This is a genomic window from Leifsonia sp. 2TAF2, assembly GCF_052115085.1.
Lineage (GTDB): Bacteria > Actinomycetota > Actinomycetes > Actinomycetales > Microbacteriaceae > Leifsonia.
In genome coordinates this window covers 904,729-1,100,594 of sequence record NZ_JBFRFY010000002.1, presented here as the reverse complement: position 1 = coordinate 1,100,594, position 195,866 = coordinate 904,729, and the positions used below count along the sequence as shown (strand labels likewise).

181 protein-coding genes, 1 tRNA gene and 2 pseudogenes (1 of these 184 running past the window's edge) are annotated in these 195,866 nt (G+C 69.1%); 74 read left to right on the top strand and 110 right to left on the bottom strand.

The window, feature by feature from the left end:
- The 8 genes from AB4Z18_RS17430 to AB4Z18_RS17395 form a co-directional block, all read right to left on the bottom strand.
- The coding region (locus AB4Z18_RS17430) for an alpha-hydroxy acid oxidase (RefSeq protein ID WP_441783995.1) at positions 1–608 on the bottom strand (608 nt) is incomplete at its 3' end.
- An 8-nt stretch (positions 609–616) separates the two neighbouring features.
- Positions 617–2,065: a rhamnulokinase gene (locus AB4Z18_RS17425; protein WP_441783994.1), complete on the bottom strand. Its 1,449-nt coding sequence runs from the start codon at positions 2,063–2,065 to the stop codon at positions 617–619.
- Entirely contained in the window at positions 2,062–4,113 is a 2,052-nt protein-coding gene (locus AB4Z18_RS17420) for a bifunctional aldolase/short-chain dehydrogenase (RefSeq protein ID WP_441783993.1), read from the bottom strand. Before AB4Z18_RS17420 ends, AB4Z18_RS17425 begins: the two co-directional genes overlap by 4 nt.
- 5 nt (positions 4,114–4,118) lie before the next feature.
- Positions 4,119–5,282, bottom strand: coding sequence for an L-rhamnose isomerase (rhaI, locus tag AB4Z18_RS17415; protein WP_441783992.1), 1,164 nt, complete (start codon positions 5,280–5,282; stop codon positions 4,119–4,121).
- A 67-nt stretch (positions 5,283–5,349) separates the two neighbouring features.
- Positions 5,350–7,620, bottom strand: a complete 2,271-nt coding sequence (locus AB4Z18_RS17410; protein WP_441783991.1) for a family 78 glycoside hydrolase catalytic domain — start codon at positions 7,618–7,620, stop codon at positions 5,350–5,352.
- A gap of 62 nt (positions 7,621–7,682) precedes the next feature.
- Positions 7,683–8,516: a carbohydrate ABC transporter permease gene (locus AB4Z18_RS17405; RefSeq protein WP_441783990.1), complete on the bottom strand. Its 834-nt coding sequence runs from the start codon at positions 8,514–8,516 to the stop codon at positions 7,683–7,685.
- Positions 8,513–9,460: a carbohydrate ABC transporter permease gene (locus AB4Z18_RS17400; RefSeq protein ID WP_441783989.1), complete on the bottom strand. Its 948-nt coding sequence runs from the start codon at positions 9,458–9,460 to the stop codon at positions 8,513–8,515. Before AB4Z18_RS17400 ends, AB4Z18_RS17405 begins: the two co-directional genes overlap by 4 nt.
- A gap of 88 nt (positions 9,461–9,548) precedes the next feature.
- Positions 9,549–10,865: an ABC transporter substrate-binding protein gene (locus AB4Z18_RS17395; RefSeq protein ID WP_441783988.1), complete on the bottom strand. Its 1,317-nt coding sequence runs from the start codon at positions 10,863–10,865 to the stop codon at positions 9,549–9,551.
- Positions 10,866–11,063: 198 nt separating this feature from the next.
- Between AB4Z18_RS17395 and AB4Z18_RS17390 the strand changes: the two genes are divergently transcribed.
- Positions 11,064–12,104 (top strand): LacI family DNA-binding transcriptional regulator, encoded by a 1,041-nt coding sequence (locus AB4Z18_RS17390; RefSeq protein ID WP_441783987.1) that lies wholly within the window; start codon positions 11,064–11,066, stop codon positions 12,102–12,104.
- 33 nt (positions 12,105–12,137) lie between these two features.
- Complete coding sequence (locus AB4Z18_RS17385) at positions 12,138–12,437, top strand: hypothetical protein (RefSeq protein ID WP_441783986.1); 300 nt, start codon at positions 12,138–12,140, stop codon at positions 12,435–12,437.
- A gap of 34 nt (positions 12,438–12,471) precedes the next feature.
- Here the strand turns inward: AB4Z18_RS17385 and trxA are convergent, their stop codons facing one another.
- From trxA to AB4Z18_RS17370, 3 genes are read right to left on the bottom strand one after another with little or no spacing between them, the layout of a single operon-like run.
- Positions 12,472–12,855 (bottom strand): thioredoxin, encoded by a 384-nt coding sequence (trxA, locus tag AB4Z18_RS17380; protein ID WP_441783985.1) that lies wholly within the window; start codon positions 12,853–12,855, stop codon positions 12,472–12,474.
- Positions 12,856–12,893: 38 nt separating this feature from the next.
- Positions 12,894–14,615, bottom strand: coding sequence for an ABC1 kinase family protein (locus tag AB4Z18_RS17375; protein WP_441783984.1), 1,722 nt, complete (start codon positions 14,613–14,615; stop codon positions 12,894–12,896).
- Positions 14,616–14,620: 5 nt separating this feature from the next.
- The gene (locus AB4Z18_RS17370; protein WP_441783983.1) at positions 14,621–15,193 is read right to left on the bottom strand and encodes a PadR family transcriptional regulator; all 573 of its coding nucleotides are present in this window, start codon (positions 15,191–15,193) and stop codon (positions 14,621–14,623) included.
- Between the two features lie 173 nt (positions 15,194–15,366).
- Between AB4Z18_RS17370 and AB4Z18_RS17365 the strand changes: the two genes are divergently transcribed.
- Both AB4Z18_RS17365 and AB4Z18_RS17360 read left to right on the top strand, forming a co-directional pair.
- Positions 15,367–16,491, top strand: a complete 1,125-nt coding sequence (locus tag AB4Z18_RS17365; protein WP_441783982.1) for a GmrSD restriction endonuclease domain-containing protein — start codon at positions 15,367–15,369, stop codon at positions 16,489–16,491.
- 46 nt (positions 16,492–16,537) lie between these two features.
- Positions 16,538–16,756 carry a hypothetical protein gene (locus tag AB4Z18_RS17360; protein WP_441783981.1) on the top strand — a complete coding sequence of 73 codons (219 nt, stop codon included), beginning with the start codon at positions 16,538–16,540 and terminating at the stop codon, positions 16,754–16,756.
- A gap of 12 nt (positions 16,757–16,768) precedes the next feature.
- Here the strand turns inward: AB4Z18_RS17360 and AB4Z18_RS17355 are convergent, their stop codons facing one another.
- Positions 16,769–17,392, bottom strand: coding sequence for a putative glycolipid-binding domain-containing protein (locus tag AB4Z18_RS17355; protein WP_441783980.1), 624 nt, complete (start codon positions 17,390–17,392; stop codon positions 16,769–16,771).
- Between the two features lie 301 nt (positions 17,393–17,693).
- Here AB4Z18_RS17355 and AB4Z18_RS17350 point away from each other — a divergent pair, with 301 nt between their 5' ends.
- The 4 genes from AB4Z18_RS17350 to AB4Z18_RS17335 all read left to right on the top strand — a co-directional run bounded on the left by AB4Z18_RS17350 (position 17,694) and on the right by AB4Z18_RS17335 (position 19,821).
- Positions 17,694–17,933 carry a hypothetical protein gene (locus AB4Z18_RS17350; RefSeq protein ID WP_441783979.1) on the top strand — a complete coding sequence of 80 codons (240 nt, stop codon included), beginning with the start codon at positions 17,694–17,696 and terminating at the stop codon, positions 17,931–17,933.
- Positions 17,934–18,292: 359 nt separating this feature from the next.
- Entirely contained in the window at positions 18,293–19,219 is a 927-nt protein-coding gene (locus tag AB4Z18_RS17345) for a hypothetical protein (RefSeq protein WP_441783978.1), read from the top strand.
- Positions 19,220–19,225: 6 nt separating this feature from the next.
- Positions 19,226–19,516, top strand: coding sequence for a hypothetical protein (locus AB4Z18_RS17340; protein ID WP_441783977.1), 291 nt, complete (start codon positions 19,226–19,228; stop codon positions 19,514–19,516).
- Positions 19,517–19,653: 137 nt separating this feature from the next.
- The gene (locus tag AB4Z18_RS17335; RefSeq protein ID WP_441784028.1) at positions 19,654–19,821 is read left to right on the top strand and encodes a hypothetical protein; all 168 of its coding nucleotides are present in this window, start codon (positions 19,654–19,656) and stop codon (positions 19,819–19,821) included.
- 41 nt (positions 19,822–19,862) lie between these two features.
- Here AB4Z18_RS17335 and AB4Z18_RS17330 read toward each other — a convergent pair.
- Positions 19,863–19,928: pseudogene (locus AB4Z18_RS17330) on the bottom strand (hypothetical protein); the annotation flags it as partial.
- 597 nt (positions 19,929–20,525) lie between these two features.
- On the bottom strand, positions 20,526–21,047 hold the full coding sequence (locus AB4Z18_RS17325) for an AAA family ATPase (protein WP_441783976.1): 522 nt from the start codon (positions 21,045–21,047) through the stop codon (positions 20,526–20,528).
- A 723-nt stretch (positions 21,048–21,770) separates the two neighbouring features.
- Between AB4Z18_RS17325 and AB4Z18_RS17320 the strand changes: the two genes are divergently transcribed.
- Positions 21,771–22,616, top strand: a complete 846-nt coding sequence (locus tag AB4Z18_RS17320) for a hypothetical protein (RefSeq protein ID WP_441783975.1) — start codon at positions 21,771–21,773, stop codon at positions 22,614–22,616.
- Positions 22,617–22,820: 204 nt separating this feature from the next.
- Here AB4Z18_RS17320 and AB4Z18_RS17315 read toward each other — a convergent pair whose 3' ends face one another.
- From AB4Z18_RS17315 to AB4Z18_RS17295, 5 genes are all read right to left on the bottom strand, one after another.
- Positions 22,821–23,951, bottom strand: a complete 1,131-nt coding sequence (locus AB4Z18_RS17315; protein ID WP_441783974.1) for an SIR2 family protein — start codon at positions 23,949–23,951, stop codon at positions 22,821–22,823.
- 440 nt (positions 23,952–24,391) lie between these two features.
- Positions 24,392–24,465 (bottom strand) — tRNA-Pro (locus tag AB4Z18_RS17310).
- Between the two features lie 83 nt (positions 24,466–24,548).
- The gene (locus AB4Z18_RS17305) at positions 24,549–24,686 is read right to left on the bottom strand and encodes a hypothetical protein (RefSeq protein ID WP_441783973.1); all 138 of its coding nucleotides are present in this window, start codon (positions 24,684–24,686) and stop codon (positions 24,549–24,551) included.
- A 308-nt stretch (positions 24,687–24,994) separates the two neighbouring features.
- On the bottom strand, positions 24,995–26,599 hold the full coding sequence (locus AB4Z18_RS17300) for a chitinase (RefSeq protein WP_441783972.1): 1,605 nt from the start codon (positions 26,597–26,599) through the stop codon (positions 24,995–24,997).
- Positions 26,599–28,962 (bottom strand): glycosyltransferase family 2 protein, encoded by a 2,364-nt coding sequence (locus AB4Z18_RS17295; RefSeq protein ID WP_441783971.1) that lies wholly within the window; start codon positions 28,960–28,962, stop codon positions 26,599–26,601. The genes AB4Z18_RS17300 and AB4Z18_RS17295 overlap by 1 nt, the downstream gene beginning before the upstream one ends.
- Before the next feature lie 252 nt (positions 28,963–29,214).
- On the opposite strand from AB4Z18_RS17295, the gene AB4Z18_RS17290 reads away from it, so the two are divergent.
- Positions 29,215–31,176 (top strand): hypothetical protein, encoded by a 1,962-nt coding sequence (locus tag AB4Z18_RS17290; protein WP_441783970.1) that lies wholly within the window; start codon positions 29,215–29,217, stop codon positions 31,174–31,176.
- Positions 31,177–31,185: 9 nt separating this feature from the next.
- Here AB4Z18_RS17290 and der read toward each other — a convergent pair whose 3' ends face one another.
- The 7 genes from der to AB4Z18_RS17255 form a co-directional block, all read right to left on the bottom strand.
- Positions 31,186–32,691, bottom strand: coding sequence for a ribosome biogenesis GTPase Der (gene der / locus AB4Z18_RS17285; protein ID WP_441783969.1), 1,506 nt, complete (start codon positions 32,689–32,691; stop codon positions 31,186–31,188).
- The gene (gene cmk / locus AB4Z18_RS17280; RefSeq protein ID WP_441783968.1) at positions 32,684–33,355 is read right to left on the bottom strand and encodes a (d)CMP kinase; all 672 of its coding nucleotides are present in this window, start codon (positions 33,353–33,355) and stop codon (positions 32,684–32,686) included. The genes der and cmk overlap by 8 nt, the downstream gene beginning before the upstream one ends.
- Entirely contained in the window at positions 33,352–34,440 is a 1,089-nt protein-coding gene (locus AB4Z18_RS17275; RefSeq protein ID WP_441783967.1) for a prephenate dehydrogenase, read from the bottom strand. Before AB4Z18_RS17275 ends, cmk begins: the two co-directional genes overlap by 4 nt.
- An 80-nt stretch (positions 34,441–34,520) precedes the next feature.
- Positions 34,521–35,285: a pseudouridine synthase gene (locus tag AB4Z18_RS17270; RefSeq protein ID WP_441783966.1), complete on the bottom strand. Its 765-nt coding sequence runs from the start codon at positions 35,283–35,285 to the stop codon at positions 34,521–34,523.
- Entirely contained in the window at positions 35,275–35,919 is a 645-nt protein-coding gene (gene scpB / locus AB4Z18_RS17265; RefSeq protein ID WP_441783965.1) for an SMC-Scp complex subunit ScpB, read from the bottom strand. Before scpB ends, AB4Z18_RS17270 begins: the two co-directional genes overlap by 11 nt.
- Positions 35,909–36,745 (bottom strand): segregation and condensation protein A, encoded by an 837-nt coding sequence (locus AB4Z18_RS17260; protein WP_441783964.1) that lies wholly within the window; start codon positions 36,743–36,745, stop codon positions 35,909–35,911. The genes scpB and AB4Z18_RS17260 overlap by 11 nt, the downstream gene beginning before the upstream one ends.
- On the bottom strand, positions 36,729–37,589 hold the full coding sequence (locus AB4Z18_RS17255; protein WP_441784026.1) for a ParA family protein: 861 nt from the start codon (positions 37,587–37,589) through the stop codon (positions 36,729–36,731). The genes AB4Z18_RS17260 and AB4Z18_RS17255 overlap by 17 nt, the downstream gene beginning before the upstream one ends.
- Before the next feature lie 154 nt (positions 37,590–37,743).
- On the opposite strand from AB4Z18_RS17255, the gene AB4Z18_RS17250 reads away from it, so the two are divergent.
- Positions 37,744–38,265 carry a GNAT family N-acetyltransferase gene (locus tag AB4Z18_RS17250; protein ID WP_441784025.1) on the top strand — a complete coding sequence of 174 codons (522 nt, stop codon included), beginning with the start codon at positions 37,744–37,746 and terminating at the stop codon, positions 38,263–38,265.
- 7 nt (positions 38,266–38,272) lie between these two features.
- Here the strand turns inward: AB4Z18_RS17250 and xerD are convergent, their stop codons facing one another.
- From xerD to AB4Z18_RS17225, 5 genes are all read right to left on the bottom strand, one after another.
- Complete coding sequence (gene xerD / locus AB4Z18_RS17245; RefSeq protein WP_441783963.1) at positions 38,273–39,178, bottom strand: site-specific tyrosine recombinase XerD; 906 nt, start codon at positions 39,176–39,178, stop codon at positions 38,273–38,275.
- Complete coding sequence (locus AB4Z18_RS17240; RefSeq protein ID WP_441783962.1) at positions 39,175–39,858, bottom strand: NUDIX domain-containing protein; 684 nt, start codon at positions 39,856–39,858, stop codon at positions 39,175–39,177. The genes xerD and AB4Z18_RS17240 overlap by 4 nt, the downstream gene beginning before the upstream one ends.
- On the bottom strand, positions 39,858–41,600 hold the full coding sequence (locus AB4Z18_RS17235) for a CTP synthase (protein ID WP_441784024.1): 1,743 nt from the start codon (positions 41,598–41,600) through the stop codon (positions 39,858–39,860). The genes AB4Z18_RS17240 and AB4Z18_RS17235 overlap by 1 nt, the downstream gene beginning before the upstream one ends.
- 73 nt (positions 41,601–41,673) lie before the next feature.
- A complete protein-coding gene (gene recN / locus AB4Z18_RS17230) occupies positions 41,674–43,416 on the bottom strand; it encodes a DNA repair protein RecN (RefSeq protein ID WP_441783961.1) in 1,743 nt (580 codons plus the stop codon).
- Entirely contained in the window at positions 43,409–44,326 is a 918-nt protein-coding gene (locus tag AB4Z18_RS17225) for an NAD kinase (RefSeq protein WP_441784023.1), read from the bottom strand. Before AB4Z18_RS17225 ends, recN begins: the two co-directional genes overlap by 8 nt.
- 238 nt (positions 44,327–44,564) lie before the next feature.
- Between AB4Z18_RS17225 and AB4Z18_RS17220 the strand changes: the two genes are divergently transcribed.
- The 4 genes from AB4Z18_RS17220 (at position 44,565) to AB4Z18_RS17205 (ending at position 48,055) form a co-directional block, all read left to right on the top strand.
- On the top strand, positions 44,565–44,855 hold the full coding sequence (locus tag AB4Z18_RS17220) for a hypothetical protein (protein WP_441783960.1): 291 nt from the start codon (positions 44,565–44,567) through the stop codon (positions 44,853–44,855).
- 91 nt (positions 44,856–44,946) lie between these two features.
- Positions 44,947–46,857: an alpha/beta hydrolase gene (locus tag AB4Z18_RS17215; RefSeq protein ID WP_441783959.1), complete on the top strand. Its 1,911-nt coding sequence runs from the start codon at positions 44,947–44,949 to the stop codon at positions 46,855–46,857.
- A complete protein-coding gene (locus tag AB4Z18_RS17210) occupies positions 46,858–47,412 on the top strand; it encodes a hypothetical protein (protein WP_441783958.1) in 555 nt (184 codons plus the stop codon). It abuts the gene before it with no gap.
- Between the two features lie 94 nt (positions 47,413–47,506).
- Positions 47,507–48,055 carry a hypothetical protein gene (locus AB4Z18_RS17205; protein ID WP_441783957.1) on the top strand — a complete coding sequence of 183 codons (549 nt, stop codon included), beginning with the start codon at positions 47,507–47,509 and terminating at the stop codon, positions 48,053–48,055.
- 464 nt (positions 48,056–48,519) lie between these two features.
- Here AB4Z18_RS17205 and AB4Z18_RS17200 read toward each other — a convergent pair whose 3' ends face one another.
- From AB4Z18_RS17200 to tyrS, 3 genes are read right to left on the bottom strand one after another with little or no spacing between them, the layout of a single operon-like run.
- Positions 48,520–49,320, bottom strand: a complete 801-nt coding sequence (locus tag AB4Z18_RS17200; protein WP_441783956.1) for a TlyA family RNA methyltransferase — start codon at positions 49,318–49,320, stop codon at positions 48,520–48,522.
- Positions 49,307–49,468, bottom strand: coding sequence for a hypothetical protein (locus AB4Z18_RS17195; protein ID WP_441783955.1), 162 nt, complete (start codon positions 49,466–49,468; stop codon positions 49,307–49,309). Before AB4Z18_RS17195 ends, AB4Z18_RS17200 begins: the two co-directional genes overlap by 14 nt.
- A 22-nt stretch (positions 49,469–49,490) precedes the next feature.
- Positions 49,491–50,828, bottom strand: a complete 1,338-nt coding sequence (gene tyrS / locus AB4Z18_RS17190) for a tyrosine--tRNA ligase (protein ID WP_441783954.1) — start codon at positions 50,826–50,828, stop codon at positions 49,491–49,493.
- Between the two features lie 133 nt (positions 50,829–50,961).
- Here tyrS and AB4Z18_RS17185 point away from each other — a divergent pair, with 133 nt between their 5' ends.
- Complete coding sequence (locus AB4Z18_RS17185; RefSeq protein ID WP_441783953.1) at positions 50,962–51,618, top strand: DNA-binding protein; 657 nt, start codon at positions 50,962–50,964, stop codon at positions 51,616–51,618.
- The gene (locus tag AB4Z18_RS17180; protein WP_441783952.1) at positions 51,615–52,220 is read left to right on the top strand and encodes a hypothetical protein; all 606 of its coding nucleotides are present in this window, start codon (positions 51,615–51,617) and stop codon (positions 52,218–52,220) included. The genes AB4Z18_RS17185 and AB4Z18_RS17180 overlap by 4 nt, the downstream gene beginning before the upstream one ends.
- Positions 52,221–52,264: 44 nt before the next feature.
- Here AB4Z18_RS17180 and AB4Z18_RS17175 read toward each other — a convergent pair whose 3' ends face one another.
- The 11 genes from AB4Z18_RS17175 to AB4Z18_RS17125 all read right to left on the bottom strand — a co-directional run bounded on the left by AB4Z18_RS17175 (position 52,265) and on the right by AB4Z18_RS17125 (position 64,623).
- A complete protein-coding gene (locus AB4Z18_RS17175) occupies positions 52,265–52,894 on the bottom strand; it encodes a DNA-3-methyladenine glycosylase (RefSeq protein WP_441783951.1) in 630 nt (209 codons plus the stop codon).
- Between the two features lies 1 nt (position 52,895).
- Positions 52,896–53,018, bottom strand: coding sequence for a hypothetical protein (locus tag AB4Z18_RS17170; protein ID WP_441783950.1), 123 nt, complete (start codon positions 53,016–53,018; stop codon positions 52,896–52,898).
- Entirely contained in the window at positions 53,018–54,478 is a 1,461-nt protein-coding gene (gene argH, locus AB4Z18_RS17165; protein WP_441783949.1) for an argininosuccinate lyase, read from the bottom strand. The genes AB4Z18_RS17170 and argH overlap by 1 nt, the downstream gene beginning before the upstream one ends.
- On the bottom strand, positions 54,475–55,413 hold the full coding sequence (gene argF / locus AB4Z18_RS17160; protein WP_441783948.1) for an ornithine carbamoyltransferase: 939 nt from the start codon (positions 55,411–55,413) through the stop codon (positions 54,475–54,477). The genes argH and argF overlap by 4 nt, the downstream gene beginning before the upstream one ends.
- A 45-nt stretch (positions 55,414–55,458) precedes the next feature.
- On the bottom strand, positions 55,459–56,679 hold the full coding sequence (locus AB4Z18_RS17155) for an acetylornithine transaminase (protein WP_441783947.1): 1,221 nt from the start codon (positions 56,677–56,679) through the stop codon (positions 55,459–55,461).
- Positions 56,680–56,702: 23 nt separating this feature from the next.
- Positions 56,703–57,605, bottom strand: coding sequence for an acetylglutamate kinase (argB, locus tag AB4Z18_RS17150; RefSeq protein WP_441783946.1), 903 nt, complete (start codon positions 57,603–57,605; stop codon positions 56,703–56,705).
- The gene (argJ, locus tag AB4Z18_RS17145; RefSeq protein ID WP_441783945.1) at positions 57,605–58,759 is read right to left on the bottom strand and encodes a bifunctional glutamate N-acetyltransferase/amino-acid acetyltransferase ArgJ; all 1,155 of its coding nucleotides are present in this window, start codon (positions 58,757–58,759) and stop codon (positions 57,605–57,607) included. The genes argB and argJ overlap by 1 nt, the downstream gene beginning before the upstream one ends.
- Positions 58,760–58,799: 40 nt before the next feature.
- Positions 58,800–59,861 (bottom strand): N-acetyl-gamma-glutamyl-phosphate reductase, encoded by a 1,062-nt coding sequence (gene argC / locus AB4Z18_RS17140; protein ID WP_441783944.1) that lies wholly within the window; start codon positions 59,859–59,861, stop codon positions 58,800–58,802.
- Between the two features lie 292 nt (positions 59,862–60,153).
- Positions 60,154–62,697 carry a phenylalanine--tRNA ligase subunit beta gene (gene pheT, locus AB4Z18_RS17135; RefSeq protein WP_441783943.1) on the bottom strand — a complete coding sequence of 848 codons (2,544 nt, stop codon included), beginning with the start codon at positions 62,695–62,697 and terminating at the stop codon, positions 60,154–60,156.
- Complete coding sequence (gene pheS, locus AB4Z18_RS17130; protein ID WP_441783942.1) at positions 62,697–63,737, bottom strand: phenylalanine--tRNA ligase subunit alpha; 1,041 nt, start codon at positions 63,735–63,737, stop codon at positions 62,697–62,699. The genes pheT and pheS overlap by 1 nt, the downstream gene beginning before the upstream one ends.
- An 85-nt stretch (positions 63,738–63,822) precedes the next feature.
- The gene (locus AB4Z18_RS17125) at positions 63,823–64,623 is read right to left on the bottom strand and encodes a TrmH family RNA methyltransferase (protein ID WP_441783941.1); all 801 of its coding nucleotides are present in this window, start codon (positions 64,621–64,623) and stop codon (positions 63,823–63,825) included.
- A gap of 75 nt (positions 64,624–64,698) precedes the next feature.
- Here AB4Z18_RS17125 and AB4Z18_RS17120 point away from each other — a divergent pair, with 75 nt between their 5' ends.
- Entirely contained in the window at positions 64,699–64,992 is a 294-nt protein-coding gene (locus AB4Z18_RS17120; protein ID WP_441783940.1) for a hypothetical protein, read from the top strand.
- 67 nt (positions 64,993–65,059) lie between these two features.
- On the opposite strand, the gene rplT is transcribed toward AB4Z18_RS17120, so the two are convergent.
- From rplT to infC, 3 genes are read right to left on the bottom strand one after another with little or no spacing between them, the layout of a single operon-like run.
- Entirely contained in the window at positions 65,060–65,452 is a 393-nt protein-coding gene (gene rplT, locus AB4Z18_RS17115; protein WP_410780949.1) for a 50S ribosomal protein L20, read from the bottom strand.
- A gap of 38 nt (positions 65,453–65,490) precedes the next feature.
- Positions 65,491–65,685 (bottom strand): 50S ribosomal protein L35, encoded by a 195-nt coding sequence (gene rpmI / locus AB4Z18_RS17110; protein WP_441783939.1) that lies wholly within the window; start codon positions 65,683–65,685, stop codon positions 65,491–65,493.
- The gene (gene infC, locus AB4Z18_RS17105; RefSeq protein ID WP_441784022.1) at positions 65,685–66,341 is read right to left on the bottom strand and encodes a translation initiation factor IF-3; all 657 of its coding nucleotides are present in this window, start codon (positions 66,339–66,341) and stop codon (positions 65,685–65,687) included. The genes rpmI and infC overlap by 1 nt, the downstream gene beginning before the upstream one ends.
- A gap of 268 nt (positions 66,342–66,609) precedes the next feature.
- On the opposite strand from infC, the gene AB4Z18_RS17100 reads away from it, so the two are divergent.
- Together AB4Z18_RS17100 and AB4Z18_RS17095 are read left to right on the top strand one after the other, a co-directional pair.
- A complete protein-coding gene (locus AB4Z18_RS17100) occupies positions 66,610–66,984 on the top strand; it encodes a DUF1844 domain-containing protein (RefSeq protein ID WP_441783938.1) in 375 nt (124 codons plus the stop codon).
- 2 nt (positions 66,985–66,986) lie between these two features.
- Positions 66,987–68,783: a gamma-glutamyltransferase family protein gene (locus AB4Z18_RS17095; RefSeq protein WP_441783937.1), complete on the top strand. Its 1,797-nt coding sequence runs from the start codon at positions 66,987–66,989 to the stop codon at positions 68,781–68,783.
- Positions 68,784–68,797: 14 nt separating this feature from the next.
- Here the strand turns inward: AB4Z18_RS17095 and AB4Z18_RS17090 are convergent, their stop codons facing one another.
- The 3 genes from AB4Z18_RS17090 to AB4Z18_RS17080 form a co-directional block, all read right to left on the bottom strand.
- Positions 68,798–70,177 carry a pyridoxal phosphate-dependent decarboxylase family protein gene (locus AB4Z18_RS17090; RefSeq protein WP_441783936.1) on the bottom strand — a complete coding sequence of 460 codons (1,380 nt, stop codon included), beginning with the start codon at positions 70,175–70,177 and terminating at the stop codon, positions 68,798–68,800.
- A 63-nt stretch (positions 70,178–70,240) separates the two neighbouring features.
- Positions 70,241–71,668 (bottom strand): amidase, encoded by a 1,428-nt coding sequence (locus AB4Z18_RS17085; RefSeq protein WP_441783935.1) that lies wholly within the window; start codon positions 71,666–71,668, stop codon positions 70,241–70,243.
- 9 nt (positions 71,669–71,677) lie between these two features.
- Entirely contained in the window at positions 71,678–72,850 is a 1,173-nt protein-coding gene (locus AB4Z18_RS17080) for an alpha/beta hydrolase family protein (protein WP_441783934.1), read from the bottom strand.
- A 111-nt stretch (positions 72,851–72,961) separates the two neighbouring features.
- On the opposite strand from AB4Z18_RS17080, the gene AB4Z18_RS17075 reads away from it, so the two are divergent.
- From AB4Z18_RS17075 to AB4Z18_RS17060, 4 genes and pseudogenes are all read left to right on the top strand, one after another.
- The gene (locus tag AB4Z18_RS17075; RefSeq protein ID WP_441783933.1) at positions 72,962–73,369 is read left to right on the top strand and encodes a GntR family transcriptional regulator; all 408 of its coding nucleotides are present in this window, start codon (positions 72,962–72,964) and stop codon (positions 73,367–73,369) included.
- A pseudogene (locus AB4Z18_RS17070) lies at positions 73,366–74,282 on the top strand (ABC transporter ATP-binding protein). Before AB4Z18_RS17075 ends, AB4Z18_RS17070 begins: the two are co-directional and overlap by 4 nt.
- Complete coding sequence (locus tag AB4Z18_RS17065; protein ID WP_441783932.1) at positions 74,279–75,052, top strand: hypothetical protein; 774 nt, start codon at positions 74,279–74,281, stop codon at positions 75,050–75,052. Before AB4Z18_RS17070 ends, AB4Z18_RS17065 begins: the two are co-directional and overlap by 4 nt.
- Before the next feature lie 200 nt (positions 75,053–75,252).
- Complete coding sequence (locus AB4Z18_RS17060) at positions 75,253–75,585, top strand: DMT family transporter (protein ID WP_441783931.1); 333 nt, start codon at positions 75,253–75,255, stop codon at positions 75,583–75,585.
- Between the two features lie 16 nt (positions 75,586–75,601).
- On the opposite strand, the gene AB4Z18_RS17055 is transcribed toward AB4Z18_RS17060, so the two are convergent.
- The 5 genes from AB4Z18_RS17055 to AB4Z18_RS17035 are packed head-to-tail and all read right to left on the bottom strand — an operon-like array spanning position 75,602 to position 78,275.
- The gene (locus AB4Z18_RS17055) at positions 75,602–75,832 is read right to left on the bottom strand and encodes a hypothetical protein (RefSeq protein ID WP_441783930.1); all 231 of its coding nucleotides are present in this window, start codon (positions 75,830–75,832) and stop codon (positions 75,602–75,604) included.
- A 1-nt stretch (position 75,833) separates the two neighbouring features.
- Positions 75,834–76,382: a DUF2781 domain-containing protein gene (locus AB4Z18_RS17050; protein WP_441783929.1), complete on the bottom strand. Its 549-nt coding sequence runs from the start codon at positions 76,380–76,382 to the stop codon at positions 75,834–75,836.
- Between the two features lie 56 nt (positions 76,383–76,438).
- Complete coding sequence (locus AB4Z18_RS17045) at positions 76,439–77,017, bottom strand: GNAT family N-acetyltransferase (protein ID WP_441783928.1); 579 nt, start codon at positions 77,015–77,017, stop codon at positions 76,439–76,441.
- Between the two features lie 35 nt (positions 77,018–77,052).
- Positions 77,053–77,745, bottom strand: a complete 693-nt coding sequence (locus AB4Z18_RS17040; protein WP_441783927.1) for a uracil-DNA glycosylase — start codon at positions 77,743–77,745, stop codon at positions 77,053–77,055.
- An 8-nt stretch (positions 77,746–77,753) separates the two neighbouring features.
- On the bottom strand, positions 77,754–78,275 hold the full coding sequence (locus AB4Z18_RS17035; protein ID WP_441783926.1) for a phosphoribosyltransferase: 522 nt from the start codon (positions 78,273–78,275) through the stop codon (positions 77,754–77,756).
- Between the two features lie 42 nt (positions 78,276–78,317).
- Here AB4Z18_RS17035 and AB4Z18_RS17030 point away from each other — a divergent pair, with 42 nt between their 5' ends.
- A complete protein-coding gene (locus AB4Z18_RS17030; protein ID WP_441783925.1) occupies positions 78,318–79,805 on the top strand; it encodes an MFS transporter in 1,488 nt (495 codons plus the stop codon).
- A 1-nt stretch (position 79,806) separates the two neighbouring features.
- On the top strand, positions 79,807–80,598 hold the full coding sequence (locus AB4Z18_RS17025; protein ID WP_441783924.1) for a nucleotidyltransferase domain-containing protein: 792 nt from the start codon (positions 79,807–79,809) through the stop codon (positions 80,596–80,598).
- Between the two features lie 9 nt (positions 80,599–80,607).
- Here AB4Z18_RS17025 and AB4Z18_RS17020 read toward each other — a convergent pair whose 3' ends face one another.
- Together AB4Z18_RS17020 and AB4Z18_RS17015 are read right to left on the bottom strand one after the other, a co-directional pair.
- On the bottom strand, positions 80,608–81,300 hold the full coding sequence (locus AB4Z18_RS17020; protein ID WP_441783923.1) for a potassium channel family protein: 693 nt from the start codon (positions 81,298–81,300) through the stop codon (positions 80,608–80,610).
- Between the two features lies 1 nt (position 81,301).
- Positions 81,302–82,075, bottom strand: coding sequence for an SDR family oxidoreductase (locus tag AB4Z18_RS17015; RefSeq protein ID WP_441783922.1), 774 nt, complete (start codon positions 82,073–82,075; stop codon positions 81,302–81,304).
- A gap of 131 nt (positions 82,076–82,206) precedes the next feature.
- Here AB4Z18_RS17015 and AB4Z18_RS17010 point away from each other — a divergent pair, with 131 nt between their 5' ends.
- The 5 genes from AB4Z18_RS17010 to AB4Z18_RS16990 all read left to right on the top strand — a co-directional run bounded on the left by AB4Z18_RS17010 (position 82,207) and on the right by AB4Z18_RS16990 (position 87,980).
- Complete coding sequence (locus AB4Z18_RS17010; RefSeq protein WP_441783921.1) at positions 82,207–83,529, top strand: bifunctional o-acetylhomoserine/o-acetylserine sulfhydrylase; 1,323 nt, start codon at positions 82,207–82,209, stop codon at positions 83,527–83,529.
- A 161-nt stretch (positions 83,530–83,690) separates the two neighbouring features.
- The gene (gene metX / locus AB4Z18_RS17005) at positions 83,691–84,896 is read left to right on the top strand and encodes a homoserine O-acetyltransferase MetX (protein ID WP_441783920.1); all 1,206 of its coding nucleotides are present in this window, start codon (positions 83,691–83,693) and stop codon (positions 84,894–84,896) included.
- Between the two features lie 16 nt (positions 84,897–84,912).
- Positions 84,913–86,079, top strand: coding sequence for a sensor histidine kinase (locus tag AB4Z18_RS17000; protein ID WP_441783919.1), 1,167 nt, complete (start codon positions 84,913–84,915; stop codon positions 86,077–86,079).
- Positions 86,076–87,293 carry a hypothetical protein gene (locus tag AB4Z18_RS16995; protein WP_441783918.1) on the top strand — a complete coding sequence of 406 codons (1,218 nt, stop codon included), beginning with the start codon at positions 86,076–86,078 and terminating at the stop codon, positions 87,291–87,293. The genes AB4Z18_RS17000 and AB4Z18_RS16995 overlap by 4 nt, the downstream gene beginning before the upstream one ends.
- A gap of 33 nt (positions 87,294–87,326) precedes the next feature.
- Positions 87,327–87,980, top strand: a complete 654-nt coding sequence (locus tag AB4Z18_RS16990; protein WP_441783917.1) for a response regulator — start codon at positions 87,327–87,329, stop codon at positions 87,978–87,980.
- 136 nt (positions 87,981–88,116) lie between these two features.
- Here the strand turns inward: AB4Z18_RS16990 and AB4Z18_RS16985 are convergent, their stop codons facing one another.
- Positions 88,117–89,397 carry an MFS transporter gene (locus tag AB4Z18_RS16985; RefSeq protein WP_441783916.1) on the bottom strand — a complete coding sequence of 427 codons (1,281 nt, stop codon included), beginning with the start codon at positions 89,395–89,397 and terminating at the stop codon, positions 88,117–88,119.
- Positions 89,398–89,458: 61 nt separating this feature from the next.
- On the opposite strand from AB4Z18_RS16985, the gene AB4Z18_RS16980 reads away from it, so the two are divergent.
- A complete protein-coding gene (locus AB4Z18_RS16980) occupies positions 89,459–90,634 on the top strand; it encodes a low temperature requirement protein A (RefSeq protein WP_441783915.1) in 1,176 nt (391 codons plus the stop codon).
- Here AB4Z18_RS16980 and AB4Z18_RS16975 read toward each other — a convergent pair.
- The 4 genes from AB4Z18_RS16975 to AB4Z18_RS16960 are packed head-to-tail and all read right to left on the bottom strand — an operon-like array spanning position 90,631 to position 93,452.
- Positions 90,631–90,879 carry a hypothetical protein gene (locus tag AB4Z18_RS16975; RefSeq protein ID WP_441783914.1) on the bottom strand — a complete coding sequence of 83 codons (249 nt, stop codon included), beginning with the start codon at positions 90,877–90,879 and terminating at the stop codon, positions 90,631–90,633. The genes AB4Z18_RS16980 and AB4Z18_RS16975 overlap by 4 nt on opposite strands.
- A gap of 1 nt (position 90,880) precedes the next feature.
- The gene (locus AB4Z18_RS16970; protein ID WP_441783913.1) at positions 90,881–91,189 is read right to left on the bottom strand and encodes a thiamine-binding protein; all 309 of its coding nucleotides are present in this window, start codon (positions 91,187–91,189) and stop codon (positions 90,881–90,883) included.
- Between the two features lie 15 nt (positions 91,190–91,204).
- Positions 91,205–92,539, bottom strand: a complete 1,335-nt coding sequence (locus AB4Z18_RS16965; RefSeq protein WP_441783912.1) for a hypothetical protein — start codon at positions 92,537–92,539, stop codon at positions 91,205–91,207.
- A gap of 52 nt (positions 92,540–92,591) precedes the next feature.
- Positions 92,592–93,452: an ADP-dependent NAD(P)H-hydrate dehydratase gene (locus AB4Z18_RS16960; RefSeq protein WP_441783911.1), complete on the bottom strand. Its 861-nt coding sequence runs from the start codon at positions 93,450–93,452 to the stop codon at positions 92,592–92,594.
- A gap of 88 nt (positions 93,453–93,540) precedes the next feature.
- On the opposite strand from AB4Z18_RS16960, the gene AB4Z18_RS16955 reads away from it, so the two are divergent.
- Positions 93,541–94,158 carry an HAD family hydrolase gene (locus tag AB4Z18_RS16955; protein ID WP_441783910.1) on the top strand — a complete coding sequence of 206 codons (618 nt, stop codon included), beginning with the start codon at positions 93,541–93,543 and terminating at the stop codon, positions 94,156–94,158.
- A gap of 8 nt (positions 94,159–94,166) precedes the next feature.
- Positions 94,167–95,240, top strand: a complete 1,074-nt coding sequence (locus AB4Z18_RS16950) for an NADH:flavin oxidoreductase/NADH oxidase (RefSeq protein ID WP_441783909.1) — start codon at positions 94,167–94,169, stop codon at positions 95,238–95,240.
- 23 nt (positions 95,241–95,263) lie between these two features.
- Here AB4Z18_RS16950 and AB4Z18_RS16945 read toward each other — a convergent pair whose 3' ends face one another.
- The gene (locus AB4Z18_RS16945; RefSeq protein ID WP_441783908.1) at positions 95,264–95,641 is read right to left on the bottom strand and encodes a VOC family protein; all 378 of its coding nucleotides are present in this window, start codon (positions 95,639–95,641) and stop codon (positions 95,264–95,266) included.
- 213 nt (positions 95,642–95,854) lie between these two features.
- Between AB4Z18_RS16945 and AB4Z18_RS16940 the strand changes: the two genes are divergently transcribed.
- The 4 genes from AB4Z18_RS16940 to AB4Z18_RS16925 all read left to right on the top strand — a co-directional run bounded on the left by AB4Z18_RS16940 (position 95,855) and on the right by AB4Z18_RS16925 (position 100,373).
- Positions 95,855–97,207, top strand: a complete 1,353-nt coding sequence (locus tag AB4Z18_RS16940; protein WP_441783907.1) for a hemolysin family protein — start codon at positions 95,855–95,857, stop codon at positions 97,205–97,207.
- Positions 97,200–98,237 carry a hemolysin family protein gene (locus AB4Z18_RS16935; RefSeq protein WP_441783906.1) on the top strand — a complete coding sequence of 346 codons (1,038 nt, stop codon included), beginning with the start codon at positions 97,200–97,202 and terminating at the stop codon, positions 98,235–98,237. The genes AB4Z18_RS16940 and AB4Z18_RS16935 overlap by 8 nt, the downstream gene beginning before the upstream one ends.
- 58 nt (positions 98,238–98,295) lie before the next feature.
- Positions 98,296–98,847, top strand: a complete 552-nt coding sequence (locus AB4Z18_RS16930; protein WP_441783905.1) for a TetR/AcrR family transcriptional regulator — start codon at positions 98,296–98,298, stop codon at positions 98,845–98,847.
- A gap of 77 nt (positions 98,848–98,924) precedes the next feature.
- Entirely contained in the window at positions 98,925–100,373 is a 1,449-nt protein-coding gene (locus AB4Z18_RS16925) for a DHA2 family efflux MFS transporter permease subunit (RefSeq protein ID WP_441783904.1), read from the top strand.
- A gap of 260 nt (positions 100,374–100,633) precedes the next feature.
- On the opposite strand, the gene AB4Z18_RS16920 is transcribed toward AB4Z18_RS16925, so the two are convergent.
- Positions 100,634–102,073 (bottom strand): GuaB1 family IMP dehydrogenase-related protein, encoded by a 1,440-nt coding sequence (locus AB4Z18_RS16920; protein WP_441783903.1) that lies wholly within the window; start codon positions 102,071–102,073, stop codon positions 100,634–100,636.
- Positions 102,074–102,208: 135 nt separating this feature from the next.
- On the opposite strand from AB4Z18_RS16920, the gene AB4Z18_RS16915 reads away from it, so the two are divergent.
- Together AB4Z18_RS16915 and AB4Z18_RS16910 are read left to right on the top strand one after the other, a co-directional pair.
- Positions 102,209–106,096 (top strand): multifunctional oxoglutarate decarboxylase/oxoglutarate dehydrogenase thiamine pyrophosphate-binding subunit/dihydrolipoyllysine-residue succinyltransferase subunit, encoded by a 3,888-nt coding sequence (locus AB4Z18_RS16915; RefSeq protein WP_441783902.1) that lies wholly within the window; start codon positions 102,209–102,211, stop codon positions 106,094–106,096.
- Positions 106,097–106,198: 102 nt separating this feature from the next.
- Positions 106,199–106,981, top strand: coding sequence for a VOC family protein (locus AB4Z18_RS16910; RefSeq protein WP_441783901.1), 783 nt, complete (start codon positions 106,199–106,201; stop codon positions 106,979–106,981).
- A gap of 57 nt (positions 106,982–107,038) precedes the next feature.
- On the opposite strand, the gene AB4Z18_RS16905 is transcribed toward AB4Z18_RS16910, so the two are convergent.
- The gene (locus AB4Z18_RS16905; RefSeq protein WP_441783900.1) at positions 107,039–107,284 is read right to left on the bottom strand and encodes a zf-HC2 domain-containing protein; all 246 of its coding nucleotides are present in this window, start codon (positions 107,282–107,284) and stop codon (positions 107,039–107,041) included.
- Positions 107,281–108,009, bottom strand: a complete 729-nt coding sequence (locus AB4Z18_RS16900; protein WP_441783899.1) for a sigma-70 family RNA polymerase sigma factor — start codon at positions 108,007–108,009, stop codon at positions 107,281–107,283. Before AB4Z18_RS16900 ends, AB4Z18_RS16905 begins: the two co-directional genes overlap by 4 nt.
- Before the next feature lie 46 nt (positions 108,010–108,055).
- On the opposite strand from AB4Z18_RS16900, the gene aroA reads away from it, so the two are divergent.
- From aroA to bcp, 3 genes are read left to right on the top strand one after another with little or no spacing between them, the layout of a single operon-like run.
- A complete protein-coding gene (gene aroA, locus AB4Z18_RS16895) occupies positions 108,056–109,426 on the top strand; it encodes a 3-phosphoshikimate 1-carboxyvinyltransferase (RefSeq protein WP_441783898.1) in 1,371 nt (456 codons plus the stop codon).
- On the top strand, positions 109,419–110,483 hold the full coding sequence (gene rsgA, locus AB4Z18_RS16890; RefSeq protein ID WP_441783897.1) for a ribosome small subunit-dependent GTPase A: 1,065 nt from the start codon (positions 109,419–109,421) through the stop codon (positions 110,481–110,483). The genes aroA and rsgA overlap by 8 nt, the downstream gene beginning before the upstream one ends.
- Before the next feature lie 49 nt (positions 110,484–110,532).
- Positions 110,533–111,009: a thioredoxin-dependent thiol peroxidase gene (bcp, locus tag AB4Z18_RS16885; protein ID WP_441783896.1), complete on the top strand. Its 477-nt coding sequence runs from the start codon at positions 110,533–110,535 to the stop codon at positions 111,007–111,009.
- Positions 111,010–111,061: 52 nt separating this feature from the next.
- Here bcp and AB4Z18_RS16880 read toward each other — a convergent pair whose 3' ends face one another.
- The 7 genes from AB4Z18_RS16880 to AB4Z18_RS16850 form a co-directional block, all read right to left on the bottom strand.
- Positions 111,062–111,826 carry an ABC transporter ATP-binding protein gene (locus tag AB4Z18_RS16880; protein ID WP_441783895.1) on the bottom strand — a complete coding sequence of 255 codons (765 nt, stop codon included), beginning with the start codon at positions 111,824–111,826 and terminating at the stop codon, positions 111,062–111,064.
- Positions 111,823–112,635, bottom strand: a complete 813-nt coding sequence (locus tag AB4Z18_RS16875) for an ATP-binding cassette domain-containing protein (protein ID WP_441783894.1) — start codon at positions 112,633–112,635, stop codon at positions 111,823–111,825. The genes AB4Z18_RS16880 and AB4Z18_RS16875 overlap by 4 nt, the downstream gene beginning before the upstream one ends.
- The gene (locus AB4Z18_RS16870) at positions 112,632–113,516 is read right to left on the bottom strand and encodes an ABC transporter permease (protein ID WP_441783893.1); all 885 of its coding nucleotides are present in this window, start codon (positions 113,514–113,516) and stop codon (positions 112,632–112,634) included. The genes AB4Z18_RS16875 and AB4Z18_RS16870 overlap by 4 nt, the downstream gene beginning before the upstream one ends.
- Positions 113,513–114,475 carry an ABC transporter permease gene (locus AB4Z18_RS16865; RefSeq protein ID WP_441783892.1) on the bottom strand — a complete coding sequence of 321 codons (963 nt, stop codon included), beginning with the start codon at positions 114,473–114,475 and terminating at the stop codon, positions 113,513–113,515. The genes AB4Z18_RS16870 and AB4Z18_RS16865 overlap by 4 nt, the downstream gene beginning before the upstream one ends.
- 85 nt (positions 114,476–114,560) lie before the next feature.
- Positions 114,561–116,060, bottom strand: coding sequence for an ABC transporter substrate-binding protein (locus tag AB4Z18_RS16860; RefSeq protein ID WP_441783891.1), 1,500 nt, complete (start codon positions 116,058–116,060; stop codon positions 114,561–114,563).
- 59 nt (positions 116,061–116,119) lie between these two features.
- Positions 116,120–116,884: a DUF1684 domain-containing protein gene (locus AB4Z18_RS16855; protein ID WP_441783890.1), complete on the bottom strand. Its 765-nt coding sequence runs from the start codon at positions 116,882–116,884 to the stop codon at positions 116,120–116,122.
- Between the two features lie 36 nt (positions 116,885–116,920).
- Positions 116,921–117,385: a hypothetical protein gene (locus tag AB4Z18_RS16850; RefSeq protein WP_441783889.1), complete on the bottom strand. Its 465-nt coding sequence runs from the start codon at positions 117,383–117,385 to the stop codon at positions 116,921–116,923.
- Between the two features lie 225 nt (positions 117,386–117,610).
- Here AB4Z18_RS16850 and AB4Z18_RS16845 point away from each other — a divergent pair, with 225 nt between their 5' ends.
- The gene (locus AB4Z18_RS16845) at positions 117,611–117,859 is read left to right on the top strand and encodes a WhiB family transcriptional regulator (protein ID WP_018190103.1); all 249 of its coding nucleotides are present in this window, start codon (positions 117,611–117,613) and stop codon (positions 117,857–117,859) included.
- Positions 117,860–117,976: 117 nt separating this feature from the next.
- Here the strand turns inward: AB4Z18_RS16845 and AB4Z18_RS16840 are convergent, their stop codons facing one another.
- Positions 117,977–119,470: a sensor histidine kinase gene (locus AB4Z18_RS16840; protein WP_441783888.1), complete on the bottom strand. Its 1,494-nt coding sequence runs from the start codon at positions 119,468–119,470 to the stop codon at positions 117,977–117,979.
- Positions 119,471–119,627: 157 nt separating this feature from the next.
- Here AB4Z18_RS16840 and AB4Z18_RS16835 point away from each other — a divergent pair, with 157 nt between their 5' ends.
- Positions 119,628–120,107, top strand: coding sequence for an Rv3235 family protein (locus tag AB4Z18_RS16835; protein ID WP_441783887.1), 480 nt, complete (start codon positions 119,628–119,630; stop codon positions 120,105–120,107).
- 84 nt (positions 120,108–120,191) lie between these two features.
- Here the strand turns inward: AB4Z18_RS16835 and secA are convergent, their stop codons facing one another.
- The 6 genes from secA to mtrA all read right to left on the bottom strand — a co-directional run bounded on the left by secA (position 120,192) and on the right by mtrA (position 128,948).
- A complete protein-coding gene (gene secA / locus AB4Z18_RS16830; protein ID WP_441783886.1) occupies positions 120,192–123,005 on the bottom strand; it encodes a preprotein translocase subunit SecA in 2,814 nt (937 codons plus the stop codon).
- Between the two features lie 229 nt (positions 123,006–123,234).
- Positions 123,235–123,936: a ribosome hibernation-promoting factor, HPF/YfiA family gene (gene hpf / locus AB4Z18_RS16825; protein WP_441783885.1), complete on the bottom strand. Its 702-nt coding sequence runs from the start codon at positions 123,934–123,936 to the stop codon at positions 123,235–123,237.
- Positions 123,937–124,026: 90 nt separating this feature from the next.
- Positions 124,027–124,803, bottom strand: a complete 777-nt coding sequence (locus tag AB4Z18_RS16820) for a ComF family protein (protein ID WP_441783884.1) — start codon at positions 124,801–124,803, stop codon at positions 124,027–124,029.
- 87 nt (positions 124,804–124,890) lie between these two features.
- On the bottom strand, positions 124,891–126,621 hold the full coding sequence (locus AB4Z18_RS16815; RefSeq protein ID WP_441783883.1) for an LpqB family beta-propeller domain-containing protein: 1,731 nt from the start codon (positions 126,619–126,621) through the stop codon (positions 124,891–124,893).
- Entirely contained in the window at positions 126,618–128,249 is a 1,632-nt protein-coding gene (gene mtrB / locus AB4Z18_RS16810) for an MtrAB system histidine kinase MtrB (RefSeq protein WP_441783882.1), read from the bottom strand. Before mtrB ends, AB4Z18_RS16815 begins: the two co-directional genes overlap by 4 nt.
- Positions 128,250–128,264: 15 nt before the next feature.
- Entirely contained in the window at positions 128,265–128,948 is a 684-nt protein-coding gene (gene mtrA, locus AB4Z18_RS16805) for an MtrAB system response regulator MtrA (RefSeq protein WP_441783881.1), read from the bottom strand.
- Between the two features lie 187 nt (positions 128,949–129,135).
- Here mtrA and AB4Z18_RS16800 point away from each other — a divergent pair, with 187 nt between their 5' ends.
- The 5 genes from AB4Z18_RS16800 to AB4Z18_RS16780 are packed head-to-tail and all read left to right on the top strand — an operon-like array spanning position 129,136 to position 134,732.
- Positions 129,136–130,446, top strand: a complete 1,311-nt coding sequence (locus AB4Z18_RS16800; RefSeq protein WP_441783880.1) for a hypothetical protein — start codon at positions 129,136–129,138, stop codon at positions 130,444–130,446.
- Positions 130,431–131,090 (top strand): DUF4129 domain-containing protein, encoded by a 660-nt coding sequence (locus AB4Z18_RS16795; RefSeq protein ID WP_441783879.1) that lies wholly within the window; start codon positions 130,431–130,433, stop codon positions 131,088–131,090. Before AB4Z18_RS16800 ends, AB4Z18_RS16795 begins: the two co-directional genes overlap by 16 nt.
- Entirely contained in the window at positions 131,087–132,385 is a 1,299-nt protein-coding gene (locus tag AB4Z18_RS16790; protein ID WP_441783878.1) for a DUF4350 domain-containing protein, read from the top strand. Before AB4Z18_RS16795 ends, AB4Z18_RS16790 begins: the two co-directional genes overlap by 4 nt.
- Positions 132,382–133,392, top strand: a complete 1,011-nt coding sequence (locus AB4Z18_RS16785) for an AAA family ATPase (RefSeq protein WP_441783877.1) — start codon at positions 132,382–132,384, stop codon at positions 133,390–133,392. The genes AB4Z18_RS16790 and AB4Z18_RS16785 overlap by 4 nt, the downstream gene beginning before the upstream one ends.
- 8 nt (positions 133,393–133,400) lie before the next feature.
- Positions 133,401–134,732, top strand: coding sequence for a DUF58 domain-containing protein (locus AB4Z18_RS16780; RefSeq protein WP_441783876.1), 1,332 nt, complete (start codon positions 133,401–133,403; stop codon positions 134,730–134,732).
- Positions 134,733–134,776: 44 nt separating this feature from the next.
- On the opposite strand, the gene AB4Z18_RS16775 is transcribed toward AB4Z18_RS16780, so the two are convergent.
- Complete coding sequence (locus AB4Z18_RS16775) at positions 134,777–135,772, bottom strand: stage II sporulation protein M (protein ID WP_441783875.1); 996 nt, start codon at positions 135,770–135,772, stop codon at positions 134,777–134,779.
- A 17-nt stretch (positions 135,773–135,789) separates the two neighbouring features.
- Between AB4Z18_RS16775 and AB4Z18_RS16770 the strand changes: the two genes are divergently transcribed.
- Both AB4Z18_RS16770 and AB4Z18_RS16765 read left to right on the top strand, forming a co-directional pair.
- Complete coding sequence (locus tag AB4Z18_RS16770; protein WP_441783874.1) at positions 135,790–136,641, top strand: RDD family protein; 852 nt, start codon at positions 135,790–135,792, stop codon at positions 136,639–136,641.
- A gap of 68 nt (positions 136,642–136,709) precedes the next feature.
- Entirely contained in the window at positions 136,710–137,393 is a 684-nt protein-coding gene (locus AB4Z18_RS16765) for a cyclase family protein (protein WP_441783873.1), read from the top strand.
- A gap of 13 nt (positions 137,394–137,406) precedes the next feature.
- On the opposite strand, the gene AB4Z18_RS16760 is transcribed toward AB4Z18_RS16765, so the two are convergent.
- The 4 genes from AB4Z18_RS16760 to AB4Z18_RS16745 all read right to left on the bottom strand — a co-directional run bounded on the left by AB4Z18_RS16760 (position 137,407) and on the right by AB4Z18_RS16745 (position 141,203).
- Positions 137,407–137,958 (bottom strand): GNAT family N-acetyltransferase, encoded by a 552-nt coding sequence (locus AB4Z18_RS16760; RefSeq protein WP_441783872.1) that lies wholly within the window; start codon positions 137,956–137,958, stop codon positions 137,407–137,409.
- Positions 137,958–139,436: an adenosylhomocysteinase gene (gene ahcY / locus AB4Z18_RS16755; RefSeq protein ID WP_441783871.1), complete on the bottom strand. Its 1,479-nt coding sequence runs from the start codon at positions 139,434–139,436 to the stop codon at positions 137,958–137,960. Before ahcY ends, AB4Z18_RS16760 begins: the two co-directional genes overlap by 1 nt.
- Positions 139,437–139,541: 105 nt before the next feature.
- A complete protein-coding gene (locus AB4Z18_RS16750; RefSeq protein WP_441783870.1) occupies positions 139,542–140,966 on the bottom strand; it encodes a phosphomannomutase/phosphoglucomutase in 1,425 nt (474 codons plus the stop codon).
- 27 nt (positions 140,967–140,993) lie between these two features.
- Positions 140,994–141,203: a DUF3499 family protein gene (locus tag AB4Z18_RS16745; RefSeq protein ID WP_285113867.1), complete on the bottom strand. Its 210-nt coding sequence runs from the start codon at positions 141,201–141,203 to the stop codon at positions 140,994–140,996.
- A gap of 42 nt (positions 141,204–141,245) precedes the next feature.
- On the opposite strand from AB4Z18_RS16745, the gene AB4Z18_RS16740 reads away from it, so the two are divergent.
- The gene (locus AB4Z18_RS16740) at positions 141,246–141,689 is read left to right on the top strand and encodes a metallopeptidase family protein (RefSeq protein ID WP_441783869.1); all 444 of its coding nucleotides are present in this window, start codon (positions 141,246–141,248) and stop codon (positions 141,687–141,689) included.
- 30 nt (positions 141,690–141,719) lie between these two features.
- Here the strand turns inward: AB4Z18_RS16740 and AB4Z18_RS16735 are convergent, their stop codons facing one another.
- The 5 genes from AB4Z18_RS16735 to AB4Z18_RS16715 form a co-directional block, all read right to left on the bottom strand.
- Complete coding sequence (locus AB4Z18_RS16735) at positions 141,720–143,156, bottom strand: DUF5719 family protein (protein ID WP_441783868.1); 1,437 nt, start codon at positions 143,154–143,156, stop codon at positions 141,720–141,722.
- Positions 143,149–146,343, bottom strand: coding sequence for a glycosyltransferase family 2 protein (locus AB4Z18_RS16730; protein WP_441783867.1), 3,195 nt, complete (start codon positions 146,341–146,343; stop codon positions 143,149–143,151). Before AB4Z18_RS16730 ends, AB4Z18_RS16735 begins: the two co-directional genes overlap by 8 nt.
- A gap of 70 nt (positions 146,344–146,413) precedes the next feature.
- Positions 146,414–146,737 (bottom strand): WhiB family transcriptional regulator, encoded by a 324-nt coding sequence (locus AB4Z18_RS16725; RefSeq protein ID WP_441783866.1) that lies wholly within the window; start codon positions 146,735–146,737, stop codon positions 146,414–146,416.
- 186 nt (positions 146,738–146,923) lie between these two features.
- Positions 146,924–147,886, bottom strand: coding sequence for a UDP-glucose 4-epimerase GalE (gene galE, locus AB4Z18_RS16720; RefSeq protein WP_441783865.1), 963 nt, complete (start codon positions 147,884–147,886; stop codon positions 146,924–146,926).
- Between the two features lie 122 nt (positions 147,887–148,008).
- On the bottom strand, positions 148,009–149,187 hold the full coding sequence (locus AB4Z18_RS16715) for an acyl-CoA dehydrogenase family protein (RefSeq protein ID WP_441783864.1): 1,179 nt from the start codon (positions 149,185–149,187) through the stop codon (positions 148,009–148,011).
- Between the two features lie 115 nt (positions 149,188–149,302).
- Between AB4Z18_RS16715 and manA the strand changes: the two genes are divergently transcribed.
- From manA to AB4Z18_RS16700, 3 genes are read left to right on the top strand one after another with little or no spacing between them, the layout of a single operon-like run.
- Positions 149,303–150,463 carry a mannose-6-phosphate isomerase, class I gene (gene manA / locus AB4Z18_RS16710; protein WP_441783863.1) on the top strand — a complete coding sequence of 387 codons (1,161 nt, stop codon included), beginning with the start codon at positions 149,303–149,305 and terminating at the stop codon, positions 150,461–150,463.
- 53 nt (positions 150,464–150,516) lie between these two features.
- Positions 150,517–151,875: an O-antigen ligase family protein gene (locus AB4Z18_RS16705; protein WP_441783862.1), complete on the top strand. Its 1,359-nt coding sequence runs from the start codon at positions 150,517–150,519 to the stop codon at positions 151,873–151,875.
- A 43-nt stretch (positions 151,876–151,918) separates the two neighbouring features.
- Entirely contained in the window at positions 151,919–153,214 is a 1,296-nt protein-coding gene (locus AB4Z18_RS16700; protein WP_441783861.1) for an O-antigen ligase family protein, read from the top strand.
- 22 nt (positions 153,215–153,236) lie between these two features.
- Here AB4Z18_RS16700 and AB4Z18_RS16695 read toward each other — a convergent pair whose 3' ends face one another.
- The gene (locus AB4Z18_RS16695) at positions 153,237–155,303 is read right to left on the bottom strand and encodes an FG-GAP-like repeat-containing protein (RefSeq protein WP_441783860.1); all 2,067 of its coding nucleotides are present in this window, start codon (positions 155,301–155,303) and stop codon (positions 153,237–153,239) included.
- Between the two features lie 176 nt (positions 155,304–155,479).
- Here AB4Z18_RS16695 and AB4Z18_RS16690 point away from each other — a divergent pair, with 176 nt between their 5' ends.
- Positions 155,480–158,122: a GH25 family lysozyme gene (locus tag AB4Z18_RS16690; protein ID WP_441783859.1), complete on the top strand. Its 2,643-nt coding sequence runs from the start codon at positions 155,480–155,482 to the stop codon at positions 158,120–158,122.
- 1 nt (position 158,123) lies between these two features.
- Here AB4Z18_RS16690 and AB4Z18_RS16685 read toward each other — a convergent pair whose 3' ends face one another.
- The 4 genes from AB4Z18_RS16685 to AB4Z18_RS16670 are packed head-to-tail and all read right to left on the bottom strand — an operon-like array spanning position 158,124 to position 161,241.
- Positions 158,124–159,113, bottom strand: coding sequence for a glycosyltransferase family 2 protein (locus AB4Z18_RS16685; RefSeq protein WP_441783858.1), 990 nt, complete (start codon positions 159,111–159,113; stop codon positions 158,124–158,126).
- Positions 159,110–160,105 carry a UDP-glucose 4-epimerase GalE gene (galE, locus tag AB4Z18_RS16680; protein ID WP_441783857.1) on the bottom strand — a complete coding sequence of 332 codons (996 nt, stop codon included), beginning with the start codon at positions 160,103–160,105 and terminating at the stop codon, positions 159,110–159,112. The genes AB4Z18_RS16685 and galE (AB4Z18_RS16680) overlap by 4 nt, the downstream gene beginning before the upstream one ends.
- Positions 160,106–160,115: 10 nt before the next feature.
- Entirely contained in the window at positions 160,116–160,571 is a 456-nt protein-coding gene (locus tag AB4Z18_RS16675; protein WP_441783856.1) for a DUF2304 domain-containing protein, read from the bottom strand.
- Between the two features lie 10 nt (positions 160,572–160,581).
- On the bottom strand, positions 160,582–161,241 hold the full coding sequence (locus tag AB4Z18_RS16670; protein ID WP_441783855.1) for a glycosyltransferase family 2 protein: 660 nt from the start codon (positions 161,239–161,241) through the stop codon (positions 160,582–160,584).
- A gap of 194 nt (positions 161,242–161,435) precedes the next feature.
- On the opposite strand from AB4Z18_RS16670, the gene AB4Z18_RS16665 reads away from it, so the two are divergent.
- The 4 genes from AB4Z18_RS16665 to AB4Z18_RS16650 are packed head-to-tail and all read left to right on the top strand — an operon-like array spanning position 161,436 to position 165,287.
- Positions 161,436–162,026, top strand: coding sequence for an acyltransferase (locus AB4Z18_RS16665; protein WP_441783854.1), 591 nt, complete (start codon positions 161,436–161,438; stop codon positions 162,024–162,026).
- Positions 162,023–163,120, top strand: a complete 1,098-nt coding sequence (locus AB4Z18_RS16660; protein ID WP_441783853.1) for a DegT/DnrJ/EryC1/StrS family aminotransferase — start codon at positions 162,023–162,025, stop codon at positions 163,118–163,120. Before AB4Z18_RS16665 ends, AB4Z18_RS16660 begins: the two co-directional genes overlap by 4 nt.
- On the top strand, positions 163,120–164,112 hold the full coding sequence (locus AB4Z18_RS16655) for a Gfo/Idh/MocA family oxidoreductase (RefSeq protein WP_441783852.1): 993 nt from the start codon (positions 163,120–163,122) through the stop codon (positions 164,110–164,112). Before AB4Z18_RS16660 ends, AB4Z18_RS16655 begins: the two co-directional genes overlap by 1 nt.
- On the top strand, positions 164,109–165,287 hold the full coding sequence (locus AB4Z18_RS16650) for a glycosyltransferase family 4 protein (protein ID WP_441783851.1): 1,179 nt from the start codon (positions 164,109–164,111) through the stop codon (positions 165,285–165,287). Before AB4Z18_RS16655 ends, AB4Z18_RS16650 begins: the two co-directional genes overlap by 4 nt.
- 15 nt (positions 165,288–165,302) lie before the next feature.
- On the opposite strand, the gene AB4Z18_RS16645 is transcribed toward AB4Z18_RS16650, so the two are convergent.
- The 4 genes from AB4Z18_RS16645 to wecB form a co-directional block, all read right to left on the bottom strand.
- The gene (locus AB4Z18_RS16645) at positions 165,303–166,499 is read right to left on the bottom strand and encodes a TDP-N-acetylfucosamine:lipid II N-acetylfucosaminyltransferase (protein WP_441783850.1); all 1,197 of its coding nucleotides are present in this window, start codon (positions 166,497–166,499) and stop codon (positions 165,303–165,305) included.
- Position 166,500: 1 nt separating this feature from the next.
- Complete coding sequence (locus AB4Z18_RS16640) at positions 166,501–167,163, bottom strand: acetyltransferase (RefSeq protein ID WP_441783849.1); 663 nt, start codon at positions 167,161–167,163, stop codon at positions 166,501–166,503.
- Positions 167,147–168,340 (bottom strand): DegT/DnrJ/EryC1/StrS family aminotransferase, encoded by a 1,194-nt coding sequence (locus AB4Z18_RS16635; RefSeq protein WP_441783848.1) that lies wholly within the window; start codon positions 168,338–168,340, stop codon positions 167,147–167,149. The genes AB4Z18_RS16640 and AB4Z18_RS16635 overlap by 17 nt, the downstream gene beginning before the upstream one ends.
- A gap of 89 nt (positions 168,341–168,429) precedes the next feature.
- Complete coding sequence (gene wecB, locus AB4Z18_RS16630; protein ID WP_441783847.1) at positions 168,430–169,488, bottom strand: non-hydrolyzing UDP-N-acetylglucosamine 2-epimerase; 1,059 nt, start codon at positions 169,486–169,488, stop codon at positions 168,430–168,432.
- 211 nt (positions 169,489–169,699) lie between these two features.
- Between wecB and AB4Z18_RS16625 the strand changes: the two genes are divergently transcribed.
- From AB4Z18_RS16625 to AB4Z18_RS16615, 3 genes are read left to right on the top strand one after another with little or no spacing between them, the layout of a single operon-like run.
- Positions 169,700–171,454 carry an ABC transporter ATP-binding protein gene (locus AB4Z18_RS16625; protein ID WP_441783846.1) on the top strand — a complete coding sequence of 585 codons (1,755 nt, stop codon included), beginning with the start codon at positions 169,700–169,702 and terminating at the stop codon, positions 171,452–171,454.
- A 4-nt stretch (positions 171,455–171,458) separates the two neighbouring features.
- Entirely contained in the window at positions 171,459–172,538 is a 1,080-nt protein-coding gene (locus AB4Z18_RS16620; protein ID WP_441783845.1) for a glycosyltransferase family A protein, read from the top strand.
- A 34-nt stretch (positions 172,539–172,572) separates the two neighbouring features.
- Positions 172,573–173,805: a hypothetical protein gene (locus tag AB4Z18_RS16615; RefSeq protein ID WP_441783844.1), complete on the top strand. Its 1,233-nt coding sequence runs from the start codon at positions 172,573–172,575 to the stop codon at positions 173,803–173,805.
- A 1-nt stretch (position 173,806) separates the two neighbouring features.
- Here AB4Z18_RS16615 and AB4Z18_RS16610 read toward each other — a convergent pair whose 3' ends face one another.
- Positions 173,807–174,955: a glycosyltransferase family 1 protein gene (locus tag AB4Z18_RS16610; protein WP_441783843.1), complete on the bottom strand. Its 1,149-nt coding sequence runs from the start codon at positions 174,953–174,955 to the stop codon at positions 173,807–173,809.
- Positions 174,956–175,098: 143 nt separating this feature from the next.
- On the opposite strand from AB4Z18_RS16610, the gene AB4Z18_RS16605 reads away from it, so the two are divergent.
- Genes AB4Z18_RS16605 through AB4Z18_RS16590 form a run of 4 tightly spaced genes read left to right on the top strand, consistent with a single transcriptional unit; the run spans position 175,099 to position 179,561 of the window.
- Positions 175,099–176,640, top strand: coding sequence for a DUF2142 domain-containing protein (locus AB4Z18_RS16605; RefSeq protein WP_441783842.1), 1,542 nt, complete (start codon positions 175,099–175,101; stop codon positions 176,638–176,640).
- A complete protein-coding gene (locus tag AB4Z18_RS16600; RefSeq protein WP_441783841.1) occupies positions 176,633–177,112 on the top strand; it encodes a GtrA family protein in 480 nt (159 codons plus the stop codon). The genes AB4Z18_RS16605 and AB4Z18_RS16600 overlap by 8 nt, the downstream gene beginning before the upstream one ends.
- A 2-nt stretch (positions 177,113–177,114) precedes the next feature.
- Positions 177,115–178,074, top strand: a complete 960-nt coding sequence (locus tag AB4Z18_RS16595) for a glycosyltransferase family 2 protein (RefSeq protein ID WP_441783840.1) — start codon at positions 177,115–177,117, stop codon at positions 178,072–178,074.
- 53 nt (positions 178,075–178,127) lie between these two features.
- The gene (locus AB4Z18_RS16590; RefSeq protein WP_441783839.1) at positions 178,128–179,561 is read left to right on the top strand and encodes a hypothetical protein; all 1,434 of its coding nucleotides are present in this window, start codon (positions 178,128–178,130) and stop codon (positions 179,559–179,561) included.
- Here AB4Z18_RS16590 and AB4Z18_RS16585 read toward each other — a convergent pair.
- The 4 genes from AB4Z18_RS16585 to AB4Z18_RS16570 form a co-directional block, all read right to left on the bottom strand.
- Positions 179,522–181,108 carry a DUF2142 domain-containing protein gene (locus AB4Z18_RS16585; protein WP_441783838.1) on the bottom strand — a complete coding sequence of 529 codons (1,587 nt, stop codon included), beginning with the start codon at positions 181,106–181,108 and terminating at the stop codon, positions 179,522–179,524. The two genes, AB4Z18_RS16590 and AB4Z18_RS16585, sit on opposite strands and share 40 nt — an antisense overlap.
- On the bottom strand, positions 181,108–182,400 hold the full coding sequence (locus AB4Z18_RS16580) for a nucleotide sugar dehydrogenase (protein WP_441783837.1): 1,293 nt from the start codon (positions 182,398–182,400) through the stop codon (positions 181,108–181,110). Before AB4Z18_RS16580 ends, AB4Z18_RS16585 begins: the two co-directional genes overlap by 1 nt.
- A 111-nt stretch (positions 182,401–182,511) precedes the next feature.
- Complete coding sequence (locus tag AB4Z18_RS16575) at positions 182,512–184,809, bottom strand: hypothetical protein (RefSeq protein ID WP_441783836.1); 2,298 nt, start codon at positions 184,807–184,809, stop codon at positions 182,512–182,514.
- Entirely contained in the window at positions 184,806–185,276 is a 471-nt protein-coding gene (locus AB4Z18_RS16570) for a hypothetical protein (protein WP_441783835.1), read from the bottom strand. Before AB4Z18_RS16570 ends, AB4Z18_RS16575 begins: the two co-directional genes overlap by 4 nt.
- Positions 185,277–185,442: 166 nt before the next feature.
- On the opposite strand from AB4Z18_RS16570, the gene AB4Z18_RS16565 reads away from it, so the two are divergent.
- Together AB4Z18_RS16565 and AB4Z18_RS16560 are read left to right on the top strand one after the other, a co-directional pair.
- On the top strand, positions 185,443–186,375 hold the full coding sequence (locus AB4Z18_RS16565; RefSeq protein WP_441783834.1) for an ABC transporter permease: 933 nt from the start codon (positions 185,443–185,445) through the stop codon (positions 186,373–186,375).
- Between the two features lie 11 nt (positions 186,376–186,386).
- Positions 186,387–187,595, top strand: coding sequence for an ABC transporter ATP-binding protein (locus AB4Z18_RS16560; RefSeq protein WP_441783833.1), 1,209 nt, complete (start codon positions 186,387–186,389; stop codon positions 187,593–187,595).
- Between the two features lie 34 nt (positions 187,596–187,629).
- Here the strand turns inward: AB4Z18_RS16560 and AB4Z18_RS16555 are convergent, their stop codons facing one another.
- From AB4Z18_RS16555 to AB4Z18_RS16545, 3 genes are read right to left on the bottom strand one after another with little or no spacing between them, the layout of a single operon-like run.
- Positions 187,630–188,643: a glycosyltransferase family A protein gene (locus AB4Z18_RS16555; RefSeq protein ID WP_441783832.1), complete on the bottom strand. Its 1,014-nt coding sequence runs from the start codon at positions 188,641–188,643 to the stop codon at positions 187,630–187,632.
- The gene (locus tag AB4Z18_RS16550; protein WP_441783831.1) at positions 188,640–189,563 is read right to left on the bottom strand and encodes an NAD-dependent epimerase/dehydratase family protein; all 924 of its coding nucleotides are present in this window, start codon (positions 189,561–189,563) and stop codon (positions 188,640–188,642) included. Before AB4Z18_RS16550 ends, AB4Z18_RS16555 begins: the two co-directional genes overlap by 4 nt.
- Positions 189,556–190,755 carry a rhamnosyltransferase WsaF family glycosyltransferase gene (locus AB4Z18_RS16545; RefSeq protein ID WP_441783830.1) on the bottom strand — a complete coding sequence of 400 codons (1,200 nt, stop codon included), beginning with the start codon at positions 190,753–190,755 and terminating at the stop codon, positions 189,556–189,558. Before AB4Z18_RS16545 ends, AB4Z18_RS16550 begins: the two co-directional genes overlap by 8 nt.
- Positions 190,756–190,939: 184 nt before the next feature.
- On the opposite strand from AB4Z18_RS16545, the gene AB4Z18_RS16540 reads away from it, so the two are divergent.
- On the top strand, positions 190,940–191,812 hold the full coding sequence (locus tag AB4Z18_RS16540; RefSeq protein ID WP_441783829.1) for a glycosyltransferase family 2 protein: 873 nt from the start codon (positions 190,940–190,942) through the stop codon (positions 191,810–191,812).
- Here AB4Z18_RS16540 and rfbA read toward each other — a convergent pair.
- Positions 191,809–192,672 carry a glucose-1-phosphate thymidylyltransferase RfbA gene (gene rfbA / locus AB4Z18_RS16535; protein WP_441783828.1) on the bottom strand — a complete coding sequence of 288 codons (864 nt, stop codon included), beginning with the start codon at positions 192,670–192,672 and terminating at the stop codon, positions 191,809–191,811. The genes AB4Z18_RS16540 and rfbA overlap by 4 nt on opposite strands.
- Before the next feature lie 14 nt (positions 192,673–192,686).
- On the bottom strand, positions 192,687–193,292 hold the full coding sequence (locus AB4Z18_RS16530; protein WP_441783827.1) for a dTDP-4-dehydrorhamnose 3,5-epimerase family protein: 606 nt from the start codon (positions 193,290–193,292) through the stop codon (positions 192,687–192,689).
- Positions 193,293–193,364: 72 nt separating this feature from the next.
- Between AB4Z18_RS16530 and rfbB the strand changes: the two genes are divergently transcribed.
- The 3 genes in view from rfbB to AB4Z18_RS16515 are tightly spaced (at most 49 nt apart) and all read left to right on the top strand, a layout consistent with a single transcriptional unit that may run on beyond the window.
- Complete coding sequence (gene rfbB / locus AB4Z18_RS16525; protein WP_441783826.1) at positions 193,365–194,354, top strand: dTDP-glucose 4,6-dehydratase; 990 nt, start codon at positions 193,365–193,367, stop codon at positions 194,352–194,354.
- Positions 194,354–195,205 (top strand): dTDP-4-dehydrorhamnose reductase, encoded by an 852-nt coding sequence (gene rfbD, locus AB4Z18_RS16520; RefSeq protein ID WP_441783825.1) that lies wholly within the window; start codon positions 194,354–194,356, stop codon positions 195,203–195,205. Before rfbB ends, rfbD begins: the two co-directional genes overlap by 1 nt.
- Positions 195,206–195,254: 49 nt before the next feature.
- On the top strand, positions 195,255–195,866 hold the 5' portion of the coding sequence (locus tag AB4Z18_RS16515; protein ID WP_441783824.1) for a glycosyltransferase family 4 protein. 537 nt of this gene lie beyond the right edge of the window; only the first 612 of its 1,149 coding nucleotides appear in the window; its start codon is at positions 195,255–195,257; its stop codon lies off the right edge, out of view.

The window sequence follows — 195,866 nt, the reverse complement described above, 5'->3', positions numbered from 1 at the left end:
AACCCGTTCCGTTTGTCCCGCAACCGGGCCCCGGCGATCGGGGTGTCCACCGTGAAGAACAACGTGTCGAACCCCGCCGCCGCAGCCCGCTCCACCAGGCTGTAACTGATCTCCCGCTGCCGCATCACATACAACTGGAACCAGTTCCGGCCGTGCGGGTTCGCCGCTTTCACGTTCTCGATCGAGGTCGTGCCCAGGGTGGACAGGGTGAACGGGATCCCCGCCGCCGCAGCCGCCCCCGCCCCGGCGGTCTCGCCCTCGGTCTGCATCAACCGGGTGAACCCAGTCGGTGCGATCCCGAACGGCAACGCCGACCGGCCACCCCAAATCTCACAAGACGTGTCCACGCTGGACACATCCCGAAGGATCGAGGGGTGGAACTCCACATCCTGGAACGCCTGCCGCGCCCGCGCCAACGACAGCTCCCCCTCGGCCGCGCCCTCGGTGTAGTCGAACGCCGCCTTCGGCGTCCGCCGGCGAGCGATCCGCGCCAAATCCTCGATCGTCAACGCCGACGACAACCGCCGCTTCTTCAGATTCAGCTCCGGCCGCTTGAACTGCATCAACTCCAGCAACTCCGCCGGACGAGGGAACTGACGGGAAACCATGTGACTGCCTATCTGGGGTCGTAGCGGATGAGGTGGGAGGTGCGGGCGACGAGGCCGCGGAGCGTCTCGAGGTCGCCGGAAAGGAGACCGGCAGCACGAGCCTGCACCAAGACGTTGCCGATGGCGGTCGCCTCGACCGGCCCGGCGAGAACGGGCACGCCGGCCCGGTCGGCGGTGGCCTGGCAGAGCAGGGCGTTGCGCGCTCCGCCCCCGACCAAGTGGATGGTGTCGACCGGCACGCCCGACAGCTCGGACGCGCGCTCCACGGTACGCGCGAACGCCTCGGCGAGGCTCTCGACGATGACGCGGACCATGCCCGCAGGGCTAGCCGGTGCCCGCAGCCCGCGCTCCTCGAACCAGGACGCGATCCGTGAGGGCAGGTCTCCGGGCGCCAGGAACCGGGGGTCGTCGGCGTCGAACAGGTCGGCCGGTCGCGGCAGCGCCGCGGCCTCGGCGAGCAGCGCCTCCAGGGTCACGGGGAGTCCACGGCGCTGCCATTCGCGCAGCGACTCGCTGAGCAGCCAGAGCCCCATGACGTTGTGCAGGTAGCGGATGCGCCCATCCACTCCGCCCTCGTTGGTGAAGTTGGCCACACGTCCCTCGTCGCTCAGGATGCGGTGCTCGATCTCCACGCCGACGAGGCCCCAGGTGCCGCACGAGATGTATGCCGCGCGGGAGGCATCCATCGGCACGGCGACGACCGCCGACGCGGTGTCGTGTGAGCCGACGGCGGTGACGGCCGGGCCGCCGCCGTCGAACGGCAGGTCTGAAGCCAGCGACGGGAGCAGTCCGCCGACGTGGGTTCCGGCATCCACCAGCGGGGCGAACACCGAACGCGGCAGCCCGAGGCGCGCGATGAGCGGGTCGTTCCAGCCGCCGTCGCCGGTCAGCAGTCCGGTGGTGGACGCGTTGGTCCGCTCCGCCTGCTCGGTCCCGGTCAGCCAGTAGGTGATCAGGTCGGGGACGAGCAGGATGCGGTCAGCGCTCCCGAGGGAGCCGTCGGCCGCATCCACCGACAGCTGGTACAGCGAGTTGAACGGGAGGAACTGGAGCCCGCCCTCCCGGTACAGCTCGGCCGGGTCGACCGTGGCGTGCACCGCCGAGACGCCGGCCGCGGTCCGCTCGTCGCGGTAGTGGTACGGCTCGCGGAGCAGCCGTCCACCGGCCAGCAGACCGTAGTCGACCGCCCACGCATCCACGCCGACGCTCGCAAGCCCGGGGTCGGATCGCGCAACCACGCCGAGCCCAGCGAGCACGTTCGCGTAGAGGCCGGTCGCATCCCAGTGCAGGGCCGCGCGGTCCCCCTCCCACACCCGTACGGGCGTGTTCGGGAAGCGCGCGGCCTCGGTCAGCTCGAGCGTGTCGGCGCCGACGCGGGCATGCATCACGCGACCGCTCGTCGCCCCCAGGTCGACCGCGGCGACGGTGCCGGAGGCGCCAGCTCCACTCGCCGTCATCGCAGGAACGCGGCCGCGACCCCCGCGTCGACCGGGATGTGCAGCCCGGTCGTGTGGTCGAGGTCGCTGGTGCACAGAACGAACACCGCGTTGGCCACGTGCTCTGGCAGCACCTCGCGCTTGAGCAGCGTCCGCTGCGCGTAGTACTGGCCGAGCTCCTCTTCCGGCACCCCGTAGACCGCCGCGCGCTTGGCGCCCCAGCCGCCGGCAAAGATTCCGGAGCCGCGCACGACACCGTCCGGGTTGATGCCATTGACGCGGATGCCGTGCTCCCCGAGCTCCGCCGCGAGCAGCCGCACCTGGTGCGCCTGGTCGGCCTTCGTCGCCGAGTACGCGATGTTGTTCGGGCCGGCGAAGATCGAGTTCTTCGAGGAGATGTAGACGATGTCGCCGCCGAGCTTCTGCTCGATCAGCACGCGGGCCGCGGCACGCGACACCAGGAACGACCCCTTGGCCATCACATTGTGCTGCAGATCCCAGTCGGCGTTCGTGGTCTCCAGCAGCGGCTTCGAGATCGACAGGCCTGCGTTGTTGACGACCAGGTCGAGCCCCCCGAAGGCGAGCAGCGCATCCCGGATGGATGCCTCCACCGCCTTCTCGTCGGTCACGTCCGCAGCGACACCGATCGCCACGTCCGCGCCGCCGATCTCGGCCGCGGCTGCTTGCGCCTTCGCCAGGTCGAGGTCGGCGATGACGACGCACGCGCCCTCACCCGCGAGCCGGGTCGCGATCGCTTTGCCGATGCCCGAGGCGGCGCCCGTGACGAGCGCGATGCGGCCGGCGAGCGGCTTGGGCTTCGGCATCCGCTGCAACTTGGCCTCCTCCAGCGCCCAGTACTCGATGCGGAACTTCTCCGACTCCGGGATGGGCGCGTAGGTCGACAGCGCCTCGGCGCCGCGCATGACGTTGATGGCGTTGAGGTAGAACTCGCCCGCCACGCGGGCCGTCTGCTTGTTGGCGCCGTAGGAGAACATCCCGACGCCCGGGATCAGCACGATCGCCGGGTCCGCGCCGCGGATCGCAGGCGAGTCGGCCGTCGCGTGCCGGTCGTAGTAGGCCTGGTAGTCGGCCCGGTACTGCTCGTGCAGCTCCTCCAGCCGCGCCACCGAGTCCTCGATGGAGGCGTCGGCCGTGAGGTCGAGCACGAGCGGCTTGACCTTGGTGCGCAGGAAGTGGTCCGGGCAGGAGGTGCCCAGCGCTGCCAGCCGCGGGTGCTCAGCGGAGGCGAGGAAGTCGAGCACGACCGGCGAATCGGTGAAGTGGCCGACCTGTACCCGGTCGGTGGAGGCGATGGCACGCAGGTGCGGGGCGAGGGCCGCGGCCTTCGCCCGCCGCTCCGCCTCCGGCAGCGGCTCGTAGCCGGGCAGCGCCGCACCGAACGGCTCCGGGCGTCCGTGCGCCGCGATGTAATCGGCGGCCGTCTGGATGATCCACAGCGAGTTCGCTTCAGCCTGGTCGCTCGTGTCGCCCCACGCCGTGATGCCGTGCCCGCCGAGGATCGTGCCGATCGCATCCGGGTTCGCCGCCTTGATCGCGGCGATGTCGAGCCCGAGCTGGAACCCGGGGCGCCGCCACGGAACCCACACGACGCGACCGCCGAAGATCTCCCGCGTCAGCTGCTCGCCGTCGGCCGCCGTCGCGATGGCGATACCGGAGTCAGGATGCAGGTGGTCGACGTGGGCCGCATCCACCAGGCCATGCATCGCCGTGTCGATCGACGGCGCCGCGCCGCCCTTGCCGTGGAGCGTGTAGTCGAGCGCCGCGACCATTTCGTCCTCGCGCTCGACGCCCGGGTAGACGTTCTGCAGCGCCCGGAGCCGGTCCAGGCGGAGCACGGCGAGGCCCTGGTCGGTGAGCGTGCCGAGGTCTCCCCCGGAGCCTTTCACCCAGAGCAGCTCGACCGGCTCACCCGTGACCGGGTCGGTCTCGGTGCCCTTGGCGGACGTGTTCCCGCCGGCGTAGTTCGTGTTCGCAGGATCGGAGCCCAAGCGGTTGGAGCGGGAAAGGAGTGCTGCGACGGTCTCGTTCGCGTGTTCTTTCGCGGTCATCCGGCTCACGCCCCCCATCCGGCCTGCGTGCCGCCGACGCGGTCGGCCTCGATCTTCTCCTGGTACCGGCTGGCCTTGTAGGCGGCCATCGGGTCGGCCTGTAGGCCGCGCGACTCGCGCCAGGCGGCCAGGTCGGAGCGCACGTCGGTGTTGAACGCATCCATGAACACCGTGTTGGCCGCGAGGACGTCGTTGGCGCGCTGGGCGGCGTCGAGAGCGTCGAGGTCGACCAGCAGGGCCTTCGCCGTGGCCTCCTGCACGTTGAGCACCGACCGGATCTGGCCCGGGATCTTCGCCTCCAGGTTGTGGCACTGGTCGAGCATGAACGCGACCTCGGGGTTCGCGTAGCCGCCGCCGCGGATCACCTCGAAGATGATGCGGAACAGCTGGAACGGGTCGGCCGCACCCACGATCAGGTCATCGTCGGCGTAGAACCGGCTGTTGAAGTCGAACGAGCCCAGCTTCCCGAGCCGCAACAACTGCATCACGATGAACTCGATGTTCGTGCCCGGCGCGTGGTGACCGGTGTCCAGGCACACCACCGCGCGGTCGCCGAGCGCCGCGGTCTGCACGTAGCTCGTCCCCCAGTCCGGAACATCCGTGTGATAGAAAGCCGGCTCGAAGAACTTGTACTCCAGCACCAACCGCTGACCCTCACCGATGCGCTCGTAGATCTTCGCCAGGGAGTCTGCCAGGCGGTCCTGACGCGCGCGCATGGAGTCCTGACCCGGGTAGTTCGTGCCGTCGGCCAACCAGATCTTGAGGTCGCGCGACCCCGTCTCGTTCATCACGTCGATGCACTCGAAGTGGTGGTCGATGGCCTTCTGCCGGATGCGGTCGTCGGAGTGCGTGACCGAACCGAACTTGTAGTCGTCGTCCTGGAAGGTGTTCGAGTTGACCGTCCCGAGCTCGACGCCGTTGTCCTCGGCGTGCTTCTTCAGGTCGGCATACGAGTCGACCCGGTCCCACGGGATGTGCAGGGCGACGCTCGGAGCCAGGCCGGTGTGCTTGTGCACCTGCGCGGCGTCCGAGATCTTCTCGAACGGATCGCGCGCGGTGCCCGGGGTTCCGAACACCCTGAACCGGGTGCCCGAGTTGCCGAACGCCCAGCTCGGCAGCTCGATCGCCTGCAGCGCCAGCTGATCCCGGATCTCGACGGGGAGGGTCATGGGAGTTTCACTTTCTCTCTGCCGCTGCGGGATGCGCGGCCGCTGTCGTGGTCGAAGCCGTCGCCGGTCAGCGGACGACGTCGACGGTGGCCGGCAGTGCGGTCGTCGCGCTCGTGCGCCCAGCGCCGATGGTCTGGTCGTCGCGCCCGGGGAGCCGGAGCACCCCGTCCACACCGTCCGGGAGCTCGGCCTCCACGGTGAGGTCGTCACCGTCGAGCGTCCACCGCACGCGCACCGGGCCGTGAGGCGTCGCCAGCGAGGTCTCCGCCTCGGTCAGACCGCCGCCCGGCTGCGGCGCCACGAGCACTCGGGCGTAGCCCGGCTCGAGCGGGGAGACTCCCCCGACCACGCGGTGCATCCAGTCGGCCACAGCGCCCAGGGCGTAGTGGTTGAAGCTCGTCATCTCGCCCGGGTTGATGGTGCCGTCGGGAAGCATCGAGTCCCACCGCTCCCACACCGTCGTGGCTCCCATCGTGACCGGGTACAGCCAGGACGGGCACTCGCGCTCCAGCAGCAGCCGGTACGCGTCGTCGAGGTGGCCGGTCTGCGTGAGGGCGTCCGTGATGAACGGCGTACCCGCGAAACCGGTCGAGATGCGGTAGCCGGCCTCGGCGGTCAGCTCCGACAGCCGGTTGCCGGCGAACTCCTCGTCGGTCGGGTCGAGCAGTCCGAAGACGATCGCGAGCGCGTAGACGGTGGTGCAGTCGCTCTTCACGACACCGTCGCGGACGTACTCGGTCGTGAACGCCTGGCGGAGGCGCGCGGCCAGGGCCTCGAACTCCGCCTGCTCGTCCACCCGTCCGAGCAGCTTCGCGGTCTCGGCGACGATCGTCGCCGAACGGAAGGCGCAGGCCGTGGCGACGACTCCGGTGTCCGCCTTCGCGCGCGCCGGGTCCTCCGGCGGTGCGTCGGGGTCGAGCCAGTCGCCGAACTGGAAGCTGGTGTCCCAGACCCCGGCCGGTGACAGCAGCGACTCGACATGCCGGACGTGCGAGGTCATCGAGTCGAACTGCCGCCGCAGCACCGTGTCATCGCCGTACGCCTGGTACAGCGTCCACGGCACCCACACCGCAGCGTCGCTCCAGATGGCGGTCGATTCGACCGGGCCGAAGTCGGTCGGCTGGTCGATGTGCTTCAGGATGTCCGGGATTACGAAACCGACGATGCTGTCGTGGTGCTGCTGCTCCAGGTCGAGGTCGACCAGCCAGTCGGAGAGGAACCCGTCGACGTCGTACAGGAACGCCGCCGTCGGCGCGAACGCTGCGATGTCGCCCGTCCAGCCGAGCCGCTCATCGCGCTGCGGGCAGTCGGTGGGGACATCGAGGAAGTTGCCGCGCATCCCCCACACGACGTTCTCGTGGAACTGATTGAGCAGCGGGTCTGAGGTGCGGAACTCGCCGATGCGCGTCAGCTCGGAGCCGACCGCGATCGCCGTCAGGTCCTCCGGCTTCAACTCGCCCGGCCATCCCTCGATCTCGGCGTAGCGGAACCCGTGGAAGGTGAACGTCGGCTCGAACTCGTCGACCCCGCCGCTCAGGATGTAGCGGTCGGTCGCCTTCGCACTCCGCAGCGGGCGGACGCCCAGCTCGCCGTGCTCGAGCACCTCGGCGTGACGGATCACGACCTCCGTGCCTGCCTCGCCCTGCACTCGGACCTTGATCCAGCCGACCAGGTTCTGGCCGAAGTCGACCAGGGTCCGGCCCGACGGGGAGGTGGTGATCTCCTGCACCGGGAGCGCGGCCCAGCGGGTCACGCGCGGACCGATGTACGGCGTCAGGGTCGCGGTATCGAAGTCGAGCTCGCGCACGCCCGTCCATCCCTCACCCGCGAAACCGACGGTCTTCCAGGCGTCGTCCCGCAGACGGGCGTCGATCGTCTGCCCGTCGTACAGGTCGTTGGCGAGCACCGGGCTGGGGCCGGAGGTCCAGTCCTGATCGGTCACGACGAGCTGGGTCGTGCCGTCGGCGAACTCCACCTCCAGCTGGGCGAACGCTCCGAGGCTGTCACCGTAGTACGAGCCGCCGCCGGCCCAACCCAACCGTCCGCCGAACCAGCCCTTGCCGAGCGCGAGCGCGAGGACCGAGGTGTCGCTCAGCAGTTCGGTGACGTCGTAGTCCGCGTACCGCAGGTGCCACTCGTAGGCGCTCCAGCCCGGCGTGAACAGGTCCTCCGACACCGGGCGACCGTTGATCCACGCCTCGACGATGCCGTGAGCGGTGAGGTGCAGGGTCGCACGGGTGACGGCGCCATGGCCGGCCTCGAGGGAGAACTCCCGTCGCAGCAGCGGCGCTCCGTCGAAGTCGTTCGCGGCGGCGATCATGCGGGCGTGCCAGTTCATTGCGGTGTCTCTCCGGTTTCGTGTCGTTGGTTCGGTGTCGGTGGTCTCGGCGGGCATCCGGCTCATCCCTTCACGGCGCCGCTCGTCATGCCGGCGATGATCTGCCGGTTGAAGAAGATGTAGGCGACGAGCGGCGGGACGGTGATGAGCAGGAAGTCCATGAAGAGCAGGTTGTAGAAGCTCAGGTTCTGGCCCGAGAAGCTGTAGAGGGTCGTCTGGACGGTGGCGTTGTCGGCGCCCGGCAGGAAGTAGAGCGGGTTCTGGAAGTCGTTGAAGACGAAGACCGACTGCACAACGATCACCGTGACGATGACGGGCCGCAGCAGCGGGAGGATGACCTGGAAGAACATCCGCACACGCCCGGCGCCGTCGAGCACCGCCGCCTCGTCGAGCTCCCGGGGCACCGTCCCGAAGAACGCCCGGAACATCAGGATCGAGAACGACAGGCCGAAGGTGGTCTCGATCAGGATCATGCCCGGCATCGTCTTGAACAGGCCGAGGCCCTGCAGCACCCAGATCGTCGGGACGACGGCCGGAGGCACGATGAGCCCGGCGAGCACGAAGAAGTTGACGACCGGTCCCCACTTGCTGCGCTTGCGGGCCAGCACGTAGCCGGCCATGGCCGCGATGATCACCATGAGGGTGACCGAGAAGACGGTGAGGATGGCGGAGTTGAAGAAAGCGCGCCAGATCAGACCGTCGCCGCTCTCCAGCACCGCGATCAGATTCGGGAGGAAGCTCCACTCCTTCGGCCAGGTGAAGGCGAGGCTGGAGGCGTCGTCCGGCGTCTTCGAGGCCTGGAGGAGCACGAACGCGAGGGGGACGAGGAAGACGACGACGGAGACCGCGATGGCGATGACCCCGATCGTCCAGGACCGGATGCGCTGCCGCTTCACAGCTCCACCTGCTTTCTGTTCAGGAAGTACGACAGCGGCACCATGATCACCGTCACCACGAGGAACAGCACGACGTTGCCCGCGGTGGACAGTCCGTAGAAGCCCGCCTGGTACTGCTTGTAGATCACCGATGCGAGCACGTCGCTGGTGAAGCCGGGGCCTCCGCCGGTCGTGGCCCAGATGATGTCGAAGGAGCGCAGACCGCCGATGAGCGAGAGGATGATGACGGTCGCCATGGCGCCGCGGCTCAGCGGGAGGGTGATATCGCGCAGGATGCGCCAGCCGGTGGCCCCGTCCATCCTGGCCGCCTCGTAGAACTCGTTCGGGATGGCGACGATCCCGGCCATGAAGATGAGCGTCGCGATGCCGACGCCTTTCCAGATGTCGACGCCGGCGATCGTGTAGAGCGCGAGGTTCGGATCCGTGAACCAACCCGGCTGCGGGAGCCCGAAGAAGCCGAGCACGCCGTTGACCATCCCGTGGAACGGGTCGAGCAGCGCCTTCCAGAGGATGCCGACGCCGATGGTCGACAGCAGCACGGGGAAGAAGACGATCGCCCGGAGGTAGCCGCGCCCGACGACCGGGGAGGTCAGGAGCAGTGCCAGGAAGAAGCCGATGATGACCTTGGCTCCGGAGGTGAGGATCGCGTAAACCAGGGTGTGGATGAAGCTCGTGTAGAGCTGCGGGTCCTGGAAGAACTGGACGTAGTTCGCGAATCCGATGAACTGCGCATCGAACAGCGACCAGCGGGTGAGCGAGAAGTAGAACGACGACAACGACGGGATCGCGAAGAAGACGGCGTACAGAACCAGCGCCGGGATGAAGAACCAGGTCGGATAGTGCGACCTGATGCCGGTGCGCCGGGCCTTGCGATCATCGGGGCCTTTCGCCTCGGTCAGGATTCCGGCCGCCTGCGTTGCGGTCGAAGGGGTAGCCGTCGACATGTCCGCTCCTCGTCGAGTGTTCTGTGGTGGCCGGGCTCAGGGCCGGGGGCGACCGGGCCGACGCGATCGCGCCGACCCGGTCGGGGCGTCACCAGCCCTTGATGCCCAGCTGCTGGGCCTGCGCCTTCACGTCCTGGTCGTAGAGGGCCGCGCCCTCCTTGGCCGAGGAGATGCCGGAGCCGACCTGGATCAGGATCTTCTCCAGGTTCGGACCCTTGATCGGCGAGAGGAACTCCAGCGCGAGGCCGGTCTTCTTCGCCTCCTGGTATGCCAGCTCGTCCTTCACCAGCGCCGGAGCGTCGGAGGGCAGCTTGCACGTGCTGATGGCGAACGGTCCGGCCGGGGTGCCCGCACTGTTCTGGATGTCGCAGCCCTCGGAGGAGTTGATGAACGCGATCAGCTTCTTCGCCGCGGTCAGCTTGTCGCCCGTGGTCGACTTCGGGATGTAGGCCGACGTCGGCTCCCAGACGGTCGCGTTCGGCTCACCCGAGTCGGACGGGATCGCGAAGTACCCGATGTCGTTGATCTGGTCGGGGTTGGACTGCAGCACGTTGCTGATCACCGCGGTGATCATCGGGTACTGCGCGCCCTCGCCTGTGGCCAGCATCTTCAGGGCGTTGACGTTGGTCAGGGACGCGAAGTCCTTGTTCATCAGGCCCTTGTCGAAGATCTCGCGGGTGTGCTCGAAGCCGGCGAGGGCCGGCTCCTTCGAGTACTTCGCGTCGGCCTTGTTCGCCGTGTAGTCCGTGGCCCAGTTCGAGTCCTTCGCATTCACGTTGGCGAAGTCGGCGAGCACGAACAACTGACTCGTCCAGGTGTCGCCGTACGACTGGATCACGGGAGCGATTCCGGCGGCCTTGATCTTCTCGCTGTTCGAGATGAAGTCGTCCCAGGTCTTCGGGACGCTCAAGCCGAGCTTCTCGTAGACCTTCTTGTTGTACATGATGCCGCCGTTGAAGGTGGTGCCCGTCGGTGCCCCGTAGAGGGCCTTCTCCGTGCTGACGGTCTTCTTGTAGTCGCTCGTCAGATCCTTTGCCCACGCCTCGTCGCTCAGCGGCTGGAGCTGGGTATCCGGCCGCAGGGCCTGGAAGAGCGAACCCGAGTTGTAGAGGAAGACGTCGTTCATGTCCCCGGTGGAGAGCCGCGTCTTGACCAGGTTGTCGCCGTCGGTTCCGCCGGGGCGCGTCTCGACCTTGACCGTGATCGAGGGGTTGGCCTTGTGGAAGGCCTTGACCAGGTCCTTGGCGAAGGTGGTGCTCGCGGGGTCGTTGCCCGCGGCCAGCATCGAGATGGTGGTCGCACCGCCGGATCCGCCGGATGAGCTGCAGCCGGCCAGGGCAGCACCGATGAGCGCGACGCCGCCGAGAGTGGCGGCGACTCGTGTCGCCGTCCTACGAGAGAACATCAAATACCTCCTTGTATTTTGAGAGCGTCGCAGTCCCGGGGGATTTTCGGGTGAGTTTGAAACGCTTCACTGACCATAGAGGGATGCGCATCCTCCCGTCAAGACGCAATAATAACGATTCAAAATCAGCCCGTCGGCGCGGTGTCGTTGGTTCGATTCAACGACGCTCCGCTAGCATGGCGACCAGGGAGGAGTCGCATGGCTTCCGCAAGCGTGAAAGACGTCGCCGCTCTGGCGCAGGTCTCGGTCGGCACCGTTTCGAACGTCCTGAACCGGCCGGAGATCGTCGCGCCCGAAACCGTGGAACGCGTCATGTCGGCCATGCACAAGCTCTCCTACGTCCGCAACGAGGCCGCGCGACAGCTCCGCCTGGGTCACAGTCAGGCGCTCGGCCTGATCACCCTGAGCGGCGGCAATCCCTTCTTCACCGACCTGACGACCGCGGCAGAGGATGCGGCGGCGGAGGCCGGCTACAGCGTCATCGTCGGCAACAGCAACGATCGCAGAGACCGCGAAGCCGGTTACCTCGGCCTGTTCGAGGAGCTGCGCGTGCGCGGCGTGCTGCTCTCCCCCGTCGGCGACCCGGCGGCGAGGCTGCGCCAGCTGCGCGAGCGGGGCATCGCAGCGGTGCTGGTCGACCGGGTCAGCAGCGACGATTCGTTCAGCTCCGTCTCCGTCGACGACGTCGCGGGCGGCGCCCTCGCCGCCGCCCATCTCATCGGGTCGGGTCGCTCCCGGCTCGCTTTCGTCGGTGGGCCGCTGCAGATCCGCCAGGTGAGCGACCGCCTCGCCGGTGCACGCGGCGAGGCGGCCAAGCATCCCGGCGTCACTCTCGAGGTCGTGCCCGTGGAGGCCCTCACCGTGCACGAGGGTCGACGCGCGGGAGAGGCGCTGGTCCGGCGGCCGCCGGCCCGCCGCCCGGACGCCGTCTTCGCAGCGAACGACCTCGTCGCCGTCGGGCTGCTGCAGGGACTCTTCATCAACGGGCGGCTCGCCATCCCCGAGGACATCGCCCTCGTCGGGTACGACGACATCATGTTCGCGAGCGCGTCGGTCGTTCCGCTGACCTCAGTCCGACAGCCCAGTCAGCTGATCGGACGCACTGGTGTCGAGATCCTGATCGAGGAATCCCAGAACCCCGCGCTGGAGCCTCGACACGTGCTGTACCAGCCGCAGCTGGTGGTGCGGGCGAGCAGCTCGGCGTCGGATCGTGATGCCGTCACCCGCGTGGCCCACTAGGATCGGGGCCAACCGCGACGAAGGGGGACGCTCGTGACCGCATCCAGACTGCGCCCGAAAGTGGTGCTGTGGTGGGGCATCGGCCTCACGCTCGGCGGGCTCCTGCTGGCGGCGTTGATGCCGCAGCTCGGCTACGCGCTCAGTGTGCAGCAGAACGCCTCCGCCGGTGTCGACCAGGGTCTGCTGTCCGCTGTGAGCATCGTGGTGGGCCTCACCGCGCAGGTCGTGCCGCCGCTGGGCGTCGCCCTGATCGGCGCCTCCATCGTGATGGCGTACGTCGCGCGGCTGTTTTCTGAGACCCGTCAAGCAGAAGGCGCGGCCCCCGTCGACTGACGGGAACCGCGCCTTCTGATGCGTGCGGGCGCGCTCAGCTCTGCTGCTGCGCTTCCGCTGCCGCCTTCAGCTCGTCGTACTGCTTGCGCACCTCGGTCATGTCGAGGCCGCGGATCTGCTCGATGAGGTTCTCGACGGCCTCACCGGGGAGGGCGCCGGCCTGCGAGAACAGCGGGATGCCGTCGCGGTAGGCGACGAGGGTCGGGATCGACTGGATGCCGTAGGACGCGGCGAGCGACTGCTGCGCCTCGGTGTCGATCTTGCCGAACGTGATGTCGCTGTGCTGCTCCGACGCCTTCTCGAAGATGGGCGCGAACATGTGACACGGGCCGCACCAGTCGGCCCAGAAGTCGAGCAGCACGATGCCGTCGGAGACGGTCTGGTCGTGGTTGGTCGAGGTGATCTCGGTGGTTGCCATGTGAGGTGAAACGCAACCTCACCAGGCGGTATTCCGCCTCAGCTGCCCCGCCGACCTGTGAACACGGTGAACGCCAGCGGAACCACGGACGCGATCAGGAAGACCGTACCGAGCACCGCATCGCTCGCATGGATGATCGCGCCGGCGATCAGCACCCCGCCGAACACCACCGCGGCGGAGAGGCGCCGGGCCGTCCGCTCGAGCCGCCCGACCCGCTGCTCCAGGCGCGGCGAGGTGACCGCGATCGTGCCGTCCTCCACCCGCGTGACCAGACCATCCAGCCGCTTGGGGAGGCGCAGGGCGATACCGGCGATCTCCAGCGCCTGCTGGGCGAGATCCTGCACGAGGTTGCCGCGTTCGTCCCGCAGCAGTTGCGCCGCATACGGCTCCACAGAGTCCCACAGGTTGAACCCGGGGTCGAGCGCGCTGCACACCCCCGAGGTGAGCGACATGGCGCGGATGATGAGCAGGAAGTTCTCGGGCAGCTGGAACGGCAGCGACCGCACCACGTCGCCGAATTCGACCGCGAACTCGCGGAACTCGCGCGGGTCGACCTCCCGCAGCTCGGCGAACCCCATCCCTCCGAACCGGCCGAACAGATGCGTCATCGCCCGTTCCAACTCCGCCGTGTCGGCGGTCGGGAGCAGCACGCCAATGTCGCGGATCGCATCCACGAGCCCCTTGCCGTCGCGGGAGGCCGCCGCGATCAGCAGCTTGCGTAGGCCGCTGCGTGTGCCCGGCGGCACCTCGCCCATCATGCCGAAATCGACGAAGGTGAGCAGCCACGGCCGCTCCCCCGCCGGGGCCTCGGGCCTCGGGGTGACGAAGATGTTGCCCGGGTGCGGGTCGGCGTGGAAGAACCCATTCGTGAACAGCTGGTCGAACATCACCTCGGCGAACACCGGCGCGACCTCCGCCGGATCGATACCCGCGGCGCGCAGTGCCGCCGCGTCGGTGATCTTGATGGCCGTCACATCCTCCAGGGTGAGGACGCGGCGGGTCGTCCGCTCCCACACCACCTCGGGCACGGCCACGCGGGGGTCGCCGTCGAACTCCTCCGCGAACCGTTCCGAGTTGGCCGCCTCGTGCAGGTAGTCGATCTCCTCGAGGCTGGTCCGCGCGAACTCCTCGACGAGCGCCGGAGCGTCCACCCGATCGGAGACGAGCCGGACGTGGCTGAGCCAACGCCCGACACGGCGGAGGGCGGCGAGGTCCACATCCACGATCGCGTCGATGCCGGGGCGCTGCACCTTGAGTACCACCGCGCCCAGCCCCGTCGCGGCGGCGAGCTCGGGCACGAGCCAGCCACGATGCGCCTGCCCGAGGGAAGCCGCGGCGACCGGAACCGGGTCGATGGACGCGAACGCCTGCTCCAGCGGAACGCCCAGCTCCACCTCGGCGAGAGCGCGGATCGCCGGGAACGGCACGGCAGGGACCTCGTCTTGCAGCCCCTCCAGCTCACTGGTGATCTCAGGCGGCAGCACATCCAGGCGCGACGACATGAACTGCCCCACCTTGATCATGAGCCCGCCGAGGTCGACCGCCAGCACGTGGAACCGCTGCGCGAACCGCCGCATGCGCCGCGACCGGGTGCGCTCGGCCACGCGAGCCAGCCCGATCCGCGGCAGGAACAGCTCGTACCACCACGTGACGGCGAGGTTCCACCCGGCGAACCGCAGGATGCGGCGGTAGCGGGCGCGGGTCGCCGGCGTCGCCGCGGGGCTGGCCGGAACCGCGGCGGGCGCCTGCTCGGATGTCACCCGGCTCAGCCCTCGGCGAGGATCGAGTAGAGCTTCCGCCGCGCCTCTTCGAGCACGGCGACTGCCTCCTGAACCTGCTCGGGCGTCCCGGTGCGGTGCACCTGCGCCGCGGCTTGCGCCAGTTCGACGCCGGCCTTGGGGAGGTTCCCGGCCGCGCGGCGGTCGCCTGCGCCGGTGCCGGTGCCTGCGCCTGCGCCTGCGCTGCCGGTCTGCCACGGCGTGGATGCCTCACTCGCCGCGACGGCGCGTCCCGCCTCGGTCAGCGCGTACGTCTTGCGCCCGTTCGACTCCTCCGCGGTGATGAGTCCTTCGTCGGCCAGCAGTTGCAGCGTGGGGTAGACGGAACCGGCGCTCGGCTTCCAACTGCCGCCGCTGCGCTCCTCGATCTCGCGGATGATCTGGTAGCCGTGCATCGGCTTCTCGCTGAGCAGCGACAGCACGGCGGCGCGGACATCGCCGCGTCCCATCCGCCCGCCGACCTTCTTCTCGAAGGTCGACCGCAACTGCTCGAACGCCTGCCACATGGCGTCCGGATCCATGCGGGAACCGAACCCGCCGGTGGGGAATGAGTTGGACATGATGGGCCTCCTAGCTCGTTGAGCGATACCTAACGATATATCGCTGAGGCGATCATGAGTAGGAGACTCAGCTTTCGCTCAGCGAACGTCACGGCCAGGGCCGTCCCGCGGGGCTTCCGTACCGATTTACCTGTTTCAGGTTAGGGTTCAAACGCCCGACCGAGAAGGACCCTGTGACCGATTCTGCTCCGCTTCCCCCTGCCGCTGACCCCAGGAAGCGGCGCCGGATCCCGGTGATCACGTGGGTCGGTGCCGGGCTCGTGCTCCTGATCGTCATCGTCGTCGGGAGCAGCCTGGCCGCCGCCGCACATCCCGTCGACCCGGTCGCGGCGGGGAGCGTCCACAGTGCGACACCGTCTGCCATGTCTTCCGTGACCGCGACGCCTCGCGCGGGCGAGCCGCTCGATCCCGCGACCGCCGTACCCGCCGAGAGCGGCCCAGCCGTCGTGCTGGCCGACAACAGCATCACCTCCAAGACCGCTCTCGAGGTGCTCGCCACCCTTCCCGTCAAGGGCAAGGCCCCGGCGACCGGCTACCAGCGCACCACCGACTTCGGCACCGCATGGCTGGATGTGGACCGCAACGGCTGCGACACCCGCAACGACATCCTTTCCCGGGACCTCACCGGCGCTGTCCGCCAGGGCGCGTGCAAGGTCCTGTCCGGAAACCTCGTCAGCAAATACACGGGGCAGACGATCGCCTTCGTCCGTGGCGAGAAGACCTCGGCGCTGGTGCAGATCGACCACATCGTGCCCCTCCAGAATGCCTGGATCACCGGCGCCCAGAAGCTCACCCAGGCGCAGCGGGTGAGCCTCGCGAACGACCCGCTGAACCTGATCGCCGTGGATGCACGATCCAACGAGCAGAAGTCCGCCGGCGACGCCGCAACCTGGCTGCCCGCGAACAAGGCCTTCCGCTGCGAGTACGTGGCGCGCCAGATCTCCGTAAAGGCGACGTACGGTCTGTGGGTGACGAGCGCAGAGCACGACGCGATGACCCGGGTGCTTTCGGGATGCTCCTCGCAGGCGGCGGAGTCGTCGGCGTTCACCCCGGCGGCCGCGCCGGCGCCTGCCCCCGCTCCCGCACCCGCCCCTGCTCCCGCTCCGGCGCCTGCGCCCGCTCCCGCCCCGGCGCCCGCTCCTGCACCCGCCCCGGCGCCCGCACCCGCCCCGGCTCCCGACGTGTACTACGCGAATTGCGACGCCGTGCGCGCCGCGGGTGCCGCTCCCATCCTCGCCGGTCAGCCGGGATACTCGCGCAAGCTCGACCGCGACGGCGACGGCGTCGCCTGCGAGTGACATCCGGCTCCCTCCCCGGCCCGGCGCGCACCGTAGAGTGAGCGTCATGACCGATCCCCAGCCCAAGCGCCCGTGGTGGCTCGCCGCCCGAAACGCCCGCGGGGCGCTCATCGTCGCGGTCGGCTACACAGTGCTCTGCGTGCTGTTCGTGGTGATCGGGTTCAGCGGCGGGACCTTCTGGAACCTGCTCCTCGCCCTGGTCGCTGCGGTGCTGGGCGTCTTGGAGTGGGTCACTTACGTGTACCTGCGGAAGCGCGAGTCCTGAGGCGCTCGCGTCTCAGTCGCGCGTGCGGATGCGCCGGGCGAGCCGCGGATAGTCGATGACGACGCCGTCCGGGTCGACGGTGAGATCGGCCGTGAAGTCGCGCGTGGCGCTCGTGTAGCGCACTGTGGCGTGACCGGTCCGTGGGTCGTAGGGTTCCGAACTGTACAGCTGCTCGCTGCGGATGACCGCGAGCGACGGCAGCGCCACCCACGCCATCACGAACGCCGTCTCGGCGACCTGCTGCCGGTGCGCGCCCAGCCGCAGGATCGGCATGGTGTTCGTCACCGGACAGAGGGCGAGGTCGCAGTCGTCCGCGCCGTCGAGCGCTCCGGCCCGGAGGTCATCGTCGCTGATGCCGGGCTCGTCGAGCTCGTGCCCCCGGTACAGGCGAGTGCCCTGCTGCGTCGCTTCGCTCGTCCACCGGCCGTGCGCATCCCGCGCCAGCGTGAGACGGCGCATGAACCCACGCCCGAAGACAGCGACATCGAGCCGCGACGTCACCCATTCCGGCCCGGTCTCGAGCGACCAGCTCGTGACGTAGTCGGTCGTCCGCGAGGTCCCGAGCGCATCCAGCCGGTCCTCGGCGAGCGTGATCGTGGCGGCCTCCAACCGCTCCGGGTCGTCGCCCCGACCCACTCGACGTGCCTGACCGCTCCGCGCATCCCGACTCCCTCGGTTACAGGATGACCCTTCCCCGCGCTTCGCTCAAGGAGCGGCAAGCCGGCCTCGCGGTCACTCGGGAAGAGTAGCGCGGCTTGAACCCACGACGAGCTCATCGCGGACCTGCGACCTCAGGCTGTCAGCGATGCACGACAAACCGGTCGAAAAGCGAGCACTCAGCCGGATCGGGAGGTTGGAGCCGCAGCCGAGAGTCCTCGAGTATTTCGCGCACTATCGGCACAGCACCGTAGGTGGGTCAAGGCAGTAGCCTTCCGGCATGCCGAACGAATATCAGGTGACCTTCCAAATCCTCGCCGGCCCCGATCACGCACTCGAACTCAACGGTGACCATTTCATTGGCGTGCCCACGCGACCAAGGGCCGAGGAAGTCGCTGCGCGCCTCCGCACCGCCGAGGGTGCTCAGGAGAAGGTTGCCGAGCTGCGCGAGCGCGAGGAATACGCCTCCTATGACGACCTCCGGCTGGGCGAAGTCGGGGTTCTCGGCCCAGACGCCTGATTCACGGCGACAGCGCTCGCGCGCGTAGGGGGTGCCCGATATCGCCGGGGGTACCGGCTAGTTACCGGGAAGACTGGTGCAGCGATTCGTACGCCGCGATCTGGACCCAATTCCCCTTCCGGCCGACGGCCTGCGTCCAACCCATGCATTGGCCAAAGCCGCGCGTAATGAAAACCCTTGAGCTGCGTCTAGTCAAGTGACGGGGCATTCAGCCCGTTGGGTAGTGGACTACGACCGTTCCGGGTCGCCGGGTGATGGACATGAGTCCACTTCGATCTTTCGCGAAGAACGAAAGGGAGAACTCAGTGAAGAAGCCTCGTGTATTGACGTCAGTGGCAACGCTAGCGGGGGTTTGCATCATGGGTGCTGGCCTGACCGGTTTCGCTGCTACGGATGCGGCAACGACGAATGCCGTGGATGCGGTTGCTGCCATCCAGCAGGTTGCACCGACCGCAGTGTCCGATGTGGCCAAGACGTCCAGTGATGCGGACACGGCGATTCAGGCATCGCTGCCGAGTGGTGACACGGTAGCGGTCCCGAAGGATCCGACCGATGGCGTGCAACTGTCCGGGGCTGGTGATGCTCCGGACTTGCGGATAGGGCTGCCGTTCGCGGCGCAGGCAACAGAAGCGATCGCCTCGCAGAAGGCCGGGGTTGTCGTGTACGACAACAACAACGGCTCCTCTACGGTTCCGGTCGCGCACGCGGACGGCACTGTGCAGCTCAACACGGTGATCGAGAACGCGCAGGCGCCCAAACGGTACGACTACCGGATTGATGTTCCGAACGGCGCATCGCTCGTGCAGACCCCGGGTGGCACTGTGGCAATCGTGACAGCGGACGGCTCCCCGCTGCGCGTATTCGGAGACGCCTGGGCCAAGGACGCGAACGGTGAACCCGTGCCCACCCACTACGAGGTGCACGGGGCCACGCTTACCCAGGTGGTCGCTTTCACGGAGCACACCGCGTTCCCGGTTGTGGCTGACCCGTCCACGAGCGCCTATTCCTACAACTGCGTGCTCACAAATGGCAGCAGCTACTTCCTGAAGCCGGGGACCGCGCTTACGACGTGCAAGGGTTCGCGCCTTCAGATGTACTACAACGGCCGAGTGGCTTACACGTACTATCTGACCCTCAACGGCCTTCCGGGTAATCCGGCACGCGCTAGCCTCGACTGCATCGTTGCGATTGCAGGCACGGGTGCCGGACTGGTTACCACCACCTCAGGTCTAGGTGTCTGGGCAACCGCCGCGTCCATCTACGGCCTCAAGGCCTGCATCGCCTAGGAAGGTATGACTACAGAAACGGGACCTCGCAAGTGGTCCGCCCTCTACATCGCAATAACAGTTCTCATAGGAGTTGTCATTGCGAGCATCGTGGTCCAGATCGTTCTCGGGCTCACCAATCACGCTGAACTGGCGCGCGTGGTGAATCCCTTCACGTTCGCCATGTTGTCGGGGTTCTTCCTGGTCTTCGGTGTGTATTCCGGGAGGAAGGGCAAACCCACCCAGAGCGTGGGGAGCTACATCGCCGCTGGATGCTGGGCCATCTACACGGTTCTTCTGATAGCTGGCGTCATGTAGGGAACGGTGCGAGCCTTCACCCGACAGGTGGGTCGCTGCCGCAGTCCCTGGACACATGTTGTCCGGGGGGCTGTGCTGCGCGCTCCGTCCGAAGTGTTCAGTGGGCAGCCCTCAGGATGCGAAGTCAAAGGGTCAGCGTGGCGGTTGCTGCACGGCTGACCGCTGTGCTCTTGACGGCGAGCACGCTGGTGTCCTGGTTCGCACCGATGGGGGACGAAGGAGAACTCGTAGACCCGGACATCCCGCAGCTCGTTGGCCTGCTCCCCGTCCCGACGGTCACCGTCCTCTGGTCCACGACGTCGTAGGCGAAGGGTAGCTGATTCAACCTGCGGCCCCTGACCAACCGGTAGACCTGGGTGGCGACAGGGGTGTCATCGAAGGTGCCTTTGACCCACCAGCCGTGTTCGTGCATCGCCGTCGCTAAGCTCAAAGCGGACACCAGTGAAGCGCGCTTCCTGTCGGTGGAAGAGGTTTCGACCCTGGCCGCGGAACTGGACACGCAGTCGCCGTATGACCTGCTTGTGCGGTTCGCCGCTTTCACGGGTCTCCGCGCGGGCGAGGTCGCCGCCTTGCAGATCAAGCACATCGACCTGCGACATACCGAGCTGCAGGTTCGCCAGAACACCACGCACACGAGTGCGGGCCACGTCACCGGCTCGCCGAAGTCGAAGCGATCCGTTCGAGACGTGCCGATTCTGGACGACCAGTTGTACGCGGACCTCGCCGCCTATCTTGAAAGCCACCCGTACCTCGGTGACCCCGACGCGCTGCTCTGGCCAGGGAAGGTGCCCGGGCACAACGCCCACAGCTACTCGCACCGCTTCGGTTACCAGGGCTTTTACCGGTACACCTTCAAGCCTCCGACCCAGCGCGCCCGGGATGACCGGCCTGCACTTTCACGAACTTCGCCACACCTTCGCAACGGTCACGCCGGAATCCGGTGCGCTCGACATGGAGGAGCGCGGCGTGCGCCCACAACGAGCGCATCGCGGGTCGGCGGCCGTCGCTCTCAGCGATGCAGGACAAACCGGTCGAAAAGCGAGGACTCGGCCCGATCGGGTCGCTGGAGCCGCAGCCGGGAATCCTCGAGGATCTCGCGCGTGATCGGCACGGCACCGTAGGGCGGACGAACGTTGCGTGCTTCAAGGCGGCGCCAGAGTTCGTTGAAAGGGACATCGAAGTAGTGCAGCTCGGTCCTGGCGCCGAGCTGCGTGGCGATGCGACGGATCTCATCGCGCTCTTCCCGCTGCCAGGTCCCGTCTTCGAGGATGACGCTCAGTCCACGTCCGACCAGCTGAACCCAGAGTCGGTCGAGCCGGGCCTGTACGTTGTCGCGCAGCGCATCGAAGAAGTCGAGACCGAGGTCGGCCATCCACTCGTCCGTGCTGAAGCGGATGGCACCCGTCTCTCGTTCGCGTTGGCGAGCGAAGGTCGTCTTACCGGAGCCGGGCAGACCGCACAGGAGGATGACGATAGGCCGCTCGCGTGGGTCCCCTACCGGGGCTCTGCCCGTCCCATCCACGATGTCCATGCTCCCGTCATCCGTCGGCGCAACAAAGCTACTGCGCCGTGCTCACTGACACAGCGCGTATCAGGAACCGAGAGCATCAGAGGGATCTGCTGCCACTGTCATCGACGCTGCCACCCCGTCAGGGAGATCCCCGCGTTCGCGAACCGGAGCCAGTACAGGAGGCTGACGAGGGCTGCCACGGGAAGGCCCACCGCGAGCGGCCAGGCTTTCTCTCCAGATGGCAGCAATGACATTGCGGTGAGGGTGGCGGCGAGCACGTAGGCGAAGACAGCGACCAGCGCGACGCCGATACCGATGTCCCGGCGCTGCCCGTCGACGGATTCTGAGGCGCTGCGAGCCGCAGCAGGAAGGTGACCACCCGCCGGCGGAAGATCAGAAGCACGGTGGCGACGACGCTGATCCACACGCAGCCGATGATCGGCGCGCCGTCGGGTAGGTTCAGCATCGACGACATCCCCTACATGGGGCGGGTTCACGTCCACGGTCCGCCGGGTCGCGCACGGTCGCGCCCCGAGCGTCGCGACGAAAACCGCCATAGACGGCAACGCGGTCAGCGCCTAGCGCGTTGTCCTCGCCACGCCCTCCGATTCCTCCAAGGGACGCGCCAGGCAGCGCGAACTGGACGCAATTGACAGGATCCCTGCACCCCACAATGGGGCAGGCCGAGATCACCCAACTGCCGATAGCCTGAAGCGTTTCTCAAGCTAGTCAGGAGTGTTCCCTATGGACTCAGGCGCCGTCGTCGGTCTGGTCGTCGTCCTCGTTCTCATCGCCGCCGCGGTCGGAGCGTTCTTCCTCATCCGAGCCCGCCAGCACAAGGAACGAGCCCGGATCGATGCGATGTCTCCAGCGGAACGGGAACGGCACGACGCACTGGTCGAGTACGAGGCGACGGTGAAGTCGGCGGAAAAGGCCCACGCTGCTCAGGTGAAGGCCCGGGACCAGCGATTGAAGACCGCAGAGAAGGCGTTGAACGCCGCAAACGGTATCGGCGTCCGCACGATTGCGTCATACCGTGGAAAAGACGGGTCGGTTTCGCTGACCGCCATGACGATCACGACCGCGCAAGGCACGTTCGACCTCGACCCTTCGGTGAATGCCATCGTCGATACTGCTGGGAACCTTGCTACCAGCAGCCGGACCACGTTCACCCGAGTCGCCGCCGGTGGGCTCCTGTTCGGACCGGTGGGCGCGATTGTCGGCGGTGTCGCAAAGAAGAGCAAGATTCACGACAACCGAGAGCTGTACCTGATGATCGAAGGCCCAGGGTTTGCGGGTCTCGTCACCTGCAACCCGGACGACGGGCAGAAGGTCCGCCAGTTCGCCGTTGCGGTCAAGCAAGCGGCGTTGAACTCGGGGAACATCGTCGCCCAGCGTGAGCAGGCGATCGCCGCAGCTACCCTTGCGCTGGAAACGGAACGGGCCACGACTGCGCCGGTAGACCGTGCGGCGGCCGAGCTTGAAGCGGCGCGCAAGAACACTGTTCGGATCGACACCGCGACTCTCGCGATCGAAGCGGCGAGGCGTGGGGACGACGCAGCCCCGCCGTCGAATCCATCGACGATCTAACCGCATCGAACGCCAGGGCTTCCTTCAGGTCACCGCGATCCGGCGGAAGCCAGATGTAAGTAGGGGGTTCTCCGGCGGCGGTTAAGCCCTCGACAGCAGTCCCACTCATAGTCGTTCACCGGGCGGAGTCTGGCACGAGCCGATACATCATGGTCGCGCGACGATCGGAGAGAGATGCTACTCGCACGGCTAGTTGAATCCTTCCTACTCGATGAAGTTCATCCAGTCCTCCCTCGTTTCAACACCGCTCGCACCCCCACGCTCGATGGTCAGCCACGCCTCGGACGAGGCGTCCTCGGCACCCCACCCGAATGCCCTCTCCACGTCCTTACGTCGAAGGTCGTCACCGTGCGTGACGACGAGAACTGTGGGCTTCGGATCGCGATTGATGAACTCCGAGCGGAGCGTGGCGTTCACCGGATCATCCCGAAAGGAGTAGCCGATGATGAGCCACCTAGTCGCCTTTGCCAACCCGCTCGAGAACATCTCATATGCCAGATCAAAGGGAAACTTGGCCACGTGCTCCGCTTTGTCTTTTCGATTCGCAAGTACGACTACAGGTCGGACGTTCGTTGTTCCTTCTCGGATTGCGCGCCACTGATCGCCGTCATCGAGCATCTCCTTCGGCAATTTTGCGTAGATCTTCCCGTCGCGAGTCGCCCAGAAGGTCAGCGATCCGTGAAGATGCAGCAGTTGGACTCTCTTCTGGCTCGGAAAATCGTCGATGCTTGACCTAAGCGCGTTCACCTCGCGTTCAATTCGGTCGTCAACCAAGACCTTCACATGTCGGTTTCCGTGCCCCATATCGACAAGTTCGGATTGACACACTGCAAGGAGTGCAGCGAGCAGAAGGGTGTCGTAGTTGAGATTTCCAATGACCACTTTGCCCTTGAACGACTCGATGATGGCCGTCACCAAGTCATAGAGACTCCGCGCGTCGTCAACGTATGCGTGTGATCGCTCCGAGATTACTTCTAGGACGTGTGAGACACTCGTGTCCCGCACCTGCTCGGCAAAGCCCGAAACTCGTCTAATCGCGGCGCGCAGTTCTTCGTCCGCAGGTTTTGTTAGCTGAGCAAGGGTGTCAAGCAGGTCGAGCGTGCGCGACTCGGCGCCGAAGGCGCCCACAAGCACTTCGAAGTCCTCAGCGCTTCTCGCGCCTTCAGGCAGGGCCCGCTCAGCGATCTCTTTCATGGCCACCACAACATCACCTCCTTCGGCCGCCTCTATGCGACGAAGAACTTCGCCTGTGATGCTCTGAAGATTCAGCTCAGGATTGAAAGCGATTGAAAGACCGTTGCCGACAAGTACTGCAACGCTCCGCACAACTGCCAACGCAACCCCCGTCCAGCATCCCGTGCAAACCAGATGCCCGCTCGCTTTACCGACAGGCTACCCAACGCTCCAGCCTCCGTGGCCCACCCGCACCCCCAAGCGAAGCTATTGCCACTACTCAGTGCCCGCTTCAACCGTCGAGACCAACTCGTCCTGGGCGGCTGCCCCCCGTGCCAGTTGTTGTGCCAGGCGAACATGACGCACCGGAGACCGCTCATTTCTCGCGGGGCACCTCGCGGCGGCGACCCGATTGAAGTAGCGAGTCTTGAAAAAGCCGGGCTGCGCCCCGCGCGCTCCCCCAAACGCCGCTCCGCGCCTCGCGCGGGCCTCGCCCGGGGTCCCTCGCGGCGGGGACCCCAATAGACAGCAGCGAGTAGTGAAAAAGCCGGTGGGCACGTGATCGCTTCGCGACCTTCGTGCCCACCGGCTTTTTCACTACGTCGGGCTGACAGGATTTGAACCTGCGACCCCTTGACCCCCAGTCAAGTGCGCTACCAAGCTGCGCCACAGCCCGCTGTCGCGGAGCGCGGCCGGTGGGGCCGCGCGAAGCAACTCGACCATCCTACCGTGTCGTCGAGGTGCCCCGCGCACGCCCGGTCAGATGTCTTTGATGAGCCAGTGGACCAGCTTCGGCTCGCCCACGGTGCCACCGATGTCGTAGATCACGACGACGCCTCCGGCGCCCCCAACGGCGGGCACCGAGGTGAAGCCGCGCGTCGAAGGGTCGGAGGGCATCAGTGCCAATGCAGGAGCGGGCGTCGACGTGACGGCGGACGTGACCGTCACGGTCGGCGCGGGCGAAGTCCCGGCCCCGCGCACGCCCGGTCGAATGTCCTTGAGGAGCTGGCGGATCAGATTTGTTCTAGCGTGCCGGCGGGATCGTCGCACACCACCCGAAGGTGCGCCCGATCCCTGCCGGCACTGCGCCGCCGCACCGGACGGTGCCTGCGGGCGCCCGGGTCCCCGCCCCGCAGCGGGGAGCCCAGGTCGAGTCGGCGACGGGATGCGATGGGGGGAGTCAACATCCCGCCGCCGAGCTGGTTTCAGCGGCCGGAGCCGCCGATGATCTGGTCGATCTCGTCCTGCGTGAGCGGGGTCCAGGGCGACGAGTCGGGGTCGGCGCTGGCGGCCTCGGGACTGTCGCCCTGCGTCCACCACTTGGCCTCGAACGGTACGCCGTCGAAGAGCACGCGCTGGCCCTTGTCGTAGGCCGTGGTGCCGCTCCAGGCGGGGAAGGTGCCGGGCGCGAGGGTGGGCTGTGGGATGGGCGTCTCGCCCGGCAGCACCGGGCCGACCAGCTCCCACGGTGTCTCCCACGCGTTCAGCACCGGGTCGTCGGGCACGTCGCCCTTGGTCCACCACTTCGCCTGGTACACGTTGTGGTGCCAGACGACCTTGGTTCCCTTCAGGTACGAGCCCTTGGCGGCCCAGATGGCGTACGGCGAGTGCGCCGGGTCGTCGGCGGCCGCCGTCGAGGTGGGCTCGGCGGTGGTGACCGCCCCCTCCCCCAGCGCGATGTGGCCGGCGAAGCCCTTCGCAAGCACTCCGGCGAACGTCTTCTTGCCCTGGGCCACGCCGCTGCAGGCGTCGGAGACGACGGAGAGGTCCACGTAGTTCGAGCCGCAGGTCTTGTCGCGGTTGGCGGACCACATCGACATCCGGCCGAGGCCGTTCGACACGGCCCAGCGGTTGAAGGATGCGGCATCCGCGAGCGTGAAGACCTCACCCTCCACGTCGTTCTGGCCGATCATCGGGGTCGCGCCGAGCTTCGCCCACAGGCTGGGGTCGCTCTGGTGCAGCTTCGCGCGGTCGTACAGGATGCCGAGCTGGCGCTGGGTGGCGGAGACCGCGGACTCGGCGGCCTTCGCCATCGACACCTTCGCGTCCTTCGCGTCGCCGAAGTCCATCGTCATGACGTTGATACCGGCGATATCCACCTTGGCGTCCAGCATGGCGGCGATCGCGTCCGTGCCGTCCGAGGTCAGACCCGTGGGCGCGACAGGGAGCGTCAGCCAGACCGCGAGGCTCTTGCCCGCCGCCCGGCGCTCCTGCTGCAGGGCGGCGATGGCGGTGGCGCGGCGCACGGAGGCACCCCGGTCCGCGAGGCCGGCGCCCTCCAGGTCGAGGTCGATGGTGCCGATCTTGTAGCGGTCGACCACCGCGGCGTACGCATCCTTCAGGTCCGATGCGTCGACGCAGCCGACCGAGAGTTCGTCGTTGGCCTGGCCGCCGAACGAGACCGCGACGGTTCCGCCCTGCTGCTGCAGGCGCGCGATGCGGCGGTCGAGGTCCAGCGATCCGCGAGCCTGGTCCAGCGAGTATGCGGCGCCCCAGCTGGGTGCGCACGGGTCCGACTTCGACGACACGACGAACGAGAGCACGGCATCCTTCGTGGAGGTGCCGCCGAGGTTCTCGAACGCGAAACGGGGCGTGGCGGTCACATCCACATAGGAGGCGAACCACGGTTTCGCATCGACGGCCGCCCGCGCGCTCCACCACTGCAGGCCGACGGCCGCTGCGGACACGACGATCACGGCGACGAGGCCGGCGCCGATCACGCGCCAGGCGGAGAGCCGGCGACCGCCGGTGGATTCGGGCGCCTGGGCGCGCTCGACGGAATCCTGCGCCTTCTTCGCTCCGCGGGCCATCAGGCGGCCTGCTTCTCGTTCGAGGCGGACTCTGCGGCGGGGGCGTCGAGGGCGTCGACGGCGTCGACCCCTGCCGAGACCGCACGCTCCTCCACGACCGCCCCGACCGGGGCCCGATGCGGCACCTCACCGCCCGCGTGCCCGTGGTAGAGCACCGACCTCCAGTCGATGGATGCGGTGGTCGGCTCGACCACCGAGGTCGCCTGGGTGCGCGACTTGTCCACGTAGAGCGGTTTCGTCATCCCGATCCAGATGTCGACGATGGTGTTCCAGATGCCGATGTAGGCGACGATCGCCCAGATCGCGAGCGTGGCATTGAAGGCGGCGAAGGCCGCGTTGCCCCAGTTCTGCGCATTGACGTCACGCCACAGGGTGAACAGCGAGAACGCGACGATGGCGAGCGGTGCGATCACATACAGCAGCGGCGAGGCGGTGCGGTTCTTGACCTTCGGCGTGCGGGCGAACGGGATCTTCTTGCCGGTCAGCGACTGCTGGATCGACTTCAGGACACCCGCGAGGTTCACGGGAAGCAGGATGAGGTTGAAGCCGTAGATCCGGAAGATGTCGGTGGCCTTGTACCCGCTGTACCGCAGGTCGGCCGCCTGGCTGATGAAGTACGGGAGCGCGGCGAGCAGCACCATCGGGCTGAGCAGACGACCGTCGTACGGGTACGCCAGCAGGAAGATCAGGCCGAAGCTGGCCCAGCTGATTGAGGCCATGTAGTTGACCCGCAGCAGCAGCTCGATGCGCGACACGGACTCGCCGCGGCGCTTGCGCTCCTTCACCTGACGCCACAGCTTCGGCAGGATGAGCAGTCCGCCGTTCGCCCAGCGGCGGCGCTGAACGATCAGCGAACCGAAGTCGGGCGGGGTGGCCGAGTAGCTGAGCCGCTCAGGGTAGTTGGCGAGCGTCCAGCCGTGGGTGCCGAGGTCGATGCTCGACTCGGTGTCCTCGATGACGGTGCGGTCCTGGATGTAGCGGCGCACCTCGAACCCGCCGACGAACTCGGTCTCGACGATGTCCTCGAGCGCACGCTTGCGGATGACCGCGTTCGCGCCGACCCAAAACGTGGCGCCGTAATAGCTCTTGCCCTGGTGCAGGATGTGCTGGATGTCGGTCGTAGCTCCCGCGAGACGCTCGATGCGGGTGCCCGCACCGCGGAACGACGAGTACGGCGTCTGCGTCACGGCGACCCGCGCGTTGTCGGGCTGCTGCAGGAAGTAGGTGAGTCGCAGGCAGTACTCGCGCAGCAGGATGGAGTCGGCATCCAGAGTGAGCAGGAAATCGCTGTCGGGGATCTCGACATCGCCCGATCGGCGCTGGCCGGCCGGAACCTGGTTCAGGATGGGGCCCTCCGGCGTCTCCTCGACCCGGTAGGTGCCGCCCATCAGGCCGATGTAGGCGTTCAGGTTCATCGCCTTGTTCGCCTCGTGCGAGAGGGAGGCCCACTTCTTGCGCTCGAAGACGGCGAGCTCCGCGTCGAACGTCCAGGCGAGGCGGCGGTACAGCTGCGCGACCCGCTTGGAGGTGAGGGATGCGCCCTCGGCGACGGCCGCGGACACGGCCTCCCCGGTCAGGGCGAGGTCGTCGCCGAGGCCGCGGAGCACCTGGTCGGCGAAGAAGACGTCGACGTGGTCCTCGATGGTGTGGGCGTCGGCCTGGGCGTACAGCCACTCGGCGGCCCAGCGATAGTGGTCGGCGAGCTCGAGGGCGGCTGCGTCGGTCGCGTAGACCCCGGCGTCGCCCAGTTCGTAGCGCATGAGCGCGTCGCTGAAGCGGAACCGCGGCTCGGCGAGAGTCGCGCTGATGTCGTGGGCGAGATCCCGGGTGGCCTCCAGGCGCTCGCGCACGGCCGGGTCGGTAGGGTTCGGGTTGTCGTCCAGGAGCAGCACGACCCGCTTCGACGGGAACTCCTGCAGCGCCGCGGAGAGCAGCGTCATCCGGACCACCTCCGGCTCCTCCGCGTAGGAGGGCACGAGCACAGTGATCGAGGGCTGGTTCTCGGCGAAGTGCCGGTCGAGTTCGGCGCGCGGCACGCGGACGTGCTTCTGGAACCGCTGCAGCGCTCCCTGTCGGGCGACCAGGTACATGAGCGCGGAGAAGGTGAGGAAGGTCACGACGACCGTGTAGCCGAGCGCCTCCATGGTGAAGCGGAAGTTCTGGCTGCCGCTGTCGATGAACTGGCGGATGATCGTGGTGACGACGTAGATCGCCCAGAACAGCACGGTCAGCACGATGGCGACGCGGCTCCAGGTGATCTTGCGATCGGACGGCCTCGGGTGGACCGTCGGAAGGGGTTCGGTGCGCTTCTCGGAGCCGAGCTGGCGCTTCCGGGCAGGGGTGAATGCGGTGTGAGAACTCATGGTCGGGTATGCGTCCTTGAAGGGGTCAGGAGCCCGGCCCTCGGGTGGGCACGGTCGGGTGGCTCCCGGTTGTCCACACTAGTGAGGACAGACCGGGGTACAAATACCCCTTTTCTGGTCGCCCCCTCTTTGGGGTGACGGGTTACCGATCTTTCACGCTGCTGGAGCGCGTGTCGCGCTTGCTCGCGAGCGTCTCTATGCGTATGCATGCACGCCCCGGGAGTGTCGGAGGGTGCGGGTTAGGCTGACCGCATGTCGTCGCCGCCGTCGCTGCCACCGCAGCTCTGGCGGGGTCGGAGCGCCGGAGGCCGGGTCGCGCTGATCCTCGGACTGGTGGTCGGCATCCCCGTCGCCCTGGCGCTCGGGATCGTGCTGCTGGGCGTCGGGATCGTAGGCGGTGCGCTGGCCCTGCTCGCGTGGCTGATCGGGATGGCCGCCGCCTGGGTGTGGTTCGCCGTTCAGCGCAGGCAGCGCATCCCGTACCCGTTCGAGGCGCCGCCGCCGACCACGCGACGCGCGCGGCGGATCGCCCTCAGTGGGCTGTATCTGTCGCTCGTGCCGCGGACGGTGGGCGGCACCGCCCGGGTCGCCGGGTGGCTGCTCGGGCCGCTGGCCCTGCTCGTCTCGCTGGTCGGAGTGTTCCTTCCCCGCTGGCGGGCGCGGCCGTACGTCGCCGTGTTCACGCTGCCGGGCATCCTGCTCAAGGTGGTGAACCTGGGCAGGCGGCGCGGGCTGCTGCGTGATGGAGGTGACACCGCGCGGGTGGCGTACGACGACTTCCTGGCGCACGCCTTCCCGCTGATCCGCGACGTGCTCGACTGGTGGAACGACCCGGATGCGGGCGACGACTACGTGCCGACGCCCGGGCTGGTGGATGTTCCCGCCGGCCTCCTGGGGCTCCCGCTCGGTCCCTCCCCCGACCCGCTCGGGCAGCCGGGGATCGCCGCGGGGGCGATGCGGCGACGCACGATCCGGTCCCTGCGGGAGGTGCTGCTCAGCCAGCGCGAGATCGACGACCTGTGCGATCCCGACCTCGACGATCGCGCCGACGTCGGGCTGGTGCGGATCGTGGAGTTGTCGTCGGCCGGCGGGCTGTCGTCGGCCGGCGGTCTCGCGTCGGCCGGCGGGCGACGGTGGATGGTGCAGTTCGCCAGCACGAAGTCGTGGCACCCGCGCGCGGGTGCGGCGCCGAACGACCTCACGGCGGACCTCCTCATCGGCGCGGGCCGGCTGCCGTCGTTCACGGCAGGTGCGCTCGATGCGATGCGGGAGGCCGGGATCCGCGCGGGCGAGCCCGTGCTGGTCACCGGCTTCAGCCTGGGCGGGATGGTCGCAGCCCAGGTGGCGACGGCGGCGGTAGCGTCCGGGCTGAACGTGACGCACCTGGTCGTCGCGGGGACGCCGCTCGGACGGATCGCGGTGCCCGAGACGGTGAGCGTGCTCGCGCTGGAGCACGTGCTCGATCCGGTGCCGCGGGTCGAGGGTCGGGAGAACCCATTGCGAGCGTCGGGTCGGGACGCGTTCCTGACGGTGAAGGCCCGGCCGCCGCTGTCGCACAGCTTCCGCATCGGCGCGCTGCACCAGTCGACGGCTTACGCGGACACCGCCGCCGCGGTCGAGGCCGACCCGCCGGATCCGCGCGTCGCCACGCTGCTCGGCGAGCTGACGCCGTTCTTCGGTGCGGAGCAGCGCATCCACGACCGGGCCCTGATGCGGGCGGGCGGGCTGCCGCCGCGCCCCTCGGTGCCGCTGTACCTGCACAGCACGGTCGAGGAGGGGATCACGCGCGGGACGCTGCGGCAGACAGTTCGCCGGCTCCCCGGGGTGATCGCCGTGGACGTGTACCAGTCGCGCAGCGGGTTCGCGACGACGATCGTGTGGAACGCGGACCTGCTGGTCCGCACGCTCGACCCGTGGCTGATCGTGGCCGGACGTACCGCGGTATATCGGGGCCTGCTGTCACTGCTGACGCGCCGGAAGGCGGTCGGCATCCACTTGCGGCTGCAGGCGCGGACGACGCCCGGGATCACGTGGGAGGCGACGGTGCAGCGGCTGTCGGACGGCCGCTGGCGCGAGTCGATCGACATCACGATCGATGACCGCGCCGACCCGGCGGAGGTCGCGCGGCTGTTCCCGCAGGGCACGGCCCCGGTGGTCGTCATCCACGCGCCGGACGCCTTCGCCCCCGTGCTCGACGTCGCCCGCCAGCGCTGACAGGCGCGGCTAGCGCTTGCGCTTCTCGCGCACGCGCATGTTGAGCGCGATGGGCGTGCCGTCGAAGCCGTAGACCTCGCGCAGGCGGCGGATGATGTACCGCCGGTAGCCCGGGTCGAGGAAACCGGTCGTGAAGACGACGAATGTCGGCGGACGGCTCGAGGCCTGCGTGCCGAACAGGATGCGCGGCTGCTTCCCGCCGCGGACGGGGTGCGGGTGCGCCGCCGTGAGCTCGGCGAGGAAGGCGTTGAACTTGCCGGTCGGGATGCGGGTGTCCCACGACTCGAGCGCGAGCTCCAGCGCGGGCACCAGCTTCTCGAGGTGCCGGCCGGTGCGCGCGGAGATGTTGACGCGCGGAGCCCAGGAGACGTGTGCGAGGTCTTGCTCGATCTCCCGCTCCAGGTAGCGGCGGCGCTCGTCGTCCAGCAGGTCCCACTTGTTGAAGGCGAGGACGAGGGCGCGACCCGATTCGAGCACGAGGTCGATGATCCGGACGTCCTGCTCGCTGATCGGCTCGCTCACATCGAGCACCACGACCGCGACCTCGGCCTTCTCCAGGGCCGTGGAGGTGCGGAGCGAGGCGTAGAAGTCGGCGCCCTGCTGCAGGTGCACGCGACGGCGGATGCCGGCGGTGTCGACGAAGCGCCACACCTTGCCGCCGAGTTCGACCTGCTCGTCGACCGGGTCGCGGGTAGTGCCGGCGAGGTCGTTGACGACCACGCGCTCCTCCCCCGCAGTCTTGTTGAGCAGCGACGACTTGCCGACGTTCGGGCGGCCGATGATGGCGACGCGGCGCGGCCCGCCGACCTCGCGCTTGGCGAAGGCGGACTCCTCCGGCAGGACCTTCAGGAGCGTGTCCAGCAGGTCGGCAACGCCGCGACCGTGCAGGGCGGAGACGGGATGCGGCTCGCCGAGACCCAGCGACCACAGCTCGGTCGCGTACGGCTCCTGGCGTGCGTCATCCACCTTGTTGGCGGCGAGGAACACCGGCTTGTCGGTCTTGCGGAGCAAGCGGACGACACGCTCGTCGGTGGAGGTGGCGCCGACGGTCGCATCCACGACGAAGAGCACCGCGTCGGCGAGGTCGATGGCGACCTCCGCCTGGGCCGCGACGGACGCGTCGATACCGCGGGCGTCAGGCTCCCACCCGCCGGTGTCCACCAGAGTGAACCGGCGGCCGTTCCACTCCGCCTGGTACGAGACGCGGTCGCGCGTGACACCCGGGGTGTCCTCCACGACGGCCTCGCGGCGGCCCAGGATGCGGTTCACGAGCGCGGACTTGCCGACGTTCGGGCGGCCGACGATCGCCAGCACCGGAAGGGCGGGCAGGTAGGTGATGCCGTCGACGTCTTCGCCTGCGACATCGAGGATGTCGAGGTCGCTCTCGTCGAGCTCGTACTCCTCGAGTCCGCTCCGGAGCGCGTTGGCACGCTGGACGGCGAGATCTTCGTCGAGCTCCGACAGCCGGGTGACGAGGTCATCGTCGCCGGTGGGCTCGTTTTCGATGTCAGACATGGGCTGCTTTCTGTACGACCTGGATGACCGCGTCGACGGTCTGGTCGAAGTCGAGATCGGTGGAGTCGACGGTGGTCACACCGTCTGCGGCGTTCATGAAGTCGACGACGCGGGCATCTGCCGCGTCGCGTCTCCGCAGGGCCTCACCCACATGGGCGGCGGAATGGTCGGCCAGCTCAGCGGAACGCCTCGCCATTCTAACGGCTTCGTCGGCTGTGAGAAGGATGCGCACAGGCGCATCCGGGCACACGACCGTCGTGATGTCGCGGCCCTCGACCACGATCCCGTCCCGGTCGACGGTGCGGATGATGTGGCGGAACAGCTCCGTCAGGAACACCCGCACCTCCGCAACGCGCGCGATGGCGCTCACCGCCGCCGTCACCTCCGGCGTTCGGATGACCTCGGTCACATCGTGGTCGCCGACGAACACGTGGTAGGTCTCGGGGTCGGTGCCGATGCGGTAATCGAAGTCGGGCAGCGCATCGATCACGGCGGCGGAGTCCGTCAGGTCGACACCGCGCTCGAGCGCGTACCAGCTGAGCGCGCGGTACGCGGCCCCGGTGTCCAGGTACGCCCAGCCGAGCCGGCGGGCGGTCGCCTTGCTCACACTCGACTTGCCGCTCCCCGCCGGTCCGTCGACGGCGACGACGAAGGTCTCGCTCATCCGGTGATCCTCCATCCACGTTCGGTCAGGTCGTCCACGGTGCGGTGGAGCACCTCCGGGAGCACGGCGATGTCGGCGAGGCCGAACGGCGCGCCCGGCGAGTGCTCCAGGCGGAGGTCCTCCATGTTGACCCCGAGCTCCCCGAGCTCGTGCAGCAGGCGGGCCAATTCACCAGGCCGGTCTTCGACCATCACCACGAACCTCGAATATTTCCGGTCCTGGCCGTGCTTGCCCGGCAGCCGGGAGACGCCCGCATTGCCTCCGGCGATCTCTTCCGCGATCGTGCGGCGGGCACCGGACGCATCCACATCGCCGAGCGCCACCAGCACCCGGTCGAGGTCCTCGCGGTAGGCACGCAGGATCTCGACGATCGCGGGAGCGTTCGCGCCGAGGATCTGCACCCACAGCTCCGGCTCGCTCGCGGCGATCCGCGTCACGTCGCGAACACCCTGCCCCGCCAGCGCGAGCGCGGCATCCGGCGAGTCGGTCAGACGCTTCGCCATGAGGGAGGACACGATCTGCGGAGCGTGCGAGACGAGCGCGACGGCGGCGTCGTGCCGCGCCGCATCCATCTCGACGGGTGTCGCGCCGAGGTCCAGGATCAGCGCTTCCACGAGACTGACGGCCTCGCGGGGGTTCTCGGGGCGGGCGGAGACGACCCAGGGGCGCCCGATGAACAGGTCTGCGCGAGCGGACGACGGGCCGCCCCGCTCACGCCCGGCGAGTGGATGCCCGCCGACGTAGCGGGCCAGGTCGATCCCAGCCTGCTGCAGTTCGGAGAGGGGCGCGACCTTCACGCTCGCGACGTCGGTCACCACAGCCTCGGGATGCGCCGCCAGCTCTTCGGCGACGACCCGGCCGGTGAGATCCGGCGGGACCGCCACGACGATCAGCGCCGGCTCCACTCCCCCGTCGTCGAGCCGCCCCGCGCCATAGTCCGCCGCCAGCCGCAGGTGTGCGGGCGAGGCGTCGGCGAGCAGCACGTCGACACCGCGGGCACGCAGCCCGAGTCCGACGGACGCGCCGAGCAGCCCAGCGCCGACGACGCGAACAGGGCCGGGGAGGCGGGCGGAAATTTCAGTCACCCGTCCACCTTAGCCAGCGGCGCGCGGCCGTCTCTCCGCTGCCGTCCGCCTGTGCAGAACGGCCGAGCTGTGGAGAACCGTCACTCCTTCGTCCGGCTCTCCCGGGAGATGGTGAGCAGCTGGCCGAGCTCAGCCTTGGTCAGGTCGCGCAGCTGGCCGGATTTCAGCGTCCCGAGATGCAGCGGACCGAACTGCCGGCGCACCAGCTCGATCACCGGATGCCCGACCTCGGCGAGCATCCGCCGCACGATCCGATTGCGACCGGAGTGCAGGGTCACCTCGACCAGGGAGTCGTCCCCGCGCGGGTTCGACTGCAGCAGCTTCGCCTTGTCCGCGGCGATCGGGCCGTCATCCAGCTCGACCCCCTTGGTCAGCCGACCGATCGTCTGCGGCGTGACCACGCCACGCACGCGGGCGATGTACGTCTTCGTCACTCCGAACGATGGATGCGCGAGCACGTGGGCGAGCTCGCCGTCGTTGGTGAGGATGAGGAGGCCCGAGGTCTCCGCATCCAGCCGACCGACATTGAACAGGCGTTCGGGGTAGTCGGCCGTGAAGCGGGACAGGTCGGGACGGCCCTGCTCGTCGCGCATCGAACTCACCACGCCCACCGGCTTGTTGAGCATCACGTACCGCCGGGAGGTGTCGAGCTGCACGGCCGTGCCGTCGACGGCGACCTGGTCGACCAGCGGGTCGACCCGCGTGCCCGGTTCGGTCACGACCGTGCCGTTGACCGAGACGCGTCCGGCGGCGATGAGGTCCTCGGACACCCGGCGGGAGGCCACACCGGCGGCCGCCATGACCTTCTGCAGGCGCTCGCCCTGCCGTTCGGAGTCAGCGGACATCGCCGTCGAATCCATCGGCCCCGTCCGCAAGGAGCGGCGAGATCTTCGGCAGCTCGTCGACCGAGTTGATGCCGAGCTGGCTGAGGAGCAGGTCGGTGGTGCCGTAGTTGATGGCGCCGGTCTCGCTGTCGGTGAACAGCTCGGTGATGAGGCCGCGACCGAGCAGCGTCCGCACCACAGAATCCACGTTCACGGCGCGAATGGAGGCGATGGCACCGCGGCTGATCGGCTGCTTGTAGGCGATCACGGCGAGGGTCTCCAGGGCAGCCTGCGACAGCTTGGTGGGGTTCTGCTGCAGCACGTAGTCCGCGACGACGTGGTCGTACTCCTCGCGGACGTAGATCCGCCAGCCGCCGCCCACCTCGCGCAGTTCGAAGCCGCGGCGCACGCCTCCGCCCGCGCCGCCGCTCTCACCGTCGAAGTCGGCGACCAGCGTGGCGATCGCCGCGCGGACGCGCTTCACCGGCGCCCCGACCGCCGTCGCGAGCGTGACGATGCTCATCGGCTCGTCGGCCACCATGAGGATCGCCTCCAGCGCGCGCTCGATCTGCGCATCCTCGACCGGCGCGGGCACCTCGGAGGTGTCGGTGACCTCTGTGGCATCCGTGGCCTCGGCCGTGTTCTCAACCGTCATAGTCGGCTCCCAGATTCGACAGGTTCTCTTCTGACCAGTGCTCGGCCGTCCAGCGGAGCGTCAATTCCCCCAGCGGCTCCAGCTGCTCGAAGGCGAGCGCCGCCCGGCGGTACAACTCCAGCACCGCGAGGAACCGCGCCACGACGACGCCCTTCTGCTCGGCGCCGACGACAAGCTGGCGGAAGCTCATCGGCTCGCCGTGCCGCAGCATCCCCACCACGATCGCCGCCTGCTCCCGGATGCTGACGAGCGGCGCGTGCAGGTGGTCGAGCCCGACCACGGGGACCTCGCGCGGCGTCATCGCCAGCGTCGCGAGGGCCGCGAAGTCGTCGAGGCTCAGCGTCCAGACGAGCTCCGGGGTGCGCTGGCGGAACTTGTCCTCCAGCCGCACCAGGCGCGCGTGCCGGGCGCCCTCGGCCTCCAGCCGCTCCGCGAACCAGCCGGACGCCTCCTTGAACGCGCGATACTGCAGCAGCCGCGCGAACAGGAGGTCGCGGGCCTCCAGCAGGGCGACGTCCTCCGCATCCACAAGCTCGCCCTGCGGCAGCAGCCCTGCAACCTTGAGGTCGAGCAGGGTCGCCGCGACCAGCAGGAACTCGCTCGCCTCGTCGAGGCTCTCGTCGGTGTCCAGCTGACGCAGATACGCGATGAACTCGTCCGTCACCCGACTCAGGGAGATCTCCGTGATGTCGAGCTCGTGCTTGGTGATCAGCGACAGGAGCAGGTCGAACGGGCCCTCGAAGTCGCCCAGCGAGACGCGGAAGCCGACGGACTCCTCCGCACCGGCGGCACCCTCCGGCTTCGCCGTGTCAGGCGACGGCGCCACGGAACACCAGTTCCCGCGCCAGCTGACGGTACGCCTCCGCTGCCTGGTGCTCCGGCGCGAACTGCGTGATCGGGGTGGCCGCGACGGACGCATCCGGGAACTTCACCGTCCGCGAGATGACCGTCTCGAGCACCCGGTCGCCGAAGGCGTCGACGACGCGCTCCAGCACCTCGCGGGAGTGCAGCGTGCGTGAGTCGTACATGGTGGCGAGGATGCCATCCAGCTCGATCGCCGGGTTCAGCCGCTCGCGCACTTTGTCGATCGTCTCGATAAGAAGCGCGACGCCGCGGAGGGCGAAGTATTCGCACTCGAGCGGGATCAGGACGCCGTGGCTGGCGGTCAGTGCGTTCACGGTCAGGATGCCGAGCGACGGCTGGCAGTCGATGAGGATGACGTCGTAGTCGGAGGCGACCTTGCGGAGAACGCCCGCGAGGATCTGCTCGCGGGCGACCTCGTTCACGAGGTGCACCTCGGCGGCCGACAGGTCGATGTTCGCCGGGATGATGTCGAGTCCGGGCGTCGAGGTGGACTGGATCGCGCCCTGCACATCGGCGTTGCGGTTGAGCAGCAGGTCGTAGATCGTCGTCGCGTCGTGCGTCTGCGCCCCGAGGCCCGCGGACAGCGCGCCCTGCGGGTCGAAGTCGACGGCCAGCACGCGGCGGCCGTACTCGGCCAGCGTCGCGCCGAGGTTGATGCTTGTGGTCGTCTTGCCGACGCCGCCCTTCTGATTGCACAGGGCGATGATCTTCGCCGGGCCGTGCTGCTTCAGCGGCTGGGGAGCGGGAAAGGCGCGTGCCGGGCGGCCGGTGGGACCGGGCTTCGGGGCGACGGATGCGGCATCCATGCCCGGGAGCTGGGTCTCGACCTCGTCGTTGCGCGTCACCTGGGTGTTCCTCGTCCCTCTCGTGGGCGGTCTTTCAAGGGGACAGTCTATCCGCGCCGTGCCCCGCATGCGGGGTGTGGGCACGGCGGTTCGGTACGCTGGCCGCGTGCAGCCGATGCCGTCCGCCCTTGAGACCCCACGCCTGCGTCTGCGCCCGCGCGACGGACGCGACGCCGAATGGAACCTCGCGCTGCTCGCCGAGCATCCCCTCGGCCGTCAACCCGATTCGGTCGACGAGGAGCGGGAGCGACTGGATGTGCAGCGCAGCCGGTTCGGTGAGGTGGGCTTCGGGCTGTACATGATCGAGCTGGCGGAGACCGGCGAGCCGGTCGGCTACTGCGGCCTCATCGTCGGCCGGGCGAGCGCGGCCCAGCCGGAGCTGGCGTACGAGCTGCTGCGGGCCCACGTCGGCAGCGGGTACGCCACCGAGGCCGCCGCGGTCGTCGCCGACGCCGCGTTCGACGCCGGGTTCCCCGTGATCTGGGCGACCGTCGCGACCTGGAACGCGCCCTCCTTCGGCGTGCTGAAGAAGCTCGGGTTCGCCGCGACGCGCCGCGCCGGAGGCGACGGGCGCTCCGTCTACGTCTGGCTGCGCCGCCGCGCCCCGCGCCGCCGCCACGCCGCCTCTCCCGCGTGAGCGCTGGTCAACGGGCCCGCGGGTGCGCCGACGTGTACACGTCACGCAGCGTGTCCGCCGTGACCAGCGTGTAGATCTGCGTCGTCGCCACCGAGGAGTGGCCCAAGAGTTCCTGCACGACTCGCACATCCGCCCCGCCGGCGAGAAGGTGCGTCGCGAAGGAGTGGCGGAGCGTGTGCGGCGAGATCTCCAGGTCGAGCTCCGCCCGCTCCGCCGCCGCGCGGATGATCAGCCAGACGTTCTGGCGCGAGAGGCGGGCCCCGCGCATCCCGAGGAAGAGTGCGGGCGTCGCCCGGCCCTTCGCGGACAGCACCGGGCGCGCCCGCACCAGGTACGCCGAGACGGCCTCCTGAGCGAAGCTCCCGAGCGGCACCATGCGCTGCTTGCTTCCCTTGCCGGTCAGCCGCACCACGTCGGCGTCGATCACGTCGTCGACGTTCAGCCCGACGGCCTCGCTGACGCGGGCGCCGGTGGCGTACATCAGCTCCAGGAGGGCCTTGTCACGCAGTGCCGAGACCTCGTCGCCGTCGGTGGCGGCCAGCAGGGCGGCGACCTGGTCGACGGTGATGGCCTTAGGTAGGCGGCTGGGCAGCTTCGGCGGGCGGAGGTCGCGCGCAGCATCCACCTCGACCCGGCCCTCCTCCAGCAGGAACCGGTGGAACCCGCGCACGGTGGACAGCATCCGGGCCAAAGAGGATGCGGTGAGCGGCGACTCCTCCCGAGTCCCGAGGTGCTCGGCGAAGGCCGACAGCGTCGCGGGCGTCACGGCGCTGACGTCGACGATTCCCTGATCGTCGAGCCACGCGCTGTACGCGCCGAGGTCGCGGCGGTACGCCGCGACCGTGTTCGCCGAGAGTCCGCGCTCGATGGCGACGTGTCTGAGGAACACGTCGACATCGGCCGCGACGGTCATCTCGAGAGCTTGGGGTGGCTCGGCCAGGGCTCGTTCTCTGCGCCGAGCGTGCTCCATCCACCCTCGCGTGCGGTGCGTGCGGCCAGCAGCGCGATGATCAGCGGGGCGTTGTGGACGCGGCGCTCGAGCACCGCCTCCACGGCGTCGTCGAGGGGTACCCAGCGCACCTCGATGTCGGCCTCCTCCGCCTCCCGCGCGAACTCCGAGCCGGTGGAGCGCACGCCGCGGGCCAGGTAGATGCGGATCGACTCGTCGTTGCCGCCGGGGCTGGTGAAGACGTCGGCGAGGACGTTCCACTGGTCTGCCTCGAGGTCCGCCTCCTCGCCGAGCTCACGCTTCGCCGCGTCGAGCGGGCTCTCGCCGCCCATGTCGAGGAGGCCCGCCGGGATCTCCCAGTCACGGTGGCGCACCGGGTGACGGTACTGGCGGATCAGCAGGACGCGACCGTCGTCATCCAGAGCCAGGATGCCGACGGCGCCGGTGTGATCGACGTACTCGCGGGTGATCTCCTCGCCGTTGTAGCGGAAGACGTCGCGGCGGACGTTCCAGATCTTGCCCTCGAACGGGGTCTCCGACGACACGATCTCCGGACGGAACGGCTGGTCGTTCAGGCCGGCCGCGGTCTGGTCGGCGGTCGTCTGGTCGGCGGCGGTCTGGTCGGCGGTCTCCTCGGCGGTCATCAGGCCTCGGCGACCATCTCGGCGTCGGCCTCGGCGACCTCGAACAGGAGGCTGGCCTTCTGGCGGTCGAGCGCGGCGCCGACGAGCCCGGCGAACAGCGGGTGGGCGCGGTTCGGGCGGGAGCGCAGCTCAGGATGCGCCTGCGTGCCCACGTAGAACGGGTGCACATCGCGCGGCAGCTCGACGTACTCGACGAGATGGCCGTCCGGCGACGTTCCGGAGAACCACAGGCCTGCATCGGCGATCTGCTCGCGGTAGTTGTTGTTCACCTCGTAGCGGTGGCGGTGACGCTCGGAGGCCTCGCTCGCGCCGTACAGGTCGGCGACCAGCGAGCCCTCGGCGAGGTTCGCCGGGTAGAGGCCCAGACGCATGGTGCCGCCCAGGTCGCCGCCTGCGATGATGTCGACCTGCTCGGCCATCGTCGCGATCACCGGGAACTCGGTCTCCGGGTCGAACTCCGACGACGACGCACCCAGCAGACCGGCCTCATGCCGGGCGTACTCGATGACCATGCACTGCAGGCCGAGGCACAGGCCGAGAGCCGGGATGCCGTTCTCGCGGGCGAAGCGCAGCGCGCCCACCTTGCCCTCGATGCCGCGCACGCCGAAGCCGCCCGGCACGCAGATCGCGTCGACGTCGCTCAGCTGCGCGGCTGCGCCTTCGGGTGTCTGGCACTCGTCGGAGGCGATCCACTTCAGCTTCACCTTGGTGCGGTGCGCGAAGCCGCCCGCGCGGAGGGCCTCGGTGACCGAGAGGTACGCATCCGGCAGGTCGATGTACTTGCCGACCAGGCCGATCGTGACCTCGTGCTTGGGGTCGTGCACCGACTCCAGCAGTCGGGCCCAGCCGTTCCAGTCGACGTCGTCCGCCTTGTCGAGCCCCAGCTGGTCGATGATGTACGCGTCGAGACCCTGGTCGTGCAGCATCGTCGGGATGTCGTAGATGGAGGGCACATCGACCGCGTTGACGACGGCCGCCTCATCCACGTCGCACATGAGGGCGATCTTGCGCTTGTTGCTGTCGGAGACCGGGCGGTCGCTGCGGAGCACCAGAGCATCCGGCTGGATACCGATCGACCGCAGGGCCGCGACCGAGTGCTGCGTCGGCTTGGTCTTCTGCTCGCCGGAGGCGTTCATGAACGGCACGAGCGAGACGTGCACGAAGAAGCAGTTCTTGCGGCCCAGCTCGTGGCGCACCTGACGGGCCGACTCGATGAACGGCTGCGACTCGATGTCGCCGACGGTTCCGCCGATCTCGGTGATGATGACGTCGGGGGCGGGCTCGCCGTCCGGTCCGGGCTGCGCCTGCAGCCGCATCCGGCGCTTGATCTCGTCGGTGATGTGCGGGATGACCTGGACCGTGTCGCCGAGGTACTCGCCGCGGCGCTCCTTCGCGATGACGTTGGAGTAGATCTGGCCGGTGGTGACGTTGGCCGACTGGCCGAGGTTGATGTCGAGGAAGCGCTCGTAGTGGCCGATGTCGAGATCGGTCTCGGCGCCGTCGTCGGTGACGAAGACTTCACCGTGCTGGAACGGGTTCATCGTGCCCGGATCCACGTTGAGGTAGGGGTCGAGCTTCTGCATGACGACGCGGAGGCCGCGGGCCGTCAGAAGGTTGCCGAGAGAGGCCGCCGTGAGGCCCTTCCCCAACGAAGAAACGACACCACCAGTCACAAAAATGTGTTTGGTAATGCCGTTTGCTGTGTTTTTGCCGCTTGAAGGGCCCGCGTCTGAATAATCCACCACGGGCTTACAGCCTATCACCGGTCGAAGGGCACTCGGACGCGACGAGCCCGACGACACGTTCGGGATGCGCTCACCGGCGAGCCGCGGACGCCATGTCGACGAGCTCCCGGGCGTGCGCGAGGCCGCTCTCCGAGTCGGGCAGGCCGGAGAGCAGGCGCGCCATCTCGGCGATGCGCTCGTCGCCGTCGAGGCGGCGGACGCTGGAGGCCGTGACCGCGCCGTCGCTGCCCTTCACGACCGTGAGGTGGTTGTTGGCGAATGCCGCGACCTGGGCGAGGTGGGTCACCACGATGACCTGCGCCGACTCGGCGAGGCGGGCCAGGCGCCGGCCGATCTCGATGGCCGAGGCTCCGCCGACGCCGGCGTCGACCTCATCGAAGATGAAGGTCGGAACCGGGTCGGTGCCTGCGATGACGACCTCGATCGCGAGCATCACGCGCGAGAGCTCACCCCCGGAGGCGCCCTTCCCGAGGGCGCGGGGTTCGGCGCCGGGATGCGGCTGCAGCAGGAAGGCGACCTGGTCGCGGCCGGTGGCCGAGTACGTCTGCAGGTCGCCGTCGTCGCGCTGGGTCACCTCGACGACGACACGCGCATCCGGCATGGCGAGGGCCGACAGCTCGTCAGTGACGGCTTCGGAGAGGCGTGCGGCAGCAGCTGTGCGTTCCGCGCTCAGTCCCGCAGCGAGTTCGTGGACGAGCGCCGCGTCGGACTCGACCTCGCGCGACAGCTCACCGATCCGATCGGCGTCGCCATCGAGTTCGAGGAGCCGGAGGCTGCCTGTCTCGAGGGTCCGGATGACGTCGTCAAGGGTGGGGCCATACTTGCGGAGCAGGATCGCGAGCTCGGAGCGGCGCTCCTGCACGACCTCCAGTTCATGCGCGCCGTCGGCGTCGAGCGCGTCCAGGTACGTGGACAGCTGCGCCGCGATGTCCGAGATCAGGTAGTTGGCCTCGGCGACCGATTCGGCCATCGGCTGCAGGGCGCTGTCGTGGGGCGCGACGCGCTCCAGCTGCCGGCGCGCGTTGTCCAGCAGGCCCAGCGCATCCATGCCCTCGGACACCTCGGCGCTCAGGAGCTCACGGGCCGCACCGGCGGCGAGGCGCAGGTCTTCGAGGTTGGTGAGGCGCTCCGCCCGCTCGGCCAGCTCGTCGTCCTCGCCGGGCTGGGGTGCGACGGACTCGATCTCGGCCATCGCCACGCGCAGGTCGTCGGCTTCGCGGGAACGGCGGTCCTGGTCGGCGATGAGCTCGTCGAGCTCGGCCCGGTTGTCGCGCCAGCGGTGGAACACCTGCTCGTAGGTGCTCAGCGCCTCTGCGAACGCGGGACCGGCGAACCGGTCGAGCGCTGCACGCTGCGCGATGGCCGATTTGAGCCGGAGCTGATCGGACTGCCCGTGGACGACGACGAGCTGCTCGCCGAGTTCGGTCAGGACCGCGACGGGCGCGCTCCGGCCGCCGACGACCACCCGGGACCGCCCTTCGGCCGATACCGAACGGCTCAGGACGAGCTCGGCCTCCGCCGCGTCGATGGGGTCGACGTCGCCTCCCGCGTCGCGCACGCGCTCCACCACCTCACCGGACGACGGCACGCGCCAGCGACCCTCGACCCACGCCTGCGGGCTGCCCAGCCGGACGGCGCCGGTGTCGGCGCGCTCACCGAGCAGCAGACCGAGGGCCGAGACGACCATGGTCTTGCCCGCGCCCGTCTCCCCGGTGATCGCGGTGAACCCGGCGCCGAGCGGGAGCGAGGCGTCGGCGATGACACCCAGGTCTTTGATCGAGATCTCCTCGATGCCGCCGCGCGCGTCAGTCACGCCCCACCGGCCCTCTCCACCCGGTCACGGGCAGATCGAACTTGTGCACCAGCCGATCGGTGAAAGGCCCGGGGTGCAGCCGCGCGAGCCGAACCGGAATGGGCGAGCGCCGGACGACGACACGCGCCCCCGGCGGAAGGTCGAAAGGCCGGCGGCCGTCGCACCAGAGGATGCCGGCGCCGCCCGCGCGATCGAGGAGCTCGACGGCGAGGGAGGAATCCGCATCCACCACCAACGGCCGGGAGAACAGCGCGTGCGCGCTCAGCGGCACCAGTAGCAGCGCGGCTACGCCTGGCCAGACCACCGGGCCGCCAGCGGAGAACGAGTACGCAGTCGAGCCGGTCGGCGTCGACATCACCACGCCGTCGCAGCCGAAGCTCGACATCGGCCGGCCGTCGACCTCGATGACGACCTCGAGCATCCTCTCGCGGCTCGCCTTCTCGACCGTCGCCTCGTTGAGCGCCCAGCTCTCGTAGACCACCTCGCGCCCGACCTTGACCCGCGCAGAGAGCGTCATGCGCTCCTCGACCTCGTAGTCTTTCGCGAGCCCGCGGGCGACCGCCGTCTCGAGGTCGTCGCGCTCGCTCTCGGCCAGGAAGCCGACGTGCCCGAGGTTCACCCCGAGCAGTGGAGCGGAGCAGCCGCGCACGAGTTCAGCCGCACGCAGGATGGTTCCATCGCCGCCCAGGACGATCACGAGCTCCAGCTCGCTGGGCGCCACGTCGTCGTCGAGCACCGCCACCGCGTCGAGCGAGGGATCCGCCTCCAGCAGGTCTCTACGCTCGTCGGCGCTCAGCACCGGGACGACGCCCGCGTCGAGGAGCTGCCGGGACACCCGGACACCCGCCTCGAGGGACTCCTGACGACCGGTGTGCGCGACGACGAGGATGTACCGCGTCGCTGCACCCATCAGTGTCACGTTCCCTCCTGTCGAAAGCCGTTCTCCCATTCTGTCGGTTTTCGCGCGCCGGGCGAGGCCACCGGCAGAGGTTTGTGGAGAACGTTCACTCAGCGCGAACTGTGGGCGACCGCGCAGAGCCGTTCCTCGCAATCCGATGATGTCCGGATTACGGTTTCATTCGTATTGTATTTCTGTTCCTCTGCTAACGTGCTAGTTGTCTTCTTCGTCAGTTTTAGTGGAGTACCGCGTGAGCACAAAAGTCAAGGTCGATACGGCGCAGCTGCGGGTGAACGCGCGCTCGCTGCATGAGGCGAATGGTGGGCGTAAGGCCTCTTCTCCTGTGCCGGGGAGTCTGGGGGCTGCCCGCGGGGTGGCGGTGTTCGAGCAGTTCGACGCCTATTGGCGTTCGGGGCTGTCGAACCTTTCCTCGAGTGTTGACTCGTTGAGCACGGCGCTGGGTTCGGCCGCGGACGTGTATGAGCAGCGGGACGCGAAAAGCGCTGAAAGCTTCACCAGGGGTGCCCCGCATGCGTTCTAACGCAACTGATTGGTCCCCTGTCGGGCTGGAAGAGGACCCGACACCGGGAGATGTGGCAGCGGTCGACGGGCGGACCAAGGACTTCCAGTCGATGGCCGAGTGGCTCTGGCACCGGGCGGACAAGCTCAATGACGTGCTGGAGCAGGTCGGGGAACCGTGCTGGTCCGGATACGCGGCGACCATGTTCGCGGAACGTCTGCAGACCGTGAGCACAGGGTGCCGGGAAACGTCGAAGCGGTTCAACGAAGCCCGTGACGCCTCCAACGCCTGGTGTTCGGTGATATGGGCGCATCAGGGTGTGGCGGATGCGGCATTGCGGGAGGCGGAAGTTGCGTTAGAGGACATCGCCACCGCCGAAGCCACAATCTCCTCGCTGACCGTCGAGCAGGCAGCCTTGCACGCGGCACTGTCGCTGTTGGAGAGGACGTACAAGCAGTACGCCACCACCGCCCCACCGGCCGGTACCCGCGTCCCGACCGGTTCCGAACTGGCCGCGGCACGCCGTCAGGCCGATGACGCGAACATCGAGCTCAGCAGCGCGCAACGGCTGCTGGAGGACGCGCAGGACCGGTTGGCGCACGCCAAACGCAAGGCCGCCACCGCCGCCGAGCACTACTACAACGAAGAGGGCGTGTTCAGAAACGCCCTGGAAGCCACCCTCCACGGGGCAATGCCCACCATCGCCCCGACACAACTGACCGACTTCGTCACCACCGTCACCAGCTTCGCGAAGATCGACGCACCCGCGATGACCGGGTCGGCGCTGGCGAACATGCTGACCACACTCACCCCCGGCGAATTGGCGCTGCTCCTGGCCCGCGACCCCGCCCTGGTCCAGAAGTTCTGGGACAACCCACCTCCGGGAGAGAAAACGGCGGCGTGGTGGAAGAAGCTCAGCCCCGAGCTTCGCGAGCAATGGTGCAAAGCCGCGCCGGAGATCATCGGAAACCTGCCCGGCCTCGACGCCGACACCCGCATCCACGCCAACGCCAACCAACTCCAACGCGACCTCAACGACCCCACCATCAGCCCCGACTCCGTCAAGGGAAAAACCCTGGCCGACATCCTCGCCGCCCTCGGCATTGAGAGGATCCCCGGCGGAACTCCAGACGACTACGAAGCACTCGCCAAAAAGCAGAAACCAGCACGCGGGCTGCTCTCCTACAACCTCCGCCACACCCCGCCCCTCGCCGCGGTCGCCATTGGAGACACCCGCGCCGAAGCATCCGGAAAGGTCACCTGGATGGTCCCCGGCATGGACAGCGGACTCGGCGAACCCGGCCGCCTTCAGGGCTGGACCGGTGCCGCGCTCGACGTCTACAACGACCAGAGTAAGAACGTGGAGCCTGGGGTTGCGCACATGGTTGTTGCCTGGATCGGGTATGACCCGCCTGGGTGGGACACTGTGGGACAGGGTGACCGGGCCCGCGCGGGCGCTGCCCGATTGTCCCGAGAGCTTGACGGGCAGTGGGCGGCGGACACCATCCTTTGCGGGAACCCGAGACCCTTCACCGCGGTGATGGGCCACTCCTACGGCACCACAGTGATCGGCAACGCGGTCAGCAACCTGGCCCACAACGTCCAGTCAGTGGTCCTGCTCGCATCAGCCGGGGTCGAGCAAGACCTCCACAACGTTCAGTCGCTGCACGTGGACGGCGGCGGCCAACACGTGTACACCAGCCAGTCCTCACTGGACCAGTGGGCAGACAGAGGTCGGGCCATGTCCGGGCGGCTGGACCCGAGAGACCAAGCATTCGGCGCCCGCGGGTTCTCTTCCGAGGGCGATCCGGCGCATCAGCTTCACCCTGTTGACGGGCACGATGTCATCGGGAGCGGGAGTGACACCGGCAACCCGTTCAACCCCTTGGACGATCACGCGACCAAAGGACACGGTTACCTCGACAAAAAGACCGAGGCCCTCCGGAACGCCGCCGCAGCCGCTGTGGGCTTGGACGACAAAATCAACGGTGGTGCCAGCAAGCCCGGAGAGGCAAAGAAGTAGATGGCACGCACCCGCAGATTTCGTGCCGCCGCCACCCTTGCAGTTGTGCTCATGTTGATGACGGGCTGTTTCTATCCAGGAGGAACCATGACCAACCCCGGCGATGACGTCTTGTCAGCACCCAACGGACTGTCCACCAAACCCCGAGACCAGTTGCTTGACGAAGCCCTCAAACAGGTGAACGAACTTGTGCAGCTTATGGGCGGTGAATGGCTCGACAGTGGGGTCCCGCCCAGCGTCTTCGACCCCACCAACCGGGCCGGCTGGGTGCTCGACGCGTGTGACATGCCAGCCACCTCAGGGCAATACTCCATCAACGTCTCGCAGCAGGCGGCCCCGGGCACCGAGATCGATCCGTTCCCACCGGTCGCCAAAGTGCGCGCCCACTGGGAAAAGCTCGGCTACACCATCCGCCAAATCGGCCCCCCGTCCCAAGACAGAACCAAAGGCCACTCCATCGTCGTCGACCTGCCGCACAAGGCGGCGCTCGAGTTCTTCGCGAGCACCGAAGTATTGAGCATCTCCGTCGACAGCGAATGCGTGAAGTTGAAGTGACGACATAGCTCGCGCCCGCCAACACACGGCAGTTCACCGCACCGGGTTGCAGCATGGAGTGGCCGTGACGAGCCGCCTCACTGTAAGGCAGACAATGAAACTCCCCCGCAATATCCGTGCCGCCCTCACCATCGCAATCACCCTCACCCTGACCGGGTGCATCTACCCAGGAGGACCCGGGAACCAACCCGGCAGCAACACACCCTTTGACGGCCTCTCCACCAAAACCAAAACCCAGCTCCTCGACGATGTCGTGCAACAGGTCAACGATGTCGCACAACTTGTCGGCGGTGAATTCCTCGACGACCATGAGCTCCCCTTCGACCCCGCCAACCTCGAACAGAGGGCAACATGGTCCTGGACTTCGTGTGACAACGAGGCCACCACCGGTCAATACTTCATCTCTGTGCGGCAATTGGCGGACCCCTCGACCGAGTTCGATCCAGAGTCCGTCACAGAGAAGGTCCGCACCTATTGGGAAGGCCTCGGCTATACGGTCCGCCAGATCGGTCCCCCCGAACAAAGCACCACCCGGGGCCGCTCCATCAATGTCGACCTGCCCCACAGCGCCGGCCTTCACTTCGCCGCCAGCACCCAAATCCTGGGGATCGGCGCCCACAGCGAGTGCGTGAAATGGGACTGACGGGATCGCGCCCGCCGTGTCGCGCCGGATTGCGGGCTCAGTCGACCGCGTCGAGGCGTTCCTGCACAGTAGGAGCGACGAAACTCGCCCCCAGCACCCGCACTACTACCGTCGTCGCCACACTCAGCTTGACCGGCTGCAAGCCAACTTCCTCCGCGAGGCAGCCCACGCGCGCCGTTTGAGCGCCTACCGAACGATCCCGCAGGCAAGAACGCCCGGCGTGGATTCGACGCCCTGGCCCTCTCGCGCGTTCCTCGCTCGCCCTCGGATGGCGGCCTGAATGCCGGGCCGTCGGCTATGGGGCGGACTGCATGAATTCCCGCCGATACACCCAGCCGGACTCGACCGGTGGTTGCATTCCCGGGTGGGCCGCTGACCGCAGATCACGCCCTCGCGACGCCTCCCGGGAGTAGGCACGCGAGTCCGGCCCCCATTTCGAGTTGCGAGCTTCGCGCAAGCATCACTCAGCGCGAAAGCAGGACGACGTCATCCCGCAGGCCGGACGGGTCCGGTGCGCCCCTCCGGAACCAGGCCAGGAACTCCTTGTTGCCGTGGCCGCCGGCGATCGGGGACGCGATGACGCCCGCCGTCCCGAGCCCAGCGTCGAAGGCGGCCCACAGGACGTCGGACACCGCGTCGGCGCGCAGGCCCGCATCCCGGACCACTCCCTCCCGGATGCCCTGTCTCCCCACCTCGAACTGCGGTTTGATCAGGAGCACGAAGTCGGCCGTGCTCGTCGCGGTCGCCACCAGCGCGGGGATGACTTGCGTGAGAGAGATGAAGGACAGGTCGGCGACCACCAGGTCCGGCCGCACCTCGTCGCCCGTCAGGGCGGCGAGAGCGTCGGCCGTAAGGGAGCGCACGTTCACGCCCTCGAACGACCGGAGGCGCTCCTCCCCCGCGATCACCGCCGACAGCTGGCCGTGCCCGACATCCACCGCGATGACCCGCGCAGCGCCGCGCTCCAGCAGCACCTGACTGAATCCGCCCGTGGAGGCGCCGGCGTCGAGCGCGATCCGGCCGGAGGGGTCGATGGAGAACGCGTCGAGCGCTGCGATCAGCTTGTGCGCACCGCGACTGACGTACTGGTCGGCGCCCGCGACCCGGACCTCCTGGCTGTCGCCCACCTTCGCCGACGCGCGGACAACCGGGCGGCCGTCGACCGTCACGAGGCCCTCCGCGATCAGGGTCGCGGCGTGGGAGCGCGACCGTGCGAGGCCGAGCTCGGCGAGTGCGACGTCGAGGCGGCGGTCAGCCCCGGCCATGCTCGTCGTCGCCCTCCAGCGTCCGGCGGAGCTGCTCGTGGAGCTGCGCGTACGCGTCGGCGCGGGCGGCCAGCGGCTGCTCCTCGATCACGTCGAGCCGGGCGACGAGAGCCTCCTCGGCTCCGGCATCCTGCTGTTCATCGGACATGGCTCAACCGTACGTCAGCTCATCAGGCGACGAACACACCCGCGAGGGTCTTCTTGCCGCGTCGCAGCACGACCATGTCTCCGGGGAGCACGGAGGAGCCGATCGGCTGCTCGGCGTCTTCCACCTTCACGTTGTTGACGTAGACGCCGCCCTGCGCGACCGCGCGCCGCGCCTCGCCGAGGCTGGAGGTCAGCCCGGTGTCGATGAGCGCCTGCGCCACCGTGGTCGACGGCTCGGTGGTGGTCGTGTTCGGGAGCTCGCGGAGGGCCGCCTCAAGAGTGGTCGAGTCGAGGTCGGCCAGGTCTCCCTGACCGAAGAGGGCCTGGGATGCGGCGATGGCCGCCTCCGTCGCTGCCACCCCGTGGACGAGCGAGGTGACCTGGAACGCCAGGCGTCGCTGCGCGTCGCGCCGGAACGGCTCGTCGGCGACCTTCTGCGCCAGCTCGTCGATCTCGGCGCGCGACAGGAAGGTGAACACCTTGAGCCGGTCGATCACGTCGGCGTCGTCGGTGTTCAGCCAGAACTGGTACATCGCGTAGGGCGAGGTGAGCGCCGGGTCGAGCCACACGGCGTTGCCCTCGCTCTTGCCGAACTTGGTGCCGTCGCTGTTGGTGATCAGCGGCGTGCCGATGGCGTGCACGTGGGCGCCCTCGACCTTGCGGATGAGCTCCGTGCCGCTGGTGAGGTTGCCCCACTGGTCGCTTCCGCCCGTCTGCAGGACGCAGCCGTACTGGCGGAAGAGCTCGAGGTAGTCCATCCCCTGCAGGATCTGGTAGCTGAACTCGGTGTACGAGATGCCCTCGTCGGAGTTGAGACGCGCGGCGACCGCATCCTTCTTCAGCATGGTGCCGACGCGGAAGTGCTTGCCGATCTCGCGCAGGAAGTCGATCGCCGACATCGGCGCCGTCCAGTCGAGGTTGTTGACCAGGCGCACGGCGTTCTCGCCCTCGTCGGAGAGGAACCGGGTGACCTGCGCCTGCAGGTAGCCCACCCACTCGGCGACGGTCTCCTTAGGTGTAAGCGTGCGCTCGGCGGACGGCCGCGGGTCGCCGATGAGGCCGGTGGAGCCGCCGACGAGGCCCAGGGGCCGGTGACCGGCGAGCTGCAGACGGCGCATCGTGAGCAGCTGCACGAGGTTGCCGAGGTGGAGGCTGGCCGCGGTCGGGTCGAAGCCGCAGTAGTAGGTGATGGGGCCGCCCGTGAGGAGCTCTTTGAGGGCGGCTTCATCGGTCGAGACGTGGATGAGGCCGCGCCACTTCAGTTCGTCCCAGACGTCGTCGAAGGAGGCGTCGTTGGTCTGGGCGGCGAGGCTGAGCGCGCGGTCGCTCGCCTGGTCACGGGTGAGGGCGGTTTCGGACACCCGTTCAGGCTACCAGCGGGGCAGTCGCCCGGTCGCTGGGGTGTCAGGCCGTGGGGCCTGATGGACTAGCGATAAGGCCCACAGACCTGATATGCTCCGAATCAGGGCTCAGGACCTGATGTGGGGAGAAACCATGTTCGTCATCACCGCCGACCAGGTGGACAGCAGACGGCGCGCCGACATCGTCGCCCCGGCGCTCGAAACGATCGGAGACCGCTTCTCCGCACACCTCGCCCTGCCGCCGGACCGCAACGCCGGCGACGAGCTCCAGGCGCTCACGGCCGACGCGGCCACTGCTCTGGAGCTCATCCTCATCCTGACCAGGGAGGGCGCCTGGAGCGTCGGGCTGGGCCTCGGCGAGGTGCGCCTCCCCCTTCCCGAGAACACCCGGGAGGCGACGGGGGACGCGTTCGTGGCGGCGCGGACGGCTGTCGGCCGAGCCAAGCGCGCCCCCGCGCGGTTCGCCGTCGAAGCACTCAGGGCCGGGGAGCCCGCAGCGGATGCGGAGGCCCTGCTCACCCTGCTGCTGACGCTCCGCGAGGGCCGGACCCCCGCCGGCTGGGAGCTCTTCGACCTCGTCTCCTCCGGTCTCACCCAGGCGGAAGCCGGCGCGCGACTCGGCATCACGCCGCAGTCGGCAAGCGACCGCGCCCGCGCCGCCGGGCTCCGTGTCGAGCTCGCCGCCATCCCCGCCCTGACTAGGCTGTTGGCACGCGCGGACGCCGCACAGGCCGACGCGCCGGACGCACGAAACGCACCGGACGCACGAGACGCACAGGAGAACGCATGACGACGTGGCCGCCGACCCCCGTGCTGCTCAGCCAGCTGGCTCCTCACGCACTCTGGGTCCTCGCCCTGCTCCTCCTGATCGCGGCGCTCGGCTGCATCGTGGCCACATTGCGGACGCCACGCCGCCCGCTCGTCTACTGCGCGACGGGCTTGCTGGCCGCCTCGCTCATCGTGGTGCTCATCCCCGCGCAGCACGCTCCGTTCGCCCTCCGGCTCCTGATCGGTCTCGCCGCGCTGGCCCTCGCCGTGCTGGGCGGCTGGCCGGTGTCGCAACTGGTGCTCGCCCTGGCGACCCGCAGCACCACCGAGCCGAGCGCCCACGGCGGCATCCTGGTGCGGGCGATGACGCCGGAGGGCGGGACGACGACGCGCGAGGTGCTGCGCGGCGGAACCACCATCGGCCTGCTGGAACGCCTGGCCGCGGCGGGCACGATCATGGCAGGCTTCCCGGAGGGCCTCGCGGTGCTGATCGCGATCAAAGGCGTCGGACGCTTCACCGAGCTGGAGGAGGCCGAGGCGCGCGAGCGCTTCATCATCGGCACCCTGACGAGCATCATCTGGGCGTGCCTCTGCGCGGGCGTCTTCCGCATCGTCGCCGGTTGAGAGCCGCGCCGGCTGAGAGCGACGCCGACGTCCCGGTGGATGCGTCAGTCGTGTGACTTGGGGTGCCGCTTGTACGGCGACACGGTCGGGTCGCCCGGCAGCCAGTAACGCCACGGGAACTCCAGCCCCCCGCCCGCTCCGGACACCCCTGTCCGCGGCCCGGTCTCGTACACCGCTTGCTCTCGAGGCAGCAGTAGCTCGAAGGGCGGGCTGAACACGTCGGCACCGTCGTCGGCGAGGCTCATCCCGGCTGCGACAACGAGTCGCGCGGGCCCCCGTGCGAGATCACGGTGAGGGATGCTGCGCCCGCTCGCCCCGACGCGGCGCGCCTCGGCGAGGTCCTCCCCCTCGATCACCTCGGCCGCCCGCAGCAGCACCGCCGTCGCCTGGCCCTCGGGTGAGCAGACGATGTTCGCGCACACGTGCATCCCATACGTGAAGTACGCGTACAGGTGACCGGGCGGTCCGTACATGACCGCGTTGCGCTTCGTGCGACCGCGGAAGGCGTGCGAACCGGGATCGAGGCCGTCGCCGATGTACGCCTCCACCTCGGTGATCCGCAGCGCGACCGCGCCGTCCGGCGAGTCGTGCCGCAGGACCGCCCCGAGGAGGCGCGGGGCGACCTCCAGGGACGACGCCAGGAACTCGTCGCGCTCAGGACGGTACAGGGTCACGTCAGAAGATCCGGCCGCCCGCGGCCACCGCGACGATGAGGCCGACCGCGATCACGGCGATGGCGACCACGACGACGACCGTGATGATCCAGGGACGTTTCCGCTCGGGCTCGAAGCGTGCCATCAGACGAGGTCCCTCCGGGATGCGCGGAGCGCGAGCGCCGCCTTGCGGACATGGTCGGTGAGCGCGGCGAGCTGCTCGGCGACGCGGTCGGGAGCGGTCCCGCCGACGCCGTCGCGGCTGGCGACCGAGCCCTCCACCGAAAGCACGGACCGCACCTCGGGGGTCAGCAGCGGCGAGATCGCGGCGAGCTGCTCGTCGTCGACCTCGTGCAGTTCCAGGCCGTTCTCCTCGGCGAAACGGACCAGGCTTCCGCTGAGCTCATGTGCGGTCCGGAACGGCACGTGCTGCTTGACCAGCCACTCCGCGACGTCGGTCGCGAGCGAGAACCCCTGCGGCGCCAGCTCCGCCATCCGGTCGGTGTGGAACCGCAGCGTGGCGACCATCCCGGTGAAGGCGGGCAGCACGGTCTCCAGGGTGCGGACGGAGTCGAACACCGGCTCCTTGTCCTCCTGGAGGTCGCGGTTGTACGCGAGCGGAAGGCCCTTCAGCGTGGTGAGCAGCCCGGTCGCGTTGCCGATGAGCCGGCCCGCCTTGCCGCGCGCCAGTTCCGCGATGTCGGGATTCTTCTTCTGCGGCATGATGGACGACCCGGTCGAATAGCCGTCGTCGAGCGTCACGAAACCGAACTCGCGGGTGTTCCAGATGATGATCTCCTCGGCGAAGCGCGACAGGTCGACGCCGATCTGGGCCGCGACGAACGCGAACTCGGCCACCACATCCCGTGCCGCCGTGCCGTCGATCGAGTTCTCGGAGCTGCGCGCGAATCCGAGCTCCCGGGCGACGAGCAGCGGGTCGAGGCCGAGGGTCGACCCGGCGAGGGCGCCCGACCCGTACGGCGACACGTCTGCGCGGCGGTCCCAGTCGGCCAGGCGTTCCAAGTCGCGGACCAGCGGCCAGCAGTGCGCGAGCAGGTGGTGCGCGAGGAGCACCGGCTGGGCGTGCTGGAGGTGCGTACGTCCGGGCATGATGGCGGCGGGATGCGCGCCCGCCTGGGAGGCGATGGCATCTACCAGCGCGATCAGCTGCTCGGCGATGATCCCGGCGTGGTCGCGCAGGTAGAGCCGGATCAGCGTGGCGATCTGGTCGTTGCGGCTCCGGCCGGCGCGAAGCTTACCGCCGACGTCCGCACCCGCCCGCTCGATAAGGCCGCGTTCCAGCGCGCCGTGCACGTCCTCGTCCGACTCGGCTGCGGTGAAGGCGCCGGAGGCGACGTCCCGGTCGAGCTTGTCGAGGGCGGCCAGCATCCCGTCGAGCTCCTCCGGCTTGAGGTAGCCGGCCGCGGCGAGCGCGCGGGCGTGCGCACGCGATCCCGCGATGTCGTAGGAGGCGAGGTCCCAGTCGAAGTGCGTCGACTTGCTGAGGGCCGCGAGTTCGGGCGACGGCCCTCCGGCGAAGCGGCCGCCCCAGAGGGAGCCTTCTCCGGTGTGGCCGACGCCGTCTGTGCCGTTCTGATCGCTCACGCGTCCGCCTCCTCGTTGTGCTGCAGCAGCCAGGCGAGCAGCGCTTTCTGCGCGTGCAGCCGGTTCTCCGCCTCATCCCAGATGACCGACTGCGGCCCGTCGAGCACCTCAGCGCTGACCTCGTACCCGCGGTAGGCGGGAAGGCAGTGCAGGAAGATTGCGTCGGGGGCGGCGAGTCCCATCAGGCGGGAGTCGACCGTATAGTCGCCGAAAACGGTCACCCGCTCGGCTTTCTCGTCCTCTTTGCCCATCGAGACCCAGGTGTCGGTGACCATGACGTCCGCTCCCGCCGCGGCCTCGGCCGGATCGGTCAGCACGGCGACCGAGCCGCCGGTCCGCTCCGCGATCGCGCGCGCGTCGGCGACGATCCGCTCGTCGGGCGCGTAGTCCGCCGGCGCCGCGATGCGAACGTGCATGCCCGCGGTCGCGCCGCCCAAGAGGTAGGAGTGCGCCATGTTGTTGGCTCCGTCACCGAAGTAGCTCATGGTGAGCCCCTCGGTGCGGCCCTTGTGCTCCCGGACGGTCAGCAGGTCCGCGAGGATCTGGCATGGGTGGAAGTCGTCCGACAGTGCGTTGACGACCGGGACGCGCGTCCCCGTCGCCATCTCCTCCAGGCCGGACTGGGCGTAAGTGCGCCAGACGATGGCCGCGACCATCCGCTCCAGCACGCGCGCGGTGTCGGCGAGCGACTCCTTGCCGCCGAGCTGGCTCTCGCCGCTCTGGATGATCAGCGGGCTGCCTCCCAGGTCAGCGATCCCGACGGCGAACGAGACGCGGGTGCGCGTGGAGGTCTTGTCGAAGATCACGGCGACGGTCTGCGGGCCGGCGAGCGGCTTCGCCGAGAACCGGTCGCGCTTGAGGTCGGCGGCGAGCGCCAGCACCTCGGCCTGCTCGGCAGGCGAGAGGTCGTCGTCGCGGAGGAAGTGCCGGGTCATGCAGTCCGCCCTTTCAGGTGGATCGAGGGGTGGGATGGGTTGGTCTCAGAGCGCATCGAGCGCGCGACCGAAACGCTCACGGAACTCCGCCAGCTCGGAGTCCCCGACGATGAGCGGCGGGGCGAGCCGGATGCTGGACTCGTTGGGCGCGTTGATGATCAGCCCGTTGGCGAGGGCGGCGTCGGAGAGGCGGTGCGCTTCGCCGTCGGTGAGCCCGATGCCGATGAGCAGACCGTGACCGCGGACCTCGCCGATGAGCGGCGAACCGAACGATCGGATGATCTCCTTCAGCTCCTCACCGCGGCGGGCGGCGTTGCCGACGAGGTCGGAACGCTCGATCTCCGCGAGCACGGCGTTCCCGGCCGCGGTCGCGAGCGGGTTGCCACCGAAGGTGGAGCCGTGCTGCCCCTGGGTGAACAGGTCGGAGGCCCAGCCGAAGGTGACGAGCGCTCCGATCGGGATGCCGCCCGCCATGCCCTTCGCGATGGTCACGGCATCGGGGAGGATGCCGTCGCGCTGGTAGGCGAACCACTCGCCGGTGCGGCCGACACCGGTCTGGATCTCGTCGATGATGAGCAGCGCGCCGTGCTGCTCGGTGAGCTCGCGTGCCCGCTTGAGGAACCCCGGCGGGAGGTCGAGCACGCCCGCCTCCCCCTTGATGGGCTCCACGAAGAGTGCGGCGACGCGGTCATCGATCGCCGCCTCCAGGGCCGCGATCGTGGAATCGATGTGCTGCACGCCCCCAGGGAGCGGCTCGAACGGTTCCCGCATCGGCGGCTTGCCGGTGAGCGCGAGCGAGCCCATCGTCCGGCCGTGGAAGGCGTTGTGCAGGGCGAGCACCCGCTTCCGGTGGCCGTGCGGCCCGCGGTTCAAGCGCGCCAGCTTGAACGCGGCCTCGTTCGCCTCCGCGCCCGAATTGCCGAACAGCACGCGGCCGCGGTCGCCCGCGCCGGTGATGGTGCGCAGGCGCCCGGCCAGCTCCAGCTGCGGGGCCGTCGAGAAATAGTTGGAGACGTGCGCGAGGGTGCCCACCTGGGCGCTCACGGCCTCCACGAGGGCAGGATGCGCATGCCCCAGCGAGTTGACGGCGATGCCGGCCAGGAAGTCGAGGTACTCGTTGCCGTCGACATCCCACACCCGGCAGCCTTCGCCGCGGGCCAGCATGACCTTGGGCGTTGCGAGCGTGCGCATGATCGCGTCGCCGAACGGTCCTCTCCACGCGCCCTCGCGCCACTGCGCGGCGGGCGTCTCCAACTCTGTCGTCATGCCGTTCCGATCCTGGTCCTCGCTCACGCGGGCACCACCTCCGTCCCGATACCGGACTGCGTGAACACTTCGAGCAGGATCGAATGCGGCACCCGTCCGTCGATGATCGCCGCCTTCTCCACTCCTCCGTCGACCGCATCCAGGCACGCCGCCATCTTCGGGATCATGCCCGACTCGAGCGACGGGAGCAGCTCCCGCAGCTCATCCGCGCCGATCTTCGACAGCAGCGAGTCGCGGTTCGGCCAGTCGCCGTAGAGCCCTGCGACGTCGGTGAGGATGACCAGTTTGGCCGCTCCCAGTGCCACTGCGAGGGCGGCAGCAGCCGCGTCGGCGTTGACATTGAGCGCCTGCCCGGCATCGTCGATGTCCGGCGCGATCGACGAGACGACCGGGATGCGGCCAGCGGCGAGCTGCGCGTGCACGGCCTCCGGGTCGACGGCGACCACATCGCCGACGAGCCCCAGGTCGACCTCCTCGCCGTCGATCACGGCTGCGCGCCTGCGGCCCTGGAAGAGCCCGGCATCCTCACCCGAGAGGCCCGCCGCGAGCGGGCCGTGCTTGTTGATGCTGCCGACGATGTCGCGATTGATCTGCCCGGTCAGCACCATGCGCACGACCTCCATCGCCTCCGGCGTGGTCACACGGTAGCCCCCACGGAACTCGGAGTCGATCCCGAGCCGGTCGAGCATCGCCGAGATCTGAGGGCCACCCCCGTGCACAACCACAGGTCGGATGCCGGCGTAGCGGAGGTACACCATGTCTTCGGCGAAGCTCCGCTGCAGCTCCTCGCTCACCATCGCGTTGCCACCGAACTTCACGACGATGATGCGGTCGTGGAAGGTCTTCAGCCACGGCAGCGACTCGATCAGCGTCGCAGCTTTGGCGGCCGCGGCTTCGTGCTCGGTCATGTCTTCTGTCATCGTCATCAGCTGGCGTAGGCGCTGTTCTCGTGCACGTAGTCGTGCGTGAGGTCGTTGGTCAGAATGGTCGCCATCTCCTCGCCCGCGTGCAGGTCGATCAGGATATGGACCGCGCGCGGCGCGAGGTCGACGAGGTCGCGGGGCTGGTCCGGCTCGCCCGCCGTGCACACCTGTACGCCGTTGATCGCGACGTCGATGCCGTACGGGTCGAATTCGGCGTCGGTCGTGCCGACCGCCGCGAGCACCCGGCCCCAGTTGGGATCGTTGCCGAAGATGGCGGCCTTGAACAGGTTGCTGCGCGAGACGGCCCGGCCGACGGTCACCGCGTCGTCCTCGCTCGCCGCGTTCACGACCTCGATCGCGATGTCGTGGGAGGCGCCCTCGGCGTCGGCCTGCAGCTGCTCCGCCAGGTCGCGGCACACGGCCGTCAGCGCCTGGGTGAAGTCGGCCTCCGCCGGCTCGACCCCGCTGGCTCCCGACCCGAGCAGCGCGACCGTGTCGTTCGTGGACATGCACCCGTCGGAGTCGAGGCGGTCGAACGTGACCCGGGTCGCTGCGCGGAGGGCCGCATCCAGCTGTTCGGAGGTGAGGACGGCGTCGGTCGTGATGACGACCAGCATGGTCGCAAGGCCCGGGGCCAGCATCCCGGCGCCCTTCGCCATCCCGCCGATCGTCCAGCCCTCGGGCGACCGGAAGGCAGCCTCCTTGGGCTGCGTGTCGGTGGTCATGATGGCCTCGGCAGCGCCGAGTCCGGCGTCCGTCGCCAGGGCGCCTGCGGCGGTCGCCACTCCCCCGAGCAGCTTGTCGAGCGGCAGCTGATCGCCGATCAGCCCTGTGGAGCAGACCAGCACGTCACCCGCAGACACCGAGAGCTGCTCGGCGACGGCCTCGGCGGTCGCATGCGTCGTCTGGAAGCCCTGCGCACCCGTGTAGCAATTGGCGCCTCCTGAATTCAGGACGATCGCCGAGACGACGCCGTCCTGGATGACCTGCTCGCTCCACAGCACCGGGTTCGCCTTGCAGCGGTTCGTGGTGAAGACGGCGGCCGCGGCGTTCAGCGGACCGAGGTTGCGCACGAGCGCCAGGTCGCGCTTCCCGCTCGACTTGAGTCCGGCGACGACACCCGCGGCGGCGAAACCGGAGGCCGCGGTCACGCTCACGACCGTGCTCCCGCCGGGGTGGATGCGGTGCTCGTGCTGTTCACGGTGCGACTCCGTTCACGGTGAGGCCCGCCGTCTCGGCGAGTCCGAGGGCGATGTTGACGGACTGGATGGCGGCGCCGGCCGTCCCCTTGTACAGGTTGTCGATCGCGAGCACGGTGACCACGCGGCCGGCGGCCTCGTCGAGCGCGACGCCGATCAGCACGGTGTTCGAGCCCAGCACGTCGGCGGTGCGGGGAACCGTGCCCGCCGGAAGCACCTGCACGAACGGCTCACCCTGGTACGCCGCCTCCCAGGCGGCCTGCACCTGCTCGGCGGTCACCCCCGGCTTCACCCGTGCGGTCGACGTGGCGAGGATGCCGCGCGACATCGGCACGAGGACCGGGGTGAACGACACGGTCGGGGATGCAGCGCCCGCCTTGCGCAGGTTCTGCTGGATCTCGGGGATGTGCCGGTGCGTGCCTCCGACGGCGTACGGGTTGGCGGAGCCGAGGATCTCGCTGGCCAGGTACATGGTCTTCAGGGACTTGCCGGCGCCCGAGGGGCCGACGGCGAGGACGGCCACGATGTCCTGCTCGTCGATGATGCCTGACTGGATGCCCGGGGCGAGCGCGAGGGAGACGGCGGAGGCGTTGCAGCCGGGGGCGGCGATGCGCCGAGCGCCGACGAGGCGGTCGCGCTGCTTGGCGGCGGTGCCAGCGGCGCCGTCTCCCGAGGGCAGCTCCGGCACCCCGTACGCCCACGCGCCGAAGTACTCGCCGCCGTAGAAGGCGGCCCAGTCGGCCGGGTCCTCCAGCCGATGGTCGGCACCGCAGTCGACGACCACGGTGTCCTCCGGCAGCTGCGCGGCGATCTCGCCGGAGGTGCCGTGCGGGAGTGCCAGAAAGACCACATCGTGGCCGGCCAGCGTCTCCGCGGTAGTGTCCTGCAGAGTGAGGTGCGCGAGCGAGCGCAGGTGCGGCTGGTGCGCGATGAGCGGGTGACCCGCGTTCTGGTGCGCGGTGACGGTGCGGACCTCGAAGTCGGGGTGCCCGGCGAGGATGCGCAGCAGTTCACCGCCCGCGTATCCGGAAGCGCCTGCGACGGCGACCGAGAAAGTCATGCTTCTTCCTTTTTGAGTGGACGACGGGAGTCTCGGCGACGGCGACGCCCACGTCGATCCACTTCAGGACCGCCCAGAGCGCCGCCTAGCTTCGGCGGTCGCGCAGGCGTCGGCGCATGGCGCGGGCGGCAAGTGCCGCACGCGTCGAAGCGGTGCGCCGGACGGAAAGCATGTGACAACCCTAGCGCTCCCTCCCCGGCCGCCGCCAAATCCGGCCCCGGCGGTCAGCACAGTTGACGCGACACGCCGTCGCACGGAGGGTGCGGGCGGCGTGTCGCGTCAACGGGATGGGCTACTCGCGGATGGCCGCGCCGAAGAGGTCGGCGGCGCGGGCGGCGCCGGACAGCTTCGCTTCGCTCGCCTCGGCTGCGGTGAGGGTGCGGTCGGGGGCACGGAAGCGCAGCGCGAACGTCAGGCTCTTGTGCGCCTCGGGCAGGCCCGCGCCGCGGTAGTCGTCGACCAGGCGGATGTCCTCCAGGAGGCCGCCGGCGCCCTCGCGGACCGCGCGGAGGACGTCGCCCGCGGGGGCGTCCTCCGGGACGACCAGCGAGAGGTCCTGCGTCGCGGCCGGGAAGCCGGCGATCACGCCCGCCACGATGTCGGCCGGAGCGACCGCGATCAGGGCGTCCAGGTCGAGCTCGAAGACCGCGACGACGCGCGGCAGGTCGAGGTCGTGCGCGAGCGCAGGAAGCAGCTCGCCCGCGTAGCCGACCGGCGTGCCGGAGCCGTCGGCCGCACGCGCGACCAGCACTGCCGTGCGACCCGGGTGGAACGCCTGGTGCGACGACTGCTCCGTATCGATGACCACGCCGACCGCCGCAGCGGTCTGACGCACCATGTCCAGCACGTCGACGAGTCCCGCGGGAACCGCGGGCATACCGGGCTGCTTCTCGACCGCGTTTCCGACGACGAGCCCGGCCAGATGGCGTGGCTGCGCCGGGATGCCGGCGTTCAAGCCCGCGAGGATGTCGGCGCCGGGAAGCGCCGCACCGGGCGGAAGCGTCTCGCTGCCGATCGAGCCCTCCGACGGCCGGAACACCGTGCCCGCCTCGTAGACCCGGAGGTCGACGAGCCCGCGGGCGAGGTTGCGCTTGGCCGCATCCAGCAGCCCGGGAAGCAGCGAAGTGCGCAGATACGGCGCGGTCGCATCGAGCGCATTGGCCAGGCGGACAGCCGCGACATGACCCGCCTCGGGGGCGCCGAACAGATCGTTCTGCGCCTCGCTGATGAACGGGAACGACAGCACCTCGGTCGCGCCGTTGTCCGCGAGCATTTGCACCACGGCACGTCGTAGTCGCTGCTCGCGGCTGAGGCCGCGGCCGGGAGGCGCGACCGGGAGGATCGACGGGATGCGGTCGTAGCCGACGATGCGGGCGACCTCCTCCGCGAGGTCCGACTTGTCGCGCAGGTCCGGCCGCCAGGTCGGCGGCGCGACGAGCAGGCCGTCGGCCGTCTCCGTCACCGTTCCGCCGATCTCGGCCAGCGCTCCGCGCACCTCGTCGTCGCTGAAGTCGACGCCGACGAGCGACGCGATATACCCCTCGGGGAGCCGGATCGCCTCGGCGACCACGGACGCGTCGAGCAGCGAACCGAGGTCATCGGCGTGGCCGCCGGCCAGCTGCTCGAGCAGCTGGACGACGCGTGCCGCCGCCGCGACGGCGACCTGCGGGTCGACACCGCGCTCGAAGCGCTTCGAAGCCTCGCTCGGCAGCTTGTGACGCCTCGCCGTGCGAGCGATCGAGACCGGGTCGAAGTTCGCCGCCTCGATGAGGACGTTGCGCGTCTCCTTCCCGATCTCGGTGGACGCGCCGCCCATGACGCCGGCCAGGCCGATGGCGCCGGAGTCGTCGGTGATCACGAGGTCTTCCGGATCGAGCTTCCGCGTCTGGTCGTCCAGGGTGATCAGAGTCTCCCCCGGGTTCGCGCGGCGGACGACGATACCGCCTGAGAGCTTGTCCAGGTCGTACCCGTGGATCGGCTGCCCGAGTTCCAGCATCACGTAGTTCGTGATGTCGACGATCAGCGAGATCGAGCGGATGCCGGCGAGTTTGAGGCGGGCGATCATCCACGCGGGGGTGTGCCGGGAACCGTCGACGTCGCGCACGACACGGGTCACGAAAACGCTGGCGCCGACGCGGCCGCGGATGGGCGCCGTGTCGTCCACGGTCACGCTGAACCCGCTGGGCTGGTCCGGGGCCGCGCTCACCGGCACGGCGTCGGCCGGGTCGCGGAAGGCGGCCCCCGTCGCGTGCGAGTACTCGCGTGCGATCCCGCGGATCGAGAACGCGTACCCACGGTCGGGCGTGACGTTCACCTCGACGGCGGCGTCGTCCAGGCCGAGCAGGCTCACCGCGTCGGTCCCGACCTCCGGGTCGAGACCCAGGGTGGCGAGGCGCAGGATGCCGTCGTGCTCCTCCCCGAGGCCCAGTTCGCGCGCCGAGGCGATCATCCCGTCGGAGATGTGGCCGTACGTCTTGCGCGCGGCGATGGGGAACGGACCGGGCAGGACCGCACCGGGCAGGGTTACCACGACCTTGTCGCCCGCGAAGAAGTTGCGGGCGCCGCAGACGATGCCGCGCACGTCGGCGCCGCCGTCGGCCGCTGTCTGACCCTCGGGCGCCACGCGAACCTGGCACCAGCGGATGGTCTTGCCGTTGGTCTGCGGCTCCTCCTCGAACTCGAGCACCTGGCCAACGACGACGGGACCGGAGATCTCGAAGGTGTGGATGTCCTCCTCCTCGAGACCGACGGAGACGAGCGCGGCGTGCACCTCCTCCGGCGTCGTGCCGGGCTCCAGGTCGACGAACTCGCCGAGCCAACTCAGGGGGACGCGCATCAGACCACCATTCCGAACTGCTGGGAGAACCGGACATCGCCCTCGGCCATGTCGCGCATGTCCTTGACGTCGTTGCGGAACATCAGGGCCCGCTCCACACCCATCCCGAACGCGAAGCCCGAGTAGACATCCGGATCGATGCCCGCGGAGCGCAGGACGTTGGGATTGACCATGCCGCATCCGCCCCACTCGATCCAGCGCGCGCCTCCCGTGAAGGTGGGATGCCACAGGTCGAGCTCGGCGCTCGGCTCGGTGAAGGGGAAGTAGTTGGGACGCAGGCGCACCTTCGCCTCGTCCCCGAAGAGCGTCTTCACGAAGTGATCGAGGGTGCCGCGCAGATGCGCCATGGTCAGACCCTTGTCGACCGCGATGCCCTCCGTCTGGTGGAACACCGGCAGGTGCGTCGCGTCGAACTCGTCGGTGCGGAACACGCGGCCCGGCGCGATCCGGTAGACCGGGAGCTCGTCGCCGAGCAGGGCGCGCAGCTGCACCGGGGACGTGTGCGTGCGGAGCACCAGGTGCGCGTCGGTCGGCTCGACGAAGAACGTGTCCTGCATCGCGCGCGCCGGGTGGTCGGCGTCGAAGTTGAGCGCGTCGAAGTTGTACCACTCGCTCTCCAGCTCCGGCCCTTCTGCGACCTCCCAGCCCATCCCGACGAAGACGTCGGCGATGCGCTCCTGGAGCAGGCTCAACGGGTGCCGGGCGCCGGGCGTCCACCGCGACGGCACCGCCGTCACGTCGATCGTCTCGGCTGCGAGCTGCGCCGCTTCTTCGGCCGCGGCGATCTCGGCTTCCTTGGCCGTGAACGCCTGGTTGACGCGGGCGCGCGCGCCGCCGACCAACTTGCCGGCCGCAGCCTTCTGGTCGCCGGGCAGCGAGCGGATGCCCGCGTTGAGCCTCGCGAGCGGGGAGCCCTCGGCCGTGTGGTCGTGGCGCACCGTCTTCAGGGCCGCCGAGTCGCTGGCGGCGTCGATCGCGGCGAGGGCCGCAGCGACGGCCGACTCGACCGCGGATTCGGTGATCTCCGTGGAATCTGACACGGTCACTCAGTCTAGTCGGCGCGAGGAGCGCATCCCGGCGCCGGATCGAGGCTGTGCAGAGGCACCGAAGTGTGGACGACCGGTGTCAGGAGCGCTGGGCGAACGCCGATTCGTAGAGGCACACGGACGCCGCCGTCGCGAGGTTCATGGACTCCGCCTTGCCGTAGATCGGCACGGTCACCACCCGGTCGACGAGTTCGAGCAGCTCGTCCGCGAGACCGTGCGCCTCATTGCCGAACACCCACGCCGTCGGACGGGCCAGCTCGCCGTCGCGGCGAGCGGAGAGGAGGTCCTCGCCCTTGACGTCCGCGGCCAGCACCTGCAGGCCCGCCGAGTGGGCGCGCCCGACCACATCGGCGAGGTCTGCGCCGACCGCCACCGGCAGGTGGAACAGGGAGCCGGTCGTCGAGCGGACCACCTTCGGGTTGTACAGGTCGACGGTCCGGCCGCTCAGCACCACGGCGTCCGCACCCGCGGAATCGGCAGCACGGATGATCGTGCCGGCGTTCCCGGGATCGCGCACCTCCTCCAGCACCGCGACCAGGCGAGGCGACCCCGCGAAGATGTCACGGATGGAGGTCGGGAACTGCCGTGCGACCGCGACGAACCCCTGCGGGGTGACGGTGTCGGCCATCGCATCGAGCACGTGCTCGCTGACGTACTCCACATCGATGTCCGCGTCGGCAGCGGCGCGACCGATCTCCGGGTACCGCTCGAGCGCGGTCGGCGTGACGAAGAGGTCCACCACCAGTTCCGGGCGGAAGGCGAGTGCCTCCTCCACGGCCTGGGGCCCCTCCAACAGGAACAATCCTGTCTCGGAACGGGCGGGGCGCTTGGCGAGCTTGGCGACGGCCCTGACGCGCGGGGAGCGCGGGTTGTCCAGCATGGCACCAGCTTAGGGTGCGGGTGATCCGAACGGCCTCGCGTCTCGTGTTAAGAGAAAGCAGATGGAGGTTGAACGATGAGGACGAGCATCAGGATGACGCTGATCGCGGGCGCTGCGGCGGTCGCGCTGGGTCTGGGGACGGCCGCAGCGGTAGCCGCGACCGGTGGCGGCGATGACGGGCCCGGGGTGGTCGAACAGACATCGACTCCCGCTCCGACGGTTGAGGACCGAACCCCGCGGCCGACGCCGAGCGACGTGGCGACACCGCTGACGGTGCCCGGCGTCGGCGATGACCACGGGGTCGACGACCCGGCCGCCCACGACCTCGGCGACGACCACGGTTCCGGAGGCCACGGAGCGGACGACTGACTGCTCGCTGCACGCAGAACGGCCCGGCCGACAGAAGTCGACCGGGCCGTTCGTGGTGCGACGCGGGTTACGCGGCAGCGTCCGCCTTCGGGGCCGAAGTGTCGGCCGGAAGCGCCTTCCTGGCGGTCTCGACGAGGGCCGCGAAGGTCGCGGGCTCGGTGATCGCCAGGTCGGCGAGGATGCGACGGTCGACCTCGACGCCCGCCAGGCCCAGGCCCTGGATGAAGCGGTTGTAGGTGAGGCCGTTCGCGCGGCTCGCCGCGTTGATCCGCTGGATCCAGAGACGACGGAAGTCGCCCTTCTTCTGGCGGCGGTCACGGTATGCGTAGACGAGGGAGTGGGTGACCTGCTCCTTGGCCTTGCGGTAGAGGCGCGACCGCTGTCCGCGGTAGCCCTCGGCGCGCTCGAGGATGACCCGACGCTTCTTGTGGGCGTTTACCGCCCTCTTCACTCTTGCCATTAGTCGATTTCCTTAGTGATGAGTCAGTGTCGAGTCGTTTACTTGCCGAGCATCCGGCGGATGACCTTGGCGTCCACCTCGGGGACGACCTGGTCCGAGTTCAGTCGACGCTTGCGGCTGGTGGACTTGACCTCGAGGTGGTGGCGCATCCCGGACTGCTGCTTCATGACCTTGCCGGTGCCGGTGATCTTGAAGCGCTTCTTGGCGCCGGAGTGGGTCTTCTGCTTGGGCATTACTTCTCCTCGTTCGTCGCCTGGGCGGGCGAACTCTCATCGGACTGAGCAGCGTCGGCTGTCTCAGCAACCTCATCCTGTTCGCGCCCCTGGGCGCGCGCCTTGGATGCGGCACGTACTGCATTGGCCTCGGCCTTGGCCTCGGACTTGTTCTTGAGCGGGCTGATGATCATCACCATGTTGCGGCCGTCGATCGTGGGGTTGGACTCCACGGTGCCGAGCTCCGCCACATCTTCCGCGAAGCGCTGGAGCAGGCGGACGCCCTGGTCCGGACGCGACTGCTCGCGGCCGCGGAAGAGGATCATCGCCTTGACCTTGTCGCCGGCCTTCAGGAAGCCTTCGGCGCGCTTGCGCTTGGTCTCGTAGTCGTGCTTGTCGATCTTGAGGCGGAAACGCACCTCTTTGAGGATGGTGTTCGCCTGGTTGCGCCGGGCCTCCTTGGCCTTCTGCGCAGCCTCGTACTTGAACTTGCCGTAGTCCATGATCTTGGCGACCGGCGGCTTGGAGTTGGGCGCGACTTCGACCAGGTCGAGGTCGGCCTCCTGCGCGAGTCGCAGTGCGACCTCGATCTTGACCACGCCGACCTGCTCTCCGCTGGGGCCGACGAGTCGAACCTCGGGGACGCGGATACGGTCATTCGTACGGGGATCGCTGATGTTTTTCTCCTCTGATCAAGCGATGCTGTTCAGCCACGGATCGTCTGGCGACGTTCCGGCGAAAGAGGAGGTTCCACGCACCAACGCGGCCTGCGAACTGTTCTTCGCAAGCCTGGTACCGCACCCTGTCTACCCCCGCGTTCACACGCGGTGGCGGAGTGCAACGACCCGGTAACCTATAAAACGGTCAAGCGCGGGTGGGAGGAATCTCCACTTTCGTACCGGGACAGAAGTCCCGGAGCCCGAACGATTCTAACAGAGGAATGCAGTGAGCGACACATCCTTCGCCTTCGGCGGTCCGGAGCATCACGACGACGACGTTGCCGAGGCGACGCGCGACATCGCCGAGGTGCCCGCCGTCGAGGTGATCACCACCACCGCGGTGCACCTGATGAGCGCGGCGGCCGTCAAGTGCGGCCTGGCCGACGACCCCGAGCACCAGACCGACCTGGATGAGGCGCGCAAGCTCATCGACGCCCTGGCGGGCCTGGTCACGGCCAGCGCCCAGCACGTCGGCGACCAGCACGCCCGCAGCCTCCGCGACGGTCTGCGCTCCCTGCAGCTGGCCTTCCGCGAGGCGTCCGCCATCCCGGACGAGATCGGCAAGGGGCCGGGCGAGAAGTACACGGGCCCTGTGAGCTGACGATGGCCTTCACGCCGCCTCCCGCGTTCACGACCCGCCCCACGTTGCAGGGCACGTTCGGGATGAGCGCGTCGACGCACTGGCTGGCGACCGGCGCTGCGCAGGCGGTGCTGGAGCGCGGCGGCAACGCGTTCGATGCGGCAGCGGCGGGAGCGTTCGTCCTGCACGTGGTCGAACCGCACCTCAACGGCCCGGGCGGCGACCTGGTCGCGATCTTCGCCACCGCCGACGACCCGACTCCGGTGGTGCTCTCCGGCCAGGGCCCCGCGCCCACGGCAGCCACCCGCGAGCACTACCTCGCCGAGGGCCTGGAGCTCGTCCCCGGGTCCGGCGCCCTCGCCGCGGCCGTCCCCGGCGCGGTGGATTCCTGGCTCCTTCTGTTGAAGGACCACGGCACCTGGGAGCTGGCCGACGTGCTGGCGTTCGCCATCGGCTACGCCGAGGGCGGGCATCCCGTGCTGGAGCGGGTGTGCGCGACGATCCGCCGGGTCGCGCCGCTCTTCACCGAGCACTGGCCGACCTCCGCCGAGCGCTGGATGCCGGGCGGGCGCATCCCGGAGCCCGGCGAGCTGGTCGTCGACCCGGCTTACGCGCGGGTGCTGCGGGGCCTGATCGCCGCAGGCGACGGCGCGACCGACCGGGAGCAGCGCATCGAGGCGGCACGCACCGAGTGGGCGACCGGGGCGGTCGCCCAGGCGATCGCCGCCTTCGTGCGCACGCCGCACCGCCACTCCGACGGCGGAGACCACGCCGGTGTGATCGCGGAAGCCGATTTCGCGGCCTACCGCGCCGGGTACGAGGATGCCGTGACGCTGGACTTCCGCGGTCACACGATCGCGAAGACCGGCGCCTGGGGACAGGGGCCCGCGCTGCTCGCGACGCTCGCCATCCTCGACGGGTTCGAGGATGCGCGGCTCGACCCGTCGACCGAACTCGGCGCCCACACGGTGCTGGAGGCACAGAAGCTGGCCTACGCCGACCGCGACGCGTACTTCGGCGATGCGGAGGTGCCGCTCGACACGCTCCTCTCCCCCGCCTATGCCGCCGAGCGCCGCGCGCTGATCGGCGACCGCGCCTCCGCGGAGTTCCGCCCGGGCCGCGTGCCGGGCGTCGAACCCTTCGCACCGCCGCTGCGCGTCGAGTACACGCCGCGGTCCGGGATCGCGAGCGAGGGCGTCGGGGAGCCGACGGTCTCCCGCACCGGCGAGACCCGCGGCGACACGTGCCACATCGACGTCGTCGACCGCTGGGGCAACATCGTCTCGGCGACTCCGTCCGGCGGCTGGCTGCAGTCGTCGCCGACCATCCCCGAACTCGGTTTCTGCCTCGGCACGCGGCTGCAGATGACATGGCTGGAAGTGGGCGGCGCCTCCACCCTCGTGCCCGGCCGGCGCCCGCGCACGACCCTGACCCCCACGATCGTGCTGCGCGACGGCGTACCGGTCACGGCGCTCGGCTCGCCCGGTGGCGACCAGCAGGACCAGTGGCAGCTGCTCTACCTGCTGCGCACGATCGTCGGCGGCTACACCCCGCAGCAGGCGATCGACGCGCCGGCGCTGCACACCACGTCCATCGCGGAGTCGTTCTGGCCACGCACCTGGGTGCCGGCGGGCGCCGTCGTCGAGGACCGCCTCGGCGACGACGTCATCTCGGGCCTCGAGGCGCGCGGGCACCGCGTGACGCGCGCCGGCGAGTGGACGCTGGGGAGACTCAGCTCCGTCGGCCGCGACCCGCGAACGGGCGTGCTCTCGGCCGCGGCGAACCCGCGCGGGATGCAGGGGTACGCCGCCGGGCGCTGACGGGCGCCCGGCGGTCAGGCCGTCGCGTCGACGGCGCGGCGGACCGCCGCGACCGTGCGACCGGCTTCCTCGGGGTCCGTGAGCCAGTTGCTCACCGAGAACCGCAGCACCGCGCGGCCGTGCCAGACCGACGGCGAGGCGAGCGCCCGACCGTCGGCCAGCAGCGCCCGACCGACCGCTCGGGTGCGGTCGTCGGTCCCGAACGCGGCGCACACCTGCGTGTAGACGACGTCGTTGAGCACCTCTCCGCCGGGGATGCCGCGGATGCCGTCCGCGATCACCGTCGCGGAGTCCGCCAGCCCCTGCACCAGTCCGGCCACGCCCTCACGGCCGAGCTGCGCCAGTGTCGCGTAGACGGGCACGCCGCGGGCCCGGCGGGAGAGCTCGAGCACCCGGTCGGCCGGGTCGGCCACGTCCTCCGACGACGCGAGGTACGCCGCGTGCTGCGCGACCGCCCGATGCAGCGTCCCGGGGTCGGCGACCGCCGCGATGCCGCAGTCGTACGGGACGTTCAAGGTCTTGTGCGCATCCGTCGCCCACGAGTCCGCCCGCTCGACGCCGGCGGTGAGCGCGCGGAGCCCCGGCGCCGCGGCGGCCCAGAGTCCGAACGCGCCGTCCACGTGCACCCAGGCGCCCGCCTCGTGCGCGATGTCCGTGAGCTCCCCAAGCGGGTCGAACGCGCCCGAGTGGATGTTGCCCGCCTGCAGGCAGACGATCGCCGGCCCGCTCCCCTCGGCGAGCGCCGCCCGCAGTGCGTCGGGACGCATCCTGCCCTGATCGTCGGCATCGATCACGCGGCCGCGCCCGAGTCCGGCGACGAGGCCCGAGCTGTCCACCGAGCCGTGACGCTCCGCACCCACCAGGAAGCGGATGCGCGGTCCGCCCGCGAGTCCCTGCTCAGCCGGATCCCACCCCGCGCGCCGGAGCACTTCGTCTCTCGCGGCCACCAGCCCGACCAGGCTGGCGACCGTGGCGCCGGTCACGAACCCGATCTCCGCCGATGCCGGAAGGCCGAGCAACTCGGCCAACCACCGCGCGGCCAGCTCCTCCGCGGCGACGACACCCGGCGTCACCGACCGGAGGCCTGTGTTCTGGTCCCACGCCGACACCAGCCAGTCCGCACCGAGGGACACCGGTTGGGCGCCGCCCATCACCCAGCCGTGGAACCGCGGCGAGCCGATCCGCATGAGCCCCGGCTCCATCGCCTCGGCCATCTGGCGCAGCACTTCCGGCGCCGCCGGTCCCCGCTCGGGAAGCTCGCGGCCCAGCGCATCCTTGACCTGCTCCACGTCGGCGGTGGGCGGGATGGGCCCCTCGCGCACGCCGGCGAGCCAGCGTCCGGCGATTTCGACAGCTTCGTCGAGGGCAGGGCTGAACGCATCCTGATCGCTCACACGCGCATGCTAGCGGCCACCCGGGTGCTCGTGACAGCCGGGTTTCGGCGGCGACTTAGGCCATCACCAGACGGGTGGCCGGCGCTCCGACCAGCGGATGCGCCGCTCCAGTTGCGTGGCGAGCGACAGCAGTGTGCGTTCCCCGCCCGGCCGGCCGATCAGCTGCACGCCCATCGGCAGGCCATCCCCGGTCTGCGACACCGGCAGCACGATCGCCGGGAGGCCGGTGACATTGAGCATCGAGGTGAAGGGCGTGTACTGCACCTGCTGCTCGAAGTTGCGCTCACCGTCCTCCTGGTCGTACCAGCCGATGGGTCGCGGCGTCAGCGCCATCGCCGGCGTGAGCACGGCGTCGAACGACGACAGTTGCGCGATGAACGAACGCTCGTAGGCCGTCAACGTCGCCAACGCCTCGCTCAGCTCACGGGCACTGAGGGCGCGGCCCCGCTCCACCAGCCAGGCGGTCAGCGGTTCGAGCAGGTCGAGCACCTCACCCTCGGCCGGGATGCGCGCAGCGCCGGCCTGCCAGATCGTCCGGAACGCGGGCGCGTACGTGTCGTCCGGGACGAGAGCCGTCTCCTCCACCCCGTGACCCATCGAGGAGAAGGCGTCGACGGCCGCGGCGAGCGCGTCCAGCGCCTCGGTCGAGAGGGTGATGTCGTAAGCGCCGTCCCAGGCGGAGGTCGTCATCACGCCCAGCTGGAACCGGCCCTCGCCTCGCACGGCCGTTCCCAGGAAGGGACCGTCGTCGTCGTAGGGGGCGCGGAGCGTGTAGTGGTGGTCGATACGTCCGTTCCGTTTGGCGATCATCCCGTCGAGCAGCAGAGCGGCATCCGTCGTCGTGCGCGCGATCGGACCGTCGACGACGAGCCCCGCCAGCGAGGCGATCCCGCTCCCCGCAGGCACCAGGCCTCGCGACGGCTTCAGCCCGACCAGTCCGCAGGCAGCAGCCGGGATGCGGACGGATCCCCCGCCGTCCGACCCCGGGGCGAAGGGCAGCATCCCGGCCGCCACTGCGACCGCAGCACCGCCGCTCGATCCGCCGGCGCCTCGCTCCGGATTCCACGGGTTGCGGGCGGGCGGCGCCGCCAGCGACTCGGTGTAGGCGGGCAGCCCGAACTCGGGCGCGTTGGTCTTGCCAAGACTGACCGCTCCGGCGTCGTCCAGCGTCTCGACGATCTCGTCGCTCGTCTCCGGCACGAACCCGGCCATCGCGCGCGAGCCGAATCCGGTCGGGACGCCCGCGCGCATCCAGAGGTCCTTGTCGCCCGACGGCAGCCCCCACAGTGGAGCCGTCTTCGGGACGGCGTCGGCGACGTGGTCGGCTCTCTCCAGCGCCCGCTCGCGGGTGACGGTGACGAATGCCCCCAGTTGCGGGTTGAGACGTTCGATCCTGTCGAGGTAGTGGGATGCGAGCTCCCGGGGCGAGACTCGCCCCGACTGGAGCTCCTGCCAGAGTTCGAGCGCTGTCAGCTCGTGGAGGTCGGCCATGGGGCCAGGCTAGCCGAGGCGGTCGTCCTCCCGGGCGGGCGCAAGGAAGTCGATGACCGCCCGATTGAACGCCGCCGGGTCGACGTTGTACTCCCAGCAGTGCTCCGCCCGCGAGAGCTCGACGAGGCGGACCAGCCGCGGGTTGGCCATCGCGAATAGTACGGACGACGACAGCGGCACGGACCTGTCGCCGTCGGAGTGGATCACCAGCGCCGGGACGGTCAGCCGGCCCGGTCGCGACCAGTCGAGCCGGTCGAAGTCGAGGGGTTCGGGAAGGCCCGCGCGGGCGCTGAGGCCGGGATCGGCGAGCGCCCGGATGGCGAGCGAGCCCAACGCTCGAGGCAGCCCTCGCTCCGCCACGATGTTCCGGATGGCGGCGCGCCAGTCGGTGACCGGTGCGATGAGCACCAGACGGTCGATGGATGCGCGATGCGCGCCGAGCTCGGCGAGCTGCAGCGCGATGGTCCCGCCGAGCGACCAGCCGACGAGCACCACCCGCTGGGCTCCCCTGCTCAGGGCCCACGCGACCGCCGCATCCACGTCCTCCCACTCCCGGAGGCCCAGAAGGCTCGCGCCGGCCGGAACGGGCGGCCCCTCGCCATCGCCGCGATAGGCGACGACCAGCGACGTCATCCCGAGCGAGTCTGTTGCGTGCACCGCCCCCAGCACGGTCACCCGCGGCGCGTTCTGCCCGTGGATGTGGATCGCCCACACACCCGGACGCCGGTTCTCGCGAGGCTCGACGACCCAGGCGGGAGCGACTCCGCCGGGAACCTCGATCTCGACTTGCTGGTACGGGCGTCGCAGAGACTCAGGGCCCGCATGCAGATGCCCCGTCCATCGGCCCGATTGGGCGGCCGATAGGTCACCGCTGACCTCGAGCAGTTCACGCGTCACCGTCCCAGCCTCGCGGTCGAAGGCGGTCACGTGGCCGACGACCGCGTGGCCGTGGGTCGCGTGGCCGTGCTGCCCGAACCAGAGTCCGAACTGGCCCCGGTGCAGTGTGCGACGGTCGGCGGCCAACGTGACGCTCGTGCCCGTGCTCGAGTGGATGCGCGTCGCCGGGCGCGGGCGCGGCGACACCACCGCGCGCGCAAGCGCGACGCTCGCGCGGCGGACCGCCCAGCTCGCGGTCACCCCGAGCAGCGTGGCCGAGACGGCCACAACGACTATCCACGTCATACCCATAGAGACGCCGCGCGTCTCCCCTTCATGACGCGCAAACGACCTCTTGACAAACCACCGGTCGGCCTGATTGGTTAGTTACATGAGTAATGAACCGGTGAAGCTCGGATGATCGACGAAGGCAAGCCGATCTTCGTCCAGATCGCGGAGCAGATCGAGAACGACATCATCGACGGGGTCTACCCCGCCGAGGGCCAGGTGCCGTCCACGAACGAGTTCGCCGCCTTCTACCGGATCAACCCCGCGACGGCGGGCAAAGGCGTGAACCTCCTGGTCGATGAGGGGGTCCTCTACAAGAAACGAGGCATCGGGATGTTCGTCTCCGACGGAGCGCGCGAACGGCTCGTCGCCAAGCGGCGTGACGCCTTCAGCGACGAGTACCTCCGCCCCCTGCTGACCGAGGCCGCGAAGCTCGGCATCGGTCCCGACCAGCTCACCAGCATGATCCAGACGGCCGCACTGCCCACACCGGGCGGCGCGCAGCCGGACACCAAGACGAAAGGAGTGAGCGCATGAGCGCCGCCCCCGCACCGATCTCCATCGCGCCAGCGGTTCAGGTCTCCGGCCTGACCAAACGGTTCGGATCGTTCGCAGCGATCGACGACGTCTCCCTGACCATCGAGCCGGGCCGCATCCACGGCCTCCTCGGCCGCAACGGCGCCGGGAAGACCACGCTGATGCAGCTGATCACCGGGCAGGACTTCGCCACGCACGGCGACATCCACGTGTTCGGTGAGAAGCCTACCGAGAACGCACGGGTGCTCCAGAACGTGTGCTTCATCAAGGAGAGCCAGCGCTACCCGGAGGACTTCCAGCCCAAACACGTGCTCCGAAGCGCCCCCTGGTTCTTCGAGAACTGGGACGCGGAGTACGCCGAGCAGCTGGTCGATGAATTCCGACTGCCGCTCAACCGTCGCATCAAGAAGCTCTCGCGCGGTCAGCTCTCCGCCGTCGGCGTCATCGTCGGCCTCGCCTCGCGGGCGCCGCTGACCTTCTTCGACGAGCCGTACCTCGGGCTCGACGCAGTCGCCCGCCAGCTCTTCTACGACCGTCTGCTGGAGGACTTCGCGGAGCACCCGCGCACGGTGGTTCTCTCCACCCACTTGATCGACGAGGTCGCGAACCTGCTGGAGCACGTCATCGTCATCGACCAGGCCGCATCCTGATGGATGAGGACGCCGAGACCTTGCGCACGTCGGCCACCACCGTGGTCGGGCCGCGCACCGCCGTCGACGACTTCGTCCGTTCACGGGAGGTGCTGCACCGCGACGGAGTCGGCGGGCACGCCTCCGTCACCGTCGCCGGGCTCGCCCCGGCCGACCGTGCGGAGGCGGCGAGCGCAGGCCTCGAGCTCGCGCCGGTGTCCCTCCAGCAACTCATCGTCCGCAGGACCGAGGTCCGTGAAACAGAATTCGAGCAGAGCGCATGAGCATCGCATCTTCGTCACCGGCACTCGTCCCGGCGCCCGCCGCGCGGGATCGGGTCTGGCGCATCGTCCGGCTGAACCTCGTCAACAAGTGGACGGTCATCTGGATCCCGGCCATGATCATGTTCTTCATCTGGCTGGTGAACTGGCTGATCTGGTGGATCATCTGGGGCGCGACCGCGCCGGCGGACCGCGCCGACGCCATGGACGGCACCCAGTGGAGTGGCGGCGCCTTCTACGTCTTCGTCTACATGCTGATTGTGGGCATCCAGATGATCTCGGCGACGTTCCCCTTCGCGCTCGGCTACAGCGTCACCCGGCGCGACTTCGCGCTCGGCTCTGGGCTCACCTTCGTGCTGCTGGGCGCGGGATGGGCGCTCGGCTTCACGGTGCTGTCCGCCATCGAGGAATGGACGAACGGCTGGGGACTCGGCGGCCACCTGTTCACGTCGGTGTACTTCGGCGGCGAGACGTTCTTCGGCCGGCTGTTCATCGTCTTCGTCGGGATGCTGTTCTTCTTCGCGGTCGGCGCGTTCTCGGCCTCGCTCTTCATGCGGTGGCGGATGAACGGCATCCTCGTCGCCGGGGCCGTGCTGGCGCTGCTGATCGTCGGCGCGATCGCCCTGATCACGTACACGCAGAGCTGGCCGGCGGTCGGCGACTGGTTCGCCGCGAACGGACCGCTCGGCGTGACGGCCTGGCTCCTCCTGCCGACGGCCCTCGCGGCGGTCGCCGGATACGCCGTGCTCAAGCGGGCGACACCTCGGAGCTGACGCGTAGGCATGGACGTGGCCGGGAGTCTTCTGCTCCCGGCCACGGTTTCATGCCATCGGCCTCACTCGAAGGGAGCGGTCCACCACTCCGTCCGACGATGTTGGCGAGGCCAGGCTAGGCCGGTTCGGTGACGCCCGACAGAACGCGCAGCGAACTCATAGGGCGGCGCTAGGAGTCACCGTTCGCTAGCGTGTGTCGCGTGGGCTATCTCTTCCTCGCGGTCGCCATTGCGACCGAAGTCGTCGCGACCACGTTCCTGAAATTCACCTCGGGCGAGAACCCGAAGTGGTGGGCTTTCGTCATCGTCGTCGTCGGGTACCTCGCGTCGTTCTTCGCGCTGTCGCTGGCGCTCGGACGCGGCGTCCCGCTCGGCATCGCGTACGCGATCTGGTCTGCTGTCGGCGTCGCCGCGATCGCGATCATCTCGTGGGTGTTCTTCAAGGAGTCGCTGACCTGGGTTCAGATCGCGGGCCTAGTGCTCGTGATCGGCGGGGTCGGTCTGCTGGAGCTGGGCGCAAAGCACCCGGCGTAGCCGAACGCTGCCAGGATCAGGCGGAGCCGACGAATGCGGCGAGCGCCTCGTCGATGGTGCGCGCCGGCGGGATGTAGTCGTACCGTGCGCCCTCGCCTTCGGGGACGTACTCGCCCTCCGGCGTGATGGTGATCGCGCCGAGGAATCGGCCGCGGCCGAGCTCCGCATCCTCGTCCGGGAAGGAGTGGTCGTACACGTCGTAGCGTTCGCCGTCCTCGTAGACGGTCAGGTCTTCCAGCAGCGGCATCTCAGAACCTCCTCGTGAACGGCAGCGGCTTGCGCATCCGGATGAGCAGAAGCAGCGGGACGAGCACGTACGGCCCGTTGTACAGCAGGAACACGACCGGGTTCGGCGTGCGCTCCCCCACCGGGCCGAAGAACTCGACGCCGAAGATCGGGATCGCGGTAAGGCTGATGATCATCGTGGCGTAGATGACGGCGAACAGCTGGATCCAGTTGAAGCCCTTCACCAGGGAGATCACCAGCAGCACGTAGAACGGCAGATAGACGAAGGCACTGGTGCCCGTGATGAACCGCAGCCACAGCGGCTCGTGCATGTAGAGCGGGTCGTACTGCGACGAGTAGGTGTAGTTCCACTGCGCCAGGATGTTCGTCGTCGTAGCGGTCTGCGGGATGCCGAGCGTAGGGATCGCGTCGCTGATGATGCAGGTCACAATGAACAGCGAGAACATCACGATGAAGAAGATGTCGACGGGGCGCTTGCGCAGCGGCAGGTTCGCGGGCGTCGCCGGGGCGACGGAGGCGACCTGTCCGGTTCCAGGGGTCACGGTGGTCACGCCGCGAGCCTAGCGCCGGTCAGCCGCCGACGGCGGGAGCCCGTGAGTGCGAAGTTCTACTTCAGCGACTTCTGCATCAGGACCGTGCCCAGCCACCGGTCGAACTTGTACCCGACGCGGCCCATCCGGCCGATCTCGGTGAAGCCGAAGTTCTCGTGCATCCTGATCGACGCGTCGGCGCCCTTGTCGGCGATGACGGCGATGATCTCCTTAAGCCCTGCGGCCTTGGAACGGTCGATGAGCTCCTGCATCAGCACAGGTCCCAGGCCTTTCCCCGTCGACGCCGCGCCCAGGTAGATGGAGTTCTCGACGGTGTAGCGGTAGGCGCGCTTCTGCTTCCACGGCTGCACCAGCGCGTAGCCGAGGATCTGCCCGTTCGGCGACTCGGCGACGATGAACGGCATCCCGAGTTTCTTCAGGTAGGCGAACTTGCTCTTCCACTCGCGCAGCGTCATCGCATCCTCGTCAAAAGTGACGGTGCTGTTGGCCACGTAGTGGTTGTAGATCTCGCGGATGTGCGGCAGGTCTTCGGGCCGAGCCTCGCGGATGGCGTACTCGAACGGCGTCTCCGCCGGCTCCTGCTTGCGCAGGTGCGGCGGCAGGACGCGACGCGGCTCGTATTCCTCTTCCAGCACGGCAACAAGCCTACGTCGCCCGTATTGCGTGCGGGTTACGGTTCGAGCGACCAGTCCACCGGTTTCTCGCCCGCACGCTCGAGCAGGCCGTTCGCGCGGGAGAAGGGCTTGGACCCGAAGAAGCCGCGGGAGGCCGAAAGCGGACTCGGGTGCGCCGATTCGATGACCGGGTTGCCGTCCAGCAGCGGCTTCAGAGTGGAGGCGTCCCTCCCCCACAGGATCGACACGAACGGCCGGCCCCGGGCGACGAGCGAGCGGATGGCGTGCTCGGTCACCGCCTCCCATCCTTTCCCGCGATGCGAGGCGGGCTCACCCGGACGGACCGTGAGGACGCGGTTGAGCAGCATCACGCCGTGGTCGGACCACGCGCTCAGGTCGCCGTGCGGGGGCGGAACCACGCCGAGGTCCTCGCGCAGCTCGCGGTAGATGTTCTGCAGGCTCCTGGGCAGCGGACGCACGTGCCGATCCACCGCGAAGGAAAGGCCGATGGGGTGCCCGGGCGTCGGGTACGGATCCTGGCCGACGATGAGGACGCGGACATCCGCCAGCGGCGCCCGGAACGCCCGCAGTACGGCGTCGCCCGCGGGCAGGTAGGGCCGGCCCTCAGCGACCTCGGCGCGGAGGAACTCGCCCATCGCGGCGATGCGGTCGGCGACGGGTTCGAGCGCAGCCGCCCATCCCGGGTCCACCGCGCCGTCGGCGGCCAGCTCGGCAAGGGACTTCGGCACGCGCGGCGTCAGTGGGTCGCTGCGGTGACCGGCGGGAGCGCCGACCACGGGAACGTGATCCAGCGGTCGGTGCGACGCCACACGAAGTCCGGCTCGAGCACCGTGCGCGGCTTCGAGTACAGGCACACCGTGCGGACGTCCGCGCCGGAGGCCGCGATCAGGTCGACCACCATGGCGAGGGTTCGACCCGAGTCGGAGACGTCATCCACCAGCAGGACGCGCTTGGCGTCGAGCGCGGCCGAGTCGAGCAGCGGAGGGAGCACGACCGGCTCCGGGAGACGCGTGTCGACGCCGGTGTAGAACTCGACGTTCAGGGCGCCGCACGCCTTGATGCCCAGGGCGTAGGAGATGGCGCCCGCAAGCAGGAGGCCGCCGCGCGCGATCGCCACGACCATGTCCGGTTCGAAGCCGGACTCGACGACCTCGCCGGCCAGGTGGCGGGACGCCTCACCGAACTCCAGCCATCCCAGGACCTCGCGTTCCGTCTCCTGGAGAACGTCTGCACCGGAATCGTCGAGTTCGCTGGCCATTGCTCTACCGTACCGGGGCCATGCGGGTGTTAGCATCCGCGCATGACCTCGGAGAAGACGTCGGCCCAGCGCAGGGCGACCGTCGCGATCGGCGCGGCGGCGGGCCTCATCGGCTGGCTCGCCCTGGTGGAGCTGACCAGCGGCATTCTGCAGGGGTACTACGTCCCGCTGATCTCCGACATCGTGCAGCATCTGGGCATCCACGACGCCGACTACAACTGGTTCGAGGCCGCGCAGCTGCTGCTCTCGGCCCTGGTGGTGCCGGTGCTCGCGAAGCTCGGCGACATGTTCGGGCACAAGCGCATCCTGCTGATCGCCACCGCCCTGACCGCCCTCTCGACGTGGGCGCTCGCGTTCTCCGGCGACTTCGCCACCTACCTGATCGCGTTCGCCTTACAGGGGTTCTACGTCGTCTGGCTGCCGCTGGAGGTGGCGCTGATCTTCGACCGAGGCCGCCGCACGGGGAGCGCCGCGTCGGGGACCCGCCGGGCCGCAGGGCTGCTCGTCGTCGCCCTCGAGGCCGGGGCCATCGTCGGCGCGATCGGAGCGGGCCTCCTGTTCGAAGCGTTCGGCGGCGATGTCACGCTGACGCTGATCGTGCCGGCGGTCGCCGTCACGCTCGTCTTCTTCGCGATCCTGTTCGGTGTGCCCGAGTCGGAGCCGGGACCGGGTCGCACCCTCGACGGGATCGGATTCACACTCCTCGCGTTTGGTCTGCTGCTCATCACGTCGGGGCTCACCTTCCTGCGCCTCAACGGAGTCGGGACCTGGTGGGTCTGGGCACTCATCGTCCTCGGCGTGCTCGCGTTCATCCCCTTCGGCCGGTGGGAGTTGAGGCAGGCGGATCCGGCGATCGACCTGCGGGTGCTGCGCCGCCCGTCCATGTGGCCGGTGCAGCTCACTGCGGGCCTCATCGGCATCAGCCTGCTCGGCGCACAGGCGCCCCTCAGCACCTACGCGGGGACCGATCCGGCCAACGGTTACGGGCTGGGACTCTCGGCCGGCCAGCGCAGCATCCTGATCGGCGCCTACCTGATCTCGATGATCGTCGGCGCGCTGCTGTTCCCGGTGGTCTCGTCGTGGCTGACGCCGCGGGTCACGCTGATCGGCGCGTCGTTCCTGGTCGCGATCGGCTACCTGCTCTTCCTGCCCTTCCACCTCGAGACCTGGCAGGTGTTCACCAACATGGCGATCGCGGGTATCGGCTCGGGCGCTCTGGTCGGTGCGCTCCCGGCCGCTGCCGCCGCCGCAGCCCCACGCGGCCAGACCGGCGTCGCCACTGCGCTCACGAACACCACCAAAACGATCGGCGGGTCGTTCGCCTCGGCGGTGTTCGGCGTCGTGCTGCTCGCGGGCGCCGCGACCGTGACGGCGACCGCCGCGAGCCTGCTCGGCTACATGACCGTCTGGACCATCTGCGGCCTCGGCGCGCTGGTCGCAGCGGTACTCCTCTTCTTCGTGCCGCGACTCGCCTTCGCGGACGCCGAAACGATCGAGCCCGGCGAGCCCGTGCTATCCGCCCAGGAGTGACATGAACGACCAGCTGCCTCCCGCCGTCGCCGACGCGCTCACCGAGTTCCTGCTCGAACAACGGCGCCGGGCGCCCGGGCTGGTCAGCCGCGCGGTCGTGACTGGGTCCGCCGCCACCGGGGACTGGCATCCCGGCGTCTCCGACATCGACGTCGTCTTCGTCGTCACCCGCGACCCGGTGAACGACCTCCCGGCCCTCGCTGAGTTGCATGCGGCCTCGGATCCGCACATCGACGGCGTCTACCTGACCGAGTCGGAGCTCGCCCGCGGACCGGAGGTCGTCCAGACCGCGCCGCAGGTCGTCGAAGGGGTGCTGGTGTCTCAGCTGGAGGGCGCGCAGCTGAGCTGGATCACCTGGCGCGAGCTGGAGTCGGGCGTGCAGGGCGTCGTCGACGGCGGCGACGTCATCTGGACCCCGGTCGCCGATCGCTACGCGGGAACGGGCGAGGGCGTCGTCGCGTTCTCCCGCCAGAACCTGCTCGACTACTGGCAGCGCATCGGCGAGAGCCTCGAGCAGGAGCTGTCCGGACGGGAGGAGGGGTCGCCGCTCCGCCCCGAGACCGTCCGCTGGGTGGCGCTCGGCCCCATCCGACTGGTCGCGACGATCGAGACCGGCGAGGTGCTCTCAAAGACGGCCGCCGCGGACTACGCCGCCGAACGGTGGCCGGAGCACGCCGAGCTGCTCCAGCGGGCGGTGCGCGATCGCGCGGGCGATCGCCAGGAGTTCACCGTGCGGGATGGGCGACAGGCGCTGGAGCTGCTGCGCGCCTGCGTCGACGTCGCTGCAGAGTGACCCTACGGCTCAGCCCCGGTCGTGACCGCTGTCGTGCGGGTGGTCCCGTTCCCGTTCGGCCCGCAGCCGCTGCGTGCGGTCGGTGAGGTAACTGACGATGGTGGCGCTCGCGGTTCCCACGATCACGATCCCGCCGATCATCAGGACGACCGCGAGGACCCGACCCTGGATCGTCACGGGGTAGTAGTCGCCGTAGCCGACCGTCGACATCGTGACGCACGCCCACCAGACCGAGTCGCCGAAGGAGCGGATGTTCGCCCCCTTCGCGTACCGCTCGGCCTGGAACACGGCGAGCGAGATCACGTAGATGAACATCACGATGAAGCTGGCGGCGGTGATGATCACGCGCCGCCGGAGGTGCGATCCGGAATCGCCGCCGAGGGCCGGGATGCGATGCAGACTCGTCAGCAGTCGGAACGGCCGCGCCATGGGCAGGAACACGGAGAGCAGATCGACCGGGTTGTGGCGGACGAAGGACCCCTTGTCCTTCGACAGCATCAGCCGGATGACGAAGTCGCTGAGGAAGAACAGCCAGACGACGACGAGGATGACGATCAGGGTGACGGTCAGCGCACGCGATTTGTGCTCCTCCAGGATGTTCCAGGAGTACGCGATGAGGAAGAGGACGCTCGCGGCGACCCCGGGCCAGGCGGTCGCCCGCTCCCAGCGGTCGCGTCTCGGATTCACCTCCTCCTTCGCCATGTCAGTCCTTGACGCTGAGCTCGCCCTTGTGGAGCCGGTACGGCGCGGCCTGCGCCACCGGCTTCACGACGATCAGGTCGAGGTCTACGTGCCGCGGAAGGGTCAGCGCGTGCACGATGGTCCCGGCGACATCCTCGGCCGAGAGCGGCTCGGGGACGTCCTCGTAGACCGCGTTGCGCCTCGCTTGGTCGCCCCCGAACCTCACGAGCGAGAACTCCTCGGTCGCGACCATCCCGGGCGCCACCTCGACCACCCGGATCGGCTCACCGTTCAGCTCGAGCCGCAGCACCTCGGTGAGGGCGTGCTCGGCGAACTTGGCGGCGTTGTACCCGCCGCCCCCGACGTACGCGGTGAGGCCGGCGATGGAAGTGACGACGCAGATATCGGCGTGCCCGGTCTCCGCGGCACCCCGTCGCAGCAGCGGCAGCAGCGCCGAGATCACCCGCTTGGTGCCGATGACGTTGATCTCGTACATCCAGATCCAGTCGTCGATGCTGGATGACTCCACCGAGTCGAGGCCGTGCGCGCCTCCCGCGTTGTTGACGAGCGCGTGGATGCCGCCGGTCGCCGCCAGGTGGTCGCGCAGGGCGTCCACATCCTCCTGCTTCGTCAGGTCGGCGACGAACACCTCCGCCCCGGTCTCCGCGGCGAGCGCGTCCAGGCGGTCCTGCCGCCGGGCGACCCCGACCACGTCCCAACCCTCCGCACGGAACGTGCGCACCGTCGCCGCTCCGATCCCCGAACTCGCTCCCGTCACGACAACCCGTCTACCCATGAGCACATTGTGGCGGGTTACGGCGTGTTTCGGATACGTTGCTCCCGCGCGGGGGCCCGAATAGCCTGCTTGACGACAGCGGTGGCAGACCGCTTGCACACTCTGGACCTCACACCCGAAGGAGAGACGCCATGACCGATGCCGCCGACTGGCAGTTCGAAACCAAGCAGATCCACTCCGGCGCCGCGCCGGACCCGGTGACGAACGCCCGCGCCACCCCGATCTACCAGACCACGTCGTACGTGTTCAACAATGCCGAGCACGCCAAGAACCTCTTCGCGCTGGCCGAGTTCGGCAACATCTACACGCGCATCCAGAACCCGACGCAGGCCGTCGTCGAGGAACGCGTCGCCGCGCTCGAAGGGGGCACCGGCGCCCTCCTCGTCGCGTCCGGCCAGGCGGCCGAGACCTTCGCGGTGCTGAACATCGCCCAGGCGGGCGACCACATCGTCTCCTCCAGCTCGATCTACGGCGGCACGTACAACCTGTTCAAGTACACGCTCGCGAAGCTCGGCATCGAGACGACGTTCGTGGAGAACCAGGACGACGCCGAGGAGTGGCGCCGCGCGGTCCGGCCGAACACGAAGCTGTTCTTCGCCGAGACCATCGGCAACCCGAAGATCAACATCCTCGACATCGAGCTCGTCGCCGGCGTGGCGCACGAGGCAGGCGTCCCGCTGATCGTCGACAACACGATCGCGACCCCGTACCTGATCCGCCCGTTCGAGCACGGTGCCGACATCATCGTGCACTCGGCGACGAAGTTCCTCGGCGGGCACGGCACGGTCATCGGCGGCATCATCGTCGACGGTGGCACGTACGAGTGGTCCAAGAACGTGGACAAGTTCCCGGGCCTCACCGAGCCGGACCCGTCGTACCACGGCGCCAGCTACACGGCTGCGGTCGGCGATGGTCTCGCGTACATCATCAAGGCGCGCGTCCAGCTGCTCCGCGACCTGGGTGCGGCCATCGCTCCGGCAAGCGCCTGGCAGCTCATCCAGGGCATCGAGACCCTCTCGCTGCGCGTCGAGCGTCACACGCAGAACGCGCAGGAGATCGCGGAGTTCCTCGAGTCGCACCCCGACGTCGCCACGGTGAACTACTCGGGACTGCCGACGAGCCCCTGGTACGCCACCGCCAACAAGTACGCCCCAAAGGGCGTCGGCGCGGTGCTGTCGTTCGAGCTGAAGGGCGGTGTGGATGCGGGCGCGGCCCTCGTCGACAACCTCTCGCTGTTCAGCCACCTCGCCAACATCGGCGACGTGCGCAGCCTCGTCATCCACCCGGCGTCGACCACGCACTCCCAGCTGACCCCGGAGCAGCAGCTCACCGCGGGTGTCACCCCGGGCCTCGTGCGCCTCTCGGTGGGGCTGGAGAACGTCGACGACCTCAAAGCGGACCTCACGGCCGGCCTCGCCGCCGCCCGCTCGGTCGCGGAGGCTGCGCGCGCGTAACCCCGCTTCCATCCGGCGCCGCCACCCACTACGCGAAGACTGCACGCGAAACTCCGGTTTCGCGTGCAGTCTTCGCGTATTCGGCGGTGGGGCTCGGCGGTGGGGCAGTGCGCGGCGTAACACAGACCAGCAAGCGCGTCGGCTCCGGGAGAATGGACGGTATGGAGTGGCAGACATCCGCCGACACGGCGCCGTCGAGTTTCATCACGGACGCCCAGGCGCGGACGCTGCTCGGCAAGCCGCCGGCGAGCGGTGCCTGGAAGGAGTCCGACGCCCCGGGCGACCGTCAGTTCGCCGGGATCGGCGCCTTCTCCTTCGAGAGCGGCGACAGCCTCCCCTTCGTCCGGGTGGCCTATGAGACCTGGGGCGAGCTGTCTGCCGAGCGCGACAACGCCGTGCTGGTGCTTCACGCCCTGACCGGCGACTCGCACGCGGTCGGACCGGCGGGCCGCGGGCACCGCACACCCGGCTGGTGGGAGGGCATCATCGGCCCGGGCAAGGCGATCGACACCGACCGCTGGTTCGTCGTGGCGCCCAACATGCTGGGCGGCTGCCAGGGCACCACCGGCCCCGCGTCGCTCGCGCCCGACGGCGCGGAGTGGGGCGCACGCTTCCCGTTCACGACCATCCGCGACCAGGTGGCCGCGCAGGCCGCGTTCGCCGACGCGATCGGGGTGGACCGCTGGGCGGCCGTCATCGGCGGCTCGATGGGCGGGATGCAGGCGCTGGAGTGGGCGGTCATGTTCCCGGAGCGCGTCGAGCGGCTCGCGGTCATCGCCGCTCCCCCGCACTCGACCGCCGACCAGATCGCGCTGAACTCGGTGCAGATCGAGGCGGTCCGCACCGATCCGCTCTTCCGCGGCGGTCAGTACTACGACGCCGGCGACGGCAACGGACCGCATCGCGGGCTCGCCCTCGCGCGCCGGATGGCGCTGCTGAACTACCGCAGCCCGTCGGAGCTCAACGTCCGCTTCGAGCGCGCCTGGCAGAGCGGCATCAGCCCGCTGGGCGGCGGCGGCCGCTTCGCCGTCGAGTCGTACCTCGACTTCCACGGCAACAAGTTCACGCGCCGCTTCGACGCCAACAGCTACCTCACGTTGGTGGAGGCGATGAACTCCCACGATGTCGGGCGCGGCCGCGGCGGGCTCGCGGCCGCACTGTCGCGCGTCACCGCCCGCACCCTCGTCGTCGGGATCGACAGCGACCGGCTGTTCCCCGTCGAGGGACAGGAGCAGATCGCCTACCATGTTCCGGACACGCTGGACGGTAGAGTTCCAGTGGTGATCCGCTCGGACTTCGGCCACGACGGGTTCTTGATCGAAGACGACGCCGTCGGCGCCCAGCTGCGGCGGCTGCTCGCTGACTGACGAGGGATGGAGGGGCATGTCGCGCATCCAGAAGGAGCGTGATCGGCTCCTGGCGGCGACGGCCCGCACCGTCGGTCTGACAGCCACGGTCACTGCTCTGCTCTGCTTGAGCGTCCCCGGTTCGCTCCCGCTCCCCCTGTACCTCGCGTCCGTGGTGCTGATCGTGTGCCTCGGTGTCGCGCAATACCAGCTCGCCGCGCTGCTCCGGCTGACCCTATGGATGTGGGTCATCGTGGTCTGCGGGCTCGCGCTCATCCTGCTCCACCTCCTCCCGGGCACAGCGCTCGGCCCGTCGGCGATCAGTGCCGTCGGCGTGATCGGTGCGGCGTCGGTGGCCTGCATCTGCGTGGTCGCCGTCACCTCCCGCGCCCGGCTGATCCTGCTGGTCGCCTCGGCGGCCCTGACAGTGGCAGCACTGGGTGTGACGCTCGGGATGACCGGCTCGCGGATGATCGAACCGCTCGTCTTCACCATGACCGGCTGGATCGCGCTCACGGCCACCGGCGTGTGGCTCTCGCGCACCGTCCCGCGGACCCTCAAGCGCATCTCCACCATGAGCCGCGCGTACCGCGTCGAGCGTCAGGCCAGCGAGACCGAGGCACGGCGCCGCCAGAGCGCCCGCCTGCTGCACGACACGGTGCTTGCGACCCTCACCCTGCTCGCCCACTCGGGCGTCGGCGTCAGCCACGGCGCGCTCCGGGAGCAGGCGGCGGAGGATGCGGCCCTCCTGCGGCAGCTGCGGCTCGGCTTCACACCTGACCCTGCGCGCTCGGGCGACTACAGGCTGAAGCCAGTGGAGGAGTCCACCCTCGGCAACACCCTCGAGTCGGTGAAGCAGCGCTTCCGCCGCATGGGGCTGGAGGTCAACTGGCACGGGGCCGGGCAGGTGCTCCTCCCGAGCGATGTACTCGACGCCTTCCTCCTCGCCCTCGGTGAGTGCCTGGAGAACGTCCGACGGCATTCGGGCGTGAAGGAGGCGCATGTGACCATCACGGACGACGAGGCGAACGTGCGCGCGATGGTCACCGACGCCGGCAAAGGGTTCGACGTGACGACGATCGACAGCGGCAGGCTGGGCTTCACGGAGTCGATCGTGGCGCGGTTGCGGGATGTCGGCGGCAACGCACGACTCTTCTCCTCCCCCGGCAGCGGCACGACCGTCGTGCTCGAGGTGCCCAAGTGACGCGCGTCGACGAGCGGCTCGTCCCCCGCAGCCCGATCGCCCGGGTGGCTGCAGGCGACGAGCGGGATGCGCTCGGCCGGGCACGCCTCGACGTCGGCTTCAACGTCGCCACAGTGGCGCTGATCGCTTTCCTCCTGATCCTCTTCGGGCTGAACGTCTCCGAGTACCCGATCCTCGGGCTGTCCGTCGCCGCCTGGGTGCTGGTCGCCGTCACCCTGGTCGCCGCACTGGTCCTCCGCTTCCGCCTGCCGGACGAGCTGCCCCTGTGGCTGTTCCTGGGCGCCCTCGCGGTCTGGGCGGCCGCGGTCGCTCTCGACATCGCGGGCACCTGGCCGGTCGGGGGCGCCACCGCGCCCCTCACGGCTGCGGCGGCGGTCGGACCCGCCCTCCTGCTGTGCGTGCCCGTACGGCTGGCGCGCGACATCCTGATCGCGGCGGGTGTGCTCGGCGGCGTCCTCCTGGCCGTCGTGATCGCGCGCGCGATCCCGGACCCCCAGCTCCTCGGCCCCGGGCTCGTCACCGTCGCCATCGCCGTGGCGCCGCCGGTCGTGGGCGTCCAGATCGTGCGGTCGCTGCGCACGCTTGTGCAACTCGAACTCGACCTGGTCCAGGTGCAGAGCACGGTCGTCTCCCCCGGTTACGCGATCGGGATGCTCGCCTCGGAGGAGCTCGCCCGGCTCGACCTCGCCGCCGAGCGCCTCCTCGACGGCGTCGCGACCGGGCGTACGGCCCTCCCGCTCGATCAGGACACGGCGGACGCGGCGGCCAGCATCGCCACCGAACTGCGCCTCCACCTCATCCAGGGCCGCAAGGAGACGTGGCTCTACCATGCGGTCACCGAGTCGGCACTGCTGGGTCCGTCGGTCACCCTCACCGACCCCGACGGCCTCGCCGCCGGCCTCAGCCGGGACCAGCGCGACGGGCTTCTCACCGCGGTGTGGCTGCTGATCAGCGACCCCGTGCGGACCGGCGCAGGGCAGCCGCGCACGCTGACGCTCGACCTCGCGCGCCCCGTCGGGACGTATCCCCGCACCTCCAATCCCGGCGCGACGATGACGATCGCGATCTCGACCAGCGGTGTGCCGCGAAACGGGGTAGACCCGGCGGCATGGCAAGCTATCCGTAAAGTAGGCCGCTACGTCGAGTCGTTCTCCGGATCGACACTGCACATCGAGATCACCACGGTGAGCGACACGTCAGCCGAGCTGATGTGACCCGGCTGGACCGGCAGAGAGAGAGGCACCCACATGGCTGAGGAACCGCCGATTCGGATCGCGATCGTCGACGACCACAAGATGCTCCTCGGAGCATTGACCGAGTGGATCCGCAGCGTCGCGGACGACATCCGCATGGTCGCGGCCGTCGCCAGCTGGCCGGAACTGCTGACGCATCCCGAGTTCCCGGTCGACGTGGTCCTTCTCGACCTCGACCTGAAGGACAACATCCCGATCTCGCTCAAGCTGTCGACCCTCAAGACGACCGGTGTCGCGACCGTGCTCATGAGCACGTACTCGGAGCCTGCGGTCGTGCGCGAGGCGCTCGCGGCCGGCGCCATGGGCTACCTGGTGAAGAGCGAGGATGCGGAGATGATCGTCGAGGCGATCCGCGCCGCCCGCAAGGGTGAGTCGTTCATCTCGGCGGAGCTCGACCTGGCGCTGAACGCGGGTGAGGTCGGCGGAGCGCCGAAGCTGAGCGCCCAGGAGCGCCGCGTCATGGCGCTGTACGGCGCGGGCGAGCCCGTCAAGGCGGTGGCGTTCCAGCTCGGCATCTCGGACGAGACGGCCAAGAGCTACCTGAAGCGCATCCGCGAGAAGTACCGGGTCGCCGGCTACGACGTCGGCACGAAGGTCGCGCTGCGGAAGCGGGCGATCCAGGACGGCATCCTGCTCCAGAACGACTGAGCGGGGCTCGGCTTCCGCTTACGTCGGAGACTCGACTGCTTGCGTCGGAGGTTCGCCCTCCGTTGAGCAGAATCTCCGTCCGGACCGCGGTCCGTCGGAGATCCGGCGCCGAACCTCCGACGGAGACGGAGCGCCCTCAGTCGACGGGGACGGGCTCCGGCCGCTGCGCCTGCACCGCACCGGTGCCGACTCCTCGGCGCGCTCGCGACCGGTCGATGCCGAACGAGAGCAGGGCCAGCAGGATGCCGCCAACGGCCAGCAGCCCGCCTACGACGATCGGCGACAGGTAGCCAAGGCCTGCAGCGATGGTGAGCCCCCCGAAGAAGGCGCCTGCCGCGTTCGCGATGTTCAGCGCCGAATGGTTGAGGGCCGCGGCGATCGACTGGCTGTCGCGCGCCACATCCATCAGCCGGGTCTGGATGGTCGGTGACAGCGCCGAGCACGCGCCCGACACCACGAACACCGAGATCAGCAGTCCTGCGACGGTAGAGGCGGTCAGCCACAGCACCGCGAGCCCGACCAGCAGGATGGCGAAGAAGAGCAGCATGCTCCGGCGGACGCTGTGGTCGGCGGCCCGGCCTCCGACGATGTTCCCGACGGTCATACCGAGCCCGGCGAGGACCAGCACGAGCGGCACCGTCGACTCGGGCAGGCCGGTGATCGTGGTGACGATAGGCGCGATGTACGTGTACACAGCGAAGAAGCCGCCGAAGCCGACCGCGCCGATCATTAGAGCCAGCCACACCTGCAGCCGGGTGAAAGCTCGCAGCTCGTTGCGGACCGTCGCCCTCTTGTCGCCTGCCTGCCACGGCACGAGGAAGGCGACCGCGACGAACGTGAGCGCGAAGATCGCCGCGACCACGAGGTAGGCGATGCGCCAGCCGTCGTGCTGGCCGATCCAGGTGATGGTCGGCACACCGATCACGTTCGCGATGGTCAACCCCGACAGCACGAAGGCGACCCCGCGGCCGCGCTTGCCCGGCCCCATCAGGGAGGCGGCGACCAGGGAGGCGATGCCGAAGTAGGCGCCGTGCGGCAGCGCCGAGATGAACCGGGCGAGCAGGACCAGCTGGAACGTCGGGGCAAGTGCCGACGCGACCGTGCCGAGCGTGAACGCGACCAGCAGCCAGAGCAGCAACTTCTTGCGGGGCCAGCGCGCAGCGAAGGTCGCGATGGTCGGCGCGCCGACGACGACCCCGAGGGCATAGGCCGAGATGATCCACCCCGCCTGCGCGTTTGCGTCGGTCGGCGACGCGGCGTACACCTGCGGCAGCAGGTCATGCGCGATGTTGGGCAGCAGCCCCATCGCGACGAACTCGGTCGAGCCGATGCCGAAGCCACCGAGGGCGAGCGCCAGCAGCGCAAGACGAATGCGGGCCGACGACAACTGCGTCGGCCCGTCGATAAGCAGGGTCACCCGCCCAGCCTATATCGAATCGTTTCGACCGGCTGGCCTCCACCCCGGCTACCATGCCTCCATGGCTGCCTGGGGCGACAGGGACCCCTCGCGGGTGGACTGGATGGAACTGTTCTTCGACCTGGTCTTCGTCGCCCTGGTCGCTCAGCTCGCCCACGTGCTCCACGTGCACCCGTCGTTCGGTACCCTCGCACTCTTCGTCGCTCTGTTCGCCGCGGTGTGGTGGGCGTGGGTGAACCTCACGGTCGTGGTGGACCTGTCCCCGCACTTCAGCCGGCGGCGTCTCAGCATCGTGATGCTCGTCGCCATGCTCCCGATCGGAGCGATGGCGGTCGCTGCGCCCGAGGCGGCCGGCGACCGGGCCTGGCTCTTCGCGGCCGGAAACGGGGCACTCCGGGTCCTGCTGCTGACCCTCTGGGTGCAGTCGTCCTGGTCGGCCGGCCCGGCGGCCCGGGTCCGCGTCGTCGCGTACAACGGCGTCACCGCGGTCCTCTGGCTCGTCTCGATCGCGCTGCCGCATCCCGCCGATTTCGTGCTCTGGGCGATCGCAGTCGCACTGGAGGTGGTGCTCCTGCTGCTGACGACGAGCCGTTGGTCGACCGGAGCGTTCGAGGGCGTCAACGTGGAACACCTGGCCGAGCGGTTCGGACTGCTCGTGATCATCGTGCTCGGCGAGTCGGTCCTCAGCGTCGTGGCCGCGGTGAGCAGCACCTGGACGATCGCATCCGGCGTGGTGGGCGTGCTCGGGCTCGCCATCGCGGCCGGCCTGGCCTGGTCGTTCTTCCTGTACGGCACGGACGCCATGCGGAGCGGACTCGAGCGGTTGCTCGCGGCGGGCGACATGCGCGGCATCCGGGACACCGTCGGCTTCCTGCCGTTCCTGCTCCTCGCGGGCGTCACGGCATTGTCCGCAGCGCTTGCGGCGGCCATCGCCCATCCGGCTGTTCCGCTCGTGCCCGCGCTCTCGGTGTCGCTCGGGGGCGGCATCGCCCTGTTCTACGTGACGAACGCCGTCATCGTCCGGCGCTTCGGGGACTCCTGGCGGACGGTCCTGCGCTGGGCGATCCCGGCCGTGACGCTCCCGCTGCTGCTGATGCTCGCCGGGCTGTGGCTGCCCGCGTGGGTGTCGGTCGTGTGCGCCGTCGCGATTCTCGTCCTGGTCGTCGCGTCCTCCGAGGTGGCTTCGCGCCGGCGGTTGCGTGCCGAGCCGATCCTCCCGGAGGACAGCCCGTCTTAGCCTCGGTCAGTGGTGCCCGCGGCTGCGGCGGCCGCTGCAGCGGCGGTCTGCTCCTCGAAGAATTCGGCCACATCCACATCCCGGGTCTCCTCGGGGTGGCTGGTTCCGGCGCGCACGGCGCCGACGATCGCGACGATGACGCACCCCAGCAGCACGCCGGCCACCAGCACGGCCACGATCACGAGGAAGGGGCCGAAGGCGACGAGCAGGCCGAAGAACAGGCTGACCAGGGTGTAGACATCCACGTCAGTCGCCCTGCCCCAGCGCAGCCTCGAGCCGCTGGACCTTGCCGTCGAGCTCACCCGAGTACCCGGGCCGGATGTCGGCCTTCAGCACGAGGGAGACCCGCGTGCCGTACCGGCCGACCGCCTCGGTTGCCCTGCGGACCACGTCGAAGACCTCATCCCACTCCCCCTCGATGGTCGTGAACATCGCGTCGGTGCGGTTCGGGAGCCCCGACTCGCGCACCACGCGGACCGCCGCGGCGACCGCGTCGTGCACCGATGCGTCCGCTCCTTCGCCGCCGCTCGGCGCAACGGAGAATGCCACCAGCATGTCTTCCTCCTTCTCTCAGCGTGCGCTGCCGCCGACCGGCTCCGGATGCGCATCCGGGGCCGAGCGGAAGGGCCACGCGTGGGCGGGCACCAAGTCGCCTGCCGCCTCCTGGCGGTGGCGGCGCCGCCACAGCGCGGCGATGCTCCAGCCCAGTATCACGAAGTACATCACGTTGCGCACGGTCAGCACCGCGACCATCCCGGGTTCCGGCACGAGCAGCAGGTCGTAGAGGAACGGGTAGAACACCTGCGTGAGCGCGGCGGTGATCAGGACGAGCACGGCGGGCGTGCGGAATCCGCGCCCCTGGTAGGCCAGCCCGATCACGACCGGGGCAGCCAGCCACACCACGTACTGCGGCGAGCCGACCTTGTTGAACGCGATGAACGCCGTCACGAGCGCGAGCGTCAGCTCCGGCAGGATCCGCGTGTACGGCGTCCCGCGCCGCAGCGCCCGCACACCGATCAGCATGACCACGATCGCCGTCAGGGCGAAGAGCGGATTCATGAGCGAACCCGCGACCGCGGTCCCCTGCCCGCTCACCTGGAACGTCAGTAGCTCACGGTCGTAGTAGACCGCGGCGCCAGGCACGCCGAACGCCGCCTGCCACATCCAGATCGTGCTCACCGGCGCCTCGATCTGCAGCCCGCGGTCGGTCTGCATGGTGATGAAGCTCAGGATGTGCCACCCGGCCCCGAAGATCAGCGGCACCGCCGCGATCACGGCGGACGTCGTCACGGCGACGAGGACGATGTGCCAGCGGGAGCGCAGGGCCACTACAGCCGCGAGCAGGATGGCCGCCGGCCAGACCTTGATCCAGGTCGCGGCGGTCAGCACGACGACGGCGGCGCGCTCATGCAGCGTCAGCCAGAGCAGTCCGACGATCGCGAGCGACGCCGAGACGGCATCGAGTCTGCCGACCGCGATCGGGCCCAGGAGAAGCAGGAACCCGAGCCACCACCACGCCGCGATCAGGCGGCGCGGTTCACGACCGACGATCAGCACGGCGAAGGCTGCGGCGTTCAGCAGCAGCACCATGTTCAGCCACGCCCAGACGTAGCCGTCCGCGCCGAACAGCAGGGGCAGCATGATCGGCACGATGGCGCCGAAGGGGTACACCCAGTCGGAGTTCACGCCCATGATCTGCGTGCCCTGCGCGGCGAGCTGCGCCCACGGCTTGTAGACCAGGAAGACGTCGCCCAGGCCTTTGCCCTGATCGAGCGCGAGGCCGCTGATGATCAGGTGGACGACGAGGAAGCCGATCCACAGCGAATACGGGCTGTAGAGGATCCCCCGACGGGTCGCCTGCTCGGCACGCGGAGTCGATCCGGCGCGGATCGGAACCGCTTCCATCCCCATAGCGCCACATCCTAGGGGACGGAGCGAAACGCCTCCCTGAATCCGGTCAGGCTCCCGACCGCAGCAGGTCGCGCACCACCCCGGGCAGCTCGCCGACGATGTCGAGGGCGACGATCGGGCCACCGTCCGACGCCCGTTCGCCGGCACGCCCGTGCACCCACGCGGCGGTGGCGGCGAGCGCGGCCAGGGCGCCGTGACCGTCCTCGTCGATCTCCCGCGCGTGCGTGGCGACCAGAGCACCGAGCACCCCTCCCAGAACGTCGCCGCTGCCCGCGGTCGCCAGCCACGCCGGTCCCGCGGTCACCGAGATGTGCGGGCCTCCCGGAGCGGCCACATACGTCGTGTGGCCCTTGAGGAGCACAGTGACCCCCAGGCTGTCGGCCGCACGCACGGCCCAGGCGGCAGGGTCGGCCGCGATGTCGTCGGCCGTCACGGCGTCGGAGTCGTCGTCGGCTCCGGCCGCCAGCACGGTCGCCAGCTCCCGGAAGTGCGGCGTGACGATGACGGGCGCGGACGCCCGTCCCACCAAGTCCAGCGCACCAGCGTCGATGACGAGCGGCGTGCCGTCGCGAAGGGCGGAGCGCAGGCGCTGTGCGTCGTCGTCTGGCCGGGACGCCGCATCCATGCCAGAACCGATGAGCCAGGCCTGCACGCGGCCGGGTGCGGTGACCACCTCGGGTCTGCGCCGCACCACCTCCTCGGCCGGGCGATCGGCTCCTAGGTAGCGGATCATGCCCACACCGGTGCGGGATGCGCCCTCGACGCCCAGCACCGCGGCACCCGGATAGCGGTCGGAGCCGGTCACCACGCCCAGCACACCGCGCGAATACTTGTCGCTCGACTCCTGGGGCACCGCGATCCACGACGCCGCATCGCGCTCCTCCCAGTCCTGCCATCCTCCGGTCACCGGCCGCCTCCGCTCCTCGTCGCCGTCGGGTCCGCATCGCGGCCCACGACCCATCGAACCCCTACCGCCCTCACGATAGGTTGAGAGCATGGCGATCAGCATCCCCGGAAAGGTGATCGTGTTCGACTACGGCGAGGTCATCTCAGTGACCCCGACCGAGGACGACCGCGCCGCCCTGACCGAAATCGCGGGCGGTGACGCCCAGGTGTTCTGGCCCGCCTACTGGCGGCACCGCAACCAGCTCGACCAGGGCACGCTGAGCATCCAGGCGTACTGGCGGGGCATCGAGCGCGAACTCGGCGAGAGCTGGGGCGACGCGACCATCCACCGCCTCTGGCTCGCCGATTTCCGCAGCTGGCTCACCATCGACCACGACACACTCGACATCCTGCTCGACCTGAAGGCGGGCGGCACACGGATGGCGCTGCTCTCGAACGCCGGACGCGACTTCGGCTCCTACTTCCGGCACGGCACTCTCGGCGACCTGTTCGAGAAGGTGTTCGTCAGCGGCGAGCTCGGCACCATCAAGCCGAGCCCCGAGATCTTCGAGCACGTCATGGGCGACCTGGGCGTCACCGCCGAGCAGACGGTCTTCATCGACAACAAAGAGGAGAACGTGCGCGGAGCCGAGACACTCGGGATCTCCGGGCATGTCTTCACGAGTCCGCAGGGGCTCCGGGCATATCTGGAAGGTCTGTCGTCTTAGATAAGAGCATGCCCACTCTTTTCGATCCCCTCACCCTGCGCGGCATCACCGTCCGCAACCGCATCTGGACCTCGCCGATGTGCCAGTACTCGGTCTTCGACCAGTCCGGCATCCCGACGACCTGGCACCTGGTCCACCTGGGCAGCTTCGCCGTCGGCGGCAGCGGCATCGTGTTCAGCGAGGCCACCGCGGTGAGCCCCGAGGGCCGGATCAGCCCGCAGGACACCGGCATCTGGACCGACGAGCAGCGCGACGCATGGAAGCCGATCACGGCTTTCATCGAGGAGCAGGGAGCCGTTCCGGCCATCCAGCTCGCCCACGCCGGGCGGAAGGCGTCCACCTGGGGCCTCACGGGCGGCACCGGCACCGTTCCGGAGTCCGAGGGCGGCTGGCGCACGGTCGCGCCGTCCGCGATCGCCTTCGAGGGCTACGACCAGCCCCGCGAACTGGATGCTGCCGGGATCGACAAGATCGTCGACGACTTCCGCTCAGCTACCCGTCGCTCGCTCGAGGCCGGCTTCCGGGTGCTCGAACTCCACGCGGCTCACGGATATCTGCTGCACCAGTTCCTCTCGCCGATCGCCAATCAGCGGACCGACGAGTACGGCGGCTCGCTCGAGAACCGCGCCCGGCTGCTGCTGCGCGTGATCGCCGCCGTTCGCGAAGAGGCCCCCGAGGCGCCCCTGTTCGTCCGGTTCTCGGCCAGCGACTGGACCGAGGGCGGCTGGGACGAGCACCAGACCGCCACGGTGGCTGCCTGGGCTCAGGATGCCGGAGCCGACTTCTTCGACATCTCCAGCGGCGGCATCCAGGCCGGGATCCGAATCCCGCTCGAGCCCGGCTACCAGGTGCCGTTCGCGCACCACGTGCGCAGCACCTCCGATGTGGATGTGAGCGCCGTCGGCCTCATCACGACTCCGCAGCAGGCGGCGGAGATCGTCGAGAGCGGGCAGGCGGATGCGGTCATGCTGGCGCGCGAACTGCTCCGCGACCCGCACTTCCCCCTCCGCGCCGCCCACGAGCTCGGGGTAGAGGTCGGCTACTGGCCGCCGCAGTACGTCCGGGCTCGCTGGCGCCGCTGAGGTTTAGGCCGGTTCAGGCCGGTTCAGGCCGGCTGGGTCAAGCAGAGGTAATTGCCCTCGCTGTCCTTGAACCAGGCGGAACGGCCCATCTCGTCCTCCGCGATCCCGTTCTCGGTTTTCAGGCCGGGGAAGTCGTAGTCCTCGAACACGACTCCCCGGTCTCGCAGGTGGGCGAGCGCTGCCTCGATGTCGGGCACCAGCCAGCACATGGCGGTGTTCTGCGCGGTACCGGCGTTGCCGGTCTCGTACAGGTAGATCTTCGCGGCCGATCCGGTGCCGTAGAGCACCCCTTGGCCTTCTGTCCGCTCCGGTTCGAGCTCCAGCTTGTCGCGGTACCACGCTGTGGCCCGCTGCAGGTCGGAGGCAGGAAGGACGGAGTACGTTACGCACGACTCCAACATGATGTTTCCTCCTTCATCCGGGCGCGATGATACGCGCGGGCGACCCCGACGGGGCTACTGGAACCGGGCGTCTACGAACAGACCTGCCGCTGGGAATCCGCCCCGGAAATCCGGGGGGATCGCGCATCCCGCGCCGATATACTTGACGCCAAATGGACGACCCTCCCTCTTGTAGCCCATTCCGTCCCGTGAGCCCGCCTGCACGCGAGCGAGGTGACCGTCGTGCTCTCTGAGTGGATCATGCTGGGCGTCGGTCTGTTGCTCACCGTCGGCACCGGCCTCTTCGTCGCGAGCGAGTTCGCGCTCGTGAACCTCGACCGCGGCGATCTCGAAGCGCGGCGCGACCGTGGCGAGTCGCGACTGACGATGACGATCGCAGCGCTGAAGATCACCTCGACGCACCTCTCGAGCGCGCAGCTCGGCATCACGCTCACCACACTCCTCACCGGTTACACGATGGAGCCGGCGATCAGCTCGCTGCTCCGCGGGCCTCTCATGGCGACGGGACTGCCGGAGGGCGTGGTCACGCCGGTCGCCACCATCGTCGCGATCGCCGTCGCGACGCTGCTGTCGATGATCCTCGGCGAACTGGTGCCGAAGAACTTCGCGCTGGCGCTGCCGCTGGCGACCGCCCGTCTCGTCATCCCTTTCCAGACCGTGTTCACGACCGTGTTCCGTCCGTTCGTGGCGCTGCTGAACGGCACGGCGAACGGCTTCCTCCGGCTGCTCGGCATCGAGCCCAAGGAGGAGCTGTCCGGCGCGCGCACCGCCGACGAGCTGTCCTCGCTCGTCCGCCGCTCCGCCAGCGCCGGCGTGCTGGAGGAGGACACTGCGACGCTGCTCAGCCGCACGCTCGCATTCTCATCCCGCAACGCCTCCGACGTGATGACGCCGCGGCCGCGCATCGAGGCGGTCCAGCGCACCGACCCGGCACAGGCGGTCAGTGACCTCGCCCGGAAGACCGGGTACTCCCGCTTCCTCGTCATCGGCGACGACATCGACGACGTCCTGGGCGTGGTGCACGTCAAGCAGGCCGTCGCGGTCCCCCGGCAGCGGCGTGGGCGCGTCCCGGTCTCGGCGCTGATGACCGAGCCGCTGCGCGTCCCGGAGACGATGGGCCTCGACACGCTGCTCGGCGAGCTCCGGGCGCGCGGCTACCAGCTGGCCGTCGTGGTCGACGAGTACGGCGGCACCTCTGGCATCGCGACGCTGGAGGACCTGGTCGAGGAAATCGTCGGCGAGGTCGCCGACGAGCACGACCGCACCCGGGCCGGCGTGATTCGCGGACGCGATTCGATCACGTTCCCGGGCATCCTCCGTCCCGACGAACTGGAGGAGCGCGCGGACGTCACAGTGCCCGAGGAAGGTCCGTACGAGACCGTCGCCGGGTTCGTCATGAACGAGCTCGGACGGCTGCCGAAGGTCGGCGACGAGGTCGCGATCGACGGCGGGACCCTGCGCGTCGAACGCCTCGACGGTCGTCGTGTGGACCGCATCCGCTACACGCCGGACCCGGTCGCCGTGGCCGGTGCCGATATGAACGGCGAGGGGGCCTCCCATGAGTGACTGGGCCGGAATCGCCTGGCTGGTCGTGCTGCTGGCCGTCAACGCGTTCTTCGTCGGCGCCGAGTTCGCCGTCATCTCCGCACGCCGCTCGCAGATCGAACCGCTGGCCGAGCGCGGCAAGCGCAGCGCGAAGACCGCGCTGTTCGCGATGGAGCACGCGACACTGATGCTGGCGACGACCCAGCTCGGCATCACCGTCTGCTCGCTGCTGATCCTGAACGTCTCGGAGCCGGCCATCCACCACCTGCTGGAGGTGCCGCTCCATGCGACGGGATGGTCGGAGGAGGTCATCGGCACCATCGCGTTCATCGTGGCGCTGATCGTGGTGTCGTTCCTGCACGTGGTGTTCGGCGAGATGGTGCCGAAGAACATCTCGTTCTCGATGCCGGACAAGGCCGCGTTGCTGCTCGCGCCTCCGCTGGTCGGGATCGGCCGGGCGGTCCGGCCGATCATCGTCGCGCTGAACGCGAGTGCGAACGCCGTGCTCCGGCTGTTCCGTGTCGAACCGAAGGACGAGGCGGCGAGCACGTTCACCCTCGACGAGGTCGCGACGATCGTGTCGCAGTCCACCCGCGAGGGGCTCCTGACCGACCGAACGGGTGCGCTCACGGCCGCGTTCGAGTTCACGTCGAAGAAGGTGCGGGATGTCGCCGTCGCGCTCGACGCGCTGGTCACCCTCCCCTCCTCCCCGACGCCCGCGGACGTGGAGAAGGCTGTATCCAAGCACGGCTTCTCGCGGTACGTCGTTCCGGACGCCGACGGCGAGCCCACCGGCTACCTGCACCTGAAAGACGTGCTCGACCTGGAGGAGACCGGCTTCGAGCTGCCGGTGCCGGCCAAGCGCATCCGTCGCCTGGTCACCGTGTTCGCCGGGAGCGACCTCGAGGATGCGCTGGCAACCATGCGCCGGTCGGGCAGTCACCTGGCGCGGGTCGTCGACGGCGAGGGTGCGACGGCCGGCGTGCTGTTCCTCGAGGACATCATCGAGGAGCTCGTCGGCGAGGTGCAGGACGCGACCCGTCGCTCCTGACCGCCCGCGGGTCACTCATTGTTGCGCTGACGCGAAGAGTGAGTGTACAGTCACTCACATGGCACGAACGCTCTCCACCGCAGACGACCGTCGCGAGACGGTGCTCGACAGCGCCATCGCCGTGTTCGCGGCAAGCGGCTACCTCGGCACCCCGATCGCGGCCATCGCCTCGGATGCCGACATCTCCCCCGCGTACGTCTTCAAGCTGTTCCCGAGCAAAGAGAGCCTGTTCGTCGCCTCCCTCGACCGCTGTTTCGAGCGAATCGAGGCGGCACTTGAGGCGGGCGCGCGAGCTGCCGACGGAGGAACCCCGGCGGCGATCCTCGACGCGATGGGCGGCGCCTACGCCGAGCTCATCTCGGACCGGTCCCTGCTCATGCTCCAAGTGCATGCGCAGTCGGCGTCCGATGTCCCGGAGATCCGGGAGGCGCTCCGGCGGGGCCTCGCCCGCATCACCCGCTTCGCTACCACCCGCTCCGGCGCCGACGAGGATGCGGTCCAGCACTTCGTCGCCTACGGGCAGTTGTGTCACCTGGTCGTCACCGCCGGCCTCGAGGAGGTCCCCGAGACCTGGGCGCGCACTCTCACTCACGGCATCCGTCACCCCTGACAGCGCCAACCGCACTTTCCATCCATTCGCACATCCAAAGAGTGATTGATCAATCACTCACAACGAGAGGAACCATCATGGAACACTCCACCTCCACGCTCGCGGCCACCTCCGCGCAACCCACCGGGCAGCCGATCCCGCAGACGACGCGGAGCACGCACCGCTGGTTGGCCCTGGCCGTGCTCGCGCTGGCCCAGTTCCTGGTCGTGCTCGACGCATCCATCGTCAACATCGCGCTGCCGACCGTCGGCGCGGCACTCGGGCTGAGCACGGCGGCGCTCGCCTGGGTGGTGACCGCGTACGTCCTGCCGTTCGGCGGGCTGCTGCTGCTCGGTGGGCGCCTCGCCGACCGCTTCGGCCACCGTCGCGTGTTCCTCATCGGCGTCGCCGGGTTCGCCGCCGCTTCACTCGCTGCCGGACTTTCCGTGGACGGCACGATGCTCCTCGCGGCTCGCGCCGTTCAGGGCGCCTTCGCCGCTCTGCTCGCACCGGCCTCCCTGGCCCTGCTGACCCAGCTCTTCCCCGACAGCGCCGCGCGCGGCAAGGCGCTGGGGCTCTGGGGCGCAGTCGCCGGGATGGGGAGTGCGGCAGGCGTGCTCCTCGGCGGCGTGCTGACCGCCAGCTTCGGCTGGTCGTCCGTGTTCTTCGTCAACGTGCCGGTCGGCATCCTGGTGCTCGTCGCGATCCCGCTGCTGATCACCCGCGACCGCCGGGGAACCGCGGAGCGGATGGACGCCGCCGGCGCCGCGACCGCGACCCTCGGACTCGCCGCCGCCGTCGCCGCCCTCAGCGAGGGAGGAAGCCTCGGCTGGACGAGCCCGATCGTCCTCGGCCTCGGAGTCGCCGCCCTCGCCCTGCTCACCGCGTTCGTCCTGATCGAGCGGCGCGCGGCGCATCCCCTGCTGCCCTTCGCGTTCTTCCGCAACCGCGATGCTCTCGCCGGCAACATCGTGATGCTCCTGGTCGGCGGGTCGACCGTGGCCCTGTTCTTCGCCCTGTCGGTCTACCTGCAGGAGGTCCTGCACCTGGATGCCCTCTCCGCCGGCCTCAGCCAGTTACCCCTCGCGCTCGCCCTGGTCGGGATCGCCGGAGTCGTGCCTGCTGTCGTCTCCCGCGTCGGGCTGCGGCCGACCTTGACGGGTGCGCTCGTCGTGCTTGGGGCGGGAGTCGTCTGGTTCGCCCTGGCCGGGACCACCGGATTCGTCGCGGGCCTCGTCCTTCCTAGCATCGTGATCGGCCTGGGACTCGGCGCCACCTTCGTGACGGCGACGCAGCTCGCGGTCCGGGGCGTCGGTGAGTCGGACTCGGGTCTCGCCAGCGGCCTGGTCAACACGGCCCAGCAGATCGGCGGGGCGCTGGGCCTCGCGGTGCTGGGCGGGATCGCCTCGGCGCAGACCGCGGCGCTCCTCGCCGCTGGGAGCGGTGCGACGGCGGCGACGGCGGGCGGCTTCCTCCTGCTGTTCCTCGGCGTAGCGCTGCTCGCCGTTCTCGGTGCGGCGGTCACCGCGCTGGTGCGCTCGCGCTGACGGCGTGGAGTTCGTGACGAGGGCGGTCCCGTGCGGGGCCGCCCTCGTGGCGTGCGTCGGGTCCTGTTTTCAGGACTCGAGGGCATGCGCGCGGCTTGCCTGGTCTCAGGAGATTCGAGCAAGGGGGTGCAGCTATGTCCTGAATACGGGCCATAGCTGCACGTGAACCCGCCAGAGTCCTGAATACAGGAGCCTGAAAACGGGGTCCTGAAAACAGGACCCGGCCCGGACGCCGAACCGGCACCGAACCCCGCGAACCGCTACCAGCTCACCGGCAGCGCCTTGCCCTCCTCGTACCCTGCCGCCGACTGGATGCCGACCAGCGCCCGCTCGTGGAACTCTGCGAGCGTCCGCGCTCCCGCGTAGGTGAACGAGCTGCGCACGCCGGTCGTGATCATGTCGAGGAGGTCTTCGACGGACGGCCGCAGCGGGTCCAGGTAGATGCGCGAGCTCGAGATGCCCTCCGCGAACAGTTCCTTGCGGGCCAGCTCGTAGGCGTCGAGCCGCTCGAAGCGTCCCTTGACCGCCTTCGTGGATGCCATCCCCCAGCTCTCCTTGTACAGACCGCCCTTGCCGTCCCGGGCGAGCGCCCCCGGAGCCTCGATCGTGCCGGCGAACCAGGAGCCGATCATCACGGACGCTCCGCCCGCGGCGAGCGCGAGCGCGACGTCGCGCGGGTAGCGCACGCCGCCGTCGGCCCAGACGTGCGCGCCGAGTTCGCGCGCCGCCGCACTGGTCTCGAGCACCGCCGAGAACTGCGGTCGCCCGACCGCCGTCATCATCCGGGTCGTGCACATCGCGCCGGGGCCGACGCCGACCTTCAGGATGTCGGCGCCGGCCGACACGAGGTCGCGCACCGCCTGCTCGGTCACGACGTTGCCCGCGACGATCGGCAGGCCGAGGTCCAGCGACTTGACTGCGTGGATCGCGCGGAGCATGCCGTCCTGGTCGCCGTGCGCCGTGTCGACCACGAGCACGTCGACGCCCGCGGCGGCCAGCGCCTTCGCCTTGCCCGCGACGTCGCCGTTGATGCCGACCGCGGCGGCCACCCGGAGGCGGCCGTCGGCGTCGAGCGCCGGCGTGTAGATCGTGGAGCGCAGCGCGCTGCGCTTGGACAGGGTGCCGACGATCCTCCCGTGGTCGAGGACGGGCGCGAAGTCGATGCCCGCCGCATCCATCACCTGGAAGGCGGCACGACCGTCGGTGAGATCCTCGGCGTCGAGCGAGGTGAGCGCTCCGTGCAGCAGATCGCCGACCCGCGCGTCGGCGAGGGCCGAGCCGAGCTGCACAGCGGCGAGGCAGCCGAGGTACGTGCCGTCGCGGTCGCTCACCACGATCCCGTGCCCCTCGACGGCCGGGATGCGGCGCAGCACGTCGGCGACGCTCTCGTCGGGATGCGCCTCGTACGGGGTGTCGAACATCACCGGCTGCGCCTTCACCCAGCGGATCGCATCGTCGAGATCCTGCAAGTGCATGTCCTGCGGGAGCACGCCAAGGCCCCCGCGGCGCGCGAGGGTCGCGGCGAGCCGCTTCCCCGTCACCGAGTTCATGTTCGCGGACACGATCGGGATGGTCGCACCCGTCCCGTCGTTGGGAGCGAGGGAGACATCCAGACGACTCGTGACGTTCGAGCGCGACGGCACGAGGAACACATCGGAGTAGGTGAGGTCGTGGCGCGGAGTCGTGGCATAGAACTGCATGGGAATAACGCTATCCCGCGAGGCTGATCGCCCGCACCCGAGTACCGATGGGATTAGGCTTGAGGATCGGATGGAAGCGGACGGTGCAAGGCCGCCCGGACGAACGAAATCGATGGAGAGAGTGGGCGAGCGGCTGTGTCGAGCCAATTGACCGGAGTAGGAACCGAAGACGGCTCCGCGGGCGAATTCGGAGCCAATGAATGGCTCGTGGATGAGCTCTACGAGCAGTTCATCCAGGACAAGAACTCGGTCGACAAGTCGTGGTGGCCGACGCTGGAGAACTACCATCCGGCGGTGAAGGACGACTCGATCCCGTCGCCGGGTGAGACGCCCGCCCCGACCCCGTCGGAGCCCGGCGCACCGACGCCGCCGGAGCCGACGATCCCGAGCCCGGCCGAGCCGAGCATCCCGACGCCGTCCGAACCGACCCCTCCCGGCGCCTCGGAGCCATCGGCGCCGCCGTCGACACCGGCCCCAGCGGCCGCACCGTCCGCCGGCGGAGCGCCCGCGCCCCACCCGAACGAGCCGAAGCCGGTCACCACGCCCATCCCCATCATCGGCCAGCAGCCCGTCGCACGCACCACCTCGGTCGCGCCCAAGCCTCAGCCGGTGCCGGCCGACGCGCCCGTGACCGCGCCCAACGCGACCGTCGAGGCGACCGAAGAGGACAAGGTCACCCCGCTGCGGGGCATGTCGAAGTCGCTCGCCACCAACATGGATGCGTCGCTCACCGTTCCGACGGCGACGAGCGTCCGCACCATCCCGGCCAAGCTGCTGATCGACAACCGCATCGTCATCAACAACCACCTCAAGCGCGCCCGCGGCGGCAAGGTCTCCTTCACGCACCTCATCGGCTGGGCGCTCATCCAGGCGCTCAAGGAGTTCCCGAGCCAGAACGTCTATTACGAAGAGGTCGACGGCAAGCCGTCGGTCGTCGCCCCCGCCCACATCAACCTCGGCATCGCGATCGACCTGCCCAAGCCCGACGGCACGCGCGCCCTCCTCGTCCCGAGCATCAAGCGCGCCGACACGATGCGCTTCGGCGAGTACCTGGCCGCGTACGAAGACCTCGTCACCCGCGCACGCAACAACAAGCTGACGGCGACCGACTTCGCCGGCACCACGATCTCCCTGACGAACCCGGGCGGCATCGGGACCGTGCACTCGGTCCCCCGCCTGATGAAGGGCCAGGGTGCCATCATCGGCGCCGGCGCCCTCGAATACCCGGCCGAGTTCCAGGGTTCCAGCGAGAAGACGCTCGCCGGGCTCGCCATCGGCAAGACCATCACGCTCACGAGCACCTACGACCACCGTGTCATCCAGGGCGCCGGCTCCGGCGAGTTCCTGAAGATCGTGCACGAGATGCTCATCGGCAAGCGCAGCTTCTACGAGGACATCTTCTCCGAGCTGCGCATCCCGTACATGCCGATCCACTGGAACCCGGACATCAGCGTCGACCTGGCCAGCGCCGTCGACAAGACCGCCCGTGTCCAGGAGCTCATCAACTCGTACCGCGTGCGCGGCCACCTGATGGCCGACATCGACCCGCTCGAGTACAAGCAGCGCACCCACCCCGACCTCGAGATCGAGAGCCACGGCCTCACCTTCTGGGACCTCGACCGCGAGTTCGTCACCGGCCAGTTCGGCGACAAGCGCACCATGAAGCTGCGCGACATCCTCGGCGTGCTCCGCGACTCCTACTGCCGCACCGTCGGCATCGAGTACATGCACATCCAGGACCCGGCGCAGCGGAAGTGGTTCCAGGACAAGCTGGAGCGGCCCTACCAGAAGCCGACGCACGACGAGCAGCTGCGCATCCTCGGCAAGCTCAACGAAGCGGAGGCGTTCGAGACCTTCCTGCAGACCAAGTACGTCGGCCAGAAGCGCTTCAGCCTCGAGGGCGGCGAGTCGACCATTGCGATGCTCGACGCCATCCTGCAGGGCGCGGCCGAGGCCCAGCTGGACGAGGTCGCCATCGGTATGGCGCACCGCGGCCGGCTCAACGTCCTGACCAACATCGCGGGCAAGACGTACGGCCAGATCTTCCGCGAGTTCGAGGGCACGCAGGACCCGCGCACGGTGCAGGGCTCCGGCGACGTGAAGTACCACCTCGGCACCGAGGGCACCTTCAAGGGCGCCGGTGGCGAGGAGATCCCGGTCTACCTGGCCGCCAACCCGTCGCACCTGGAGGCGGTCGACGGCGTGCTCGAGGGCATCGTCCGCGCGAAGCAGGACCGCCGCCCGGCCGGCACGTTCCTCACCCTGCCCATCCTCATCCACGGCGACGCGGCCATGGCCGGCCAGGGAATCGTGGCCGAGCAGATGCAGATGTCGCAGCTGCGGGCCTACCGCACCGGCGGCACCATCCACGTCAACATCAACAACCAGGTCGGCTTCACCACGCCTCCCGGCGAGGGCCGCAGCTCGGTGTATTCGACCGACGTGGCCAAGACAATCCAGGCGCCGATCTTCCACGTGAACGGCGACGATCCGGAGGCGGTCGTCCGCGTCGCAGAGATCGCGTTCGCGTACCGCCAGGAGTTCAAGCGCGACGTGGTCATCGACCTCGTCTGCTACCGCCGCCGCGGCCACAACGAGGGCGACGACCCGTCGATGACGCAGCCGCTGATGTACAGCCTCATCGAGGCGAAGCGCTCGGTACGCCGCCTGTACACCGAGGCGCTCGTCGGCCGCGGTGACATCACCGAGGAGGAGTACGAGCAGGCGCACCGCGACTTCCAGGACCGCCTGGAGCGCGCGTTCATGGAGACGCACGCGGCGCAGACCAACTCGACCCCCGTCCTGAACGCGGACGACTCCGGCGACCTCGAACAGGCTGCGCCTGTGGAGGACAACGTCGGCGAGCCCGAGACGACGGCGGTCAGCGAGCAGGTCATCCACATGATCGGCGACGCCTTCAACAACCCGCCTGCCGGATTCACGGTGCACCCGAAGCTGCAGCAGCTGCTCAACAAGCGCAGTGAGATGAGCCGCAACGGCGGCATCGACTGGGGCTTCGGTGAGCTGCTCGCCCTCGGCACGCTGCTGGTGGAGGGCACCCCGGTGCGCCTCGCCGGCCAGGATGCGCGCCGCGGCACGTTCGTGCAGCGCCACGCCGTCCTCCACGACCGCGTCAACGGCCAGGAATGGCTGCCGCTGGCGAACCTCAGCGACAACCAGGCGAAGTTCTGGATCTACGACTCGCTGCTGAGCGAATACGCCGCGATGGGCTTCGAGTACGGCTACTCGGTCGAGCGAGCGGATGCGCTGGTGCTCTGGGAGGCCCAGTTCGGCGATTTCGCCAACGGCGCCCAGATCATCATCGACGAGTTCATCTCTGCGGCTGAGCAGAAGTGGGGACAGCGGTCGTCGCTGGTCCTGCTCCTCCCCCACGGCTACGAGGGTCAGGGACCGGACCACTCCAGCGCCCGCATCGAGCGGTACCTGCAGATGTGCGCCGAGAAGAACATGACCGTCGCGCGCCCGTCGACCCCGGCGTCGTACTTCCACCTGCTGCGCCGCCAGGCGTACGCCCGGCCGCGCCGGCCGCTGGTCGTCTTCACCCCGAAGGCGATGCTGCGACTCCGTGGGGCGTCGAGCAACGTCGAGGACTTCACGAGCGGCCGCTTCGAGCCGGTGATCGACGACAAGCGGATCACGGACAAGTCGAGCGTCAAGCGCGTCCTGCTCATGGCCGGCAAGCTGTACTACGACCTGCTCAACGAGCTGGAGAAGAACCCGAACCCCGAGATCGCGCTGGTGCGGGTGGAGCAGTACTACCCGCTGCCTGCCGCCGAGCTCAAGGCCGTGGTCGACTCCTACCCGGATGCAGAACTCGTCTGGGTGCAGGACGAGCCGGAGAACCAGGGCGCCTGGCCGTTCATGATCCTGGAGACCTCGAAGCTCGGCCCGCGGCCGCTCGGCGTGGTCTCCCGGCCGCCGTCGGCGTCGCCCGCCGCCGGCTCGGCGAAGCGGCACGCGCAGGAGCAGCAGGTCCTCATCCAGCGCGCGTTGACGCTCTAGCCGCGTCGTCCCAGAGAGCCCCCGACCGTACCGTCGGGGGCTCTCTGGCGTCCAGCCTTCTGCCCTGGTGCGCCGCGGGCGCGCGCGGCGTAGCGTGAGTCCATGACCGTCGTGATGAACCACCGCCTCGGAGAGCCCTGCTGGGTCGACTGCGCGAGCACCGACGTACCGCGCGCCCGCGACTTCTACACGAGCCTGTTCGGTTGGACCGCGGACACCGCGGGCGAAGAGTACGGGGGCTACGTGACGTTCCGGCGCGACGGGCGCGCCGTCGCTGGCCTCGGCCCGGTGATGGGCGACGCGCAGGGCGACAGCTGGCTCACCTACCTCCTGGTCGAGGATGCCGACACGGCCGAGAAGGCGGCGATCGAAGCCAGAGCCCAGGTGATCGCGCCGACGATGACCGTCGGCGACCAGGGCAGGCTCGCGGTGATCGCCGACCCGGGCGGCGCGATCGTCGGCTTGTGGGATCCCGAGCAACATCGCGGCTTCGAGCTCGTGGCGGAGGTCGGCGCGCCCTCCTGGCACGAACTGTATGCGCGCGACTTCGCGGCGCAGGTCGGCTTCTACACGAAGGTCTTCGGCTGGACGACGCAGGTGCTCGGCGACACGGCCGACTTCCGCTACTCGACGTTCGGCGATCCGGATTCTCCCAGCGGCGGCGTCTACGACGCGAATGGGATGCTCCCGGAGGGGGTCCCCTCGCACTGGGTCATCTACTTCGGCGTGGCGGACGCGGCGGCAGCGGCCCAGCGGATCGTGGAGCTGGGCGGGACCGTGGTGCGCGATCCGTGGGATAGCGAGTTCGGGCGGTTCGCCCAGGCGACCGACCCGCTCGGCGGGCTGTTCTTCCTCCACGAGGTGGGATCCGGCAGCGCTGCCTGACCGCCACGCGGGCGAGGCCTCGAACGGTCTCGGTGAACGGGCTCGGTGAACGCCGGTCTAGTGGACGCTGGCCTGGAACGAGCGGATGCGCAGCAGCACCTCGGTGCGGAGCGTCTCGGGCGCGGTCTCCTTGCACGCCCGCTGCACCACCTCGGTCAGCACAACGCTGAGGTGCGCCTCGTCGGAGCATCCGGCGCAGTTCGCCAGGTGCTCGCGCACGTCGGCAGCATCCTCGCTGCACAGTTCGTTGCGCAGGTACTCCTCGAGTTCGGCCTTGGCCTTGTCACAACCGCAGTCGGTCATTTCTTGCTCCTGGGGGTCTGCACGGCCCGGTCTCCCTGAACGGCGGAGAGCCCACGCTCGTGCGCGTAGTCGGTCAGAAGCTCCCGAAGCATGCGACGGCCGCGGTGGAGGCGGCTCATCACGGTGCCGATCGGGGTCTTCATGATGTCGGCGATCTCCTGGTAGGAGAACCCCTCGACATCGGCGAGGTACACGGCCAGCCGGAAGTCTTCCGGGATGGCCTGCAGCGCGTCCTTGACGGCGCTGTCCGGCAGGTGATCGATCGCTTCGGCCTCGGCCGAGCGGCTCGACGACGAGGACATGGATTCCGCGCCTCCGAGCTGCCAGTCCTCGAGCTCGTCGATCGTCCCCTGATAGGGCTCGCGCTGCTTCTTGCGGTACGTGTTGATGAAGGTGTTCGTGAGGATGCGGTACAGCCAGGCCTTCAGGTTGGTTCCCTGCTGGAACTGGTTGAAGGCCGAGTACGCCTTCACGAACGTCTCCTGCACGAGGTCCTGCGCGTCGGACGGGTTTCTGGTCATCCGCAGGGCAGCCGCATACAGCTGGTCCATGAACGGCAGGGCCTGCTCCTCGAAGAGGGGGCCCAGATCCTCGGTCTCGGTGGTGCTCATCACCGGCCAGTCTAGTTGCGCGGCCGGTGCTGCGCCCCAGGTCGAGGATCCGGCAGGGTCGGCGAACCGTCGGCTCGAGACGCGAGGTGCGTCGAGTACGGCGGTGGCGACCACGGGTGGATCCTTCCTCATACCGGGAACACGGATAATCTTGACAACAATGCTGATCTCGAAATATTCCGCTCCGGACTTCGATCCGTACGGCGACAACCGGGCCGACGAGCCGAACACGCTGTGGCCCGCGCCGGTCGCGGACGCCCCGGTGACGGCGACCGTCTCCCTTCCCGGGTCGAAGTCGTTGACCGCGCGCGAGCTCGTGCTCGCGGCTCTCGCCGACGGCCCGTCACTCCTGCGCGCCCCTCTGCACTCGCGCGACAGCGCCAATATGGTGGAGGCTCTGCGCGCGTTGGGCGTCGGCGTCGAGGAGCGTCCGGGCGGCGGCGAGTTCGGAGCCGACCTGCTGGTGACGCCCGCCGAGGAGCTGCTCGGCAGCACCACGATCGAGTGCGGTCAGGCCGGCACCGTGATGCGCTTCGTCCCGCCGATCGCGGGCCTCGCGCTCGGGCCGACGATGTTCGACGCCGACGACTCGGCACGGGGTCGCCCGATGGGCGCGATCATCACGGCCCTCCGCGCCCTGGGCGTGGATGTGAACGACGACGGCCGCGGCTCCCTCCCCTTCACCGTTCACGGCACCGGGACGGTCGCCGGAGGCGCGATCGAGGTGGATGCGTCCAGCTCCAGTCAGTTCGTCAGCGCCCTCCTGCTCTCCGCCAGCCGCTTCGAGAACGGCCTCGATCTCACCCACTCCGGCGAGCGCCTGCCCAGCCTCCCCCACATCGAGATGACCGTCGCGGCCCTCGCCGCCCGCGGTGTGAGCGTCGAGTCACCCGAGACGGGACGGTGGATCGTCACCCCCGGCACGATCTCCGCGCGCGATGTGGACATCGAACCCGACCTCTCCAACGCGGCGCCCTTCCTCGCCGCCGCCGTCGTCACCGGCGGCACGGTCACCATCACCGGCTGGCCGTCGGCGACCACCCAGGTAGGCGCCGACCTCGCCGACCTGCTCCCGCTGTTCGGCGCGACCGTCACCCGCGACGGTGACCGGCTCACGGTGACCGGGCCGGAACGACCGAGCGGCGTCCTGCTCGACCTCTCCACGGGCGGCGAGCTCGCCCCCGCGCTCGTCGCGATCGCCGCACTGGCCGACGGCCCCAGCGAGATCACGGGGATCGGCCACATCCGCCACCATGAGACGGACCGGCTCGCAGCCCTCGCCGCCGAGATCAACGGGCTCGGCGGCCGCGTCACGGAGCTGGAGGACGGCCTGCGGATCGAGCCGCAGCCGCTCCACGGCGGCGTCTGGCGCAGCTACGAGGACCACCGGATGGCGACAGCCGGCGCGATCGTCGGGCTGGTGGTGCCGGGCGTCGAGATCGAGAACGTCGCCACCACCGCGAAGACCCTGCCGCAGTTCACCGAGCTCTGGATGCGGATGGTGCAGAACGGAACCTCCCAGAGTGTCTGACAACTCCGGATCGTGGTGGGACGACGGCCAAGACGACGAGGACGAGCTCGACCTCTACGACGAGTCCAGCATCCGCAGCCGCCCCAACCCGAAGGGCAATCGCCCCCGGACCAAGACGCGGCCCGAGCACGCCGACGCCGTCATCGCCCGGGTGCTGGGCGTCGACCGGGGCCGCTATACGGTGCTCCTCGACGAGGACACCGAGGAGGAGCACGCGCTGACGGCCGCCCGGGCGAGCGAGCTGCGGCGGAACCCGATCGTGACCGGCGACCGCGTCGCCGTCGTCGGCGACACCACGGGCGAGACGGGCACTCTCGCCCGCATCGTGCGCGTAGAGCCCAGGAAGACCCTGCTGCGGCGGAGCGCCGACGACACGGACGAGGTGGAGCGCATCGTCGTCGCGAACGCCGACCAGATGCTCATCGTCGTCGCAGCCGCCAACCCCGAGCCGCGCACCCGGCTGGTCGACCGCTACCTCGTCGCCGCGTACGACGCCGGGATCGAGCCCATGCTCTGCGTCACCAAGACCGACCTCGCCGACCCTGCGCCGTTCCTCTCCAACTTCGCCGGGCTCGACCTGCCCGTCTTCACCAGCCGTGAGGACGACATCCCCCTCGCCGAGATCAAGGACGCGCTCGTCGGGCACGACACCGTCGTCGTCGGGCACTCGGGTGTCGGCAAGTCGACACTGGTCAACGCGCTCGTCCCCGGCGCGAAGCGAGCGACCGGCCACGTGAATGAGGTGACCGGCCGCGGCCGCCACACGTCGTCGTCGACCGTGTCACTGCGCGTCGAGGACGACCGAGGTCGCCACGGTTGGGTCATCGACACCCCCGGGGTCCGGTCGTTCGGGCTGGGGCACGTGAACACCGACAGCATCCTGAAGGCCTTCACCGACCTGGCGGAGATCGCCGAGAACTGCCCGCGCGGCTGCACGCACCTGCCGGACGCGCCCGACTGCGCGATCATCGAGGCGGTCGAGGAGGGCAAGCTCGGCGAGACGGGTCGAGCACGACTCGACTCGCTGCAGCGGCTGCTGGAGACGTTCGCGCGCTGACCGCTCCTCCTGCCGCACGACGGAGCCCTGAGGATGCGAGGATGAGGACATGACTGATGTTCGACTCGAGGCGGGCGAGCAGGCTCCCGCGTTCAGCCTGACCGACCAGGACGGCAACGCGGTGTCGCTCGGCGACTTCGCCGGCAAGAACGTGATCGTGTACTTCTACCCCGCGGCGATGACCCCGGGGTGCACCACGGAGGCGTGCGACTTCCGCGACAACCTCAACTCCCTGAAGTCGGCCGGGTACCAGGTGATCGGGATCTCGAAGGATGCGCCCGCGCGGAACAAGGAGTTCCAGGAGCAGGAGGGCCTCAACTTCCCGCTGCTGTCGGACGAGGACCTCGCGGTGCACCAGGCGTACGGCGCCTACGGCGAGAAGAAGCTGTACGGCAAGACGGTCGAGGGCGTCATCCGCTCAACCTTCGTGGTGGACCCGGACGGCTCGCTCCGCCTGCCGCTCTACAACGTGAAGGCGACGGGTCACGTCGCGATGCTGCGGAAGAAGCTCGGGGTCGACGCGTAGCGGTCGACGCGTAGGAGTCGACGCGTAGCGATCGACGCGTAGCGCTCGACGCCTAGGCGGGCAGTCGCGGCACCGAGGCGAGCAGCCGACGCGTGTACGCCTCCCGCGGCGCACCGAGCACCTCTCGTGTCGGCCCCTGCTCGACGACGCGTCCGCCCTGCAGCACGACGGTGCGGGCGCACAGCGAGGCCACCACGCTGAGGTCGTGGGAGACCATCACCACGGTCATGCCCTCGGCGGTCGCGAGCTCGGCGAGAAGGTCCATGATCTGGATGCGTGTGGTCACATCCAGCGCGCTGACCGGCTCGTCGGCGAGCAGCACGCGCGGTCGCGAGACGATGGCGCGGGCGATCGCGATGCGCTGACGCTGACCGCCGGAGAACTCGTGCGGGTACCGTCGCCCGGCATCCGCCGGCAGCGCGACGGCCTCCAGAGCGCGCGCGACACGATCCCGGGCGTCGACGCCGCTCGCGATGCCGAGCGAGGCCAGCGGCTCTCCGACGATCCGGGCGATGCTCTGCCGTGGGTCGAGGGACGAGTACGGGTCTTGGAATACGGGCTGCACGCTTCGACGGAAGGTACGCAGCTGGGCGCGATCCCGCGGGTCGAGCGGCCGGCCGTCGAAGAGCACTTCGCCGCTCGTCGGGCGCGTGAGCCCCAGGAGGAGCGAGAGCGCCGTGGTCTTGCCCGCGCCCGACTCGCCGACGAGTCCGAGGCTCTTACCCTCCTCGACGGCGAACGAGACGTCGTCGAGCGCCGCCGACGACGCGCGACGGTAGCGGAAGCCCGCGCCACGGAGCTCGAGGATCGGCGTCATGAGACCTCCAGGGCGGCATCCAGTTGGCGGGCGCTGCGCACGAGTTCGGCCGTGTACGGGTCCTGTGGCGCCGCCAGGAGGCGTGCGATCGGCCCCTCCTCCACCACGCGACCCTGGCGGAGCACGAGCGCCCGCTGCGCCATCCGCGAGACAACGGCGAGGTCGTGGCTGACGAACAGCAGCGCCATGCTGCGCTCCGCCACGAGCCCCTCAAGAAGGGCCAGCACGTCGGCCTGCACGGTCACATCCAGAGCGGTCGTCGGCTCGTCGGCGATCAGCAAACGCGGGCGGCACGCGAGCGCGGCCGCGATCGCGACGCGCTGACGCTGGCCGCCGGAGATCTCCCACGAGTACGCGCGGGCGATGCGGTCCGGCTCCGGCAGGCCCACCTCGGTGAGCGCCTCGCCCACGGCCCGCCGGAGGTCGTCTCCCCGCAGCCCGAGGTGCCGCCGCAGGGGCTCCGCGACCTGCTGCCCGACCCGCATCAGCGGATCGAGCGCGGTCAGCGGCTCCTGGAAGACGGTGGATGCGACGCGCCCGCGCAGCGGGACGAGATCGCGCTCCCGCGTCCCGACGACCTGCACACCGTCGAGCACGACGCTGCCAGATGCCGCGAGCCCCTCCGGCAGGAGACCCGTGAGAGCGAACGAGGTCAACGATTTCCCCGACCCGGACTCGCCGATCAGGGCCACGCGCTCCCCTGGCGCCAGCCGGAACGAGACGCCGTCGACGAGCGAGACGCCGTCCCGGGTCGTGACGGACAGGTCCTCCACCTTCAGGACGCCCTTAGCGTCCGTTGCGGCGCTCATCGCGACCTCCTTCGCGTCGGATCCGCCACGTCCCGCAAGCCGTCGGCGATCAGATTGACCCCGATCACCAGGACGACGAGAGCGACACCCGGTGCGATCGCGCCGACGGGAGCCGTCGACACTGTGCCCTGCGCCTCCTGCAGCAGCCGGCCCCACGAGGCGTTCGGCGGCGGCGCACCGAGCCCGAGGTACGACAGGCTCGCCTCCGCCAGAACGGCGACCCCGAACTGCAGCGCCAGGTTGACGCTGAGCGTCGGCCAGATGTTCGGCAGGATATGCCGGGCGATCACTCCCGCCCACGTCGTGCCCGAGGTTCTCGCCGCCGTGACGTACTGCTGCCCGAGCACGCGCTTCGCCAGCACCCGGGTGAGCCGGGCGACGACCGCCGACATCGCGAGCCCGATGGCGATGATCGCCGTGCCGAGGGAAGCGCCCTGCGCGGCGACGATCAGCATGGCGAGGAGCAGCGTCGGGAACGCGATGAGGATGTCGAGCACAGCCGAGAGCGTGTCGTCGAGCCACTTCGTCGCGAAGGCCGCCAGCAGGCCGAGCGTCACGCCGATCACCGCACCGATCGCCACCGACCCGAGCCCGACGGCAAGCGCGATCCTGGCGCCGATCATCAGCTGAGTGGTCAGGTCGCGGCCGAAGCGGTCCGTCCCGAGCCAGTGAGCGGCGCTCGGCTGCTCGAGGCGCGTGCCGGAGGTGTCGGCCTGGGCGTAGGGCAGCCAGACGAACGACACCGCGGCGATGAGGACGATGAGACCCACGAGGGTGAGCCCGATGCCGAGCGTCACGGAACGCCGGCGCCGCCGCCCGCCAGAGCGGCCCGCCGGCTCCGGCGCGACGGCCTCCGTCGCCTGCTGCACGATTGCGCTCATACGTTCCCCGAAATGCTGCGGCGCAGCCGCGGGTCGACGAGACGCTGGGCGATGTCGGCGAGGAAGCCGACGATCAGGACCAGCAACGTGGAGACAAACAGGATGCCCTGGATGTTGGGGTAGTCGTGCTGCTCGATCGCCTTCAGCAGCATGCTCCCCAGCCCCGGAAGCGTGAACACGCTCTCGACGACGACCGCACCGAGGAAGGTGGTCGCCAACTCGATGCCGAGAATAGAGATGACCGGCACGGCGCCGTTCCGGAGACCGTGCCGCCACATCGCCCGCCCGAACCCTGATCCGAGCGCGCGGGCGTTGCGCAGGTAGTCGCTGCCGATCACATCCAGCGTCGCACTCCGGACGTAGCGGGAGATCGACGCACTCATCACGATCGCGATGGTCACCACCGGAAGCGCCAGCGACGTCAGCGCCGACGCGGGATCGGCCCAATCGTCACGCGGGAACCCGCCCGACGGGAACCAGCCCAGCGTGATGGCGAACACATCCACCAGCAGGATGCCGACCCAGAACACCGGAACGGCGATCCCCAATTGCGAGAACGCGGAGAGCACCACGCCGTACCAGCGGTCCGCCTTCCAGGCCGCCACGAACCCGATCGGGAGCGCCAGCACCAGCGCGAGGGCGAACGACAGCAGGGTGAGCGGGATCGTCACGGACAGCCGTGCGGCGATCTCCGGACCCACGGGCAGCGAGCTGATGAACGACTCCCCCAGGTTCAGCGTGACCAATCCGCCGAACCAGGAGAAGAACTGCTGCAGGATCGGCTGATCGCTCCCCACCTGGCGCTGCGCCGCCGCGATCTGCTCCTTCGTCGCGCCGACCGAAAGCAAGGCGTTCGACGGGTCTCCCGGGAGCACGCGCAGCAGGAAGAACAGCACCACCATGGCCAGCAGCAGCGACACCACGAGGAACGCGGTGCGACGCAGGAGGTAAGTAGCCATGGTCCAATCAGCGTAAATGCTCGGGGAGCCGGTCGGCTCCCCGAGCATCCCGGGTGTGGAGAGATCAGGTGGTTGTGGAGAAGTGCTACTTCTTCACGATGTCGTAGGCGAAGAACTGCGAGTTCAGGCCGTTCACCGGGTAGCCGGTCACGCTGCTGTCGGCCACGACGATCTGCGGGTAGAGGTACAGCCAGGCGCTGGCCGCATCCTTGGCGATCTGCTCGTTCACCAGCTTCAGCTTCGCGGTCTGCTCAGCGGTCGTGCTCGACTGCTCGGCCTCCGCCACCCACTTCGTCACCTGCGGGTTGTCGTAACCCCAGTAGAAGTCCGGGTTGCCGTACCAGACCACATCGCGGTCGTTCACGTGCTCCTGGAGAGTCGCCTGGAAGTCGTGGTTGGTGAACACCTTCGTGTACCACTCGTCCGCCGAGATCGAGTTGATCTTCACGGTGATGCCGACCTTCGCGAGCTCGCTCTTCAGGAACTCGGCCACGGCGGGGTGTGGGTCGTACGTCGGGGTGTCGAGCGTGAAGCTGAAGCCGTTCGCGAAGCCGGCCTCGGCCAGCTCCTTCTTCGCCAGGTTCACGTCGTAGGGGTTCACCTTCGTGAGGTTCTCGTACCAGGGGTCGCTCGGCGGCACCATCGAGCCGATGAGCGAGCCGTAGTCGCCCCAGATGGAGTTCAGCAGCTTCTTCGTGTCGATGGCCGAGTACACAGCCTTGCGGACCTCGACCTTGTCGAAGGGCGCCACCTTGTCGTTGAAGGCGAGGAGCTCCTTCGTCGTCGACTTGCCGTCGGAGACGGTGAAGTCCTTGTTCCCCTTGAACGTGGACAGCGCATCCGGGCTCTGGATGCTCGTCACGATGTCGACCTGCTTGGTCTGCAGCGCGTTCGAGAGAGCGGACGCGTCGGTGAAGTAGTCGAACTCCACCTCCTTGTTCTTGGCCTTGTCGCCCCAGTAGCCGCTCCAGCGCTCAAGGCTGAGCGAGCTTCCGCGCTTCCACGTGCCGAGCGTGTACGGGCCCGTGCCGTCCTCCTTGGTCTTGTAGGAGGAAGTGCCCGGGCCGTAGATCCAGACGTAGCTGAGGTTGTAGGGCAGCGAGATCGACCGGGACGACAGGTTGATCGTGACCGTCTTGTCGTCCGGGGTGTCGATGGAGGAGATCACGGCGAGCTGCGACTTCCGGGCCGACTGCGAGTCCTTCGCGGTGACCCGCTCGATGCTGCGCTTCACGTCGGCGCTGGTGAGGGCCTTGCCCGAGTGGAACTTGACGCTGTCACGCAGGGTGAACGTGTAGGTGAGGCCGTCGTCGCTGGTGGTGTATTTCGTGGCGAGCAGCGGCTCGACCTTGCCGTCGTCGGTCAGCTTGAACAGGCCCTCGTAGACGTTGCCGTTGAGCGCCTCGGTGACGCCCTGGCCCCCGCCCGCGGTGTTGTCCAGGTTGACCGGCTCGTACAGCGAGCCGATCGCGATGGTCGCGTCGCCGCCGCCGGCGGACGACGAGGATGCGCCCGCGCAGCCGGCGAGCGCCAGGGCCGAGGCCAGGCCGATCGCAAGCGTCGCGAACAGGGAAGTCTTTCTCACGGTGGTTCTCCAGTGCTGTGGGGGTGAAGGGTGGGTGGAGCTCGGGTGCGAAGGCCGGCTCAGTGCTGGGCGCCGCTGCGGAACGTAACCCGCTTCTCCCCTGCGGTGACCGCGATGGGGAAGCGGTTGTTGCGCGGCGGCAGCGGACAGTTGTACTGGTCCGAGAACCCGCACGGCGGCACGAAGGCCCGGTTGAAGTCGAGGACGACATGATCGTCGGCGTGCTCCACGAACAGGAATCGACCGGACGCGTAGGTGCCGTCGGGCCCGTCGGCGCCGTTGGTCGGGTCGCCGAAGACGAGCAGCAGCGTCCCGTCGTCGTCGAAGGCGCTGAGCGTGTACTCGACGCCGTCGCGCTCGAACGTGATGTCGCCCGGCACGACCAGTTCGCGCGTCAGCCCGTTGTCCCGGATGTGCTCGAACGGGATGGTGCGGTCGTCGCTGACCGGGGTGAACGTGGCCTCGATGACCCAGCTCGGGTCGAACGGGAAGACGTCGATGCCCTCGAAATCGCGGATTGCGGGCGACTCGGCGTCCCAGAGGCGGATCCCGCGCTCCGTCTCGCCGGTCTCGAGGCTCCGGCGGGAGAGTTCCGTCGCCGTCACGGTCGCCGGATTCCCGGTCAGGGCCTCCTCGGGCGTCGTGGTGTCGCCGGGCGCCAGCCAGCGTGTCTCGATCAGGGCGAGGTTGCCGGTGGGAGCGGTCACCGCCCGAAGACGGCCGGCGCGCCAGGCGTCCCAGCCTTCGCGGGCACGATCGAGGACCTCGGGAGCTGCGGCCGCAGTGGAGTTCGGTGTGGAGATATCAGTCACGATGTCGGGCATAACCATCCGAGTCTCGGACTTGTTCCCATCCGGCGCCTATTCGTGTTGCTCTGTGTTGCGATCCCCAGTGTTGCGCGCCGTGGCCCGCACCACCGGCGGTGAGACGGCCAGGACCCCCGCGAGGACCGCGGGAATCAGAAGCGCCCAGCCCAGGCCCGGCTGCGCGTAGAGGCCCTGGAAGCATCCCACCGCGACCGCGAGTTGGAGGATCTGGATGGTGAACGCCGACGCGCGCGCCCATCCCCGTCGCCGTACGAGGCCTACCAGGGTCGCGATCACCCACGCGGCGGCCACGAAGGCAAGCACGACGATGGCGACGGCGGAGGCGTACGACTGGGGCGTTTGCGTCAGCAGATCGACGAGGAGCCACACGGCAAGTGCTGCCACCAGCAGAGCCTCGAGCGCCAGGATGACGCTCAGCACGAGGAGAAGGACAGGCCGCGCGGATGCTTCCGGCTGCATGGATGGGGTGGCCCCGGGGGCGTTCTGGGGGTCGGGCACTATAGCATCCTGACGTTTCCGGCTCGTGTTCTCAGCGTTATCCCATACAAAACTATTGATTCGGAATAACCGCTATGGGAGCATGTTCAACGGTCGAGTTAACGCTCACAGGGTCGTGGGCAGGTCTGATTCCCCACGGATCTAAGCACCCTGTCACTCGACTGCTTATCTGCATTCTATGGCCACCTCAGGTCAGGAACCCCAGTAAACAAGGAGCACATCTTCATGGATTGGCGCGACAAAGCCGCCTGCCTCACCGCGGACCCCGAGCTTTTCTTCCCGGTTGGCAACACCGGTCCTGCCGTCGACCAGATCGACAAGGCCAAGGCGGTCTGCGCACGCTGCACCGTTACCGAGATCTGCCTGCAGTACGCACTCGAGACCGGTCAGGACTCGGGCGTGTGGGGCGGACTCTCGGAAGACGAGCGCCGCGCCCTCAAGCGTCGCGCCGCGCGCGCACGCCGCGCGTCCTGACGCACCACCCCGTCACCACCCGCTCCACCCGTCGGCCATCCGTTCGGATCGCGCGCACGACACCGCCGAGGCGGCGCTCACACACCTAGCATCGAGCGCCCCTCGGCTATTTCGTGGTCAGATCTTGGTGAGATAGCGCAGCGGGACCTCGATGGTCACCTCGGTGCCCTGGCCCATCATGGTGTGCCAGTCGATGGCGCCGCCGAGCTCGCCCTGGATGAGCGTGCGAACGATCTGCGTGCCGAGTCCCGAACCGACTTTCCCCTCGGGAAGGCCGGAGCCGTTGTCGACGACCTTCACGGTCAGCGACTCCTCCGAGCGGTGCGCGACGATCTCCACCTGACCCTCCCGGCCCGCGAGCCCGTGCTCGACGGCGTTGGTGACGAGTTCGGTGAGTGCCAGCGCCAGCGGCGTCGCGTATTCGGACGGCAGCTTGCCGAACGTTCCGGACTTCTTGGGGTGCACGGTTGTGGTGTGACTCGCGGCGACCTCCGCCACGAGCAGCAGCACGCGGTCGAACACGTCGTCGAAGTCGACGATCTGGGCCAGACCGGTCGAGAGGGTGTCGTGGACGACGGCGATGGCCGCCACCCGCCGCATCGCCTGGCTGAGGGCCTCCCTCGCCTCTTCTGAGTGCGTTCGCCGCGACTGGATGCGCAGCAGCGACGCCACGGTCTGGAGGTTGTTCTTCACGCGATGGTGGATCTCGCGGATCGTCGCGTCTTTCGTGATGAGCTCGCGCTCCTGGTGCCGCTGCTCAGAGACGTCGCGGCAGAGCACGATGGCGCCGACGCGTTCGCCGCGATTGCGGATCGGGATGGCCCGCAGCGACACCGTGACGCCTCGCGCCTCGATGTCGGTGCGCCAGGGCGCGCGACCGGTGACCACGAGCGGCAGCGACTCGTCGGCGATGATGGTGCCGGCTAGAAGGCCGATCGTCACGGTCGCCAGCGACTCCCCCTCCAGCTCTCCGGTGAAGCCCATCCTGTTGAAGGCGCTGAGGGCGTTGGGGCTCGCGAACGTGGTCGTGCCGTCGACGTCGAGCCGGATGAGGCCGTCGGCTGCGCGCGGTGCGCCCCGGCGCGGTGCGGCGGGCGCCCCGAGGTCCGGGAAGTCGCCGGTCGCGATCATGTTGAAGAGGTCGTTCGCGCACTCGTTGAACGTCAGCTCCTGGCGGCTGGGAGTGCGCGCTTCGCTCAGGTTGGTGTGCCGGGTGATCACGGCGACGGGCTCGTCCGCGGTCTCGGGCGAGTGGACGGAGAGGCGGCGGATGACCGGGACCGCGCGCACACGCGTCGGGGTCTCCTCGTACCAGTCGGGCGCCGACGTGTCGATGATCTGCTTGGAGCGGTAGGCGTCCGTCACCTGCTGCCGCCACTCGGGCTTGATGCGCTGCCCGACGAAGTCGCGGTAGAAGAGGGTCGCCGCTGACGACGGACGTGCGTGAGCGACCGCTACGTAGTCGTCATCGGCCGTGGGGACCCACAGCACGATGTCGGCGAACGCGAGGTCGGCGAGGAGCTGCCAGTCGCCGACGAGCCCGTGCAGCCATTCGACGTCCTCTTCGGAGGAACGGCCGTGGGCGTGGACGAGATCGCTGAGCGTTGACACCATCCCATCCTAAAGGGGCGTCTCAGAGGGTCCCCGAGTTATCCACACAGCGTTCGTGCCCTGGTCCGGTTGGCGGCGAAGTGGTTGGGTAAGGCATCGTACATATCACAGCTCTATTTCATCACGGGCCACCGACACACCGTCTCCAGGAGGAATCATGGACCATCACGCTCTCGCTCCCGCCACCTCATCCGCGGCCGTCTCTCCGCTTCCGACGCCGTGGCACAGCCCCGATCACGACGATCCCAGACCCTCGGTCGGCAGGGCCGGGACGGTCACGGAGCTCACCGAGACCGGCGACCCGACCCCTGCGACGCTCTGCTCCAACCTGGCGCGTTCCGTCGTCGAGATCCTGGCCGGTGCCCGCTCGCTCGACCAGATCGGGCGTTGGGTGACCGATTCGGTGTACGTGCACCTCCTCCGCCGCACCATGCTGACCTCGCACGCGCGCGCGACGTCGGTGGAGGATGTGCTGCGTCCGCGCATGCGGATCGGGGATCCGCTGCTCAGCTTCCCCTCGGAGGGCGTCGTGGAGGCGGTCGTCCTGGTGCATCAGCCCGGGCGGTCGCGCGCTGTCGCCATCCGCCTCGAGCGTCACCGGGCGCGCTGGCGCGCGGCGGCGATCAACGTCCTGTGAGGATGCCCCGCAGACGAGAAACGGCGGCCCTCAGGGGCCGCCGTTCCGTCGTCGTATCCGCTGGTGCGGTCGTTGGTGCAGCGCTCAGCGCTTCTTGGCCTGAGCGCGGCGCTCGGCACGGTTGACCGGGGCCGCCTCGTCGGAGTCCACACGCTGGCCGAACGCGCCGCGCTGAGTGGCTCCCTGGGCGGGCGGGGCGGCCTGTGCCGCCGGCTGCGCCTGCTGCTCCTGCGCCCGCTGAGCGCGGGCGGTGGCCGCCTGCTCCAGCTGACCGCGCTGGTTGCGCACCTCGACGCCGCCCTGCTCGGCCGGGGCCGAGTAGCTGAGCCGCGTGTCGCCTTCGCCGCGTGCCAATCCCTTCGCGGCGACCGCGGGAGACTCGACCTCGCCGGGCGCCTGGTTGACCTCGACCTCCAGGTTGAACAGGAAGCCGATGGTCTCCTCGCGGATCGCACCCATCATCTGCTGGAACATGGCGTAGCCCTCGCGCTGGTACTCGACCAGCGGGTCGCGCTGCGCCATGGCGCGCAGGCCGATGCCGTCCTTGAGGTAGTCCATCTCGTAGAGGTGGTCGCGCCAGCGGCGGTCGATCACGGAGAGCACCACGCGACGCTCCAGTTCGCGCATCGCCGGAGCACCGAGCGACTCCTCGCGCCGCTGGTAGGCGATTCGGGCGTCGGACATGATCTCGCGACGCATGAACTCGCGATTGATCTTGCCCTTGTTGCCGGCTTCCGAGATGACCTCGTCGATGCTCACGCCGATCGGGTAGAGCGTCTTGAGCTCCGCCCACAGCGCGTCGAAGTCCCAGTCGTCGCCGCTTCCCTCGCCGGTGTGCTGGTCGAGGATGTCGTCGATCACGTCGGTGAGGAACTGCTGCACGCGCTCGTGCAGGTCGTCGCCCTCGAGAACGTGACGGCGGTCGCTGTAGATCGCTTCGCGCTGGCGGTTGAGGACGTCGTCGTACTTCAGGACGTTCTTGCGGATCTCGGCGTTCCGCGCCTCCACCTGCGACTGTGCGCTGCGAATGGCACGGCTGACGACCTTGGACTCGATGGCCATGTCGTCCGGGACGCTGCTGCGGCCCATCAGGCTCTCGGCGGCTCCGGAGTTGAACAGGCGCATCAGGTCGTCGGTCAGGGACAGGTAGAAGCGGCTCTCGCCGGGGTCTCCCTGACGGCCGGAGCGACCGCGCAGCTGGTTGTCGATGCGGCGTGACTCGTGACGCTCGGTGCCCAGCACGTAGAGACCACCCGCGGCGACGACCTTCTCGGCCTCTTCCGCGACCTGGGCCTTGACCGCGTTGAACACGTCGTCCCAGGCGGCCTCGTACTCGTCCGGGGTCTCCACCGGCGAGAGTCCGCGCGCGTTCATCTCGGCGACCGCGATGAACTCGGAGTTTCCGCCGAGCATGACGTCCGTACCGCGGCCCGCCATGTTGGTGGCGACGGTGACGGCGCCGAGGCGGCCGGCCTGTGCCACGATCGCGGCCTCACGGGCGTGGTTCTTCGCGTTCAGCACCTCGTGGCGCACGCCCTTCTTGGCGAGCAGGCGCGAGAGGTACTCGCTCTTCTCGACCGAGGTCGTGCCGACCAGCACCGGCTGGCCCTTCTCGTGCCGCTTGACGATGTCTTCCACCACCTGGTCGAACTTGGCCTTCTCGTTCTTGTAGACGAGGTCCGACTGGTCGATGCGCTGCATCGGCTTGTTCGTCGGGATGGCGACGACGCCGAGCTTGTAGGTGCTCATGAACTCGGCGGCCTCGGTCTCGGCCGTACCGGTCATCCCGGACAGCTTCTTGTAGAGGCGGAAGTAGTTCTGCAGGGTCACCGTGGCGAGAGTCTGGTTCTCGGCCTTGACCTCGACACCCTCCTTCGCCTCGATCGCCTGGTGGATGCCCTCGTTGTAGCGGCGTCCGACCAGGATGCGGCCGGTGTGCTCATCGACGATGAGCACCTCGCCGTTCATGACGACGTAGTCCTTGTCGCGCTTGAACAGCGCGTTCGCCTTGATGGCGTTGTTGAGGAAGGAGATCAGCGGCGTGTTCGCCGACTCGTACAGGTTGTCGATGCCGAGGTAGTCCTCGACCTTCTCGATGCCCGGCTCGAGCACGCCGACGGTGCGCTTCTTCTCATCCACTTCGTAGTCGACGTCGGGGGTGAGGCGCTTGGCGAGGTTGGCGAACTCGTTGAACCAACGGTTCGCCTCGCCGGAGGACGGTCCGGAGATGATCAGCGGGGTCCTGGCCTCGTCGATGAGGATCGAGTCGACCTCGTCGACGATCGCGAAGAAGTGTCCGCGCTGGACCATGTCGCTCGCCTGCCACGCCATGTTGTCGCGCAGGTAGTCGAAGCCGAACTCGTTGTTGGTGCCGTAGGTGATGTCGGCGGCGTACTGCTCGCGGCGCTCTTCCGGCGTCTGGCCGGCCAGGATGACACCGGTCGTCATGCCGAGCGCGCGGTAGACGCGGCCCATCAACTCGGACTGGTAGCTCGCCAGGTAGTCGTTGACCGTGATGACGTGGACGCCGCGGCTGGCGATGGCGTTCAGGTACGCCGCCGTCGTCGCGACGAGGGTCTTGCCCTCACCTGTCTTCATCTCGGCGATGTTGCCGAGGTGCAGCGCCGCGCCGCCCATCATCTGGACGTCGAAGTGACGCATGCCGAGGGTTCGCTTGGACGCCTCGCGGACCGCCGCGAACGCCTCCGGGAGGAGGTCGTCGAGCGACTCGCCGTTGCCGTAGCGCTCACGCAACTCGACGGTCTCGTGCGCGAGTTCCTCGTCGGTGAGTTCGCTGAAGTCGTCTTCGAGGGCGTTGACCGCCTTCGCGTACGCCTCCAGTCGACGGAGGGTACGGCCCTCGCCGACACGGAGGACCTTTTCAAGAACTGAGGCCACTGATGCACTCCACTTACGCTCGGTCGGGCCGTCGGCCCGGCGCCCCTGCGGACGCGCGCCGGACGGCAGACTCCGCCGACGCTAGAGACATGCTACTTGTTCAGCCCCTGCGTGCGGCCCGTACAGCCTGGGAGGGACCTGCGTCCTCCATGAGGACGCAACGGAGTGCGCCGATGGCGACCGCCGCCCGGGCGGCCGCCATCGGCGCTGGTGCTCGCGGCCGACGCGCTCAGCCGAGCTTCCGGGCGGCGGCCGCCACCTCCTGCAGCTCGTCCGCGTCCTCGTCGAGCGAGATCACGCCGTAGTCCCATCCCTTGCGCCGGTAGACGACGCTCGGGCGCTTGGTCTCCTGGTCGACGAACAGGTAGAAGTCATGACCGACGAGCTCCATGTAGTAGAGCGCGTCGTCCACGGTCATCGGTACGGACGCGAACACCTTCTTGCGGATCACGACGGGGCTGTATTCCTCTTCCGTCTCCGCCGGCTGCTCCGTTTCATCGGATGGCACCGGCGTCGAGCCGGTGCGGACCTGGTCGAGCACCGCGACGGGGGCCGCCGCCAGGCCGACGGCGCTGAAGCCGTCGGTGCTCGCCTCACGCAACGAGGTGGGCCTGTGCTGCCCGCGGTGGACCTTGCGGCGGTCCTTCGCGCGGCGCACCCGCTCCAGCAGCTTGCCGAGCGCGATGTCGAAGGCGGCGTACTTGTCCGTCCCCGTCGCCTCGGATCTCACCACTGCCCGCGGGCCGACGAGCGTCAGCTCGACGCGATCGTCGCCGTTCTGGGTGCCCAGCTTCTCGTTGTGCCTGCTCACCTTGATCTCGAACGAGATCGCCCTCTCGGCCAGGTGCGCCACCTTCTCGGATTTCTCGGTGACGTACTCCCGAAAGCGATCAGTGATGCCCAGGTTGCGTCCGATGATGTTGATGTCCATGGAAACCTCCCTGATCCGGCGCGACGGCCGCCCGGGATCACGAAGGGCTTCAGTCGCGCCTTTTCGACAACCGTAGTGCGGTCGCCCCGGTTACGTAACCCGAAAACGCACGGCATCCTCGGTGGGTCTCCTGAGCACTCCCCGTGCGTCTGCACCACCGCGGAGCGGCGTCCGGGCGATGGCGGCGACGCCCGCCACCCTGCCGCCGACCGCCCGGATCGCGCGCGACGCCTCGAGGACCGTCGCGCCGGAGGTGATGATGTCGTCGACGATCAGACACTCGCGACCGGCCAGTCGTTGCGAGGCCACGAAGCTCCCCTGCCGATTGCCCGAGCGTTCCGCCACCGAGAGCCCCGCCTGGTCGGCCGTCTGCCGCGACAGGCGCAGCGCACGCCAGAGCGGCGGGACCAGGATGTGCGCCCGTGCGAGCACCGATCGTGTCGGATGGTAGCCGCGGTGGCGCCATGCGGCACGGGTCGATGGGATGAGCACGGGAAGGAGGGCCGCTCTGCCCTGGGCCGCCGCGCCCGGGCTCGCCTCGTCCGCTCCCCACGGCCTCGCCTCTCGCGCGACCTGCCGCTGCGCCTCGGCGACCGCGCAGCGCAGCGCCCGGGCGAGGGCGCGCGCCACATCCACTCGCCCACCGTCCTTGTAGGCGAGCAGCACGCGCCGGGCGACCCCCTCGTACGCCAGAGCCGACCACACGGGGATGTCGCCCACGGCCTCTACCCTCGCGACCGGCCGCAACTGCGCCTCGCACTCGTCGCAGAGGGATCGGTCGGGGCGCCGGCAGCCGGCGCATTGGACGGGGAGGATGATCGCCGCAGCGTCGAGCAGGGATTCACGGACCAGGGTGTGTGCTGTCATGCACCGAGCATCCCGGGCCGCAGGTGCCGGCGAGCCCGGAAACTCGGGATCGGTGGAGAACCGCACGTCAGCCGGTCCTGTGGACGGCTAGGGCTGACCCTGCTGCACGGCGACGGCCGTCACCTTGTCGAGCTGCGCCTGCCATCCGGTGCCCGTCGGGGCGAGCAGCGTGCCGTCGTCGCTGAGGACGACGTACGGCGCCAGGCCGGCGGCGCCGACGATGGTCCGGCCGCTGGCGGGGCCGGACGTGGTCGTCTGCACACCGCCGACCGTCTGCTGCGCAATACTCGTCGCCTCGCCGTTCGTCGCGCTGAGCACGGCGATGGTCAGATCGCTGGTCCAGGCCGCCGAGCGCGGCGCCGAACTCGGAACGGCGAGCTCGATCGGTTCGGTGAGCGCCGTCGGAGCCGCGTTGCCGCCCCGGACGATCCCCGACGCCATCAGCGAGTACCCGGTCGTCGTCTTGAGCAGCGCAGCAAGGCGGGTGCCGTCGCGCGACACGGTGAGCGACAGGATCGATGTCGCATTAGGCCAGCCGGCGGTCAGCAGGTGCGCGTCTCCCCCGCCTGCACCGGCGACCTGGATCACGTTCGGCGACCCAGCGGGCACCGACCAGACCCAGCCGTTGGCATCCAGCGAGGGCCCGATGAGTCCCGGCCGCGCATCCACCCGGACCGGGTCGCCACTCTTCCGGACCGAGTAGGCGCCCTCCTGCGAGAGCAGGGCCGCCTGGTCGTGGGATGCGCTCAGCGTGACCGCCGTGGGATGCAGCGCCGCGACCTTGTCGCCGATTCCGCCGAGGCTCGTCACCGTGTCGCCCTCGAGCGGCCCGAACACATTGCCGCGGGCGACGAAGGCGTGCGAGTCGACCGACGGATTCCGGACCGGAAGCGCCGCGGTGCTGAGCGAGGGTACCTGCTGGACGTTGCCCTCGATCGACAGTTGCACGCTCTGAGCGAGACTGCCGAGCGACTGCTCCAGCTGGTATTGCATCCGCTGAAGTTGTGTCGGATCAGCCTGGGCCGCCTCCGAACTGAGGTCGACCTGGGCCACGCCGCCGGAGGTCGTCACGGACGGCACGACGAGCTGCGTGCCCTTCGGGAACGCGGTCGTCACCGCGCCGTTCAACCAGGGCGCCGGACCTGCCAGCACGGCATTCGCCACCCGCGTCGCCGCAGACGCGACCCGGGCCGGGAACCAGCGGGCGTCAGGGACGAGGTAGGCGTAGCCGGGGCTGTAGAAGTAGAGCGTCTGCTGGGTGTAGACGGCACGGAAGGTGGGGTCGTCGATCACGACGCCGTTCGGCGCGACCGAGATCCGCCACTCGCCGTTCTCGCGCACGAGCTGATAGTTGAGGCCGACGGGGGCGGTGCTCCCCACGGGGTGGTAGCTGCCGACGGCGTCCACGTTCGCGACAGGGGTCACATCCACCCGCCACAGCGTGCCCTGGTCGTCGTAGCTGCGATTGCGCCCGTCGTCGACGGTGACGGACTCGTCCGGGTTCCAGTTCGCCGCCGTCGATCGCGTCAGATACTCGCGGGCGATGGCGAAGTTGTTCTTCGGGCTTGAGGCGGCGTCGATGAAGCCCTGAACGATCCGCTGCTGGCTCGCGCCCTTCTCGGGCTTCGACGGGTTGAAGTCGAGGTCGAGCGGGTCGTTGACCTGCGCGACCGGAGCGCCCTGGCGGACAGGGCCGGAGTCGGGGATGCTCGCGCACGCGGCGAGCGCCGTCAGCAGCAGCGCGGTCAGCGCGGCCACGGCGGCCCGAGCCCGGAACGAGGTGCGGAGCGAGGCGCGGGATGCTCTGCGATGCGTCATGCGTGCGCCTCCCTGCCGGTCGGTGCGCCGGTGGCGTGCGGCTCGGTCGCTCCGGCATCAGCGGGCGGGAGCGGAAGCGGCGAAGCGGTGATCTCGCGTCCGGCGACTCGCGGCAGCGTGAGGCGGAAGCAGGATCCGGCGCCCGGCGCCGACCAGACCTGCAGCCAGCCGGAGTGGAGCGTGGCGTCCTCCAGGGAGATGGCGAGGCCCAGCCCCGTCCCTCCGAGGGTCCGCTTCCGCGACGGGTCGGCCCGCCAGAACCGGTCGAAGACGTGGCCGGTGTCCTGCGGATCGATGCCGATCCCGTAGTCGCGCACCGTCAACGCGACCGCGCTCTCGTTGCTGTCGACGGTGACGACGACCGGCTTGCCGTCGCCGTGCTCGACCGCGTTGCCGATGAGGTTGCGCACGACGCGGCGGATGCGCCGAGGGTCCATCGGGACATCGAAGTAGCCGCCGGGGGCGTCGAGCGTGAGCTCGGACCCGTTCTGCTCCGACAGCGCCCGGAGCTCCTCGATGCAGTCCTCGGCGAGCCGGACCAGGTTCGTCGGCTCGGCGTCGAGCACGACGGAGCCCGCGTCGTAGCGGCTGATCTCCAGGAGGTCCGAGAGCAGCCGGTCGAAGCGTTCGATCTGTGTGTGCAACAGCTCCGCCGTGCGCGCGGTCGCGGGCGCGAATCCCTCCCGCTGGTCGTAGATGACGTCGCCGGCGAGGCGGATGGTGGTGAGCGGGGTGCGCAGCTCATGCGACACATCAGAGACGAAGCGCTGCTGGAGTTGCGACAGCGTCGCCAGCTGGTTGATCTGGCTCTGCAGGCTGTCCGCCATCCCATTGAAGGACCGCGCGAGCGACGCGAAGACGTCCTCACCCCGCTCCGGGATGCGCACAGCCAGGTCACCCGCGGCGAGCCGCTCGCTGGTGCGCGCGGCGACACGGATCGGCTCCACCACGAACCGGACGATGACCCAGGTGATCGCGCCGATCAGGAGGATGAGAGCGAGTCCTGCGAGCAGCAGCGTGTTCTGGACGAACAGCAACGTGTTCTCGGAGTCGCGCAGGTTGTACCCGATGTAGAGCTCGTACTTGCCGTAGGACGGGAGGATCAGCTGCGAGCCGACGACGATCCCGGGGTCGGTGTCGCCTGCGGCCGGGAGCGCCACGGACTGGTAGTACTGCTTCGCTCCGCCCTTCTGCACCTTCTCACGCAGCTCCGGCGAGATGACCGAGTTGATGGCGGGGCTGCCGCGGTCGGGCGGGGCCAGGATGCCGGTGTCCTGCCCTGGGACGCGGTACGCGGCGACCAGCCGGCTAGAGGTGGAGGCCTGGACGCTCTGGAGCACGGTGTTCAGCAGGTTCTTGCCCGCATCCCCGGAGGAGACGTCGGAGGCGTTCAGCGTCGACTGCGCGGTGGTGGTGGCGCGGCTGGAGTCGCGCAGCGCCTGATCGAGGCGCGACTGGTAGAGGTCGTTGCTGATGCTGAGGGACATGTAGACGCCGGTGACGAGGATGGCGACGCCGGTGAGGAGCAGCGTGATCGCCACCGTGCGGAGCTGTAGCGAGGTGCGCCAGAGGCGCGCCAGACGGGACGGCGCCTGCCGCCACCAGTCCCGCGTCGGCCACCAGCGCATCCGAGGCTCCGCCGGTCAGGCTGCGGCGCCGGCGCGGTAGCCGACCCCGCGCACGGTCATGACGATCTTCGGGTTGTCCGGGTCCTGCTCCACCTTCGCGCGCAGGCGCTGGACGTGCACGTTCACCAGTCGGGTGTCGGCCTTGTAGTGGTAGCCCCAGACCTGCTCCAGCAGCATCTCGCGCGTGAACACCTGCTGCGGCTTGGAGGCGAGGGCGAGCAGGAGGTCGAACTCCAGCGGCGTCAGCGCGATGCGGCTCTCGCCCCGGCGGACCTCGTGGCCGGCGACGTCGACGATGAGGTCGCCCACGGTCAGCTCGTCGGACGGCGGAGCGGCCGGCGTCGGGCGGAGCCGGGTCCGGATGCGCGCGACCAACTCTTTCGGGTTGAACGGCTTGACCATGTAGTCGTCGGCACCGGACTCGAGGCCTTTGACGACGTCGGCGGTGTCGGACTTGGCGGTCAGCATGATGATCGGAGTGCCGGACTCTGCGCGGATCCGCCCGCAGACCTCGATGCCGTCCATGCCCGGGAGCATGAGGTCGAGCAGCACCAGGTCGGGCTTCGCCGAACGGAAGGTCTCGACCGCCTGCGCGCCGTCTTCGCAGAAGACCGGGTCGTATCCCTCGGTGCGCAGCACGATGCCGATCATCTCCGCAAGCGCGGTGTCGTCGTCGACAACCAGGATGCGACTAGTCATGTGCGAAGTTCCCTGAACCCCTCTCGAGCGGCCTCGGGCCGTGAAGTGACATGACCAGCGTAATGGAGCAGCCTGCTACCAGCTTGAATGAAAGCATTACGTGCCCTGTGGACGGGGGCCACCGCGCCGCCAGCCGATGTGCCAGCATGGGACCACCGCACGACGCAGGGGGACGGAAAGGCACGGCGTGAGCGACGAACAGAACTGGCAGGCTCCCGGCTCCTCGGGTTCGGGGAACGGGCCGGACGACGCGCCGCAGCAGCCGCCGCAGTACGGGCATCCGCAGTACGGGCAGCCGCCGCAGCCGCCGCAGTACGGGCAGCCGCAGTACGGGCAGCAGGCGCCATACGGACAGCCGCCGTACGGGCAGCAGCCGCCGCAGTGGCAGCAGCAGCCGTATGGCCAGCAGCCCGGCGGCCCTCAGCCCGCCTGGACGCCGCCGCCCAAGCCCGGACTGATCCCGCTTCGTCCGCTCACCCTCGGGCCGCTGCTCGCCGCCCCGTTCCAGGCTCTGCGACGCAACCCGCGGATCACCGTCGGAGCGGCCCTGCTGCTGCAGGGAATCCCGTCGATCGTGGTCACCGTCGTCATCGCCGGAGCGATCGCGTTCCTGGCCGGGCGGGCGCTGTCCGGCGAGGTCGAGGATCAGCCGGCTCTCCGCGCAGGGCTGATCGGCGGCTCGATCGTGCTCGGCGTGCTCTCGCTCGTCGTCACGAGCGTCTTCAGCGCGCTCCTGCAGGGTGTGATCGTGGCAGACGTCGCCCGGGAGTCCCTCGGCGAGAAGCTGACGTTCCGCGCACTCTGGCAGGTTGTCCGAGGCCGGATCGGCGCCCTGATCGGCTGGACCCTGCTCTACGCGCTCGCCTGGATCGTCGCCCTCGCGCTGGTGACGGCGATCGTCATCGCGCTGGCCACGCTCGGCCCACCAGCGGGGACCATCGGGGCAGTGGTCGTCGGCATCGTCGGTGGGATCGGGCTGATCCCGCTGTACATCTGGATCAACACCAAACTCATCATGGTCCCGAGCATCATCGTGCTCGAACGGCTGTCGCTGCGGGCGGCCGTCGCTCGCTCGTGGCGGCTGACGACCGGGTACTTCTGGCGGACCTTCGGAATCGTCCTGCTCGTCGGAGTGATCGTGTACGCGATCACCCAGACCATCGCCATCCCCTTCGCGATCCTGGGCGGGATCGTCGGCGGCGTCTTCGCTCCCACCTCCGCGAGCTCGGCCGACCCGATGGCCCAGGCGCTGATCGCCCAGCTGGGCGTGAATGTGATCTCCAGCATCGTCACGGCCATCGTCGGCGCCATCGGCAGCGTCATCCAGACGGCGGCCATTGCCCTCCTCTACATCGACCTCCGGATGCGCAAAGAGGGGCTCGACCTCGAGCTCGTGCGCTTCGTCGAGGGCCGGCAGACGGGTCAGGAGCTGCCTGATCCCTACCTCCCGCCCGCGCAGCAGCCCGCTCAGCCTCCGGCCGGGTGGCCCGCCGGCTGATCGTGCTGCACTTCGACATCCCGGTCGACCCGAGCTCGCCGGAGGCACAGGAATGGCTGCGCGAGGAACTGGCGCGCCCGGAGTACCAGGCTGCGAAGCCGACCTGGTTCGATGTGGCGTCCAAAGCCGTGCAGGACTGGCTCGCGTCGTTGTTCCAAGGCCCGGGCGGAGACGCCGGACCGGTGCTCCTGCTGATCGTCGTCGTCGTGATCGCCGGCCTCATTGTGGCCGCATTCTTCATCTTCGGCCGGCCGCGGATGAACCGCAGGTCGGCGCTGGCGCGACGCGCGCTCTTCGGGGCGGAGGACGCTCGCACCGCAGCCGATCTGCGCCTGGCTGCCGAGCGCGCCGCCGGCGCAGGTGACTGGGTCACCGCCGTCGAGGAGCAGTTCCGGGCCATCGCCGTGGCGCTCGACGAGCGGACGCTGGTGCACGTGACACCCGGAACGACCGCCACGGAGTTCGCGCTCCGGGCCGCCCGGGTGGCGCCGGACGAGAGCGACACCCTCCGTCGTGCCGCCCGCGCCTTCGACGAGGTGCGCTACCTCGACCGGCCAGGCAGCGAATCCGGGTACCAGCTCCTCGTCGCCCTCGACCAGCGGCTTCAGAACGTCCGCGTTCCTGTCCTCGAGGTGTCCGCATGACCGCGCCGGCTCCGATGCTCGACCCAGGGGCGTTCGACACGGAGACGCGCGGCGAAGACGCCACGCCCACTGCGGCGGCGACCTCGCTCACCGTGCGGCAGACCGCGCGCCGCGCCGTTCCGTGGATCATCCTCGCTGCGATCGCTGTGCTGATCGCCCTCGGAGGCATCCTCCTGACCGGCGGTCGGGCAGGCGCCGGCATCCCCCTCGATGCGGCGAACGCCGCGCCCGCCGGCGCCAAGGCGGTCGCGCAGGTCCTGGCGGCACACGGCGTCGACGTGAAGGCGGTTACCACGCTGAACGCCGCGCGCGAGGCGGCGGCCGGCCACGCGACCGTTCTCGTCTACGACCCCGAGGGCAACCTTCCCGCCGACGGCTACCGCGACCTGGCCGGAGACGGCCACACGCTGGTGCTGGTCGAGCCCGACTTCCGGACTCTGCAGACCGTCGCCCCGGACGTCAGCGCCGCGGGAACACCGCGCGGAGCCGTGAATGCGGGATGCAGCCTGCCCGCGGCCGGGCGAGCCGATCGGATCGACCCGCGCGACACCCCCGGCACCGAGGACATCGTCCTGCCCGGCACGTTCCGCGTCTCCTCCGACGGTGTCGGCGAGCGCGTCGCCTGCTTCGCCGACGCCGACGGACGCGCGTCGCTCGTCCGGACGAGCTTCGACGGCTCCCCGGTGTATCTCCTCGGCTCCGGCTCCCTGCTCACCAACGACGGCGTCGACCGCCTGGGGAACGCCGCTCTCGCCCTGAACCTGCTCGGCGGCGACCGCACCTTGGTCTGGTACCTGCCGTCGGTGGGCGATCGGCCCGTCACTGGCCCACCCGACATCGCCGCGCTGACGCCGGGATGGGTGACGCCGGTCATGCTCCTGCTCCTGGTGGTCTTCGTTGCCGCCGCCGTCTGGCGAGGCCGGCGGTTCGGGCCCCTCGTCGTCGAGAACCTGCCGGTCGTCGTACGGGCCGGGGAGACACGCGAGGGTCGCGCCCGCCTCTACCAGCGCTCGTCGGCACGGCTGAGGGCCGCCGACGCGCTCCGGGTCGGCACGGTCGGTCGCCTGTCCGCTCTCGTCGGACTGCCGACGAGCGCCACCACGATCGAAGTGGCCGACGCGGTGGCAGCGGTGACCCGTCGCGACCGGCTGGCGGTCCGCGACGTGCTGCTCGACCGCATCCCGAACACCGACCGAGAGCTGATCGCTCTCTCGGACGAGCTGGCGGAGCTCGAACGCGCCACCGCCGCCGCCGTTTCGCCCTCGACGGGCCCGACCGGAAGAATGGACGAATGACAGACGTCACGACGGGGACCGCGTTCCCCACCTCCTCCCCCGGCGCCGGCGGCGACGCCGCACGACTGCGCGCCGCTCTCGCAGGCGTCCGGTCCGAGGTGGGCAAGGCGGTGGTCGGTCAGGACGGCGCCGTCACCGGGCTCATGATCGCGCTCCTCACCCGGGGACACGTGCTCCTCGAGGGTGTGCCGGGCGTCGCGAAGACCCTTCTCGTCCGGTCGCTGAGCCAAGCGCTGAGCCTTGACACGAAGCGGGTCCAGTTCACCCCGGACCTCATGCCCGGGGATGTGACCGGGTCGCTCGTCTACGACGCGCAGACCGGCGGCTTCGTCTTCCGCGAGGGGCCGGTGTTCACCAACATCCTGCTCGCCGACGAGATCAACCGCACGCCCCCGAAGACCCAGTCGGCTCTGCTCGAGGCGATGGAGGAGCGCCAGGTCAGCGTCGACGGCGTGAGCCGTCAGCTGCCCGACCCCTTCATCGTCGCGGCGACGCAGAACCCGATCGAATATGAGGGCACGTATGCGCTGCCGGAGGCGCAGCTCGACCGCTTCCTGTTGAAGCTGACCCTGGATGTGCCGGAGCGCGACACGGAGGTGGAGGTCCTCCGTCGCCATGCCGCCGGGTTCAACCCGCGGGACCTCACGGCCGCGGGTGTCACGCCCGTGATGGGCGCCGCCGACCTTCAGGCCGCCCGCGAGTCGGCCGCTACTGTGGGCGCGAATGCGGACGTCCTGGCGTACATCGTGGACCTCGCACGCGCGACCCGGCGCAGCCCGTCTGTCCGTCTGGGCGTCAGCCCGCGCGGCACCACGGCGCTCCTCGCCGCGGCGAAGGCCTGGGCGTGGCTCTCCGGGTACGAGTCGATCACGCCCGACCACGTCCAGGCGATGCTCGTCCCGGTCTGGCGGCACCGCATCCAGCTGCGCCCCGAAGCCGAGCTGGAGGGTGTCGGCGCCGATGCGATCCTGCGCTCGATCGTGCAGCAGGTCCAGGTTCCGATCTAGGCGCTGACGTGACCATCTCCGGACGCTTCGTCGCCCTGCTCGCGCTGGGGGCCGTCCCCGTCGTGCTGCTCGGCGGGAGCGAGGCGGCGGCGTACGCCGCCTTCGCCGGCTGGCTGCTGCTGTCCCTGCTGCTCGGGCTCGTCGACCTTCTCGTCGCGGGTTCGCCGCGAGCGGTCGCGCTCGAACGGACGCTGCCGGCCCGTGTCCGGCTCGGCGCGGAGGCGGTCTCGGAGCTGTACGTGACGAACACCGGACGACGCACCCTGCGGGGAACCGTCCGGGACGGCTGGGAACCGTCTGCGGCCGCCGAGCCGACACGCACCCGCATCGCGATCCCGCCACACGAACGACGGCGGATCGTCGCCTCTCTGCGACCCTGGCGCCGCGGGGAGCGCCGGGTGCGCAGCGTCACCGTGCGCTCGTGGGGTCCTCTGCACCTGTGGGCTCGGCAGGCGACGCTGGAGGCTCCCGGCCGCATCCGCGTGCTTCCGCCGTTCACGGCGCGCAAGCACCTGCCGTCGCGACTGGCCCGACTGCGCGAGTTGGAGGGCAGCACGAGCGTCCTGCTTCGCGGCCAGGGCTCCGAGTTCGACTCGCTGCGCGAGTACGTGCGTGGCGATGACGTGCGGTCCATCGACTGGCGTGCGACGGCGCGGCGGCACGATCCGTCCGGCGGTCAGGGAGCGCGCGTCATGGTGCGCACCTGGCGCCCGGAGCGGGACCGCCGGGTGATCATCGTGATCGACTCGGCCCGAACGTCCGCCGCGCGGGTCGCCGACGAGCCGCGCATCGACACGGCGTTCGAGGCGTCCCTGCTGCTGGCGGCGCTCGCCACGCGAGCCGGCGACCGCATCGACATGGTGGCCTACGACCGCATCGTCCGCGGACGGGTCCAGGGTGCTAGCGGCCCTGAGCTGCTTTCCCGAATGGTGGATGCGATGGCCGGCATCGAGCCGGCCCTCATCGAGATGGACTGGTCGGCCGTGCCCGCGCAGGTCGCTTCGCTCACCTCGCAACGCTCCCTCGTCGTGCTGCTCACCTCGATCGAGTCGCCAGGAGGCTCACGCGGCCTGCTGAGCGTCCTCCCGCAGCTCACCGCGAAGCACCTGGTGGTCGTGGCGAGCGTGACCGACCCGGACACGCTGCAGGCGACCACCGAACGCCGCGACCGCGATCAGGTCTACCGCGCGGCGGCCGCGGAGCGATCCCTCCTCGACCTCAGCCGGGTGGCGGCTGCCGTACGCCGTCTGGGCGGGGACGTGGTGACCGGCTCCCCCGCCGACCTCCCGCCGGCCCTGGCCGACCGCTACCTCGCGCTCAAGGCCGCCGGCCGGCTCTGAGCCCTTCGGCGGTCCCTCGCGCGGACGTGTCGGCCAACCGCCCGTCAGCCCGCGACGATCCGCCGGGCTCCGGCCTCGAACTCGGTGAGGTCGCCGGTCTCCCCTGCCCGCACCGCGCGTCGGCCCAGCACCAGCATGTAGGCGAGGAACGCGGCCAGGGCGAGCGCTCCGATGGTGATCTTCGCCCACACAGGCAGCGACGACGGTGTCACGAAGCCCTCGATCAGGCCGGAGACGAACAGCGAGATCGCGCATCCCACGGCCACCGTGAAGAGCGCGCGGCCGTCCTCGGCGAGCGCCTGCCCGCGCGTCCGCGCGCCAGGCGCGATCCAGGCCCAGAAGATACGGAGCCCGGCCGCCGCCGCGACGAAGACGCTCGTGAGCTCCAGCAGGCCGTGGGGAAGGATGTACGAGAACATCACGTCGCCGCGGCCGTAGGCGAACATGACGCCTGCCGCCGTGCCGACGCCGATCGCGTTCTGGAGAAGCACATACGGCACGTAGAGACCCGTGATCCCGAAGGCGATGCACTGGGCGGCGATCCACGCGTTGTTGGTCCACACCTGACCGGCGAAGGAGGCGGCCGGGTTGTTGGAGTAGTAGTCGATGAAGTCGTGCTCGACGTAGTGACGCAGGTTCGCGTCGTCGCCCAGGTTCCGCAGCACATCCGGGTTGCCGGTGATCCACACCGCGTACAGGGTCGCGATGATGACGGTCGCCACGGCGACCGCGAGGACGATCCACCGCAGCCGGTAGAGAGCGGCTGGCAGCTGCAGCAGGAAGAAGCGGGGAAGCTGCGCGAACGGATTGCTCCCGGCACCGGTGAAGCGGAGCCTCGCCGAGGACAGCGCGAGAGACAGCCGGTCGCCGACTGCGGTCGATCCGGCGCTGGTCTGAATTGCGGACAGATCCGAGGCGCCCGACTGGTACAGATCGATGAGCCGATCGGCCTCAGGGCCGTTCAGGCGTCGCTTCGCAGCCAGCCGGGAGAGCTCCTCCCAGTCGGCGCTGCGGGCGGCTGTGTAGGCGTCGAGGTCCATCTGCTTAGATGATATCTATGATGCAGGCCGGGGCGGGAAGCGTGTCGCAGGAGGACCGCGGGCTCGACCTCGGTTCGTACACCGGCGAGGCCGTCGCGCTCGATGTGAAGCCGGCCAGCTACATCCTCCGCGCCGCCGGCACGATCATCGACTGGCTGACGTACATGCTCGTGATGTTCGGGTGCATCATGCTGCTGGTCACCACGGGCGCGGGCATCGATGAGGCGCTCGCGCGGGCGCTGATCGTGCTCATCCTGGTGTTCGGCATGGTGATCCTGCCGACCACGATCGAGCTGCTCTCCCACGGCCGGTCCCTCGGCAAGCTGGCGGTCGGCGCGCGCATCGTCCGCGACGACGGCGGCGCGATCGGCTTCCGCCACTCGTTCATCCGTGCGCTCGTGGGCGTGCTCGAGATCTTCATGACCTTTGGAGCGATCGCCGCCCTTACCGGCCTGCTCAACGCCCGCTCCAAGCGTCTCGGCGACCTGCTGGCCGGCACCTACAGCCAGCTCGTCCGCGTCCCGCGACCTCAGCCGCTCCCCCTCTATCTCGCGCCGCACCTGACCGCCTGGGCGGCGACCGCCGATGTCGCCCGCCTGCCCGACCGGCTCTCGCGGCGGATCGCCCAGTTCGTCCGGCAGGCGCCCGAGCTGACGCCGGCCGCACGTCTCGGGCTCAGCACGGAACTCGCGCGGGAGGCATCCCCGTACGTCTCGCCGCTGCCGCCGGTCGACGCCGAAACGTTCCTCGTCGCGGTCGCTGCGCTGCGCCGCGATCGTGACGCCCGCGGCCTCGCGCTCGAAGGGCAGCGGCTCGAGCGGCTGGACCCGGTGCTCGGCGCGCTGCCGCACGGCTTCCCCGACCGCTGACCCGCTCCATGCGCCACGCAACACCCCGACGCCCGCCACCCTTCGCCCGCCGCCAGGAGGTCACTGCCATGACGCTCGCCCGCCGCCGAATCGTCGACCTGAGCCACCGCATCCGCGCCGGGCTCGTCACGTACCCCGGTCTCCCCGCTCCGACGATCCAGCCGCACCTCACCCGGGAGGCGTCCCGCGTCGTCTACGCGCCCGGCACCGAGTTCGCGATGGACGTCATCACACTGATCGGCAACACCGGCACGTACCTCGACAGCCCCTTCCACCGCTATGCGGACGGGAACGACCTCGCAGGCCTCGAGCTCGACACTCTCGTCGGGCTCTCTGCCGAGGTCGTCCACGTGACGGATTCCGGCGACCGGGGCATCCCTGCGTCAGCCCTCGCAGGCCGAGCAGCGCCGGGTTCGGCCGTGCTGCTCCACACGGGATGGGATGCGCACTTCGGCACGCCCGCCTACGCCTCCGGCGCACCGTTCCTCACCGAGGACGGAGCACAGCTACTGGCGGATGCGGGGGTCGCCCTCGTCGGCATCGACTCGCTCAACATCGATGACACCGAGAGCGGCGGGACCCGGCCGGCGCACAGCATCCTGCTCGCCGCCGGGATCCACGTCGTCGAGCACCTCACCCGACTGGAGGAGCTCCCCGAGCGCGGTGCTCTGTTCACAGCGGCGCCACCGGCGATCGAGGGATTCGGCACGTTCCCCGTGCGGGCGTTCGCCGAGCTGCCCGCAGAAGACTAGGCCCGCATCCCGCTCAGTCGTGCAGGATGCGCTGGAACAGCACGTGGTCCTGCCAGCGGCCCGCGATCTTCAGGTAGTTCGGCGCGACGCCGATCCGCTCGAAGCCGGTCCGCGTCAGCACCGACTGCGAGGCGTGGTTCGCCAGTAGGGTCGCCGCTTGTACTCGGTGCAGGCCGTAGCTGTCGCGGGCGGCCTCGATGACGGCCGTCAGCGCGCTCGACGCGAGCCCCCGCCCGACGTGGTCGCGGTCGAGCCAATAGCCCACGTTCGCGGACTGGAAGGCCCCGCGGACGAGGTGGCTGAGGGTCACGCCGCCGGCGATCTGGTCGCCGTCAGCGAGGACGAGCGGGAGGGCCGCATCCACCTCGCGCAGCGCCAACAGCTCACGCGTCTGCGCGAGCTGCTCCTGCTCGGTGAAGAAGTCCTCGGTGCGCGTCGGATCCCACGGGGCGAGGTGCCCGCGGTTGCGCTGGTAGGCGGCGGCGAGCGCCGCGGCGTCCTGCTCTCTCCGCACTCGGAGGATCAGGCCGCCGGGGAGCTCCCGGTCGGCGAAGTCGAGAGTCATCAGTACCGGTAGTGGTCGACCTTGTAGGGGCCGTCGACCGGCACGCCGATGTAGGCGGCCTGCTCATCCGTCAGCGTGGTCAGCTCGACACCGAGGGCGTCGAGGTGCAGCCGGGCGACCTTCTCGTCGAGGTGCTTGGGCAGCACGTAGACGCCGACGGGGTATTTCTCGGGCGAGACGTACAGCTCCAGCTGCGCCAGCACCTGGTTCGTGAACGAGTTGCTCATCACGAAGCTGGGGTGCCCGGTGGCGTTGCCGAGGTTCATCAGGCGGCCCTCGGAGAGCACCAGGATGCTGCGGCCGGTGGGCAGCCTCCACTCGTGCACCTGCGGCTTGATCTCGACCTTCTCGGCGCCGGGGAGCGCCTCGAGCGAGGCCATGTCGATCTCGTTGTCGAAGTGGCCGACGTTGGCGACGATCGCCAGGTGCTTGAGCCCCAGGAGGTGGTCGAGGGTGACCACGTTGAGGTTGCCCGTGCCGGTGATGAGGATGTCGACCTGGTCGATCACCGACTCCAGCCGTGCGACCTGGTAGCCGTCCATCGCAGCCTGGAGCGCGTTGATCGGGTCGACCTCGCTGACGATGACGCGGGCGCCCTGGCCGCGCAGCGCCTCCGCCGCGCCCTTGCCCACGTCTCCGTAGCCTGCCACGAACGCGACCTTGCCGCCGATCAGCACATCCGTCGCCCGGTTCAGGCCGTCGGGGAGGGAGTGGCGGATGCCGTACTTGTTGTCGAACTTGCTCTTGGTGACCGAGTCGTTGACGTTGATGGCCGGGAAGAGCAGCTGCCCCTCCTTCGCCAGCTCGTACAGGCGATGGACGCCGGTGGTGGTCTCCTCCGTGACGCCGAGGATGTCGCTGGCGATTCGGGTCCAGCGGTCCGTCGACGCGGCGAGGGATGCGCGCAGCGCAGCGAGGATGACGCGGTACTCGTGGCTGTCGCCGTCGGTGTCGTCCGGCACCGCACCGGCGAGCTCGAACTCGCGGCCTTTGTGGACGAGAAGCGTGGCGTCGCCGCCATCGTCGAGGATGAGGTTCGGGCCCAGGTAGTCGGCGCCGTCGGCGGCGGCCTCAGCGGACCAGTCGAAGATCTGCTGGGTGCACCACCAGTACTCGTCGAGCGTCTCGCCCTTCCAGGCGAAGACCGGCACGCCGGCGGGCGCGCCGGGCGTTCCCGTGGGGCCGACCGCGATGGCCGCAGCCGCCTCGTCCTGGGTCGAGAAGATGTTGCAGCTGGCCCAGCGGACGCGGGCACCGAGGGCGACCAGCGTCTCGATGAGCACGGCGGTCTGCACCGTCATGTGGAGGGAGCCGGCGATCCGCGCTCCCGCGAGCGGCTGGGACTCGCCGAACTCGGCGCGCAGGGACATCAGCCCCGGCATCTCGTTCTCGGCGAGCCGGATCTGGTGGCGTCCCGCTTCGGCGAGGGAGAGATCGGCGACCTTGAACGGAAGGGAGGTGGCGGTGCTAGCTGGCATGAGGACCATTCTGGCATGCGCGGTGGAGCTCAGGGCAGCGCGGAGCGATGCCGCGACCCCAGCGCCGAGGGAGCCTGCGACCGAGGTACGAATCTCCCGCCGGGATCAGCCCCGGATGAGCCCCAGCACCTCGTCGCGGATGCGCGCCATCGTCGCCTGGTCGGCGGCCTCGACGTTGAGTCGCAGCAGCGGCTCCGTGTTCGACGGGCGCACCGAGAACCACCAGAACGGCTCGTCCTGGCCGACGCGTCCCGTGACGGTGAGCCCATCCAGCTCGTCGAAATCGGCGCGAGGCGTGAAGGCCTCGACGATACGGGTGAAAGCCGCGGGCACGTCGTCGACCGTGGAGTTGATCTCACCGGACATCGCGTAGGGCGTGTAGCGGGCGGCGAGCTCGGACAGCGGGCGGTCCTGCGACCCGAATTCGGCCAGCAGGTGCATGGCGGCGAGCATTCCGTTATCGGCGCTCCAGAAGTCGCGGAAGTAGTAGTGCGCGGAGTGCTCGCCGCCGAAGACCGCGCCGGACCGGCGCATGGCGTCTTTGATGAGGGTGTGGCCGACGCGGGTCCGCAGCGGGACGGCACCGGCGGCTTCGATGGTCTCGGGGACGATATTGGAGGTGATCAGGTTGTGGATGATCGTGATCTCGGCATCCGGGTCCTCGGCCCGGGCGCGCGCGATCTCGCGCACAGCGACGATCGCGGCGACGGCGGACGGCGTGACCGCGGAGCCGCGCTCGTCCACGACGAAGCAGCGGTCGGCGTCGCCGTCGAAGGCGAGGCCGAGGTCGGCGCCGTGTTCGACGACGGCACGCTGGAGGTCGACCAGGTTCTTCGGCTCCAGCGGGTTGGCCTCGTGGTTCGGGAACGTGCCGTCGAGCTCGAAGTAGAGCGGGATGATCGTGATCGGAAGCGCCGGGAGGCCTGCCGCCTGCTCCAGCACCGCCGGGACGGTCAGCCCGCCCATACCGTTCCCCGCGTCCACGACGACGGTGATCGGGCGGATACCGCTCAGATCGACGAGGGACCTGAGGTAAGCGGCGTACCGCTCCAGCACATCCTCTTCGCGGTAGCCGCCAGGGCGATCGACGGCCGGGATGCCGTCGGCGAGGTAGGCGGATGCCCGGTCGCGCACCGCTCCGAGGCCGGTGTCCATGCTGAGCCCCTGCGCGCCCGCCCGGGATAGCTTGATGCCGTTGTAGGTGGGCGGGTTGTGGCTCGCCGTAAACATCGCCGCGGGAGCCTGCAGCGAGCCGGAGGCGAAGTACGACTCGTCGGTGGAGCACAGGCCGATGGAGACGACGTCGGCGCCGCGTGCCCGAGCGCCGCGCGAGAAGGCCTCCGCGAAGGCGGGAGAGGAGTCGCGCATGTCGTGACCCACGATCACGTCGCGGCCGGCCGCATCCACCTCGTCGACGAACGCCGCCGCGATGGCCTCGACGACCTCGACCGTGAGGTCTTTCCCGACCAGACCGCGGATGTCGTAGGTCTTGACGACGGACTGCAGGCGCGGGTCACCGGTGATGCTCATGGCCCCTAACCTACCGTGACGGGAGGCTCAGAGGTCGGGCACGCTGACGTGCCGGACGATCTGCCAGCCCTGCGGCGCGGAGAGCCGTTCGGCGTGGATGGCACACAGGTCGTAGGAGTGCGGCTCGTGCTTCAGACTGAGCGGCCCGAGCACCGCCATCGAGTCCGCGTACACGTACGTGAGCGTCTGCACAGCGTCGCGCGGACACGCGACTCGGGAACACGGACGACTCAACATCGGGCTCAGACTACCCGAGCACCGCCGACGTAGGATGGCGACATGCCCCGCAACCGCCGCACCAGCAGCCAACCGCCGGCGACGAGCCGCTGGAGGAGCAGGCACGGGCGGGGCGCCAGGGGGCCGGTGACCGGTCCGCACCTGCCGATGTTGCAGAACCGGATCGACTTCTTCGACATGACCGTGGCGTCGACGGCCGACTACCTGAAGGGCGTCTGGCCGGAGGAGTTGTCGAACGTGCACTTCGAGGTCGCGGCGACACCGATCGGCAACTCGGGCTCGGACGGCGTCGACCGCTGGCGAGTGGATGCCGCGCACCGGCGCATCGTGCTCTACCGCGTGCCCATCCAGCGCCTCACGAAGTTGCACCGCGACGACGAACTGCACCGCCGCATGTACATCGAGGGATGCGTCTTCCGCGCCGTCGCCGAGCTTCTCGGCAAGGACCCGTGGGATCTCGCGCCCGACCGCTACCGGCACTTCTGAGGGCTGCCGGCCCTCAGTTTCGGGCCTGCCTCAGTTCGGGTAGACGGTGATCGGCGCCGCGAGCGCCCCGGGCGGTGCGAGCGTGAACGAACTCGCACGCCCCTCGGCCGAGAAGCTGACACTGCCGTAGAGGGCGCCGGCGCCGGTGACGCGATAGCTCCCCGCCGCGACCTTGAGCGTGACTCCCCCTTCGGCGGGCACCGTCAGCTTGGACTGCTTGCCGCCTCCCGTGACGCCCACCACCGTGATCGCCTGGTCCTTCTCGCCCGGGTTCGCGAAGTGCATCGTCGCACTCCCGCCGGAGGGGACGGCCGCCAGCAGGCTCTTCTGGAGGGGCCGGGCGGAGGCGAACCAGGTGAAGTCCCGCGTCTTCGCCCCGATGACCGAGGTCCGCGCGGAGGCGACGATCGGGACGCTGGAGTTGACCGTGACGGTGTAGTTGCCGTCCTTCAGGTGATCGAGCGGCACCTCCGCGACCGTGCCCGCCTTGACGGTCGTCGCGTACGAGTCGCCTGCCGCCGTCCCGGCCTCGCCGGCCGCTCCGATGGTCACCTGGGCGTCGGTGTCGCCGGGCACCAGCAGCCGAACGATGGGAAAGTCGACCCCGACGCCCTCGGCGGACTGGGCCGCCTGGATCGCCGCCATGGAAGCGATCGTGACACCCGGGAGGATCTGCTGGCGGGCCGGCGCCCCGGTCGCTCCGGCGATCTCGGCCCCGCGCGGCTGGATGCCCTGCTCGTAGCTCTGCTGCAGGGAGGCGACGACCTCTCCCCCGCTCGTCTGCACCCGGACGACGGAGGCGGCGGCCGACGGCGCGAGGCCGGACAGCGGCACCACCTTCTGCGAACGGGCGGGGACGATGATCCCCGCAGCGCCCGGTGCGCTCACGACGCCGGTCTCGGTGTAGATCGTCAGATCGACGGTCGCATCCACTTCGCTCGGGTTGGCGAGCAGCACCAGGCTGGTCTGTCCGAGTGACGTGGATCCGGCAGAGAGCCAGGTGTCCGCGGCCGGTTCGGCGCATGCTGAGGCGGCGAGACCGGCGAGGTCCTCCGTTGCGGCCGTCTGCAACTGCGCGGCGGCGAACAGTGGCGGAACCGAGGAGTCCTTGGGAGTGGTGACGGTTGCCACCAGCGGCGCTTCGTCCGACCCGGGGGAGTCGGCGTCGGGCTTCAGGGTCGTGGTGCGGACGGACGCGTCATCGGCGTGAGAGGCGGTCTCGGGCGCTCCGATGGCGCTCGGCCGAGTGGCGGCTCCCGCGTCCGCGGCGAGTTGCAGGAGCGGGCCCGGGCAGACGCGCTGCTGAGCGGCGGGAACCGGCGTGACGGTCTGCGCGGGCGCGCCGATCGCGAAGTCGGGCAGCGGAAGGAGCGTGGCGCCGGCGACGACGACCAGGGCCACGCCGATGCCGACGATCCCACCGAGCGTCCGGAAGCCGATACGTGCGAGGCCTTTGCGGTCAGCCACGGTCACCTCCATCGGTGGTGCGTCGGGGTCGGATGATGGTCTCCTCGAGTCCGTCTTCGAGCGTGGTGGGTGCAGGTGGGGTGGTCACGCGCTCGGCGTCGCGGTCCTCCTCCGTCTCGCGTTCGACGGCCGGCTCAGGCTCGACGGCCGGCTCAGGCTCGACGGCCGGCGCAGGCTCGACGACCGCGTCCGGCTCTCGCTCGGGCACGTCGTCCTCCTCGGCGGATTCGACGACGGCCTCGTCCTCCGGCTCCGCCTCGTATTCGTCGAGGCTCTCGTCCGCGATTCCGTCCGCCGCGGGATCGGGTTCGTCCGGTTCGTCGTCCGGTTCCACGGCCACATCCTCTTTCCGCCGGTGCGGGCGGCGTGCGGAGAGGTCCGAGACGCGGTCGGCCGAGCGGGTGGTGGGGATCGCCATGAGCAGCGTCGCGCCGATCACCACACCCTGCACGATCAGCACGAGCACCCGCCAGAGGCCACCGGCTCCCACCGGGATCTGGGCTGCGGGCGGGACGACGGCCGTGCCGCGGTCGAAGGCCCACAAGCGGCCGTTCGTGGTCGCGCCGACCGGCGCGAGCAGCGGGTTCGCATCCATCGCGATGCTTGCACGGGAGCGGGTGGCATCCGCGGCGGACGCATCCTGCTTCTCCAGCGTCGTCGCCGGCGGGGTGAGGAGCACGAAGTCGATGCCCAGCCGCTTCAGCTGCGGGGACGCGTCGTAGCCGCTGCGGGAGGACAGGTTACCGGCGAGCAGGGCCAGGTTCCGCTGGGCGGTCGTGAGCGACCGCTCGGTGTCGGCCAGCGTGGACTGGTCCTCCAGCGTCTGACCGCTGCCGCGGACGATGTCCGCCCGGATGCCGCCGTCGGGCTGCGGAACGATCCGCAGGGTGCCCGTTCGCGGCTGGGTGGCCGCTTTCGCCGTGACGACCGCCGGCATGGTCCGTCCATCGCTCTCCTGGACGACCGCGTTGCCGTTCAGCGTGGCGATGCCGATCGGCACGGCGGCGACAGCGAGGGTGACGATGGCGACCCACGCCGGGTACACGGCGGCACGACCGATCGCCGACAGCGCGAGCACGGCGGCGCCGATCAGCCCCAGCCAGTAGAGGCTCAGCCCGCTTCCGGCCCAGATCGGGACGACGGTCCCCCCGGAGACGGCGACCTGGATGTGCAGCGCGGTCACAGCGGTCAGGAATCCGGCCAGTGCGACCAGCAGCGCCACGATCGCACGGACGGTCCCCCGCAGGAAGAGCGCCAGGATCGCGAGGATGCCGAGCGGCGCGAGCAGGATCGGCACGATCAGGTTCGCCGAGGCCTCGGGGAGGTGCAACGCCTGAGCCAGCACGTGCCAGCCGCCGAGCGTCCCGTCCGGGAAGCCCAGCGCCAGCTGCCAGGCGGGCGTCTGCCGCGCGTCCAGGGGCACGCCAGGGTCGGCGAAGACCGACAGCCACGCGCCTCGCGATGCCTGCTGCCAGACGAGCGGCGCGAAGAGCACGACGGCCGGAAGCGGGATGAACGCGATGCGGGCGGCACGACGTCCGGCGAACGCGATCGCCGCGATCCACGCGACCACCAGCGCCGGGATCAGGATCGGCGCACAGGCGACCGTCGCCGCCGCGAGCAGGGCGGTGGTCGCGCTGGCCGCCCACGACCGGCGTGCGGCCAGGCCCGCGAAGAACAACCACGGAAGGAGGATGTGGGCGAGCACGGCCGCCGGCCGTCCGCCCTGCAGTGCGACCAGCAGGGTCGGGGCGAGGGCGTACACGAGCGCGCCGAATGCACGGAGCGTCGGCCGCGTGGTCAGCCGCGCTGCCGCAAGCCAGGCGCCCAACGCAGCGAGGGGCAGCGCAAGGACCCAGAGCAGGACGAGGGACAGGGACGGCTGCCAGAAGGTCAGGGTGCCGAGCACGGCCAGGACCGCGGAGAACGGATCGGCCGCTCCAGTGAAGCCGAGGCTCACATCCCGCCAGCCATAGCCGAGATTCGCCCACAGCTGCCCCACCGAGGCATCCAGCGGCAGGAGTCCGCCGCCGCTCAGGGCTCCGGAGCCGACGAGCGGGAAGAACAAGGCGACGCCGACGAGCAGTGCCGCGAGCACAGCCCATCCACCGCCGGTGCCGAAGAAGTCGAGATCCTGTCGCTCACCCTGCTGCCGGACCGTCGCGGCTTCACGTTTCAGTGCTCGGGCACGTCGCACCTCGGCGAACGGGACGCGCAGCGGCGCGACCGCCGCCCAGCCCACCTCCCGCGCGGAGGCGAGACGGCGACGGGCGTTGCTGACCGCGAGGCCGGAGAAGGCCACCCGGAACGCCGCGCCGAGCTCTCCGCCGATCGACCCCGGCTCCTTTCGGAGCAGGCGCAGCAGCCCGCGGAGGATGCCGAGGGGAACCAGGCTCAGCCAGTGCAGGAACACCGCCCAGCCCGGCGCGTACGCCATCCGGCGGTGCAGCTGCGCACGGCGGCGCTCGCCCGCGAGCCGGCGGCGCACGGTCCACTTCGGGGAGAGGTTGGGCCCGGCGACACCGTCTCCCGCGATGGCGACGCGGGCCTGGGCGACCAGGGTCACGCGGAACCCGGCGAGCCGGGCGCGGGTACAGAAGTCGAGACCATCGTCGATGGTGGGGAGGGCCGGGTCGAAACCGTCGAGCCGCTCCCACAGCGCCTGGCGGACGAGCATCCCGGCGCTGGAGACGGCGAGCACGTCGCTGATGCCGTCGTGCTGCGCCTGATCGAGCTCGTTCTCCACGAGCGGCACGGATGCGCCGAACGGCGTCATCGTCTCGCCGAACTCACGGATGAGCGCTGGATCGTCCCAGTCGACGAGTTTGGGCCCGACGACGGCGACGGATGGGGAGACCTCGAGCGCCGCGAGCAGGGCCTCGAGCGCCTCTGGCTCCGGCGCCGTGTCGTGTGCGAGCAGCCAGAGGAGCTGCTCGGGGCCGGACGTTGGCGGAAGGACGCGGACCGCGGTGGCGACGGCGGCACCGAAGGCGAGCTTCTCCGGAACGCTGAGCAGCTGGGTGGGCTGGGATTCGGAGAGCAGTCGCGTGGCGTCGTCGGAGGTCGCACAGTCGACGGCGATCACGGCGTCCGGTCGACGGGTCTGTTCCGCGAGGGCGTCGAGAGTGCGCTGCAGGTGGGGGCCGCCACTCTGGGCGACGACTATGGCGGTGACTCTCGGATACATCGCCAGTCAGCCTAGGTTGGGGCTGCGCCGATCCCGTCTTTGGCCCGGGCGCGGCGCGGATTGGATGGGCTCAGCCGGCGCGCTTGCGCAGCTTGCGGCGCTCGCGCTCGGACAGCCCGCCCCAGATCCCGAACCGCTCGTCGTTCGCGAGGGCGTACTCGAGGCACTGCGACCGCACTTCGCAGGAGGTGCAGATGCGCTTGGCGTCGCGGGTGGAGCCGCCCTTCTCGGGGAAGAACGCCTCCGGGTCGGTCTGTGCGCACAGGGCGTCGGTCTGCCAGGCGAGCGGGTTGTCGTCTTCGACCTCCGCCGCGCGGACCCCGGGGACACCGAGCTTGACCGGATCGATGAACCAGTCGTCGGGTACTCCAGAACGATATTCAGGAACTGGCATATCGGTCTCCCCACCCATGGACTGCTGAAACACGAGATTCCCGTGTAGCCCTAATTACACCGTTGTCATTCGCTTACGTCAAGTCGCGAATCGTAAAGCCTTGACCGCTGGTCGAGAGTTCGCGACGCGCCGGGGAAACACAACAATCCCGACACGCCCGGTCGGTTTTCGCCGGCCGGGGAGGTGTCAGGATGCCGCCTGGCGTGCTTCCCAGGCGCTGCGGACCATGTCGTCGAGCGTGTGACGCATCTCCCAGTCGAGATCGCGTGCTGCGAGCTCTCCCGAGGCCACGATCCTCGCCGGGTCCCCCGCGCGTCGAGGCCCCACTTCTGGGGTGAAGGCGATTCCGGTCACTTCGGCAACGGTCGACATGATCTGACCGACCGAGACGCCGTCGCCGCTGCCGAGGTTGTAGACCGGCTCGATCGGCTCGTGCGCATCCAGCCGCTTGGCCGCCGCCACGTGCGACACCGCGAGGTCGGCGACATGGATGTAGTCGCGCACGCAGGTGCCGTCGGGGGTCGGGTAGTCGGCGCCGTTGATCCGGGGCGTCCGCCCCGCGACGAGCGCGTCGAAGACCAGCGGGAACAGGTTGTGGGGGCTGGTGTCGCGCAGCGACGGGTCGCCGGAGCCCACGACGTTGAAGTACCGCAGCGAGGCGTGGCGTAGGCCCACCGCGACGCCCTGGTCGCGCAGCAGCCACTCCCCGACCAGCTTGGACTCGCCGTACGGCGACTCCGGGTTCTTCGGCGTCGCCTCGGTGACGATGTCGACGTCCGGTGTCCCGTAGACGGCGGCCGACGAACTGAACACGATCGCATCCACCCCGGCGTCCTGCATCGCCGCCAGCAGCACGGCCGTCCCGGTGACGTTCTGCTCGTAGGTGTGCAGCGGACGCTGCACGGACACCCCGGCGTACTTGAAGCCGGCCACGTGCACGACGCCCGTGATCGCGTTGTCCGCGAAGACATCGGCGAGCAGCTCGCCGTCGAGGATGGTGCCCCGGTAGAACGGGACGCCCGCCGGCACGAACTCCTCGTGCCCGCTGGAGAGGTCGTCCACGACGACCACGTCGATCCCTTGCTCGCGGAACGCCCGCACGACGTGCGCTCCGATGTAGCCTGCGCCTCCGGTCACCAACCACGCCACGGGCGGTCCTCCTGCTCGTTCGTCACTGCTGCCCACCACGATGGGGCTCCGGCCACACTATCGTCCACCGTCGCCCCTCATGCCGACGCCGATCGAGTGGAGGCGGACGAATGGATGTGCGGTCAGACGAACGCCGCCTGGCCGGTGATCGCGCGGCCCACGATGAGGGTGTTCATCTCGCGGGTGCCCTCGTACGAGTACAGGGCCTCGGCGTCGGCGAAGAAGCGCGCGACGTCGTAGTCGAGCACGATGCCGTTGCCGCCGAGCGCCTCGCGGCACCAGGCGACCGTTTCGCGCATGCGGGCCGTGGCGAACGCCTTCGCGAGGGCCGAGTGCTCGTCCCTCTGCTCGCCGTCGTCGAGCATCTGCGAGACGCGGGTGCACAGGCCGATGGATGCCGTGATGTTGCCGATCGACTTCACCAGGAGGTCCTGGATCAGCTGGTGGGAGGCGATCGGCTTGCCGAACTGCACTCGCTCCTTGGTGTAGCGGAGCGCCGCCTCGTACGCGCCGACGGCGACGCCGACGGCCGCCCAGGCGACCTCGGCGCGGGTCAGCCGCAACACCTTCGCGGTGTCCTTGAAGCTGTTGGCGTTCTGCAGGCGCAGCGACTCGGGAACGACGACGTTCTCGAGCGTGATGTCGGCGTTCTGCACGATGCGGAGCGACTGCTTGCCCTCGATCTTCGTTGCCGTGAAACCGCGCGTGGAGTTGGGGACGATGAAGCCCTTCACCTGGCCGTCCTCGGCGCTCTTCGCCCAGATGACCGTGATGTCGCTGAAGGTGGCGTTTCCGATCCAGCGCTTCGAGCCGTTCAGGATCCAGTTGTCGCCGTCGCGCGTCGCGACCGTCTTGAGTCCCTGTGCCGAGTCGGAGCCGGAGGTCGGCTCGGTGAGGCCGAACGCGCCCAGAACTTCGCCGCTCGCCAGCTTCGGGAGCCACTCCGCACGCTGCTCGTCGGAGCCGCACACACCGACCGCTCCGAGCGCGAGCCCGTTCTGCACGCCGACGTAGGTGCTCACCGAGGCGTCGATGCGGGCTAGTTCCAGCGCGACCCAGCCGCGGAACACCGCGGAGTTCTCGAACGCCGCGGTCTCGGGGAAACCAAGGCCGATCGCGCCGTTGCGGTGCAGCACGTCGATGATCTGGTGCGGGAACTCCGCCTTCTCCCAGTACTCGTTGACGATCGGCTTGACCTCCGACTCCAGCTGCTCGCGCAGGGTCTGGATGAAATCCTTCTCGCGATCGGTGAGGAGGTTCTCGAAGCCGTAGAAGTCGCCGGCGATGGTCTCGAAGGGCATGTCTGCTCCATTGCGTCCACGTGGATGGTCGGGCGCCCGTCAGCCTAAGGAACGCGCCCGGCCGGGACAAAGCGATTGGTAGTTTGGTCCAACGGAACGAAAGGGATGGCGACGGATGTTTGTGCGCATCGGCAACACCCCGCGCGACTACGCGTGGGGCTCCACGACCGCGATCGCCGGTCTGCTCGGGACGGAGCCGAGCGGCCGCCCGGAGGCGGAACTGTGGCTGGGCGCGCATCCCGGCTCCCCCGCCCGCGTGCTCGACCCGGCGCTGGCCGACGGCGCCGACGACCTCGCCGCCTGGGAGCGGACGAGCGGCCTACCGTACCTGCTGAAAGTGCTGGCGGCGGCCGGCCCGCTGTCGCTGCAGGCGCATCCCTCGCCCGAGCAGGCGCGTGCGGGGTTCGAGCGCGAGAATGCAGCAGGGCTCCCGGCCGACTCCGCGGACCGCAACTACAAGGATCCGTTCCACAAGCCCGAGCTGATTTTCGCGCTCAGCGACCCGTTCGAGGCGCTCTGCGGGTTCCGTGATCCGGCCGAGAGCCGTGCAGCGCTCGAGCGCCTGGCGGCAGCCGGTTCGGGCGGGGCGGTGCTCTCCGGGTTCGCCCGGACGCTACAGGGCGAGTCCGGCGACGTCCTCCGGCGCGCCACCGAGTGGCTGCTCGGCGGCGACCCCGACGTCGATCTGCTGGTGGCAGAGGTCGTCGCTGCGGCGCGCGCGCTCCCCGACGACAGGGATGCGGACACCGTGCGGATGCTCGACGACGCGTTCCCCGGGGACCCGGGCATCGTTCTCGCCCTGCTGCTCAACCGCGCGACCCTTCGCCCCGGGCAGGTGCTGTACCTCCCGGCGGGGAACATCCACGCCTACCTGCGCGGGCTCGGGATCGAACTCATGGCGGCCTCCGACAACGTGCTTCGCGGCGGGCTCACCCGCAAGCGCATCGACGTGCCGGAGCTCGTGAGCGTGCTCGACTTCACCCCGATCCAGGCGACGCCGCTCGCGCCGGAGCGCCCGGCGGCGGGTGTCGAGACGTTCCGGCCGGACGTCCCCGATTTCGCCCTCGAGCACATCGCTCTCGATGAGGATGTGGAGAGCGCGACCGTCGCGCTGCCCGGCGCGGCCATCGCGCTGGTCACCAACGGGGAGGTCGAACTCGCGGGCGCGACCGGATCGTTGCACCTCCGACGGGGAGACGCCGCGGTCGTCACCGACGAGAGTGAGCTGACAGTCGCCGGCCGCGGAACGGTGTTCGTCGCACACCCCAACGGCTGAGTGACGAGACGCCCGTGGCTCTGGGCGGGTGACGGGTCGGTTATCCTGCCGAAGTGACCACGCCGCGCCTGCAGCCGCCCGTCCGCCGCCGTAGCGGTGTCGACCCGGCCCGAGTCGACGCGGTGCGCGCAGCGACCGGCACCGGCGAAGCAGTGCTCGCCGCAGTCGTGCTGTTCACGCTGTTCGCGGGCGACTTCTGGCGCAACCTGATCAGCTGGCCGGGGTACTTCGTCCTCGCCGGGGTGCTGGGAATCGCCTGCATCGTCCTCGTCGTCCGCTCGCGGCCGCGATTCCGCTGGAGGACCACTCCGAAGACGTTGGTGCTCTTTCTGGCGCTGGCTGTGGCATCCATCGCCTGGTCCGCTTACCCGGGCGCGAGCGCCCTCGGCGTGCTGGGCTCGTTGCTCACTGCGGCGGGCGGCGTGTTTCTGGCGCTGCGCCTCGGCTGGCCTGGCCTCCTGAGCGCCCTCGGCAACGCCTTCCGGTGGATCATCGGACTGTCGCTGATCTTCGAGCTCGTTGTCGCGCTGTTCGTCCGGCACCCGGTGCTGCCGCTGACCCCGGTGAAGCCCGTGCCGTCGGGGACGCTCCCCCAGGCGTTCTACTGGAGCCGCGATCTGCTGTTCCACGGTGGACCGATCCAGGGCATCTCGGGAAACAGCAACCTGCTCGCGATGATCGCGCTGCTCTCGATCATCGTCTTCGGCATCCAGGTCGCCGACCGCACGGTCCGCCGCGGGTCTGCCGTCACCTGGCTGGTCCTGGCCGTGCTCACCCTCGCGCTCACGCGGTCCGCCACGGTCATCGCCGCCGCCCTCGTCACGGCCGTAGTCCTCGCGTTCGCGCTCTGGGCGCGTCGCGCAGGTCCCGAGCGCCGCACCCCCGTCTACGTCGTCGGAATCGCCCTCGTCGCCGCGACGATCGTGCTGGTCTCGGTGTTCTCCTCGCGCATCCCCGCCCTCTTCGGCAAGAGCGAAGACCTGACGGGCCGGTTCGACATCTGGGAGGCGGTGACCCGCCTCGCACAGCAGCGTCCGGTGTTCGGCTGGGGATGGGTCAGCTATTGGGCCCCGTGGGTGAAGCCCTTCGACGGCCTCGCCACCCGGAACGGCGTCGAATACCTGCAGGCGCACAACGCGTGGCTCGACGTCTGGCTGCAGCTCGGGATCGTCGGTCTCGTCGTCTTCATCCTCCTGGTGCTGACGACGTTCGGGCGCACCTGGTTCCTCGCTGTCGACCGGCCCCGCTTCACGATCGCCGACGACCAGCCGTACCGGGCGACGACGCTCCTGCCGCTGCTTCTCATCGCGGCCCTGATCGCGCAGAGCTTCGCCGAGAGCCGCATCCTGATCGAGGGAGGCTGGGCCCTGCTGGTCACATTGGCGGTCGCGACGAAAGCGAAACAGCGCTGACCGCTGGACGCGCGCAATCCCGCCCTCCCCGTAGTCTGTGAACATGGCAACACCCCGCCGGACCCTGGTGCCCCCCGCGGTGACCGAGTTCCTGGGCTCCGCCCGCTTCACGTCGACGCTCGCCCTCCTGGCGGTGATCACGGGGTTCTCCACGCATGCTATCCGGGGCCTCATCGGCTGGCCGGGGCTCATCGGCGCCCTCGCGGTGCTGGTCGTGCTCGCGGCGCTGTCGTTCGCCGCGCAATGGCGGCTCATCGAGTGGCACGGACTGCTGCCGATCTCGGCGCTGCTGTTCGTCGGCTGGTGCGCCGTGTCCATCTTCTGGAGCCAGTACCAGTGGGCGACCCTCAACGGGGTCGTGTACCAGCTCATCTTCGCGTTCCTGGCGGTCTACATCGCGCTGGTGCGCGACGCCATCCAGATCGTGCGGGTGGTCGGCGACGCCCTCCGATTCCTGCTGACCCTGTCGCTCTCGCTGGAGGTGCTGAGCGGTCTGCTGCTCGACGCTCCGCTCCGCTTCCTGGGCATCCAGGGCAATATCGCGGCGGGCGGTCCGATCCAGGGTCTGTTCGGCACGCGTAACCAGCTGAGCATCGTCGCCTTGATCGCGTTCGTCACGTTCCTCGTCGAGTTGCGCACGCGTTCGGTGCGACCGCCGGTCGCGGCCTACTCGATCACGCTGGCCGGGCTGTGCATCCTGCTCGCCCACTCCCCCGTGATCGCCGCGGTCTCGGTCGTGGTCGGCCTCGCCACCCTGGCGCTGTACCTGCTGCGGAAGGCGCCGGCGCAGCAGCGTCCGTACTTCCAATGGGGGCTCGCCATCTTCACGATCGCGGTCCTGATCACCGCGTACATCTACCGCACCCGCGTCATCGACCTGCTGAACGCGCGAGCGGACTTCCAGGTGCGCTACCAGCTGTGGATCCAGATCTGGCAGCTGATCCCCGTCCAGCAGACCGTCGGCTGGGGCTGGATCGGCTCGTGGCCCACCGGCCTCTACCCGTTCACCGCGATTCAGGATGCGACGGGCGTCTACCACTCGGACGGCCTCAACGCGTACCTCGACGTCTACCTGCAGGTCGGCATCATCGGCCTCCTGCTGTTCGTCGCCCTCATCGCGCTGGCATTCAGCCGGTCGTGGCTACTCGCCTCCAACCGCCGCAGCGTGGTCTACGCCTGGGCGCCGCTGGTGCTCGTCGCGCTGCTCGTCACCAGCGTCTTCGAGAGCTCGATCCTGGTCGAAGCCGGATGGATGCTTCTCGTCATCTGCACGGTCAAAGCGTCGCAAGGGATGAGCTGGCGGCTGAGGTTACCGCACCGCGACGGGACAGCCAGGTAACGACCTCTGGCCTCTCGTTCGATCAGCCCAACCAGTTCATGACGTTCCAACCGGAGCCGATCTGTCGAGGGCTGCCCCATCCGGATCGCCCGGTTCCCGGGTAGAGAACCAGCGCGCCGGCCGCAGTGCGTCCCAGCACATCGTCGTGGCCGTCCCCATCGAAGTCGCCCGGAGAGACGATCGTTGTGATCCCGTTCCATCCGATCCCCACCACGACCGGGACCTTCCAGCCTGACGGCGTGTGGCCATACAGCCACAGCCGACCGGAAGAGTCGCGCGCCAGCAGGTCCGCCGACCCGTCCCCGTTGAAGTCATTGATGCCCACCACGGCGGTCATCCCGCCCCAGCCGGACCCGATCGCGGAACGGGCTCGCCACCCGCCATGGCCGTCGCCCGGATACAGCCACAGGGCGCCGGACCCGTCGATGGCCAGCACGTCCGGCACGTGGTCCCCGGTGAAGTCGTTCACGCCGACCATGATCCTCATGCCGCCCCAGCCGGAGCCCACCAGCCGGCGGGCGCCCCAACCGCTCGCACCGTCGCCCGGGTACAGCCACAAGAGTCCGGCGCTGTCCCGCGCCACGACATCGTTGCGCCCGTCACCATCGAAGTCCCCCGGCGACAGAATCGTCATCCCGCCCCAGCCGCTGCCCACCTGAATCGACGCGGGCGACAACCAACCGCCCGAGCCGCTACCGCGATAGAGGAACAGGCCCCCCGTCGCGGAACGCGCGAGAACGTCGCTCTTGCCATCCGAATTGAAGTCGTTCTGCGTGGGCGGCGCGGCGCTGCCGGGAGCACTCAACGACGAGACCCCCTTCGGCGTTCCGAGTCCCGTGGGGCCGTCGTATCCCGGCGCAGCCGTGCAGAGGTAGGCGGGAGCGCAGCCGGAACCGTTGCTCCCCTGAGTCACGTCGTTGAGCGCTTCGGGATGCGCGTACGGGTACGACGCCGGGTACGTCCCCGCAGCGGGCACACCTGCCAGCGCGTACATGCCCGCCACGAGGGGAGCACTCACGCTGGTGCCTCCGAAGACTTGCCACGCCGACGTGTACGGCGCTGTCGCGGCCGGCCCATACCCGGCGACGCCTGTGCCCGGATCGGCCACGGCCGACACGTCGGCCACCGTCTTGCTGACGCATCCGGTGTCGGTCTGCCAGGCGGGCTTGACGCTGTACGAACTGCACCCGCTGCCAGAACCGCTCCAGGCGGCCTCACTCCAGCCACGATCGGTTCCTGCCGCAACCGACAGGCTGGTCCCGCCGACCGCGGTCACGAAACGGGAGCTGGCCGGGAACTCGGATCCGTAGCCGACATCCCCGGTGGAGGCGGTGATCGCCACTCCCGCGTGGTCGTAGTACGCGTCGTATGGGCTGAAATCCCAGCCGGCGTCGGCGATCCCATACGAGTTCGAGACGAACCGGGCGCCGAACTGCACTGCGGTGTTCACGGCTTGACCGAGGTTCGTGACCGATGCATCGTCCGCCTCGACGAGGAGGATCTTGCAGCTCGGGCAGGCCGCCGACACCATCTCGATGTCGATGGCGGTCTCCGGGCCCCAGGACCGCTGTGGGTCGACCGCCGGATAGCTCGCGCCTCCGCGCTGGTCCACCTTGCGGAAGCACCCGTTGGCGGTGGTGCACGCAGGCAGGCCGAACCGGGAACGGTAGGCAGCGAGGTCGGACTCGGCGGTCGGGAGGTCGTAAGCGTCGATCACCGCGACCGTCGCCCCCTGGCCGGCTCCCGCAGGCAGTGCGTAGGCCTGCTGCAGCTGACTCGGCGAATACCCGACGGGCGCCTGCCCGACCGCCGGGGCGGCAACGCCCTCGACGACCTCGGCGAAGCAGGCGGCGTGCCCGGGCTTCGGCGTGGAACAGGTGCGGCGATGCGGGTGCCCCGCGAGTCGCGGATCAGCCGTCGGGCCGGTGCCGGGCGTCGGCGCGGTGCCGGACGGTGCTGCGGCCACGGAGGATGCTTCGGCGCTCGAAGGCGCCTGCACCGTCGCGGCCTCCGCCGGGACCGCGACCGCGAGGGCGGCGACCACCATCGCCGAGAGGGCGATGAGTCCTGCTGTCGAACGTCTCGTCACGCGACCTCCCGTTTTCTCGCGTCACAGTATCAGCCGTCCACGCACCCCTCGTTCCTCCCCCGAACACACGTTGCGATGAACGCCGGCACCGACCTGCCCCCCGTATAGCATCGGTGTGCGACGGCAACTCCCCCGACGGAGTCCGCCGCGCTTGCATCCGAGCGGGGAGACGTCCGATGCCGCATAGAAAACTCCTGATCGCACTCACGACGGCTGTCGTCGCCGTGACGGCGTTGACCTGCGGCGACGCGCTTCCCGCAACCGCCGTCGACGGGCCAGGATCACCGACATCGACTCCGGTCGTGCCGACGGAGCCGGCGACCCCGTCTCCGTCATCCGGCCCCACCGTCGCACCGACGCCGACGCCGTCGCCGTCGCCGAGCGCCTCATCCGCGTCCCCGTCGCCCGTCACGGGCGACGATCCGGATCTCGCCACCCAGAACCGCGCAGGAAACCACGCCATGGGCTCCACCATCCGCGAGTTCGATCCCGCCAGCGCACAGGCTCCTGCCACCGCCTCGCCCCGCTCCTTGGTGGCTTCGCCCAACGTCGCTCCGCCCGGGTTGCCCGGCCTTGATGTGAGCGGCTGGCAGACGAACATCAACTGGTCCCAGGTCGCTGCGAACGGCGCGAAGTTCGCGTACGTCAAGGCGACGGAGAGCACCGACTACCGCAGCAGCCAGTTCGCCAGCCAGTACAACGGCTCGTACGCTGCCGGCCTTACCCGAGGCGCGTACCACTTCGCCATCCCCAACGAGAGTTCTGGCGCCGCGCAGGCGAACTACTTCGTGGACAACGGCGGCGGCTGGACGCAAGACGGACGAACCCTCCCGCCGCTCCTCGACATCGAGTTCAACCCGTACGGCGCCACGTGCTACGGGTTGAGCGCAGCCCAGATGGTGTCGTGGATCGCGGACTTCTCCAACACCGTGTACAACCGGACGGGCCGCTATCCCGCCATCTACACCAACACCAACTGGTGGGTGGCATGCACCGGCAACAGCGCGGCCTTCGGTACCAACCCGCTGTTCATCGCGCGCTACCCGAGCAACGTCGCCTCCGGCGCGGGGACGTTGCCCGCCGGGTGGGGCGCTTACACGATGTGGCAGTGGTCCAATGCCGGCATCTTCCCCGGCGACCAGGATGTCTTCAACGGCGGGACGGCCGCGCTGCAGCTGCTGGCCACGACCGGCCGCACCATGCCGCAGCCGGTGGTGGGCGGAGGGGACCTGAACGGGGACGGCAAGCCGGACCTCCTCGCGCGCAAGCCGGATGGTTCGCTCTGGTTCTACGCAGGGAGCGGGAAGACCCCGAATGGCGCGGGTTACCTCGCCGCCAAGAAGATCGCCTCCGGGATGGGCATCTACAACCAGATCCTCATCCCCGGGGACATCACCGGAGATGGTAAGGCCGACGTGCTCGCCCGACGGACCGACGGCGCCCTCGTCCTCTTCGCGGGCACTGGCATCATCGATTCCGGTCATAGCGGGCTCGCGCCGGCCGTGACACTCGGCTACGGCTGGGACGCGTACACCGACATCATCGCGTCGGGAGACGTGAACGGAGACCACAAGGCCGACCTGCTCGCCCGACGGCCGGACGGCTCCCTGTGGCGCTACTCGGGCACGGGGCAGGTCTCAGGAAGCGATGTCGGCTTCCTCAACGGTGTGAAGGTCGGGCTGTCCTGGAACGTGTTCACGCAGGTCGTCGGAGCGGGCGACCTCGACCACGACGGCTGGGCGGATCTGGTCGCTTTGCGACCCGACGGTTCGCTGTGGCTGTACCGCGGATCGTCCACCGGGTACGCGCCCGGCGTCACGGTGAGCGTCGCCGGTCTCAGCCCGAGTGACCTGCTCATCTCCGCCGGCGACGCCGACGGCGACGGCTCGCCCGACCTCCTCACCCGAACGGCCTCCGGTGCGCTGTACTTCCACGCGGGAACGATCGCATCCCTCCCCGGATACGGCGCTCCCCAGACCGTCGGCGCCGGATGGCAGTCCTTCTCGACGGTTATCGGTGCCGGAGATCTGAACGGAGATGCCGACCCCGACATCGTCACGATCCGCGGTGACGGGACCCTGTGGAGCTATCGCGGTAAGGGGTCATCCGCTGGCGTGAACAACAGCTACCTCAGTGGAACCCTCATCGGATGGGGATGGTCCTCCTTCCTGCGTGTCATCGATGCCGGAGATGTGGACGGCAACGGGACTGGTGACCTGGTCGCCGTCCGCTCAGACGGGACCCTGTGGCTCTACCTGTCGACCGGCACGGTGGCCTCCGGCCAGCCGACGTACGAGGCTGGGCGCCTCATCGGGACCGGATGGACAGTGTTCGACAAGATCATCGCGGGCGACTTCGACGGCGACGGGAAACGCGACCTCCTGGCGACGCGGACCGACGGCTCCTTGTGGTTCTACCCCGGGATCCCCCGATCGAACGGATCCGGATGGTCGGGCCCGGGTGCGCTGGCCGGCGTCGGCTGGTCCGGCTTCACCGGATTCGTGACCTCCGGGGACTCGAACGGCGACGGCAAGACCGATCTCGTGGCCAAGAGGGGGGACGGCACGCTTTGGTTCTACGCCGGCCTGGGCAAGACCTCGACAGGGACTCCCGGGTTCCGAGCGGGTGTGCAGGTCGGGTCCGGATGGGGCACGTTCACCACGGCCACCGGCACTGGCGACCGTTCCTCCGGTCGATCGGGCGACCTCCTGGGCATCACTCCAGGGGGCGCGCTCCTCTACTACCCCGACAAGCCGGTAAAGGCGCCAGGGTACGGGCCCAGCATCGTCGCGGGGACCGGATGGGGCATCTTCGGCTGACTCAGGCCGGCTGCAGGAGGTCGCGGACGATGTCCGCCCTCCCCCTGCTGGCGTAGCGCGAATAGCGTCCGCCGGCGGCGATACGGAGCACCCCGGCCGGTCGCCGCAGCCGATTGGCGGGAAGGCCGGCACGCTCGGCCTCGAACCGGGCCTTCTCGCGCGCCGTCTCCAACAGCGTCGGCGGAACCCGATCGCCGAGGGTGGCCAGCCGGTCGGCCAGGGCTGCGAAGCGCGCGGCGAGCACGGCGTTCCGGTCACCCCGAGGCTCGAGGACACGCCTCACCTTGCGCGCCAGCGTTGGTGCTGCCACGCCGATCTGGTTGGCGTCGTGCTGGCGGTAATCGATGGTCGGTTCGGGCAGCACCTCGACACGACCGATCGCTGCCGCGACGACGGCCAGCCACTCGTCGTGCACCCAGCCGTCCGCGAACGGCAGCGTCGACTCGAGCAGACGGCGGCGGAACACCACCGTGGCTCCGGTCGCCAGGTTGCGGCGGATGAACGCGTCGAAGGCCCGGCCGGCGAGTTCAGCGCCGAGCTCCTCGGGCGCGATCTCCAGCGATTCGAATAAGGTCCGGCCCAGCGGCACGCCTGCTGAGTCCACCAGGTCCGCGTCGGTGTGCACCAAGAGCAGCGCATCGTCTGACGCGAAGCGGGCGACGATACGCTGCAGGCGGCCTTCGTGCCACACATCGTCCTGGTCGCTCAGCGCGATCAGTGCCCCATCGGCAGCGGACACGGCCCTCTGGAAGTTGCGCGTCACCCCGAGAGGTTCGTCGCCGGTGAGGACGACGACGTCGACTCCGTCGGCGAGGGAGGACCCGGCCAACTCTCGAACGATGGCCAGCGTGCCGTCCGTCGACCCGTCATCCGAAACGATCAGCTGCGCCGGGCGCGGGACCTGGCGGAGGATGCTCTCGATCTGCGCCCGCACGAAACGGGCGCCGTTGTACGTGCAGAGCGCCACGCTCACCTGGAGGCCGGCCGTCATCTGCTGGAGGCGATCCCGGGAACCGCACGACCCGCGGTGTGGGCTTCCCACGCCGAACCGACGATCTCGTCGAGCCCGTACGTCGCCCGCCAGCCCAGCCGCTCCCTGATCTTCCCGGCCGACGCGACCACGACGCCTGCATCCCCGGCGCGGCGCTCGACGACCTCGGGGACGAGGGAGGAGCCGGCGACCTCGACGATCTTCTCGATCATCCGGCGGACGCTCGTCCCCTCGCCCGTGCCGACATTGAACACCTCGTGGTCTCCGCGACCGGCCTCGGTGCTGTCGACGGCGACGAGGTGCGCCTGAGCGACGTCGAGCACGTGGACGAAATCGCGGACGCAGGTGCCGTCCGGCGTATCGAAGTCATCGCCGAAGATCTGTGGAGGAAGTCCCGCGTCGATCCGCTGAAACACCATGGGCACCAGGTTCGTCGTCGCGCGGTCGGCCAGTTCGGGTGTGGCGCTGCCCGCGACGTTGAAGTAGCGGAGGCTCACCGCCGAGACGCCGAAGGAGCGTCCAGCGTCGTGCACGAGCTGCTCACCGACCAGCTTGGTGCGGCCGTACGGATTGACAGGCTGCGTCACGGCGTCCTCGGAGATCGTGGCCCCGCTGACCGATCCGTACACCGCCGCCGACGAGGAGAACACCAGCCGGGTGACCCCGGCCTCCTCCATCGCCATCAGCAGGTTGGCGAGGCCACCGATGTTCTGCTGGAAGTACCACGCCGGACGCTCCACCGACTCCGCGACCTGCTTGCGGGCGGCGAAATGGAGAACGGCGTCGATGCGTTCCTCGCGAAGACAGGTCGCGAGCGGAGCTACAGCGTCCACCGATGCGAGATCGACTCGCAGAACCCGGATCCCAGGGATGCGGTCGGCGTCACCGAAGACGAGGTCGTCGGCGACCACCACATCGTCGCCGCGCCCGAGCAGCAGCCGGACGACATGCGCGCCGATGTAGCCGGCGCCGCCGGTGACCAGTATCCGCATGTGGTCCAGTCTAGAAGACGCCGTTGCGCCGGGCCTCGTTGTCGACGGGCTGGCCCCGGTGAACGTCTTCTGCGTGCTCCTCCGGCTCCGCCGCAGCGGCCGGATCGGCCACCTCACGGTCGGCAGGGCTCGGCGCCTGCAGGATCGCCAGCTGCCTGGCGAGGATGGTGATCTCGCGCTCGGTGGTGCGGTGGCGCCGCTGCATGAGGATCGAGTTGCCGGCGAACACCACGATGAGTCCGTAGAGGAGAAGATCCGTTCCTCTCCCGACCCCGACAGCGTGCGCGACCGCGGTGACAGCCGACGGGAAGATCACCGCCAGCACCACGAGGATCAGGAGAATCACCATCACCAGGCGGCGGATCGCGACGTGACGCTGCCCACGGCCCGGCAGCATCAGGAACACAGCGAACGCGGCGAGCACGACGATGAGGATGCCCTTGATCACGGTTTGTCCGGCGTCCATGGTGCACCTCCTATTTCACGAACAGATCGCTGAGGATGTTGACGGAATTCCAGACCGACTGCCCTTTCGCGCGGGAGTACGCGGTGTAGACCACGTGAACAGGCGCTTCGGCCCAGCGCAGCTGATTCCGCGAGATCTCCGACACGATCTCCGAGGCGTGCGCCATCCGATTCTGCGTGATCGCGATCGAGGAGGCTGCTCGGCGGTTGAAGGCGCGCAATCCGTTGTGCGCGTCGGTCAGGTGCAGCCCCGTGCTGCGCCGCTGGAACGCCACCGCCGTCTTCAGGACCGCCTTCTTGATCGGCGAGACCTTGGTGCGAGCGTCGAGGAACCGCGAGCCGATGACGACGTCGAGCGGCTGCGAGGCGAGCAGTTCGACCATCTTCCGCGCGTCGCCGACGTCATGCTGGCCGTCCGCATCGAAGGTGACGAAGAACTCCGCCTCGGGGTCACCCAGCGCCCAGTCCAGACCTGTGCGCAACGAGGCGCCTTGTCCGAGGTTGATCGGATGCTGAACGACGACGGCGCCCGCGGCTCTGGCCTCCGCCGCCGACGCGTCGGACGAGCCGTCATCGACGCAGACGACCTTCGGGAACACCGAACGCGCGCCCTCGACGACGCCGCGAATCACCGGCGCCTCGTTGAAGAGCGGGATCACGAGCCAGGTCATGCTCTCGACAGCTGAAATGGGTCGTCTCCTGGTCGACTCGTTACGGAATTGCTGCTCCATAGTAGCCCGCCGGCGTGTGGAGGACCTGGGCGCGCCACGGAGTCCAGGGACCGTCCGCGTACCTCGTGATAGTTTCGATGCGCGCTGCTCGCCTTCTGGAGCGGGCGCCTCCCACTCTGAAAGGACGAACGGCGTTGGCATTCGTTGCACCAGGGGCCGATGTCTCACCCGATGCGTCGATCGGCGAAGGGTCGAAGATCTGGCATCTCGCCCAGGTCCGCGAGTCCGCGGTCATCGGGGAGAACTGCATCGTCGGCAGAGGAGCGTACATCGGTACGGGCGTCCAGATGGGCGACAACTGCAAGGTGCAGAACTACGCGCTCGTCTACGAGCCCGCGCGTCTCGGGCACGGCGTCTTCATCGGCCCGGCCGTGGTGCTCACGAACGATACGTATCCTCGTGCCGTCACTCCCGACGGTGAGCTCAAGGACGCGCACGACTGGACACCGGTAGGCGTGGTGATCGGGGACGGCGCGTCCATCGGCGCGCGAGCGGTGTGCGTGGCCCCGGCGACGATCGGACGGTGGGCCACGGTTGCCGCGGGCGCCGTCGTCACGAAGGACGTGCCCGACTTCGCCCTCGTAGCAGGAGTGCCGGCGCGGCGCATCCGCTGGGTCGGCAAAGCCGGGGTGCCGCTCGAGCAGCACGGCGACGAATGGGTCTGCCCGAGCACAGGAGACCGCTACGTAGAAACGGACCATGGACTTACTGAGGTGAACGAATGACTGAAGCCCGAGCTTTCATCCCGGCGGCCAAGCCGATCATCGGAGACGAGGAACGCGCAGCCGTCGACGCGGTCCTGGCGTCGGGGATGCTCGCGCAAGGCGAGGAGGTCGCCGCCTTCGAGCGTGAGTTCTCCGCCGGACTGGTCGACGGGCGGCACGCCGTCGCGGTGAACTCCGGCACAGCGGGTCTGCACCTCGGCCTTCTCGCCGCCGGCGTCGGGCCGGGCGACGAGGTCGTCGTCCCCTCGTTCACCTTCGCGGCCACAGCCAACTCGGTCGCCCTGACGGGTGCGACGCCCGTGTTCGCAGACATCGACCCGGTGACCTACAACCTCGATCCCCGAGCGGTGGAGGCCGTCCTCACGGAGCGCACCGTCGGCGTCATGCCGGTGCACCTGTACGGTCAGCCCGCCGACATGGCCGGATTCGAGGACCTCACGTCCCGTCGAGGGCTGAAGCTGTTCGAGGACGCCGCGCAGGCGCACGGCGCGCAGTTCGACGGCCGACCGGTGGGATCTTTCGGCACTTTCGGGATGTTCAGCCTCTATCCCACCAAGAACATGACCTCCGGTGAGGGCGGCATCGTCACCACGGGCGACGGCGACGTCGCGCGCCGGCTCCGGCTCCTCCGCAATCAGGGCATGGAGAAGCAGTACGAGAACGAGATCGTCGGCTTCAACGCCCGCATGACCAACCTCCATGCTGCCATCGGGCGCGTGCAGCTCACGAAGGTGTGGGGCTGGACCGAGCAGCGCCGCGCGAACGCGGCCTTCTTCGACGCGCACCTCAGCGGAGTGGGCACACCGGTCGTCAGCGAGAAGGCCACTCACGTCTACCACCAGTACACGATCCGTGTCCCGGAGGACCGCGACGGTTTCGCCGCCGCGCTGCGGGAGGAGTACGGGATCGGCAGCGGCGTCTACTACCCGATTCCCAATCACCGCCTTCCGTCGTTCGCTCGCACGGAAGATCTGCCCGAGACCGAGCGCGCCGCACGGGAAGTCCTGTCGATCCCGGTGCACCCGTCGCTCTCCTCCGCGGACCTCGATCGCATCGTCGCGGCCGTGAACGCCCTCGCCGGAGCAGGTGCCTGATGGCCGACATCCGCATCGGCCTCATCGGCTTGGGGATGATGGGGCGGCACCACGCACGCGTCATCCGGGAGGTCGAAGGGGTCACCCTGGCTGCCGTCGCCGACCCCGCCGGCGACCCGCACAACGTTTCCGGCGAGCTCCCCCTGCTGGCGAGCGTCGACGATCTGATCGCGGCTCGGATCGACGCCGCGGTCGTGGCCGTGCCCACTGTGCACCACGAAGCTGTCGCGACAGCTCTTGCGGAAGCAGGAGTCCACGCGCTCGTCGAGAAGCCGATCGCGGGTGACATCGCCGCCGGTGAGCGCCTTGTCGACATCTTCGAGAAACGAGGACTGGTCGGCGCCGTCGGACACATCGAGCGCTTCAATCCGGCGCTCCAGAGCCTGCGCCAGCGGATCGAGGCCGGCGATCTCGGCGAGGTGTACCAGATCGCGACGCGACGGCAGGGACCGTTCCCCGCCCGGATCGCCGACGTCGGCGTCGTGAAAGACCTCGCGACCCACGACATCGACCTCACCGCATGGCTCGCGCAGAGCGAGTACGGGTCCGTCGCGGCCCACGTCGCGCTGCGGAGCGGACGCGAATTCGAAGACATGGTGTCCTTCACCGGACTTCTCCAGAACGGCGTCATCACCAACCACCTCGTCAACTGGCTCTCTCCGATGAAGGAGCGCGTGACCGTCGTCACCGGCGATCGCGGCGCCTTCGTGGCCGACACGATCAGCGGCGACCTCACCTTCTACGAGAACGGCACGACGACCACCGAGTGGGAGTCGGTCATGGCGTTCCGCGGAGTCAGCGAGGGCACCGTCGTCCGCTACGCGCTCACCAAGCGGGAGCCGCTGCGCCTGGAGCACGAGGCCTTCCGCGACGCGATCCTCGGCAAGGCCACCAACGTGGTCACCATGCGAGAGGGCCTGGCGAACGTGAAGGTCGCCGAGGCCGTCCTCCGGTCCGCGCAGGATGCATCGACCGTTCTCGTCTCCGGGTGAGCCAGCGCACGCCGAGGCGTGTCATCGTCGCCTCCCGGCTGTACCCGCCTGAGGTGGGTGCGGCGGCGTTCCGTCTGCGAGCGCTCGCCCAGGGGCTGGTCGCCGAGGGCGCGCGCGTGCGCGTGGTCACGACGGCGCCCCCGCGCCGCACGGCCCCGATGGAGCCCGACGACGGTATCGAGGTCGCCCGCTTCCCCGTCCTGCGCGACGCGGGCGGGAATGTGCGCGGGTACATCCAATACCTCAGCTTCGACGTGCCGTTGTTCTTCCGCCTGCTGATCGCCCGCGGAGATCTGGTCGTCTCGGAGCCCCCTCCCACGACCGGGATCGTCGTCGCGATGACGAGCATGCTCCGGAGGCGACCGTACGCGTACTACGCTGCGGACATCTGGTCGGACGGGCTCGTCGCGCTGGGTGCCCCGCGCGCCCTCGTCCGCCTCATGCGGGCGGTGGAAGGCTTCGTTCTCCGGCATGCTCAGACCGTCGTGTCCGTCTCGGAGGAAGTGACCGAGAAGGTGATCGCCTTCGGAGCGCCGGGCTCCGAGGTGGTGAGCGTCGGTAACGGTGTGGACACCGACGTCTTCACACCTGAAGGGCCCACACCCGTCTCCTCGCATCCCACGTACGTCTACACCGGATCGATGTCCGAGTGGCAAGCGCCAGCCGTGTTCGTGGAGGCTCTGGCGATCGTCCGCGAGCGGTTCCCGGACGCCTCGATCCGGTTCTTCGGGCAGGGAGTCGACGAGTCGCGGATCCGGGAGACCTCCGAGGCGCTGAACATCGCCGACCACGTCCACCTGGGCGGGGTCATCCCGGCCGCCGAGACGGCCACCTGGATCCGCGGGGCGACGGCCGCCCTGGCCAGTATCAGGCCGGGCATCGGCTACGACTTCGCGAGACCGACGAAGACCTACGCCGCCGCGGCGTGCGGCACTCCGGTCGTCTTCGCCGGGACAGGCGTCGGAGCGGCGCTGGTCGACGACAATGCGCTCGGCTGGAGCTGCGACTTCACGCCGCATGCCGTAGCCGCCGCTATGATCGCCGCGGCCGAAGCCGAGCTCGATGGGGAGACCGGCCGGCGCCGCAGCGAACGGGCCGGCTGGGCGAGAGAGAACGCCTCCCTCGCGGCAGCCGGTCGGCGGGCGGCTCGGCGCTTCCTCCGCGTTCCGGACTGAGCGGGCCGCTCCCGGTCAGCGCTGGCGCGTGGTGGTTCCGCGGGTCTCCAGCAGCTCCCGAGCCGCCGTCAGGAGTGTTGTGGCGTTGGCCTGGACCTGGCCCTCCCCCCAGAAGCGCTTCACGAAGTCCCGGTTCCGTGCGACCGCATCCGGGCCGAGCGGTCGGGCCAAAGAGGATGCGTCGCGCAGCTCGGAGGTGGAGCACACCGCCACGTCCTCTCGGCGGAGGAAGGCGTACACCGGGTTCACCTCGTCTAGGATCACCTGTGCGCCCGACTGAAGTGCCATGCCGATGTTGCCGAGCGCTTGCTGTCGCCGGGTGTTGACGATCACGACGCCGCACCCGCCGACGAGTGCGTTGTACTCCTCCAGCGGGAGCCGCTCGACGAGCGGCACGAACGCGTCTCCCAGAAGTCGAGCACCGTGAGCGACGACGGCGTCGCGGTACGACGGGTCGCCATAGCTGAGCGGAACGACGACCCGTGTCGCACCGAGGTCGTGCTGGGCGAGCAACTCGAACGCCTCGAGATGGTTGTTGGACGGTGTGGCCGAATTCCCGACGAGGATTCCCGGCCGGCCGGCATCCGGGGTCGTCGTCGCGGTGAACGTTTCCTCGAGGCTGGCGTAGCTCAGCTGCGTGAACGCGCCGTGGAACTCCGGATATCTCGACCGGAAGACCGGTTCGTCCGTGGGGACCGGGGCCGAGAAGAAGTCGGCCCGGCCGGCGGCTCGGTGGACCAGGCTGCGAGTGAAGGCGTGCCAGGGCGCGAGAGCCCGGCGGAGCAGGGGCGGCCGCTGAGAGCTCGCACTGTGGAGGTCGTCCACCAGTTTCCGGGTGAGCGGTCCGAACAGGTCGCGGTCGCCACCCGTGTCCGAGCCGTAGTAGTCGTATCCCCACCCGCTCCAGACCGTCACCGCCCGGGGAGTGGCGCGGGAGAACACGGCGGCAGCATGAGGCGTCATCGAATGGGCGATGATGACGTCGGCCTCGGGGCGATGCCGGAGCAGACGGAGAACACCCTGCATGGAATTGGCGGCGACGACGACCTCTCCCCCGGGTGGAGGGTACTGGAGCGTCCGATCGCCGGAGCGATTCACGACAATGTAGTCGTTCGAACCAGGGGCGACCGATTCGAACGTCCGCGCAGCGAACTGGAGGAACTGCGAGTCCGGTCCGATGTGGAGCACACGGATATCGGCAGTGCGGCTCACGCTAGCGCTTCCGTACCGCAGGCACGCCTGCCATGAGTGATCCACCGTCGACCGGAGCGATGACGCAGGCTCCGGCGGCGATCACCGCGTCATCGCCCACGACGAGGGGGTTTCCCGGCAGGCCATTGATGATGTTCGCACCGACGCCGATGAAGACCCCGGCCCCGATCTGAACGCGGCCGGCGACGTGGACGCCCGGAGAGACGGTCGAGAAGTCACCGACGACGGAGTCGTGGGAGATCGTGCAGCCCGAGTTGATGTGGGCGTGGTTGCCGATCACGACATTCGTGGTGAGGACGGACCCGGGGAACACGACGGCGCCGGGCGCGATGACAGCGGAATCCGAACGCTGGACGCTGGAGTGGACGACGGTCGCCGGCGTCGCTCCTCGGCCTTCCAGGGCGCCGGCGATGCGCCGGCGCGCTGCACTGTCGCCGACTCCCACGACGAAGCGCGAGTCCGTACCGAACTCCACCTCGTCGAGCAGGTGGACGCTGTGGCCGTCGACGACCGCGCTCGACCGGTACCGCACGTCGTCGACGACGAAGCGGATCTCGGGGACCTCGCGCCAGGCGCTCCTCGCCACCCAGGCGATCTCCTGGCCGTGCCCGCCGGCGCCGAAAACGTACAGGGTGGAGAAGCCGAGTTCAGCCTTCGAGCTCATCGCCCACCACGAGGACCCGGATCATGTCGGCGATCCTCTGGACGGCCGACTCGTCGACGGCACTGCCCGTCGGCAGCACGATCAGCCTTCCCGCGACGAGCTCGGTGCTCGGCAGTGCTGCGCCCGCATCCGGGTCGATCGTGCGATACGGCTCCATCCGGTGGATGCCGGGCCAGAAGTACTTGCGGGCGAGGACGTTCTTGGAGGTCAAGGCGGCCACGATGTCGTCTCGCGACGTCGACGCCGCGTCGTCGACCTCGATGGTGATGTATTGGAAGTTGTTCGACTCCGCTTCGTCGAAGGTCGTCAACCGGACCCCTGGAATCCCCGCGAGGAAGCGCTGGTAGGCGTGGTAATTGCGGCGGTTCGTGTCGATGACCGCGTCTATCGACTGCAGGTTGGTGAGACCCATCGCAGCGGCGACCTCGGTCATCTTCGCGTTCGAACCGGCAGAGATGACGTTGTCGGCCCCGGCGAATCCGAAGTTCCGCATCAACCGCGCCTGTTCTGCCACCTCGTCGTCGTCGGTGACGATCGCGCCGCCCTCGAAGGTGTTGAAGAACTTGGTCGCATGGAAGCTGAAGACCTCAGCGCGGCCGAAACCCCCGATCGGCGTGCCCGACGCGGAGACGGCGAAGGCGTGAGCGGCATCGAAGAGGAGCTGAAGTCCGTGCTCATCGGCGATCCGCTGGAGCTCGGCCACCGGGGCGGGCCTCCCCCACAGATGGACGGCGAGGATTCCAGTGGTGCGAGGCGTGATGGCTGCTCGCACGGATTCCGGGTCGAGGTTGTGGGTGCGGGGGTCGATGTCGGCGAACACCGGCGTGATGCCCTGCCAGTGAAGGGCGTGGGCCGTCGCCACGAAGGTGTACGAGGGCACGATCACTTCCCCGGAGAGGCCGAGGGCCCGGATCGCGATGTCGAGGCCGGCCGTGCCGTTGCTCACGGCCACGCAGTGCTTCACGCCGGCACGCTCCGCGATCCGCTCCTCGAACTCCTTCACCAGCGGGCCGTCGTTGGAGAGCCAGCGACGCTCGAACATCTGGTCGACGTACGAGTCGAAAACGGCACGATCGCCGATGTTGGGCTGACCGACGTGAAGAGGGCTCTCGAATGCGGGGATCGACAGCCATGCATCCGACGACGGCGTGCCGCCCGTGCGCGGTTCAGATTCCATCCCGACTCCTCTTCCTGCCGCGGCGGGGAAGCCACGACACGAAGCAGCTTACGTGACGTGCGCGACAGGCGACCGACGCAGCGGACGACCTACGAGAGGCGGCCGTGCCGCTCCACGAGGACGTCGACCACCCGCTCGGCGGCGTGGCCGTCGCCGTACGGCGCGGCGTCGGTTTCGGCCGGCCAGGGACGTTGTACCGCCTCTGGCAGGGTCTGCAGAGCGGACCCGACCAGCACGTTCCAGCCCAGGTCGACCGTCTCCACCCATTCGGTCTCCGGTCGAACCGTCGTCGTGGGCACCCTCAGCAGGAACGCCTCCTTCTGCAGGCCGCCGGAGTCCGTCACGACTCCTCGGCTGCCCATCACCGCGGCGACGAGCTCCGGATACGCCAGCGGGGCCGCCAGCTCGATGGCCCCGCGCTGCAACTCCACCCCGGAGGCGGACGCGGCCGCCACCAGCCGCGGATGAGCGAGGAGGCGGACGGGACGGTCGAGACCGGCGAGCGCGTCGACGATCGTGGCGAGTCGTCCGGGATCGTCCGTGTTGTCCGGCCGGTGGATCGTCGCGACGTAGTAGTCGCCGGCCGGCGCGGCACCCCCACCAGCCAGCACCTGGTCGCGGACGGCGTACAGCACGTCGGTCATCACGTCGCCGACGAGCACGCCGCGATCCGCCAGACCTTCGTCGGCCAGGTGGCCCATCGCGACAGCGGTGGGAGCGAGAAGCAGGTCGGCGGCGTGGTCGGTCAGCACCCGGTTGTGCTCCTCGGGCATCCTCCGGTTGAAGGACCGCAAGCCGGCTTCCAGGTGCGCGAGCGGCACGTGGAGCTTCACCGACGCGACAGCGGCGGCGAGCGTCGAATTGGTGTCGCCGTAGACCAGCACCCAGTCCGGCGAGTACCGCTGGATCACCGGTTCGAGCGCCGCGAGCATCGCTCCCGTCTGCTCGCCGTGCGAGCCGGAGCCGATCGCGAGATTGACGTCCGGCGCGGGGATCCCCAGGTCGCGGAAGAAGACATCGGACATCAGCTCGTCGTAGTGCTGCCCGGTGTGGACCACGATGTGTTCCGCCCTGTCCGCCATGGCGGAAGCGATCGGAGCCAGCTTGACGAACTGTGGACGGGCGCCCACGACACTCAATACACGCACCACTCAACCCTATGCGCTCGCGCCTCCCTCGGGCCGGCGAGCGGTCGCGCACGGCCGACACTCGGGGCGCCTTCTGTAAAATGGCCGCGACACCCGGCAGTCGACGGGTGCAGAGACGAGCCGTGATGATCCTGTTCCTGCCTCCGTCCACTGCTAAGCGGTGGGGCCGGCCCGAGCTGTGAAAGCGCTCGCGAGAACCCTCCGCGAGCTGGTGCCGCTGCTGCCGGCCGCCGGCCAGCGATACCTCAGGTTCTATTCGTGGTTCGTCGGACTCCTCGCCGTTCTGGACGCCGTCTCGCTCGGGCTCCTCAGCGTGGTGATCTCCCCGCTGCTGTCCGGCAGTTCGCTCACCCTTCCCGTGGTCGGGACGATCGACACCACCGGCCTGGTCTGGATCCTCGTCCTCGTGTGCGTCCTCGTGATCGTCAAAGGAATCCTGGCCTCGCTCATCCAGTACCTCGCAACGCGGCGGTTCGCCTCATTCGAGCTCGGCATCGGCGACCGCCTGCTCACCGCCTATATGGCCTCTCCGTGGGTCGAGAGGCTCAAGCGCAACTCCGCGGATGTCGTACGGCTCGCCGACTGGGGCATCGCCAACACGATCGCCGGGGTGCTGCTCCCTGCTGCGTCGCTCGTCGGTGAGGCGACCACCTTCATCGTGGTCTTCCTCGTGCTCGTGGTCGCCCAGCCTGCGATCGCCGCTACGACCGTGGTCTACCTGGGCCTCGTGGGACTCGCACTCTACTTCTGGGTGTCACGCCGCTCCCAGGTCGCCGGACGTGTCAACCGCGACTACTCCTACCGTGTCTCCCGGCTGCTCACCGAGATGATCGGCGCCCTCAAAGAGGTGACCCTGCGGAACAAGTCGGCGGAAGTCGCCGCCGTGGTGCACGCGAACCGGGTGCGGACGTCGCAGGCGCGTGCCAACATCCAGTTCTTGAGCCTCGTGCCGCGATACATCCTCGAATCAGCGGTCATCGGTGGGATCGTCCTCGTCGGCGCCGTCGGATTCTTCGTCGGCGGTAGTTTGACCGCTGCCGTCACCGCCGTCTCGATCTTCAGTCTCGCCGGCTTCCGGATGGCGCCCTCGATCACGCGGTTCCAGGCTGTCATCGGGACGACGACGGCGAACCTGCCGCACGCCCAGAACGTGATCGCCGACATCAAGCTCATGGAGCGCCAGAACGAGCGATCCCGGAGCGGGATGGACTCCGGTCACCTCCCCGAGCATCCGACCACACTCGATCTCGAGAACGTGTCCTTCGCCTACTCGTCCGACGGGCCGGATGCGCTGCGTGAGATCTCGCTCTCGATCCCGTTCGGTGCGACGGTCGCCTTCGTCGGGTCGTCTGGAGCCGGCAAGTCGACCCTGGTGGACCTGATCCTCGGCCTGGTCGAGCCCACCTCGGGTTCCATCTCGATCGACGGCACTCCCCTGCGTCACGTTTCGTCGGCGTGGCACTCCCGCGTCGGCTACGTGCCGCAGGATGTGTCGCTGTTCGACGGCACGGTCGGGCAGAACGTCGCGCTGACCTGGTCGGACGACGTCGACCCGGTGCGCGCCCGCGCCGCTCTCGAGCACGCCCAGCTGTGGGATGTGATCGCCGGCCGCGAGGGCGGCCTCGAGGGCCTGATCGGCGAGCGGGGCCTCGCCCTCTCCGGAGGTCAGCGGCAGCGTCTCGGCATCGCGAGAGCTCTCTATGTCGAACCGTATGTGCTCGTCATGGACGAGGCGACCAGCGCTCTCGACACCGCCACAGAGGCCGCCGTCGCCAAATCGATCCGCGAGCTGCACGGCAAGGTGACGGTCATCCTCGTCGCTCACCGGCTGTCGACCATCCGTCACGCCGATCGCATCTACTTCATGGCGGACGGGCGCATCCGGGCGAGTGGCACGTTCGACGAACTCGTCAAGAGCGTCCCTGCCTTCGCCGAGCAGGCCGCGCTGGCCGGCATGATCGAGTAGCTGCATGTCCCTGCTCGTCGATGCGATCGTCGCCGTCCACGACCCCTCCCGCCCTGTGGACCGGGCGGTCGCGTCTCTCACCCGCTCGGGTCTCCATCCCGGCACCGAACTGCGGATCACCGTCGTGTGCCACAACGTCGCCGCCGATCACTTCGACCGCCGATTGGAGCCGTTCCGCTCGCACGGCCTCCGAGTGATCACGCTGTCCGACGGGATCCGCAGCCCGGCGGGTCCCTTCAACGCCGGCATCGACGCCGCCGCGGCGCGCTACGTCTCCATCCTGGGCTCCGACGACCATCTGGAGGACGGCGCCCTGGCTCACTGGCTCGCCCGCGCCGAGCGGGACGGAGCCGACGCCGTCATCGCTCCCGAGGCACACGCGAACGGCGGGGTGGTTCGTACTCCGCCGGTGCGCCCGTTCCATCGCGGGAGGCGTGATCCGATCAAGGACAGGCTGGCGTACCGCACTGCACCGCTGGGACTGATCGCGCGCTCCACGATCGAACGGCTCTCGCTGCGTTTCACGCCTGGCCTCGCGACGGGTGAGGATCAGGCGTTCTCGGCCCGCCTGTGGTTCGAGGCCGGAAGGGTCAGCTACGCGAAAGGCGCGCCGCGCTACATCGTGGGCGCAGACGCCGTGACCAGGGTCAGCACGAGTCCGCAGCCACTCGACGTGCAGTTCGCATTCGCATCGCCGTTGCTCGAAAGCGCCTGGTTCACCGCGTTGCCGCCGGCCGCCCGGAGGGCGATCGTCGTGAAGCTGTTGCGCGTCCACGTCTTCCCGGCCGCCCTGGCGCGGATCGACTCCCCGGATTTCGCGGCGTCCGATCAGGTGATCCTTGCGGACCTCGTCCGGCGCATGCGTACCGCCGCGCCCGGGTTCGAGCGCTCGCTGTCGATCGCCGATCGGAGGACCGTGGACGTCCTCCTCGACCCCGACGCAGCCGTCGAGACCGTCGGCCGCCTCGTCCGGGCGCGTCAACACTATGGTCATCCGTCGACGGTGCTGACCTCCGACCCTCGCGGACTGCTCCTGCCCGACGGCCCGCTGCGGTTCATGGCCGCCTCCTGGCTGATGCGATGACGCCGCGGCCGACCCGACCCGTTAGGTTCGTCGTATGGCGTCGTCCTTCCTGAGTCGGATGACCAGCCGGCTGGCGGGTCGCCGGAGCGAGCTGTCCCCGTGGCTGACCGGGATCGGGGAGCACGCGCTCGAGCGACCGGGCTCCGTCGCGGGTCGGCTGCTCTACAAGGCCTTGGGGGCCGACGCCGGCGAGGCGGACCCCAACCCCGAGCTCACCGCCTCGACCCGGGTGTACTTCGGTCCGCTGAATTACGCCGGCCAGGCGCATCTTTGGGCGCGCGCGCTCCGCGCCGACCTGCCGGACGTGGCGGCGGTCAACGCGGCGGTCGTCGCTCCGCGCTCCGCACTCAACTTCCCCTCCGATATCTCCATCCCGCTCCGCGTCTATCGCGGTTCCGATGCGTGGAGGGCGGAGCAGCGGCTCTATCTTCGGCGGTTCACTCACGTGGTCGCCGAGAGCGGCCGATCACTTCTTGGCGAGCGCGTCGCCTCCGATCCGTTCGACGAGTTCTCGGAGCTGCGCAGCGAGGGGGTCCGGACCGCGATCATGCTGCATGGCACGGATGCGCGGCTGCCGAGCAGGCACCGCGCGACGCATGCGCACTCCCCGTTCCAGGATGCCGAGAGGTTTGCGGGAACGGAGCGCCGAGTGAGTCGGCTGCTGAGCGACCTGGAGAGCTTCGACGGGCCCGTCTTCGTCTCCACGCCGGACCTTCTCGCCGATGTGCCGTGGGCCGCATGGTGCCCGGTGGCCGTCGACCCTGCGCTGTGGGCCACCGACTCCCGGCCGCTCACCCGTCCCACGCCGCTCGTGGTCCATGTGCCGAGCCGGTCCTCGGTCAAGGGCACGGAGCTCATCGAGCCGGCGATTCGGGCTCTCGAAGCGGACGGGCTGATCGCCTACCGGAGGATCGAGGGCGTCCCTCCCAGCAGCCTGCCTGCGATGATCGCGGACGCGGACATCGTTCTGGACCAGTTCGCGCTCGGGAGCTACGGCGTCGCGGCGTGCGAAGCCATGGCCGCCGGCAGAGTGGTGATCGGCGACGTCGACGACGGTGTGCGTGAGGCCGTTTCGCGTGCCGGCGCCGGGGACCTGCCGATCGTGCAGGCGCGGGCGGGCGAGATCGCCCGGGTGCTCCGCGGGGTCCTCGCCGATCGTGACGCGTACGCCGCACACGCGCAGCACGGAGTCGACTTCGTCGCGGCGCTGCATTCGGGTCCCGGATCGGCAGCCCGGCTGGCGGACGGCCTCGACATCCGCCGCTGACTCAGGCGAGCGGATCCTCTGCGCCCACGTGGAGCATCGCGGCGATGGCGTCGGCCCACTGCCGCTGCTGCGACTCCGCGGAGAGGGGGCGGGCGGCGACATGGGAGGCAGCCTTCCATGCCGCGACCTGCTCGGGGGTGATGCGGGCGATCAGTGCACGCAGGGACTCGACCGAGAAGTCGGGGACCACCGCACCCAGCCCGTACTCCTCCAGGATCGTCACCATCTCGGGCGATGGGCCGATGATCAGCGCGAGCCGCGCCTGGACGGCCTCGAAGAACTTGTTCGGCAGGGCGTGCGCGAGATTGAAGTTGGTGGGCGGGAGGAACGTCATCGAAACGTCGTATTCGGCCAGCGTCTCGACGAGCCGGTCGTAGGGGACGGGATCGCGGAAGGTCAGGCCGGGCACGCCCTCCCCCATCGCCTTCAGCTCTGCCACGTAGTCCGGCTCGTTCGGCATCACGATCATGTCGAGGGTCACGTCGGCGGGCGCATCCTTCATCAACTCGATGAAGTTCTCCAGCTTCCGGTAGCGCTGACCGGCCGCGGAATGGATGAGCCGGATCGGCGTGTGCACCGGCCTCGGCTCGCGCTCAGCGTACGGAGCAGCATTTGTGACCACTCCGACCGTGACACCGTAATCCGCCTCGTACCGGTCGGCGATGCCGCGTGCGACCGTGGTCACGGACACAAGCTTCGGAAGATAGTTGCGGCAGAGCCAGCGCATATACGGCGCGACGGCGAGCCGCCAGCGGAGGTCGTCGTCCTTCTCCTTCGGCGCGAACTCGTGAAGGTCGCCATGCACCCCGAACCTGGGCTCCAGCGCGAGAGCCAAGGGAACGGCGGTGAGGTCGTTGGCGAGGATGCCGTCGAACCGGCGGCCCTCCAGCTTGGGTCGCGCGTCGGCGACCGCCGCGGTGCCCCAATACGCCCGCTCGTACCGCCGCAGGGCGATCGCGACCTTGTCGTCGACCCAGGTGCGTGCATCCGGCGCCACCTCGATGTGCTCGACGACGCCATCCGGCGCGTCGCCGAAGCCGCAGGTCGTCACGTCGTAGCGATCCCGGAACAGCTGGACCTGCTTGAGGACGCGCGGATCCGACCGGATGTTCGAGAACGAGAGGATCAACAGCGAGCGGCGAGCGGGCATGCGGCGTTCCAGCTTTCAGCGGGCAATGGCCCGGCGGTAGGCGTCGTCGAGCACGGCCCGGCGGTCGAGCGCGTGCATGTTCACCGTCTAGCTTCGCGCATCGCCCGCCGTTTCGCGCACCGGTGGCCAGGTAAGCTTTCCCAGTGCAAAGCTCGCGGACGGATCGATCGGATCGGTATCGATGGACCCTTCTCATCGCGACCCCCGTCTTCGCACTGATCGCACTGGTCATGTGGGCGGTCGCCACTCCGATCGGCTCGAGCCCCGATGACGACTTCCACCTGGCCAGCACCTGGTGCGCGCTGGGCGACCGGCCCGGCCTCTGCGAGGAGGTCCCCGGTCATCCGGAGGAGCGTGCGATCCCGAAGGGGGTCGCCCAGGTGCTGTGCACCGATCTGTTCCCCAGCCAGCTGGCCAAGTGCGACGTCGATCCCAGCCAGTCGGCGCGCGACCTCATCCCGACAGCTCGCGGCAACTTCGGGGGAACATACCCGCCGGTGTACTACGCCGTGATGGGCGTGTTCGCCAGCCCGCAGTACGCGGTCTCTGCTCTGGCGATGCGGCTCGTCAACGCCGTCCTCTTCGTGGGGCTCACATCATTGCTGTACTGGCTGCTCACCCCCTCCCGGAGACGGACGCTGCTCTGGGCGTGGGCGATCGGCATCGTGCCGCTGGGCGTCTCTCTCCTGTCGTCCAACAATCCGAGCTCATGGGCGATCATCGCTGGCGGGTCGCTCTGGCTCGCTGTACTCGGCTGGTTCGAGAGCAGCGGCCGACGGGCGATCGGGCTGGGAGCGCTTGCGGTGGTCTTCGCGGTGATGGGCGCCGGCGCTCGTGCGGATTCGGCGGTGTACACGGTGCTGGGCATCGTGGTGGCCGGCATCCTCGGCGTTCAGCGCACGCGCCGGTTCCTGCTGAAGGCGATCCTGCCACTCGGGCTGGTGCTCATTGCGGTCCTCTTCTACTTCGGCGCCAACCAGTCCGTCGGCACCGGTGGGCTGACGGGCAGCCACGACGCGTCGACGCCCCTCACCACGGCGCAGTACGTGTGGAATTACTTCGAGGAACTCCCCCAGCTCTGGGCGGGCAGCCTGGGCACCTGGCCCATCGGCTGGCTCGACATTCCGATGCCTGCCGTCGTCTCGGTCGCGTCCGTCGCGGTCTTCGGCGCGGTGACCTTCACGGGCTTGCGTTCCCGTTCCGTGCGCAAGCTGATCGCTCTCGGTTTCGCCCTCGTCGTGATGTTCGCGGTGCCGGCCTACATCCTTCTCAAGAGCAAGGCCACTGTCGGGCAGGAGGTTCAGCCGCGCTACATCCTCCCGCTGCTCCTCCTGTTCGCCGGAGTGGCCATGGTCGAGGTCGCCGGCGGCCGAGGCATCAGCTTCACCAGGCTCCAGCGGGGCGTCGCGGCGCTCGCGCTGTCGATCGCCGGCGCTTTCGCGCTCCACGCGAGCATCCACCGCTACGTCTCCGGCGCCGGTGTCTCCGACTTCGACCTCGGGCACGGCATGCGCTGGTGGTGGGGAGGGCCTGTCTCCCCGATGGCCGTATGGGTCGTGGGGTCGCTCGCCTTCGCCGGCGCGATGTTCGGCGCGTTCTGGCTTGCGCACCGCCGTGCAGAGGACGGGACACGCCTGGACGGGCAGCCCACCGATACGCGCGAGGTGGTCACGAGCCATGACTGACACCGCACCGTCCTCAGAGTCGTCGCCCGCGCATCAGCCGCTGTTCAAGCGAGTGTTCGCGCACTCCGGGGTACGCTATCTCGTCGCCGGAGGGCTGAGCTTCCTCGTCGACTTCGGTCTGCTCGCCCTGCTGCACGACGTCCTGCTGTGGCCGGTGTGGCTGGCGAGCGGCGTGTCGTTCCTCCTCAGTTTCGCCTTCACCTACACGATCCAGCGGGTCTTCTCGTTCGGCTCTTCCGCGCCGCATGGCCGCGCGGTCCTGCGCTACACGCTCCTGGTAGCCTTCAACACGCTCGCGACGATCGTCATCGTCTCCCTCATCAACTCGTCGGTCGTCGGCTGGGCGGGCGGCAAGGTCGTCGCCACCATCGTGACGACGACCTGGAACTACTTCGCTTACCGGTATTGGGTCTTCGCCGACCCCCAGAAGAACGAACCGAGCCCGGCGACCGGGCCGGCCGAAAGGAACTGAGCGTGTACAACGGTGCTCGCATCGCCGCAGTGGTCCCCGCCTACAAGGAAGAGGCCATGATCGCCACCGTCATCGCGACGATGCCGTCGATCGTCGACCACATCGTGATCGTCGACGATCACAGCCCGGATGCGACGAGCGACGTGGTGCGCGGTGTCGGCGACCCCCGCGTCTCCCTGGTGCGACACGAGGTCAACCAGGGCGTCGGAGGGGCGATCATCACCGGCCACCGCGTCGCGATGGAACTGGGCGCCGACGTGAACGTCATCATGGCGGGTGACGCCCAGATGGATCCCGACTATCTTCCGCCCCTTCTCGACGCCGTCACCTCGGGAGGCTACGGGTTCGCCAAAGCCAACCGGTTCTTCTCGCCGGAGTCGTTCCACGGCATGCCCGGCCATCGGGTGTTCGGGAACATCGTGCTCTCGTTCATGACGAAGCTCGCCTCGGGGTACTGGAACCTCTTCGACCCGCAGAACGGCTACACGGCTGTCCGCACCGAGATCCTCAAGCGCGTCCCGCTCGACAACGTCTCGAAGAGGTACAGCTTCGAGAACGACCTGCTGATCCACCTGAACATCCTGCAGGTGCCGGCGACCGACGTCCCGATTCCCGCCGTCTACGGCGAGGAAGTATCGAGCATCCGGCTGTCGAAGGTGGTCCCTGAGCTGCTCAGCCTGCTCACCCGAGGATTCTGGCGTCGCATCTGGTACCGCTACGTCCTGTGGTCGTTCTCGCCGATCGCTCTGCTGCTCTTCCTCGGCCTGACCCTGTTCGTCGTGGGGCTCGGCGTGGCCATCTGGGTGTGCTTCCAGGTCGCGGCGTCTGTCGTGGCCACCGCCGCGACCGTCATGCTGGCAGCGCTCCCGCTGATCCTCGGCTCGCAGATGTTGATCAGTGCGCTGCAGCTGGACATTCAGGCGAGCCCGTCGACACCCGGTCTTCCACCCTTCGAAGAATAAAGGACCCCGTATACCCCCTGCGCCGCGCGGCGACTGAGGGGTATGCCTGTTGTATGCAGAATCAACAGGCGAGGATTCGGCGCGCTGACCTGCAGAACGCAAGCGAAGGCGCCACCGCCCGGATACCGCTGGGCCGCCGTTTCCTCGCCGCTGCCTACAGGCGCTGGGTGCCGCTCGCGCTCGTATTCGCGTCGTTGGTCTTGGGGTTCACCGTCACCGCTCATCACACTCAGGCGCTCTCGCCCATCGACGAGTGGGTCTATTCGGACTACCTCGACAAACTCCCCGGGCAGGTGTTCATGCCGCGCGGTCAGGAGATCGGACCCCAGGCCCTCGAGCACATGGCCTGCGTCGGCGTGCGGGCGTACGGCCCGATGGGGCCGAAATGCGGGTCGGACTACTCCGCACACCTCGATAAGTTCCCGCAGGCCGGCATCACCTCCGCTGACGCGTACACGCCGCTCTACTTCGTGATGACCTGGGCGGGCGCGAAGCCGATCCAGCTCGTCACGGGCGTCTCGCTCCTCGAGGCGGCGCGCTTCACCGGTCCGTTCTGGCTGGCCGGCGGCATGCTGCTCTTCTCCTGGCTGCTCGGCCTGATGAGGATCAGACCGGTCATCGTCTTCGGGCTCGGTCTTGCCGTGATCGCATCGCCCTTTGCATGGTGGACGTTCACCTTCGTCAGTACCGACGCTCCAGTGCTCGCCCTGGGGGCGTTCATGCTGATCGCAGCCATCAAGTACGTGCGAGGGCAGTGGTCGGGCTGGTGGTTGCCTCTGATCGCGGCGGTCGCGACGCTGTTCAAGATCACGAGCATCCTGGCGGTGCTGCTCGTGACGCTGTGGCTCGTGCTCGAATTCGTCGCCCGGCGAATACGGGAGAGACCGCGTCGTCGCGGCTTCTCGTGGCGGGAGGCACTCGCGGGACGGGGTGTGGACGGATACCTGATGATCGCCGCGTGCAGCGCGATCGCGGCCCTCGTCGTCGAGGTGGGCTGGCTGGCCTTCCGGGCCGCCATCGCCGTGGGACCGGCCGCGAATCAAGGGGTGACGGGCCGGATGTCGCTCAAGGATCTCGGCTCGCAGTTCGTCAACTTCCTGCCCGGCACTGTGATCTCCAACGTCAACATCACCGGACAGACCGCTCTGGGGCTGCCCATCCCGCCCTTCATCGTGGAACCGCTCTCGTGGATCACGATCGGCGGCGTCGTCGGGGCCGTCGCGATCTACACCTGGCGACGCGCGAACTCCACGCTGGTGTATTCGATCGCCGCACTGGCGATCCTGGGCGCTCCGTTGCTCGCGATCGCGCTCGACGTGCAGAAGACGTACTTCCCCATCCCACCGCGCTACGGGGCGGCCCTGCTGCCGGCGTTCCTGCTGTCGGCCGGGCTCATCGTCCGGAGCAGACTCGCGATGATCCTGCTCGTCGCGTACCCGGCCATCGTCTACTGCATTATTTTGGTGTTCTCGCCCGTGTTCAAGTGAGGCCAGGGGTTCCCTTCGGCGGCGGCGGCGGCGGCCAGGCCTGAGGCCGTGCTCTCCGCCCGGCTGCGGACGATCCAGGCGCAGCTGATGCCGGCCGCGCCTACGAGGGCGAAGGCGATCCAGATCAGATTCGACCCGGGTGCGTGCCAGCTGGGGTGCCGGAGGAACGAGAGCCAGGAACCGTCCATGCCGACGGCATAGCGGCGGAGCGTCCACGCGACGGCAGCGGCCTGGCCGACGGCCGCCAGGATGCCGACGAGGATGACCGCACGCATCCGCAGGGCCGCCGGTACCGCCACCCCCGGTCGCCGCGAGAGCACGATGGCCACCGCCGAGATCACCAGGACCGCGGCGTAGGCGACAAGCGAGTAGCGGCCCTGCCAGATGTAACCGCTGCGCTGCACCGCCATGGCCTGCACGGTCGCAGGGACGAGGAAGAAACCGGCGATGGCGACGATCACCGCGGCCAGCAGGCGGCCGCGCGCCACCACGAGCGCGCCGACCACCGTGCCCAGGGCCAGGAACGACCAGAGCAGATAGACGTATTCGGGCGCCGGGGTGTCGAGCCACCCGAACAGACCGATGATGCCCGGGTCGAGAGACTTGTCGGACAGCATGGTGAGGAACGCGAGCGGGGGGCTGACTCCCGTCCCAGCGAATTCGCCCAGGCTGGTCAACGTGTTCGTCATGAGGATCCACCAGACGGCGAAGCCGGCTCCGACCGCCAAGATCGCAAGGACGATCCACGATGCCGCGCTCCGGAACAGCAGACGGATGCGGCCCGGCTCGGCGGCGACGATCGCGATCACCGCGATCATCGCCATCCATAAGGGTGAGAGGCCCCGGGCGTTGGCGAGCAGCACACCGCTGACGGCCACCAGAGCGAGTGCAGGCTCGGGCCGTGGGAGCGCCGGTCCGCGGACGAGGAGGAGCAGGAGCGAGAGGAGTGCGGCTCCTGCCGCGATCTCGACCGCATTGGGGTTGACCGATCCGCTGAGGAAGACCGTCGTCGGTGTCAGGATCGCGAGCGCAGCGAACCCGGTCACCGCGGAACGCCGGAGCGCGAAGAGGGCGCTGATCGCCACCGCGAAGAGGGCCGAACAGATCAGCGCAGTGAGGAGACGCATCGCGAAGACCGCCGCGAACGAGTGGCTCGTGATCAGGGTCGGCCAGCCGACGAGCACGTAGTAGAGCGGGTTGTAGAGCCCTGCGGATGTCTCGACGGCGGTCGGCTGGGACGAGCCTCCGCTGATCGTTCCCATGCAGACGGCGGAGGTCTCTGGGTGATAGGCGGGGCAGGTCCACGACCACGCCTTGGCGATGCCCTCGGGAACCGTGACCTGAGTGAATCCGGAGCGCTCGGTCGCTGTGCCGATGAGTTCACCGCGAACGACGGCTGCCGCCTTGATGATGTGGGCCGGTTCATCCGGGCTCGCGCTCAGCGGGGTGGAGACCGCCCAGGTGGCGGAGAGGACGAAGAGCCCGGCGAAGACGAAGAGACCCGAGAGCCACGTCGATCCGCCGATCCGCCCCAGCAGGGCGCGCATCAGGCGGCGACGCCGATGACTCGGTAGAGCACGCCCGGCCACGCATCCGCAGAGCTCACGCGGCGTCCGTCGATCAGAACCGCGATGCCCGGGAGGTCGGAGGGCCCGAGCTCGCGGTACCCGGCATGATCGGTCTGGACGATGGCGGCGTCGACCGGTTCGCCGAGGCTGTACGGACTGAATCCGAGCGCCCGGAGCTCGTCGTCCGAGTAGAGCGGGTCGTGGACGACCGGCACGGCGCCGCGGGCGGCCAGAGCCTCGACCAGCGGGAAGACGCCAGAAAACGCGGTCTCCTTCACGCCGCCCCGGTAGGCCGCCCCCAAGACGGCGACCCGTGCGCCGCGGATGTCTCCGTAGGCGCCCTCGAGCATGCCGACCGCGTGGACGGGCATCCCGGCGTTGGCCTGTCGTGCGGCGCTGACGATGGTCGCCCCAGGGTCGTTCCACAGGTAGAGCCGCGGATAGACCGGGATGCAATGGCCGCCGACCGCGATACCGGGCCGGTGGATGTGGCTGTACGGCTGCGAGTTGGACGCCTCGATCACGTTGTAGACATCTATTCCGGCCCGTTCGGCGTACTGGGCGAACTGGTTGGCGAGACCGATGTTCACATCGCGATAGGTCGTCTCGGCCAGCTTGGCGAACTCCGCGGCCTCTGCCGAGCCGAGATCCCAGACGCCGTTGGGGCGCGCCAGGTCGACGCGCTCGTCGAAGTCGAGCACGGCCTCGTAGAACTCGGTGGCCCGACGGGCGCCGTGCTCGCTCAGGCCGCCGATGAGCTTGGGATACTTGCGGAGATCGGCGAAGATGCGGCCGGAGAGCACGCGTTCCGGTGAGAAGACGACATCGAAGTCGCTGCCCTCGACGAGCCCGGAGACGGACTCCAGTCGGGGTGCCCACCGCTCGCGGGTCGTTCCGACCGGAAGGGTCGTCTCATAGGAGACCAGCGTGCCGGGGGTCAGGTGGCGACCGACGGATTCGGTCGCCGAGTCCATCCACGCGAAGTCGGGGCGCGCGTCGCTGTCGACGAACAACGGCACGACGATTACCACCGCATCGGCCCCGGGGATGGCGTCGGAGTAGTCGGAGGTCGCTCGGAGCGCACCGGAACGCACCACGTCGACGAGCTTGTCGTCCAGTCCCGCCTCACCCGGGAACGGCGCAGTCGAGGCGTTGACGAGGTCGACGACCGTCGAGCTGACATCGACACCGACCACCTCGTGGCCTTTCGAGGCGAACTGGACAGCCAGGGGCAGGCCGATCTTCCCCAGCGCGACTACCGCGATCTTCATGTATTGGTGACTCCCGATTTCCTGCACAGCACGAGCCCGTCAATCCTACGGTGTGCCGTCGCAGCATCGGCGCGGGGTGCGATCGATCGACGCAGTTCCGGGCCTCCGGCGTCAGGCAGCGGGTCCACTGGGAATCGCTGCGGCGAACAGTGGATGCACGTTGAGATACCCGGCGCCCTTGCTCAGCTCCTGATAACGCTGGATGCTGCCGATCGGCCGCTTCTTCCCCCCGTCGAGGAGGTAGATCGAGCCGTCCGGCGTGCGGATGAAGGTGGTCGCCGGTGCGCCCACCTTGAGCAGGCGGCAGGTGTACGTGTCGAGCGGGACATAGCTGAACGGGTACAACGCCTTGAGCGTCGGGTCGAGCTTGTGCACGCTCCCGCCCGCGCTGACGTAGTCGGTGGTGCCGCACGTCAGCCCGAATCCGAGAAGGGTCGAGGCGCGCGGATAGGCATCGATCCGCGCTTGGGTGGTGTAGCTGAACGCGGTGATGCCCGCTTCCGTCGCGTAGGCGAAGTTCGACATCGCGACCTTGCTCGTGACGCCGTTGATCAGGTAGACGGTCGCATCGCTGGCCGACCTCACCAGCGTATTCGTCGTGAGCGCCACCGGCCCCTTCGGCATGGCTGCGACGACCGCGTCGGGGACGGTCGTGATCACAGGTGTGCCGTTCGCCGACAACGCGACGAGCGACTCCCAGGCGCCGACGGGGAGGAGCTTGTCGCTCATCACCAGGTAGACGGTGGCCGAGCCGGCCGTCTTGACACTGGATCCGGCGGCGATCGTGCCCTTGCTCGGGTAGGTGTCGAGGAACGCCTGCGGTACCGGGACGGGGGTGAGCGTCGCCCCGGCTGCCTTCCAGACCAGGCGCCCGCCGTCGGCGAGGACCGAGACATCCGGTGATCCCGCCACGGACACGATCCCCGCGAATGTCGTCGGAGCAGCTGGGATCTTCGCGAGGCTGGCGCTGGAGAGCGACCCGGTGGATCGGCTGACCACCTGGGCTGCCGCGACGGTGCCGGCGGCGACCGGGTACCGCAGGCCGTTGCCGAGGTACGCGTAGGCGGACGAGCCGCGCTGCGCCGCGTACACGCCATCCCGCACGATCGGCGCACCGAGCGTCAGCCCGGCGACCGCGTCCTCGGTCAGCACGTTGTATCCCCCGGGCAAGCCGGCGGCCGCCTGCGAAGCGGAGTCCAATATCTCCCGCTTTGTCGCCTGCGTGATGTAGTAGCGCGCTCCGGCCGTGGTGCCGAGAACCGGTCCCATCGCGGGTCCGGTGGCGAAGGCGGCGAGCTGGTCGTCCGTCAGCTCGACGTAGCCGTTCGCTGCACACTGCCCGCCGTAGTCGGCGACGAGGCCGCACGAACTGAACGGCAGCTTGATGCTGGCGTCGGTGAAGTAGATGGTGCCGCCGGGCGAACGCATCACCCGGCCGGCCACCTGCGCGGTGCTGAACGAGTCGAGGTAGCTCTGGGACACGTAGCCGATCGGGCCCAGGGGGGCATAGGCGGTGAGGATCGCCTGGCTGGCGATCGGATACTTGGCCGTACCCGAGATGATGTAGACCGTTGCGTTCGATGTGCTGCGGAGCAGCGAGCTGCCCGCGGTCGTCGGGCCGAACCAGTCGGTGTAGATCCGCCAGAAGTTGCGGTTGCCGTACTCGCTGCAGCCGTCGCCGTTCCCGTAGAGATTGTTCAGCGCCGCGGCGTTCGGCTGGTACGGCGTGTAGTTGTACAGGCCGGCCGTCGCCAGGTTGTGGATGTAGACGTTCGGGGAGCCGCAGGACGCGTTCCTGCTGTAGCGGATAGCGTTCACGCGCCCTGCCACGTGGTTCCAGCTGGTGGGGCTTGCCGCGTACCGCTTGAATTGGAGGGCCGCGTTGTACACCTGGTTGAAGAAGCCGAGGTACTGGCTGTCGCACGCCGCAGTGTCTGGGCAGGCGTAGCCGGTCGCCTTCTGATACTGGTCGGCGGTGGGCCAGGTGTCCGAGACGAGGCTCTGCTCCTTCTCGAGCAGGACGATCAGCACCTTCTGGCTGATCCCGCAGGCCGCCCCCACCCGCGCGATGATGGTCGCGGCCGACTCGTTGGCAGCTCCGGTGTACGCGCTGCAGCGGTAGTCCACCGCCGCTTTGGTGGATGTCGACTGCCGGTAGTCCTTGAGGCACGTGTAGCCCGCGACGCACCTCGACACCTTGGACGAGAGGAACGTCTGCACCTGGGCGGCGGTCATGGCGCCCCCGTCGTAGAACAGGGCGTCGCTGATGATGTTGCCCGCGTCGAACTGCCGCCCGTCGGCCGCGGCCGCGGGAGCCTGAGCCTGCGGTCCGATCGGCGCCACCGGCGATAGCACCGCGAGTGCGAGGGCGATTGCGCCGACGACGGCGACCAGCCCGCGGCGGCTCACGGGATCACCAGCGTCGTCGACGGCGACGTGGAGGGTGTGCCCTCGACAGTCATCCCGACGGTCACCTCGTAGGCGCCGCGCTCGAATGAGGCGATGGGGACCTGGACCGTTCCGCATGACGTCGTCGACCTGTCGGGAGTGGCCTCGTGATCCACGGTGAACGACGATCCGTTCCGCGAGAACGTGAACACGCACGTCCCCTGATCCGTCACGACTCCCTGCACGTAGCCGGAGACGGTCACGTTTCTGCCGTCGGGGTCGACGGCGGCGACCACCAGAACGGCCCCGATAGCAGCGGCGGTCGAGTCTCCCGTACCCGGCGATGCCGTCTTCGTCGGGGTGGCGGACGCCGGCACACCCGTATCGGTGCGGCTATCGGTGACCGGCGCTGTGCACGCACTGAGAAGGGCGCTCACCACGAACGCCGTGGCTGCCGCAGCCGCGACGGATGGTGCGATCCTGCTCATTCGTGACTCCTGGTCGGGGAAGGTACGACAAATGTCGCTCGAGATGCGTTTCGGGTCGCCCTTCTACGATATCGGCACCGGGGCTCTCCGGGGCGGGTCGGCGTCGCCCTACTATGGGGGGCATCATCCGACGGCCGTTCAGGTGCGCTGGGTTAAGATGTACGCCATGACTTCAACCCAAGCGCAGGCCCGAGCTGCGCTGATCGCCGACGAGCCCCTCGTCGCTGTCGGCCAGAGCTCAGGACTCTTCCGCGGTGCCGGCGCATCATGGAAGGACGTCTGGGACCACCGGCAGCTCCTCGGCCTGCTGTCGCGGCGCGAGATCAAGTCGCGGTACAAAGACAGCTCGCTCGGCCTCCTATGGAGCCTCTTCCGGCCCATCGCCCAGCTGCTCATCTACTATCTGGCCATCGGCCAGGTGCTCGGCGCCGCTCGCGCCACCCCGGACTTCGCCATCTTCGTCTTCATCGGCCTCACGATGTGGGGACTCTTCTCGGAGATCGTGCAGAGTTCCACCACCTCGATCCTGGCGAACGCCGGTCTCGTCAAGAAGGTCTACCTGCCTCGGGAGATCTTCCCGCTGAGCTCTGTCGGCGGCGCGGCCTTCAACTTCCTGGTGCAGGCCGTCGTACTGGTGCTCGCCATCACCTTCCTGGCATCCGTGCCGTTCGACTGGGATGCCGACGTGCTGCTCGCTCCGGCGGCCGTGATCACGCTGGTGGTCTTCTCCACGGCGATCGGGCTCTTCCTCTCGGCCGTGAACGTGTATCTTCGCGACGCCCAGCACCTGGTGGAGATCGCTCTCATCATCCTGTTCTGGGCATCGCCGATCGTCTACTCGTACACGTTCGTGCACAAGCTGCTCCAGGGAAACTGGCTGGAGCAGCTGTACCTGGCCAATCCGGTCACGATCGCGATCCTCGGCATGCAGCGCGCCCTCTGGTCCGCCGGCGACACGGCGACCGGTCCGATGGCCCAGGTCTGGCCTCCTGCGCTCGGACTCCGCCTGCTCATCGTCTTCCTCATCAGCCTCGTCCTCCTGTGGCTCGCGCAGCGCGTCTTCGCGCGGCTCCAGGGAAATTTCGCCCAGGAGCTCTGAGACAAACCCCCATGTCCTCCCCCATCATCGCCAGCGTCCACGACGTCTCCAAGCGCTTCGTCATGCACAAGGAGAAATCTCTCAAGGAGCGGGTGGTCAACTTCCGCCGCTCCCGCCAGCACCGTGACGACTTCTGGGCCCTCCGCGACATCTCCCTCGACATCGGCACCGGCAGCACTGTCGGTCTCGTCGGCCACAACGGCTCGGGCAAGAGCACACTGCTGAAGGTCATCGGCGGCATCGTTCAGCCCTCCTCGGGCACCGTGCGCCGCCGTGGCCGCATGGCCGCCCTCCTGGAGCTCGGCGCCGGCTTCCACCCCGACCTGACGGGCCGCGAGAACGTGTACCTCAACGCTGCCATCCTGGGGTTGTCGCGTGCCGAGACGGACCGGCAGTTCGACGAGATCGTGGACTTCTCCGGAATCGGCGAGTTCATCGACACCCAGGTCAAGTTCTACAGTTCCGGGATGTACGTGCGGCTCGCCTTCGCAGTCGCCATCCATGTCGATCCCGACCTGCTTCTGGTCGACGAGGTCCTCGCGGTCGGTGACGAGCCGTTCCAGCGGAAGTGCATGGAGAAGATCGCCCAGTTCCAGCACGAGGGCCGCACGATCGTCCTGGTCAGTCACTCGGCCGAGCAGGTCGGCTCGCTCTGCGACCGCGTCATCGTGCTCGACGGCGGCCGCGTGCAGCACGACGGCGCTCCCGGTGAGGGCATCCGCATCCTGCGCGAAGGCTATGAGGACGAGCGCAGGGCCGTGCTCAAGAACCCGGACGGGTCGCGCCGCAAGCTCGCCCTCGAGGTCGGCTCCTTCGACGTGGAGACATCGGTCGACGAGAACGGCCTCCGGCTGGTCGCCCACCTCGGCGTCGATGTGAACGAGCCGGTGGAGGACTGGGGCGTCGGGTTCTCGATCGAGAGCTCGCTCGGAATGCGCCTCTACAACATGACGACATTCGACGATGTCACGCTCCCGACGAGTGTCGGACGTCACGAGCTGTCGTTCACCATCCCGGACATCCGGCTCGGTCCGGGCCAATACCTGATCAATGTGGGTCTTGGCGACAAGGCCGGCCGCAACTACGACCTGGCCACACCGGCGGGCACTTTCGAGGTGCCGGGCGACGACTACGGCAACGGTGTCCTGGCACTCCGGACCTCTGTCGAGGTGGAGGCGAGCGGAGCCGAGGCCAGGGCAGCGCAGGTGAAGCTGAGCTGACGTCAGGCCCGCCGCCGTCCTGACCCTCCTCGGGTCACTTCGACGCGGGTGCCCCCGAGCGCTCGTGCTTCAGCTTGCGCTTGTGCTCGAGCGAACCGGCGGTGATCGCGCCGTGATCGTCCAAGTCGACCAGGGCCGAACGGCGATAGCTCCGCCACTTCAGAAAGTGGAAGGCCGGGTTGATCGTCAGCCAATAGGCCTTCCGCTTCCACGAATACGCGCGGTCGCGGACGATCCGTACGCTGTCCCCGAGCGTCCCGTGCAACGTGTGCCGCAGCACCGCCGTGCGGCTGATCACCGGAAGATCGCTCGTGCCGATCTGGCGCAGCCCGACCGTCTCGTCGAAGATGCGGTCCTTGTACTCGGTCAGCGTCAGATCGTTGGAGTGCTCGACCATCGCCCGGGGGGCGTACGCCTTCGTGTAGCCGGCCATGATGAGGTCGTGACCGAACATCTGGTCCTCCGCGTAGCGGACGTCCCGGTAGGGGATGACGTCGCGGATGAACGCCCGGCGGACCGCGGAGTTCACGTCCGAGTAGTAGGACATCACGTTGACGGTCGCCTCGTCCTTGAGCAGTTCGGGCGTCGCGTAGTACAGAGTCGTCCCGAAGTCCGGACCGAGGTGGCGGAACATGCCATGGATCTCGTACTTCTGCAAGGGAAAGGCGCGCGGGCGCGCCACTTGCTTGCCGAGCACGGCCATCACCTGGGGGAAACGCCGGAACGGGTCGATGAGTTCGCTCATCCAGTGCGCATTGCTCGGAACCGCGTCATGCGTGAGGTACGCGACGAACTCGCCATGGGCGAGCTCTGCGGCGAGGTTCCGGGTCCTGCCGTGGCCGAACTCGGAATTGGGGATCTCGTGGAGCCTGACCTCGGGGAACGAGCGCACGATGTCGAGCGTTCGGTCGGTCGATCCGGAGTCGATCACGAGCACCTCGAAGGGCTCGGCGAAGTCCTGCTTCCGCAGCTTCTTCAGGATGCGCTCGATGTACTTCTCACCGTTGTAGGTGAGAACGGCGACCGTGACGACGGGAGCATCGCTCACAGGTTTTCCCCTTTCATTTCGGCGAACGTGCGGCGGATGCCCTCGTCGAGAGCCGTCACGTCCACGTCGCCGAACTCGCTTCGGTAGCGCGACCCGTCGAGCACGACGTGGTCGACGAAGGTCGCCGGTTTGTCGCGCTCCTCGATGTCGAAATCGATCGTCGTCACGCGGCGGAGCGCGTCCAGGACCTCGTTGACCGAATGCCCGGAGCCGCTACCGATGTTGTACACCTCGTGCTCGGGTTCCCGCTCCACCATCGGAACGATCATGCGCACGAGGTCTTCCACGTAGATGTAGTCGCGCACCATCGTGCCGTCGCCGAACTGCACGACCGGCTTGCCGGAGAGGATCTGGCGGAGCGCGATCGGGATCAGACCCTGCTTCTTACTCGGATGTTGACGGGTTCCGTACGGATTGGAGATCCGGAGCGCGGTCGACTGCAGCCCGTGTGTGACGCGGAAGAAGCGCAGATACTGCTCGATCGCGAGTTTTCCGATGGCGTACGGGGAGGCGGGGGCCGTCGGATCGTTCTCGGAGTAGACGGTCTTGCCCTGGTCGCCGTAGATGGCTCCGCCTGTCGATGCGAAATAGACCCGGCGGACGCCAGCATGCACACTGGCCTCCAGCAGTTCCACGGTCTGCGCGAGATTGGTGCGGATGTCGAGCGTCGGGTCCGACGCCGCAGTGGCGGGCGTCGTCGTAGACAGGAAGTGGAAGACGTAGTCCTGTCCGGTGACGGCCGCCTCGATGTCCCCTCGGCTCAGGAACTCGCCCACCATCGTCTCGGCCGGCGCGACGAACGTCGGCCGGCGGGAACTGAAACGGTCGAACGCGCGGACGGTGTGACCGGCGGCGGACAGCCCGTCGACCAGGTGCGAACCGATGAAGCCGTTGGCGCCGATGACCACCGCCCTAGCCACGCATGACCCTTTCGAAGGCGGCGACGAACGCCTTTCCCGAGTCAGCCCAACTGGTGCCCGCGACCGATTCGGCGATGACGCGTGCATGCTCGGGAGCGTCCGGCCGGTCCACGACCTCCACCAGCTTGCGGGCGATGGCGATCGGCGACGCCGGCACGTACTCGATGTACGGATTGTCGGAGACCATCCGGTTGTTCGGCCCGTCGTTGACGACGGGCACGACGCCGCTGGAGAGCAGTTCGAGCGGCAGCAGGGACATGTTGGAGAGGGAGAGCACGAGGCCTGCGGCGCAGCGGTTGTACACGGCGTTGAGCTCGCTCAACTGGAGACTCGACAGGTTGTTGTACTCGAACGGGATCTCCCAGTTCGAGACATCCCAGCCCGCGAGGTTGATCGTCACGTCGGGCCGTTCCCGCGCGAAGTCCTCGAGGGCGACGAGGCCGAACTCGAAGGCCCGACGCGGAGTCACCGGGCGTGCGTAGAAGAAGATCTCGTTGCGGCGTTCCGTGTTCTCGAAACGGTAGAGCGAGCGGTCGACGGAGAAATCGAAGGAGTCGGTGGACATGCCGAAGTCGTCGTGCAGCTTACGCTTCAGCCAGCCACCAGCGGTGATCCCGTGGAAGCCGAACCGGTAGGTGTTCTCGGCGAGGAGAGCCTCCGAGCCGAGCGGGTAGAACAGCGGCTCGTAATCCTGCACGAAGTAGAAGCGGCGAGCCCGGCTCGTATCGAGGAACGCGGGATACGCGGTCTCCCAGCCGGTCGCGAAGATGGCGTCCGTGCCGTCGGCGACTCCCGTCGCGCGATCCCACACCCGGATGTCGCCCTCGATGTGCGGGTACGCCTCGGACGCGGAGAGCATGTCGCGCACGACCTGGAGGTCTACCGCGACCTCCCCCGCGTGGTAGAGGTAGACGTCGCAGCGATGCCCGGCCTCTTCGGCGAATTTGATGAAGCGGAAGAGATTCTGGTGCCCTCCGCTCTCCTTGCCTGGTGGGGACATGATCCAGGCGATGTGCGAGGGGCGGTCGACGACCGTGATCGGATCGAGGATGCGGTCGGGAAGCTGCGTCCAGTCGACCGCAGCGGCGTCAGCGAGGTCGACGAGGAGGCGCGGCTTCTGCGCGCCGGTGACCTGTCCGAGCTTCGATCGGAGATATCCGGTCGTCGCGCGAAGACCGTGGTTCTTCAGCATCAGAAAGCCTGTCCGAAGCTTCCGGACGATGACGCGCGGTCCCCGTTCGACGGCCCGAGAAAGGAGTTTGCCTACAGATGCCACGTCGTTTTTCGTCTTCCTCGGTCTCGCTCTGGTTCGCGGTTGCTGGTCGCCTGCCGAGGGCAATCTTCCCACACCGCCATGGGAGCATCCCCCAGCGGGCATGAAGTACCCTGATGTGGTGCTCGGATCAGTTGAGGCGACGGCCGTCGTGACCGTCAGCTACAACTCCAGCGGGCAGCTGGACGCGTTCCTGTCGTCGCTTGACAACGAGATCCGGGCCGGCGTGCTCGTCGTCATCGCGGACAACGCGTCCTCCGACATCGAAGTGACCGAGCGAATCGCGCGAACGCACGGGTCGCAGGTGGTCACCCTCTCCGAGAACCTCGGCTACGGCGGCGCCGTGAACCGTGCTGTCGCGTCGCTTCCGTCCTCCGTCGATGCTGTCCTCGTGTGCAATCCCGACGTGCTCGTCGGGGACGATGCGCTCGAGACCCTGCGGGCGCGGCTCGACGCGGACCCGACGATCGGAGCGGTCGGGCCGCGCATCCTCAACGAGGACGGCACACTGTACCCGTCCGCCCGGCGCATCCCGTCCCTGCGGACCGGAATCGGACACGCCCTGTTCGTCCGGATCTGGCCGTCGAACCCGTGGACGAAGGCCTACCGCTCCGAGAACCAGGTCAGTGCCCGCGACGTGGGCTGGCTCTCCGGCGCCTGCTTCCTGATCCGGCGCTCGGTCTTCGACGAACTGGGCGGGTTCGACGAGGGGTACTTCATGTACTTCGAGGACGTCGACCTCGGCTATCGGATAGGCCGTGCCGGATTCCGCAACCGCTACGAGCCCGCCGCGTCCGTCGTGCACGTCGGGGGTCTCTCCACTCAGGCCGAGTCGAGCCGCATGGTGCGCGTGCACCATGCGAGCGCGTACCGCTTCCTCGCGAACAAGTACCAGGGACCCCTGCTCGCCCCGGTTCGGGCCGTGCTGCGTGCCGCTCTCGCCGCCCGGGCGTGGCTCCTGACGCGCAGGCCCTAGCTCTCCACCAGGCCCATCAGGTAACGCCCGTAGCCACTCTTGACCAGCGGGCTCGCCAGCGCCGCCATCTCGGCGTCATCGATCCACCCGGCACGCCAGGCGACCTCCTCGATGCAGCCGACCTTGAAGCCCTGCCGGTCCTCGATGACGCGCACGTACTCGGACGCCTGCATCATCGACTCGAAGGTCCCGGTGTCGAGCCACGCAGTACCGCGGTCGAGCACCTGGACCTGGAGCCGGCCCGCATCGAGGTAGCGCTCGTTGACCGTCGAGATCTCGAGCTCCCCGCGGGCGCTCGGCTCGATGGTCTTCGCGATCCCGACGACGGAGTTGTCGTAGAAGTAGAGTCCGGGCACCGCGAACGAGCTCTTCGGCTCTACGGGCTTCTCCTCGATCGAGAGCGCCTTGAAGTCGTCGTCGAACTCGACGACGCCGTACGCCCGCGGGTTGCTCACCTGGTAGGCGAAGATCAGCGCACCGTCGATGTCGTTGTGCTGACGCAGCGACGAGCCGAGGCCCGTGCCGTGGAAGATGTTGTCGCCGAGGACCAGGGCGACGGACTCCTCGCCGATGAACTCCTCGCCGATGATGAACGCCTGCGCCAGGCCGTCGGGCGACGGCTGGACGGCGTACTCGAGGCGGATCCCGAGCTGCGAGCCGTCACCGAGGAGGGCGCGGAACTGCTCGTTGTACTCCGGCGTCGTGATGATGAGGATCTCGTTGATCCCCGCCATCATCAAGGTCGACAGCGGGTAGTAGATCATCGGCTTGTCGTAGATGGGCATGAGCTGCTTCGAGATGCCCTTGGTGATGGGCCACAGCCGCGTGCCGGAGCCGCCGGCGAGGATGATTCCGCGCATAGGTGCTGGATTCCTTACTTCTTGTCGAGGGACGCGTAGAAAGCCCGGGCGTCGTCCCAGGTGGGGAGCAGCCCGCTCTCGGCCGCCTCCGCGAGGCCGGGCGCGTCCGTGTCCTTCGGGGAGAGCAGCAGCTCATCGGCCGGGATGGGGAACTCCAGTGCGATGTCGCCGTCGAGCGGGTTGATCCCGTGCTCGCGCGTCGGGTTGTACACATCGGTCACGAGGTAGCTCACCGTCGCGTCGTCGGTCAGAGCGACGAAGCAGTGACCGACGCCTTCGGCGACATAGATGGCGCGTCGGTCCTTGTCGTCGAGGAGCACCGAGTCCCACGTGCCGAAGGTCGGCGACCCGACGCGGATGTCGATCACGAAGTCGAGCACTGCGCCGTGCGGTGCCATCACGTACTTCGCCTGGCTCGGCGGGATGTCCGCGAAGTGGATGCCGCGCACGGACCCGCGTCGGGAGACGGACGTGTTGCCCTGCTTCAGGTCGAGCGAGTGCCCGATGGTCTCCTCGAGACGATCGAACCGGTAGAACTCGAAGAAGAGGCCACGGTCGTCGGAATGCTGCCGAGGGGTGATCTCGTAGGTGTCGGGGATCGAAAGCTCGCGGATCTGCACCACGGGAGTCTACCAATCGGCGACCTGTAGACTCTCAGGCGGTTTCCCGACAGAAAAGAGCCTGGACTCCTCATGAAGATTCTCGTCACTGGTGGCGCCGGTTTCATCGGCTCCAATTTCGTCCGTCGCACCCTGCAGGATGCCTACCCGGGCCTCGAGGGCGCCGAGGTGGTCGTGCTCGACGCGCTGACGTACTCCGGCAACCTCGCGAACCTCGCGCCGGTCGCCGACTCGCCGCGCTACACGTTCATCAAGGGCGACATCCGCGACGGAGGCCTGCTCGACGAGCTCTTCCCGACGGTCGACGCCGTCGTCCACTTCGCCGCCGAGTCGCACGTCGACCGCTCGGTGCGCGACGCATCCATCTTCGTCGAGACCAACGTCCTGGGCACGCAGCAGCTGCTCGACGCGGCCCTGCGCAACAACCTGAAGCGCTTCGTCCACGTCTCCACCGACGAGGTGTACGGATCCATCGCCGAGGGCTCCTGGGCGGAGGACCGCCCGCTCGAGCCGAACTCGCCGTACTCGGCGTCGAAGGCCGGCTCGGACCTCCTGGCCCGCAGCTACTTCCGCACCCACGGCCTCAACCTGTCGATCACGCGCTGCTCGAACAACTACGGCCCGTACCACTTCCCCGAGAAGGTCATCCCGCTCTTCGTCACCAACCTGATCGACGACAAGCACGTCCCGCTGTACGGCGAGGGCAACAACATCCGCGACTGGCTGCACGTCGACGACCACACCCGCGGCATCGCGATGGTGCTGGTGAACGGCCGCGCCGGCGAGATCTACAACATCGGCGGCGGGACGGAGCTCACCAACAAGGAGCTCACCCAGCTGCTGCTCGACGCCACCGGCAAGGACTGGTCGTACGTCGACCGCGTCGCCGACCGTCTCGGCCACGACCTGCGCTACTCGGTCGACATCTCGAAGATCCAGTCGGAGCTCGGCTACGAGCCGCTGGTGCCGTTCCAGCAGGGTCTCGCCGACGTCGTCCAGTGGTACCGCGACAACCGGGCGTGGTGGGAGCCGCTGAAGGCCCGCGCAGCGCTCGACAACTGATGCGCTACCTGATCGCCGGCGCCGCCGGGATGCTCGGCCAGGATCTCCAGAAGGCGCTGGCCGGCCGCGACGTCACCGCGCTGTCCCGCGCGGAGCTCGACGTCACGGATCGGGAGGCCGTGCTCGCAGCGGTCGCCGGCCACGACGTCGTCCTCAACGCCTCCGCCTACACGAAGGTGGATGACGCGGAGGCGCACGAAGATGCGGCCTATGCCATCAACGCCCTCGGCACCGAGAACCTCGCGGTCGCTGCGGCCCGCCACGGGGCACGCCTGGTGACCGTGTCCACCGACTACGTGTTCGACGGCCACGCGAGCGAGCCGTACGCCGAGGACACCCCGTGGGATCCGATCAACGCGTACGGTCGCAGCAAGGCCGCCGGCGAGGAGCTCGCGCTCGCGGCGCATCCCGACGGCACCTTCATCGTGCGCACCGCCTGGCTCTATGGGGCCGGCGGCCCGAATTTCGCCAAGACCATGGTGAAGCTCGCCGGCAGCCACGACACCGTCAGCGTCGTCGACGACCAGCTCGGCCAGCCGACGTGGACCGGCGACCTGGCGGCGCAGATCGTCGCGCTGCTCGACGCCGACGCACCGGCGGGCATCTACCACGGGACGAACGCAGGGCAGGCGAGCTGGTACGAGTTCGCCCGCGCGGTCTTCGCCCAGGCCGGCCTCGACCCCGAGCGCGTGAAGCCGACCGACAGCTCGACCTTCGTGCGGCCGGCCCCCCGGCCCTCCTACTCGGTCCTGGGCCACGACGGATGGGCGCGAGCGGGTCTCGAGCCGATGCGCCCGTGGGAGGATGCCCTGGCCGCCGCCACTGAGGACGGGCTGTTCGCGGAGCACTAGTTCCCGGTGAATGGCGGGCGAGGCGCGCGAGAGACGAGATGGGAGCAACATGACCACCCTCCGAGTGATCGTCGACGAGTTGGTCGGCGACACGCCCCGCGGTCTGCGCCGGTACACGGAGGAACTCACCCGCCAGCTGATCGCGACGGCTCCCCGGGACTGCGACGTCGAAGCGATCGTCTCGAACGTGAGCGACCAGCAGGTGCAGGAGTTGCGTGACAGGCTCCCGGGCGTCGGCACCGTGACGCGGCTACCGCTCGCCCATCGGGAGTTGACGCTGGCCTGGCAGTCGGGTGTCCCGGTCGGAGGCCCGCCCGGGATGCTGCACGCGCCGACCCTGCTCGCCCCACTGCGCCGCCACGGACACGCGGAGGAGCACCAGCAGGTCGCCGTCACCATCCACGACACCCTCGCCTGGACCCACCCGGAGGCGCTCGGCCCGACAGCGGCCATCTGGACGAAGGCCATGGCGAAGCGCGCGCGCAAGCACGCGGACGCTGTGGTCGTGCCCACGCACGCCGTGGCGCACCGGCTCAGCGATTTCATCGACTTCGGCGACCGCATCCGCGTGATCGGCGGAGCCCCGGCGACCACGCTCCGGCTGCCACCTGACGCGGAAGAGCGCGCCAAGCGGCTGGGGCTGCCCGAGCGCTACGCGTTC

Excerpts from the sequence above, each read along its gene's own strand:
- AB4Z18_RS17425 (WP_441783994.1), bottom strand. The coding sequence starts at position 2,065 with ATGACGGCGAGTGGAGCTGGCGCCTCCGGCACCGTCGCCGCGGTCGAC.
- AB4Z18_RS17420 (WP_441783993.1), bottom strand. The coding sequence starts at position 4,113 with ATGACCGCGAAAGAACACGCGAACGAGACCGTCGCAGCACTCCTTTCC.
- rhaI (WP_441783992.1), bottom strand. The coding sequence starts at position 5,282 with ATGACCCTCCCCGTCGAGATCCGGGATCAGCTGGCGCTGCAGGCGATC.
- AB4Z18_RS17410 (WP_441783991.1), bottom strand. The coding sequence starts at position 7,620 with ATGAACTGGCACGCCCGCATGATCGCCGCCGCGAACGACTTCGACGGA.
- AB4Z18_RS17400 (WP_441783989.1), bottom strand. The coding sequence starts at position 9,460 with ATGTCGACGGCTACCCCTTCGACCGCAACGCAGGCGGCCGGAATCCTG.
- AB4Z18_RS17395 (WP_441783988.1), bottom strand. The coding sequence starts at position 10,865 with ATGTTCTCTCGTAGGACGGCGACACGAGTCGCCGCCACTCTCGGCGGC.
- AB4Z18_RS17390 (WP_441783987.1), top strand. The coding sequence starts at position 11,064 with ATGGCTTCCGCAAGCGTGAAAGACGTCGCCGCTCTGGCGCAGGTCTCG.
- trxA (WP_441783985.1), bottom strand. The coding sequence starts at position 12,855 with ATGGCAACCACCGAGATCACCTCGACCAACCACGACCAGACCGTCTCC.
- AB4Z18_RS17370 (WP_441783983.1), bottom strand. The coding sequence starts at position 15,193 with ATGTCCAACTCATTCCCCACCGGCGGGTTCGGTTCCCGCATGGATCCG.
- AB4Z18_RS17360 (WP_441783981.1), top strand. The coding sequence starts at position 16,538 with ATGACCGATCCCCAGCCCAAGCGCCCGTGGTGGCTCGCCGCCCGAAAC.
- AB4Z18_RS17350 (WP_441783979.1), top strand. The coding sequence starts at position 17,694 with ATGCCGAACGAATATCAGGTGACCTTCCAAATCCTCGCCGGCCCCGAT.
- AB4Z18_RS17345 (WP_441783978.1), top strand. The coding sequence starts at position 18,293 with ATGGGTGCTGGCCTGACCGGTTTCGCTGCTACGGATGCGGCAACGACG.
- AB4Z18_RS17340 (WP_441783977.1), top strand. The coding sequence starts at position 19,226 with ATGACTACAGAAACGGGACCTCGCAAGTGGTCCGCCCTCTACATCGCA.
- AB4Z18_RS17325 (WP_441783976.1), bottom strand. The coding sequence starts at position 21,047 with ATGGACATCGTGGATGGGACGGGCAGAGCCCCGGTAGGGGACCCACGC.
- AB4Z18_RS17320 (WP_441783975.1), top strand. The coding sequence starts at position 21,771 with ATGGACTCAGGCGCCGTCGTCGGTCTGGTCGTCGTCCTCGTTCTCATC.
- AB4Z18_RS17305 (WP_441783973.1), bottom strand. The coding sequence starts at position 24,686 with ATGCCCTCCGACCCTTCGACGCGCGGCTTCACCTCGGTGCCCGCCGTT.
- AB4Z18_RS17300 (WP_441783972.1), bottom strand. The coding sequence starts at position 26,599 with ATGGCCCGCGGAGCGAAGAAGGCGCAGGATTCCGTCGAGCGCGCCCAG.
- AB4Z18_RS17295 (WP_441783971.1), bottom strand. The coding sequence starts at position 28,962 with ATGAGTTCTCACACCGCATTCACCCCTGCCCGGAAGCGCCAGCTCGGC.
- AB4Z18_RS17290 (WP_441783970.1), top strand. The coding sequence starts at position 29,215 with ATGTCGTCGCCGCCGTCGCTGCCACCGCAGCTCTGGCGGGGTCGGAGC.
- der (WP_441783969.1), bottom strand. The coding sequence starts at position 32,691 with ATGTCTGACATCGAAAACGAGCCCACCGGCGACGATGACCTCGTCACC.
- cmk (WP_441783968.1), bottom strand. The coding sequence starts at position 33,355 with ATGAGCGAGACCTTCGTCGTCGCCGTCGACGGACCGGCGGGGAGCGGC.
- AB4Z18_RS17270 (WP_441783966.1), bottom strand. The coding sequence starts at position 35,285 with ATGTCCGCTGACTCCGAACGGCAGGGCGAGCGCCTGCAGAAGGTCATG.
- scpB (WP_441783965.1), bottom strand. The coding sequence starts at position 35,919 with ATGACGGTTGAGAACACGGCCGAGGCCACGGATGCCACAGAGGTCACC.
- AB4Z18_RS17255 (WP_441784026.1), bottom strand. The coding sequence starts at position 37,589 with ATGGATGCCGCATCCGTCGCCCCGAAGCCCGGTCCCACCGGCCGCCCG.
- AB4Z18_RS17250 (WP_441784025.1), top strand. The coding sequence starts at position 37,744 with ATGCCGTCCGCCCTTGAGACCCCACGCCTGCGTCTGCGCCCGCGCGAC.
- xerD (WP_441783963.1), bottom strand. The coding sequence starts at position 39,178 with ATGACCGTCGCGGCCGATGTCGACGTGTTCCTCAGACACGTCGCCATC.
- AB4Z18_RS17240 (WP_441783962.1), bottom strand. The coding sequence starts at position 39,858 with ATGACCGCCGAGGAGACCGCCGACCAGACCGCCGCCGACCAGACGACC.
- AB4Z18_RS17225 (WP_441784023.1), bottom strand. The coding sequence starts at position 44,326 with ATGGGTGCAGCGACGCGGTACATCCTCGTCGTCGCGCACACCGGTCGT.
- AB4Z18_RS17215 (WP_441783959.1), top strand. The coding sequence starts at position 44,947 with ATGGCCGAGTGGCTCTGGCACCGGGCGGACAAGCTCAATGACGTGCTG.
- AB4Z18_RS17210 (WP_441783958.1), top strand. The coding sequence starts at position 46,858 with ATGGCACGCACCCGCAGATTTCGTGCCGCCGCCACCCTTGCAGTTGTG.
- AB4Z18_RS17205 (WP_441783957.1), top strand. The coding sequence starts at position 47,507 with ATGAAACTCCCCCGCAATATCCGTGCCGCCCTCACCATCGCAATCACC.
- AB4Z18_RS17200 (WP_441783956.1), bottom strand. The coding sequence starts at position 49,320 with ATGGCCGGGGCTGACCGCCGCCTCGACGTCGCACTCGCCGAGCTCGGC.
- AB4Z18_RS17195 (WP_441783955.1), bottom strand. The coding sequence starts at position 49,468 with ATGTCCGATGAACAGCAGGATGCCGGAGCCGAGGAGGCTCTCGTCGCC.
- AB4Z18_RS17185 (WP_441783953.1), top strand. The coding sequence starts at position 50,962 with ATGTTCGTCATCACCGCCGACCAGGTGGACAGCAGACGGCGCGCCGAC.
- AB4Z18_RS17180 (WP_441783952.1), top strand. The coding sequence starts at position 51,615 with ATGACGACGTGGCCGCCGACCCCCGTGCTGCTCAGCCAGCTGGCTCCT.
- AB4Z18_RS17170 (WP_441783950.1), bottom strand. The coding sequence starts at position 53,018 with ATGGCACGCTTCGAGCCCGAGCGGAAACGTCCCTGGATCATCACGGTC.
- argF (WP_441783948.1), bottom strand. The coding sequence starts at position 55,413 with ATGACCCGGCACTTCCTCCGCGACGACGACCTCTCGCCTGCCGAGCAG.
- AB4Z18_RS17155 (WP_441783947.1), bottom strand. The coding sequence starts at position 56,679 with ATGACGACAGAGTTGGAGACGCCCGCCGCGCAGTGGCGCGAGGGCGCG.
- argB (WP_441783946.1), bottom strand. The coding sequence starts at position 57,605 with ATGACGATGACAGAAGACATGACCGAGCACGAAGCCGCGGCCGCCAAA.
- argC (WP_441783944.1), bottom strand. The coding sequence starts at position 59,861 with ATGACTTTCTCGGTCGCCGTCGCAGGCGCTTCCGGATACGCGGGCGGT.
- pheT (WP_441783943.1), bottom strand. The coding sequence starts at position 62,697 with ATGCGCGTCCCCCTGAGTTGGCTCGGCGAGTTCGTCGACCTGGAGCCC.
- AB4Z18_RS17125 (WP_441783941.1), bottom strand. The coding sequence starts at position 64,623 with ATGCTGGACAACCCGCGCTCCCCGCGCGTCAGGGCCGTCGCCAAGCTC.
- AB4Z18_RS17120 (WP_441783940.1), top strand. The coding sequence starts at position 64,699 with ATGAGGACGAGCATCAGGATGACGCTGATCGCGGGCGCTGCGGCGGTC.
- rplT (WP_410780949.1), bottom strand. The coding sequence starts at position 65,452 with ATGGCAAGAGTGAAGAGGGCGGTAAACGCCCACAAGAAGCGTCGGGTC.
- rpmI (WP_441783939.1), bottom strand. The coding sequence starts at position 65,685 with ATGCCCAAGCAGAAGACCCACTCCGGCGCCAAGAAGCGCTTCAAGATC.
- AB4Z18_RS17095 (WP_441783937.1), top strand. The coding sequence starts at position 66,987 with ATGGCCTTCACGCCGCCTCCCGCGTTCACGACCCGCCCCACGTTGCAG.
- AB4Z18_RS17085 (WP_441783935.1), bottom strand. The coding sequence starts at position 71,668 with ATGGCCGACCTCCACGAGCTGACAGCGCTCGAACTCTGGCAGGAGCTC.
- AB4Z18_RS17080 (WP_441783934.1), bottom strand. The coding sequence starts at position 72,850 with ATGACGTGGATAGTCGTTGTGGCCGTCTCGGCCACGCTGCTCGGGGTG.
- AB4Z18_RS17075 (WP_441783933.1), top strand. The coding sequence starts at position 72,962 with ATGATCGACGAAGGCAAGCCGATCTTCGTCCAGATCGCGGAGCAGATC.
- AB4Z18_RS17065 (WP_441783932.1), top strand. The coding sequence starts at position 74,279 with ATGAGCATCGCATCTTCGTCACCGGCACTCGTCCCGGCGCCCGCCGCG.
- AB4Z18_RS17055 (WP_441783930.1), bottom strand. The coding sequence starts at position 75,832 with ATGCCGCTGCTGGAAGACCTGACCGTCTACGAGGACGGCGAACGCTAC.
- AB4Z18_RS17035 (WP_441783926.1), bottom strand. The coding sequence starts at position 78,275 with ATGGCCAGCGAACTCGACGATTCCGGTGCAGACGTTCTCCAGGAGACG.
- AB4Z18_RS17030 (WP_441783925.1), top strand. The coding sequence starts at position 78,318 with ATGACCTCGGAGAAGACGTCGGCCCAGCGCAGGGCGACCGTCGCGATC.
- AB4Z18_RS17025 (WP_441783924.1), top strand. The coding sequence starts at position 79,807 with ATGAACGACCAGCTGCCTCCCGCCGTCGCCGACGCGCTCACCGAGTTC.
- AB4Z18_RS17020 (WP_441783923.1), bottom strand. The coding sequence starts at position 81,300 with ATGGCGAAGGAGGAGGTGAATCCGAGACGCGACCGCTGGGAGCGGGCG.
- AB4Z18_RS17015 (WP_441783922.1), bottom strand. The coding sequence starts at position 82,075 with ATGGGTAGACGGGTTGTCGTGACGGGAGCGAGTTCGGGGATCGGAGCG.
- AB4Z18_RS17010 (WP_441783921.1), top strand. The coding sequence starts at position 82,207 with ATGACCGATGCCGCCGACTGGCAGTTCGAAACCAAGCAGATCCACTCC.
- metX (WP_441783920.1), top strand. The coding sequence starts at position 83,691 with ATGGAGTGGCAGACATCCGCCGACACGGCGCCGTCGAGTTTCATCACG.
- AB4Z18_RS17000 (WP_441783919.1), top strand. The coding sequence starts at position 84,913 with ATGTCGCGCATCCAGAAGGAGCGTGATCGGCTCCTGGCGGCGACGGCC.
- AB4Z18_RS16990 (WP_441783917.1), top strand. The coding sequence starts at position 87,327 with ATGGCTGAGGAACCGCCGATTCGGATCGCGATCGTCGACGACCACAAG.
- AB4Z18_RS16980 (WP_441783915.1), top strand. The coding sequence starts at position 89,459 with ATGGCTGCCTGGGGCGACAGGGACCCCTCGCGGGTGGACTGGATGGAA.
- AB4Z18_RS16970 (WP_441783913.1), bottom strand. The coding sequence starts at position 91,189 with ATGCTGGTGGCATTCTCCGTTGCGCCGAGCGGCGGCGAAGGAGCGGAC.
- AB4Z18_RS16965 (WP_441783912.1), bottom strand. The coding sequence starts at position 92,539 with ATGGAAGCGGTTCCGATCCGCGCCGGATCGACTCCGCGTGCCGAGCAG.
- AB4Z18_RS16955 (WP_441783910.1), top strand. The coding sequence starts at position 93,541 with ATGGCGATCAGCATCCCCGGAAAGGTGATCGTGTTCGACTACGGCGAG.
- AB4Z18_RS16950 (WP_441783909.1), top strand. The coding sequence starts at position 94,167 with ATGCCCACTCTTTTCGATCCCCTCACCCTGCGCGGCATCACCGTCCGC.
- AB4Z18_RS16945 (WP_441783908.1), bottom strand. The coding sequence starts at position 95,641 with ATGTTGGAGTCGTGCGTAACGTACTCCGTCCTTCCTGCCTCCGACCTG.
- AB4Z18_RS16935 (WP_441783906.1), top strand. The coding sequence starts at position 97,200 with ATGAGTGACTGGGCCGGAATCGCCTGGCTGGTCGTGCTGCTGGCCGTC.
- AB4Z18_RS16930 (WP_441783905.1), top strand. The coding sequence starts at position 98,296 with ATGGCACGAACGCTCTCCACCGCAGACGACCGTCGCGAGACGGTGCTC.
- AB4Z18_RS16925 (WP_441783904.1), top strand. The coding sequence starts at position 98,925 with ATGGAACACTCCACCTCCACGCTCGCGGCCACCTCCGCGCAACCCACC.
- AB4Z18_RS16920 (WP_441783903.1), bottom strand. The coding sequence starts at position 102,073 with ATGCAGTTCTATGCCACGACTCCGCGCCACGACCTCACCTACTCCGAT.
- AB4Z18_RS16910 (WP_441783901.1), top strand. The coding sequence starts at position 106,199 with ATGACCGTCGTGATGAACCACCGCCTCGGAGAGCCCTGCTGGGTCGAC.
- AB4Z18_RS16905 (WP_441783900.1), bottom strand. The coding sequence starts at position 107,284 with ATGACCGACTGCGGTTGTGACAAGGCCAAGGCCGAACTCGAGGAGTAC.
- aroA (WP_441783898.1), top strand. The coding sequence starts at position 108,056 with ATGCTGATCTCGAAATATTCCGCTCCGGACTTCGATCCGTACGGCGAC.
- bcp (WP_441783896.1), top strand. The coding sequence starts at position 110,533 with ATGACTGATGTTCGACTCGAGGCGGGCGAGCAGGCTCCCGCGTTCAGC.
- AB4Z18_RS16880 (WP_441783895.1), bottom strand. The coding sequence starts at position 111,826 with ATGACGCCGATCCTCGAGCTCCGTGGCGCGGGCTTCCGCTACCGTCGC.
- AB4Z18_RS16875 (WP_441783894.1), bottom strand. The coding sequence starts at position 112,635 with ATGAGCGCCGCAACGGACGCTAAGGGCGTCCTGAAGGTGGAGGACCTG.
- AB4Z18_RS16870 (WP_441783893.1), bottom strand. The coding sequence starts at position 113,516 with ATGAGCGCAATCGTGCAGCAGGCGACGGAGGCCGTCGCGCCGGAGCCG.
- AB4Z18_RS16865 (WP_441783892.1), bottom strand. The coding sequence starts at position 114,475 with ATGGCTACTTACCTCCTGCGTCGCACCGCGTTCCTCGTGGTGTCGCTG.
- AB4Z18_RS16855 (WP_441783890.1), bottom strand. The coding sequence starts at position 116,884 with ATGCCCGACATCGTGACTGATATCTCCACACCGAACTCCACTGCGGCC.
- AB4Z18_RS16845 (WP_018190103.1), top strand. The coding sequence starts at position 117,611 with ATGGATTGGCGCGACAAAGCCGCCTGCCTCACCGCGGACCCCGAGCTT.
- AB4Z18_RS16835 (WP_441783887.1), top strand. The coding sequence starts at position 119,628 with ATGGACCATCACGCTCTCGCTCCCGCCACCTCATCCGCGGCCGTCTCT.
- hpf (WP_441783885.1), bottom strand. The coding sequence starts at position 123,936 with ATGGACATCAACATCATCGGACGCAACCTGGGCATCACTGATCGCTTT.
- AB4Z18_RS16820 (WP_441783884.1), bottom strand. The coding sequence starts at position 124,803 with ATGACAGCACACACCCTGGTCCGTGAATCCCTGCTCGACGCTGCGGCG.
- AB4Z18_RS16815 (WP_441783883.1), bottom strand. The coding sequence starts at position 126,621 with ATGACGCATCGCAGAGCATCCCGCGCCTCGCTCCGCACCTCGTTCCGG.
- mtrB (WP_441783882.1), bottom strand. The coding sequence starts at position 128,249 with ATGCGCTGGTGGCCGACGCGGGACTGGTGGCGGCAGGCGCCGTCCCGT.
- mtrA (WP_441783881.1), bottom strand. The coding sequence starts at position 128,948 with ATGACTAGTCGCATCCTGGTTGTCGACGACGACACCGCGCTTGCGGAG.
- AB4Z18_RS16790 (WP_441783878.1), top strand. The coding sequence starts at position 131,087 with ATGACCGCGCCGGCTCCGATGCTCGACCCAGGGGCGTTCGACACGGAG.
- AB4Z18_RS16785 (WP_441783877.1), top strand. The coding sequence starts at position 132,382 with ATGACAGACGTCACGACGGGGACCGCGTTCCCCACCTCCTCCCCCGGC.
- AB4Z18_RS16775 (WP_441783875.1), bottom strand. The coding sequence starts at position 135,772 with ATGGACCTCGACGCCTACACAGCCGCCCGCAGCGCCGACTGGGAGGAG.
- AB4Z18_RS16770 (WP_441783874.1), top strand. The coding sequence starts at position 135,790 with ATGATGCAGGCCGGGGCGGGAAGCGTGTCGCAGGAGGACCGCGGGCTC.
- AB4Z18_RS16765 (WP_441783873.1), top strand. The coding sequence starts at position 136,710 with ATGACGCTCGCCCGCCGCCGAATCGTCGACCTGAGCCACCGCATCCGC.
- AB4Z18_RS16760 (WP_441783872.1), bottom strand. The coding sequence starts at position 137,958 with ATGACTCTCGACTTCGCCGACCGGGAGCTCCCCGGCGGCCTGATCCTC.
- ahcY (WP_441783871.1), bottom strand. The coding sequence starts at position 139,436 with ATGCCAGCTAGCACCGCCACCTCCCTTCCGTTCAAGGTCGCCGATCTC.
- AB4Z18_RS16750 (WP_441783870.1), bottom strand. The coding sequence starts at position 140,966 with ATGAGCATCACCGGTGACCCGCGCCTGCAGTCCGTCGTCAAGACCTAC.
- AB4Z18_RS16745 (WP_285113867.1), bottom strand. The coding sequence starts at position 141,203 with ATGTTGAGTCGTCCGTGTTCCCGAGTCGCGTGTCCGCGCGACGCTGTG.
- AB4Z18_RS16740 (WP_441783869.1), top strand. The coding sequence starts at position 141,246 with ATGCCCCGCAACCGCCGCACCAGCAGCCAACCGCCGGCGACGAGCCGC.
- AB4Z18_RS16730 (WP_441783867.1), bottom strand. The coding sequence starts at position 146,343 with ATGTATCCGAGAGTCACCGCCATAGTCGTCGCCCAGAGTGGCGGCCCC.
- AB4Z18_RS16725 (WP_441783866.1), bottom strand. The coding sequence starts at position 146,737 with ATGCCAGTTCCTGAATATCGTTCTGGAGTACCCGACGACTGGTTCATC.
- AB4Z18_RS16715 (WP_441783864.1), bottom strand. The coding sequence starts at position 149,187 with ATGCCCTTCGAGACCATCGCCGGCGACTTCTACGGCTTCGAGAACCTC.
- manA (WP_441783863.1), top strand. The coding sequence starts at position 149,303 with ATGTTTGTGCGCATCGGCAACACCCCGCGCGACTACGCGTGGGGCTCC.
- AB4Z18_RS16700 (WP_441783861.1), top strand. The coding sequence starts at position 151,919 with ATGGCAACACCCCGCCGGACCCTGGTGCCCCCCGCGGTGACCGAGTTC.
- AB4Z18_RS16690 (WP_441783859.1), top strand. The coding sequence starts at position 155,480 with ATGCCGCATAGAAAACTCCTGATCGCACTCACGACGGCTGTCGTCGCC.
- AB4Z18_RS16685 (WP_441783858.1), bottom strand. The coding sequence starts at position 159,113 with ATGACGGCCGGCCTCCAGGTGAGCGTGGCGCTCTGCACGTACAACGGC.
- galE (WP_441783857.1), bottom strand. The coding sequence starts at position 160,105 with ATGCGGATACTGGTCACCGGCGGCGCCGGCTACATCGGCGCGCATGTC.
- AB4Z18_RS16675 (WP_441783856.1), bottom strand. The coding sequence starts at position 160,571 with ATGGACGCCGGACAAACCGTGATCAAGGGCATCCTCATCGTCGTGCTC.
- AB4Z18_RS16670 (WP_441783855.1), bottom strand. The coding sequence starts at position 161,241 with ATGACCTGGCTCGTGATCCCGCTCTTCAACGAGGCGCCGGTGATTCGC.
- AB4Z18_RS16660 (WP_441783853.1), top strand. The coding sequence starts at position 162,023 with ATGACTGAAGCCCGAGCTTTCATCCCGGCGGCCAAGCCGATCATCGGA.
- AB4Z18_RS16655 (WP_441783852.1), top strand. The coding sequence starts at position 163,120 with ATGGCCGACATCCGCATCGGCCTCATCGGCTTGGGGATGATGGGGCGG.
- AB4Z18_RS16640 (WP_441783849.1), bottom strand. The coding sequence starts at position 167,163 with ATGAGCTCGAAGGCTGAACTCGGCTTCTCCACCCTGTACGTTTTCGGC.
- AB4Z18_RS16635 (WP_441783848.1), bottom strand. The coding sequence starts at position 168,340 with ATGGAATCTGAACCGCGCACGGGCGGCACGCCGTCGTCGGATGCATGG.
- AB4Z18_RS16620 (WP_441783845.1), top strand. The coding sequence starts at position 171,459 with ATGTCCCTGCTCGTCGATGCGATCGTCGCCGTCCACGACCCCTCCCGC.
- AB4Z18_RS16615 (WP_441783844.1), top strand. The coding sequence starts at position 172,573 with ATGGCGTCGTCCTTCCTGAGTCGGATGACCAGCCGGCTGGCGGGTCGC.
- AB4Z18_RS16610 (WP_441783843.1), bottom strand. The coding sequence starts at position 174,955 with ATGCCCGCTCGCCGCTCGCTGTTGATCCTCTCGTTCTCGAACATCCGG.
- AB4Z18_RS16600 (WP_441783841.1), top strand. The coding sequence starts at position 176,633 with ATGACTGACACCGCACCGTCCTCAGAGTCGTCGCCCGCGCATCAGCCG.
- AB4Z18_RS16590 (WP_441783839.1), top strand. The coding sequence starts at position 178,128 with ATGCAGAATCAACAGGCGAGGATTCGGCGCGCTGACCTGCAGAACGCA.
- AB4Z18_RS16585 (WP_441783838.1), bottom strand. The coding sequence starts at position 181,108 with ATGCGCGCCCTGCTGGGGCGGATCGGCGGATCGACGTGGCTCTCGGGT.
- AB4Z18_RS16580 (WP_441783837.1), bottom strand. The coding sequence starts at position 182,400 with ATGAAGATCGCGGTAGTCGCGCTGGGGAAGATCGGCCTGCCCCTGGCT.
- AB4Z18_RS16570 (WP_441783835.1), bottom strand. The coding sequence starts at position 185,276 with ATGAGCAGGATCGCACCATCCGTCGCGGCTGCGGCAGCCACGGCGTTC.
- AB4Z18_RS16565 (WP_441783834.1), top strand. The coding sequence starts at position 185,443 with ATGACTTCAACCCAAGCGCAGGCCCGAGCTGCGCTGATCGCCGACGAG.
- AB4Z18_RS16560 (WP_441783833.1), top strand. The coding sequence starts at position 186,387 with ATGTCCTCCCCCATCATCGCCAGCGTCCACGACGTCTCCAAGCGCTTC.
- AB4Z18_RS16545 (WP_441783830.1), bottom strand. The coding sequence starts at position 190,755 with ATGCTGAAGAACCACGGTCTTCGCGCGACGACCGGATATCTCCGATCG.
- AB4Z18_RS16540 (WP_441783829.1), top strand. The coding sequence starts at position 190,940 with ATGAAGTACCCTGATGTGGTGCTCGGATCAGTTGAGGCGACGGCCGTC.
- rfbA (WP_441783828.1), bottom strand. The coding sequence starts at position 192,672 with ATGCGCGGAATCATCCTCGCCGGCGGCTCCGGCACGCGGCTGTGGCCC.
- rfbB (WP_441783826.1), top strand. The coding sequence starts at position 193,365 with ATGAAGATTCTCGTCACTGGTGGCGCCGGTTTCATCGGCTCCAATTTC.
- rfbD (WP_441783825.1), top strand. The coding sequence starts at position 194,354 with ATGCGCTACCTGATCGCCGGCGCCGCCGGGATGCTCGGCCAGGATCTC.